At 65.5% G+C, this 227,479-nt stretch carries 194 protein-coding genes, 1 tRNA gene and 2 riboswitches (2 of these 197 running past the window's edge); of the genes, 94 read left to right on the forward strand and 101 right to left on the reverse strand.

All coding sequences use genetic code 11. The features are described 5' to 3' along the window. Positions 1–131, reverse strand: the 5' portion of a protein-coding gene (locus IB256_RS20065; RefSeq protein WP_285886538.1) for a prepilin peptidase. The gene continues 349 nt to the left of window position 1, outside the view; 131 of the gene's 480 nt are visible here — the first part of the coding sequence; the start codon lies at positions 129–131; its stop codon lies beyond the left edge, outside the window. Between the two features lie 274 nt (positions 132–405). Between IB256_RS20065 and IB256_RS20070 the strand changes: the two genes are divergently transcribed. Continuing rightward, the gene (locus tag IB256_RS20070) at positions 406–876 is read left to right on the forward strand and encodes a TadE/TadG family type IV pilus assembly protein (RefSeq protein ID WP_192289897.1); all 471 of its coding nucleotides are present in this window, start codon (positions 406–408) and stop codon (positions 874–876) included. An 8-nt stretch (positions 877–884) separates the two neighbouring features. Further along, positions 885–3,665 (forward strand): PAS domain-containing sensor histidine kinase, encoded by a 2,781-nt coding sequence (locus tag IB256_RS20075; RefSeq protein WP_192403788.1) that lies wholly within the window; start codon positions 885–887, stop codon positions 3,663–3,665. Between the two features lie 60 nt (positions 3,666–3,725). Here the strand turns inward: IB256_RS20075 and IB256_RS20080 are convergent, their stop codons facing one another. The 3 genes from IB256_RS20080 to IB256_RS20090 all read right to left on the reverse strand — a co-directional run bounded on the left by IB256_RS20080 (position 3,726) and on the right by IB256_RS20090 (position 7,031). Then, positions 3,726–5,198: an inorganic phosphate transporter gene (locus IB256_RS20080; RefSeq protein WP_192403790.1), complete on the reverse strand. Its 1,473-nt coding sequence runs from the start codon at positions 5,196–5,198 to the stop codon at positions 3,726–3,728. A 286-nt stretch (positions 5,199–5,484) separates the two neighbouring features. Beyond that, a complete protein-coding gene (locus tag IB256_RS20085) occupies positions 5,485–5,700 on the reverse strand; it encodes a hypothetical protein (RefSeq protein WP_192289891.1) in 216 nt (71 codons plus the stop codon). Between the two features lie 254 nt (positions 5,701–5,954). Continuing rightward, positions 5,955–7,031, reverse strand: a complete 1,077-nt coding sequence (locus IB256_RS20090) for a sigma-54 interaction domain-containing protein (protein ID WP_192289889.1) — start codon at positions 7,029–7,031, stop codon at positions 5,955–5,957. Between the two features lie 224 nt (positions 7,032–7,255). On the opposite strand from IB256_RS20090, the gene IB256_RS20095 reads away from it, so the two are divergent. Next, positions 7,256–7,564, forward strand: coding sequence for a PsiF family protein (locus tag IB256_RS20095; protein ID WP_045209676.1), 309 nt, complete (start codon positions 7,256–7,258; stop codon positions 7,562–7,564). A 181-nt stretch (positions 7,565–7,745) separates the two neighbouring features. On the opposite strand, the gene IB256_RS30790 is transcribed toward IB256_RS20095, so the two are convergent. From IB256_RS30790 to dmeF, 3 genes are all read right to left on the reverse strand, one after another. After that, entirely contained in the window at positions 7,746–7,880 is a 135-nt protein-coding gene (locus tag IB256_RS30790) for a hypothetical protein (protein ID WP_017519380.1), read from the reverse strand. A gap of 79 nt (positions 7,881–7,959) precedes the next feature. Beyond that, complete coding sequence (locus tag IB256_RS20100) at positions 7,960–8,889, reverse strand: pseudouridine synthase (RefSeq protein WP_192403792.1); 930 nt, start codon at positions 8,887–8,889, stop codon at positions 7,960–7,962. A gap of 98 nt (positions 8,890–8,987) precedes the next feature. Further along, complete coding sequence (gene dmeF / locus IB256_RS20105) at positions 8,988–9,941, reverse strand: CDF family Co(II)/Ni(II) efflux transporter DmeF (RefSeq protein WP_192403802.1); 954 nt, start codon at positions 9,939–9,941, stop codon at positions 8,988–8,990. Positions 9,942–10,001: 60 nt separating this feature from the next. On the opposite strand from dmeF, the gene IB256_RS20110 reads away from it, so the two are divergent. Continuing rightward, a complete protein-coding gene (locus IB256_RS20110; RefSeq protein WP_024764116.1) occupies positions 10,002–10,277 on the forward strand; it encodes a metal/formaldehyde-sensitive transcriptional repressor in 276 nt (91 codons plus the stop codon). Between the two features lie 45 nt (positions 10,278–10,322). On the opposite strand, the gene IB256_RS20115 is transcribed toward IB256_RS20110, so the two are convergent. Beyond that, the gene (locus IB256_RS20115; RefSeq protein WP_081517540.1) at positions 10,323–10,553 is read right to left on the reverse strand and encodes a DUF2789 domain-containing protein; all 231 of its coding nucleotides are present in this window, start codon (positions 10,551–10,553) and stop codon (positions 10,323–10,325) included. Between the two features lie 169 nt (positions 10,554–10,722). On the opposite strand from IB256_RS20115, the gene IB256_RS20120 reads away from it, so the two are divergent. Next, entirely contained in the window at positions 10,723–11,925 is a 1,203-nt protein-coding gene (locus tag IB256_RS20120; protein WP_192403804.1) for an MFS transporter, read from the forward strand. A gap of 13 nt (positions 11,926–11,938) precedes the next feature. Here IB256_RS20120 and IB256_RS20125 read toward each other — a convergent pair whose 3' ends face one another. Then, on the reverse strand, positions 11,939–12,556 hold the full coding sequence (locus IB256_RS20125; RefSeq protein WP_192289881.1) for a glutathione S-transferase family protein: 618 nt from the start codon (positions 12,554–12,556) through the stop codon (positions 11,939–11,941). 128 nt (positions 12,557–12,684) lie between these two features. Here IB256_RS20125 and IB256_RS20130 point away from each other — a divergent pair, with 128 nt between their 5' ends. Beyond that, positions 12,685–13,575, forward strand: coding sequence for a LysR substrate-binding domain-containing protein (locus IB256_RS20130; protein ID WP_192289879.1), 891 nt, complete (start codon positions 12,685–12,687; stop codon positions 13,573–13,575). A 93-nt stretch (positions 13,576–13,668) separates the two neighbouring features. Here the strand turns inward: IB256_RS20130 and IB256_RS20135 are convergent, their stop codons facing one another. Together IB256_RS20135 and ppk2 are read right to left on the reverse strand one after the other, a co-directional pair. Next, the gene (locus IB256_RS20135; protein ID WP_192289877.1) at positions 13,669–15,063 is read right to left on the reverse strand and encodes a cytochrome B6; all 1,395 of its coding nucleotides are present in this window, start codon (positions 15,061–15,063) and stop codon (positions 13,669–13,671) included. Positions 15,064–15,333: 270 nt separating this feature from the next. Beyond that, positions 15,334–16,152, reverse strand: coding sequence for a polyphosphate kinase 2 (gene ppk2 / locus IB256_RS20140; RefSeq protein ID WP_081518169.1), 819 nt, complete (start codon positions 16,150–16,152; stop codon positions 15,334–15,336). A 241-nt stretch (positions 16,153–16,393) separates the two neighbouring features. On the opposite strand from ppk2, the gene IB256_RS20145 reads away from it, so the two are divergent. From IB256_RS20145 to IB256_RS20180, 8 genes are all read left to right on the forward strand, one after another. Further along, the gene (locus IB256_RS20145) at positions 16,394–17,224 is read left to right on the forward strand and encodes a VirK/YbjX family protein (RefSeq protein ID WP_192289876.1); all 831 of its coding nucleotides are present in this window, start codon (positions 16,394–16,396) and stop codon (positions 17,222–17,224) included. 101 nt (positions 17,225–17,325) lie between these two features. Continuing rightward, positions 17,326–20,793: an exodeoxyribonuclease V subunit gamma gene (gene recC / locus IB256_RS20150; protein WP_192403806.1), complete on the forward strand. Its 3,468-nt coding sequence runs from the start codon at positions 17,326–17,328 to the stop codon at positions 20,791–20,793. Continuing rightward, on the forward strand, positions 20,790–24,464 hold the full coding sequence (recB, locus tag IB256_RS20155) for an exodeoxyribonuclease V subunit beta (RefSeq protein ID WP_192403809.1): 3,675 nt from the start codon (positions 20,790–20,792) through the stop codon (positions 24,462–24,464). The genes recC and recB overlap by 4 nt, the downstream gene beginning before the upstream one ends. Continuing rightward, entirely contained in the window at positions 24,461–26,485 is a 2,025-nt protein-coding gene (gene recD, locus IB256_RS20160) for an exodeoxyribonuclease V subunit alpha (RefSeq protein ID WP_192403811.1), read from the forward strand. The genes recB and recD overlap by 4 nt, the downstream gene beginning before the upstream one ends. A gap of 300 nt (positions 26,486–26,785) precedes the next feature. Further along, a complete protein-coding gene (locus tag IB256_RS20165; RefSeq protein WP_192403813.1) occupies positions 26,786–29,632 on the forward strand; it encodes an ATP-binding protein in 2,847 nt (948 codons plus the stop codon). Further along, positions 29,611–30,807: an EAL domain-containing protein gene (locus IB256_RS20170; protein ID WP_192289867.1), complete on the forward strand. Its 1,197-nt coding sequence runs from the start codon at positions 29,611–29,613 to the stop codon at positions 30,805–30,807. Before IB256_RS20165 ends, IB256_RS20170 begins: the two co-directional genes overlap by 22 nt. A 144-nt stretch (positions 30,808–30,951) precedes the next feature. Beyond that, positions 30,952–34,185 carry a hybrid sensor histidine kinase/response regulator gene (locus IB256_RS20175; protein ID WP_192289865.1) on the forward strand — a complete coding sequence of 1,078 codons (3,234 nt, stop codon included), beginning with the start codon at positions 30,952–30,954 and terminating at the stop codon, positions 34,183–34,185. Between the two features lie 90 nt (positions 34,186–34,275). Next, positions 34,276–34,926: a response regulator gene (locus IB256_RS20180; protein WP_192289863.1), complete on the forward strand. Its 651-nt coding sequence runs from the start codon at positions 34,276–34,278 to the stop codon at positions 34,924–34,926. Positions 34,927–35,030: 104 nt separating this feature from the next. On the opposite strand, the gene IB256_RS20185 is transcribed toward IB256_RS20180, so the two are convergent. From IB256_RS20185 to IB256_RS20205, 5 genes are all read right to left on the reverse strand, one after another. Next, positions 35,031–35,750, reverse strand: coding sequence for a molecular chaperone (locus IB256_RS20185; protein WP_405306819.1), 720 nt, complete (start codon positions 35,748–35,750; stop codon positions 35,031–35,033). Further along, positions 35,740–37,113, reverse strand: coding sequence for a fimbrial protein (locus IB256_RS20190; protein WP_192289861.1), 1,374 nt, complete (start codon positions 37,111–37,113; stop codon positions 35,740–35,742). Before IB256_RS20190 ends, IB256_RS20185 begins: the two co-directional genes overlap by 11 nt. Continuing rightward, a complete protein-coding gene (locus tag IB256_RS20195) occupies positions 37,110–39,701 on the reverse strand; it encodes a fimbria/pilus outer membrane usher protein (RefSeq protein WP_192403815.1) in 2,592 nt (863 codons plus the stop codon). Before IB256_RS20195 ends, IB256_RS20190 begins: the two co-directional genes overlap by 4 nt. Beyond that, positions 39,685–40,437: a molecular chaperone gene (locus IB256_RS20200; protein ID WP_192403817.1), complete on the reverse strand. Its 753-nt coding sequence runs from the start codon at positions 40,435–40,437 to the stop codon at positions 39,685–39,687. The genes IB256_RS20195 and IB256_RS20200 overlap by 17 nt, the downstream gene beginning before the upstream one ends. A 98-nt stretch (positions 40,438–40,535) precedes the next feature. Beyond that, a complete protein-coding gene (locus tag IB256_RS20205) occupies positions 40,536–41,081 on the reverse strand; it encodes a fimbrial protein (protein ID WP_192403819.1) in 546 nt (181 codons plus the stop codon). A 265-nt stretch (positions 41,082–41,346) separates the two neighbouring features. Between IB256_RS20205 and IB256_RS20210 the strand changes: the two genes are divergently transcribed. The 7 genes from IB256_RS20210 (at position 41,347) to chrA (ending at position 46,555) form a co-directional block, all read left to right on the forward strand. Next, on the forward strand, positions 41,347–41,715 hold the full coding sequence (locus tag IB256_RS20210) for a YciI family protein (RefSeq protein WP_192403821.1): 369 nt from the start codon (positions 41,347–41,349) through the stop codon (positions 41,713–41,715). A gap of 72 nt (positions 41,716–41,787) precedes the next feature. Further along, positions 41,788–42,318 carry an SRPBCC family protein gene (locus IB256_RS20215; RefSeq protein WP_081517560.1) on the forward strand — a complete coding sequence of 177 codons (531 nt, stop codon included), beginning with the start codon at positions 41,788–41,790 and terminating at the stop codon, positions 42,316–42,318. A 29-nt stretch (positions 42,319–42,347) separates the two neighbouring features. After that, positions 42,348–42,500 carry a hypothetical protein gene (locus IB256_RS20220; RefSeq protein WP_167523265.1) on the forward strand — a complete coding sequence of 51 codons (153 nt, stop codon included), beginning with the start codon at positions 42,348–42,350 and terminating at the stop codon, positions 42,498–42,500. A gap of 32 nt (positions 42,501–42,532) precedes the next feature. Then, complete coding sequence (locus IB256_RS20225) at positions 42,533–43,294, forward strand: DUF899 domain-containing protein (protein ID WP_225601879.1); 762 nt, start codon at positions 42,533–42,535, stop codon at positions 43,292–43,294. 32 nt (positions 43,295–43,326) lie between these two features. Beyond that, positions 43,327–43,767 carry a YybH family protein gene (locus IB256_RS20230; protein ID WP_225601853.1) on the forward strand — a complete coding sequence of 147 codons (441 nt, stop codon included), beginning with the start codon at positions 43,327–43,329 and terminating at the stop codon, positions 43,765–43,767. 279 nt (positions 43,768–44,046) lie between these two features. After that, positions 44,047–45,300, forward strand: a complete 1,254-nt coding sequence (locus IB256_RS20235) for an RNA polymerase sigma factor (protein ID WP_192289849.1) — start codon at positions 44,047–44,049, stop codon at positions 45,298–45,300. A gap of 58 nt (positions 45,301–45,358) precedes the next feature. Beyond that, positions 45,359–46,555 (forward strand): chromate efflux transporter, encoded by a 1,197-nt coding sequence (chrA, locus tag IB256_RS20240; RefSeq protein WP_192403823.1) that lies wholly within the window; start codon positions 45,359–45,361, stop codon positions 46,553–46,555. Here the strand turns inward: chrA and IB256_RS20245 are convergent. The 5 genes from IB256_RS20245 to IB256_RS20265 all read right to left on the reverse strand — a co-directional run bounded on the left by IB256_RS20245 (position 46,552) and on the right by IB256_RS20265 (position 52,733). Continuing rightward, a complete protein-coding gene (locus IB256_RS20245) occupies positions 46,552–47,325 on the reverse strand; it encodes an SDR family NAD(P)-dependent oxidoreductase (RefSeq protein ID WP_192289845.1) in 774 nt (257 codons plus the stop codon). The two genes, chrA and IB256_RS20245, sit on opposite strands and share 4 nt — an antisense overlap. 325 nt (positions 47,326–47,650) lie before the next feature. After that, the gene (locus tag IB256_RS20250) at positions 47,651–48,454 is read right to left on the reverse strand and encodes a gamma-glutamyl-gamma-aminobutyrate hydrolase family protein (protein WP_151189532.1); all 804 of its coding nucleotides are present in this window, start codon (positions 48,452–48,454) and stop codon (positions 47,651–47,653) included. A gap of 384 nt (positions 48,455–48,838) precedes the next feature. Next, entirely contained in the window at positions 48,839–50,509 is a 1,671-nt protein-coding gene (locus tag IB256_RS20255; protein WP_192403832.1) for a sensor domain-containing diguanylate cyclase, read from the reverse strand. A gap of 182 nt (positions 50,510–50,691) precedes the next feature. Continuing rightward, positions 50,692–51,036, reverse strand: coding sequence for a hypothetical protein (locus IB256_RS20260; RefSeq protein ID WP_081517568.1), 345 nt, complete (start codon positions 51,034–51,036; stop codon positions 50,692–50,694). 368 nt (positions 51,037–51,404) lie between these two features. Continuing rightward, complete coding sequence (locus IB256_RS20265) at positions 51,405–52,733, reverse strand: OprD family porin (protein ID WP_192289841.1); 1,329 nt, start codon at positions 52,731–52,733, stop codon at positions 51,405–51,407. Positions 52,734–53,182: 449 nt separating this feature from the next. Between IB256_RS20265 and IB256_RS20270 the strand changes: the two genes are divergently transcribed. From IB256_RS20270 to IB256_RS20290, 5 genes are all read left to right on the forward strand, one after another. After that, positions 53,183–53,560 carry a RidA family protein gene (locus IB256_RS20270; RefSeq protein ID WP_192289839.1) on the forward strand — a complete coding sequence of 126 codons (378 nt, stop codon included), beginning with the start codon at positions 53,183–53,185 and terminating at the stop codon, positions 53,558–53,560. 401 nt (positions 53,561–53,961) lie between these two features. After that, a complete protein-coding gene (locus IB256_RS20275) occupies positions 53,962–54,492 on the forward strand; it encodes a hypothetical protein (protein ID WP_192403834.1) in 531 nt (176 codons plus the stop codon). A gap of 59 nt (positions 54,493–54,551) precedes the next feature. Beyond that, a complete protein-coding gene (locus IB256_RS20280) occupies positions 54,552–55,397 on the forward strand; it encodes a DUF692 domain-containing protein (protein ID WP_192403836.1) in 846 nt (281 codons plus the stop codon). Continuing rightward, positions 55,390–56,163 carry a DUF2063 domain-containing protein gene (locus IB256_RS20285; protein WP_192403845.1) on the forward strand — a complete coding sequence of 258 codons (774 nt, stop codon included), beginning with the start codon at positions 55,390–55,392 and terminating at the stop codon, positions 56,161–56,163. The genes IB256_RS20280 and IB256_RS20285 overlap by 8 nt, the downstream gene beginning before the upstream one ends. Positions 56,164–56,175: 12 nt before the next feature. Beyond that, the gene (locus IB256_RS20290) at positions 56,176–56,598 is read left to right on the forward strand and encodes an organic hydroperoxide resistance protein (protein ID WP_081517574.1); all 423 of its coding nucleotides are present in this window, start codon (positions 56,176–56,178) and stop codon (positions 56,596–56,598) included. Between the two features lie 658 nt (positions 56,599–57,256). Here IB256_RS20290 and IB256_RS20295 read toward each other — a convergent pair. The 4 genes from IB256_RS20295 to IB256_RS20310 form a co-directional block, all read right to left on the reverse strand. Beyond that, positions 57,257–57,772 (reverse strand): DoxX family protein, encoded by a 516-nt coding sequence (locus tag IB256_RS20295; protein WP_192403856.1) that lies wholly within the window; start codon positions 57,770–57,772, stop codon positions 57,257–57,259. A gap of 94 nt (positions 57,773–57,866) precedes the next feature. After that, positions 57,867–58,505, reverse strand: coding sequence for a ferric reductase-like transmembrane domain-containing protein (locus tag IB256_RS20300; protein ID WP_192403858.1), 639 nt, complete (start codon positions 58,503–58,505; stop codon positions 57,867–57,869). A 118-nt stretch (positions 58,506–58,623) separates the two neighbouring features. Beyond that, entirely contained in the window at positions 58,624–59,934 is a 1,311-nt protein-coding gene (locus IB256_RS20305) for an ATP-binding protein (RefSeq protein WP_192403860.1), read from the reverse strand. Next, positions 59,931–60,671, reverse strand: a complete 741-nt coding sequence (locus IB256_RS20310) for a response regulator (RefSeq protein ID WP_081517582.1) — start codon at positions 60,669–60,671, stop codon at positions 59,931–59,933. The genes IB256_RS20305 and IB256_RS20310 overlap by 4 nt, the downstream gene beginning before the upstream one ends. 225 nt (positions 60,672–60,896) lie before the next feature. On the opposite strand from IB256_RS20310, the gene IB256_RS20315 reads away from it, so the two are divergent. Continuing rightward, positions 60,897–61,169, forward strand: a complete 273-nt coding sequence (locus IB256_RS20315; protein WP_192209924.1) for a DUF2790 domain-containing protein — start codon at positions 60,897–60,899, stop codon at positions 61,167–61,169. 97 nt (positions 61,170–61,266) lie between these two features. After that, complete coding sequence (locus IB256_RS20320) at positions 61,267–62,487, forward strand: cytochrome c biogenesis protein DipZ (RefSeq protein ID WP_192403862.1); 1,221 nt, start codon at positions 61,267–61,269, stop codon at positions 62,485–62,487. A gap of 36 nt (positions 62,488–62,523) precedes the next feature. Here IB256_RS20320 and IB256_RS20325 read toward each other — a convergent pair whose 3' ends face one another. From IB256_RS20325 to IB256_RS20345, 5 genes are all read right to left on the reverse strand, one after another. After that, a complete protein-coding gene (locus IB256_RS20325; protein WP_192289824.1) occupies positions 62,524–62,820 on the reverse strand; it encodes an addiction module antidote protein in 297 nt (98 codons plus the stop codon). After that, on the reverse strand, positions 62,817–63,113 hold the full coding sequence (locus tag IB256_RS20330; protein WP_192289822.1) for a type II toxin-antitoxin system RelE/ParE family toxin: 297 nt from the start codon (positions 63,111–63,113) through the stop codon (positions 62,817–62,819). The genes IB256_RS20325 and IB256_RS20330 overlap by 4 nt, the downstream gene beginning before the upstream one ends. Positions 63,114–63,225: 112 nt before the next feature. After that, positions 63,226–65,073, reverse strand: a complete 1,848-nt coding sequence (locus tag IB256_RS20335; RefSeq protein WP_192403864.1) for a diguanylate cyclase — start codon at positions 65,071–65,073, stop codon at positions 63,226–63,228. Positions 65,074–65,189: 116 nt separating this feature from the next. After that, a tRNA-Gly gene (locus IB256_RS20340) sits at positions 65,190–65,263 on the reverse strand. A 152-nt stretch (positions 65,264–65,415) separates the two neighbouring features. Continuing rightward, on the reverse strand, positions 65,416–66,309 hold the full coding sequence (locus tag IB256_RS20345) for an alpha/beta fold hydrolase (protein WP_192289818.1): 894 nt from the start codon (positions 66,307–66,309) through the stop codon (positions 65,416–65,418). Between the two features lie 502 nt (positions 66,310–66,811). Between IB256_RS20345 and IB256_RS20350 the strand changes: the two genes are divergently transcribed. Together IB256_RS20350 and IB256_RS20355 are read left to right on the forward strand one after the other, a co-directional pair. Further along, positions 66,812–67,645: a substrate-binding periplasmic protein gene (locus IB256_RS20350; protein ID WP_192289816.1), complete on the forward strand. Its 834-nt coding sequence runs from the start codon at positions 66,812–66,814 to the stop codon at positions 67,643–67,645. Positions 67,646–67,648: 3 nt separating this feature from the next. After that, the gene (locus tag IB256_RS20355; protein ID WP_192403866.1) at positions 67,649–70,522 is read left to right on the forward strand and encodes an HD domain-containing phosphohydrolase; all 2,874 of its coding nucleotides are present in this window, start codon (positions 67,649–67,651) and stop codon (positions 70,520–70,522) included. 70 nt (positions 70,523–70,592) lie between these two features. On the opposite strand, the gene IB256_RS20360 is transcribed toward IB256_RS20355, so the two are convergent. From IB256_RS20360 to IB256_RS20420, 13 genes are all read right to left on the reverse strand, one after another. After that, the gene (locus IB256_RS20360; protein WP_192289812.1) at positions 70,593–71,339 is read right to left on the reverse strand and encodes a murein L,D-transpeptidase catalytic domain family protein; all 747 of its coding nucleotides are present in this window, start codon (positions 71,337–71,339) and stop codon (positions 70,593–70,595) included. 376 nt (positions 71,340–71,715) lie between these two features. After that, positions 71,716–72,768 (reverse strand): L,D-transpeptidase, encoded by a 1,053-nt coding sequence (locus tag IB256_RS20365; protein WP_192289810.1) that lies wholly within the window; start codon positions 72,766–72,768, stop codon positions 71,716–71,718. A 132-nt stretch (positions 72,769–72,900) separates the two neighbouring features. Further along, positions 72,901–73,596 (reverse strand): pseudouridine synthase, encoded by a 696-nt coding sequence (locus IB256_RS20370; RefSeq protein ID WP_192289808.1) that lies wholly within the window; start codon positions 73,594–73,596, stop codon positions 72,901–72,903. After that, entirely contained in the window at positions 73,596–73,811 is a 216-nt protein-coding gene (locus IB256_RS20375) for a cysteine-rich CWC family protein (RefSeq protein ID WP_192289806.1), read from the reverse strand. Before IB256_RS20375 ends, IB256_RS20370 begins: the two co-directional genes overlap by 1 nt. A gap of 98 nt (positions 73,812–73,909) precedes the next feature. Beyond that, entirely contained in the window at positions 73,910–74,743 is an 834-nt protein-coding gene (locus IB256_RS20380) for a DUF4824 family protein (RefSeq protein WP_192403868.1), read from the reverse strand. Next, positions 74,740–75,816 carry a DUF2157 domain-containing protein gene (locus IB256_RS20385; RefSeq protein WP_192403870.1) on the reverse strand — a complete coding sequence of 359 codons (1,077 nt, stop codon included), beginning with the start codon at positions 75,814–75,816 and terminating at the stop codon, positions 74,740–74,742. The genes IB256_RS20380 and IB256_RS20385 overlap by 4 nt, the downstream gene beginning before the upstream one ends. Before the next feature lie 322 nt (positions 75,817–76,138). After that, complete coding sequence (atzF, locus tag IB256_RS20390; protein ID WP_192403871.1) at positions 76,139–77,947, reverse strand: allophanate hydrolase; 1,809 nt, start codon at positions 77,945–77,947, stop codon at positions 76,139–76,141. A 225-nt stretch (positions 77,948–78,172) separates the two neighbouring features. Beyond that, positions 78,173–81,979 carry a 5-oxoprolinase/urea amidolyase family protein gene (locus IB256_RS20395; protein ID WP_192403872.1) on the reverse strand — a complete coding sequence of 1,269 codons (3,807 nt, stop codon included), beginning with the start codon at positions 81,977–81,979 and terminating at the stop codon, positions 78,173–78,175. Positions 81,980–82,295: 316 nt separating this feature from the next. After that, on the reverse strand, positions 82,296–82,931 hold the full coding sequence (locus IB256_RS20400) for an urea amidolyase associated protein UAAP2 (protein ID WP_192289796.1): 636 nt from the start codon (positions 82,929–82,931) through the stop codon (positions 82,296–82,298). Between the two features lie 11 nt (positions 82,932–82,942). Continuing rightward, positions 82,943–83,662, reverse strand: coding sequence for an urea amidolyase associated protein UAAP1 (locus IB256_RS20405; protein ID WP_192403873.1), 720 nt, complete (start codon positions 83,660–83,662; stop codon positions 82,943–82,945). 13 nt (positions 83,663–83,675) lie between these two features. Beyond that, positions 83,676–84,482, reverse strand: a complete 807-nt coding sequence (locus IB256_RS20410; RefSeq protein WP_192403874.1) for an ABC transporter ATP-binding protein — start codon at positions 84,480–84,482, stop codon at positions 83,676–83,678. After that, on the reverse strand, positions 84,479–85,294 hold the full coding sequence (locus tag IB256_RS20415; protein ID WP_192289790.1) for an ABC transporter permease: 816 nt from the start codon (positions 85,292–85,294) through the stop codon (positions 84,479–84,481). Before IB256_RS20415 ends, IB256_RS20410 begins: the two co-directional genes overlap by 4 nt. A gap of 186 nt (positions 85,295–85,480) precedes the next feature. Further along, on the reverse strand, positions 85,481–86,554 hold the full coding sequence (locus IB256_RS20420) for a putative urea ABC transporter substrate-binding protein (RefSeq protein WP_192403875.1): 1,074 nt from the start codon (positions 86,552–86,554) through the stop codon (positions 85,481–85,483). Between the two features lie 57 nt (positions 86,555–86,611). Beyond that, positions 86,612–86,710, reverse strand: a riboswitch (guanidine-I (ykkC/yxkD leader). A gap of 268 nt (positions 86,711–86,978) precedes the next feature. Here IB256_RS20420 and IB256_RS20425 point away from each other — a divergent pair. Both IB256_RS20425 and IB256_RS20430 read left to right on the forward strand, forming a co-directional pair. Further along, positions 86,979–87,236: a DUF1145 domain-containing protein gene (locus IB256_RS20425; RefSeq protein WP_192289788.1), complete on the forward strand. Its 258-nt coding sequence runs from the start codon at positions 86,979–86,981 to the stop codon at positions 87,234–87,236. 123 nt (positions 87,237–87,359) lie between these two features. Continuing rightward, on the forward strand, positions 87,360–87,524 hold the full coding sequence (locus IB256_RS20430) for a hypothetical protein (RefSeq protein ID WP_167523272.1): 165 nt from the start codon (positions 87,360–87,362) through the stop codon (positions 87,522–87,524). A 52-nt stretch (positions 87,525–87,576) separates the two neighbouring features. On the opposite strand, the gene IB256_RS20435 is transcribed toward IB256_RS20430, so the two are convergent. Then, on the reverse strand, positions 87,577–88,488 hold the full coding sequence (locus tag IB256_RS20435) for a LysR family transcriptional regulator (protein WP_192289786.1): 912 nt from the start codon (positions 88,486–88,488) through the stop codon (positions 87,577–87,579). 97 nt (positions 88,489–88,585) lie between these two features. On the opposite strand from IB256_RS20435, the gene IB256_RS20440 reads away from it, so the two are divergent. The 3 genes from IB256_RS20440 to lapD all read left to right on the forward strand — a co-directional run bounded on the left by IB256_RS20440 (position 88,586) and on the right by lapD (position 93,432). Further along, positions 88,586–90,559 carry an alkyl/aryl-sulfatase gene (locus tag IB256_RS20440; protein ID WP_192289785.1) on the forward strand — a complete coding sequence of 658 codons (1,974 nt, stop codon included), beginning with the start codon at positions 88,586–88,588 and terminating at the stop codon, positions 90,557–90,559. Between the two features lie 221 nt (positions 90,560–90,780). Next, entirely contained in the window at positions 90,781–91,428 is a 648-nt protein-coding gene (gene lapG, locus IB256_RS20445; protein WP_192289783.1) for a cysteine protease LapG, read from the forward strand. A gap of 60 nt (positions 91,429–91,488) precedes the next feature. Further along, on the forward strand, positions 91,489–93,432 hold the full coding sequence (gene lapD / locus IB256_RS20450) for a cyclic di-GMP receptor LapD (RefSeq protein ID WP_192403876.1): 1,944 nt from the start codon (positions 91,489–91,491) through the stop codon (positions 93,430–93,432). Between the two features lie 186 nt (positions 93,433–93,618). On the opposite strand, the gene IB256_RS20455 is transcribed toward lapD, so the two are convergent. After that, entirely contained in the window at positions 93,619–93,948 is a 330-nt protein-coding gene (locus tag IB256_RS20455; protein ID WP_081517608.1) for a tryptophan synthase subunit beta, read from the reverse strand. Positions 93,949–94,064: 116 nt separating this feature from the next. Beyond that, entirely contained in the window at positions 94,065–109,367 is a 15,303-nt protein-coding gene (locus IB256_RS20460; RefSeq protein ID WP_192403878.1) for a retention module-containing protein, read from the reverse strand. A 339-nt stretch (positions 109,368–109,706) separates the two neighbouring features. Between IB256_RS20460 and IB256_RS20465 the strand changes: the two genes are divergently transcribed. The 3 genes from IB256_RS20465 to IB256_RS20475 are packed head-to-tail and all read left to right on the forward strand — an operon-like array spanning position 109,707 to position 114,606. Beyond that, positions 109,707–111,068, forward strand: coding sequence for a TolC family outer membrane protein (locus IB256_RS20465; RefSeq protein ID WP_192289777.1), 1,362 nt, complete (start codon positions 109,707–109,709; stop codon positions 111,066–111,068). A gap of 21 nt (positions 111,069–111,089) precedes the next feature. Continuing rightward, positions 111,090–113,246, forward strand: a complete 2,157-nt coding sequence (locus IB256_RS20470; protein ID WP_081517609.1) for a type I secretion system permease/ATPase — start codon at positions 111,090–111,092, stop codon at positions 113,244–113,246. Beyond that, the gene (locus IB256_RS20475; RefSeq protein ID WP_081517610.1) at positions 113,236–114,606 is read left to right on the forward strand and encodes an HlyD family type I secretion periplasmic adaptor subunit; all 1,371 of its coding nucleotides are present in this window, start codon (positions 113,236–113,238) and stop codon (positions 114,604–114,606) included. Before IB256_RS20470 ends, IB256_RS20475 begins: the two co-directional genes overlap by 11 nt. A gap of 73 nt (positions 114,607–114,679) precedes the next feature. On the opposite strand, the gene IB256_RS20480 is transcribed toward IB256_RS20475, so the two are convergent. The 6 genes from IB256_RS20480 to IB256_RS20505 all read right to left on the reverse strand — a co-directional run bounded on the left by IB256_RS20480 (position 114,680) and on the right by IB256_RS20505 (position 120,607). Further along, positions 114,680–115,321, reverse strand: coding sequence for an NAD(P)-dependent oxidoreductase (locus IB256_RS20480; protein WP_192403880.1), 642 nt, complete (start codon positions 115,319–115,321; stop codon positions 114,680–114,682). Between the two features lie 130 nt (positions 115,322–115,451). Beyond that, positions 115,452–116,084, reverse strand: a complete 633-nt coding sequence (locus tag IB256_RS20485) for a potassium channel family protein (RefSeq protein WP_192289771.1) — start codon at positions 116,082–116,084, stop codon at positions 115,452–115,454. 70 nt (positions 116,085–116,154) lie between these two features. Continuing rightward, positions 116,155–117,039 (reverse strand): 3-hydroxyisobutyrate dehydrogenase, encoded by an 885-nt coding sequence (mmsB, locus tag IB256_RS20490; RefSeq protein WP_192403882.1) that lies wholly within the window; start codon positions 117,037–117,039, stop codon positions 116,155–116,157. A 134-nt stretch (positions 117,040–117,173) separates the two neighbouring features. Further along, positions 117,174–118,277, reverse strand: a complete 1,104-nt coding sequence (locus IB256_RS20495; protein ID WP_192289768.1) for an enoyl-CoA hydratase/isomerase family protein — start codon at positions 118,275–118,277, stop codon at positions 117,174–117,176. A 10-nt stretch (positions 118,278–118,287) separates the two neighbouring features. Beyond that, positions 118,288–119,106, reverse strand: coding sequence for an enoyl-CoA hydratase (locus tag IB256_RS20500; protein ID WP_081517615.1), 819 nt, complete (start codon positions 119,104–119,106; stop codon positions 118,288–118,290). A 337-nt stretch (positions 119,107–119,443) separates the two neighbouring features. Further along, positions 119,444–120,607 carry an isobutyryl-CoA dehydrogenase gene (locus tag IB256_RS20505; protein ID WP_017516638.1) on the reverse strand — a complete coding sequence of 388 codons (1,164 nt, stop codon included), beginning with the start codon at positions 120,605–120,607 and terminating at the stop codon, positions 119,444–119,446. Positions 120,608–120,779: 172 nt separating this feature from the next. Between IB256_RS20505 and IB256_RS20510 the strand changes: the two genes are divergently transcribed. Next, positions 120,780–121,658: an AraC family transcriptional regulator gene (locus IB256_RS20510; RefSeq protein WP_081517616.1), complete on the forward strand. Its 879-nt coding sequence runs from the start codon at positions 120,780–120,782 to the stop codon at positions 121,656–121,658. Position 121,659: 1 nt separating this feature from the next. Here the strand turns inward: IB256_RS20510 and IB256_RS20515 are convergent, their stop codons facing one another. Beyond that, positions 121,660–122,907, reverse strand: coding sequence for an ABC transporter substrate-binding protein (locus IB256_RS20515; RefSeq protein WP_192403884.1), 1,248 nt, complete (start codon positions 122,905–122,907; stop codon positions 121,660–121,662). A 209-nt stretch (positions 122,908–123,116) separates the two neighbouring features. Between IB256_RS20515 and IB256_RS20520 the strand changes: the two genes are divergently transcribed. The 4 genes from IB256_RS20520 (at position 123,117) to IB256_RS20535 (ending at position 126,244) form a co-directional block, all read left to right on the forward strand. Further along, the gene (locus tag IB256_RS20520; RefSeq protein ID WP_192289764.1) at positions 123,117–123,680 is read left to right on the forward strand and encodes a hypothetical protein; all 564 of its coding nucleotides are present in this window, start codon (positions 123,117–123,119) and stop codon (positions 123,678–123,680) included. Between the two features lie 54 nt (positions 123,681–123,734). After that, positions 123,735–124,427 (forward strand): uracil-DNA glycosylase, encoded by a 693-nt coding sequence (gene ung / locus IB256_RS20525; protein WP_192289762.1) that lies wholly within the window; start codon positions 123,735–123,737, stop codon positions 124,425–124,427. Positions 124,428–124,432: 5 nt separating this feature from the next. After that, positions 124,433–124,804, forward strand: a complete 372-nt coding sequence (locus tag IB256_RS20530; protein WP_192403886.1) for a hypothetical protein — start codon at positions 124,433–124,435, stop codon at positions 124,802–124,804. A gap of 183 nt (positions 124,805–124,987) precedes the next feature. Beyond that, the gene (locus IB256_RS20535; RefSeq protein WP_192403888.1) at positions 124,988–126,244 is read left to right on the forward strand and encodes an XAC2610-related protein; all 1,257 of its coding nucleotides are present in this window, start codon (positions 124,988–124,990) and stop codon (positions 126,242–126,244) included. A gap of 134 nt (positions 126,245–126,378) precedes the next feature. On the opposite strand, the gene IB256_RS20540 is transcribed toward IB256_RS20535, so the two are convergent. The 11 genes from IB256_RS20540 to IB256_RS20590 form a co-directional block, all read right to left on the reverse strand. After that, the gene (locus IB256_RS20540; protein WP_192403889.1) at positions 126,379–126,993 is read right to left on the reverse strand and encodes a hypothetical protein; all 615 of its coding nucleotides are present in this window, start codon (positions 126,991–126,993) and stop codon (positions 126,379–126,381) included. Positions 126,994–127,150: 157 nt separating this feature from the next. Further along, positions 127,151–127,564, reverse strand: a complete 414-nt coding sequence (locus IB256_RS20545) for a hypothetical protein (protein WP_192403891.1) — start codon at positions 127,562–127,564, stop codon at positions 127,151–127,153. A gap of 562 nt (positions 127,565–128,126) precedes the next feature. Beyond that, on the reverse strand, positions 128,127–128,570 hold the full coding sequence (locus tag IB256_RS20550) for an XAC2610-related protein (RefSeq protein ID WP_192403893.1): 444 nt from the start codon (positions 128,568–128,570) through the stop codon (positions 128,127–128,129). Positions 128,571–128,584: 14 nt separating this feature from the next. Continuing rightward, positions 128,585–128,977 (reverse strand): hypothetical protein, encoded by a 393-nt coding sequence (locus tag IB256_RS20555; protein ID WP_192403895.1) that lies wholly within the window; start codon positions 128,975–128,977, stop codon positions 128,585–128,587. A 194-nt stretch (positions 128,978–129,171) separates the two neighbouring features. Continuing rightward, positions 129,172–129,738 (reverse strand): hypothetical protein, encoded by a 567-nt coding sequence (locus tag IB256_RS20560; RefSeq protein ID WP_192403897.1) that lies wholly within the window; start codon positions 129,736–129,738, stop codon positions 129,172–129,174. Further along, positions 129,735–132,170, reverse strand: a complete 2,436-nt coding sequence (locus IB256_RS20565) for a M23 family metallopeptidase (protein ID WP_192403899.1) — start codon at positions 132,168–132,170, stop codon at positions 129,735–129,737. The genes IB256_RS20560 and IB256_RS20565 overlap by 4 nt, the downstream gene beginning before the upstream one ends. A gap of 21 nt (positions 132,171–132,191) precedes the next feature. Then, a complete protein-coding gene (locus tag IB256_RS20570; protein WP_192403901.1) occupies positions 132,192–134,564 on the reverse strand; it encodes a type VI secretion system Vgr family protein in 2,373 nt (790 codons plus the stop codon). A gap of 335 nt (positions 134,565–134,899) precedes the next feature. Then, a complete protein-coding gene (locus tag IB256_RS20575; RefSeq protein WP_192289749.1) occupies positions 134,900–136,420 on the reverse strand; it encodes a tripartite tricarboxylate transporter permease in 1,521 nt (506 codons plus the stop codon). 10 nt (positions 136,421–136,430) lie between these two features. Further along, a complete protein-coding gene (locus IB256_RS20580) occupies positions 136,431–136,898 on the reverse strand; it encodes a tripartite tricarboxylate transporter TctB family protein (RefSeq protein ID WP_081517621.1) in 468 nt (155 codons plus the stop codon). Between the two features lie 49 nt (positions 136,899–136,947). Continuing rightward, complete coding sequence (locus IB256_RS20585) at positions 136,948–137,925, reverse strand: Bug family tripartite tricarboxylate transporter substrate binding protein (RefSeq protein WP_081517622.1); 978 nt, start codon at positions 137,923–137,925, stop codon at positions 136,948–136,950. 29 nt (positions 137,926–137,954) lie between these two features. After that, complete coding sequence (locus tag IB256_RS20590) at positions 137,955–139,244, reverse strand: OprD family porin (RefSeq protein WP_192289747.1); 1,290 nt, start codon at positions 139,242–139,244, stop codon at positions 137,955–137,957. Positions 139,245–139,530: 286 nt separating this feature from the next. On the opposite strand from IB256_RS20590, the gene IB256_RS20595 reads away from it, so the two are divergent. Further along, entirely contained in the window at positions 139,531–140,202 is a 672-nt protein-coding gene (locus tag IB256_RS20595) for a response regulator (protein WP_024765529.1), read from the forward strand. After that, on the forward strand, positions 140,195–141,601 hold the full coding sequence (locus IB256_RS20600; RefSeq protein ID WP_192403903.1) for a sensor histidine kinase: 1,407 nt from the start codon (positions 140,195–140,197) through the stop codon (positions 141,599–141,601). Before IB256_RS20595 ends, IB256_RS20600 begins: the two co-directional genes overlap by 8 nt. 55 nt (positions 141,602–141,656) lie before the next feature. Here IB256_RS20600 and IB256_RS20605 read toward each other — a convergent pair whose 3' ends face one another. Together IB256_RS20605 and IB256_RS20610 are read right to left on the reverse strand one after the other, a co-directional pair. After that, a complete protein-coding gene (locus tag IB256_RS20605; RefSeq protein WP_054909002.1) occupies positions 141,657–142,493 on the reverse strand; it encodes an HDOD domain-containing protein in 837 nt (278 codons plus the stop codon). Between the two features lie 45 nt (positions 142,494–142,538). Beyond that, positions 142,539–143,474, reverse strand: coding sequence for a YgfZ/GcvT domain-containing protein (locus IB256_RS20610; RefSeq protein WP_192289743.1), 936 nt, complete (start codon positions 143,472–143,474; stop codon positions 142,539–142,541). A gap of 170 nt (positions 143,475–143,644) precedes the next feature. On the opposite strand from IB256_RS20610, the gene IB256_RS20615 reads away from it, so the two are divergent. Beyond that, positions 143,645–143,899 (forward strand): succinate dehydrogenase assembly factor 2, encoded by a 255-nt coding sequence (locus IB256_RS20615; protein WP_192289741.1) that lies wholly within the window; start codon positions 143,645–143,647, stop codon positions 143,897–143,899. Next, a complete protein-coding gene (locus tag IB256_RS20620; RefSeq protein WP_192403906.1) occupies positions 143,883–144,335 on the forward strand; it encodes a protein YgfX in 453 nt (150 codons plus the stop codon). Before IB256_RS20615 ends, IB256_RS20620 begins: the two co-directional genes overlap by 17 nt. Here IB256_RS20620 and nadB read toward each other — a convergent pair. Beyond that, complete coding sequence (gene nadB, locus IB256_RS20625) at positions 144,304–145,920, reverse strand: L-aspartate oxidase (protein ID WP_192403908.1); 1,617 nt, start codon at positions 145,918–145,920, stop codon at positions 144,304–144,306. The genes IB256_RS20620 and nadB overlap by 32 nt on opposite strands. Before the next feature lie 461 nt (positions 145,921–146,381). Here nadB and rpoE point away from each other — a divergent pair, with 461 nt between their 5' ends. The 12 genes from rpoE (at position 146,382) to pdxJ (ending at position 156,961) form a co-directional block, all read left to right on the forward strand. Beyond that, a complete protein-coding gene (rpoE, locus tag IB256_RS20630) occupies positions 146,382–146,966 on the forward strand; it encodes an RNA polymerase sigma factor RpoE (RefSeq protein ID WP_017516654.1) in 585 nt (194 codons plus the stop codon). A gap of 31 nt (positions 146,967–146,997) precedes the next feature. Then, positions 146,998–147,582, forward strand: coding sequence for a sigma-E factor negative regulatory protein (locus IB256_RS20635; protein WP_192289735.1), 585 nt, complete (start codon positions 146,998–147,000; stop codon positions 147,580–147,582). 21 nt (positions 147,583–147,603) lie between these two features. Next, positions 147,604–148,548: a MucB/RseB C-terminal domain-containing protein gene (locus tag IB256_RS20640; protein WP_151189625.1), complete on the forward strand. Its 945-nt coding sequence runs from the start codon at positions 147,604–147,606 to the stop codon at positions 148,546–148,548. Then, on the forward strand, positions 148,545–149,015 hold the full coding sequence (locus tag IB256_RS20645) for a SoxR reducing system RseC family protein (protein WP_081517632.1): 471 nt from the start codon (positions 148,545–148,547) through the stop codon (positions 149,013–149,015). The genes IB256_RS20640 and IB256_RS20645 overlap by 4 nt, the downstream gene beginning before the upstream one ends. A gap of 36 nt (positions 149,016–149,051) precedes the next feature. Next, complete coding sequence (locus IB256_RS20650; RefSeq protein ID WP_192403910.1) at positions 149,052–150,482, forward strand: DegQ family serine endoprotease; 1,431 nt, start codon at positions 149,052–149,054, stop codon at positions 150,480–150,482. Positions 150,483–150,629: 147 nt separating this feature from the next. Then, the gene (gene lepA, locus IB256_RS20655; protein WP_045210230.1) at positions 150,630–152,429 is read left to right on the forward strand and encodes a translation elongation factor 4; all 1,800 of its coding nucleotides are present in this window, start codon (positions 150,630–150,632) and stop codon (positions 152,427–152,429) included. A 5-nt stretch (positions 152,430–152,434) separates the two neighbouring features. After that, on the forward strand, positions 152,435–153,289 hold the full coding sequence (gene lepB / locus IB256_RS20660) for a signal peptidase I (RefSeq protein ID WP_081517634.1): 855 nt from the start codon (positions 152,435–152,437) through the stop codon (positions 153,287–153,289). Between the two features lie 142 nt (positions 153,290–153,431). Continuing rightward, positions 153,432–153,809, forward strand: coding sequence for a DUF4845 domain-containing protein (locus IB256_RS20665; RefSeq protein WP_192403912.1), 378 nt, complete (start codon positions 153,432–153,434; stop codon positions 153,807–153,809). Beyond that, positions 153,806–154,498 (forward strand): ribonuclease III, encoded by a 693-nt coding sequence (gene rnc / locus IB256_RS20670; protein ID WP_017517395.1) that lies wholly within the window; start codon positions 153,806–153,808, stop codon positions 154,496–154,498. Before IB256_RS20665 ends, rnc begins: the two co-directional genes overlap by 4 nt. Continuing rightward, positions 154,491–155,432 carry a GTPase Era gene (era, locus tag IB256_RS20675; protein WP_081517636.1) on the forward strand — a complete coding sequence of 314 codons (942 nt, stop codon included), beginning with the start codon at positions 154,491–154,493 and terminating at the stop codon, positions 155,430–155,432. The genes rnc and era overlap by 8 nt, the downstream gene beginning before the upstream one ends. Before the next feature lie 88 nt (positions 155,433–155,520). After that, complete coding sequence (gene recO / locus IB256_RS20680; protein ID WP_192289731.1) at positions 155,521–156,225, forward strand: DNA repair protein RecO; 705 nt, start codon at positions 155,521–155,523, stop codon at positions 156,223–156,225. After that, positions 156,218–156,961: a pyridoxine 5'-phosphate synthase gene (gene pdxJ, locus IB256_RS20685; RefSeq protein WP_138212457.1), complete on the forward strand. Its 744-nt coding sequence runs from the start codon at positions 156,218–156,220 to the stop codon at positions 156,959–156,961. The genes recO and pdxJ overlap by 8 nt, the downstream gene beginning before the upstream one ends. A 115-nt stretch (positions 156,962–157,076) precedes the next feature. On the opposite strand, the gene cmoB is transcribed toward pdxJ, so the two are convergent. From cmoB to IB256_RS20725, 8 genes are all read right to left on the reverse strand, one after another. After that, on the reverse strand, positions 157,077–158,045 hold the full coding sequence (cmoB, locus tag IB256_RS20690) for a tRNA 5-methoxyuridine(34)/uridine 5-oxyacetic acid(34) synthase CmoB (RefSeq protein WP_192289729.1): 969 nt from the start codon (positions 158,043–158,045) through the stop codon (positions 157,077–157,079). Continuing rightward, on the reverse strand, positions 158,042–158,782 hold the full coding sequence (gene cmoA / locus IB256_RS20695; RefSeq protein WP_192289727.1) for a carboxy-S-adenosyl-L-methionine synthase CmoA: 741 nt from the start codon (positions 158,780–158,782) through the stop codon (positions 158,042–158,044). The genes cmoB and cmoA overlap by 4 nt, the downstream gene beginning before the upstream one ends. 113 nt (positions 158,783–158,895) lie before the next feature. Then, the gene (locus IB256_RS20700) at positions 158,896–159,468 is read right to left on the reverse strand and encodes a hypothetical protein (protein WP_081517641.1); all 573 of its coding nucleotides are present in this window, start codon (positions 159,466–159,468) and stop codon (positions 158,896–158,898) included. 87 nt (positions 159,469–159,555) lie between these two features. After that, a complete protein-coding gene (locus IB256_RS20705) occupies positions 159,556–160,302 on the reverse strand; it encodes a substrate-binding periplasmic protein (protein WP_192403914.1) in 747 nt (248 codons plus the stop codon). A gap of 1 nt (position 160,303) precedes the next feature. Continuing rightward, positions 160,304–160,978 (reverse strand): lysoplasmalogenase, encoded by a 675-nt coding sequence (locus IB256_RS20710; RefSeq protein ID WP_192403916.1) that lies wholly within the window; start codon positions 160,976–160,978, stop codon positions 160,304–160,306. A 116-nt stretch (positions 160,979–161,094) separates the two neighbouring features. Next, positions 161,095–161,490: a protease inhibitor I42 family protein gene (locus IB256_RS20715; RefSeq protein ID WP_081517644.1), complete on the reverse strand. Its 396-nt coding sequence runs from the start codon at positions 161,488–161,490 to the stop codon at positions 161,095–161,097. Positions 161,491–161,889: 399 nt separating this feature from the next. Next, entirely contained in the window at positions 161,890–164,289 is a 2,400-nt protein-coding gene (lon, locus tag IB256_RS20720) for an endopeptidase La (RefSeq protein ID WP_192224808.1), read from the reverse strand. 118 nt (positions 164,290–164,407) lie between these two features. Continuing rightward, entirely contained in the window at positions 164,408–165,214 is an 807-nt protein-coding gene (locus IB256_RS20725; RefSeq protein WP_192403918.1) for an AraC family transcriptional regulator, read from the reverse strand. Between the two features lie 84 nt (positions 165,215–165,298). Between IB256_RS20725 and IB256_RS20730 the strand changes: the two genes are divergently transcribed. Next, positions 165,299–166,162 carry an ATP-binding protein gene (locus tag IB256_RS20730; protein ID WP_192289719.1) on the forward strand — a complete coding sequence of 288 codons (864 nt, stop codon included), beginning with the start codon at positions 165,299–165,301 and terminating at the stop codon, positions 166,160–166,162. A 19-nt stretch (positions 166,163–166,181) separates the two neighbouring features. On the opposite strand, the gene IB256_RS20735 is transcribed toward IB256_RS20730, so the two are convergent. Continuing rightward, the gene (locus IB256_RS20735; RefSeq protein WP_192403920.1) at positions 166,182–168,230 is read right to left on the reverse strand and encodes a TonB-dependent receptor; all 2,049 of its coding nucleotides are present in this window, start codon (positions 168,228–168,230) and stop codon (positions 166,182–166,184) included. A 250-nt stretch (positions 168,231–168,480) separates the two neighbouring features. Between IB256_RS20735 and IB256_RS20740 the strand changes: the two genes are divergently transcribed. Continuing rightward, positions 168,481–169,230: a helix-turn-helix transcriptional regulator gene (locus tag IB256_RS20740; RefSeq protein WP_192403922.1), complete on the forward strand. Its 750-nt coding sequence runs from the start codon at positions 168,481–168,483 to the stop codon at positions 169,228–169,230. 787 nt (positions 169,231–170,017) lie between these two features. Next, on the forward strand, positions 170,018–171,535 hold the full coding sequence (putP, locus tag IB256_RS20745) for a sodium/proline symporter PutP (protein ID WP_192289715.1): 1,518 nt from the start codon (positions 170,018–170,020) through the stop codon (positions 171,533–171,535). 70 nt (positions 171,536–171,605) lie between these two features. On the opposite strand, the gene IB256_RS20750 is transcribed toward putP, so the two are convergent. Together IB256_RS20750 and IB256_RS20755 are read right to left on the reverse strand one after the other, a co-directional pair. Then, entirely contained in the window at positions 171,606–172,802 is a 1,197-nt protein-coding gene (locus tag IB256_RS20750; protein WP_192289713.1) for a sugar transporter, read from the reverse strand. Between the two features lie 159 nt (positions 172,803–172,961). Next, a complete protein-coding gene (locus IB256_RS20755) occupies positions 172,962–173,876 on the reverse strand; it encodes a LysR substrate-binding domain-containing protein (protein WP_192289712.1) in 915 nt (304 codons plus the stop codon). Positions 173,877–174,015: 139 nt separating this feature from the next. Here IB256_RS20755 and IB256_RS20760 point away from each other — a divergent pair, with 139 nt between their 5' ends. The 3 genes from IB256_RS20760 to IB256_RS20770 are packed head-to-tail and all read left to right on the forward strand — an operon-like array spanning position 174,016 to position 175,243. Beyond that, positions 174,016–174,654 carry an FMN-dependent NADH-azoreductase gene (locus tag IB256_RS20760; protein ID WP_192403924.1) on the forward strand — a complete coding sequence of 213 codons (639 nt, stop codon included), beginning with the start codon at positions 174,016–174,018 and terminating at the stop codon, positions 174,652–174,654. Next, the gene (locus tag IB256_RS20765; RefSeq protein WP_081517654.1) at positions 174,654–174,962 is read left to right on the forward strand and encodes a DMT family transporter; all 309 of its coding nucleotides are present in this window, start codon (positions 174,654–174,656) and stop codon (positions 174,960–174,962) included. The genes IB256_RS20760 and IB256_RS20765 overlap by 1 nt, the downstream gene beginning before the upstream one ends. Before the next feature lie 59 nt (positions 174,963–175,021). Then, complete coding sequence (locus IB256_RS20770) at positions 175,022–175,243, forward strand: VF530 family DNA-binding protein (protein ID WP_024765559.1); 222 nt, start codon at positions 175,022–175,024, stop codon at positions 175,241–175,243. A 25-nt stretch (positions 175,244–175,268) separates the two neighbouring features. Here the strand turns inward: IB256_RS20770 and IB256_RS20775 are convergent, their stop codons facing one another. Then, the gene (locus IB256_RS20775) at positions 175,269–178,385 is read right to left on the reverse strand and encodes a transglycosylase domain-containing protein (RefSeq protein ID WP_192403926.1); all 3,117 of its coding nucleotides are present in this window, start codon (positions 178,383–178,385) and stop codon (positions 175,269–175,271) included. Between the two features lie 231 nt (positions 178,386–178,616). Here IB256_RS20775 and IB256_RS20780 point away from each other — a divergent pair, with 231 nt between their 5' ends. The 3 genes from IB256_RS20780 (at position 178,617) to IB256_RS20790 (ending at position 181,521) form a co-directional block, all read left to right on the forward strand. Next, the gene (locus IB256_RS20780) at positions 178,617–178,886 is read left to right on the forward strand and encodes a hypothetical protein (RefSeq protein ID WP_192403928.1); all 270 of its coding nucleotides are present in this window, start codon (positions 178,617–178,619) and stop codon (positions 178,884–178,886) included. 237 nt (positions 178,887–179,123) lie between these two features. Continuing rightward, positions 179,124–179,801, forward strand: a complete 678-nt coding sequence (locus tag IB256_RS20785; protein ID WP_192403930.1) for a class I SAM-dependent methyltransferase — start codon at positions 179,124–179,126, stop codon at positions 179,799–179,801. Between the two features lie 325 nt (positions 179,802–180,126). Then, positions 180,127–181,521, forward strand: coding sequence for an amino acid permease (locus IB256_RS20790; RefSeq protein WP_192289702.1), 1,395 nt, complete (start codon positions 180,127–180,129; stop codon positions 181,519–181,521). 59 nt (positions 181,522–181,580) lie between these two features. Here IB256_RS20790 and IB256_RS20795 read toward each other — a convergent pair whose 3' ends face one another. The 4 genes from IB256_RS20795 to IB256_RS20810 all read right to left on the reverse strand — a co-directional run bounded on the left by IB256_RS20795 (position 181,581) and on the right by IB256_RS20810 (position 185,498). Next, positions 181,581–181,955 carry a 5-carboxymethyl-2-hydroxymuconate Delta-isomerase gene (locus tag IB256_RS20795; protein ID WP_192403932.1) on the reverse strand — a complete coding sequence of 125 codons (375 nt, stop codon included), beginning with the start codon at positions 181,953–181,955 and terminating at the stop codon, positions 181,581–181,583. Positions 181,956–182,256: 301 nt separating this feature from the next. After that, entirely contained in the window at positions 182,257–184,167 is a 1,911-nt protein-coding gene (locus tag IB256_RS20800; protein WP_192403934.1) for a M48 family metallopeptidase, read from the reverse strand. Between the two features lie 21 nt (positions 184,168–184,188). Continuing rightward, positions 184,189–184,785, reverse strand: a complete 597-nt coding sequence (locus tag IB256_RS20805) for a LemA family protein (protein ID WP_192403936.1) — start codon at positions 184,783–184,785, stop codon at positions 184,189–184,191. Positions 184,786–184,949: 164 nt separating this feature from the next. Continuing rightward, the gene (locus IB256_RS20810; RefSeq protein WP_192289694.1) at positions 184,950–185,498 is read right to left on the reverse strand and encodes a cysteine hydrolase family protein; all 549 of its coding nucleotides are present in this window, start codon (positions 185,496–185,498) and stop codon (positions 184,950–184,952) included. Between the two features lie 109 nt (positions 185,499–185,607). Here IB256_RS20810 and IB256_RS20815 point away from each other — a divergent pair, with 109 nt between their 5' ends. Then, the gene (locus IB256_RS20815) at positions 185,608–186,606 is read left to right on the forward strand and encodes a GlxA family transcriptional regulator (RefSeq protein WP_192403938.1); all 999 of its coding nucleotides are present in this window, start codon (positions 185,608–185,610) and stop codon (positions 186,604–186,606) included. On the opposite strand, the gene IB256_RS20820 is transcribed toward IB256_RS20815, so the two are convergent. After that, positions 186,596–186,901: a DUF3303 domain-containing protein gene (locus tag IB256_RS20820; protein ID WP_192289690.1), complete on the reverse strand. Its 306-nt coding sequence runs from the start codon at positions 186,899–186,901 to the stop codon at positions 186,596–186,598. The two genes, IB256_RS20815 and IB256_RS20820, sit on opposite strands and share 11 nt — an antisense overlap. Positions 186,902–187,221: 320 nt before the next feature. On the opposite strand from IB256_RS20820, the gene IB256_RS20825 reads away from it, so the two are divergent. Further along, positions 187,222–187,446 (forward strand): type II toxin-antitoxin system RelE family toxin, encoded by a 225-nt coding sequence (locus IB256_RS20825; RefSeq protein ID WP_285886447.1) that lies wholly within the window; start codon positions 187,222–187,224, stop codon positions 187,444–187,446. Then, the gene (locus tag IB256_RS20830) at positions 187,430–187,756 is read left to right on the forward strand and encodes a helix-turn-helix domain-containing protein (RefSeq protein ID WP_192403940.1); all 327 of its coding nucleotides are present in this window, start codon (positions 187,430–187,432) and stop codon (positions 187,754–187,756) included. The genes IB256_RS20825 and IB256_RS20830 overlap by 17 nt, the downstream gene beginning before the upstream one ends. 11 nt (positions 187,757–187,767) lie before the next feature. On the opposite strand, the gene IB256_RS20835 is transcribed toward IB256_RS20830, so the two are convergent. Next, positions 187,768–188,136: a cupin domain-containing protein gene (locus tag IB256_RS20835; protein WP_192403942.1), complete on the reverse strand. Its 369-nt coding sequence runs from the start codon at positions 188,134–188,136 to the stop codon at positions 187,768–187,770. 172 nt (positions 188,137–188,308) lie between these two features. Between IB256_RS20835 and IB256_RS20840 the strand changes: the two genes are divergently transcribed. From IB256_RS20840 to IB256_RS20885, 10 genes are all read left to right on the forward strand, one after another. Continuing rightward, a complete protein-coding gene (locus tag IB256_RS20840; protein ID WP_192289684.1) occupies positions 188,309–188,737 on the forward strand; it encodes a VOC family protein in 429 nt (142 codons plus the stop codon). A 73-nt stretch (positions 188,738–188,810) separates the two neighbouring features. Further along, positions 188,811–189,018: riboswitch (cobalamin riboswitch) on the forward strand. A gap of 93 nt (positions 189,019–189,111) precedes the next feature. Further along, positions 189,112–191,067: a TonB-dependent receptor plug domain-containing protein gene (locus IB256_RS20845; protein WP_412547967.1), complete on the forward strand. Its 1,956-nt coding sequence runs from the start codon at positions 189,112–189,114 to the stop codon at positions 191,065–191,067. Next, a complete protein-coding gene (locus IB256_RS20850) occupies positions 191,067–191,768 on the forward strand; it encodes a (2Fe-2S) ferredoxin domain-containing protein (protein WP_192289680.1) in 702 nt (233 codons plus the stop codon). Before IB256_RS20845 ends, IB256_RS20850 begins: the two co-directional genes overlap by 1 nt. Before the next feature lie 131 nt (positions 191,769–191,899). Next, complete coding sequence (locus tag IB256_RS20855; protein WP_192289678.1) at positions 191,900–192,766, forward strand: ABC transporter substrate-binding protein; 867 nt, start codon at positions 191,900–191,902, stop codon at positions 192,764–192,766. Between the two features lie 93 nt (positions 192,767–192,859). Continuing rightward, positions 192,860–193,954: a D-alanine--D-alanine ligase gene (gene ddlA / locus IB256_RS20860; protein ID WP_192289676.1), complete on the forward strand. Its 1,095-nt coding sequence runs from the start codon at positions 192,860–192,862 to the stop codon at positions 193,952–193,954. A 102-nt stretch (positions 193,955–194,056) separates the two neighbouring features. Continuing rightward, complete coding sequence (locus tag IB256_RS20865) at positions 194,057–194,881, forward strand: aldo/keto reductase (RefSeq protein ID WP_192403944.1); 825 nt, start codon at positions 194,057–194,059, stop codon at positions 194,879–194,881. Between the two features lie 90 nt (positions 194,882–194,971). After that, on the forward strand, positions 194,972–195,343 hold the full coding sequence (locus IB256_RS20870; protein ID WP_192289672.1) for a nuclear transport factor 2 family protein: 372 nt from the start codon (positions 194,972–194,974) through the stop codon (positions 195,341–195,343). Between the two features lies 1 nt (position 195,344). Further along, positions 195,345–196,160 carry a class I SAM-dependent methyltransferase gene (locus IB256_RS20875; protein WP_192403946.1) on the forward strand — a complete coding sequence of 272 codons (816 nt, stop codon included), beginning with the start codon at positions 195,345–195,347 and terminating at the stop codon, positions 196,158–196,160. 75 nt (positions 196,161–196,235) lie between these two features. Then, a complete protein-coding gene (locus IB256_RS20880) occupies positions 196,236–196,691 on the forward strand; it encodes a DUF3237 domain-containing protein (protein ID WP_138212490.1) in 456 nt (151 codons plus the stop codon). A 70-nt stretch (positions 196,692–196,761) separates the two neighbouring features. Beyond that, complete coding sequence (locus IB256_RS20885; protein ID WP_192289668.1) at positions 196,762–197,157, forward strand: thiol-disulfide oxidoreductase DCC family protein; 396 nt, start codon at positions 196,762–196,764, stop codon at positions 197,155–197,157. A 155-nt stretch (positions 197,158–197,312) separates the two neighbouring features. On the opposite strand, the gene IB256_RS20890 is transcribed toward IB256_RS20885, so the two are convergent. After that, the gene (locus tag IB256_RS20890) at positions 197,313–198,056 is read right to left on the reverse strand and encodes a TorF family putative porin (RefSeq protein ID WP_192289666.1); all 744 of its coding nucleotides are present in this window, start codon (positions 198,054–198,056) and stop codon (positions 197,313–197,315) included. Positions 198,057–198,204: 148 nt separating this feature from the next. Continuing rightward, positions 198,205–199,962 (reverse strand): amidohydrolase, encoded by a 1,758-nt coding sequence (locus IB256_RS20895; protein WP_192403948.1) that lies wholly within the window; start codon positions 199,960–199,962, stop codon positions 198,205–198,207. 118 nt (positions 199,963–200,080) lie between these two features. Here IB256_RS20895 and IB256_RS20900 point away from each other — a divergent pair, with 118 nt between their 5' ends. Then, the gene (locus IB256_RS20900; protein WP_192290631.1) at positions 200,081–200,989 is read left to right on the forward strand and encodes a LysR family transcriptional regulator; all 909 of its coding nucleotides are present in this window, start codon (positions 200,081–200,083) and stop codon (positions 200,987–200,989) included. Between the two features lie 4 nt (positions 200,990–200,993). Here the strand turns inward: IB256_RS20900 and IB256_RS20905 are convergent, their stop codons facing one another. From IB256_RS20905 to IB256_RS20925, 5 genes are all read right to left on the reverse strand, one after another. Further along, positions 200,994–201,602 (reverse strand): LysE family translocator, encoded by a 609-nt coding sequence (locus IB256_RS20905; RefSeq protein ID WP_192289662.1) that lies wholly within the window; start codon positions 201,600–201,602, stop codon positions 200,994–200,996. A 52-nt stretch (positions 201,603–201,654) separates the two neighbouring features. Continuing rightward, positions 201,655–202,491: an AraC family transcriptional regulator gene (locus tag IB256_RS20910; RefSeq protein WP_192289660.1), complete on the reverse strand. Its 837-nt coding sequence runs from the start codon at positions 202,489–202,491 to the stop codon at positions 201,655–201,657. Positions 202,492–202,599: 108 nt separating this feature from the next. Further along, a complete protein-coding gene (locus IB256_RS20915) occupies positions 202,600–204,210 on the reverse strand; it encodes an FMN-binding glutamate synthase family protein (protein ID WP_081517682.1) in 1,611 nt (536 codons plus the stop codon). 300 nt (positions 204,211–204,510) lie between these two features. Continuing rightward, positions 204,511–205,890 (reverse strand): L-serine ammonia-lyase, encoded by a 1,380-nt coding sequence (locus IB256_RS20920; RefSeq protein ID WP_192289656.1) that lies wholly within the window; start codon positions 205,888–205,890, stop codon positions 204,511–204,513. A gap of 323 nt (positions 205,891–206,213) precedes the next feature. Then, entirely contained in the window at positions 206,214–206,993 is a 780-nt protein-coding gene (locus IB256_RS20925; protein ID WP_138212499.1) for a helix-turn-helix transcriptional regulator, read from the reverse strand. 150 nt (positions 206,994–207,143) lie between these two features. On the opposite strand from IB256_RS20925, the gene IB256_RS20930 reads away from it, so the two are divergent. The 3 genes from IB256_RS20930 (at position 207,144) to IB256_RS20940 (ending at position 210,163) form a co-directional block, all read left to right on the forward strand. Further along, the gene (locus IB256_RS20930) at positions 207,144–207,965 is read left to right on the forward strand and encodes a carbon-nitrogen hydrolase family protein (RefSeq protein WP_192289654.1); all 822 of its coding nucleotides are present in this window, start codon (positions 207,144–207,146) and stop codon (positions 207,963–207,965) included. Positions 207,966–208,138: 173 nt separating this feature from the next. Further along, the gene (locus tag IB256_RS20935; RefSeq protein WP_054911245.1) at positions 208,139–209,461 is read left to right on the forward strand and encodes an APC family permease; all 1,323 of its coding nucleotides are present in this window, start codon (positions 208,139–208,141) and stop codon (positions 209,459–209,461) included. 57 nt (positions 209,462–209,518) lie between these two features. Next, positions 209,519–210,163 carry a glutathione S-transferase family protein gene (locus IB256_RS20940; RefSeq protein ID WP_192403950.1) on the forward strand — a complete coding sequence of 215 codons (645 nt, stop codon included), beginning with the start codon at positions 209,519–209,521 and terminating at the stop codon, positions 210,161–210,163. Positions 210,164–210,504: 341 nt separating this feature from the next. Here the strand turns inward: IB256_RS20940 and metR are convergent, their stop codons facing one another. Together metR and IB256_RS20950 are read right to left on the reverse strand one after the other, a co-directional pair. Beyond that, on the reverse strand, positions 210,505–211,425 hold the full coding sequence (metR, locus tag IB256_RS20945) for a transcriptional regulator MetR (RefSeq protein WP_081517689.1): 921 nt from the start codon (positions 211,423–211,425) through the stop codon (positions 210,505–210,507). Between the two features lie 141 nt (positions 211,426–211,566). After that, positions 211,567–212,010 (reverse strand): CopD family copper resistance protein, encoded by a 444-nt coding sequence (locus IB256_RS20950; protein ID WP_192289652.1) that lies wholly within the window; start codon positions 212,008–212,010, stop codon positions 211,567–211,569. Between the two features lie 194 nt (positions 212,011–212,204). On the opposite strand from IB256_RS20950, the gene IB256_RS20955 reads away from it, so the two are divergent. Further along, positions 212,205–213,215: an alpha/beta fold hydrolase gene (locus tag IB256_RS20955; RefSeq protein WP_138212505.1), complete on the forward strand. Its 1,011-nt coding sequence runs from the start codon at positions 212,205–212,207 to the stop codon at positions 213,213–213,215. Positions 213,216–213,224: 9 nt separating this feature from the next. Here IB256_RS20955 and IB256_RS20960 read toward each other — a convergent pair whose 3' ends face one another. Both IB256_RS20960 and IB256_RS20965 read right to left on the reverse strand, forming a co-directional pair. Next, positions 213,225–213,788 (reverse strand): carboxymuconolactone decarboxylase family protein, encoded by a 564-nt coding sequence (locus IB256_RS20960; protein WP_192289651.1) that lies wholly within the window; start codon positions 213,786–213,788, stop codon positions 213,225–213,227. A 10-nt stretch (positions 213,789–213,798) separates the two neighbouring features. Next, positions 213,799–215,127 carry an aspartate aminotransferase family protein gene (locus IB256_RS20965; RefSeq protein ID WP_192289649.1) on the reverse strand — a complete coding sequence of 443 codons (1,329 nt, stop codon included), beginning with the start codon at positions 215,125–215,127 and terminating at the stop codon, positions 213,799–213,801. Between the two features lie 355 nt (positions 215,128–215,482). On the opposite strand from IB256_RS20965, the gene glnH reads away from it, so the two are divergent. The 5 genes from glnH to IB256_RS20990 are packed head-to-tail and all read left to right on the forward strand — an operon-like array spanning position 215,483 to position 219,585. Beyond that, positions 215,483–216,226: a glutamine ABC transporter substrate-binding protein GlnH gene (gene glnH, locus IB256_RS20970; RefSeq protein WP_192289647.1), complete on the forward strand. Its 744-nt coding sequence runs from the start codon at positions 215,483–215,485 to the stop codon at positions 216,224–216,226. A gap of 16 nt (positions 216,227–216,242) precedes the next feature. Further along, positions 216,243–216,899: a glutamine ABC transporter permease GlnP gene (gene glnP / locus IB256_RS20975; RefSeq protein WP_081517695.1), complete on the forward strand. Its 657-nt coding sequence runs from the start codon at positions 216,243–216,245 to the stop codon at positions 216,897–216,899. Next, positions 216,896–217,618, forward strand: a complete 723-nt coding sequence (gene glnQ, locus IB256_RS20980) for a glutamine ABC transporter ATP-binding protein GlnQ (protein ID WP_192403952.1) — start codon at positions 216,896–216,898, stop codon at positions 217,616–217,618. Before glnP ends, glnQ begins: the two co-directional genes overlap by 4 nt. 9 nt (positions 217,619–217,627) lie before the next feature. After that, positions 217,628–218,686 carry a C45 family autoproteolytic acyltransferase/hydolase gene (locus IB256_RS20985; protein WP_192403954.1) on the forward strand — a complete coding sequence of 353 codons (1,059 nt, stop codon included), beginning with the start codon at positions 217,628–217,630 and terminating at the stop codon, positions 218,684–218,686. Beyond that, positions 218,683–219,585 (forward strand): MurR/RpiR family transcriptional regulator, encoded by a 903-nt coding sequence (locus IB256_RS20990; protein ID WP_081517697.1) that lies wholly within the window; start codon positions 218,683–218,685, stop codon positions 219,583–219,585. Before IB256_RS20985 ends, IB256_RS20990 begins: the two co-directional genes overlap by 4 nt. Positions 219,586–219,597: 12 nt before the next feature. Here the strand turns inward: IB256_RS20990 and glpD are convergent, their stop codons facing one another. From glpD to glpK, 3 genes are all read right to left on the reverse strand, one after another. Then, positions 219,598–221,139, reverse strand: a complete 1,542-nt coding sequence (gene glpD, locus IB256_RS20995; protein WP_192403956.1) for a glycerol-3-phosphate dehydrogenase — start codon at positions 221,137–221,139, stop codon at positions 219,598–219,600. A 147-nt stretch (positions 221,140–221,286) separates the two neighbouring features. Continuing rightward, positions 221,287–222,042: a DeoR/GlpR family transcriptional regulator gene (locus IB256_RS21000; RefSeq protein WP_192289641.1), complete on the reverse strand. Its 756-nt coding sequence runs from the start codon at positions 222,040–222,042 to the stop codon at positions 221,287–221,289. 225 nt (positions 222,043–222,267) lie between these two features. After that, on the reverse strand, positions 222,268–223,782 hold the full coding sequence (gene glpK / locus IB256_RS21005; protein ID WP_192403958.1) for a glycerol kinase GlpK: 1,515 nt from the start codon (positions 223,780–223,782) through the stop codon (positions 222,268–222,270). Positions 223,783–223,953: 171 nt separating this feature from the next. On the opposite strand from glpK, the gene ybaK reads away from it, so the two are divergent. The 3 genes from ybaK to IB256_RS21020 all read left to right on the forward strand — a co-directional run bounded on the left by ybaK (position 223,954) and on the right by IB256_RS21020 (position 226,355). Next, positions 223,954–224,424: a Cys-tRNA(Pro) deacylase gene (ybaK, locus tag IB256_RS21010; protein ID WP_081517701.1), complete on the forward strand. Its 471-nt coding sequence runs from the start codon at positions 223,954–223,956 to the stop codon at positions 224,422–224,424. Positions 224,425–224,517: 93 nt separating this feature from the next. Next, positions 224,518–225,303 (forward strand): PhzF family phenazine biosynthesis protein, encoded by a 786-nt coding sequence (locus tag IB256_RS21015; protein ID WP_151186172.1) that lies wholly within the window; start codon positions 224,518–224,520, stop codon positions 225,301–225,303. A gap of 95 nt (positions 225,304–225,398) precedes the next feature. Continuing rightward, positions 225,399–226,355, forward strand: a complete 957-nt coding sequence (locus tag IB256_RS21020; protein WP_192403960.1) for an FAD-binding protein — start codon at positions 225,399–225,401, stop codon at positions 226,353–226,355. Here the strand turns inward: IB256_RS21020 and IB256_RS21025 are convergent. Further along, positions 226,352–227,413: an ABC transporter ATP-binding protein gene (locus tag IB256_RS21025; protein ID WP_192403962.1), complete on the reverse strand. Its 1,062-nt coding sequence runs from the start codon at positions 227,411–227,413 to the stop codon at positions 226,352–226,354. The genes IB256_RS21020 and IB256_RS21025 overlap by 4 nt on opposite strands. A 16-nt stretch (positions 227,414–227,429) precedes the next feature. Further along, positions 227,430–227,479: the end of an ornithine carbamoyltransferase gene (gene argF / locus IB256_RS21030; protein WP_192403964.1), read on the reverse strand. 868 nt of this gene lie beyond the right edge of the window; 50 of the gene's 918 nt are visible here — the last part of the coding sequence; its start codon lies beyond the right edge, outside the window; its stop codon occupies positions 227,430–227,432.

Raw genomic sequence — 227,479 nt, forward strand, 5'->3', positions numbered from 1 at the left:
CCCGTGACCAGCAGGAACAGCAGGGCGGCCAGCGCCCCGCCCAGGGTCAGCCAATTGCTGACCCGCAGCCGCGTGAGGTCCTGACTGGCACAGACGGCGAACCAGCCCAGCAGGCAGAGTTTGAACAGCATCGAGAATATCCTTATCCCGGAACGGCGACTTCGAAGCAGGTTAGGGGAGTTTTAAGGTATCCCGCACTCCAGCGCCATATTGCAATTGAAGCCATGGGTAATCGAGTTTGGCTCGTAACGTTATTCCGATAGGCCATGAGGGCGAATCGTGGAAGAGCGCCTAGTATTGCTGGAGAGCGGTATTTATCCGACGGCGAGTATCTTCAGGAAAGTTTCGCTGTGCCGACAAGTTGAACGATCATTCAAGTTGGAAGTTGGTCCGGGAGTATTTCGCATGAACGGAGTCGGCAGGCGTGGCACTCAACGAGGCGCGGTGGCTATCGAGTTCGCCGCCGTATTCGTGCTGTTCTTCGCAGTTCTCTACGGACTGCTCGGTTATTGCGTGCCCCTGCTGATGCTGCAGTCGTTCAACGATGCGGCGGCGGCGGGCGCGCGAGTGGCCGTCTCGGTGAATCCCCAGGCCGCGGGTGGTTACAGCGCCGCCCTGAAAGCGGCTGTGGATAACGCCGTGACACAGCGCCTGAGCTGGATGCCGGCGAGCTGGCGCAATGGCTGCTACAGCGGGCAGTTCATGGATACCCCGGTAACCGAGACGGTCTCGGGACGCCAGTACACGCGCGTCCGTGTGTGTGTCAGCTATCCCTACGCCACCTCGCCCATCGTTCCGCTGCTGACCCTGCCGGGAATCGGCACGGTGCCGCGCCTGCCCGACGTGCTCAGCGGCACCGCCAGCGTCCTGCTCTGAGGTACTGGATGTTCGATTTCTGGCGCTCCAGGCCTCGCGGCCAGCATGAGATGATCGAGAATCCGGTGCCGAGCCGGCCCCTGGCGGCACGCCGGCGTCCGGCGCTGCCGGTGGAAGAGCTGAGTGAGCCCGTAGTGACCGGCCACTGGGACCTGTGGCTGGAGCTGGACAGCCGCGATCGCGTCATCGCCCGTGGCGGCAGCCAGGCTCACCGTCTGCTCCCGCCGGTTCCGGGCAATGGCGACCTGCCCGGGCTGGGTGACTATCTGGACCGGCGCGTTCCCGGTGGCATGCAGGTGTCCAGTCTGCGAGGCGGCGAGCGGCTCGACCTGGTTCTGCGCAGCACCGGTGACCTGCCGCTGGTGTGCCGCTTCCAGGCGGTCCTGCAGCCCAACGAGCATTGCCTGCTGCTGGGTACGGACATCTCCGACCTGAACTGGCAGTCCGACAGCCAGCAGCACAAGCTGCAATGCCTGAGTCTCAGCAAACTGCTGCTGGCGCGCCTGCGCCACAGTTCGCAACGCCGCCTCGGCGAGGCCGTCGGTGAAGTGCTGGAGGCGTTCTGCAGCAACTTCCACATGCGTAGCATGGCTCTGTTGCTGGAAGCGCCGGACCAGAGCCTGCGGGTCTTTGCCTGCTACGTACAGCCCGGTTTCGACAGCTTGCTGCGGGAAAACCTGGCCGTGCCCGGTGACGAGTTGCGCGCCGCCAGCGGCGCCTGCCTGCTAGGGGCGGACGACAGTCCGTCGGAGCTGCTGCGTACCCTGTGCTGCACCCAGCTCTACCTGATACCGGCCCCTGTGCGCGGTGGGCGGCTGGCCGGGTTGCTGGCCGAGCCGATGGAGCACGGCGGCAGCTGGCCAGGGCTGGCGCCGAGCGACTGGCAGTACCTGGCGGAGATCCTCACCAACCTCGTCCACGAGCGCACCGAACTGCACGGTCTGCGCGACAGCAGCCGGCGCCTGAATCTGCTGCAGGACATGGTGGGCGGCGGCTGGTGGCGCTTGCACGTCGACGAGGACCTGTTCGAACTGTCGCCGGCGGTGGCGGCGAGCCTGGGATTGCCCGCCGGGCAGCTGCAGCTGGCGTTGGCCGACCTGCTGAGCCAGCTGCACCCCGCCGACGCCGATGAACTCAGCCTGCGCCTGCGTAACCTGCAACCGGGCGGGCGGCTGGTCCAGGACCTGCGTCTGCGTGGTGCGGCTTCCACACAGACGCGTCGCTGGCTGCGCCTGCAGGGCCGGCGGCAGGCGCGCGCCGGCGACCAGCTGATGGACGGCGTGCTACTGGACATCAGCGAAGGCAAGTTGCAGGAAGAACAGGCGCTGGCCGCCCACGCCCGTTTGCGTAACCTGATCGACAGCGCACCGGTGGTGATCTACGTGCAGCGCGTGGAGGAGGGGCACCTGATCCCCGAGTTCTACAGCGAGAGCGCCGGCAACCTGCTTGGCCTCGACCTGCAGGGCCAGAACTGGCAGGCGCTGGCCGAGCGGGTGCATCCCGAAGACCTGGAGACTTTTCTCGACCGTGGCCGCGAGCTGCTGCGCGAAGGCCGCGTGCGCACCGAGTACCGCCTGTGCGACAGCGCTGGAGAGTGGCACTGGCTGTACGACGAGGCGAAGCTGCTGCGCGATATCCAGGGCATCCCGCAGGAGGCCGTCGGCCTATGGCTCGATGTCACCGAGCAGCACCTGGCCGCACTGCAGATCGCCGAGAGCGAGGAGCGCTATCGCGTGCTGGTCGAGGACTCCCCGGCACTGATCTGCCGCTATGACCCCGGCCTGCAGCTGACCTTCATCAACCACACCTTTGCCCAGGTGCTCGGTGAACCGGTGGACGCGCTGCTCGGCCGGCGGCTCGACGAGTGGCTCTCGGAGCAGGACTGCAGTGCCCTGCGCGCGCGCCTGGTGGGCGGCGGCAAGGGGGCGGTGGACGATTCCTGGGAGCTGCGTTTCTGCCTCCCCGGCCAGCGCAACCTCTGGCTGATCTGGTCGGACCGGCCGTTGCTGGACGCCGAGGGGCGGTTGGTGGAAATCCAGGCCGTGGGCCGCGACAACACCGCCGTCCGCCACGCCCAGCAGCAACTGGCCCAGGGCGCGAAAATGGCCAGTCTGGGCGAGATGGTCAGCGGCATGGCGCATGAGATGAAGCAGCCGCTGCACGTCATGCGCATGTCCCTTTACAACGCCCGGCAGAAACTGGGCGAGCCCGAATACCTGAAGGAAAAGCTCGAGCGTGCGGACGCGCAGATCGACCGGCTCTCGCGGGTGATCAGTCACATGGGCGTGTTCAGCCGCAAGTCGGAGCTGGAGGCCGCGCCGTTCGATCCCTACGACGCCTGCGAAGGCGCCGTTGCCTTGCTGGGCGAAAGCCTCACGCAGCAGGGCATCACCCTGGAGTGCCGGCCGCCGGCGCAACGGGTGGTGGTGCGTGGCTATGCCGACCAGCTGGAGCAGGTGCTGATCAACCTGCTGGCCAACGCCCGTGACGCGCTGCTGGGGCGTGGAGAAGAGGGCGCGCGCTGGGTCGGCGTGTCGCAGGAGCCCTGCACGGACCCCGGCTGGGTGGAGCTGCATGTGCGCGACAACGCTGGCGGCATCGACCCGGCGGTGATCGAGCGCATCTTCGAGGCCTTCTTCACCACCAAGCCCATTGGCAAGGGTACAGGGCTGGGGCTGTCGGTGAGCCACGACCTGATCCGCAACATGGGCGGCAGCCTGTCTGTGGATAACTTCAAGGGCGGCGCGCGTTTCGTCATCCGCCTGCCGAGGCAGGCCATTACGGTTTGAGCGTCCGGAAATGAAAAACGCCTGCGGATGCAGGCGTTTTTCGTGGAGCGCGGCGCTGGATCAGCCGATGAAGCGCGAGGACAGCCAGAACAGGCCGGCCGACAGCGCGATCGACACGGGCAGGGTCAGCACCCAGGCCATGAGGATGTTGCGGATCGTGCTGCCCTGCAGGCCGCTGCGGTTCGCCACCATGGTGCCCGCTACGCCCGAGGACAGCACGTGGGTCGTGGACACCGGCAGGCTGTAGATGTTGGCCATGCCGATGGCGGCGGTCGCGGTGAGCTGGGCGGCGATGCCCTGGGCATAGGTCATGCCCTGCTTGCCGATCTTCTCGCCGACGGTGAGCACCACGCGCTTCCAGCCGACCATGGTGCCGATGCCCAGGGCCAGGGCCACCGCGATGATCACCCAGAAGGGCGCGTATTCGGTGGTGCTGGTCAGGTCCTTGCGCAGCTTCTCGAGGTCCGCCTTCTCGCGGGACGGCAGCTCGGACAGCTTGCCGACCTTCTTCGCGGTGTCGTCCAGGCACAGTAGGTAGCGGCGCACCTGGACGCGCTCGTCGTCGTTCAGGTCGTTGTAGCTGGAGACGCCGTGCAGGTCGCTCAGCAGGCCCTTGAGGGTCGCTTCGGTCTGCTTCGGCTCGCAGCGGTACAGGTCGGGCATGTCCGCTTCGCCGGCCTTGCCCAGTGCGAGCATCTCGCCGAGGGTGTCGGAGTGGCGGTTGTAGAACTGCTGCAGGTGGATGGCGGCGTCGCGGGTGCGCTCGATCTGGTAGGTGGTGCTGTTCAGGTCGAGGACGAACTTCGCCGGGACGATGCCGATCAGCACCAGCATGATCAGGCCGATACCTTTCTGGCCGTCGTTGGAGCCGTGCACGAAGCTCACGGTCATGGCCGAGATCACCAGCACCAGGCGGTTCCAGAACGGCGGGTGCTTCTTCTCGTCGACGTCGCGGCGGGTTTCCGGGGTCTTGTGCATCTTCGACAGCGGATACAGCCACTTCAGGCCGATCAGCAGGGCGCCGGCGACGATGAAGCCGGCCAGCGGCGAGAAGATCAGCGACAGGCCGATGTCGATGGCCTTGCCCCAGTTGATCCCGTCGGCCACCGGTACGCCATTGATCAGGGCGTTCGCCAGGCCCACGCCGAGGATCGAGCCGATCAGGGTGTGCGAGCTGGAGGCCGGGATGCCGAAGTACCAGGTGCCCAGGTTCCAGGTGATGGCGGCGGCCAGCAGCGAGAACACCATGGCCAGACCGTGGCCGGTGTTCACGTTGATCAGCAGCTCCACCGGCAGCAGGTGGACGATCGCGTAGGCAACGCCGACACCACCGAGCAATACGCCGAGGAAGTTGAAGATGCCGGAGAGGATCACCGCGCGGTACGGGGACATGGCCTTGGTGTAGATGACCGTGGCCACCGCGTTAGCGGTGTCGTGGAAGCCGTTGATGAACTCGAACGCCAGGACGAATGTGAGTGCCAGCACCAGGCTGATACCCACCCAGAGATCGAGTCCGCTGAAGAGATCGAACATGAAAATTCTATGACCGGTCGGAGACGGGGCGGCGATTATGCCAGAAGCTTGGAGCACCGTATTTAGCCTGAAACGGTTTCTCCAATTTGCGCGACGCCTCGTCGCACGGCGCTTTCAGGCAGTGTGGAAAAAGTTTGCAATGCTTCCACGCGGGCCGCCGGCCCATCGGATGAGTGTTTGCAGGCCAACTGGCAGGCTCCCCCACGGAGCGCTGCTCGCCCATCGCATCAAGACTTTCCCACAACAGATTCGGGCGGGTCTTTCAGCCTGGGGTCGTACCTGCGATTTAAACGGAAGCCGCTTCCTGATCCTTTTTCTGTCGTTCTTCTTCGATTCTTTCCAGTTCCCGGTCGAAGGCCCTGTCCTGCACGCTGGGTCGCTTGCGCCAGGGTTTCTTGCCGGGTTCGGGCTGGGCGGCATAAAGGGTCACTTCGCCGCCCTGTTCATCCTTGAAACGTTGCTCCTGGCGCTCCAGTTCCGCGCGCAGTTCGTCTTTGGTCACGATCATTCCTGATGACTGAAAGCTGATGACTAAAAGCTGATGATTTGAAGAGGGTGACTGGCAGCTGATGACGATGGGCCGTTCGCTGGCTGTCGACGTCCCGCCTGGGCGACGCCCTGGAAGTGTAGACGCTCAGCTTGCACTGGCGTGCCGGCTGCACAAACGGCGCGGATTATAACCTTTCGCGGGGGGAGGCCGGACGGGGATCGCCGACGGACGGTTTCAGCCCGCTGCTGGCGCGGGCTGAACTCACCTCAGCCGGTTCGGCTGAGGCTCAGTTCACCGATCTTTTCCAGGCGGGCGCGGACGATGTTGCGGCTGATGCCCAGCAAGCGGCCGGTCTGCAGCTGGTTGCCATGGCAGAAGTGGTAGGCGGTGCGGAACAGCACTTCCTCGACGTGCTCGTAGAGGTCGGGCTTGTTGCTTTCGAACAGCTCCAGCAGCGCCTGCTCCAGGGTGGCCTCGACGCGGGGAGCCAGGGCGTGGGGGAAGGTTTCGTGGCGCAGCGAGTCGTGGCGAGGCGCGGACGGCAGCTCGGCGAGCTGCAGGTCGCCCGGCTGCACCTGCTGGTTGCGGCACACCAGCAGAGCGTGGTGGATGGCGTTCTCCAGTTCGCGGATGTTGCCCGGCCAGGTGTGCCCCAGCAGCTTGCGCTCGGCCTCGGGGCTCAGGGCCGCGCGGTTGTAGCCCAGGCGCTGGCAGTGCTCTTCCAGGAAAAATTCGGCAAGCGGCAGGATGTCGCCGGGGCGCTCGCGCAGCGGGGGCAGGCGGATGGTGGCGACGTGCAGGCGGTAGAACAGGTCTTCGCGGAAGTGCCCGGCCACCACCGCGTCGGCCAGGTTGACGTTGGTGGCGGCGACCACCCGCACGTTGATCGGCACCGGTGTGCGCGAGCCGAGGCGCACGACTTCGCGCTCCTGCAGCACGCGCAGCAATTTCACCTGCATGTTCAACGGCAGGTCGCCGATTTCGTCAAGGAACAGGGTGCCGCCATTGGCAGCCTCGAACCAGCCGGCCTTGCTGCTGGTGGCACCGGTATAGGCGCCTTTTTCGTGGCCGAAAAGCTCGCTTTCCACCAGCGTCTCGGAGAACGCGCCGCAGTTCACCGCCACGAAGGGCGCGCCACTGCGGCGGCTGAGCTTGTGGATATGCCGCGCGACCAGCTCCTTGCCGGTACCGGTCTCGCCGATGATCAATGCGTTGGCCTCGCTAGGAGCCAGGCGCTCGATACGGTTGAGCAGATCCTGCGAGCGCGGGTCCTTGAACACCAGCACCGTGGCGCGGACCGACTTGGTTTGCTCGCGGGCATTGGGAAGGGTCAACAGCGACATGGCAGGTTCCTGGTGTACCGAATGGGTGGCAGCGCCATACTGCGGTATTTTTGATATTTCAAAAAATTATCAATTCGAATTTATATATAACTATTTTTATTTTTCGCCTCGTGCAAGCCATCACGGGCCGGGCGGGACGAAGTGCAGCATCGTGGCGCAGCCCTCGCGAATGCTGGGCTGCGAGCTACGCTCAGAGTGGCAATTCCATCCTGGGAGACCACTCCATGACCACCGTTCGGATTCCGCTGCTCGTCCTGGCTCTGCTTTTTTCGGCGCAAGGCTTTGCCGCTACCGCCGCGCAGACCGCGCAGCAGGAGAAGATGAAAACCTGTAACGCCGACGCCACCACCAAGGCGCTCAAGGGTGATGAGCGCAAGGCGTTCATGAGCACCTGCCTGAAGGCGGGCGGGGGCGAAACCAAGGCGACGACGGCGCAGCAGGAAAAGATGAAGACCTGCAATGCCGATGCGACGAAGAAGGCGCTCAAGGGTGATGAACGCAAGGCGTTCATGAGCACCTGTCTGAAGAAGTGAGGATGGAGCGCGGCAGGGCCGCGCGGGAAACGAAAAAGGGCAGCCGTGGCTGCCCTTTTCATTGGGTCTTTTTCACCGGTCCGCCATTACAGGCCCGAGAAGACCAGCCAGGCCGCGGCCAGGGCGTAGAGGACGATCACCGCATCCATGCGCAGCGCAGGCGGGAGTCGCCGCACGAGGTTCATTTCTTGGCCACCGCGGACCAGAAGCCCTGGGCATTACGGAAGGGCTGGCGGGCCATCTGTTCGGGACGGGTGATGCCGTCGGCACGCAGGGCGTTGACGAGGGCGGAAAAGGACTTGGCGCTGTAGCTCATGATCGGGCTCCCGATGCTTTCTCTCCTTGGGGTGGAGCTATGAAAACACCCGGGCCACTATCGACGGAAATGGATCGTCTTAAGGGTGACCATCGATGAAATTGATGGAAGGCCAGGTCAGTTCCAGCTGGCTCCTGAAATGCCGCGCCTCGCCGGTGACCGGGTCGACGAACGCCAGTTGCCTGGCCAGCAGCTTCAGCGGCTTGTCGAAGTCTTCCGGCGGTCGCTCGCCGCGCGGCGGCAGCGTCGGGTAGAGCGGATCGAAGCACAGTGCCGCGCCCAGGCCCGACATGTGCACGCGCAACTGGTGACGTTTGCCCGACACCGGATGCAAGCCATAGCGCCACAGCTCGCCGCGCTGTTCCAGCACCTCGATGCGCGTTTCGCTGTTGGGCTCACCGTCCACTTCCTGCATACGGATGAAGGGATCGCCCTCGACCATTCGCGAGCGATGCACCAGCGGGAAATCCCGTTGTCGCAGCGCCGGGGCGATCGCTTCGTACATCTTGTGGATGCGCCGCTCGCGGAACAGCGCCTGGTAGGCGTCGCGGTTGTCCGGGTTGGTGGAGAACAGCACCAGCCCGGCGGTGAGCCGGTCGATGCGGTGCAGCGGCACCAGCTGCGGGTTGTCCAGGCGCTTGCTGAGGCGGGCGAGGAGGGTTTCCTCGACGTACTGCCCGGCGGGCGTCACCGGCAGGAAGTGAGGCTTGTCCGCCACCACCAGGTGATCGTCGGCATACAGGATGCGTTCCTGGAAGGGGATCGGTGTTTCCTGCGGCACTTCGCGGAAGTAGTGGATGCGCAGTGCTTCGTGGTAGGGATGCTCGGGGCCGACGGGTTGGCCGTCGTTGTCCAGCACCTTGCCGCGCGCCATGCGGTCCAGCCAGGTGTCGCGGCTGATCGCCGGGAAGCGCGCGCACAGGCAGTCGAGCACCGTCGTCCAGGGGCCGGCGGGCAGGTGCAGGATGCTGGCGCGTTGCTGGGCGGTGGAGAAGCGAGAGCTGGACATGCGGGCAGGCGACCGGGTTCGACAGGCTGCGCATTAGGCCGCAGCGGCGTGGCGGCCGTCAAAGCCGCCACGACTTCCGGTCTTTTAATGGGCCGTCCTCAGGCGGGGATCGGGTTGATCTCCACGGTGATGTGCGCCAGTTCTTCGTGGACCTGCAGGCGCTGGCGCACCAGCTCGGGCGTCAGGCCGCCGCTGCTGGCGAGGCTGAGGATGCAGGCGTAGCGCGACTTGCCCACGCGCCACAGGTGCAGGTCGGTGATGCGCGCCGGATTGGGCAGCTCGGCGACCACCTCGCGGATTTCCTCCACCACCGGGTCGTTCATCTCCGCATCCAGCAGCACCCGGCCACTCTGCTTGAGCAGGCCGACCGACCAGACGGCCACCAGCACGGCGCCGACCATGCCCATCATCGGGTCGAGCCAGGCGGCACCCCAGATCAGGCCGCCGATCAGGGCGATGATCGCGGCCACCGAGGTGGCGGCGTCGGCCAGCACGTGGAGGTAGGCGGCGCGCAGGTTCAGGTCGTGACCATGGTCGTGATGGTCATGGCCGTGGTGGTGGTCATGTCCATGAGGGTGATCGTGGCCATGGTGGTGCTCGCCGCGCAGCAGCCAGGCGCAGGCCAGGTTCACCAGCAGACCGATGACCGCGATGGCGATGGCCTGCTGGTAATGGATCGGCGAAGGGGAGAGCAGCCGGGCGACGGACTCGAACATCATCAGCGCCGCCACGCCCAGCAACAGGATGGCGCTGGTGTAGCTGGCGAGAATCTCGATCTTGAAGGTACCGAAGGCGAAGCGCGCGTCGCCCGTGAAGCGCCGCGCCGCCACGTAGGCGAAGAACGCCAGCCCCAGCGCCAGGGCGTGAGAACTCATGTGCCAGCCGTCGGCGAGCAGCGCCATGGAGTTGAAGATCCAGCCGCCGGCGATCTCCACCACCATCATCACGACGGTCAGCAGCGCGGCGCGCAGGGTGTTGCGTTCGGCCAGGGGATTGCCTTCGTGGAACTGGTGGTCGTGGCGACCGTCTTGCGGGTGGGCGGCGTGCTGCATGATGATGGTCCACAGGATCAGTCTGGATACTATACCCCAGTATACCTTTGGAGTTTTGACGTGGGACATACCATCAAGGACCAGAAGAAGCTGCTGACCCGGGTGCGGCGCATCAAGGGCCAGAGCGAAGCATTGGAACGGGCGCTGGAGGCGGGTAGCGAATGTGCGGCGATCCTGCAGCAGATCGCCGCCATCCGTGGCGCGGTGAACGGACTGATGGCCGAGGTGCTCGAAGGCCACCTGCGCGACCACCTGGGTGCCGAGGACCGTACCGCGGCGCAGCGCCACGAGGACCTCGAACAGGTCATGGGCGTGCTGCGCTCCTATTTGAAATAGGGCCGCCGCCGCGGTGTTTGAAGTAGAGCAGCCGAAGCTGCTCCATCAGTTGGACAGCCGCACCGCCAGCTCGTCGGCTTCTTCGGTCCAGTCCGAATCCTGCTGCAGCGCCTCGCGCAGGAACTGCGACTGGGCGGCGTTCCAGAACGGCGCGTCCGGCAGTTTCTGGCCCTCGGCGAGGCGGTGGCTGCCGAGGAAGGTATCGATGTCCTTGCGCCCGTCGGGCAGGCCCAGTTGCTTGAACAGGGCGCTCAGGCTGTGCTGGCTGGTATCCATGACGATCTCCTGGGTTGAAGTGGAGCGCGCCGCCACGGCGCGCAGCAATGGAACAACTATAGGAGCATCGGCCGGCGAGCAAGGTTCGGATTGGCAATCGGGGCGGAAATAGATAGCCTGCTTTCAATCGTCCCCGCACACGCTCCGCCACCCACCGTCAGGCCCGTCCATGAGCTCGTCCGAGCAGCGAACTGCCTCCGTCACCCTGCGCATCCTCGCGACCGTCTTCTTTACCTTCGTCCTCTTCCTGAGCATCGGCCTGCTGCTGCCGGTGCTGCCCGGCTTCGTCCACGAAGGCCTGGGCTACTCGACGGTGATCGCCGGCGTGGTGATCGGCCTGCAGTACATCGCCACCCTGCTGTCCCGCCCGCTGGCGGGCTACGTGGCCGACAGCTACGGAGCCAAGCGCGCCGTGCTCTACGGCCTGGGTGTTCTGGGCGCCGGCGGTGTGCTGGTGCTGGCGTCCACCAGCTTCGAGTCCGTGACCTGGCTGAGCCTGACCTTGCTGCTCGGCAGCCGTCTGCTCTTCGGCCTGGCGCAGGGGTTGCTGGGAATTGGTACGGCGAGCTGGGGTATTGCGCTGGTGGGCACGCAGAACACCGCCAAGGTGATTTCCTGGAACGGTATCGTTAGCTACGGCGGCATCGCCATCGGGGCACCGCTGGGAGTCACCATGTCGGCCTCGCTGGGCCTGTGGAGCCTGGGGGTGAGTATCCTGGTACTCACCGCGATGGGCTGGCTGGCAGCCCGAAGTCGGGAGGAGGTGCCGACTATTCCGGGCGTGCGCATGGCCTTCCATGCCGTGCTCGGCCGCGTGCTGCCCTACGGTATGTGCGTGATGCTCGGCTCCATCGGCTTCGGCACCCTGGCGACCTTCATCACCCTCTATTACGGCAGTCAGGGCTGGGCAAACCCGGCCTGGTGCCTGACGGCCTTCGGCGTCTGCTTCGTCGGCGCGCGGCTGATCTTCTCTGGCATGGTCAATCGCTTCGGCGGTTTCGCCGTCGCGGTGGTCTGCCTGGGTGTTGAGGTCTTCGGCCTGCTGCTGCTCTGGCAGGCGCCGGGGCCGGGTTTGGCGCTGCTGGGCGCGGCGCTCACCGGTTGCGGCCTGTCGCTGGTCTATCCGTCGCTGGGCGTCGAGGCGGTGTTGCGCATCCCGGCCAGCAGTCGCAGTGCGGGGCTGGGTGCCTACGCGCTGTTCTTCGACCTGGCGATGGGTATCGCCGGCCCGCTGATGGGGCTGGTTGCCGCCCGACATGGCTATGCGTCGATCTTCCTGGTTGCCGCCGGGCTGGCGCTCTGCGGCTTCGTCATTTGCTTCGGCCTGCTGCGCTTCACCCGGCAGCAGCACGAGGAGTTGCCCAGGGATTGAGCTGAGCGGGGTTTCACACCGGCGGAAACGCCTTGAAGGCGTCCAGCGCTTCGGCCTGTTCTGCCCAGTCGCGCACCGCCGGGTAGCTGTCCGCCGGAATGTCTTCGGAGTGCAGCAGCTGCACGAAGGTCCAGGCCACGGCGATGCTCAGCCCGGCCTGGTCCAGCGGCGCGCCGGCGTCCAGCGACATCTCGCGCAGTTCGCTTTCCAGTTGCGCCAGGGCCGCGTGCAGTTGCTGGTCGACGCGCTCCTGCCAGGTGTCCAGTTGCTTGTCCTGCGGGCGCTGCTGCTCGTAGTAGCGCTGCACCGCCTTTTCCATGACCGCCAGGGCCAGGCCCAGCAGGCGTGTGGCGCGCATCCGCGCGGCCGGCTCGGCGGGCATCAGGCTGCGCCCGGCCAGGTGTTCGAAGCAGTCGATAATCAGGGTGGAATCCATCAGCACCTGGCCGTCGCCCAGTACCAGACTCGGCGCCTTCACCACCGGGTTGATGCCGCGGAACTCCTCGTAGGTACGGAACACCGACAGCGACTGATGGCTGAATTCGATGCCGAGCAGACGCAGGGTAATGGCGACGCGGCGCACGTAGGGCGAGTCGAGCATGCCGATCAGGTGCGGAAGCTTCTGTTGCATGGGTGCATCCTGTTAGTAGAAATTGCATCGTGGCTAGCGCGGTTGTCCGCGCGCTGGCCATGAATCTAGCGGCTTTAGTCGCTGGTAAATAGCGACGATTAGTGACCAATTCGGTTAGGAAAACTTACATGAGCGCATTGCCACCGCTCTCCGCCCTGCGCAGTTTCGAGGCCGTTGCCCGGCTCGGCAGCGTGACCCTCGCCGCCAGCGAACTGCACGTCACACATTCGGCCATCAGCCAGCAGGTGCGCCAGCTGGAAAGCCTGCTGGGCGTCACCCTGCTGCAGCGCGAGGGGCGGGGATTGCGCCTGAGCGAGGAGGGCCGCCTGTATGCCCTGCAGATTCGTGGCGCGCTGCGCGATATCGCCGAGGCTACCCGCCTGGCGAAGGCGCGTCCGGGCGAGGATGAGCTGGTGGTGGCGCTCACTCCGTCCTTCGGCCAGAAGTGGCTGCTGCCGCGCCTGCCGGGCTTCCGCGCATCTTATCCACAGTACCGCCTGCGCCTGCTGGCCAGCCTGGAAGTGATGGACCTGCGCCAGGGCCTGGCCGACGTGGCGATCCGCATCGGCCAGGGACACTGGGAAGGGTTGGCGCAGGAATACCTGTTCGAAGATGAGGTGGTGGTCGTCGCTGCGCCGGACTTCAACGGCGGGCAGTTGCCCGGCAGCCCGGAAGAGATCCTCCGCTGCCCGCGCATTACCGGCTTCGAATCCTGGCTGGGCTGGTGCCAGGCGGCTGGCGTGGCGGTGCCGCAGGAAGCGGCGGAGTTCGTGGTGAATGACTCCAACCTGAGCATCGAGGCGGTGCGCATGGGGCAGGGAGTCGGTCTGGAGCGGCGTAGCCTGGTTGCCGGCGCGCTGGAAAGCGGCGAGTTGGTGGCGCTCAGCGATCTGCGCGTACCGTACGGCTTCCCCTACTGGCTGGTGTGGCCCGAGCGCGAGGCAACCCAGGCCAAGGTGGCAGCATTTGCCGGGTGGCTCTCGGGGGAAGTCGGGCGTTACCTGAAAGCGATCGAGTGAGGTGGGCGGATAGGCGCGGACTTTGTCCGCGATAGGCCCGCTTCGCGCCGGACACCATCGCGGACGGAGTCCGCGCCTGCGAAGGTCATGCCGCTAGAGCGTCCTCAGGTAAGCCACCAGGTCTGCCTTCTCTTCCTGATTCAGCTTGCGCTCCAGTACCAGATTGAAGAATTCCACAGTGTCGTCCAGCGTCAGCAGGCGATCGTCATGCAGGTACGGCGGCGAGTCCTTGATGCCGCGCAGAGGGAAAGTCTTGATCGGCCCGTCACCCACCGCCATCACGCCGTTGTCCTCCCTGGGCTTGAAGAAGCGCTCGGTCTTGAGGTTATGCATCAGGTTGTCGGTGAAGTAGGGCGGGGTGTGGCAGCCGGCGCAGGCGGCCTTGCCGTAGAACAGCTTCTCGCCGCGCAGTTCCTGCTCGCTGGCCTTGCCCGGAATCAGCTTGCCCTCCACGTCCAGCTTGGGCGCCGGCGGGAAGTCCAGCAGTGCCTGGAACTCACCCATGAAATGTACCTGGCTGCCACGATCGAGGATGTTCACCCCCTTCTTGGTGGCGATCACCGGGTCGCCGTCGAAGTAGGCGGCGCGCTGCTCGAACTCGGTGAAATCCTCCACCGTCTTCAGAGCCCGCTGCGAGCCGAACAGCCGCTGTACGTTCACCCCGCGCAGTGACGGCGTATCGATGCGGTGGCGGAACGCCTGCGGCCGCGCGTCTCCAGCCAGGTGCGTGGCGGCGTTGGTGTGGCCGTTGGCGTGGCAGTCGAAACAGGCCACGCCCCGGCTGGGCAACGCGCTGCGGCGATCATCGGTCTGGTTGAACTGCTGCTGGGCGAAGGGCGTGAGCAGCAGGCGGAGACCTTCGAGCTGTTTCGGGTTGAGGATGCCGGCGAAGGTCTCGTAGTAGTTGAACAGGGTGATCTGCTTGCCCTTGGATACGTCACCCAGGTCCGGCCGGGTGGTCAGGTAGATCGGCGCTGGGAATTCCGGGAGAAAGTGGTCGGGCAGGTCGAAGTCCAGGTCGAAGCGGGTCAGGTCGCGTTTTTCCTGCTGGTTGATCTCCTCGATGAGGAAGTGCGGGAAGACCATCCCACCCTCGGGATGGTTGGGATGCGGCAGCGGCAGGAAGCCGCCGGGGAACAGTCCCTTCTCGCGGATTTCATCGGGTGAGCGTTTCGCCAGGTCGTCCCAACTGGTGCCTTCGGGAAGCTTCACCCGTACGCCTTCCTGCACCGGCTTGCCGCGCGACATGGTCGCGCCCTTGGCCGGCTTGTCGGCGAGGTCGTAGCGTTGTTCGAGCAGGCTCTTGTGGGCTTGCGCGATCTTCGGTTTCTCCGCCGTCATGCGCTTCATCACGCTGGCGAAATCGTCGGTCTGAGTCGGGGCGTAACTGGACGGGAGTTTCTCTTCGGCGCCCGCCGCCCCGCTGTGCAGGGCCATGGCCATCGACAGGGCGATCAGGCTCCGTCGGTTCCGTACTGGCGTGTTCATCAGCCTTCCTCTTCTTCGTTGTTGTCGCGGAAAGTCACGGCGTACATCGCAGGCACAGGCCTAGGTCAGGGCTCTGGCGCCAGCAAATAGGCGTGGCCTATGGCGTCGATTGAGGAATACTGTCGGAAATCCGGATGGGCGGTCGCAGCGGGCGTGGCCAGGGAGCTCGCGGATGCTGGCCCCTGGCTGCCTATAGACGTGCGGGTTTCAGGCAAGCGATGCGCTTAGCGCAAATCGATCCGGGGCCGGCGGGTGCCGGCCCGGTTGGCCTCAGAAGACCTCGTCGATGTAGTGGAACGGATAGTCCGGGCTCTTGTACTTGCCGATCCTGCCGCGCTTGGGCAGCTTCACTTCTTCGCGCGGGATTTCCTTGTACGGCACGTGCTTGAGGATGTGCTTGATGACGTTCAGGCGCACGCGCTTCTTGTCCTCGGACGGTGCCACGATCCAGGGTGCCCAGGGCGAGTCGGTAGCGGCGAACATCAGGTCGCGGGCGCGGGTGTATTCGTCCCACTTGGTAAAGGACTTCACGTCCATCGGCGACAGCTTCCAGATCTTGCGGCCGTCGGTGATGCGGTCCCTCAGGCGGCGTTCCTGCTCCTCGGGGCTGACCTCCAGCCAGAACTTCAGCACGATGATCCCCGACTCGGTGAGCATGCGCTCGAACATCGGGGTCACGGCGAGGAACTTGTCGGCCTGCTCTTCGGTACAGAAGCCCATCACCCGCTCGACGCCGGCGCGGTTGTACCAGCTGCGATCGAAGATCACCACCTCGCCGGCTGAGGGCAGGTGCTTGATGTAGCGCTGGGCGTAGAGCTGCGACTTCTCGCGCTCGGTGGGCGTGGGCAGCGCCACCACCCGGAATACTCGCGGGCTGACGCGCTCGGTGAGCGCCTTGATGGTGCCGCCCTTGCCGGCACCGTCGCGACCTTCGAAAACGATGCAGACCTTCAGACCCTTGTGCACCACCCATTCCTGCAGCTTGACCAGTTCCACGGACAGCTTGCGCAGGTGTTCCTCGTACTCGCTGTTCTTCATCTTGCCTTGCGGTTCTACAGCCTGACTCTTGGCTTTGCTCTTCTTGCCCATCTTGGTCTCCATGTCGGGGCGTCGGGGTACCACTCCAGAGCATAGCGGTGGATTGCCATCGAGCATCTGCGAAAGCGACCCGATGCGCGTCGGACTTTGCTGTGAGCTGATCGGAAAGATCACTCAGCACGGCGGCGGGGGAGCCGATCCCCCACCGGGACGTTCACGACCACACTGACGCGCTTTTCATTCGCGTGCGCAGGAGTGCGCCGCTTCATCCCGCAACGGACCCCTCTGACTCATGCGCTGGAAAACCATTCGCAAGACCGGCCAGCGTGCGCTGGCCGCCACCCTGTTCCCCCTCCTGCACTGGCGCTGGTCGCGCTGTATCCAGCGCATGCCGGTGCTGTCGGAGCCCTACCGGAATGGCTTGCCGCCCGCCCAGAAGCACTGGCGAAAGTACCTGTGCCGTCACTGGAGCGTCCGGCGCCGGCTCGCTGCGCTGCTGGAGCACTATTCGCAGGTGGATTGCCTGCCCTGCGTCTGGAGAGACAGGTTGCTGGCCTTGGGGCCGGTGCATCTGAGCCAGGTCCCCCTGAAAAGCGGCGATGTGCTGGACGTGCTGCTGGAACCCTCGGACTTCTGCCGTGAGGGAGAGCTGGGTCTGTACCTGCGCAATGGTGCCGGCGAGCGCCTGTACTCGCTGAGTTTCACCCTCGGGAAGAATGACCAGCTGCTGATCGGTGGGCTACAGGGGCCTCGCACGACGATGGATGAAGGCACCGTCAAATGGCTGGGCAAGGAAATGTTCGGCCTGCGTCCCAAGAGCCTCCTGCTCACCGCTCTTTACACGCTGGGCGAGCAGATGGGCGGCCGCCAGTTGCTGGGCATCAGTGACTCCGCACACACCTGTTCGCACAAGCTCAAGTCCAGCTACGACGCCTTCTGGCGGGAGTCCCAGGCCAACCGCCACGGCCGCTACTGGTACCGCCTGCCTGCGCGCGAACCGGTGCGCGACATCGCTGAGGTGAAGAGCCAGCGGCGCAGCGAGTTTCGCCGCCGCGAAGCCCTTCGCGAGGAGATCGCCTGCTCCATCCGCAAAGTCTGGGAGCAGGGTGCCGTCGCCGCCTGATCGGCGCTGCAAAAAACTGCCCTGCCCGCCCGCTTTTTTGGTGAAATGCCCCTCATCCCCGGCGGGCGCTCCCAGTTGCCCGCTCCGCACCAGGAGACACGATGAGCGAGCAGCGATTGACCCCCGGCCTGATGGTGATCCACGGCAACCATCCGGAAGCGCTGCGCGACCTGCTGGTGCAGTGGATGAGCCTGCACCCGCTGGCACCGCTGGAGAACGAAGTCATCCTGGTGCAGAGCAACGGCATCGCCCAGTGGCTGAAGCTGGCGCTGGGGCGCGACGTGGAAGAGGGCGGCTGCGGTGTCACTGCCGCACTGGACGTGCAACTGCCCGCGCAATTCCTCTGGCGCGCCTATCGGGGAGCGCTGGGCCGCGATGAAATCCCCGAAGTGTCGGTGCTCGACAAGGGCCCGCTGACCTGGCGCCTGATGCGCCTCCTGCCGACGTTGCTGGAACGCGACGAGTTCGCCACCCTGCAACGCTTCCTCGCCGACGACGCCGACCTGCGCAAGCGCCACCAACTGGCCGAGCGCCTGGCCGACCTGTTCGACCAGTATCAGGTCTACCGTGCCGACTGGCTGGAGGACTGGAGCCGAGGTGTCGATCAGCTGCGCCTGGCCAATGGCACAGTACGCGAGCTGGAGGCCGACAACCGCTGGCAGGCCGCCCTGTGGCGCGCGCTGCTCGACGATGTCGGCCACGAAGGCCTGGCCACCAGCCGGGCCGGCGTACACGGGCGCTTCATCGAGAAGCTGAAGGGCGCCGACACCCTGCTGCCCAACCTGCCGCGCCGCGTGGTGGTGTTCGGCATCTCCGCCATGCCTGCGCAGACGGTGGAAGCCCTCGCCGTGCTGGCGCGCCACGCCCAGGTGCTGCTCTGCGTACACAACCCGTGCCGCCACCACTGGGCCGACATCGTTGCCGACAAGGACCTGCTGCGCCACGAATACCGTCGCCAGCGCCGCCGCGCTGGCACACCGGAGCTGCTCAGCGACGACCAGCAGCACCAGTACGCCCAGCCGCTGCTGGCCGCCTGGGGCAAGCAGGGCCGCGACTACATCAACCTGCTCGACCAGTACGACGATCCGGAAAGCTACCGCGCGCGTCTGGGGGCAGTGAGCAACGGGCGCATCGACCTGTTCAGCGAAGTGGAGCCGGGCAGCCTGCTCGGCCAGTTGCAGGACGACATCCTCGAACTGCGGCCGATCAACGAGACCCGCGAACACTGGCCCGCGGTCGACCCGCAGGCCGACGACTCGGTGCGTTTCCACGTCGCCCACAGCGCCCAGCGCGAAGTGGAAATCCTCCACGACCAACTGCTCGCGCGCTTCGACGCCGACCCCACGCTGCGCCCGCGCGACGTGATCGTCATGGTCCCGGACATCAACCCCTACGCACCGCACATCGAAGCCGTGTTCGGCCAGATCGCCCGCGACGACAAACGCTTCATCCCCTACACCCTGGCCGACCAGGGACAGCGCGGCCGCGAGCCGCTGCTAGTGGCGCTGGAGCACCTGCTACGGCTGCCTGACAGCCGTTTCGCGGTGAGTGAAATCCTCGACCTGCTGGACGTCGCCGCCGTGCGCGCGCGCTTCGGCCTGGCCGACGCCGACCTGCCGCTGCTGCGCCGCTGGATCGATGGCGCCGGTGTGCGCTGGGGCCTCGACGGCCAGCAGCGCGAACGTCTCGGCCTGCCCGCCGCCGCCGAGGCCAACAGCTGGCGCTTCGGCCTGCGGCGCATGCTGCTGGGCTTCGCGGTGGGTGAGGGCGATGCCTTCCAGGGCATCCAGCCGTACGCGGAAATCGGCGGCCTCGACGCCGCCGCCCTCGGCCCGCTGGCCGGGCTGCTCGGCGCGCTGGAAAAGGCCTGCGAACTGCTTGCCGAGGAAGCTGACCCGACCACCTGGGTGCAACGCCTGCGCAGTCTGCTGGAAGACTTCTTCCGGGTCACCGACGACCACGACGAACTGCTCCGCCAGCAACTGCTGGACCTGCTTGAAGGCTGGCTGGAAACCTGCGGCCACGCCGGCTTCAACGATCCGCTGCCGCTCTCTGTGGTGCGCGAGGCCTGGCTCAGCGGGCTGGATGCCGGCGGCCTGAACCAGCGCTTCCTCGCTGGCGCGGTGAGCTTCTGCACCCTGATGCCGATGCGCGCGATTCCCTTCCAGCTGGTCTGCCTGCTGGGCATGAACGACGGTGACTATCCGCGCCCGCAGTCGCCGCTGGACTTCGACCTGATGCGCAACGACTACCGTCCCGGCGACCGTTCGCGTCGCGAGGACGACCGCTATCTGCTGCTCGAAGCCCTGCTTTCCGCGCGCCGCCAGCTCTACGTCAGCTGGGTTGGGCGGAGCATCCGCGATAACAGCGAGCGCCCGCCGTCCGTGCTGGTCGGCCAGTTGCGCGACCACCTCGCTGCCGGCTGGCACGGCGCCAACGACAGCGACCTGCTGCACGGACTGACCCTGGAGCACCCTCTGCAACCCTTCAGCCGCGCCTATTTCGACGCGCCCTCGGTGCAGGGCATCGACGGCCTCTATACCTACGCCCGCGAGTGGCGCGATGTGCACCGCGAGCACGAGGGCGAGGCGAACGACGCGCCGCTGTCGCCGCCGGTGCTCGACGCCCCCATCGGCCTGCGCGTGGTTTCGGACTTCCTCGCCAACCCGGTCGGCGCCTTCTTCCTGCAGCGCCTCAAGGTGCGCTTCGGCGAGGAGCAACTGACCGGCCAGGACGAGGAACCCTTCGAGCTGAACGGACTGGATGTCTGGCAACTGCAGTTCGAACTCTGCGAGCGCCTGCGCCCGTGGGTGGAGCAGCACTGGCAGGAAGATCAACTGGCGGCGCAACTGACCGCCCAGGTCGAGCGCCTGCGCCGCGAAGGCCGGCTGCCGCTGGCGGCCTTCGGTGACTTCTCCGCCCAGGCGCTGGTGGCACCGTTGCACGACCTGCTGGCGCGCTACCGCGAACAGCTGGAGCACTGGTCGCAGGTGGAAGACGAACAGCGCGAGTTCAACCACGAACATGCCGGCATCCACCTGACTGACTGGCTTGGCGGCCTGCGCCGCAACGCCGGTGGCCAGCTCGCCAGCCTGCAACTGGTCAGCGGCAAGCTGCATGAAGGCAAGGGCTACAAATGGCACGGGCTGGTGCGCCCGTGGGTACGCCACCTCGCGTTGCAGCTGTGCGGCGAACCGGTCACCAGCGTGCTCGTCGGTTTGACCGGCACCCTGGAATTCCCGCCGCTGTCGGTGCAGGACGCCCGCGCTGAACTGGATGCACTGCTGGAGGCCTGGTTCCAGGGCATGAGCCGCCCGCTGCCGGTCGCCTGCAAGGCGGCTTTCGCCTGGCTGGCCGCCGGGGATGACGAAGAGCGTGCCACCCGCGAAGCTGCCAAGCGCTACGACGGCGGCTTCAACCTGAGCGGCGAGGCGGCGTCCTCCGCGGCGCTGGCGCGGGTCTATCCGGACTTCGCCGCGCTCAACGCCAGCGAGGAATTCGCTGCATGGGCGGAGAAACTGTACGGGCCACTGTTCGCGATTCTGCAGCGCAAGGAGGCCGAACAATGAGCGCCGTCGAGCTCAACCCTCTTGAGTTCCCGCTGCATGGCAGCCGGCTGATCGAAGCGAGCGCCGGCACCGGCAAGACCTTCACCATCGCCTTGCTCTACGTGCGTCTGGTGCTCGATCACGGCGGCGAGCAGGCCGCCTTCGGCCGGCCATTGAGCCCGCCGGAAATCCTCGTGGTGACCTTCACCGAGGCCGCGACCCAGGAACTGCGCGAGCGTATCCGCGCGCGCCTGGGCGAAGCCGCGCGCTGCTTCGCCGAGCCCGAGCAGAAACACGACGGCCTGCTGGTGAAGCTGCGCGACAGCTACGCCGCCGAGCGCTGGCCCGGCTGCGCGCGCCTGCTGCGACTGGCCGCCGAATGGATGGACGAAGCCGCCGTCTCCACCATCCACAGCTGGTGCTACCGCATGCTGCGCGAGCACGCCTTCGACAGCGGCAGCCTGTTCACCCAGGACCTCGCCGCCGACCAGAGCGAACTGCTCGCCGAAGCTGTGCGCGACTACTGGCGACGCAACTTCTACCCGCTGGGCGTAGCGGCGGCCAACGCCGTGCGCCATTGCTACGCCGGCCCCGAAACGCTGGCCCGCGCCCTGCAACCGCTGCTGGCGGCGCAGGAGACCGGCTTCCGCTACGCCGACCAGCCGCTGACGGCCCCGGCCTCGCTGGCCGAACTGCTGGAGGACACCGGCCGGTTCTACGATGAACTCGCTGCCGCCGAAACCCGCGCCCGTGAAGCCTGGGCGGCGGATCGCCAGGGCGTCGCCGAACTGCTGCGCAACCTGCGCGGCGACCTCAACGGCAACAGCTATCGCGGCAAGGATGACGACGCCGTGTTTGCCGGCTGGATCGAAGCGCTGGATGCCTGGAGCGAAGGCGCCGATGCGCCGGAGAATCTTGCCAAGTTCGGCCAGACGCGGATCAAGGTGAAAGCCAAGGCCGCGGTGCCGGAGCACCCCGCGCTGCTGGCCATCGATGCCTGGGTCGAGCGTACCGAGCAGCGCCCGGAGATCGCCCCGCAACTGCTGCTGCACGCCCTGGGCGAAGTACGGCACAACCTCGAAGTGGAAAAACAGAAGCGCGCCGAACTGGGCTTCGACGACCTGCTGGTGCGCCTTGACCGCGCCCTGGCCGGCAGCGGTGGCGAGCGCTTGGCCGAACGCATCCGCGAGCAGTTCCCGATCGCGCTGATCGACGAATTCCAGGACACCGACCCGCTGCAGTACCGCATCTTCGAGCGCGTCTACCGCATCGGCGAAAACCCGCGAAACCTCGGGTTGTTCATGATCGGCGACCCCAAGCAGGCGATCTACGCCTTCCGTGGCGCCGACATCCACACCTACCTGCGTGCCCGCGCTGCCACCGCTGGGCGGCACTACACGCTGGGCACCAACTACCGCTCCACGCTGGCCATGGTCAAGGCGGCCAACCGCTGCTTCCTGTTCGCCGAAGGCCACCCGCGCGGTGCCTTCCGCTTCGCGGTGGAAGGCCAGGAAAACCCGGTGCCGTTCCTCAATGTCGACGCGCGAGGCCGTGACGAGACGCTGCTGCTTGAAGGCAGCGAAACGCCGGCCATGACCTTCTGGCAACTGGACAACGACGGCCAGGTCTGCGGCTCCACGCTGTACCGCCAGCAGATGGCCGAGCGCAGCGCGAGTGCCATCCAGCGCTGGCTGAGCTCCGCGCAGAGCGGTTTCCGCGACGCCGATGGCCAATGGCGCGCCTTGCGCCCGGCGGATATCGCCATCCTCGTGCGCGGTCGCAGCGAAGCCGAAGCCGTGCGCGGCGAGTTGGCCAAACGCCGGCTCGCCAGCGTCTACCTGTCCGACCGCGATTCGGTATTCGACAGTCCCGAAGCCGTCGACCTGCTGCACTGGCTGCGCGCCTGCGCCGATCCTGGTGACGATGGTGCCCTGCGCATCGCCCTGGCGACCCGCAGCCTGGCGCTGGACTGGGCGACCCTGGAGCGGCTGAACCAGGACGAACGCTTCTGGGAGGAGATGGTGCTGCGCTTCCGCGACTACCGCATGCTCTGGCAGCAGCAGGGCGTGCTGCCGATGCTGCGCCGCCTGCTCGCCGACTTCGCTTTGCCGGCGCGCCTGCTGCGCGAGACCGACGGCGAACGCAGCCTCACCAACCTGCTGCACCTGGCCGAGTGGCTGCAGCGCGAGGCCGTGGAGCTGGATGGCGAGCATGCGCTGCTGCGGGTACTTGCCGAGCAGCTGGAGAGCCCGTCCAGCGAGGAAATTCTCCGCCTGGAGAGCGACGCCGATCTGATCAAGGTGGTGACCATCCACAAGTCCAAGGGCCTGGAATACCCGCTGGTACTGCTGCCCTTCATCTGCACCTGGCGCGAGCTGGACGGCAAGAGCGGCACGCCGCCGAGCTTCCAGTCCGGCGAGTCGCGAGTAGTCGAACTGTCCCGCGACAAGGAGCTGGCCAAGGCCGCGTTCCAGCTGGCCAACGACGAGCGCCTGAGCGAGGACATGCGCCTGCTCTACGTGGCCCTGACCCGTGCGCGCCACGCCGTGTGGCTGGGCATGGCGCCGCTGGTGATGAGCAACAGTAAAAGCCCCGAACTGCACAAGGGCGCCATGGGCTACCTGCTCGGCGGCGGCAACGCGCTGAGCGTCGAGGACGTGACTGCGCGTCTGAGTGACTTGCAGGTTGATCACACGGAAATCGCCCTGGAACCCGCACCGGAAGTCGGCACTGAGCTTTTCGTTGGCCTGCAGGCCGGCGAGCTGGGCGCGGCCCGCGAGCCGCGCCGCCGGGTGGCTGAGAAATGGTGGATCGCCAGCTATTCCGCGCTGGCGACGCTGGCCACCGAAGACGACAGTGAGATCGCTCCCGCACCGGCCGCCGACGAACCCATCAGCGCCGGCGAAGACCTGCTGCGCGAAAGCAGCCTGGAAGAACACCGCGAGCTGGAAGCTGTGCCCGCACCCTTCAGCCTGCACGCCTTCCCGCGCGGCGCGAACCCCGGCAGCTTCCTCCACGGCCTGCTGGAGTGGGCTGCCGACGAAGGCTTCAACGCCGACGAAGAACAGCTGCGCGACCAGATCGCCCGGCGCTGCGCCGTGCGCGGCTGGGAAGAGTGGATCGAGCCGCTCACCGGCTGGCTCGGGCAGTACCTGCGCACGGTCTTCCGCGTGCCTGGTGCGGCACCGGTCAGCCTCGCCGGGCTGACTACCTTCCAGAAGGAAATGGAGTTCTGGTTCTCCACCCGCCATGTCGACAGCCAGCGCCTCGACGCCGCCGTGACTCGCCATACGCTCGGCGGCGTGGCTCGACCGACACTGCAGGCGAACCTGCTCAACGGCATGCTCAAGGGCTTCATCGACCTGGTGTTCGAGCACGAAGGCCGCTACTACGTGGCCGACTACAAATCCAACTGGCTGGGTGCCGACGACGAAGCCTACACACAAAGCGCGCTGCGCGAGGCACTGCTGGAGCACCGCTACGACCTGCAGTACGCGCTCTATCTGTTCGCCCTGCACCGGCTGCTGCAGGCGCGCCTGCCCGACTATGACTACGACCGCCATATCGGAGGCGCGATGTATCTGTTCCTGCGCGGCAGTTCCTCGGCGACCCAGGGCATGTACCTGGAGCGCCCGCCGAAGGCACTGATGGACGAGCTGGACCGCCTGTTCCGCGCGGAGGTGCCGGCATGAAGAGCACCGCCCAGATGCTTGAACTGATCGGTCGCTGGGCCGAGCGCGGCTGGCTGCGCGAGCTGGACCGCGCCTTCGCGATCTTCCTGGTCGAGCGCTCGCCCGACGCCAATCCGCTGCTGATCCTCGCCGCCGCGCTGGCCAGTCACCAGCTCGGTCGCGGGCACGTCTGCCTTGACCTGGAAGCGACCCTGGCCGACAGCCGTTTCGCCCTGTCCCTCCCGCCCGAAGGCGATTCGGCCAAGGACGCGCCGGAGCTGCCCGGTGTACTGCTGGACGGCTTCGACCTCAACGCCTGGCGTGCCGTGCTGAGTGATCCGCGACTGGTTGGCGACGGCCCCGGCGATACGCCGTTGGTGCTGTCCGGACGTCGTCTGTATCTGCGTCGCTACTGGCAGTACGAGCGCGAAGTGCGCACCGGGATCGACCAGCGCCTGCAGCAGGGCGATGCGTTGCGTGCCGGGTTACCCGCTGCCCAACTACGTCAGGCGCTGGATGCGCTGTTCCCGAAAAAAGCCGGCGCGCCGGCGGACTGGCAAAAACTCGCCTGCGCGCTGGTTGCCGGCAATGCCTTCGGCATCGTCACCGGCGGCCCCGGCACCGGCAAGACCACCACCGTGGTCAAGCTGCTCGCCCTGCTGCAAAGCCTGGCGCTGGGAGAGGGCGGGAGACCGCTGCGCATCCGCCTCGCCGCGCCCACCGGCAAGGCCGCCGCGCGCCTGAACGAATCCATCGCCGGTGCCGTGCAGCGCCTCGATCTCGCAGGGTTGGCCAATGGCGAAGCCGCGCGCGAGGCGATCCCGACGGAAGTCACCACGCTGCACCGCCTGCTCGGCAGCCGGCCGGACAGCCGCCAGTTCCGCCACCACGCCGGCAATCCGCTGGCGCTGGAGCTGCTGGTGGTGGACGAAGCCTCGATGGTCGACCTGGAAATGATGGCCTCGCTGCTCGCCGCGCTGCCGCCGCGCGCACGGCTGATCCTGCTCGGTGACAAGGACCAGCTGGCCTCGGTGGAAGCCGGCGCGGTGCTCGGCGAGCTGTGCAGCCGCGCCCGTGAAGGCCACTACCGCCCGGCCACCCGCGACTGGCTGGAAGCGGTGACCGGCGAATCCATTGACCCCAATCTGCTGGACACCTCCGGCAGCGACCTCGACCAAGCCGTGGCCATGCTCCGCCACAGCCACCGCTTCAGCGCCGACAGCGGCATCGGCCAGTTGGCCGAAGCGGTCAACGCCGGCGATATCCCGGCCCTGCGCCAGGTGTGGAAGGCGCAGCACGAGGACCTCGCCCGCATTGCCGTGGATGCCCAGGAAACCCGCAGCCTGCGTGACCTGGTGATCGATGGCGGGCGCGGTGCCGACCTGTTCGGCCCGGTCGGCTACGCCCACTACCTGCGCGTCGTCAGCGGTTCGCGCCCGGCGGACAACGCCGATCAGACCGCGCTGGATGGCTGGGCCAGGCAGGTGCTGGAAGCCCACGGCCAGTTCCAGTTGCTCTGCGCCTTGCGTCGCGGGCCCTGGGGCGTGGAGGGGTTGAACAGCCTGATCGGCGACCTGCTGCAACGCGAAGGTTTGATCCCTTCGGCGAACGGCTGGTTCGCCGGTCGCCCGGTGCTGGTCACCCGCAACGACTACGGCCTGGGCCTGATGAACGGCGACATCGGCATCACCCTGGCACTGCCGCAGGCGGCCGACGACGGCTCGGTGCGCTGGGTGGCGCGCGTGGCCTTCCCGGCGGGCGATGGCACCGACGCCATCCGCTGGATCCTGCCCAGCCGTCTGCAGGCGGTGGAAACCGTGTTCGCCATGACCGTGCACAAATCCCAGGGCTCGGAGTTCACCCACGCCGCGCTGCTGCTGCCCGACAGCCTCAACCCCATCCTCACCCGCGAGCTGGTCTACACCGGCATCACCCGCGCGCGCAAATGGTTCACCCTGGCCAGCGCCGGGCGCGGCTGGCAGGTGCTGGAGGCAGCGACGGAGCGGCGGGTGCAGCGGGCTAGCGGGTTGCTCGGCGGCTGACCGGAAAGTTGCAAACCCACTGGGAAACTCTCCGATGAATGGCGGCAGGTGAGCCGCTGGTGCTCTGTCCCGCCGCTTTGCCGGCCCCCCTTGCGGGCAAGAGGACTGGCCAGGCGTTCACCACCTGCAAAGGGTCGAAAAAATTCGAGCGCCCAGGCGAGGAAGATAGACGCTCAGCCGGACGATGCCTGGAAAACACCCTGAAGAGTCAGGCTCTCCAAGTGCCTAATCTGTTCCGGTTTCGAACTTTTTAGATTTGTCTGATGTTCTATTCGTCGGCTGTTCGAGAGGCTGGCGGCCATGAAACTCAAGCAGTTCCTTCGTCGTCAGGATTCGTCCTTTTCCACCCCGAAGGCGGCCCGAAAGCTCCTTCGTCTGCTGGCCTGGGTGGTGATCGCCTGCCTTTTCTTCACCCTCAGCCTGTTCCTTGCTGCGAGCCTCAATAGCGAGGTGTCGCAGTTGCGCCGGCAGATGAACGCGGCCATGTACGAGGCTCAGGATTATCTCGGCCAGCGCGAGTCGCTGCTGGAGCACATCAGCCGGGGCGTGACCTGGAAGTTGCGTGAGCCGCTGGTGCAGTGGCGTCAGTTGAGTGTGCCGGTGCCGCCCCACGAGCAGATATTCGTCACCCTCGGCGAACCCGGTTCCAGCTGGAGCCTGGCGCTGTCCGGGCGCGACCTGGCGGAGATGGAAGCCAAGCGGCTGAACCTGATCTATGTCTCCCCTGAACCGGATCGCTCGGTGAACCGGCTGTACGGGGCGCCTGCGCTCAACGCTGTGGTGCCGCCGTCGGTGCTCGAGGCGCTGGCGCAACCCGGTACGCCGAGAGAGGAGCGACAGGTACGCTGGCTCGCCGACCCCACCGACCCGCAGGCGCGGCAGTACCTGTTCACCCGCGTGACCAGCGAGCAGGACAACGGCTGGCTAGGGCTCGAGCTGTTCGGCGCCGACCTCTCCGCTGCCTTCGGTGTGCCAGAGGCCGGGCGTTTCCTGCTGCTCGATCGCGATCACCGGGCGATCCTCGGCAGCGCGGTGGCGCCGCAGCTCGGCCTGCAGTTCAGCGACCTGTGGGATGGCGACAATTTCGCCTTCAGCGGGCCCGGCCTGCTGCCCAGCCACCTGGCGCTGCTCAAGCACCTGGGCAGCTCCGACTGGTCGCTGATCTACTACTTCAACCTTTACGACCTGCTGCTGCCGATGTGGCCCAGGATCCTCGCATCGCTCGCCTTCCTGCTGGGCTGCTCGTTGCTGGTCTGGGGCATGTGCCGGCGCATCAACCGGCGCCTGATCGTCCCGGCGCAGCACCGCCTCACTGCGCTGGTGGAGAACGAGGGGTTCTCCCGCGCGATGATCCAGACCGCGCCGGTGGCGCTCTGTGTGCTGCGGCGCAGCGATGCCGAGGTGGTGCTGGAGAACCGCCTCGCCCAGCAATGGCTGGGCAGTGGCGACGAACGTCGTTACTGGAGCCATGGCTGGCTGGAACGCGGCTTCAGCAGTGGCGAGGAGGGTGGCTCGGAAGAGGTGGAAACCCATACCGGCCGGCACCTGTACCTGAGCTACACGCCGACCCGCTATAAGGGCGAGGAAGTGCTCTGCTGCGCTTTCAGCGATATCAGCGCGCGCAAGCAGACCGAGGCGGCGCTGGCCGAAGCCAAGCGCCTGTCCGACACCGCCAACGAGGCCAAGACACTGTTCCTGGCGACCATGAGCCATGAAATCCGTACACCGCTGTACGGTGTACTGGGCACCCTGGAGCTGCTCGGCCGCACGGCGCTGGATCACCAGCAGTCGGGCTACCTGCGCGCCATCCAGCGCTCGTCCTCGACCCTGCTGCAGCTGATCAGCGATGTGCTCGATGTATCGAAGATCGAAGTCGGCCAGCTGGGCCTGGAACCGGTGGAGTTCTCGCCGCTGGAACTCACCCTCGACAGCGTTCAGTCGTACGCTGCTGCGGCTCGCGCCAAGGGCCTGCAGATCTATGCCTGCTGTGACTCGCAGATGCCCGAGCGGGTGCTGGGCGACGCTACGCGCATCCGCCAGATCCTCAACAACCTGCTGAGCAATGCGGTGAAGTTCACCGACAGCGGACGCATCGTGCTGCGCGTGCGCGCCGAGACCGGCGAAGGCTGGAACGACACCCTGCACTGGCAGGTAGCCGACACCGGCATCGGCATTCCCGAGGACCAGCAGGAGAACCTCTTCGACGCTTTCTACCAGGTTTCCGGCAACGCCCGCATGGCAGGCGGGACCGGGCTCGGCCTGTCGATCTGCAGGCGCTTGACCGAGTTGATGGGCGGGCAGCTGCGGGTGGTCAGCGACGTGGGGCTGGGCAGCAGCTTTTCCCTCAGCCTGCCGTTGCAATGCGTGGATCGCCAGACGTCCGGCGCTCCGAGGCTGTGCAATGCGATGGTGTGGGTGCACGCGCCGACCCGCGAACTGGCCGATAGCCTTTGCGGCTGGATTACCCGCTGGGGCGCGCGGGCCCAGGTCGTGGCCACCGACCAGCCGCTCGAAGAAGATGCGTCCAGCGTGCTGGTGGACCTGCGCTTCAATCCCCATGACCGCAAGCCGCTGCCTGCCTGGCGGGGCTGCCGGGTGCTGGTGACCGACCTGGGCGGCGAGCAGCCACGCCAGGAAGGCTGCGACTGGCATGTGGGCCGCTACAACCTGGAAGGACTGCGTCGTGCACTGGCGGCGGCGCAGGGCTGCACCAGTGGCGAGGGCGCGCGCCTGGCTGAGACACTGCCCGATATCGGCCTCGGCCTGCGCGTGTTGCTGGTGGAGGACAATCCGATCAACCAGCTGATCCTGCGCGACCAGCTGGAGATGCTCGGTTGCGCAGTCGAGCTCGCCGCCGATGGCCGGCAGGCGCTGGCGCGCTGGCAGCCCGATGCTTTCGACGTGGTGCTCACCGACGTCAACATGCCCCATATCAACGGCTACGAACTGGCCCGTGCGCTGCGCCAGCGCGGCTATCGAGGGCCGATCGTCGGCGCCACGGCCAACGCCATGCACGAGGAGAACGAACGTTGCCTCGCTGCCGGCATGAACCTCTGCCTGCTCAAACCGGTGGACCTGCGCACCCTGCGCCAATGCCTGACCAGCCTGCCCGCGGAGGTGCCGCCGTGCGACATCAGCGAATCCTGATCGTCGAAGACCAGCCCTTCCAGCGGGAGTACCTGCTCAATCTGTTCCGCGAGCAGGGCGTAGTGCACCTGCGCGCCGCCGAGGATGGCGCTGAGGCACTGCGCTGGCTGGAGCAGGAACGCTTCGACCTGGTGGTCAGCGACCTGATGATGCCAGGCCTTGACGGTGTGCAGTTGATCCAGCGGCTGGCCGCACTGAGCCATCCGCCGCTGCTGGCGATCATGAGTTCGGCCTCGCGCCCGCTGATGGGCAGTGCCTGCATGGTCGCCCGCGCCCACGGCATCACCGTGCTGGAGCAGATCGCCAAGCCTGCGCGCGCACCGGTGATCCGTCGCCTGCTGGAAAAGCTCATGACACGCCAGGAACGCGAGGAGCAGCAGCGCGCACCGCAGATCCCGGTGCCGACTCGTGAGGAGTTGGAGCAGGCCCTGGCGCAGCGGCAGTTCTGTGCGTGGTTCCAGCCCAAGGCCTCGCTGATCGACGGCCGTATCGTCGCGGCGGAGGCGCTGGTGCGCTGGGAGCACCCTCGCCACGGTGTGCTGCAGCCGGGCAGTTTCATGGCGGCGCTGACTGCCGCCGGGCTGGACGAAGCGTTGCTCTGGACCGTGCTCGAACAGGCTCTGCAGGCCCAGGCAGACTGGGGCAGGCTGGGTTTCCACCTGTCGGTGGCGGTCAATCTGCCGACCCATCTGCTGGATGATCCGGAGCTGCCGGACCGGCTTGCGACCTTCGTCGCTGCCCGTGGCGGCGTACCGGCGCACATCGTTTTCGAACTGCTTGAATGCAGCAGCACGGCGACCCCGGCGAACTACTACGCCGGCACTTGTCGCTTGCGCATGAAGGGTTTCGGCCTCGCCCAGGACGATTTCGGCCAGGGCTACAGTTCGCTGTACAACCTGGTGTCGACGCCCTTCACGGAGCTGAAGATCGACCGCGCGCTGGTGCATGGTTGCGTGGACGACGAGGGGCTGGCGGCGGCGCTGGAGAGTATCGTCAAGCTCGGCCGGCAGCTTGGACTGGAGGTGATCGCCGAGGGCGTCGAGCATCCTGACGAGCTGGCGCTGCTACGCCGGCTGCGGTGTGACTGCGCCCAGGGCTACCTGTTCTCCGAGGCGGTGCCGCCGGCCGTGTTTACCCGCCAGTTGCTCCAGGAACGCTCCGCGATGGCTCATTGATCCACGGCAGAATCATCGCAGATGCCAGGGCGATCGTCGGTCTCGAAAGGCCCGTCGGGTCGCCTAATGCCTGACTCACATCTACAGTCTGCTGGTATCCGGCGGGCCCTCCGCCGCCTCTTTCCGCGACACCGGATGCTATGCATGAAGGAACATGACAACGGCTCGATTCGTAAACTGGCCAGCACTTCGCTGCGCCTGAACGTCGTGCTGCTGTGCGCCGTCTCCCTCGCCCTGATGCTGGTTGGTGCCTGCTACTGGGCCCTCGGCCGGGTGGTGCAGGAGGAGCGCGACAAGGTGCATTTCCATTTCAGCCGGTTGGTGGGTGACATCCACGAGCATGAGGCCTTCCTCAACCGCATTGCCTTGCAGAGCGACGAGTCCACCCAGCGCCAGGACCTCGACGTGATTCCGCTGCAGCGGCGCATGCTGGTCCGCGAACACGGCATGGAAATCCACGAGGGGCGCGAGTTTTCCTTCGCCATGTCCTTCACCCTGGCGCAGCAGGTGCGCCCCGCCGCCCCGCAGGATCGCCCCGGCACTTTCTCCTTCGGGGTGATGCTGGCGAACTTCTACAGCAGTTACTGGAGCACTTCGTCCTTCCCTTCGCCGCAGGTGCTGGTGCTCGACCTGCACGGACCCACCAGCCTGGCGGTGCCTTCCATCGGCAATTTCCGCGGGCAACGGCCGCTGACGCGGGTCAACTACCTGCCGGTGATCGAGAGCGTTCGCGAGGCGCTGGAACAGCGCTCGCCCAAGCGCAGCGATACCCAGGTGCACTGGGCGCAGGCGCAGTCCTACACCGCTGGTGAGAGTCGCGAACTGCTGGCCTACGTCAGCCTCGACCTTCCCGATGCGCTGTGGTGGGAATCGGACCTGGACCGTCGCGTCGTCGCCGTGTCGCTCCTGGACCTGGGGCGCATCAACGACCTTGAGCAGGTGCTCGACCGCCCGGTGTTCGACGAGCTGGAGCTGATCTCGCCTGCCGGGCAGGTGCTGATCGACTTCCCCGGCGGCGAGAAGGATTACCAGGACGGCCTGAATGTCAGCTCCGATGGCCTGGTATTCAAGGTCCGCAGTGAATTCAATGGTGGCTGGACCGCGCTCTACCGCCTGAGCTACGCCAGCTTCTTCCGTTACGCCAAGTGGCAGTTCCTGGGCGCCCTGGCGCTGATCCTCGGTAGCCTGGCGGGTGGCTGGTTCGCCATTCGCTGGTACTCGCGGCGGGTCATCAAACCGGCACGCCGCGCGCATCTGGACATCGTCGAAAGCGACGCCTTCAGCCGTGCGGTAATCCAGACCGCGCCGGTGGCACTGTGCGTGCTGCGCCATGGCAGCCACCAGGTGGTGATGCAGAACCGCCTGGCGGAGCAATGGCTGGGCGACAGCGAGGCCATCACCCGCATCAGTCGCGACTGGGACCTCAGCGGAAGGGTTGGCGAGGGCAACGGCGAGCTGGTCTTCGAGGTGGAAGGGCGTGCCCTGCACGCCAGCTTCGCGCCGACCCGCTACCGTGGCGAGAATGTGGTGCTCTGTGCCTTCAACGACATCAGCGCGCACAAGCAGGCGCAGCAGATGCTGGCCGACGCCAAACTCACGGCAGATGCCGCCAGCGAAGCGAAATCGGTGTTCCTCGCCACCATGAGTCATGAAATCCGCACGCCGCTCTATGGAGTGCTGGGCACCCTGGAGCTGCTCGGGCTGACCGAGCTGAGCCACCAGCAGCGTGACTATCTCGCCACCATCCAGCGCTCGTCCTCGACCTTGCTGCAACTGATCAGCGACATCCTCGATGTGTCCAAGATCGAGGCCGGGCAGATGGCCCTGGAAGCGGTGGAATTCAATCCGCTGGAGCTGGCCGAGGAGGTGGTCGCCGGGTACGCGGGGGTGGCCGAGGGCAAGGAGCTGCAGCTCTATGCGTGCATCGACACGAACGTTCCGGGCCTGGTACGTGGCGATGCTGCGCGCATCCGGCAGATTCTCGCCAATCTGCTGAGCAACGCGCTGAAGTTCACCGACCTGGGGCGGGTGGTGCTGCGGCTGCGCATCGTGGCCAGCGAAAAGGGCGATACGGCCTTGCAGTGGCAGGTGACCGATACCGGCATCGGCATGTCCGACGCGCAGCAGCAGCGGCTGTTCGAACCCTTCTACCAGGCTCACGGCCACGAGCACACGGTCAGCGGTACCGGTCTGGGCCTGTCGATCTGCGCGCGACTGAGCGACCTGATGGGGGGACAGCTGCGGGTGGTCAGCGAAACCGGGCTGGGCAGCAGTTTCACCTTCACCTTGGCGCTGCCGGTGCTGGAGCGCGCTCAGCCATTGGTTGACGACGCGCCGCTGCTACCGCAACCGGTTTATGTACGGGCGCCGGTGAAGGAGCTGGCGCAGAACCTGGCCGCCTGGGTCGACTGCTGGGGGGGCTCGGCGCTGGTCCAGGAGGAGCTGCCGCTGGACGTTCCGCCTGGTGCGGTGCTGCTGGACCTGCTCGAGGCCGGCGATGAGCCGCTATGGAGCGGCGCGCGGGTAAATGCTTTGACCGAGGCCAGCGTGCAGCCACAAGCTTCAGTCCTGGGCTGGGAGGTCAGCCTCTACCATCTGTCCGGGATCGGCCAGGCCTTGCGTCTGGCACAGCAAGGCGGAGGTGGCGAGGCCCGACAGATTCCCCGTGTCGCCCGACTGGGAAAGCTCGGCCTGCGGGTCCTGGTGGCCGAGGACAACCCGATCAACCAGGCGCTGCTCAAGGAGCAGCTCGAGGAGCTGGGTTGCCGCGTCACCCTCACCAGCAACGGTCGCGAGGCCTTGCAGCGTTGGGCGCCCGGCGCCTTCGATGCGCTGCTGACCGATGTGAACATGCCGGTGATGAATGGCTACGAACTGGTGGGCGAACTGCGTCGCCAGGACAGCTGGCTGCCGATCATCGGCGTCACTGCCAATGCCCTGCGCGAGGAGGGCGAGCGTTGCATGGCGGTGGGAATGAACGCTTGGCTGGTCAAGCCGATGAGCCTGCGCACGCTGCACGACGGCTTGCTCAAGGTCTGCGGCCATGCGACGGCAGAGCTGCCGGAAAACCCGGTGCAGGGACAGGAGCCGGCGCAGGACCGCATCCAGGTCTCGGAGAAGATGCGCGAGCTGTTCCTGCGCACCATGCGCCAGGACATGCAAGGTGTGGCTGACGGCCTGCAGGTCGGCGACCTGGCGACTGTCCGCCAGCAGGTGCACCGCCTGCGCGGCGCACTCGCGGTGGTCCAGGCCCATGGCCTGAGTGATGCCTGCGGCGCGGTGGAGGAGGCGCTGATCGCGCAGCCTGCCGGGCCGGAGCTGTCCGCGGCGGTCAATGCGCTGCTGGGACGAATCGAGGCGGCCCTGGCCAGCCTCTGAGAGCCTGTCCGGTAACCGGGGCTACTCTGGAAGAGTGGCCGTGCCTCTGTGGCCGGCCGACGATCGCAAATGTTGGGACTCAAGAAACTCATGGAAAAAGTCAGAGTGGCACTAGCGGACGACCATCCCATCGTCCTGATGGGGGTTCGCGAGGTGATTGAACGGGACGATCGCTTCGAGGTGATCGGCGAGGCGCACAACTCCAGCGAACTGGTGGCCCTGTACCGCGAGCAGCGGCCGGCTATCGTCATCACCGACTACAACATGCCGGGCGACCAGACCTATGGCGACGGCATCAAGCTGATCGAGTTCCTGCTGCGCAATTTCCCCGGCACGCGCATCCTGATCCTCACCATGCTGTCCAATCCGTTGATCCTCTCCAGCCTGTACGACCTGGGCGTGTCAGGAGTGATCCTGAAAAATGGCGACCTCAACGAGATCCTGGTGGCGCTCAAGGCGTTGTCCCAGGACCGTATCTACCGGGGGCCGGGCATGCAGTCCTCGAGCAGCGTGCTGTCCAGCGGCGACGATGTGGAGGGGCGTATCGCCAGCCTGTCGGTCAAGGAGTACGAAGTGCTGCGCCACTTCGTCTCGGGGATGAGCGTGCGTGACATCGCACTGCTGCTCAACCGCAGTGTGAAGACGGTGAGTGCGCAGAAGATCTCCGCCATGCGCAAGCTGGACGTCGATACCGACCAGTCGCTGCTGACGTTCTGTGTGATGGCCAATCTGTTCCAGTAGGCCCAGTGCCGCGCTTCGCCTGCAGGAGCAGGCCGCTTACCAGAGATGCAGGAGCGCGATCGCGCGCATGGCGCGTTCCTACAGGGGGGCCGTCGCTTCGGTCGTCAGCGCAGTGGCGCGGTGCCCTGCCGGCTGTTCCCGCCATCGTCGATCCACAGGTAGCGCACTTCGCCAGCGCTTGCCGGCAAGGCCTGGGTTGGCGCCAGTACGCGCTGCGAGAACGGCGGCAACAGGTCGGCCGGTAGCGGCGAACCGGCGCTGCCCTGGCGCACTTCGGCGCCGGCCAGGGTGATGAAGTAGGCGGTGGGGTTTTCCACCTGCACCGCATTGCCGGCCCTTCGGAAGACCAGTCTGCGCGCAGCTTCCTCGGCGTCTTTCACCAGGGAGCGCGGCCGATAGATGACCTTCATCTGCGTGCGCAGCGTGACGGTCAGGCGCGACTGTCCTTCGGCCAGCGGCTCGCTGGATTGCGGCGGGATCTCGTAGAGGTTGAGCCAGTACAGCGACTCGCGGTCCTGTGGCAGCGCCTCGCCGGTGTAGAGCAGGCGCAGGCTGCGCTGCTGACCGGGGTTCAGGCGGAATACCGGGGGCAGGGGCATGATCGGCGCCTGCGCGGTCTGCGGCGCGGCGTCGAGATCGCCGTCGTCGATCCAGGTCTGGACGATGACCGGGTAAGGGTTCTGGTTCACCAGCGCCAGCGAAGCCTCGCGCTGGCCTGCATCGAAGATCACCCGCGTACGCTCGGCAGTGACCCCGGCGTGAACCTCCATGGCCCCCAGCAGCGCGAGGCCGAACAGCGCGATGAGCAGCCGTTTACTGCACACGGATCACCACCTGGGCGGTGGCTTCCACGCGGCCGGGGGTCACGGTGGGCATGCTGCCGAGGCTGAGCTTTTCCAGACGGGCGCGGAAAGTCTCGCTGTACTGGGAGATACCGCCCACTTCACCTGTCTTGTTCGAGGCGTTGCCGATGACCGGGTACCAGCCGCGCGCTTCTGCGTTGCTGCCGTTGGCGGAATCCTCGTTGGACAGCAGGTTCATCGTGCTGCCATTGCGCAGCAGGCGGATGCCCACGCCCTGGGCCATACCCGGCTCGCCGTATCGATCGGAGACCAGGTAGGACAGCCCGCCGTTGGCATTCACCAGGCCCAGGCCAGGGGCGGCCGCCAACGCTCCGGCGGAGACCTTGATTCCCAGGGCGGTACCGCTGGTGCCAGTTTGGCTGGTGCTGGGGGTGGTGCTGCTGAGCACGCCACTCTGGCACTTGAAGTCGACCTGGAAGGGCATCTCGCGGTTGGCGCCGGCATTGATCTCACCGATGGAGATCGATGGGAATACCACATGCGGTGTGACGTTGGTGACGGCACAGGTCGGGTAGCGCTTGAGCGTGACGTCGCCGTACAGGCCGATGGCGCCCGGCCAGTTGTAATGCCAGCCGCTGTAGTTGCCGTAGTGCGACTGGCCGACGGTGGGGTAGGCCAGCCCCGGCCCCTTGATGGCGATGTAACCGGCGGGCTGGGTGCGGCCATACAGCTGCGATTTCGTATTCGGCGAATAGCCCTGAGTGGACTCCAGCGGCGCCCTGAAGAGTTCGGCGCGTACCGCGCTGAGGTTCTTCGCCTTGACCAGCTGGAAGCCACGCGAGTCGATATCCAGCCCGCTGAGCTGGCGCTCGCGCCAGACGTCGGTGAAGTACTGGCCGGTTTCCACGTGGGTCAGGCGCAGCAGCACGTTCGGCCACGCGGTGCGGTAGGCCGCCGTCAGGCCGATGGAGTTGCCCACGCTGTCGCCGCCCTGGTACCAGCCGCTGTAGAGGTCGTCGCCATTGGTGGAGAACATCTCGTAGACCGCATCTCCCGCCGCACAGCGGAAAAACACGCGCTCGGCGTCGTAGCCGGCGGAGTTGCCGTACTGGGTGATGGGCGACATGGCGCTGGCGATCAGGCTGCCATCGGGCTGGAAGCTGGCGTCGCTGACGTTGATCACGCTGGGCAGGCCAAGGGAGCCGTTACAGGTATCGCAGGCGCCATCCCCCGGCCAGGCGCCGGCCACGCCCTCGCCGGGGCGGATCTGGTAGGTGAGAGTGGTGGTGGCGCTTCCGACGCCGGTGACCTTGTAGCAGGTGGCCCAGGCGCTGGGCGCAAGCAGCAGGGCGAGCAGCGGCAGGCCGCGCAGGATAGGGTTCATGAAGCCTCCGGTAGGCAGGTTGCCTGCAGGCGGACCAGTACCTGGTCGACGTCGGCGCCCTTGAGGTCGTACGGCAGCAGGCAGCCGTCTTCCGGGCGTTCGCCCCACTGCACGCGCAGGCGGCCTTTCTCGCCTTCGGCGCGGGCATAGACCTGGCCGCCCTGGCCGACCATGCCGATGTTCACACCATTGCCGTCGAGCACATCGGCGCCCAGCGGCAGCGGCTGGCCATCGGGCAGCCTGGCCTGGATCAGCAGGGGGTGGCCGGTGAGGGTCTTGAACTCGACGAGTACGGCGGCGCCGGCGTAGGGGGCGATCTTGCGTTCGGTTTCCACCAGCTCGGCGTTCTCGTCGATGCCTTGTGGGTCGAGGCTGATGGGGTTGTAGCGGTAGGGCGAGAGCGAGGGCACCACGGCATAGCCGTTACTGTCCACCCGCGCGCCCTGGCCGCCGCGCACGCCGGCGCCGCTGGCGCCCTTGGCTTCCACCAGGGCGAAGGTGTCGCCGACATAGGGCCCGAGGGTCAGGCCGCCGGTGTGCAGCACCGCTGCGCCGCGCATGCCGCCGTTGACCTGGCGGTAGCTGGAGCTTTCCGCGTAGCCGGCGTTGAAGGTGGCGACCGAGGTCTGCTGTTGCACACTGCCGTTGAAGTCGGTGCCCTGGCCTTCGCTGTCGCGCCCGGCGGAGAGGGCGTAGCTCAGGGTGCGGTCTTCGCCCAGGGTGCCGTTGAGGCCGGTCTGGTAGGTGCTGCCGCTGCTGTCGCCGGAGCGCCGCGAGGCCATGGCGCTGAGGTTCGGTGCGCGGCTGGTGGAGCCCAGCGGCATGGACAGGCTCAGGGTCAGGGTGTTGTTGCGGTTGCTGCCGTGCTGCAGGTTGTACTGCGGCGGCTGAGACGGGTCATAGTCGTCGTTCACGTCGCGGTACCAGGTGGTCTGCTGGCGCGAGTAGGACAGGTTGTAGCTGAGCTGGCGCCAGACATTGGAGTAGCCGACCTGCAGCTGGGTATCGCGGCTCTTGCCGTCGTAGTAGTCGGCGGTGGAGCCGGACAGGTAGAGGTTGCCGTACTGCCCCAGGCCCTGGTTGACCAGCAGGGTGAACTGGTTGCGCTGCTTGTAGCTGCTCGAGTCCCAGCTGTCGCCGTGTTCGTCGGCATCGCGGGCGGAGAGTGCATCGCCGAGGTCGCGGTAGCCCTCGGTGGAGTAGCGGTAGCCGGCGAGGGTCAGGGTGGTCTGGGTCGGCTGGAAGGTCCTGCTGTAGTTCAGCCCGACGCGCCAGCCCTGCTTGCGCTGGTTGTTCTCCACGGTGGCGCTGGAGAAGGTGGTGTTCATGCCGAAGGCGCCGTAGGGCGTGGCCAGCACGCCGCCGCCGAGCACGGCCAGGTAATCCTCGGCGACGCGGGTGCCGAGGTTGGCGGTGAGGGCGTTGGTGAGGCCGCGCTGGTAGGTCAGGTCGCCGAACAGGTCGTTGCCGTCACCGTACTGGCGTGCCTGGCCGACCGTGGCGCTGTAGCGCGACAGGCCCGGGCGCATGGACTCGGGCACGGCGGAGAAGGGCACGGAGAAGCGCGACACGCTGCCGTCGGCCTCGATCACCTGCACGTCCAGGTCGCCGTCGTAGGCGGTGCCGTAGAGGTCGTCGATGACGAAGGGGCCGGGCGCCACGGTGGTCTCATGGATCTTCCGGCCGTTCTGGCTGATCACGACCCGCGCGTTGGTGTTGGCCGTGCCGCGCACCTGCGGCGCGTACTGGCGCTGCGAGTCGGGCAGCATGCGGTCGTCGGTGGCCAGGCGCAGCCCTCGGTAGCCCATGCTGCCGAACAGGTTGCCCTCGGTGTAACTGTCGCCCAGGGTCAGTTCGCTGCGCAGGTCCGGCACCGCGCGCTGGGCGTAGGTGCGGATGCTGTTCCAGTCGCTGCGGGTGTTCCCCGCGTAGCTGGAATAGGTGTAGTTGGACTGGTGGCGCAGGCGCCACAGGCCGAGGTTCATGCCGCCGTTCAGGCCCAGGTAGCCGTAGTCCGAATCGCCGCCGCTGCCGGAGTCTTCGAAGCTCGAGCGGTAGAGGTTGGCGTCGTAGTTGACGAAGCCCATGGTGCTGCCGGCGTCCCATTCATCCGGGCTGACATAGCCGCGCGGCTTGATGTCGAGCAGCGCCTGGGGCACCGAGAGGTCCAGGCGCAGGCGTGCGGTGTCGAGGTTCCAGGTCGAGTCCGGCAGGCGCTCGGTGAGCCAGTGGCAGATGCCCTGGTCGTCCTTGCCGGCCTTCGGGTCGGGGCGCGCACCCAGGCTCTGACGCAGGAAGCGTTCGCTGAAGCAGGGCTCGGCGCGTTCGCCGCGCTGGCGCATTTCCACTTCGGCGCGGGTGGCGTACTGACCGTTGAGATAGAGGTCGACGTGGTAGGTGCCGGGGTCCACCTGATCGGCGCGGTTGAACCGCTCCAGGCTGCCGCCGGCCAACCCCGAGCCCATCAGCAGGCTGTCGTCGAAGCGGTAGTCCGCATCGCCCTGGGCCAGCCCCGCGACCACCATGGCGAGGGTTCCGAGGGCGAAGGGCAGCAGCGGTCCACGGTGGAGGTCAACGTGGCAGATCATGGCGAAGTTCCACTCTTGCGCCGTAGTCGTTGATCAGCAGGGCGGACAGTCGCGGCGTGCCGGCGGGCAGTGCCGAAGGCTTCTGCGCCTGCCACTGGGCCTGGCCCATGGGCGCGACCATGCTCGGCTGCAGCTTCCACTGGCGATCGCCGACGCTGAGCGTCGCGCCGCCGAAGGAGGCGTGGTAGCCGGTGGGGTTCTCCACCTTCACGCTCCAGTTGCTGCCGTTCTGCACCAGGGAGAAGCGCAGCTTCTCGGGCAACTGCTCCGGGCTGCCGGCAATGGTTGCCGGGCGGTAGAACAGTTTCAGGCGGTTGCGCAGCATCAGCAGCATCTGGTTCTGCTCGGCCTTGGCGGCATTGCGGGGCGGAATCTGCAGCACGTTGAGGTGGAACAGCGATTCGCGATCCTGCGGCAGGCCGGTGCCGGTGTAGAGGATGCGCAGGGTCTGGCCGCTGCCGGGCGCCATGCGTGATACCGAAGGGTTCACTACGAAGGGGGCTTTGGCGGTATCCGGGGTGGAGGCGGGGTCGTCGATGTCGATCCAGGCCTGGATGACGTTGGGGAAGCCATCCTTGTTGGTCAGCTGCACGGTCTTCTCCCGGGCGTCGCCGGGGTAGATGACACGGGTGCCGGTGATCACCACGCTGGCCTGGGCGAGCGAGGCGGTGAAGGCTGCCAGCAGGGCGAGCGCAAGCGTCGCCGCGCGCAGCGGGCGCAGTGGGAGGGCGTTCATCCGGATCATCTGTCCTGCCGGGGCGTTCGGGGTGCGGTCACCCCTGAACGACGCGGCGCAATGCGGGAAGGCGGCACCGGGGACGGTGCCGCGAGGTATCACTCGTAGCGCAGGGTGTAGGTCACCGAGCCGAGTACCGGGCCGGGCGTCACGGTGGCTTCTTCGGAGATGTACTGCACCGCGTAGTCGTAGCTGGCGCTGGTCTCACCGTCGGCCAGGACGATGTCACCGGCGGCCACGGCCGCGCCGCCTGCCAGGTTCACCGGGGTGCCGGCCGGGCCGTCAAGCAGCTGCAGGGCCACGCCGGTGGCGCCGCTGGCGGCGGTGTTGGTGAGGTTGCCCGAGGTAGTGGCGTTGGTCGCCTGGAACAGGGTGGTGAAGTGTTCGTCGGCGCCGCTGGGGGCGGCACAGCCGGTCAGTTGCAGGGTGAAGCTGGTCTCGCCGGTGGTCTGGCCGACGGAACCGTTCAGGGCGCTGACCGGCACGCTGTCGAGGATGACGGTCGGGTCGGTGTTGCCGTCGACCACGGCCGAGCAGGTCTGGTCGGTCACTTCACCGCTGAAGTTGATGGTGTTGGCGGCGAAAGCAAAGCCCGGCACAGCGAGGGTGGCTGCGACAGCCAGGGCGGTTGCGCGAAGTTTCATTCTCTTGAGCTCCATGGTCAGGGTTTTTTCCCAGGCCAATCTTCCCGTCAGAGCTTTCGGAAAGCTCTGAGACGAATCTGAAAGCGCCGCTGCAGGTTTTCTGCGGCGCCTGACCAACGGCGCCGGGGCCGTGGCAGAGCCCTGTGCCGGGGCCGCCGGGGGCCGCTGCCCTGCCGCGGGAAAAAAACTTTTGCTCGCCTGTCGATTCCCGCCCGCGTGCTTCGACTATGAGGTAACTGCAAGCGCACCGAGCGGGGAGACGACCATGAAGTACCTCTGTCTGATCTATGTGGATGACCAGCGCCTGTCGAGCCTGTCCGAGCCCGAGTTCCGGCGGCTGATGGACGAGTGCTTCGCCAACGACGAATACCAGCGCCGGGCCGGGCGGGTACTCGCCTCCGAGGCGCTGGAAACGGTGGAGACGGCGACTACGCTGCGGCATGGCGCGACGGGGCTGGCGGTCACCGACGGGCCCTTCGCCGAGACCCGCGAGTACCTGGGCGGCTTCGTGCTGATCGACGCCCGCGACCTCAACGAAGCGCTGCAGATTGCCCAGCGGATTCCCAGCGGTCGGCTGGGTGCCGTGGAGGTCCGCCCTGTGCGTGACTGGGATCGTTATTTCGCCGGGCGCTGAGGCCCGGCTCTTCGAGAGTTCTTTGTTTCAAGGGCTCTTTATTTCAAGAGAGAGCAACGTCAGGAGGATGTGATGCTGAAGTGGATCGGGTTGGTGGTGGTAGTGGCCGTGGTGGTGGTTCTGGTGCTGGCGGCGAATCGTCCGGGCACCTTCCGCGTGGAGCGCAGCGCGCGCATCCAGGCACCGCCGGAGAAGGTCCAGGGCTATATCGAGGACTTCCACCTGTGGGCGCAATGGTCGCCCTTCGAGAAGCTCGATCCGGCCATGCAGCGCAGCTTCTCCGGCGCCGACAAGGGCCGCGGTGCGGTGTACGCCTGGGAAGGCAACGGCAAGGCCGGGGCAGGGCGCATGGAAATCCTCGAAAGCGACCCCGGCAGTCGCGTGACCATCGCGCTGGACTTCTTCAAGCCGTTCAAGGCCAGCAACACCGCCGAGTTCACCTTGGTGCCGCGCGACGGCGGCACCGAGGTGACCTGGGCGATGTTCGGTCCGGTGCCCTTCGTGGCGAAGATCATGCACCTGTTCTTCGACGTGGACAGTATGGTTGGCAAGGACTTCGAGGCGGGCCTGGCCAGCCTCAAGGCGCTTGCCGAGAAGGGCTGATGCAGCCCGCAACCTGAAGGAGGTGAGCCATGTGCCCTCTGTGCGTATCGACCCTGACGCTGGCGGTCACCAGCGTCCTTTCCGCCGGCGGCGTCAGTGCCTTCGCCGTCACCCGCCTGCGCGGCAAGCGCCGCGCCCGGCCCAACGAGCAACGGGAACGCCCCCAGGAGCGTGCGACATGAAACTGGCCGATAAAGGTTCTTCATTTCCGGAGATGCCCCGCGTGGTGTCCCAGGCCGCCTGGCGACAGGCACGCATCCGCCTGCTGGAGCAGGAAAAGGCCGCCACCAAAGCCCGCGACGCGCTCAACGCGCAGCGTCGCGAGCTGCCGGTGGTGCGCATCGACAAGGACTACCGCTTCGAGGGTGCGCACGGCCCGCTGCGCCTGCTCGACCTGTTCGAAGGCCGGCCGCAGCTGATCGTCTATCACTTCATGTTCCATCGCGACACGGGGCTGGGCTGCGAGGGCTGCTCCTACCTGATCGACAACCTCGGCCGGCTGGAGCACCTGCATGCGCGCGGTACCACCTTCGCCATGGTGTCCCGCGCGCCGCTGGAGGAAATCGCGCCATTCCGCGCCCGCATGGGCTGGCAGTTCCCGTGGTACTCGTCGTTCGGCAGCGACTTCAACTACGACTTCCATGTCAGCGTCGATGAGTCGGTCGCCCCGGTGGAATACAACTATCGTGACAAGGCGGAGCTGGAGCGCCTCGGCCAGGACTACCACGTGCGTGGCGAGCAGCCGGGCATGAGTGTGTTCCTGCGCGACGGCGAGCAGGTCTTCCACAGCTACTCGACCTACGGCCGCGGGCTGGAGGCACCGCTGTTCACCTACCACCTGCTCGACCTCACCCCGCTGGGGCGCGGCGAAGGCTGGGGCGGCATGCCCGACTACCAGGGCAAGGGCATGAACTGGACGCGCTTCCACGACGACTACGACCAGGCCGCGCCGCCGCACAGCTGCTGCGGTTCCTGAGCCGACCCGACTACAACACGGAGAGATTCCCGATGACTGCTGCCCAGAAGAACGCCATCCACAGCGAACTGCACGCGCTGCTGGAAAGCTGGCTGAAGTCCGTGCGCGCCTCCGACGTGGAAGGCATCACCGGCCACTACACCCGCGACATCCTCGCCTTCGATGCGGTGAAGCAGTTGCAGTTCAAGGGCGTCGAGGCCTATGCCAGCCATTGGCGCGACTGCACGCAGATGTGCAAGGAACCCACTTTCGAGATCCATGAGCTGAGCTTCGAGAGCGGCGGCGATACAGCCTTCGGGCACTACCTGGCCTACTGCGGCGGCACCGACGACAAGGGCCAGCACAACGCCTCCTGGGCGCGGGTCAGCGTCGGCCTGCGCCGCGAAGCGGGGCAGTGGAAAATTGCCCACGAGCATTTCTCGATTCCTTTCGATCCGGCGACGGGGCAGTTGCTGTTCGATGCCAAGCCGTAACCTGCTCCTACAAGAGCAAAGGCCCCTCACCCTAACCCTCTCCCGCGAGCGGGAGAGGGGACTTTTCGGCGCAGGATGAAACCATGGCGTCAGCCGGCACAATCGGCCCCCTCTCCTGTGGGAGAGGGCTGGGGTGAGGGCAAGGCCCAACTCCGAACTTCACTGTGCTGCGTAACACCCCGCAACGATCCCCCCGTCGCATCCGTCCGGCCACCTCCCACCATGCCGCGAATCCGTGCAGGATAGGCAGACCCATTCCCGCCAAGGATCACCGGCCCCATGCACGAGTACGCCGACCAGCCCCTGCGCGACGTGGTGGACGAGGTCTATCGCCGTGAATCGCGCCGGGTGCTGGCCACGCTGATCCGTCTGCTGGGGGATTTCGACCTCGCCGAGGAGGCGCTGCACGAAGCCTTCGTCGCCGCCGTGGACCAGTGGCGGCGCGACGGCGTGCCGGCCAACCCGCGCGCGTGGCTGGTCTCTGCCGGACGCTTCAAGGCCATCGACGGCCTGCGTCGGCGTTCGCGTTTCGACGCGTCTCTGACGCAGATCGCCGAGCAACTGGAGATCGACGCGCAATCGGTGGAAGAACTGGCCGACGAAAGCGTCGAGGACGACCGCCTGCGGCTGATCTTCACCTGTTGCCACCCGGCCTTGCCGGCGGACTCGCAGGTGCCGCTGACCCTGCGCGAAGTCTGCGACCTGAAGACCGAGGAAATCGCCCGCGCCTACCTCGCCACGCCTTCGACCATCGCCCAGCGCATCGTCCGCGCGAAGGCGAAGATCCGCGACGCGCAGATTCCCTACCAGGTGCCGGAAGCCGCCGAACTGCCGGAGCGCCTGGCCAGTGTGCTGCGGGTCATCTACCTGGTGTTCAACGAGGGGTACTCGGCCTCGGCCGGCGATTCGCTGACCCGCACCGACCTGTCCGCCGAAGCCATCCGCCTGGGCCGGCAGCTCCTCGAATTGCTGCCGGAAGCCGAAGTGATGGGCCTCCTGGCGCTGATGCTGCTGCACGAGTCGCGGCGCGAGGCGCGTACCGCCGAGGATGGCGAGCTGGTGTTGCTGGAAAACCAGGACCGCGCGCGCTGGGACCGTGCCTTGATCGGGGAGGGCCAGCAACTGATCAGCGCTGCGCTCGCTACCCGGCGTATCGGCCCCTACACCCTGCAGGCGGCGATCTCCGCCGTGCATGCCGCCGCTGCGGACATGGCCAGCACCGACTGGGCAGAGATCGTCGGCCTCTACGACCTGCTGCTGGCGATGCAACCCTCGCCGGTGATCGAACTCAACCGTGCCGTGGCCCTGTCCATGCGCGATGGCCCGGAAGCGGGGCTGGCGCAGGTCGATGCCATCCTTGCCCGTGGCGACCTGCAGGATTACCACCTGGCCCATGCCGCGCGTGCCGATTTCTGTCGCCGCCTGGAGCGCCGCGAGCAGGCGCGCGGCGCCTACGAGCGCGCACTGGAGTTGGCGAAGCTGGAGCCGGAACGGCGCTTCCTGGAGCAGCGGATTCGCGAACTCGACCGCTGAATTGCATTGCAACATCCAACTGCCAGACTGTGCGACTGACCCCTGCCGACCCGTGCCCATGACCGAACCGACGCCGCGCGATTCCCTCTGGACCGTCTTCCTGATCTTCCTCCGCCTGGGCCTGACTTCCTTTGGCGGGCCGGTGGCGCACCTGGGCTATTTCCGTGAGGAGTTCGTGAGTCGGCGGCGCTGGCTGGAGGAGCCGCACTACGCCGATCTCGTCGCCCTCTGCCAGTTCCTCCCCGGCCCCGCCAGCAGCCAGTTGGGCATGGCCCTGGGCGCCTTGCGCGCAGGGCAGTGGGGCGCTTTGATGGCCTGGGCAGGCTTCACCTTGCCGTCGGCCTTGCTGATGCTGCTGGTCGCCCTGGGGCTGTTGCGGCATGGACAGTGGTTGCCGTCCGGTGCGCTGCACGGACTGATGCTGGTGTCCGTCGCCGTGGTGGCCCATGCCGTCTGGGGCATGGCCAGGTCGCTGTGTCCGGACTGGCAGCGCCAGGGGCTGATGATCCTGGTGACCGCGGTGGCGCTGCGCTGGCCCGGCGTTGTCGTGCAATTGCTGGTGATCCTCGCGGCTGCGCTGATTGGCATGGTCTGGCTGCGACCGCCCACGGTGGACGATTCGGTGGGCCCGGACCATTGCGCGTCGCGTCGTCGGGGTGGCTTCTACCTGCTGCTGTTCTTCGCGCTGCTGGCGCTTCTGCCGTTGGCGGCGGCTGAGTGGCATTGGCCATGGCTGACGCAGTTGGACGCCTTCTACCGGGTCGGCAGCCTGGTCTTCGGTGGGGGGCATGTGGTGCTGCCGTTGCTGCAGAGCGCGGTGGTCGACTCCGGCTGGGTCGATGCACAGACCTTTCTCGCCGGTTATGGCGCGGCGCAGGCCTTGCCGGGACCGCTGTTCACCTTCGCCGCATTCCTCGGCGCGGCCATCACTGCGCCGGGCGGCGCGAGCGGCGCGCTGCTGTGCCTGCTGGCGATCTTCCTGCCGTCCTTCCTGCTGGTGCTCGGCGCCTTGCCGTTCTGGCAGAGCCTGCGTCGCCAGCGGCCTCTGCGCACGGCGCTGGCCGGGGTGAACGCCGCCGTGGTCGGCCTGTTGCTGGCGGCGCTGATCCATCCCATCGGCAGCGAGACCATCGTCGGTCTGCTCGACATTTCCCTGGTCGCGCTGGCTTTTCTGGTGCTGCTCAGTGGCCGCGTTCCGCCCTGGGCGCTGGTGCTGCTGGGCGCGCTGGGCGGAGGGCTGGCGGGGGCGTTCTAGAGGCTGCTCACCAGGTGCCCGCCGTCCACGGCGAGTACCGCGCCGGTCATGAAGGCGCCGGCGTCGCTGGCCAGCAGCAGGAAGGGGCCTTCCAGTTCCCTGAGCTGGCCGAGGCGGCGCATCGGTACCGTGTCGCGGATGTAGGCCTGGCCCTTGTCGCTGTCGAAGTAGGCGTCGTTCATTTCAGTCCTGAAGTAGCCCGGTGCGATGGCGTTGACCCGTACGTTGAAGCGCGCCAGTTCCAGCGCCAGGGACTTGCTCAGCTGCACCACGCCGGCCTTGGCCGCGCAGTAATGGCTATAGCCGCCGCCCACGCGCAGGCCGAGGATCGAGGCGATGTTGACGATGCTGCCGCTACGCCCGGCCTTGGCCAGACGCTGCGCCGCGCACTGGGCGACACGCCAGACGCCGTCGAGGTTGGTGGAGAGCATGCTGCGCCAGTCTTCCTCGCTGACCTCCAGCGCGCGCTGACCGTTGCCGATGCCGGCGTTGTTGAGCACCACATCCACCACACCGAACTGCGCCTCGGCGCTGTCGAAGGCCGCCTCGACGCTGGCGCGGTCAGTTACATCCAGCGCCACGGCATGGGCTTCGCCGCCGTCGGCACGGATGGCTTCGGCCAACTGCACCAGGCGTTCGGTGCGCCTTGCCGCCAGCACCACGCGGGCGCCCGCACGGGCGGCCACGCGCGCCAGGTGTGCGCCGATGCCGCTGGAAGCGCCGGTGACCAGTACGGTCCTGCCGGCGAGGGAGAAGAGGTCGTTGCTCATGGCTGCACCTTGTTCATCAGAGCGAATTCGCTGATCGCCAAGGTTAGCCGGATGCGCCCTCAAGGGCGTGCAGGGTGTGCCATTCGCGCGGCTGATGACGTTGACAGCATGGGTATCGCCTGGGCTCCACCCCTCTTGCGACCACGCACCATCACGGCCGGGAGGGCGGAGGTAGGAGGGTGTGGAGCGAAGCGATATCCATCGATGAGCGGGCCATGCCCGCGATCGCGCGCATGGAGCGCTCCGGCAGTTGGCTTGTCGTCGCGGAGAACACCAAAGAAAAAGCCCGGCGGATGCCGGGCTTTCTCATGACGCGGGAAGCGAATCAGGCAGCGAGTGCACGAGCCTGCTTCTTCTTCACCTGCGCGCGGCAAGCATCGCCGAACGCCTGGAAGATCTTCACCGAGTCGGGGTTCTTCGCCGCCTGCCATTCCGGATGCCACTGCACCGCGAAGAGGAAGGAGGAAAGCGTCGGGGCGTGGATCGCCTCGACCAGGCCGTCTTCGGCGTGGGCGATGGCTTCGATGCCCTTGCCCAGGTTCTTCAGGCCCTGGCCATGCAGCGAGTTGACGCGGATCTCGTCACCCAGCAGCTGCTGCAGCCAGCTGCCCTGGATCGGGCGAACGCCGTGGGCCGGGCTGTACTGCACGTCGACCGGGTCTTCGGGATTCTCGCGATGGTCGTTGAAGCCGGGTTCGGCATAGACCTTCTGGTAGATATCGCCGCCCAGGGCCACGTTGATTTCCTGCATGCCGCGGCAGATGCCGAAGATCGGCAGGCCACGCGCGATGGCGGCCTTGATCAGCGGAATGTCGAAGTTGTCGCGGTCCTTGTCCTGGCCCTTGCCGGGAGTTTCATTCTCCTGGCCATACAGGGTCGGATCGATGTTGCTGCCGGCGCCGGTCAGGTACACGCCGTCGGCCATGTCCAGGTATTGCTCGAGGTCTTCGATGCCGCAGCAGGTCGGTACCAGTACCGGCACGCAATCGGACTGTTCGACCAGGGGCACGATGTATTTGTGGGTCATTACCTGATAGTCGTGGCCTTTGCGCTCTTGGCTGCCCATGGACATCAGGACGACGGGTTTACGGAGAGTCTGTTTCTTGTTGCCAATGTTGCTGTTGGACATATGTCACCTTTGGACGGGCTGCAGCCCATCGTTTTTGTGCAGGCGCGCAGCGGAAAGGCGCGCTACCTGAGGCCCCGAGCACTGCCGGGAGCGCACAGAAGGCGAAGTTTCCCGGTCGAAACCTGCCTACCAGCCTGCCAGAGCCGTTAAATATGTCAAACGAATTCGACGCGGGCCGTCAAAAATAATGGCCGAAATCCTGTCTTACAATTCTTATATCTGATTGTTTTTAAAGGATTTATTTAAATATCTCGACGTGCTGAAAAGTCCATTATTTAAAACGCCTGGTCATAATGGTGAAAAATTCTGCACGCTTTTTCACGGCATCCGTTCAGGATCGGCAACGCCCGCGCAGGCGGCACGCTCTGCCTCGCGGGTTTGCCCTCAGTGGCACTCGATGCGGTTGCGGCCGTTCTGCTTGGCCCGGTAGAGCGCGCTGTCACTGCGGGAAAGCCCGGCCTCGGCAGACGCGTCGCTGGCTTCCAGCGCAGCGATGCCGATGCTGATGCTCAGCGGGATGCGCTGCCCGCCCTGCATCAGCGGCTGCTCCAGCAATTGCTGCTGCAGGCGTTGGGCGAAGACCTGGGCGGCGGCAACGTCGGCATCCCCCAGCACCACGGCGAACTCCTCGCCACCCATGCGCCCGGCAAAGTCGACGCGGCGGATGTCGCGTCCGAGGATGCTGGCGAAGTGACGCAGGGCCTCATCGCCGACGGCGTGGCCCCAGCGGTCGTTGATCGCCTTGAAGTGGTCGATATCGCACATCAGGATCGCCGCGTGGTGCGTCGTCGAGCGTTGCACGCGGCCAAGCTCCGCCTCGATCAGGCGCATGAAGTGGCCACGGTTGGGCAGTTGCGTGAGGAAGTCGGTGGTAGCGAGCACCTGTAGCTCGGCTTCGATACGTTTGCGTTCGGTGATGTCGGTGATGAAACCGTGCCAGATCAGGGTGCCGTCGGCCACGCGCTTGGGGTGCGCGTTGCCCTGGCGCCAGAGCGTGCCGCGTCCGGCGATCTGCACACGGTATTCGTGCCGCCAGGGTTGCAGGAGGGCGGCGGAGGCTTCCAGCGAGGCGAGGCAGGCCGGCAGGTCCTCGGGGTGGATCAGGTCGCGCAGGAACACCGAGTTGTGCTGCATCTGTTCGGCCGCAATGCCATAGATGTCCATCACCCCGGCACTGACATAGGGGAAGGTGCCGGTGCCATCGGGCAGGCGACGGAACTGGAAGACCATGCCGGGTATTTCATTGGTCAGGTCGGTGAGCAGCTCCACGCTTTCGCGCAGTTGCTCGGCCATGCCCCGCAGGGCAGTGATGTCGGTGGTGGTGCCGAGCATGCGCAGCGCGTTGCCGGCGGCATCGCGCTCGACCACCTTGCCGCGGCTGCAGACCCAGAGGTAGTGGCCGTCCTTGTGGCGCAGGCGATGCTCCACCTCGTAGGCCTCGGTGCGGCCCTCGAAATGATCGCGCATGGTGTTCTGCACGTACTCGAGGTCGTCCGGGTGCAGGCGCGTGTAGGCGTCCTCGATGCGGCTGCCGATCTCGTCCTCGGCGTAGCCCAGCAGGGACTTCCAGGCGCTGGAATAGTGGATCTCGCCGGTGGGCACGTGGCGATCCCAGATGCCGGTTCCGCTGCCGTCCACCGCCAGGGCCATGCGCCGCTCGCTTTCCTTCTGTGGCATGCGGGCGCGGTCGAGCAGGGCCTCGCCCAGCTCCAGTACATCGTCCAGCAGCGTCTGCTGTTGCTGGCTGAGCGACTGGTCGCCATTGCCCAGCAGCAGCAGGCGCGCCTGGGGGAAGCCTTCCTGGTCGCGCAGCGTCTGGCTGGTCAGCAGGTTCAGGAGCTGGCCCTGGTGGCTCAGCGGGCTGGTGGCGGCATTGAGGGACAGCAGGGTGGCCAGGGAGAGGGCGCCGGCACCGTCGATGCCGAGCTGGCCGAGCAATTGGCCGCGCATGTCGATGAGCAGAACGGCGCAATCGCCACCCGCATGGCGGGCGAGACGCAGCAGGCCGTCGTATCGCCCGTACTCCTGTACCCCAGCTTTACTGGAAGTTCGCATCCGATAGCAGCTTCTTCAACGGAGGATGGGCGTGATTCTGAATTGTGCTCCGCGCCGGACATGCGGCAGACGGACGCAGGTGGCTTTATGAAATCACGGCCGCTCAGCGGCCACAATCTCCACCTGCGACATGGGCGACGAGCGCACCTCGCCCGCCGGGTGTGCGACGGGCGAGGAGGGCGTCAGTTGATGAGCTGGTCGATCAGCACGGCGTTGGTGTAGATCAGGCTGCCGTCGCGGGCGCTGTGGCCGACCAGGTGGAACTGCCCGCGGTGCTCGGCGCCGCCCAGGTACACGCGGAACATGCAGTCCGCCAGCGGGCCGACCGCTTCGGGCATGTGCAGGTCGAGGGTACGCAGGTCGGCGTCCACCATCATTTCCTTCTGGCCGTTCTCCTGCAGGTACACCTCGGCCTGCTCCAGGTGCAGGCGGTCCTCATCGGTCAGGTAGAAGCGGATGTCTTCCAGCGGCGTGGGCTTCTGCTCGGCGGTGGTCTTGCACCAGCCTTCGAGGGTCATTGCGCTCATGGTGAGGTGCCTCCGTGGTTCGCGTAGGGATACAACGCGTCGTCGCAGAGTTGGACCGTTTCGCTGGCAGGTTCGCTCACTTTTTGTTCAAGACAGCGTTCGGGACATAAAAAAAGCCGCTCCAATGGAGCGGCTCGAAGGACGTCGAAGGAGCAATCACAATATCAACGTCAGGAGTTGTCTTCCGCAGGGAAAGTGCGGAAGCGGGAAGATGGGGTAATTCTAGAAAGTTGCAGCGGCGGGATAAACCGTTATTCCGGGAAGAGACTTTCTGCACGGGCGTAATAATCTCGCCTGGACACGGGGCAAACTTTCAGACGAATCCGAAAGTTGCCCCGCTCAATAATTCAGCGAATGTTCGTGCTGAATTACAGGATCGACAGCGGGTATTCGACGATCAGGCGCAGTTCGTTGTTGTCGGCTTCACCCTGGTCGGCGTTGGCGCGGTGGAAGGCCTGACGCACGCGGAAGGACAGGTCCTTCGCCGGGCCTTCCTGGACCACGTACTTGGCTTCCAGGTCGGTCTCGTGGTGACTGCCGTCCTCGCCGTACATGCCGGCGTAGCTGCCATCGGCGTCGGCGTGGCTGCCGTCGATGCCGGTACCGTTGATGTAACGGGCCATGAAGCTCAGGCCCGGTACGCCGTAAGTGTCCATCGCCAGGTCGTAGCGCACCTGCCAGGAGCGCTCGCCCGGACCGTTGAAGTCGGAGTACTGCACGGAGTTGGCGAGGAACACCGAGTCACCGGTGGCACCGTCGCCGTCGTCGCCGAAGCCGACGTAGTCGAACGGGGTGTCACCGTGGACTTTCTGGTAGGCCAGGGTGACGGTGTGCGCCTGCAGGAAGGAGTAGGCGGCTGCCAGCGACCAGGTGGTGTTGCTGATCTCGCCGGCCTTGGCCTGGCCTTCGTCGTTGGTGCGGTAGATGTTGAAGTCGAACGCCAGCGACTGGTCATCGGCGACCGGCAGCACCCAGTTCACGTTGCCATAGTACTGGCGCCAGATGTCCTTGAACTCGGAGCCGTACAGCGAAACGCTCAGGTTGTCGTTGATCGCGTACTTGCCGCCGAGGAAGTCGACGTCGCTGGTTTCCACGCCGGCATAGGCCGCCCACAGGCCGCCGTCGCGGGCGGTGGTGACCGGGCTGGTGCCGGAGGTGAAGTGACCGGCTTCCAGGTCCAGGCCTTCGATTTCGCTGCTGAACAGGTTGAAGCCCGACGCGGTCTGCGGGATCAGGCGGGTGCCGCCGGCGGCGAACACCGGAGCGGTCGGCTGCATGTCGCCGAATTTCAGCTCGGTCTTGGAGATGCGCACTTTCAGCGCGCCACCGGCCTTGCCGTAGTCGTCATCCGGCTTGCCGTCGTTGCCGACCGGCAGGTTGCCGGTGCCCGCGCGGCCACGGCCGGCGTCGAGCTTGATGCCCAGGTAGCCGAAGGCGTCCACGCCGAAACCGACGGTGCCCTGGGTGTAGCCCGAGGAGAAGTTCGCCAGGAAGCCCTGGGTCCAGTCACGGTTGTCGCCGCGACCGTTCTTGCCGTCGTGGTCGTAGTAGTAGTTGCGCAGCAGGACGTCGAACTTGGCGTCCTCGACGAAGCCCTTGGCATCGGCCTGATCGGTGACGAAGGGTTCGGCGCTGGCGAACTGGCTGGCGGCGGCGGAAACAGCGAGCACGATGGCGCTGCGTTTGAGGTGCTTCATGGATATTGCCCCTAGAGTCTTGGAGGACCGGCTCGATGAAGTGCGTGAGAGCCGGACGTTTTTATAGGCAGGCACAATGAATCCGAACGTGGATTGACCACGGCGGAAAATCGCAGGAAGTTGCGTTGGCATTGTTGCAGTTAACTGGCTTTGTATTCCCCCACGAATTGCTCCAAGCGTGGGAGAGCCGACGTCATAATGCCGAAAGAGTTCGCCGTTTAAATAACGGATTATGAAAAGGTCTATGTCTCAAATTGTAATAATCAGGAATTTTGTCGCGTTGCCATAACTCATTCGGAAGTTCCGTGTATATATGCAGCGTCACTGTTTCCGGGGCTGCGGGCACGGTGACATGGCGCGTGACCGGAGGATGCGGCTAAGCTGCGCGACCCGACCGCCGCACCCCGTGCGGCGACGTGCCCCATTCACCGACAGCAGAGATTTGTCCCATGACGCCTACCTTCATCCCCGACGCGGATCCCGAATCCATCTCCTCCGACGTCGCCGGCTTCGGCGGCCTGCTGGTTTCCACGCAGATCCCCACCCTCGAGGACGGCAGCCTGGAACTGGGCGACATCAAGGCCCAGAGCGTGGCGACCCTGCGCAGCCTGCAACTGGCCCTGGAAAAGGCCGGTAGCGGCCTGGACCACGTACTGCACCTGACCATCTACCTCACCAGCATGGCCGACCGCGCCGCGTTCAACGAGGTGTACTGCAGCTTCTTCACCAAGCCCTACCCGGTGCGCGCCGCCGTCGGTATCTCCGAGCTGGCCGTCGAGGGCATGAAGGTGGAAGTCACCGCCATCGCGGCCAAGCGCGCGGGCTGATCTTCCCGCCTTTGCCGGATCGGGCCGCTTTGCGGCCCTTTCTTTTATGTACGGCTCCTCATTGACCTGAGCGCACCTCTGGTTCGCGAGCAAGCCCGCTCTTACCGGTCCAGGCCAAGCTGCTCTGCGTAGGAGCGAGGGGGACGCCTGGTTCTTGCTCGCGAATAGCCCCCGCTCCAAACCCTCCCGAATGTATTCCTTTGTATCTGCCGTTCCCTGAGCGGACACACGCATACAAAAGCCTCCAGACGCCGATACGTCCGCGATACATCACTGCGGCGAAATAGCCCTACCCGAACGACAGGGCGCAACGGCTGGGAAACCTCCAGTGCCTCGTTCCAGGGAATCGCCCTTGCGGCATGACCCGGCGCAGCAAGCGCCACAGCATCTGGAGAAGCAGCATGACTCGTACCTCGAAGACTCAACTGGGCCTGATCGCTATCGCGCTGGCTGGCGGCTTGAACATGGCGTCCTCCGCTTTCGCCGTCGAAGCTCTGCCGCAGGGTTACCAGCTGGCTTCCGCCGCCAAGGCCGGCGAGGGCAAGTGTGGCGAGGGCAAGTGCGGCGCCAACGAGGCCAAGGCCAAAGCCAAAGCCAAAGCGAGCCAGGGCGAAGGCAAGTGCGGCGAAGGCAAATGCGGTGCCGACGGCGCCCAGGCCAAGGCCACCGGCGCCGAGGGCAAGTGCGGTGAAGGCAAGTGCGGCGACGCCTCCTTTGCCCGCACCGATGCCGACCACGACGGTCGCGTCTCCCGCGCCGAACTGCTGGCCGTGGCGCCCAAGGCGGGCGCGGAGTTCGACGCCATCGACGCCAACCACGACGGCTACCTTTCCGAGGCCGAGGTCTACCAGTTCCGCAAGAATCAGTTCGACTCCAACGGCAAGCCTTTCCCGTCCGACCTCTACAGCAAGCTGAGCCAGGCCAAGAACTGACAGACGCTGCCCCTCCCCGAGCCGATGGCCGGGGAGGGCACTTCGCCAAGGAGACTGCCATGACCCCTTCCGTACCCCTGCAGGGAGCCGGCCTCGGCCTGCGCCGCGCGATGCTGCCTGATCTGCTGACCCTGGACGAGCGCGCCGTGGACTTCCTCGAAGTCGCCCCGGACAACTGGATCGGCGTCGGGGGGACCTACGGCGAAGGGCTGGCCCGTCTGGCCGAACGCTTCCCGCTGTCCTGCCATGGCCTGTCGCTGTCCCTGGGCGGCCCGGAACCGCTGGACCATGTATTCCTCGGTCGCGTCCGCGAATTTCTCGACCAGCACCGGGTGCCGCTGTTCAGCGAACACCTGAGCTACTGCTCCGACGAAGGCCACCTCTACGACCTGATTCCCATGCCCTTCACCGACGAGGCCGTGCGCCACATCGCCAGCCGCATCCGTGAAGTGCAGGACATCCTCGGTCGCCGCATCGCCGTGGAAAACATCTCCTACTACGCCGCGCCCTACCAGGCGCTGAGCGAGATCGACTTCCTCCTCGCGGTGCTCGGCGAGGCTGACTGCGACCTGCTGCTGGACGTCAACAACCTCTACGTCAACGCCCACAACCACGGCTACGACGCCGCCGGCTTCCTGGCCCGCGTGCCGGCCGAGCGCGTCGCCTGCCTGCACGTCGCCGGCCATTACGACGAAGCGCCGGACCTGAAGATCGACACCCACGGCGCCGCCGTGAAGGACGACGTCTGGAGCCTGCTGGCCAGCGCCTACCAGCACCTGGGCAGCGTCCCGACCCTGCTGGAGCGCGACTTCAACCTGCCGCCGCTGGCCGAGCTGCTCGGCGAAGTAGCCACCATCCGCCACCTGCAAACATCCGCGCGCCAACCGGAGGTGCGTCATGGCTGAGACCTTGCGCGAGCAGCAGTTGCGCATGACCCGCTACATCCGTGACCCGCAGGCCAACGAACCGCCGCCCGGCATCGAGGCGCGGCGCCTGGCGGTGTACCGGCAACTGTTCTTCGGCAACCTGCAAGCGCTGCTCGCCGGCAACTTCCCGGTGCTGCACGCCAGCCTGCCAAGTGAACAGTGGCAGGGGCTGACGGAGGATTTCTACGCCAGCTTCCACTGCCAGACGCCGCTGTTCACCGAGGTGGCCGGCGAGTTCGTCGACTACCTGGAGGGCTGCAGCGAGCAGCTCGGCTGGGTCGCCGAACTGGCGCACTACGAATTCATCGAGACCGCGCTGCTACTCAGCGACAACACCGAGCCGGCCCATGACCCGGACGGTGATTTGCTTGAGGGTGTGCCGCTGCTGTCAGCGCTCGCCGCGCCTCTGGCTTATGCCTGGCCGGTCAGCCACATCGGTCCGCAACACATTCCTCTGGACGCCCCGGCCGAACCGACACTGCTGCTGGTGCGCCGGGATACCGACCTGAAGGTGTACTTCTCGCGGTTGGCCCCGTTGGCCCATGCTCTGCTGGTGTCGCTGCAACAGTGGCAGCTCACCGGTCGCCAACACCTCAAGGCGCTGGCTGAAATCGCCGGCGTCGAACCGGCCGCCATCGAAGGGCAGGGCATTGCCCTGCTGCGCAGCCTGAAAGCACAGGGCGTGGTGCTCGGCACCCGCCCGAACTGCACCACTCCACGTCGTCCCCCATTGCATCGCCCCTGAAGGAGAAGCGTCATGACCGACACCCTGGCAACCGTGATCTACACCGCCCACACTCACACCACCGGCGGCCGCGACGGCCGCGGCCAGACCACCGACGGTGAGCTGGACCTGCCCCTGAGCCCACCCGGCTCCGGCCGCCCCGGCACCAATCCCGAGCAACTGTTCGCCATCGGCTGGTCCGCCTGCTTCATCGGCGCCCTGCGCCGCGCCGGGCAGAAGCTGAACGTGCGCCTGCCGGCCGATGTGGCGGTGGACGCCGAAGTCTCCCTGGGCAACACCGCCGACGGCGGCTTCGCCCTGGCCGCCCAGCTCACCGTGCACCTGCCGGGGCTGGAGGCCGAGGACAAGGCGAAGCTGGTCGACGAGGCCCATCAGATCTGCCCTTATTCCAAGGCTTCGCGCGGCAATATCGAGGTGGGGTTCGTGATTCCCTGATTGCACTTTTATCCACAGCGCAGCCCGCGCACCTTCATCGGTGCGCGGGCTTTTTTATGTCCTATCGGCGCGCGAGGCGCTTCTCTGTAGGAGTGGGCTCTGCCTGCGATCCGCCGGCAGGCCCGGTGTCTTCTTTTGCTCTGGTGTTGCAGGCCTGCTGCGTTGGATTGGATATTCCTGCGCCGCTTTGGCGAGCGCGCGGATTCTGTGTTTCGCCCCCTCGGGCGAGTCACTTGGCAAACGACGGATGGCCGCCCCACCCAAAGTAACCAAAGGTCTTGCCCCGGACATCCGGTTTTTCGCTTAGGCGAAAAATACCCTCGTCGAACGGGGCATTCGGCGCGGGCGGAAATCTTTCTGGAAGACCTCAAGAGCAAGAGCCGGTGTTTGCGTAGGGCGAATAACCCGGAACGGGTTATCCGCCGATACCACGACGGCGGATAACGCTGGCGCGTTATGCGCCCTACGATCGCTGCGACGGAGTCGCGACTGGCATGAAGACCCGAGGGTAATACGCACCTTGTAGGAGCGGGCCATGCCCGCGAACAGCGGACAAGGTCCGCGTTCGACCCCTCGCGCCGACTTCCCGCAGGCAAACAAAAACGCCCTCTCCAGAAGGAGAGGGCGTCGCTGGTCGAACAGAAGAGTCGTTGGCTGATCAGACGTTCCGCGAAGCTCCCATTACCCGCCGCACCAGTCCATCCAAACTCAGCGCTCCCGCGCCCTTCAGCACCAGCGGCAGCAGTGCCACCAGGTAGATGAGCGGCAGCTTGTAGTTACCGAAGCCATGATCGGTAATCGAGTAGCCCTGGGCCAGTTCCGCGAGGCTCGACCACTGCGCCGGCCAGTGCACTGCGGCGATGGCGACGAGGGTCACGACGATCAGCGAGGCCGAGGCGAAGCGAGTCGCCAGCCCCAGGAGCAGCAACACCGGCGCGATCAGCTCGGCCCACATCGACACCTGCCAGTCGAAGCCGGCGGAGAAGTGGTTGAAAGGGAAGGGGAAGCTGGCGTGGATCTGTTCGAACCAGTTGTCGCCGTGCCATTTCTCCAGGCCCGATTCGAAGAATTCCCAGGCCAGGAACAGCCGCAGCGGGATGTCCCAGCCCCAGGCGGCGAGGCGGTCGAGTTGGTCGAAGGCAGCTTTGATCGGGTTCAGGGTCAGCAGGGTCATGGCGCACCTCGTGGGCAATGTTGTGGGCAGTCGGTCGTGGGCAAGACTTGGGCGGCCGGGCGAGGGTTTCGCCCGGTCGGGGAGGAGGTCGGGGTCAGGCGTTCGGCAGCGCGGGACGTGCGCTACGGCGCAGGCGGACGGCCAGTTTGGCGATGAGCTTGAAGGCGATGGCGCTGAAGATCAGGCCGAAGCCCAGCGGGTACCAGGATCCCATCGGCAAACGCTTGTAGAAGGACAGGAAGAACACCCCGGCGATCACCCAGGTGCCGGTGCTGTGCAGGCTCTTCCAGACACGAGCGCCGAGCAGCTTCACCGCGTAAGGGAAGGAGGTGACGGCCAGCAGGGCGATGAACAGGTAGCCGACCGAGCCGGGAATGTTCGCGGCGACGCTGCGGCCGTTCCAGAAAGTCTCGGGAAAGAACTTCACGTAAAGGAGGATCAGCACCGCGTGCACGGCGTGGGAGAAGGCGAAGGCCAGCCCGAGGAAGCGCCGCTCGCGCAGCAGGCCACGGGTGAAATCGCTCGGCATTAGCGTTGCCAGGGACGAGGCGAGGAAGGTGGCGAGGAACAGCGCGAAGGAAGTGCGGGCGGTGACGCGGATCGAGCTGCGCAGCGCTTCCACCCCTTGTGGCTGGGACCACAGGGCCAGCGCGGCGGCGATCAGCACCAGCAGCGACAGCAGGGAAAACAGGCGCCAGCCATGCAGGCGGGCAGGTTCGGCGGGATGGTTCATGGCGGGCTCCTTTGGGGAACGCGGCGGGCGGGGTGCCGCCGCTGTTCGTGGAGCCATCTTGTCGACGGGCCTTATCCCGGATGTGTCCGGGGAAGGCCGTCTTGTATCTCTGTGTACATCATCGGGCGGGCGGCAGTTCCAGTTGCACGCACAGCCCGCCGCTGGCGCGGTTGGACAGGGTCAGCGTGCCGCCCAGCGCCTGGCTCAGCTGCAGGGCGATCGCCAGCCCGAGGCCGGTGCCGCCGGTGCTGCGGTTGCGCGAGCTTTCCACCCGGTAGAAAGGCTTCACCACCTCGGCGAGTTCCTCCTCGGGAATGCCGGGGCCGTCGTCGAGTACACGAACACACACGATGCCCTGGGTATCGCGCTCGACTTCCACTTGGGCGGCCCCGCCGAACTTCAGGGCGTTGTCCACCAGGTTGGTGAGCACCCGGCGCAGCGCGTGGGGGCGGGTTTCCAGCACGGCGTTGCTGTTGCCCTGCAGCTCCACGGCCTGGCCGCTGTCCTGGTAGTCGAGGACCAGGCTGTCGAGGAAGGCGTCGAGGTTGACCTTCACCGCCGCCTCGCTGGCGCCGTCCATGCTGCGTGCGTAGGCCACGCCTTCGCGGACCAGGTGCTGCATCTCTTCCAGGTCACTCCACAGGCGTTCGCGCTCGGGCGAGTCGTCCATCTGCTCGACGCGCAGCTTCATCCGCGTGATGGGCGTCTGGAGGTCGTGGGAGATGGCGGCGAGCAGTTGCATGCGCTCCTTGAGGTAGGAGCCGATACGCCCCTGCAGCGCGTTGAAGGCGCGGGCGGCGTAGGCGACTTCGCTGGGGCCGCGTTCGTCCAGCTCCGGCGCCGGGGCATCCGGATCGAGATGATCCACGGCCAGGGCCAGACGCGTGAGCGGACGGATCGCCAGGCGCACAGCAATCCAGGTGCAGAACAGCAGCAGCGCCAGTTGCACGACCAGCACCCAGGGCAGCCATTGCGCCACGGGCACGCCCTTGGGCGTCACGTCGATGGTCAGCGGCATGCCGTCGGCGAGCTTGAGGTGTGCCTGGAAGTGCGGAATGGAGCCGGGAATGTCCTCGAAGCGCAAGGCGTAGCGCGGGCCAATGGAGTCGGCAATGGACGTCGCCGCCATCGGCGCCTGCGCCATGTTCATCGGCTCGCCCGGTTCACCGCCATCCAGCCGGTAGCGGTAGTTGGGCCGCTGCACCATCGGCAGCCAGGCCTCGCGCTCATCCTTGGGCAGGCGGTCGAGCAGGGCAACGGCGGTGCTGACGTCGGTCTCCAGGTTGCCCAGCATCATGCTGCGCGCACTCTGGTAGCGCTCGTAGAACTGCGAGCAGAACGACAGGCTGTAGGCGAACACCAGCCCGGCGAGGAAGATCAGCGCCAGGCGCGCAGCCAGCGTGCGTGGCCAGTGCAGGAGGGATTTCATTGGTTGGGCTCGAGCAGTTCGACGGCCAGGGCGAAGACGTAGCCTTCGCTGCGCACCGTCTTGATATAGGCCGGCTCGCGGGCGTCATCCAGCAGGCGCTGGCGCAGGCGGCTGACCAGCAGGTCGATGGAGCGGTCGAAGATGTCCGCCTCGCGGCCCTGGGTGAGGTTCAGCAGTTGCTCGCGGCTGAGCACGCGCTGCGGGTGATCGACGAACACGCGCAGCAGGCGGTATTCGGCGCCGCTCAGGGCGACCAGGGTGCCGTCTTCATCGAGCAGGTGGCGGGCGGTGGTGTCCAGCTTCCAGCGGCCGAAGCCGATCAGCCGGCTCGCCTCGCTGACCTGCAGGTTCGGCGGCAGCATGCGGGTGCGGCGCAGCACGGCGTTGATCCGCGCCAGCAGCTCGCGGGCGGAGAAGGGCTTGGTGAGGTAGTCGTCGGCGCCCATTTCCAGGCCGATGATGCGATCGGTCTCGTCGTTGCGCGCGGTGAGCATCAGCACCGGCGTGGACTTGTGCTTGCCCACGCGCAGCTCGCGGCACAGCTTCAGACCGTCGTCGCCGGGCATCATGATGTCGAGGACGATCAGGTCGACGCTGTTGGCATCGAGGAAGGCGCGCATCTGCCGGCCGTCTCCCGCCAGGCTCACGCGCAGGCCGTTCTTCTTCAGGTAGTTGCCGACCAGCTCGCGGATCTCGCGGTCGTCGTCGACGATCAGTACGTGATCGACATGGTCCATGCCGGTTCCTCGTTCGTAGTGGGTTGAGGCGAGTTTATAGCGCAGCGCCGCGCTTGCCTTCCGTGCTTTGTATTCCACTGTATCTACAGCCGCCGCCGATACCCGGCGCGGCAAACCCGGGCCCTGCGCGACACAAGCCCGATACCTCCTGAACGTGAAATGGGCACCAACGGCGAGGCACACAGCCCCCGCCGGCCAAACCCGACACAGGACAGGAGAACCACCATGAAAGCCATCCAACTCGCCAACGCTTGCCTCTTCGCTGCCGTCGCCGCCTTCGCCAGCTTCAGCGCCCAGGCCGCCGACACCCAGCCCGCCGAGACTTACCACTACGGTCAGAAACTGGACGTGAAGCGCGTCCTGGCCATCCATGAAGAGAACGCCTCGCCGTTCGATTGCGGCATCGTCAACGCCCGCATGGACTACCTGGATTCCAGCGGCCAGCCGCACAGCCTGGCCTATCGCAAGTTCGCCACCAACTGCAACGAAGGCGGCTGATTCGCCTGATGCCGCGGCCATGAGTGGCTGCGGCGTTCATTCCCCGGCGTTTATCCCAAGCGTGAACCCCACGGGCCGACGGCCCACCGAGGTGCCCATGTTGCTCATCGCCTTTCTCGGCGGGGCGCTGACCCTGCTCAGCCCCTGCATTCTTCCCGTACTGCCCCTGTTGCTGCAGCGCGCCGGCGGCCCGGCGTGGTCGCCGTGGGTCACGCTGCTCGGCTTGGCCAGCGGCTTCGCCGTGCTGGCGAGCCTGGCGACCGTCTCCAGTAACTGGGTAATTGCTGCCAGCGAGTGGGGCCGTTACTTCGCCCTCGCGCTGCTGTCGGTTTCCGCCGTTGCGCTGCTCTGGCCGCGTTTCAGCGACGCGCTGGCCAAGCCCTGGGCGTGGATCGGCGATCGCCTGCAGGGCCAATCCCGCCGTCTACCGCCGGCGCTTTCCACGTGGGTGCTGGGTTTCGCCGCCGGCCTGCTGTGGGCGCCCTGCGCCGGGCCGGTGCTGGGGCTGATTCTCTCCGGCGCCATGCTGCAAGGCCCGAGCGCGCAGACCAGCCTGCTGCTGTTCGCCTACGGCCTGGGCAGCGCTACCGTGCTGGGCGTCGTGCTCTTCGCCGGCCGCCGGCTGATGCAGCACCTGCGGCCGCGCATGACCGTCATCGAAGGCCTGCGCCGGGCCACCGGCGTGCTCGCGCTGCTGGCGGTGGTCGGCATCGCCAGCGGCACCAGCGCGCAGCTGGCTTCCGGCCGCTCATCCACGCTGGTGAACAGCCTGGAGCGCAAGGTCATCGACGGCGTGCCCGCGCTCATCAGCCAACTGATGCCCGGCGACATGGCACACGGCGCCGAGCGCCTGCCCGACCTTGGCCCGGCTCCGGAGCTGCAAGGTGCCGTGGAATGGATCAACAGCCCCGAACTGAACCTGCGTGACCTGCGCGGCAAGGTAGTGCTGGTCGACTTCTGGACCTACGACTGCATCAACTGCCAGCACAGCCTGCCGTATGTGAACGCCTGGGCGAAGAAGTACGCCGACCAGGGCCTGGTGGTGATCGGCGTGCATACCCCGGAATACCCCTTCGAACGCGTGCCGGCCAACGTCCGCGCAGCGGTGAAGCAGCACGACATCCACTACCCCGTGGCGCTGGATAACCAGTACCGCCTCTGGAACGCCTTCGCCAACCAGTACTGGCCGGCGCACTACTTCATCGACGCCCAGGGGCGGATTCGCCACCTGTCGATTGGCGAGGGCGGGTATGAGGAGCAGGAGCAGGTGATCCAGGCGCTGTTGAAGGAGAGGGACGGGGCGAAGGCAGGGGCCTGAGTGAGCGAAGAGGCGGGTGGTGCATCCGCCCCATTCTTATTTCCCGTTTCCGACGGGCCTTGCCTGCAGCTCCACGCCCAGGGCGCGCATGACCTTCATCACCGTCTCGAAGCGTGGCTTGGCGCCTGGTGCGAAGACCTTGTACAGGCTCTCCCGGCCGAGCCCCGAATCGTTGGCAATCTTGGTCATCCCACGCGCCTTGGCGATGTTGCCGATGGCCAGCAGCAACTCATCGGGATCTCCGTCGGCCAGGACCTGGGACAGGTATTCGGCGATGACTACCTCGTCGTCGAGGTAGTGGCTGGTGTCGAAGTCGCTCAGTTCAATGGTCATTCAATGACTCCCGCCAGCTGCTGCACCAGTTTGATATCCCGCTGCTGGGACGATTTGTCTCCGCCGCACAGCAGCAGGATCAGCACATCGCCACGTCGCGTGAAGTACACGCGATAGCCCGGACCCACATCCAATCGGATTTCCGAGACACCGATGCCCACTGATCGAGTGTCACCGAGATGGCCGGATCGGATTTGGTCCAGTCGACGCAGGATGGCGACTTTCCCACGGGCATCCCGAAGGCCGGAGAGCCAGCGATCAAACTGAGCGGTTCGCTTGAGTTGATAGGTCATACGGCGACTGTATCCAGAAGGATACAGCTGTGCCATTGAGTTCGCAGCTGAAATTTTTGGCGATCACAAAGAAAGCGCTGAGGGGGGCGCAGGACAGTGCGATGGGCCGTCTTCAGCCCACTGCCTTATTACGGCCTAGCTTTTTCGCTTCATACAACGCCGCGTCCGCCCTTGCCACCAGTGCCTCGGCCGAGACTTCCTGCCCCGGCACCGCTGCTGCAATGCCGATGCTCACGCTCACCCGCCCCAACGGCGAAAGCTCGTGGGGCAGGGCAAGGGCTTCCACCGCCTGCAGCAGCTTGTTCGCCATGCCACGCACGCCGGCGAGGTCGGTCATCGGCGCGAGGAAGACAAACTCCTCACCGCCGTAACGCGCCACCAAGTCGGTCGAGCGGTTGACTGTCGTCGCCAGTGCCTGGGCGATCTCGCGCAGGCAGGCGTCGCCGGCCGGGTGGCCGTAGTGGTCGTTGTAGCGCTTGAACCAGTCCACATCGACCACCGCCAGCGCCAGCAACTCGCCCGAACGGCGCGCATGGCCCCATTCCTGCTCCAGTACCTGGTCGAAGCGGCGGCGGTTGGCGATGCCGGTGAGGGCGTCGGTCAGGCTCATGGCTTCCAGCTGGTTATTCAGCTCGCGCAGTTCGTCGGTGCGCTCGGCGACGCGCAGCTCTAGTTCGTGTTCGGAGGTGCGCAGGTTATCCACCAGCTGCTGCTGGGTGCGGATCAACTCCTCCTGCACCCGCGCCTTCTCCCGGCGCATCACGTTGAAGCGGTCGGCGAGGGCGAAGGCCAGCACGATCATTTCCATCGCCGAGCCCAGTTGCAGGCCGTCTACGGTGAACAGGTTGGTCGGCACTATGCCCATGGCGCGCAGCGAGGTCATCGCCCCGCCCAGCATCAGCAGCGCAAAGGCGGCGAGGAAGAAGAACGCACTGCGCTGGCGCTTGAAGGCGCAGACGATGGCCGCCACCAGCAGCACCACCGCCGTGGCGAAATTCAGCAGGATGCCCGAGCGGGACACATAGGGCAGCGCGAACGCGTAGGCGACAAGGCTGAGCAGGTACAGCACGATCATCCCGCGCAACACCCAGTCCAGGCGCGGCAGGATGCGTTCGAGCTGCATCATCCTGCGAGCGAACAGCAGCAGCGCGGCGAGGGCCAGCGACACGCCCGAGTAGTAGACAATGTTCGAGTTGAGCGGCACGCCGAAGATCGCCCAGTCCGGCGCCAGCCCGTTCTTGATCGCCAGCGCCGAGGCCGTGCAGCCGACGAAGACCACGTAGAGCAGGTAGATCGGGTCGCGCAGGGCGAATAACAGCATCAGGTTGAACAGGATCATCGCCATGGCGATGCCGAAGTACCACGCCTTGCCTGTGTAGTCGTCGCGCTCATAGGCGTGGAAAGCCTTCACCGGCCACAGCTGCAGCGGCACCAGCAAGCCAATGCTCGACTCCACCCGCAGGTACACCACCTGCTCCGACCGCGCCGGCAGGTTCAGCGGAAAGACGAAATTGCGATTCGGGTAGACCTTGCTCGATTGCGGCACGTCGCTGCCGGTGTTGATGGTTTTATACGAACCATCCGTCTGCGGGATATTCGCCTGCACATGGGACACCCGAGGGTTCTCTACAACCAGAAACCGCTGCAACGGCGCGTCGCTGGAGTTGCTCAACTGCACCTTCAACCAGAACGCCGAACGGGTGAAGCCCATCGCCAGCGCGCTGCCCGATGGCTGATCGCCCTTGAAGCGCGCCAGGTGCTCGGGGGATTGCACGTCCGCCAGCGTCAGCTTGCCAATTGGGTCTTCGAGCACGGACACATAGGTGGTCAGCGTCAGCGGCTGGGTGGTGACGCTGGCAGCGTCAACCACCTGATCGGCCCAGACCGGGCGGATCAATAGAAGCAAGAGGGGGAACAGGAGCCAGGACAGGGATTGCCGGTGCGAGGCGAGGGCGGGCATGCGGCGGGTCCGGGGGATGTAGGTGTGCCAGGGAGTTTACAAGACACGCTTTGGCGACGCCAAAAACACAAAAGCCCCCGGCAACTCAGGCTGCCGGGGGCTTTTGCTTGGGATTCTGGAGCGGGCGAAGGGAATCGAACCCTCGTCATGAGCTTGGGAAGCTCAGGTAATGCCATTATACGACGCCCGCTTGGGGGTGCCTTTTTACCAGAAGGGCGGGGCTTAGTGAAGCCTCGGACGTTCAGGTGTTACGAGCGGGCTGCCGCTGTGAACAACGTGGCGCAATAAAAAACCGGGGGCGGAAGGTCTGGGGCCGGCCCCCGGCTGTGTGCGCTGGCTGCATCAGCCCACCATGGCGGCGATGGGCACGCCCTGGCTGCTGGGCAGGTAGGGGTTGGCCAGGACCGGGTGGCGCTGGGGCTGGAGGAAGGTCAGGAGGGCGTCCTGGGTTTCCTGCCAGGCTTTCTTGTGCTCCACGTCGATGAAGTGGCCGGCGTTGCGGATGGTGCGGAACTCGCAGTCACGGATCAGTTGCTGGAACAGCTTGGCCTCGGCCGGGGTGGTGTAGATGTCCAGCTCGCCGTTCATGAACAGCAGCGGGATGTCGATGGCCGCGAACTTCTCCATGTAGCTCTCCGCGCTGAGCTTGAGCACTTGGCAGATGTGGAAGTGCATCTGCTGGTATTCGTGCTCGTCGAGGCCGCTGACATGGCGGAAGTTGTAGCGCTTGAACAACTGCGGCAGATAGCGGCCGATGGTGTCGTTCACCAGGTTGCCGACGTTGGTGCGGTCGCAGGCGGACAGGTAGTCCAGGCCGCGGTGCAGGTAGTCGAGCATCGAGGCGTTGAGCAGCGGCGAGAAGGAGTTGATCACGGCCTTCTGGATCCGCGCCGGGCGTTCGGCCAGGGCCAGCAGGGTGGCGACGCCGCCCCAGGAGAAGGACATCACCACATCGGCGCGGTAATGCTCGATCAGGCCGAGCAGCAGCTGCGCCTCGTACTCCTTGGTGATGAACTCGCGGCAGTCATTGTGGGCCTTGGACCGGCCGGCGTATGGCTGGTCGTAGCACACCACGTTGAAGTGCGGTTGCAGGTATTTCACCGTTTGCGCGAAGGAGGCGGTGGTTGCCAGCGAGCCATTGACCAGGATGATGGTCTGGCGCGCTTCCCTGTTGGCGTGAAACTCCGTGTGTACCCGGTGTTGCTGAATCTCGACGACGGCGGTTTCCGGCCTCATGTCGTATTCCTCCAGACGCAGGTCATGGTGCGCATCCACCATCGGATGCGAAGAAAGTACCCAGGCAGAGGAAAGCGTCTTGACGTGACAGCTTCATGTCACTCGACGAAAGTTAACAATTTCTTGATTTTCAACTAGTTGGAGCATCAATAAGCACGATTTCCGGCACCGTTGAAGGCGCGGATTCGGGCTATTGATCAGGCAGGGAAGGGGCGGCTTGGGGAAACGGCGTGCCGCGAAAAGCTCTCTTGGATGCAGCGTGTGACTCATGGGTCACGCTTGGGCCTGAGTTAAGCAGCACCGTTCAGTCGGCGCAACCGCCGCTGGGCGCCTGAGTCACATCGGTGGCGCGGATTCCGACGAAATGACATTTCTCTGCGCGATTGTCCGGCGCTTTGGCGAAGCCGGATTACACTCTTGTGATAGCTGTAATGCCCCCTGCCGAAGACGAGCGATCCTGCCGTGCTCCCCCTGAGGCCGATACCGCGTGCGGAGCGGGTCCATGGCACTTCATCGACAGTTCGTCTCTCTGCTGGTCCTGGCTCCGGCCGCCTGGCCGTGTGCGGAAGCCATGGCCGAGGATCGCTACGGTTGCGAACAGCCGATTTCCATCGCCTACACCCGCAATGTGGTGTTCTTCCATGACGACATTGGCATCGACCCGGACCTGATCGCCGAGCTGGAAAAGCGCACCGGCTGCCAGTTCGAGACGTCCGTCCGGCCGCGCGACGAAATCTGGAGCAAGCTGGAGAGCGGCGAGTTGCAGATGGGCACCAGTGGCGTCGCCACGCCGCAGCGGCGCAGCTACACCTACCTGCTGCCCTATCTGTATATGCGCAACAAGCTGATCGTGCGCGACGACCTGGGCGAGATGACCAGCCTGGATGCCTTCCACGACATGCCCGGTGCGCGCCTGGGGGTGATCGCCGGCTACCGCCATGGCGCCTACATCGACGGCATGTTGCGCATCCTCAGGGCCGAAGGCCGGGTGGTGGAATACAAGGATGACGCGACGCGTTTCAGCGCGTTGCTCAACGGTGACGTGGAGGGTGTGATCGGCCACGAGATGAATCTCGAGGGCGCGGTGAGCGATCGTCGTCAACGGGAACGCTTTCATGTGATAGATGTGATGCCGGGACCGGCGACACCCCACAACCTGATGCTCTCGCGCAAGCGCTTCACCCCGGCGCAAAGCGCCGAATGGATGCGCCTGATGGAGACATTGTGGCTGGATGGCACCCTGGCCCGGATCATGCGTAAGAATGCGCCGCCGCAACAGGCGGAAGGACTGCTCGACAGCGGCTATCGCTACAGCTCCACGGACAGAGGCTGGTAAAGGATGAAGGCATTCGAACGGGGTATTCCGCTGCAACTGCTGGTGGCCGGAGCCATCATCGCCAGCATGCTGGTGCTGGCGGGGGCGTTGCTGATCCAGGGATATCGCGGTGTGGAAGGGGCGCTGGTGACGGCGGCCGGGGAGTCGGCCAGCCAACTGGGCGCGACCATCAACGAGCGAATCCGCCGCCTGATCGACCCAGCGGAAAGCGCTTTGCGCCTGCTGACCCACGACCCCATCTCGCAGACCGACAACCTGCCCGCGCGCCTCGACCGCCTGCCGATGCTGGTGGAGAACCTGCGCGCCAACCGCACCCTGAGTGCGGTGTACATCGGCTACCCGAACGGCGAGTTCCTGCTGATCCGCGCACTGCGCGTGCCGGAAGTGCGACGCGCGTTGCAGGCGCCGGATGCGGCCAAGTACCTGGTGCAGAGCCAGACGCTCAACGGCCAGGGCGGGCTGCTCGGTGAGTGGCGCTTCTATGACAGCGAGCTGCGCTTGCTGCGCGTGCAGGAGCGCCCCGACTACACCTACGACCCCCGTCAGCGGCCCTGGTACAACGAAGCGCGCCTCACCAGCAAGACGGTGCTGACCCAGCCCTACGTGTTCTTCACCACCCGCGAGATCGGCCTGACCCTGGCGCACCGCAGCGTCGACGGCGCCGCGGTGATCGGCATGGATGCCTCGGTCAACGATCTGGGGGGCGAGATGGGCGACCTGCGCCAGACCGCCAATACGGAACTGGCGGTGGTCGACGGCAAGGGTACGGTGATCGCCTACCCGGACCTGTCCCGGCTGATGATCCACGAGGGCAAGGAGTTGCGCCTGGCCTCGCTGGCCGAGTTGAAGGTGCCGGCACTGAGTGAACTCAATGCCGAGAAGGTGCGCTCCGGTACGCCGCAGGCTTACCGGGTCAATGGCGAGGACTGGTACGGCATCTGGGTGCCGCTGTCGAACTTCACCAGCAACGAGGTGAAGGTGCTGATCGCCATTCCCGCCGTGGAGCTTCTGGCCGGCGCGCGGCAACTGCTGTTCAACCAGGCTTTGTGGAGCGGCACCCTGTTGCTGGTCCTGCTGCTGATCGGCTGGTACATCGGCCGGCGTATCGCCCGTCCGCTGACTGCGCTGGCCGACCAGGTCGGCGCGCTGGCGGCCTTCGACTTCGCCCGGCCGGTGGGCGTGGAGTCGAAGATCGCCGAGGTTCGCGACCTGAGCAGCGTGATGGGCAGCATGTCGCGCACCATCCACAACTTCCAGGCGATCACCCTGACCCTGAGCCGCGAGACGCGGCTGGAAAGCATGCTCGAAGGCGTGCTCTCGCGCCTGGTGGAAGCTACCGGCGTCATGGGCGGTGCGGTCTACCTGCTGGACGACGAGGAGTGCCGCCTGCGCCTGGCCTGCTCGGTGAATGGCGAGCAGTACCCGCAATCGATGCTGATCGAAGGCTTCACCGAGGCGGAACTGGCCGAGCGGGTGGACCTGGCGCTGGCCAATCGCGGCCAGTACCTGGAGGTTTCCCTGCGCAACCGTTCGGACGAGCTGCTGGGCATCCTGGTCCTGCAATTGGCCCAGGAAGGCGTACACAGCCGCCAGCCGCGCAAGCCGTTCAAGCGCTTCGTCGAGGAACTCTCCGGCGCCGCTGCCGTGGCCATCGAGACCCGCCAGCTGATCGAAGCGCAGCAGCGTCTGCTGGACGCGATCATCAAGCTGCTGGCCGACGCCATCGACGCCAAGAGCCCCTACACCGGCGGCCACTGCGAGCGTGTGCCGCAACTGGCCGACCTGCTGCTGCAGAAGGTCATCGACTCGCACGATGGCGAGTACGCCGGCTTCACCATGAGTGATGCGGAGCGCTACGAGTTCCAGATCGCCGCCTGGCTGCACGACTGCGGCAAGATCACCAGCCCCGAGTATGTGGTGGACAAGGCGACCAAGCTGGAGACCCTGTACAACCGCCTGCACGAAGTGCGCACGCGCTTCGAGGTGATCTGGCGCGACATCGAACTGGACTACTGGCGTGGCATCGCCGAGGGCAGCGACATCGGCCTGCTCGCCGCCCGCCGCGATGCGCTGCACGAGTCACTGCGCGACGACTATGCCTTCGTCGCCCAGGCCAACGTCGGCGGTGAATTCATGAAGGACGAGGATATCGAGCGCCTCAAGCAGATCGGCGAGCGCCGCTGGTTGCGCTATTTCGACGATCGCCTGGGCATCTCCCACGACGAGGCCGAGCGCCTGCAGGGCCGGCCGGCACAGCCGCTGCCAGCGGAGGAGTGCCTCCTTGCCGACAAGGCCGAGCATCGCGTGATGTGGGGCGAGCGCAAACCGCCGGTGACCAAGGACGACCCGCGCAATATCTGGGGCTTCGACATGCGCCTGCCGCCCTACGCCAGCAACTATGGCGAGCTGTACAACCTGGGCATCCGCCGCGGCACGCTGAACGACGAGGAGCGCTTCAAGATCAACGAGCACATCGTGCAGACCCTGATGATGCTCACCACCCTGCCGCTGCCGCGCAACCTGCGCCGCGTGCCGACCATCGCGGCCAACCACCACGAGAAGATGGATGGCACCGGCTACCCGCGCAAACTCTCCCGCGAGCAGATGAGCATCCCGGAGCGGGTGATGGCGATCGCCGACATCTTCGAGGCGCTGACCGCCGCCGACCGTCCGTACAAGGCGCCGAAGACACTTTCCGAGTCGCTGAAGATCCTCGCCTTCATGGCGCGCGATCAGCACATCGACTCGGACCTGTTCCGCCTGTTCATCAGCCAGGGCGTGTACAAGGAATACGGCGACCGCTTCCTCAATCCCGAACAGATGGACGCGGTGGACGTGCGTGCGATTCTGGAAATCCTCGACGGGGTGAAGGCCTAGTCGCCCCCCCGCGACCTCCTGAAATGCAAACCGCCGGCATCAGCCGGCGGTTTGCATTTCAGCGATGAGATCAGCGCTTGGCGAGGTTGGTGGCGTAGCGGTTGATCTGCGGGTTCTTGGCCACGGTGCAGCTCTGCCCGGCTAGGAATTGCGAGGTCTTCAGGTACTGCTGCTGCGGGTAGTAGGCGAAAACGTAGCTGCCGTTCTTCACCGTGTCGATCAGCTTCTGCGCCACCTGTGGGCGCACGGCGGGACAGCCCAGGCTGCGGCCGAGGCGACCGAGACCGGAGACGACCTTGGGATCGGCGTAGGCGGCGGCATGCATGACGATGGCGCGTTCTTCGCTGTTGTCGTTGAAGCCCGGCTCCAGGCCCAGCAGGCGCAGGGAGCGGCCGTGCTTGCCGCTGTAGGTCTGGCCGGTCTGGTAGAGGCCAATGGAGGACTGGTTGCTCTCCGGGCGGTTGGAGAAGGAGGTGGCCATGTCGTCGCCACTCTTCTTGCCATGCGCGACCCACTCCTCGAAGAGCAGTTTGCGCTGCTTCAGGTCGAAGACCCACAGTCGCTTGTCGCGGGACGGCTTGGAGTAGTCGATCACCGTCAGCAGATTGTTCTGGCCGCCCAACTGGGTGCTGGCGCACTGCAGCGCGCTGAGCGCCAACCGCAGGGTTTCGGTATTGGTTGCCGGCGCGAGGCGGTGCAGTTCCTCGGCGGTGGGCAGGGTGGCAGCGGACGCAGCCTGCCAGCTACCGATCGCAAAAAGCGCGGTACTGGCGAGCGAAATCCGGAAGAACCCCCGTAACTTCAAAAAAGTCAGCATGAATACAACATTCCCGTTGAATCGATATGGTTTTTTCTGGGAAACGCCGCATTGTGCGCGATTTTTGACCAGTGATGTGGTTGTTTTTTAATCAAGTATGGTTCCGCCCGTCGGTAATTACGAACTTTCCAGCGCGATAAAGCGCCGTGAGGCGGGGAGTTTCCTTGCGCGAGGATCAAGGGAGCTCACCTCGGACAGGCGCCTTGACTCCTTGTGTTTCGAGATTCTTCGGCTGCTTGCACGGCTGGCTTGAGGCCGTCTGTCCGTCGGTGAGTGCCGGCAGTTTGCAGGGGGCGGGCGAGGGACTATGCAGTGGAATGATGAAGACGTTGTAGGGGAAATCCGGAGCGCGCTGGTGTCGCTCCGGCCCATCGCGTTACTGCACGCTCTGGTTCTTGACCGGCTTCTGCTCGGCCTTGCGGTCGTTGGTGGTGATCACCGTGAAGTCCGGGTTGCTGCGCATGTCGCGGGTGGACGGCAGGTCGGTGATCACCAGGGTGCTGCCCACGTCCATGCTGGTCAGCAGGTTGCGCAGGAACTCGCGGTCGAGGCTGAACTTGCCCAGTTGCTCGGCGGGCGACAGGCCACGCTGCGGGTCGCTGACCTGCACGCTGGTCCAGCGCAGGTTCGGGTTTTCACTGTCGATCTCGGCCTGGGAGGGTTTCTCCATCAGGGAGAAGGCGGCGACGCCGGTCTTTTCCTCAGGGTGTTCGAAGGCCACCGGCGCGGTGCCGATTTGCAGGCCGCCGCGGTAGACGTAGAGGCGGCGGTCGGCACGGCTGACCAGCACGGAGACCGGGCCCTTTTCCGCACCCGGATCGCTCCAGAACGGCACCACCATGCCGCTGTCGTCATGCGGGCCGGCGGCGCGGCCGTCGCTGACGATGGGCGCGAGCAGGCCGGGGTGGTAGACCTCCACCGGCGAGCTCTTGGCGTCGGAGATGATCACCGTAGTGGAGGTGAAACCGGTGACTTCGTAGAGCTTCTTGGCGAAGGCCATGGGCAGGCGGATGCAGCCGTGGGAGGCGGGGTAGCCGGGCAGGTTGCCGGCGTGCAGGGCGATACCGTCCCAGGTCAGGCGCTGCATATAGGGCATGGGCGCGCTGTTGTAGAGGTCGGAGTGGTACTCGACCTTCTTCTGCAGGATGGAGAACACGCCGGTAGGGGTTTCCTTGCCTTTCTTGCCGGTGCTCACCGTGGCCACGCCGATGGCGATGCCGTTGCGGTACACGTAGGCGCGCTGCTCGGTGAGGCTGACCACCAGGGTCACCGGGCCCGCCGGGGATATTTCCGGGTACCAGAGGAACTGGCCGGGCTTGAGCGTCTTCAGCGCTGCCTGCAGGTCCGAGAGCGGCGAGGGCTTGCCCGGATTGGCAAAGGCGATGCTGGCGCTCAGGGCGATCAGCAGGGCAACCGACAGTTTCTTCATTACCTTTCCTTGGATCGCGGGCATGGCTGGGAGATTAGCCAAGCGGCGAGGCGGGCTGCAAACTGCTGGGCCGAACGGTCTGCGCAGGGTGTTTCAGGACGTGACCTGGGTCGCGATGCCCGGAGGAACGGCTCAGCCCAGCTCGGCGATTTCCTGCGCCGTCAGGGCGCGGTACTCGCCCGGTTGCAGGGCCGGGTCGAGCTGCAGGCTGCCCATGCTCTCGCGGTGCAGGCGGGTCACCTTGTTCTGGAAGTGGCCGAACATGCGCTTGACCTGGTGGTAGCGGCCTTCGTGCAGGGTCAGGCGCGCGGCATGGGCGTCGAGGATTTCCAACTGGGCGGGCAGGGTGGTGAGGTCTTCGAAGGCGAAGTACAGGCCCTGCTCGAAGGTCGCGATGTAGCGCTCCTCGATCGGGTCTTCGGTCTCGACGTAGTAGACCTTGGGCAGCTTGCGCCCCGGCAGCGTCATGCGCCGCGACCATTGCCCGTCGTTGGTGATCAGCAGCAGGCCGGTGGTGTTGTAGTCCAGGCGCCCGCCGATGTGTAGCTCGTGCTTGTCCGGCTCGTCCAGCAGCTCGAGCACGGTACGGTGCTCGGCGTCGCGGGTGGCGCTGACGCAGCCGGCGGGCTTGTGCAGCATGAAGTAGCGTGCCGGCTTGCCGACCTGCAGCACGTCGTCGTCCAGCTCCACGCGGGAAAACTCGCGCACCTCGTGGCGAGCATCGCGCACCACCTGACCATCCACGCGCAGGCGGCCCTCGGCAAGCAGCTGGCGAGCCTGCTGGCGGTTCAGATGAGGCAGGTTGGCAATGAAACGGTCCAGGCGCATCAGGCGTTCCCGGCGTTCTTCAGCCCGGCGGCGCAGCGCGGGCACAGGCAAGCGCGGTCGACCAGCCCCGGCGGGATGCGCTTCAGCGCCTCACGGTCGATGGGCGTGCTGAAGCACCAGCAGTCCTGGCCCAGCAGCGCAGGATCGGCCTGGGTGCAGCGGTTGGACTGGCCGCAGAGCGGGCAGCGGCTGGGATCGGGAGTGACGTCGTTCATGGCCGGTCAGGGCGGAGGCTGGTGGTGAGGCGGGCGCACAGGGTGCAGCGCCGACCCGCATCGCGCAAGCGGATTCGGATCGGCGCGGCGGGTGCCGGTCAGGGGATTTCGATGCGCTCGATCCAGGGCTCCAGGCGACGGCCGAAGGCGACTTCGGCGACGAAGGGCTGGGGCAGGCCGTCCGACGCTCGATGGGGCTGCGCCGTGATCTTGTCCAGGCTTTCGCGCCACTGGTAGGGCACGTTGATGCTGCCGGAGCCGATGTCGCTGGCGGTGCCGCCCAGCGTCCAGATGTGCTGGTAGTAGTTGGAGATGGGGCGCACGCGACCATGGATGATCAGGTAGCGCTGGCGGTCGGGGTACTGACTGCGCAGGGCCTGGAGATCCAGGCCGACGTCCTTGAGCAACAGGCGTGTGTCGGTCTTCTCTTCGCTGTCCAGCTCGCGGCGGATGAAGTCGCGCTCGTCCGCCAGCCGCGCGTTCTGTGGTGCGGCGTCGGCGGCCTGGCGAGCCTCGTCGAGGCGCTTGCGCGTCAGTTGTACTTCGCGCTCGTACAGCGGGCCGGCCAGTTCCAGCACCAGCAGGGCGTCGCGCGATTGCTGGCGACCGAAGTGCCGGGCGCTGTCGTCGTCGACCTGCGCGGGCATGGCGAAGCCGAGCTTTGCCATCTTCTGCGCGTCGATGGCTGGCAGCCAGCCCCGGTTGTGCCGAGTGCTGTCATCGCGCGTGGGGGTGCGCCAGCGCAGGCGCAGGCTCAGGCCGCTGTTCTCGTTGTGCCAGGTGGTGTTGCGGATCAGCTCGCGCTGACTGAGCGGCAGTCTGCTCTCGGGCTCAGCCGAGCGGTTCCAGGCGACGCCGCCCAGGGCCACGGCGTTGACCAGCAGGATCAGGCCGGCGCCGCCGACCAGGGCATGGGTGCGCGTCCAGTTCATGACGAAACCCCTCCCAGCAGGCCATGGGCACGGCGCAGGCGCCGCAGCACCAGCAGAATCAGCACGGCGCACAGGCCCAGTACGAGGAAGAACAGGTACTTGGGCATCACCTCCCACCACCAGTCGAAGAACTTGGTGTAGAGGAAAATCACGAAGAAGGTCAGCCCGGTGTTCACCACTTCCGGCCATTCGCGGCGCGCGCCGAGCCAGATGACCAGCGCCGAGGCAATGAAGCCGAGCACCTGGTAAAGGTTTTCCACGGTGGTGAAATCCAGCGGCAGGTAGCTGCCGCCGCCCCAGTTGGCCAGCACCAGCATCGGCAGGAACAGCCCGAGCAGGCCGAATATCCGGTAAATCGCGGCGAAGCCATCGAAGCGGTGCTGTGCGATGAACGAGGGGACGAGGACGATCAGCAGTGCGGCGGGGAAGAAGTTCTCCGGGCGCTCGCCCACATCCAGCCAGTAAACGCCGCTCCAGGTGCCGACCCGCGCGGCAACGTAGCCCATCAAGCAGATCAGCGCGGCGGCCAGCAGCAGGCGAGTGTTGCAGGTATAGGCCAATAGCAGGGCGTAGGCGGCCCAGGGCAGCAGGGCCTTGTCCGAGGGCGTGATGTTGAAGATCTGTCCGACCATGACGACGTTCAGCACCAGGCAGGCGAAGGCCAGCATGGCGCCGAGCTTGGCGAAGTAGCCGGAGGCGTCGCGGCGTTGCAGGAAGAGCGTCAGCAGCAGGCTGATCAGGGACGCGGCGATGAGGGTGAGCACCTGGGCGGTTTCCGCGAACAGGCCCCAGAACTGGTAGAACAGGAAGAACAGACTCGCCGCCAGAGCCAGTGCGCCAAGGAAGGAGGCGATGCGCATGCCCAGGGAGAGGCGGTGGTCCTGGTTGTCGCGGTCGATGTCGAAGCGCGCGCGGTAGTCGGCGAGCAGGCGTTGCTGGTGGTCGTGCAGGCGGTCGCGCTGGGGAGTGTCGAGGACGAGGGCGCCTTCGTCGTGAAGGCGGCGCAGCTCGCGGTCGAAGGCCAGGATATCGTCGACGCGGTGCTGCGCCTGCTGATGGCTGAGGTCGGGCATGACCGGTCCTTGCGGAGGATGATGCTGGGACTCTAGCTGGTGGCGCGGCGGGGTTCCATGGAGCGTTGGGGAGATATACAACGCGCAGGGTTTTGCGTTACCGCCTGCTCCTGCAATGAAAGGTTTTGTGCGGGAGCGGACTGTGCCCGCGACCACCGAGGCGGTTCGCGGGATTGATGGGTATCGCTGCGCTCCACGCCATCCTGCGGCCTGTCATTCGGCGATCAGAAACGTAGGGCGAATAACCTGGAGCAGGTTATCCGTCGATCTTGCACGGCGGATAACGCTGGTGCGTCATGCGCCCTGCGAAATCCCGCTGCGATCAGCTACGGCTCTGCAGCCACGCACGCCAGCCGCCGAAGCGGCTGATGTCCTCGGCTCCCTCCAGGCCCCAGGGGTCGCAGATGAAGCCGGTCTCCCAGCTGCCGTCTTCCAGCTGCACCTTGCCCAGCCCCAGCGGCGCCGGGATGCCGGTGAGGAAGGAGCCCAGTTCGGCGCTGGGCAGCTCCCAGACTTCCACTTCGATGGCCACGCCTCCGTCGGCCACGCGCAGCATGCCGGGGCGCAGCGGCGGGCCGCCGGCGAGGGCATAGAGCTTGTAGGCCGGGGCGCTTTGAGTGGCACGCAGCCGGCGCGCGCCGCGCTGGCGCAGCTGCCAGTTCAGCGCCAGTCCGTCGAGATGCGCGCCGCATACCACCAGGCGCGCGCGGTCATTGCGCGCGGCGTTGGCGGAGGACGCCGGGTCAATCGCATTGCCGCCCGTGAGCGGCAGGTTGTGCCGGCGCTGCAGCGCGTCGGCCACGCCGAGCAGGTACTGGTCGGTAAAGGCGCGGCCGAACAGCGTCACGCCCCACGGCAGGCCGTTGTCCATGATCGCACTGGGCACGGCGACGGCAGCGTAGTCCAGCAGGTTCATGAAGTTGGTGTAGTAGCCCAGATCGGAATTGCGCTTCACCGGTTCGGCGTGCAACTCGTCCAGGGTCACCGGGCGGCCGATGGTGGGCGTCAGCACGCAGTCGAGGTCGGCGAGGATCACGTCGCACTGTGCCTTGAGTTCCTGCAGCCGGTACTGCGCGCGGAACGCCTGCACGGCGGTGGCGCCGGGAGCTTTCGCCAGTACGTCGCGGATCACCGGCAGCACGGCTTGCGGGTCGCACTCGATCAGCTCGCCCGCCACGCTGTAGCGCTCGGCCACCCACGGACCTTCGTAGAGCAGGCGCGCGGCTTCGAGGAAGGGCGCGAAGTCGATTTCCCGAGCCTCGCCGCCCAGCGCCTTGAGCTGGTCGAGGGCGTCGGTGAACAGCACCGGGCCTTCGTGGCAGTCGAAGAATTCCAGTTGGTCGGCACGCGGCACGCCAAAGCGGAAGGGTTTCGGCGTACCGAAGGCGCTGGCGTCGTTCCAGGCGGGATTGGCGCGGCTGTAGCCGTCCCGTGGATCGAGTCGGGCGGTGAGGCCCAGCAGTTCGCTGGCCTCGGCGGCGCTGGCGGTGAAGTAGGTGATGCAGTCCAGGGTGCGGCAGGCCGGAACCAGACCGGTGTTGGACAGCAGGCCCTTGCTCGGCTTGAGCCCCAGCAGGCCGTTGAGCGCCGCCGGCACACGGCCGGAGCCGGCGGTGTCGGTGCCCAGGGCGAAGCTCGCCACGCCCAGCGCCACGGCCAGCGAGGAACCGGCGCTGGAGCCGCCCGAGGGGTACTCCGGCAGCATGCTGTTACGGCATTCGCCGTAGGGCGAGCGGGTGCCGTTGAGGCCGGTGGCGAACTGGTCGAGGTTGGTCTTGCCCAGCGGGATGGCGCCCAGGTCGATCAGTTGCTGCACTAGCGTCGCCGAGGTTTCCGGCGTGTAGGCAAAGGCGGGGCAGGCGGCGGTGGTGGGGATGCCGGCGAGGTCGATGTTGTCCTTGATGGCGAAGGGGATGCCGTAGAGCGGCAGCGCTTCGGGGGACTGTTCATCCAGTGCGGCGAAGTAGGGTTCCAGTTCTTCCAGGCTCAGCAGGTGGATGAACAGGTGGTAGTCCGGGTTCAGCGCGGCGGCCCTGTCGCGCAGCCCGGCGATCAGCTGGCGCGGCTTGGCGCGGCCCTCGCGGTAGGCGGCGCGCAGGGTGGCGAGGCGGAGGTCGAAGGTGTGGGGCATGGTCGGGATTCCTGTGCTGGGCGGATACCCTCTCCCCGGCCCTCTCCCTGAGGGGGGAGGGGGAAGAGCAGTCCGGCATGGTGTTGGGTTTTGAGCACAGCTCATCATTTGGCGTAGCTGTGGCTCCGGCTGGCTCCAAAGGTGCTGCTCGCTCCGAACAGTCCCCTCTCCCGCTTGCGGGAGAGGGTTAGGGAGAGGGGCTCTTGCAACTTCTGCGGTGTCAGCTCAAGCCTCCTCCATCACCACCACCCGCTGTCCTGCGCGCACCGGCGAGCCGGGCTGCACGCGGACCTCGCGGACTACGCCGTCGCGCGGGGCAGTGAGGGGGATTTCCATCTTCATGGATTCGAGGATCACCAGGATGTCGCCGGCCTTCACGCTGGCGCCGGCTTCCACCTGCACCTGCCAGAGATTGCCGGCGATGTGGCTCTCGACGGCATGCTGGCCGGCGCCGAGCGGGGCCTCCTCGCCGGTATCGGCGGCGGCTTCCTCGCTCTCGAAGTGGGCCTGGCCGGAGGCGATCCAGCGCTCACGCTCGGCGTCGAAGGCGGCGCGCTGGTGGCTGCGGAAGGCGGCGATGCTCTGCGCTTCCTCGGCAAGGAACTGCTGGTAGTCGGCCAGGCGCAGTTCGCTGTGCTCGATGCGCAGCGGGTAGCGGCCCAGCGGGAAGTCACGGCGGATGCGCAGCAGCTCCTCGGCGGACACCGGGTAGAACCGTACCTGGTCGAAGAAGCGCAGCAGCCAGGGCTTGCCGTCGAACGCCGCGACTTCGCGGTAGCGGTTCCACATCTGCAGGGTGCGGCCGACGAACTGGTAGCCGCCGGGGCCCTCCATGCCGTAGACGCACATGTACGCGCCGCCGATGCCCACGGAGTTCTCCGCGGTCCAGGTGCGTGCCGGGTTGTACTTGGTGGTCACCAGGCGGTGGCGTGGGTCCAGCGGCGTGGCCACCGGCGCGCCGAGGTAGACGTCACCCAGGCCCATCACCAGGTAGCTGGCCTCGAACACCGTGCGGTACACCGCTTCCAGGTCCGGCAGCTCGTTGATGCGGCGGATGAACTCCAGGTTGCTCGGGCACCAGGGTGCGTCCTTGCGCACGGTGGTCATGTACTTCTCGATGGCCAGCTGGCAGGCCGGGTCGTCCCAGGACAGCGGCAGGTGCACGACGCGCGACGGCACCTTGAGGTCCTGCGCGGCGCAGACGGCGTCCCACAGGCCGGCGACGGTTTCCAGCAGGCTTTGCAGCGGCAGCGTTTCCGGCTGGTAGTGCACCTGCAGCGAGCGGATGCCGGGGGTGAGGTCGATCACGCCGGCCAGTGCCTTGGCTTCCAGCGCCTGCATCAGCGCGTGGGCGCGGAAGCGCAGGACCAGGTCCAGCTCGGGCTGGCCGATTTCCAGCAGCAGGTGGGTGTCGCCGGAGAGGCGGGCGACCAGGCGGGTGTCGTGCTGGCCGAGGTCGAGGACGATGGGGGAGGTGAGCATGGCGCTCGGGCTGCCCTCACCCCCCGCCCTCTCCCGCAAGCGGGAGAGGGGGCTGTCCGTGCCACCGGGAAACACTGTGCCCGCCGGCAACGCCGGACTGCTCCCTCTCCCTCCGGGAGAGGGCTGGGGTGAGGGGAAACCGGCGGCGCTGTGGTTCGCCTGACCTGTAGGAGCGAGCTTGCTCGCGAACGGAATTCCGCCTGGCGTTCCGGTGAGGTGCGGTTCGCGAGCAAGGGCTGAGGCGCCCCCCTCGGTCCTACGAAAAGCAGCCAGATTCCGGGCTTCGGAAATGGATACAGGCAGGAACCGCACCTTGTCCCCGGCCTTGAGCTGGCCGAGTTGCCAGAGGTCGGCTTCGATTACCGTCACCGGACAGACGAAGCCGCCCAGGCTCGGGCCATCCGGGCCGAGGATCACCGGCATGTCGCCGGTGAAGTCCACCGCACCGATGGCGTAGGGGTTGTCATGGATGTTCGACGGGTGCAGGCCCGCCTCACCGCCGCTCTCGCGCACCCATTCCGGCTTCGGGCCGATCAGGCGCACGCCGGTGCGGCTGGAGTTGAAGTGCACTTCCCAGTCGGTGGCGAAGAAGGTGTCGATGTAGGGCGCAGTGAAATATTCCGGTGCGCCGTGGGGGCCGTAGATCACGCGGATTTGCCTTACGGCCGGCAGCTCGGTGCGCAGTTCGGCAGGCAGGCTGGCGCCATGGCTGTCGTCTGCCAGTTCTGCCAGGTGCAGCACATCGCCGGCGCGCAGCGCGCGGCCGCCGTGGCCGCCGAACTGACCGAGGGTGAAGGTGCTCTTGCTGCCCAGGTAGTCCGGCACGTGCAGGCCGCCGCGCAGGCACAGGTAGCTGCGTGCGCCGGCGCCGCCAACGGTGCCGAGGCTGAGGGTGGAGCCGGCGGCGATGAACAGCGAAGTGTTCATCGGCTGCTCGACGCCATCCAGGCTGATCGGCAGCGCTGCGCCGGTGATGGCGACCACCGCGTCGGTGTTGAAGCGCAGGGTCGGGCCGCTCATGGTGATTTCCAGCGCGGCGGCGCCTTCGGGGTTGCCCAGCAGGGCGTTGCCCAGGCGCAGCGCGCGGTCGTCCATCGGCCCGGACGGTGGCACGCCCACGGCCCAGTAGCCGAGGCGGCCGGGGTAGTCCTGCACGCTGGTCTGGGTGCCGGCGCTGAGCACTTCGAAGGTCTGCGCGCAGTAGAGCAGGCCTTCCAGGCAGCGGGTCCAGGGCGAGCCGCTGGCGAAGGGAGCGTCCGCGAGAATCTGCCGCAGGTAGTCGCGGTTGCATTCCACGCCGTAGAGCTGGCTTTCGCCGAGGGCACGGTCGAGCCCGGCGCCGGCCTGCTCGCGGGTCGGCGCCCAGGCGATGAGCTTGGCGATCATCGGGTCGAAGTAGGGCGGAATCTCGCAGCCGGCTTCGACCCAGGTGTCGATGCGCAGCGCCTTGCCGTCGGCCGGCGGGAATTGCACGGCGGTGAGCAGGCCGGGGCAGGGCTGGAAGTCGCGGCCGGGGTCTTCGGCGTAGAGGCGCGCCTGGATAGCGTGGCCGCTGGGCTTCAGCATGGCCGCCAGCTCGGCCAGGGGTGGCAGGTCGCCGGCGGCCAGCTCGATCATCCAGCGCACCAGGTCGACGCCCCAGACCTGTTCGGTGACGCCGTGCTCCACCTGCAGGCGGGTGTTCACTTCGAGGAAATAGAAGTCCTGCGCCTCGCTGTCGTAGACGAATTCCACGGTGCCGGCGCTGCGGTAGCTGACGGCTTTCGCCAGTTGGATCGCCGCCGCGCAGAGGGCTTCGGCCATGCCGGCGGGCAGGTTGGGCGCGGGGGTTTCTTCCAGCACCTTCTGGTTGCGCCGCTGCACCGAGCAGTCGCGCACGCCCAGGGCTATCACCTCGCCCTGACCGTCACCGAACACCTGCACTTCCAGGTGGCGGGCACGCTGGATGTACTTCTCGATGAACACGCCCGAGTCGCTGAAGTTGTTCTGACCCAGACGCTTTACTGCGTCGAAGGCGTCGCGCAGCTCGTCCGCCGAGCGGCACACGCGCATGCCGATGCCGCCGCCACCGGCGGTGCTCTTGAGCATCACCGGGTAGCCGACTTGCTCGCCGGCGCGCAGGGCGGCGTCGAGGTCTTCCAGCAGGTCGGTGCCTTCGAGCATCGGCACGCCCTGTTCTCGGGCCAGCGCGCGGGCGGTGTGCTTGAGGCCGAACAGGCGCAGCTGTTCCGGCGTCGGGCCGACGAAGGCGATGTCGGCGGCCTCGCAGGCTTCGGCGAAGGCGGCGTTCTCGGAGAGGAAGCCGTAGCCGGGGTGGATCGCTTTCGCGCCGCTGTCGCGGGCAGCCTGGAGAATCTTTTCGACCACCAGGTAGGTGCTCGACGCGGGGCCTTCGCCGAGGCTGATGGCCTGGGCGGCCTGCTGGATGTGCAGGCTGGCGGCGTCGGCTTCGGAGTAGACGGCCACGCCTTCTACGTGCAGCTCACGAAGGGTGCGCAGGATGCGGCAGGCGATGGCGCCGCGGTTGGCGATCAGGAGCTTGTCGAACATGAGGGCGTCCCCATGGGGTGGCGGGCCGTCCCGCCGTCATTCGGTGCCTATCCCGGTCGTCCGGGGCAGGTTCATGCTGCCGTAGGGCGGATGTGCTCTATCCATCCGCCGTCCGGCTACGCGCGATCTGTTTGCGCGGATAACGCTGGCGCGTTATGCGCCCTACTCGGTCAGCTCCGGGGCTCGGGCGAAGTCCGTTCGATGCAGGTTCTGGCAGTCCGCAGCGTCGGGCTGCACTGGCCACTCCGACTCTGGCTCAGGATGTACAGCCAGCGCCGCAGCACGTGCAGCCCATCGCCTGCCGTGTGCAGCCGCTTCAGTCCCATACCAGCAGCTCCGCCGGGGTCGGGTTCCAGCCGTTGCAGGGGTTGTTGAGCTGCGGGCAGTTGGAGATCAGGACGATCACGTCCATGTGGGCGAACAGCTCGACGTACTTGCCGGCGCCGGAGATGCCGTCCTCGAAGGTCAGGCCGCCCTCGGCGGTGACCGGCACGTTCATGAAGAAGTTGATGTTGTGGCTGATGTCGGCCTTGCTCAGGCGGCCGTCGTGCAGGCTGGCGCGCAGGAAGTTGTCGCGGCAGCTGTGCATGTAGCGCTTGTCCAGGGCGTAGCGCACGGTGTTGCTCTCCTGGGCGCAGGCGCCGCCGAGGGTGTCGTGGCGACCGCAGGTGTCGGCGCTGATGGTCAGCATCGGGTTGCCAAGGTTGGACCAGAGCACGCTGCCGGCGCTGAGGTAGACCTGCCCCTGCTTGCGCAGGGTGCGCTGCACGTCGTAGCGCTCGCGCGGGTTGGCGGCGCTGAAGAACAGCGTGTCCACCGCCTGGTTGCCTTCCAGGTCGAGGATGCGCAGGGTCTGCCCGGCCTTCAGCTCGGTGAGGCTGGGTTCGCCGGCCGGGATCAGGGTGCGCGAGACGCAGGCTTCGGGGTGTTTGTCGCTGGGGACGATGGGCATGCTCGCGCTCCTTACAGGTACTGGCGTTCGGTGTTGTGGAAGCCGCGGCTGTTCTCCGCGCGGGAAGTGCGGCAGAGCACGCTGATGCCGTCGGCGGCGACCTGCTGCCAGGTCAGGCCGATGGGCTTGGGCGCGTACTGCGGGTTCGGGTCCAGCGGGTGTTGCAGGGCGGTGAGCACGACGAGGGTGTCCATCGGCGCGTAGAGCTCGACGTAGTCGCCGGCTTTCGAGTTGCCCTGGGCGAAGCGGAAGCAGCCATCGGCGTCGACGTCCACGCGGCTGAACAGGTTCAGGCACATCAGCAGGTCCTGCAGGCGCATGTCCCACTTGCCCATTTCCACCAGCAGGTTGTCCACGCCGTTGCGGTGGAAGCCGTTGCGCAGTTCCTGGTAGCGGCCCGCGCCGTACTTCTCCTGCACCTCGGCGGCGTTCAGCACGCCGCCGAAGCTGTCGTGCCAGCCGCAGCTGTCGGCGGTGATGGCGGCCAGCACGCGGCCCATGTCCGAGTACAGGCAGTGGCCGGCGGTGAGCCGCGCGGTGTGCTGGCACTTGAGGCTGTCGGGCAGGTTCAGTCGCTCGCTTTTCTCGGTGGCGTTGAACAGCAGTACGCTGGTGTTGCCGCCGCCTTCCAGGTCGGTCAGGCGCAGTAGCTGGCCGCGCTTGAGGATGAAAGAGGTGTGGCCGCCGCCGGGGACGGCTTCTTCGTAGAGGGTGGTGCGCAGTTCATTCATGGCAGCGGATTCCTTAATAGACCGGCGTGATCACGGGTTCGTCGACAGGGTGCAGGCGCGCGGCGAGCGTGGCCGGCAGGGCGGCGCGGGCGGCCCGGCGGTCGGCGTTGAGCGGGATGTCGTAGGTGATGCGGGCGCCGTAGGCGTTGGGCGCCTGCGGGTCGTGGCGGACCTTGTCGAAGACCAGCAGGCGGGTGCCCAGGCTGAAGCCCTCGGCGAGGTCGTGGGTGACCATGAACACGGTGAGCCGGGTTTCCTGCCACAGCTCCAGCAGCAGGGCGTGCATGTCCTTGCGGATGCCCGGGTCCAGCGCGCCGAAGGGTTCGTCGAGCAGCAGCACGCGCGGCTTCATCACCAGCGCCTGGGCGATGGCCAGGCGTTGCTGCATGCCGCCGGAGAGGGCGCTCGGATACTGCTGCAGCGCATGGCCGAGGCCGACGCGCTGCAGCAGTTCGGCGGCCTGCTCGCGGACCTCTCGCTTGGCCGCACCGAACAGCCGACCGAGCAGCGGCGAGCGCGGCAGTTCCAGGCCGAGGGCGACGTTGTCGAGCACGGATAGATGCGGGAACACCGAGTAGCGCTGGAACACCACGCCACGGCTCGGATCGGGTTCTGCGGCCAGCGGCCGGCCTTCGAGCAGTAGTTCGCCGCGGCTGGGCCGCTCCTGGCCGAGCAGCAGGCGCAGGAAGGTGGACTTGCCGCAGCCGGAGGCGCCGACCAGGGTGCAGAACTCGCCTTCCTTCACCTCGAGATTCAGGCGTTCGAGTACCACGTTGCCGGCGTATTCCTGCCAGACGTTATTCACCTGGATGAAGCTCATGCCTTGGCTCCTTCATACCAGGGGAAGGCGCGCCGGGTGAGCGCGCGCAGCGCCCAGTCCATCAGCCAGGCCAGCGCGGTGATCCACACCACGTAGGGCAGGATCACATCCATGGCCAGGTAGCGGCGCACCAGGAAGATGCGGTAGCCCAGGCCGTCGGTGGAGGCAATGGCCTCGGCGGCGATGAGGAACAGCCAGGCCGAGCCGAGCATCAGGCGCAGGGAAATCAGTAGGCGCGGCAGCAGTTGCGGCAGCACCACGCGCAGGATCAGCGTCCAGGTGCTGGCGCCCAGGGTCTGCGCCTTGATCAGCAGTTCGCGGGGGATTTCCCGGGCGCGTTGTTCGATGTCGCGGGCGATGCAGGGGGCGACGCCGATGACGATCAGCACCACCTTGGACAGCTCGCCGAGGCCGAAGACGATGAACAGCACCGGCAGGATCGCCAGCGGCGGGATCATCGACAGCACGGTGAGCAAGGGCGAGAGCGGCGCGCCGAACAGCGGCACGCTGCCGGCGGCGATGCCCAGCACCAGACCGAGCAGGGCGGCGATGGACAGGCCCATCCCAAGGCGTTGCAGGCTGGCGCCGGTGTCCTGCCAGAACAGCACCTCGCCGGTGCGCTTGTCTTCGCTGAAGGCCAGGCGGTTCACCGCGTCGGCCATCTGCGCGGCGCTGGGTAGCAGCTTGTCGTTGGGGTTCTCCGCCAGCCGCGACGTGGAGCCTGCGAAGTAGGCGAACAGCAGCAGGGCGAAGGGCAGCAGCACGAGGAACAGGCGGCCGCTGCGGTCGGGGGTTCGGTTGATCAGGCGCATGCTTCGTACCTGTGGTTTTCCGTTTGAAGCGCCCTCTCCCTAACCCTCTTCCTGAAGGGAGAGGGGACCGTTGCGTGCAGGTCGAAACCACTGCGTCAGCCGGCACGGACAGCTCCCTCTCTCTTCAGGGAGAGGGCGGGGGGAGAGGGGCTTCGGGGGTGAAGTGAGGTGCCATGTAAAGGCGCCTCAGAGCTTGCCGTCCGCTGCCATCTGCACGTAGGTCGGGTCGAAGCGCAGCTTGAGGTTCTGCGCGTCGCCGGTGGTGAGGTCGCCGGCGAAGCTCATGCCGACCGCTTCGGCGCTTTTCGCGCCCTCGCCGAGCAGGCCGTGGGCGAAGGAGAAGGCCGCGACCTTGTCCATGGTCGCCGGGAGTTTCGGGCTGGTGGCGAAGGCCAGTGCTTCCTGCGCAGTGGCAAACAATTTGGTAGTAGCGAGCTGGCTCTGGTAACCGGCGAGGTCGGTGCCCGAGGCCTTGGCCATGTGCTCCAGCGCGGCGCGGGTCTCGGCGCTTTCGCCCTGCATCAGTGCCACGGTTTCGAACCAGGCGCCGGTCAGTGCCTTGCCCAGCGCTGGGTTGTCCTTCAGGACCGCGCTGTTGACCACCATCATGTCCATGATCTCGCCGGGGACCTGGCTGGAGTTGAACACCTCGGTGGTGCCCGGCTTGGCGCGGGCCTCGGCGAGCATCGGGTTCCAGGTGGTCACGGCCTGCACGTCGTCGGTGTTGAAGGCGGCGGCGATGTCGGCGTCGGAGGTGTTCACCGTCTTCACGTCCTTCTCGCTGAGTCGGGCGTTCTCCAGGGCGCGGGCGAGCAGGTAGTGGGAGACGGACAGCTCCACCAGATTGACGTTCATGCCCTTGAGGTCGGCCAGGGTCTTGCCTTCGCCCTTGATGACGATGCCGTCGTTGCCATTGGAGAAGTCGCTGACGATCAGCGCGGTGGAATCGACGCCGCCGGCGGCGGGGATGGTCAGGGCGTCCATGTTGGTCATGGTGCAGCCGTCGAACTGGCCCGCGGTGTACTGGTTGATCGACTCGATGTAGTCGTTGAGCTGGGTGACCTTGATCTCGATGCCGTACTTCTTCGCCCACTTGTCGACGATGCCGTGGCTGGCCGCGTATTCCCAGGGCATCCAGCCGGCGTAGATGGTCCAGCAGAGGTTGAAGCTGTTCTTCGCGGCGACGGCGGCGGCGGAGGCTGAGAGGCTGAAGGCGGCGAGGCCGGCGGCGAACAGGGCGGTCAGAAGGGGCTTGCGCATGGAGCATCTCCAGTCGATTGGCGGGCAGGCAGGAGTCGGGCGGCACTTGTCGCTCTCGTCTCCCGGGCTTTTGTCCCGCCGTGTAACCTCGCTGGAGGTCGATGACTCTCGGACCAGTCACTCGCTGCGCGAGCCGGAACCCTAGTCATCCATTGTCAGATTGTGGTGCCGCTGTCCGAATGCTTCGGATCGTTCCTGCACACTCGATACAAAGCGAGCGGCGTGCCAAGTTGGCGAAAGTGCCGGGGCAGAAGGGCTGCGCTGGATCGCGGCGGATGTTTCGCTGCAAGCCGGGGCGTTGCGCCGCCCTCAAATGAAGCGCGACGCCGCATCCTGGTGCGCGGGGCCAGTCGAAAGGCAGGAGCGGGCGGGGCGTCACGGGCGGCAGACTGCTGCGACCTTCACCTTCGAGGAATCCATCGCCATGTCCGAGTTGCTGAGCTTCGCCAAGGGCGCGCTGTCCATGTTCTGGCTCGCCGCCGTGCTCAACCTGATCTACCCGTTCGGCGAGCTGCATCGCCCGCTGTTGTGGCTCTCCGCGATCCTGCTGGTGGTGCATGTGGGCGAGGTGCTGTTGCTGGCGCGCCGTCGTTCCTGGCTGGAGCAGGTTCAGGTGCTGCTGTTCGGCGTGCTCCACCTGCAGAGCCGCAAGGTGCGCCGGCTGGCCACTGTAAACGGCTGATTTACCCAAGCTTTACCTTTCGCCGCGGCACCGCCTTCTGACAGGCATGTCTGATCTTGTGAGACCGGAAGAATGTACGCCCCGCACCCCGGCGGGGCGACCGGCTTGCCTGATGGAGGCGCCATGCGTCGTTTCTTCGCTGCTGTACTGATGATCCTTCCGTTGACCGGCTGCGTGGTCTACGAACATGACCACGACCGTGGTGGCTGGCATGACCGGCCGCACTACTATCGCCCGGCGCCGCCGCCGGCCTATTACGGTGGCCCGTACCAGGGCTGGCGCCGTTGAGGTATGGTCCTGATGGGTATTGCTTCGCTCCACGCCATCCTGCGAAAAGCACTCACGACGCGGCGCTGAACGCCGCGTCTTCCTCCAGCAACAACTCGACGAACTGGCTGGCCGCAGGCGACAGGCTGCGGCTGGCATGGCGAACCAGGGCGTAGGCGGAGCCGCGCCCTGCAACGTCGCCGCTGCTGGGCCAGGGCAGCACCGCCAGGCTGCCGGCCTGCACATCCGCGGCCACCACATCCCAGGTGGCCAGGCAGAGTACGTCGCTGCCTTTCACCAGCTCCTTGAGCATCAGCACGTCATCGCATTGCACGCTCAGCGGCTGCTCGCGGCCGAGGGTGCGAGCCAGCCCTTCGTGGGCGTCGCGCGGCAGGCGCGGGCCGGCCAGCGGGTAGTCGAGCACGCGCTCCACCGACGGCACGCTGCCGATCAGCGGATGCCCCGGCCGGCAGAACAACACGCCCCGGTGTACTCGCAGCGGCAGAATGTCGAGGCGGCTGTCGCCTTCCAGTTCGCGGTAGTCGGCGATGAACAGTTCCAGCTCGTCGTCCAGCAGACGCTGGTGCAGCTCGCTCCAGTTCTCGATGGACAGCAGCACCGACACCTTCGGGTGCGCGCTGCTATAGCGGGCGAGCACCTGCGGCATCAGCCGCGCGCCGGGGAAGGGGCCGGCGCCCAGGCGCAGCTCGCCGGTCTCCAGGTCAGCCAGTTGCAGCACGGCATTCTTCAGCGCGCGATCACCGGCCAGCAGGCGGCGGGCATGTTCGAGCACCAGCCGGCCATGGGCGGTGAGGGTGACCCCGCGCGGGTTGCGGTCCACGAGTTGGCAGCTCAGCTGGCCTTCCAGCGCCTGGATGCTCCGCGACAGGGCGGGTTGACTAAGATTCACCGCATCGGCAGCGCGGGCGAAGTGACCGTGCTCGGCGAGGGCGACGAAGTGGCGTAGCTGGCGGAGATCGCTCATGCGCTTCCTGCATTGATTGTTAAGTTGGAATGCATTGGAATTATTAGCGCGACGGCCGGCATAGTGCGAGCACAACAACAAATTCCGGAGCCTTCCGATGTCCCGTCTTTCCGCTGCCGTGCTGCTCGCCAGCCTCTGCCCCGGCCTGCTGGTCGCCGCCGAACAGCCCAAGCCCCCGACTTCCTTCACTCAGGCCGCGCAGGAGCAAGTGCGTCAGTCGCTGCCGTTCAGTGACCGCGCCGATTTCGACCGGGTGGAGAAGGGCCTGATCAAGCGTCCCGAGAACCTCGTGATCAAGAACGAGGACGGCACGGTCGCCTGGCAACTGGGCGGCTACGACTTCCTCAAGGCCGCCAGGGACGTCGCCAGCGTCAACCCGAGCCTGATGCGCCAGGCCCAGCTGAACCTCAGCTACGGCCTGTTCAAGGTCACCGATGGCATCTACCAGGTGCGCGGTTTCGACCTCGCCAACACCACCTTCATCGAAGGCAAGACCGGCTGGATCGTCATCGACACCCTGACCACCCCGGCGACTTCCAGGGCCGCCTACGCCCTGGTGAGCCAGGAGCTGGGGCAGAAGCCGATCCGCGCGATCATCTACAGCCATGCCCACATTGACCACTTCGGTGGCGTGAAGGGCCTGGTCAGTCAGGAGCAGGTGGACAAGGGGGAGGTGCAGATCATCGCGCCCAAGGGCTTCATGGAAGCGGCGATCAAGGAGAACGTGCTGGCCGGCAACGCCATGCTGCGCCGCGCCACCTACCAGTACGGCACCCTGCTGCCGCAGGGCCCGGAAGGCCACGTCGACATGGCCATCGGCAAGGCCGTCGCCAAGGGCCCGATGAGCATCATCGCGCCGACCAAGACCGTTGACGGCTCGCTGGTGGAGATGGAGATCGACGGCGTGCCTGTGACCTTCCAGAACACCCCCGGCACCGAGTCACCGGCAGAGATGAACGTCTGGCTGCCGCAGCAGAAGGCGCTGCTGATGGCCGAGAACGTCACCGCAACGCTGCACAACCTGTACACCCTGCGCGGCGCCGAGACGCGCGACCCGCTGGGCTGGAGCAAGTACATCAACGAGGCGCTGCATCGCTTCGGCGACAAGGCCGAGGTGATGTTCGCCGTGCACAACTGGCCGCGCTGGGGGCACGAGGACATCGTCCGCACCCTGGAGAAGCAGCGTGATATGTACGGCTACCTGAACGACCAGACTCTGCACCTGGCCAACAACGGGGTGACCATCAACCAGATCCACGAGCGCCTGAAAGTGCCGCCGGAGCTGGCCAACGAGTGGTTCAACCGTGGCTACCACGGCAGCGTCAGCCACAACGTGCGCGCGGTGGTGAACAAGTACCTGGGCTACTACGACAGCAATCCCGCGACGCTGAACCCGCTGGCGCCGGAGGACTCGGCGGTGAAGTACGTCGAGTTCATGGGCGGCGCCGATCACCTGCTGCAGATGGCCAAGGCGTCCTTCGACAAGGGCGAGTACCGCTGGGTGGTGGAGGTGGTCAACAAGCTGGTCTTCGCCGACCCGGCCAACCAGGCCGCGCGCAACCTGCAGGCAGACGCCCTGGAGCAGCTCGGTTACCAGGCGGAGAACGCCGGCTGGCGCAACAGCTACCTGATGGCCGCGCAGGAGCTGCGCAATGGCGTGCCGCGTGACATGCCGACCATGAAGTCGGGCAGTCCCGACGCGTTGGCGGCTATGGATACCGGCCTGCTGTTCGACTACCTCGGCGTACGCCTGAACGCGGAGAAGGCCGAGGGCGAGGACTTCGCCATCAACCTGGTGCTGCCGGACAAGAACGAGCAGTACCTGCTGGAACTGAAGAATTCGCACCTGAACAACATCAAGGGCGTGCAGAGCGAGAGCGCCGGGCAGACCGTGACCATCGACCGTGCAGACCTCAACCGCCTGATGCTCAAGGAAGTCTCGCCGGTGCGTCTGGTGTTCGAGGGCAAGCTCAAGAGCTCGGGCAACCCGCTGCTGCTGGCCAAGCTGTTCGGCATGCTGGAAGACTTCAACTTCTGGTTCGACGTCGTCACCCCGCCGCAGAAGAGCTGAGTCTTTCCCCTCCCGCGCGGCCGGTTCCCCGCAGGCCGCGTCTCCCCTGGATGGCACAATGCAATGATTGCATTGTGCCATTGTTTTTTTCGCGGCCAGTCTGCACCATGCGACCCCTGCGCCGGCAGCTGGTTGCCGGCGCTCGCAGTCGAGTAGTCGCGATCGTGCTCAACCGTTGTTCCAGGGTGTTGCGTCGTTGCTGGCCGGGGCCGTTGGCCCTGATGCTGGCGGCTTCGCTCGGCGTCCTGGCGGGGGCGCAGCAGGCCGAGTGGGACTTCAAGCTGATCAGTCAGCAATCCGCGCGCCTCTATGGGCCGCTGGGCGAAGGCCAGGTGCGCATCGACGCCTGGCAGAAGCTGCTCGTGCAGCAGGCCACGGCGAGCGAACGCGACCAGCTTCAGGCGGTCAATCGCTTCTTCAACGACCAGCTGCGCTTCACCGATGACCTGAGCCTCTGGCACGAAGTGGACTACTGGGCCACGCCGGTGGAGGCCTTGCTCAAGGGCGCCGGCGATTGCGAGGATTTCGCCATCGCCAAGTACATCAGCCTGCGACACCTGGGCGTGCCGGCACAGAAGCTGCGCATTACCTACGTCAAGGCGCTGCGTCTGAACCAGGCGCATATGGTGCTCACGTACTACCCACGGCCCGATGCCGTGCCGCTGGTGCTGGACAACCTGATCGGCAGCATCCTCCCGGCCAGCCAGCGCAGCGACCTGCAGCCGGTCTACGCGTTCAACGGCGAGGGCCTGTGGCTCGCCGGCAATGGCGCGGGTGGCGGCAAGCAGGTTGGCGACAGCAAGCGCCTGTCGCGCTGGCAGGACCTGCTGAAGAAGATGAAGGCCGAAGGCTTCCCTCTGGATGAGTAGCCACGGAACGAATAGCTGCACCGACACGAATAGCTCCCGCGGGGGGAGCCTGGAGACACGATGTCCCTGTTCAAACAGTTGTTGATCGCCATCTGCCTGTTCCTGGTGGTCGCCTTCAGCGGCAGCTTCATGGTCGGCCTGGAAAGCTCGCGCGAGCAGTACGGCAACCAGCTGCGCTCCCACGCCCAGGACGCGGCCACCGCGCTGGGCCTGTCGTTGACGCCGAACATCGACGACCCGGCGATGGTCGAGCTGATGGTCAGCTCGATCTTCGACAGCGGCTACTACGAGAGCATCCGGGTGATCGACCTGGCCACCGGCAAGGTGATGGTGGAGCGCACCGGGATCCCCGATGCGGTGGCCGCCAAGGTGCCGCAGTGGTTCATCTCGCTGATCGACCTGCATTCGGCTGGCGGCGACGCCATCGTCAGCCGCGGCTGGACCCAGGCCGCGCGGGTCGAGGTGCTCAGCCACCCGATGTTCGCCATCGCCAAGCTCTGGCAGAGCACCCTGGGCAGCCTGCTCTGGCTGGTGCTGTGCGGCATTGCCAGCGCTGTGCTCGGCGCCATCCTGCTGCGTCGCCAGCTCAAGCCACTGGACTACATGGTGGCGCAGTCCCACGCCATCGCCCGGCGCGAATTCCTCAGCCTGCCGGAACTGCCGCGCACCCCCGAGCTGCGCCGCGTGGTGCAGGCCATGAACCAGATGGTGGAGAAGCTCAAGGCGCTGTTCCAGGAGCAGGCCCAGCGCAGCGAACGTCTGCGCGACGAGGCCTACCTGGACAGCCTGACCGGGCTGGGCAACCGACGCTTCTTCGACATGCAGCTGAACAACCGGCTGAGCGCCGAGGACCAGGTCAGCAGCGGCGTGCTGCTGGTGCTGCGGGTCAACGACCTCGCCGGGCTGAACCAGCGCCTGGGCGGCCAGCGCGTCGACCAGTTGCTCAAGGCGGTGGCCGACCAGCTGCGTCTGTCCGGGCAGGGGCTGGGCTCCGGCCTGACCCTGGCGCGCAGCCGTGGCGGCGAGTTCGTGATGCTGGCGCCGGGGCTGATGCCCGAGGACGCGCCGGCCCTGGCGATGCGTCTGGAAGGCATGCTCGCCGCGTTGGTCACCACCGGCGCCAGCGATGTGAGCCCTGTGGCTTGCCTGGGGCTGGTGCCCTTCGTTTCCGGCGAGTCGGCGCAGGCGCTGTTGCAACGCGCGGACGAGGCGCTGGTGCAGGCCGAGCGACGGAACGACAGCTGCTGGGCCTTCCTCCAGGGCGGCGCCAAGCCGGTCGCCGAGGAGCGTCACAGCTGGCACCAGCTGCTGGACGAGGCGCTGATGCACAAGCGCTTCCAGCTGCATTTCCAGGCGGTGGTGTCCTGCGCCGACCCGCAGGTGGTTCTGCATTACAAGGTGCTCTCGCGCCTGCCGGACGGGCAGGGCGGCAGCATCGCCGCCGGGCGCTTCCTGCCCTGGCTGGACCGCTTCGGCTGGACCGCACGGCTGGACCTGCTGATGCTCGAAAGCGTCCTGGCCGACATGGCCAAACACAACCGCCCGCTGGCGCTGAACCTGTCTGCTGCGCTGCTGCGGGATGAATGGGCGACCACCCGCGTGTTCGACCTGCTGCGCCAGCACCCGCAATTCGCCGGGCGCCTGACCCTGGAGCTGGAAGAAGACCAGTTGCCGGCGCAACCGGTGCTGGAAGCGCTGACCCGCCGCCTCGGCGAGCTGGGCTATCGCCTGAGCCTGCAGCACTTCGGCGGGCGCTTCAGCATGATCGGCAACCTGGCGCGGCTGGGGCTGGCGTACCTCAAGGTCGACGGCAGCCACATCCGCCATATCGACCAGGAGAACGACAAGCGCCTGTTCATCGAGGCGATGCAGCGCGCGGCGCACAGCATCGACCTGCCGCTGATCGCCGAGCGCGTGGAGACGGCGGGGGAGTTCCGGGTGCTGAAGGAGATGGGTATCCAGGGCGTACAGGGACAGCTGTTTGGTGGGCCGGCGCCGTGGTGATGCGCCTGTAAGGTTGTAGGAGCGGGCCATGCCCGCGACCCGTCGGCAGGGCTGACGTGTGCCTTGGTTCCAGGGCCGTAGGGCGCATAACGCGCCAGCGTTATCCGCCTTCGTGGCATCGGCGGATAACCCGTTCCGGGTTATGCGTCCTACAGGGGAACATTTGCCGGAAAAGAAAAACGGGGCTCAGATCAGCCCCGTTTCCTCGTCGTCGTTGATCAGCCGGGTCAGCCCGCCCAGCGCTTCACGGGCCTGGGTCCGGTTGAGCAGCTTGGAGCGCGCCGCCGGCGGCAGGTCGGTGATGCGGATCACCCCCTTGGTGATCAGCACCGAGATCAAGTCTTCCAGTACCCGGATCATGTCCAGATCGCTCTGCTTGAGTTGCAGCAGGCTGCTCTCGGCCGCCCAGGCCTGGATGTCCGGGTGGTCCGCCGGCAGGGTGCCGGTCATCCCGTCGAACTCGGCGTCCTCGACGCGCGAGATTCTCCCCTCGGCGTTGCGCTGGATATACAGCATCGACCCGTCCCCAATTCATGTGATGTGAAGGAACGACAGCGCAGCCACCCCGAAGGGTGGCCCCGCTGTCGTCGTGTCAGAGCCTGACCGTCTGGAAGCCTGGCGGCAACCGCGGATCAGTGATGCTCAGTCTTGACCACCGGGTCGGAACCCGCCACCAGCTTGTTGACGATCTCGGTGGAAGTCGAGCCGTAGGTGGAAAGGTCGACCCCACTCAGCTTGATGGTGACGTCCGCGGCCCCGCCGTTGTTGATCTGCCCGGTGGTGCTCACCTGCAGGGTCGAGGTCGTGGTGTCCACCTTCAGGTAGCTGAGGATGTCGTTGTGCGCGGTCTCCGGCAACAGGTCGCTGATGTCGATACGGTCGCCTTCACCGGCCTTGAAGTCGGTGATGGTGTCGTTGCCGATATCGCCGGCCTTCCAGATGAAGGTGTCGGCACCCGCGCCGCCAGTGAGGATGTCGTCGCCCTTGCCGCCGGTGAGCTGGTCGTCACCGGTGCCGCCGAAGAGGATGTCGTTGCCATTCTCGCCGAACAGGAAGTCGTTGCCGCCCTGGCCGTAGAGGATGTCATTGCCATCGCCGCCATACAGGTGGTCGTCGCCGCCACGGGTATCGCCCTCGACATTGAACAGCGCATGGTTGGCCTTGATGTAGTCGTACATCTCGTCGCTGGTGGCGGCGTGGCCGTTCTTCAGCTCCAGGAAGGCCGACAGTGCGCTGACACCCGAGCCCGCCGGCATGTCGGCCGGTTTGGCCGGGTTGCCATTGACGCCCCAGGGCAGGTTGTCGGTGTTGATGGTGTCACCGAAGATGATGTCGTCACCCGCGCCACCGTTGATGGTGTCATGGCCCGAGGGCGCCAGTTCGGTGGAGGTGGAGCCGCCATGCAGTGCGGCCGTGAGGTCGCTGGCCTGCTTGACGATGTCCACCTGGCCGACCGGGGCGTAGGTGTTGACGATCTGCTTGAGGTTGTCGAGGGTGATACTCGCGGTGCCGGAAGTGGTGTTGTCGGTCAGCACGAAGTCGATGCGATAGGTGCCTTCGCCCACGGCCTTGTCGGTGGTGTAGGTGGTGTTGCTCGACGAGGACGTCAGTGTGTGCGTTTCCACCTGTGTCCAGGCGCCGTCGACGTACTGCTTCAGCGTCCAGGTGAAGGTGTCGCCGCTGCGCATGCTCTCGGTGAAGTCGAAGCTGAAGCTCGAGGTGGTGTTCTTGGCGACGGTCAGGTCCGAGGTGATGGCCGTGCTCGAGCCCGCAGCACTGGTGTCGGTCATGCTCAGCTTGTTGCCCGAGATGCCGACCGCGCCGGTGGAGCTCTTGCTCAGGGTCCAGCCCGGCAGCGCGCTGTTGTTGTCGAAGGTGAACAGCGTTTTGGTGGCGGTGGTATAGACCGTGCCCATGCCGGTGACATTGGTATTGTCGAAGTACTTGAGCGTGCTCTCGTTGACATTGGTGCCGATGCCGATGGCACGTACTTCGCTGAGTGCCGACAGGCTGGCGAAGGCCTGGGTGGTGTTCTGCATCAGCGAGCCATTGCCGCTGGACTCGGTCGGGTCACCGTCGGTGAGGAACAGGGTGATGTTCTCGTAGCTGTTCTTCTGGTCGTTGAACCAGCTGACCGCCTGGCCGAATGCCTCCTGGTAGTCGGTGCCGCCGACGGCTTGCAGGCCCTGGTTCTGGGACTTGCCGATGGCGTTGACCAACTGGTCGATGTTGGCGTCGGACAGGTCGGTGATGCTGACTTTCAGGCTGGCGGTGCTCTGGAAGCCGATCAGGGAGATGTTGATGATCCCGTCATGGCCCTTGAGTTCGTTGGCCAGGCTGATCAGCGCATCCTTCACCAGCTTCATCCGCGAGTTGGCATAGGCCGCGCCGGACTGGCCGGCGAGGTTGTAGGCCATGCTGCCGGAGGTGTCGACCACCAGGGCGATGTTGTAGTTGGTGCCGCCCTGGGTGAGCGTCTTGATGCCGCCGACGTCGCCGAGGATCACGTCATCGCCCGAGCCACCGGTGAGGGTGTTGTCGCCGTTGGGGTTGGTGGACGGGATCTGCACCTGGCCGACGTGGATGTCGAAGCCGTAGGTCGGCGAAGTGTCGACACCGCCGTTGGCCACGCCGCCGCTGTCCTGCACAGCGAAGCTGAAGTGCGCGTTGGAACCCGAAGCGTCCGGTACGAAGGTCAGCTTGCCGCCAGCCACATCGCTGGCGCTGATGGCCTGGCCGGCCTTCACGGCGGTGCCGTTGAGCAGCAGGGTGCCGGAGTCCGGCAGGGCCTTGATCAGGATGTTCTGCAGGCTGTGGTTCTGGCCGTTGGCGGAGTCGGCGGTGTCGCTGAAGGCGAAGTCCTTGGTTCCGAAGGTGTAGGTCTTGCCGGCGTAGACGCTGGCCGAACCGTCCGCCGACAGCGGTGCATCGTTCACCGGGGTGACGTTGAAGGTCAGGGTGCTGGACGAGCTGGAGAAGCCGTCGTGGCTGTCCTGCACCGAGAACTTCAGGGTCGCATAGGCATCGCCCGCGGCGTTGGCCACCGGGGTGTAGACCAGGCTGGCGAGCAGGCTCACGGCAATCACCTGGCCGGCGGTCACCGACTGGCCGTTGAGGGTCAGGCTGCCGGCGGTGGGCAGGTTGTCGATGCGGATTGCCTTGAGCGCGTCGCCGGCGTCCTTGTCGCTGAAGCCGAAGTCGCTGGCGCTGAAGCTGCGCTTGCCGTCCTCGTTCAGGGTCACGGTGCTGGCGGTGGCGGTGGGCAGGTCGTTGCTGCCGGTCACGGTGATGGTCACGGTGGCCGGCGCGCTGACCGCACCCTGGGCGTCCTTGGCGGTGTAGGTGAAGGTCACCTGGCGCGATTCGCCGACGTTCAGCGAGTCGAAGTCGGTGCCCGGATTGAACACGTAGCTGCCGTTGGCGTTGAAGGTGAGGGTGCCGTTGCCGGCGCCCACGCTCTGTACCAGGGCATAGCCGTTGGGGTTGACCGCGCTGTCGATGTCGGTAGCCGCCGGAACCTGGCCGTTGTACGTGTTGTTCTCGCCGGTGGTCTGCTGGTCGTTCTTGGCTTCCGGCGCATCGTTCACTGCGTTGATGCCCACGGTGACGGTGGCGGTGCTGGTGCCGCCGTGGCCGTCGCTGATGGTGTAGGTGAAGCTGCCGCTGCCGTTGACGTCCTTGGCCGGGGTGAAGACGACGTTGCCGCCCTCGAGCTTCACGCTGCCGTTGACCGCGTTCTGCACGCTGACGATGGTCAGGCTGTCGCCGTCCACGTCGCTGTCATTGCCCAGCAGGGTCTGCGGAGCGATGGTCAGCGCGGTGTCTTCGTTGGTCACCAACTCGCCCACGGTGTGGGTCAGCGAGGTGCCGCCGACGGTGGTGTAGGTGCCGTTCTGGGGGCGCATCTCCACCTGCAGCTGGGCCTGGCCGCCCTGATCCCAGTAGACGATCTCGATGCTGTGGCTACCGCTCTGGGCGATGGTGAACACCGCCGATTCACGGCCTGTCGGGCTCTGGATGTTGTCGTATTTGAAGACTTCCACGCCGTCGATCTTGATGCTGAAGCCATCGTCGGCGTTAACCCGCAGCTGGTAGCTGCCGGCGTTGAGGTTGATCGCGCCGGTCAGCTGGATGATCGCGTCCGAGGTGTTCGCCGGATCGGTGTTGAGGCTCTTCGCATCGTTGCCGAGGAACTTCTGCAGGTTGCCGTCACCGCCCAGGTCGCCGCCGCTGAGGTTGTAGTTCAGCGTGGTGGAGGTGAAGGTGGCGCTCGGGTTGTGCCCGGCCATGAAGCTGGTCACCTGGCTCAGGCTGATCAGGTTGGTGCCATCGGGGCCTTCGTTGTAGCCCCAGTAGTTGCCCTTGAGGCCGCTGAGGGTGAAGTTGTCGTTCACTGCCAGCGGGGCGTCGTTCTCCGGCGTCACGTTGAAGGTGATCTTGTTCGGCGTGGTGTCGTAGGTGTTGCTGCTGTCCTTCACCGAGAAGGTGAAGTTGGCGTAGTTGTTGCCGTTGGCGTTGGCGGCCGGGGTGAACACCAGCTTGCCGAGGTCGGCGGCGTCGATTACCTGGCCGGCAGTCACGGCGTTGCCATTGAACTTCAGCGTGCCGTTGGTGGGCAGGCTGTCGATGCGCACGCCACTCAGGGTGTCGCCGGCGTCCACGTCGCTGAAGCCGAAGTCGGCGGCGCTGAAGCTGCGGCTGCTGTCTTCGCTCAGGGTGATGGTGTTATCGGCGCCGTTGGGAGCGTCGTTGCTGCCGTTGACGGTGATGGTGATGGTCTTCGGATCGCTGAGCGCGCCGTCGTTGTCCTTCGCCTGGTAGGTGAAGGTGACGGTTTCGCTCTGGCCGGCGGCCAGGTGGTCGAAGGCGGTACCCGGCGTGAAGGTGTAGCTGCCGTTGGCGTTGAAGACCAGGCTGCCCTTGCCCTGGGCGACATCGGTGGCCAGCTGGTAGCCGACCACGGTGCCGTCGATATCGGTGGCGACCGGGACCTGGCCCTGAAGAACGGTGTTCTCCCCGGTCGACGCGGTGCCGTCGGCAGCAACCGGACGGTCGTTGGTGCCGGTGACGTCGATGGTGATGGTTTTCGGATCGCTCAGTGCGCCGTTGTTGTCCTTCGCCTGGTAGGTGAAGGTCACCAGTTCGTGAGCGCCAGCGGCCAGGTGGTCGAAGGCGGTGCCTGGATTGAAGGTGTAGCTGCCGTTGGCGTTGAACGTCAGGGTGCCTTTGCCGGCCGCCACGTTGGTGACGAGCTGGTAGCTGGCGATGGTGCCGTCGACGTCGGTCGCCACCGGAACCTGGCCCTGGAGTACGGCGTTTTCGCCGGTGGTCTGGGTGTCGGCGTAGGCAACCGGCGCATCGTTGGTGCCGTTGATGGTGACGGTCACGTTGGTGCTGGTGCCGTCGGCCGCTTTCACGATGAAGGTCTCGACGAGGTGTTCGCCGGCTTTCAGTTCGTTGAAGGCGGAGTTGGCGACGTAGGTCCAGGTGCCATCGGTGGCGATACTGAACTTGCCGTTGGTGCCGACGGTGTTGGTCTGCGCCTGGAACACCGCCGGGCTGTCGACATCGTTGACGATCAGCTTGCCGGCGATGGTGACCGGGGCGTTGGTTTCATCGGCGCTGCCGCTGTTCTGGCCGGTGATTACGGCCGCGTCGTTGGTGCCGGTGACGGTGATGGTGATGGTTTTCGGGTCGCTCAGGGCGCCGTTGTTGTCCTTCGCCTGGTAGGTGAAGGTGACGTCCTGGGTCTGGCCCGCCGCCAGGTAGTCGAAGGCGGTGCCGGGGTTGAAGGTGTAGCTGCCGTCGCTGTTGAAGGTCAGTGTGCCCTTGCCGCCGCCGATACCGGTGGCCAGCTGGTAGCTGGCGATGGTGCCGTCGACGTCAGTGGCAACCGGGACCTGACCCTGGTACACGGCGTTCTCGCCGGTGGTCTGGGTGTCGGCGTAGGCCACCGGCGCATCGTTGGTGCCGTTGATGGTGACGGTCACGTTGCTGCTGGTGCCGTCGGCCGCTTTCACGATGAAGGTCTCGACGAGGTGTTCGCCGGCCTTCAGTTCGTTGAAGGCGGAGTTGGCGACGTAGGTCCAGGTGCCATCGATGGCGATGCTGAACTTGCCGTTGGTGCCGGCGGTGTCGGTCTGCGCCTGGAAGCTGGCCGGGCCGTCGACATCGGTGACATTCAGCTTCCCGCCGATGGTGACCGGGGCGTTGGTTTCATCGGCGCTGCCGCTGTTTTGGCCGGTGATCACTGCCGCGTCGTTGCTGCCGGTGACGGTGATGGTGACGGTCTGCGGGTCGCTCAGCGCGCCATTGTTGTCCTTCGCCTGGTAGGTGAAGGTCACGGCTTCGCTCTGGCCGGCGGGCAGGTGATCGAAGGCGGCGCCCGGATCGAAGCTGTAGCTGCCGTCGGTGTTGAAGGTCAGGGTGCCTTTGCCAGCAGCCACGTTGGTGGTGAGCTGGTAGCTGGCAACGGTGCCGTCGACATCGGTGGCGACCGGGACTTGCCCGTTGAACACGGCGTTTTCGTCGGTACTGACGGTGTCGGCAAACGCCACCGGCTTGTCGTTGGTGCCGACGATGTTCACGGTGACGGTGCTGCTGGTGCCGTCGAAGGCTTTCACGGTGAAGGTGTCGGTCAGGGTCTGGCCGTCCTTCAACTCGTTGTAGGCCTCTTTGGCGGTGTAGACCCAGGCGCCGTCGCTGCCGAGGTTGAAGGTGCCGTACTTGCCGGTGCTGCTCTGTGCCTGGAAGCTTTCCGGGCTGTCGACGTCACTGATGCTCAGCTGGCCATTGGTGGTGACCGGGGCGTCGGTCTCGTACACGTTGGCCGTGGACAGGCCGCCGATGACGGCTGCGTCGTTGCTGCCGTTGACGGTGATGGTGATGGTCTGCGGATCGCTCAGCGCGCCATTGTTGTCCTTCGCCTGGTAGGTGAAGGTCACGGCTTCGCTCTGGCCGGCGGCCAGGTGATCGAAGGCAGCGCCCGGATTGAAGCTGTAGCTGCCGTCGCTGTTGAAGGTCAGGGTGCCTTTGCCGGCGGCCACGTTGGTGGTCAGCTGGTAGCCGGCAACGCTGCCGTCGACGTCGGTAGCGGTCGGAACCTGGCCGTTGAGAACGGTGTTCTCCTCGGTGGTCTTGCTGTCGGCATAGGCAACCGGCGCGTCGTTGGTGCCGATGAGGGTCACGGTGACGGAGGTGCTGGTGCCGTCGGCAGCCAGGACGGTGAAGGACTCGGTCTGATGCTCGCCGTCCTTCAGTTCGTTGAAGGCCTCGTTGGTGACGTAGCTCCAGGTGCCGTCAGCGGCGACGCTGAACTTGCCGAAGGTGCCGGCGGTGTCGGTCTGGACCTGGAAGCTGGCCGGGCCATCGACGTCGCTGATGTCCAGCTTGCCGTCGATGGTGACCGGGGCGTTGGTTTCATCGGCGCTGCCGCTGGTCTGACCGGTGATCACCGCTGCGTCGTTGCTGCCGATGACGGTGATGGTGATGGTCTTCGGATCGCTCAGCGCGCCATTGTTGTCCTTCGCCTGGTAGGTGAAGGTCACGGCTTCATTCTGGCCGGCGGCCAGGTGGTCGAAGGCGGTGCCCGGATTGAAGCTGTAGCTGCCGTCGCTGTTGAAAGTCAGGGTGCCTTTGCCAGCGGCCACGCTGGTGGTCAGCTGGTAGCCGGCAACGCTGCCGTCGACGTCGGTAGCGGTCGGAACCTGGCCGTTGAGAACGGTGTTCTCTTCGGTGGTCTTGCTGTCGGCGTAGGCGACTGGCGCGTCGTTGGTGCCGTTGACCGTGATGGTGATGGTCTGCGGATCGCTCAGCGCGCCGTTGTTGTCCTTGGCCTGGTAGGTGAAGGACACGGTTTCGCTCTGGCCGGCAGCCAGGTGATCGAAGGCGCTACCCGGGTTGAAGCTGTAGCTGCCGTTGGCATTGAAGGTCAGGGTGCCCTTGCCGGCGGCGACGTTGGTGGCGAGCTGGTAGCTGGCGATGGTGCCGTCGACATCGGTGGCGGTCGGAACCTGGCCGCTGTAGACGGAGTTCTCCCCGGTAGTTGCGGTGCCATCGAAGGCCACCGGTGCATCGTTGGTGCCGACGATGTTCACGGTCACGGTGGCGCTGGTGCCGTCGGCAGCCTTCACGGTGAAGGTGTCGGTCAGGGACTGGCCGACCTTCAGTTCGTTGTAGGCGTCCTTGGCGACGTAGGTCCAGTTGCCGTCGGTGCCGAGGTTGAAGGTGCCGTACTTGCCGGCCACGTTGTTCTGCGCCTGGAAGGTTTCCGGGCCGTCGACGTCGCTGACGTTGAGCTTGCCGCCGGTGCTGACCGGCGCGTCGGTCTCGTTGACGCTGCTGGACTTCACGCCGCTGATGACGGCGGCGTCATTGCTGCCGGTGACGGTGATGGTGATGGTCTTGGGTTCGCTCAGCGCGCCGTTGTTGTCCTTCGCCTGGTAGGTGAAGGTGACGACCTGGCTCTCGCCGGCGGCCAGGTGGTCGAAGTCGCTGCCCGGCTCGAAGTGGTAGGTGCCGCTGGAGTTGAAGTTCAGCGAGCCGTTGCCCTGGCCGACGTCGGTGACCAGCTGGTAGCTGGAGACCTTGCCGTCCGGATCGGTGGCGGCCGGTACCTTGCCGTTGACGCGGCCGTTCTCGTCGATGGTGACGTTGTCATCGTACGCGGTGGGCGCATCGTTGGTGCCGAGGATGTTCACGGTGACGCTGGAGCTGGTGCCGTCGGCGGCCTTCACGGTGAAGGTGTCGGTCAGCGACTCGCCCGGCTTCAGCTCGTTGTAGGCGTCCTTGGCCACGTAGGTCCAGGTGCCGTCGGTGCCCAGGTTGAAGGTGCCGTACTTGCCGGCGACGTTGGTCTGGGCCTGGAAGGTGTCCGGGCCGTCGACGTCGCTGACGTCCAGCTTGCCGGTGGTGGTGATCGGCGCGTCGGTCTCGTAGACGTTGACGATCTTCGCCCCGCTGATGATCGCGGCATCGTTGCTGCCGGTCACGGTCAGGGTCAGGACGTTCTCGTCGGTGGCGCCCTTGTCGTCGGTGACGATGAACTTGATCTGCAGCTCGAGGGTTTCACCAGCGCCGAGCTTCTGGTAGTCGGCGTGGTTGCCGTTGAAGCTCCAGGTGCCATTGGCGTTCAGGGTGAAGCCGCTGGGCGCCGCGTCCTTCAGGCTGAAGTACAGTGCGTGGCCGTCGTCGACATCGGTGGCAGTGAGCGTGCCGCCGCTGATCTTGTCTTCATTCACCGAAGCGCTGGCGGCCTTGGCCTGCGGCGCATCGTTGGTGCCGATGACGGTGATGGTCAGGGTGCTGGTGCTCTTCGCACCGTACTGGTCGGTGACGCTGTAGTTGACGGTGAAATTCTGGGTCGCGCCCACGGCCAGGTGCTGGTACGCCGCGTTGCTGGCGTCGAAGCTCCATTTGCCGCTGCTGTCGCTGCTGAAGCCCGCCGGCAGGCTGCCGGTGGTGGCGAAGGTCAGCACGGCGTTGTGGTCGACATCGCTGCCGGCCAGCTGGCCACCGATCTTGCTGTCTTCGTAGACGGTTTCCTTCATCACCCCGGCGACCGGTGCGTCGTTGGTGCCGGTGATGGTGAGGGTCAGGGTGCTGGTGCCGGTGGCGCCGTGTTCGTCGGTGACGGTGTAGTTGATCGCCAGGGTCTGCGTCTCGCCCTGGGCGAGGTGGTCGTAGGCTGGGTCCTTGGCGTCGAACAGCCAGCTGCCGTCGGACTTCAGGGTGAAGCCGGCGGTGTTCTGCGCGGTGCTGAAGGTCAGCTGGGCGTCGTGGTCGACGTCGGTGGCCTGCAGCTTGCCGGTGATCTCGCTGACCGGCTTGAGCTGGTTGGTCAGGGTGGTGTTGTTGGCGCCGCTGGTGGTCAGGGTCCAGTTGCTGCCGGTGTGGGTGACCTGGCCGACCACATTGCCGACACTCACCTGCGAAGGCAGGTTGCTCAGCACGAGGGTCGAGTCGACGGATTTGTCGACGGCATCGGAAACGCCCAGGACGATGGTGTAGGTGCCCGGCTTGTCGAACACCTGCTGGAAGGTCTGCAGCCCCGAGCTGCCGCCGTCGCCGACCAGAGCCACGCTGGAAAGCAGCTGCACCTTCTGGCCGTTGACCTGCACGTAGGCGAAATCGTTGAAGGCCGATTCGTCGTTGGTGCTGAACTTCCAGTTGAAGCTGACCGCCTCGCCTGGCTGGGTGGTGGTGATGGTCAGGGTGACGGACGAGCCGTCAGTGGCGCCGGCCACGACGCCGGGGTCCTTGATGCCGCCTTCGACCGCGCTGGCGGTGGCCGGGTAGGCGACCGGCGCGTCGTTGGTGCCGACGATGTTCACGGTGACGCTGGAGGCGGTGCCATCGGCGGCTTTCACGGCGAAGGTGTCGACCAGGGTCTCACCGACTTTCAGCTCGTTGTAGGCGGAGCTCGCGGTGTAGGTCCACTGGCCGTCGGCGCCCAGATTGAAGGTGCCGTACTTGCCGGCAACGTTGCTCTGCGCCTGGAAGGTTTCCGGGCTGTCCACGTCGCTGATGGTCAGCTGGCCGCTGGTGCTGATCGGTGCGTTGGTCTCGTAGACGCTGACCGAGGTCTGGCCGCTGATGACCGCGGCGTCGTTGCTGCCGGTGACGGTGATGGTGATGGTCTGCGGATCGCTCAGCGCGCCGTTGTCGTCCTTCGCCTGGTAGGTGAAGGTGACGTCCTGGCTTTCGCCGGCGGCCAGGTGGTCGAAGTCGGTGCCCGGCTCGAAGGTGTAGCTGCCGTCGGCGTTGAAGGTCAGGCTGCCATGGCCCTGGCCGACGTCGGTGGCCAGTTCGTAGCCGACGACGCTGCCGTCGATATCGGTCGCCAGCGGAACCTGGCTGGTGAAAGCCGCATTCTCGCCAGTGGTCTTGCTGTCGCCGAATGCCACCGGCGCATCGTTGGTGCCGACGATGTTCACGGTGACCGTGGCGCTGGTGCCATCGGTCGCCTTGACGGTGAAGCTGTCGGTCAGTTTTTCGTCCTGCTTGAGCTCGTTGTAGGCATCGTTGGCGGTGTAGGTCCAGGTGCCATCGGTGCCCAGGCTGAAGGTACCGTACTTGCCGGCGACGTTGCTCTGCGCCTGGAAGCTGGCCGGGCCGTCGACATCGCTGACGGTCAGCAAGCCGCCGGTGGTGACCGGCGTGTTGGTCTCGTTGACATTCACGCTGGCCACGCCGCCGATCACTGCCGGGTCGTTGCTGCCGGTGACGGTGATGGTCAGGGTCTGGGTGTCGGTGGCGCCGTGTTCGTCGGTGACGATGTACTTGACCTGGATGTCCTTGGTCTCGCCTTCGGCGAGGGACTGGTAGGCCGGGTTCTTGCCGTCGAAGGTCCAGCTGCCGTCGGTCTTCAGGGTGAAGCCGGCCGGCGGATTGCCGGAAACGCTGAAGCTCAGCTTGGCGCCATCGTCCACGTCGGTGGCGGTGAGCTGGCCCTTGCTGACGGCGTCTTCCTTGGCGGCTGCAGTAGCAGCGTCAGCCTTGGGCGCGTCGTTGGTGCCGGTGACGGTGATCAGCAGCACGCTCTGGGTGCTGGCGCCGTGTTCGTCGGTGACGGTGTAACCCACGCTGATGAGCTGGGTCGCGCCGGCCTTCAGGTGCTGGTAGGCGGCATCGCTCGCATCGAAGCTCCACTTGCCGTCGCTGTTCAGGGTCAGGCCCGCCGGAGCGGCCTTGTTCAGGCTGTAGGTGAGCTGCGCGCCGTTGTCGACGTCGATGGCCTTCAGCTCGCCGCTGATCTGCGCATCTTCCTTGACGCCATTGAGCAGCGAGGGCAGGGCGATCGGCGTGTCGTTGGTGCCGGTGACGGTCAGCGTCAGGGTGTTGGTGCTGGTGGCGCCGTGTTCGTCGGTGACGGTGTAGTCGATCGACAGCACCTTGGTCTCGCCGGCGGCGAGGCTCTGGTAGGCCGGGTCGAGGCCGCTGAAGGCCCAGGTGCCGTCCTTGAACAGGGTGAAGCCGGCCGGTGCCTTGTCATTCAGGCTGAAGCTGAGCTTGGCGCCGTCGTCGACGTCGCTGGCGGTCAGTTTGCCGAAGCTGAACTTGTCTTCGCCGACCTTGGCGGACGCCGCGTTGGCGACCGGCGCATCGTTGGTGCCGGTGATGGTGATGGTCAGGCTGCTGGAGCTGGTGGCGCCGTGCTCGTCGGTGACGGTGAACGGGATGCTGAGGGTCTGCGTGGCGCCGGCCTTCAGGTGCTGGTACTCGCTGCCGCTGGCATCGAAGGTCCACTTGCCGTCGGCGTCGATGCTGAAGCCGGCCGGGGCGGCTTTGTCCAGGGCGTAGCTGAGTTGGGCGCCGTTGTCGGCGTCGGTGGCGGCGAGCTGGCCGCTGATCTGCGCGTCTTCCTTCACCGCGCCGGTGGTGGCGCTGGCGACCGGCGCGTCATTGCTGCCGGTGACGGTGATGGTGATGGTCTGCGGATCGCTCAGGGCGCCGTTGTCGTCCTTCGCCTGGTAGGTGAAGGCGATGTCGCGGGATTCGCCTTCGGCCAGGCCGTCGAAGTCCTTGCCGGGGTTGAAGCTGTAGCTGCCGTCGGCATTGAAGGTCAGGGTGCCGTTGTTGGCTCCCACGCCGGTGACCAGCTGGTAGCCGGTGATGCTGCCGTCCACGTCGGAAGCTGTCGGAACCTGGCCGTTGAAGACGGTGTTCTCTTCGGTGGTGGCGCTGTCGGCATAAGCGATCGGCGCGTCGTTGGTGCCGGTGACGGTGATGGTGACGGTCTGCGGATCGCTCAGCGCGCCGTTGTTGTCCTTCGCCTGGTAGGTGAAGGTCACGGTCTCCTCGGCGCCGGCGGCCAGATGGTCGAAGGCGGTGCCCGGATCGAAGCTGTAGCTGCCGTTGGCATTGAAGGTCAGCGAGCCCTTGCCCTGGGCGACGTCGGTGGTCAGCTGGTAGCTGACGACGGTGCCGTCCACGTCGGAGGCTGCCGGAACCTGCCCGTTGAGAACGGCGTTCTCTTCGGTGGTGGCGGTGCCGGCAATGGCGACTGGCGCATCGTTGGTGCCGATGAGGGTCACAGTGACGGTGGTGCTGGTGCCATCGGCGGCCAGGACGTTGAAGGATTCGGTCTGGTGCTCGCCGTCCTTCAGCTCGTTGAAGGCCTCGTTGGTGACGTAGGTCCAGCTGCCGTCAGCGGCAACGCTGAATTTGCCGTAGTCGCCGGCAGTGCCGGTCTGGACCTGGAAGCTGGCGGGGCTGTCGACGTCGCTGATGTTCAGCTTGCCGTCGATGGTGACCGGGGCGTTGGTTTCATCGGCGCTGCCGCTGGTCTGGCCGGTAATGACCGCTGCGTCGTTGGTGCCGGTGACGGTGATGGTGACGGTCTGCGGGTCGCTCAGGGCGCCATTGTTGTCCTTCGCCTGGTAGGTGAAGGTCACGGCTTCGTTCTGGCCGGCGGCCAGGTGGTCGAAGGCGGTGCCCGGATCGAAGCGGTAGCTGCCGTCGGCGTTGAAGGTCAGGGTGCCTTTGCCAGCGGCCACGCTGGTGGCCAGCTGGTAGCCGGCAACGGTGCCGTCGACGTCGGTGGCGGTCGGGACCTGGCCGTTGAGAACGCTGTTCTCCTCGGTGGTCTGGCTGTCGGCGGAGGCGACCGGGGCATCGTTGGTGCCGTTGATGGTCACGGTGACGATGGTGCTGGTGCCGTCGGCGGCGAGGACAGTGAAGCTGTCGGTCAGGTGTTCGCCGACCTTCAGTTCATTGAAGGCGGAATTGGCCACGTAGGACCAGCTGCCGTCAGCGGCAACGCTGAATTTTCCGTAGTCGCCGGCAGTGCCGGTCTGGACCTGGAAGCTGGCGGAGCTGTCGACGTCGCTGATGTTCAGCTTGCCGTCGATGGTAACCGGGGCGTTGGTTTCATCCGCGCTGCCGCTGGTCTGGCCGGTAATGACCGCTGCGTCGTTGGTGCCGGTGACGGTGATGGTGACGGTCTGCGGATCGCTCAGTGCGCCGTTGTTGTCCTTCGCCTGGTAGGTGAAGGTCACGTCGCGGGTCTCGCCCTGGGCCAGGCTGTCGAAGTCCTTGCCGGGGTTGAAGCTGTAGCTGCCGTCCGGATTGAAGGTCAGGCTGCCGTTGCCCTGGCCGACGTCAGTGGTCAGCTGGTAGCCGGCAACGCTGCCGTCGACGTCGGTGGCGGCCGGGACCTGGCCGTTGAGGACGGTGTTCTCCTCGGTGGTGGCCACACCCGGCAGGGCGACCGGCGCGTCGTTGGTGCCGGTGACGGTGATGGTGATGGTCTGTGGGTCGCTCAGCGCGCCGTTGTCGTCCTTCGCCTGGTAGGTGAAGGTCACGTCACGGGTCTCGCCCTGGGCCAGGCTGTCAAAGTCCTTGCCGGGGTTGAAGCTGTAGCTGCCGTCGGGGTTGAAGGTCAGGTTGCCATTGCCGGTGCCGACACCGGTGGTCAGCTGGTAGCCGGCGACGCTGCCATCCACGTCGGAGGCGGCCGGGACCTGGCCGTTGAGCAGGCTGTTTTCTTCGGTGGTGGCCACGCCCGGCAGGGCGACCGGCGCGTCATTGGTGCCGGTCAGGGTCACGGTAAGGGTGGCGGTGCTGGTCGCACCGTGCTCATCGGTGACGGTGTAGGGCACCTGCACGACCTGGGTCTCGCCCTCGGCCAGGTGCTGGTAGGCCGGGTCCTTGCCATCGAAGGTCCAGCTGCCGTCCGGCTTCAGGGTGAAGCCCGCCGGCGGATTGCCGTTGGTGGTGAAGGTGAGGGTGCTACCGGTGTCGCGGTCGGTGGCCACCAGTTGGCCTCCGATCACGCTGTCTTCGTTGCCGCTGGCCTGGCCATCCTGGGCAACTGGGGTGTCGTTGGCGCCCTGGACGTTGATGGTGATGACGCGGGTATCGGTGGCACCGGACGGATCGGTGACGGTGACGGTGAAGTTCTCGCTCGGGTTCTGACCCAGCGGCAGGGCGTTCACTGCATTGGCGTCAACCACGTAGGTGTAGCTGCCGTCGGCGTTGACGGTCAGCTCGCCATAGGCGCCCTTGGCGCTGCCGCTCCAGGTCAGGTTGGTGTCGTCGACGTCGGTGGCGGTCAGTTGACCCTTGATGTCGGCGAAGCTGTCGTTGGCGGCGGTGTCAGTGATGGCGCTGGTATAGGTGCCCGTGGCCACCGGAGCGTCGTTCACCGGGGTGATGCCGACGTTCACCACCAGTGTGCTGGACGCACCACGGCTGTCGGTGACGATCACGGTGAAGCTGTCGGCGCCGTTGTAGTCGCCATTGGGGTTGTACTGCCAGGTGCCATTGGGGGTGAGCACCAGCAGGCCGTTGGCCGGAGCCTGGCCGACGCTGTAGTAGATCAGGTCGCCATTCGGATCGCGGGCGGAGAAGGCGCCGGTGAGCAGAGTGTCTTCGGCGGTGGTCAGGTTCAGCACACCGTTGCCGCCGTCTTCGAATTGCGGCGCGAGGTTGGCCGGCAGTTCGTTCTGGCGCTCGTCACCGGTAGCGCCGCCGTTGTCCAGGCCGGAGGTGGTGTAGCCGATGTTCGGATCGACGCGACCGGCGGTGGCATCCAGCACCACGAAGCTGTGGCCGCCGCCAACGCCACCATTGCCGCCAGCGGCCGATGGCGCGGCAGTCGGGCCCGCTGCGGTGGGCGCCAGCGCCTGGGTCGGGTCGAGGCCGGCGGCGATGGCTTTCTGCAGGTCTTCGGTGCTCGGTGCGTTGGTCGGCTGCGCGGCAGCGTGGTGCGCCTCGGGCTGCGGCAGGTCAGCGCTGCTCCATTGGCTGTCGCGGCCCAGGTCGACCAGCTTGCCCTTGCCGACGTCGAGCGTCACCGCGCCGGAAGCGCCGGTGAGCAGCTGCTCGCCCTGGTAGATGCGGTCCCCTTCGACCAGGACGCGCTGGGCGCCTTCGGGGGATACCGCAATCACTTGGCCGATGATGCTTTTTACGACGGCGACGACGCTGCTCATGCACTTCTCCTGGTGAGGCTTGCCTGGTTGCCGACCGGCCGCAGGTGAGGTCGGCTCAGGAGGCATTCCTTTGTCTTTAAGAGCAAAAAGTTTGGCGTCAATCAATTGGCTTATAGCGTATCGAAATTACGTATATGCCAATGTATTGACCATTCGACTGCCATCCTAAACAATTGGCAAATCGATGTCACTTTGATATCGGTGTGCCGCCCAAAAAAATTTAGCGTGAAATTCATCACGCTTTTTGATGCTTTCCTTGCAGCCATTCGCCGGCCTTTTGACGCTCCTTGGCGACAATCGAATCGCTGCGGCTATCTCACTGATAAGGATGTTTTCCTCATGCGCATGCGATTCGCTCAAGCCGTGCCCTTCGCCCTGGCTTTCGTCATTCCCGTTGCCCTGCCGGTGCAGGCCGACACCCTCAACCAGGCCATGCAGAAGGCCATGGAGTACCACCCGGAAATCCAGGCCGGGGTGAACTCGCGTCTCGCTGCGGACAAGCAACTGCGCGCCGCCAAGGGCGGCTACCTGCCGTCCGTCGACCTGACCGCCGGTTACGGCCGTGAAGGCTCCGACAACACCACCACCCGTGGCCAAGGCGACCACTGGGACACGCTGAACCGTGGCGAATCCAACCTCGCCCTGCGCCAGATGGTGTTCGACGGCTTCGCCACGTCCAGCGAAGTCGGCCGCCAGCAAGCCAACGTCAACTCCCGCGCCTACGCGCTGCTGGGTACCTCCGAGCGCACTGCGCTGGACGTCGCCCAGGTCTACACCGACGTGCTGCGTCGCCAGGAAATGGTTCGCCTGGCCGAGGACAACCTGAAGAATCACCAGCGCGTCTACGACCAGATCAGCCTGCGCAGCTCCCGTGGCGTCGGCCGCCTTGCCGACCAGGACCAGGCCGAAGCCCGCCTGGCCCAGGCGCAGAACAACCTGATGACCGAGAAGACCAACCTGGCCGACGCCCGCACCAACTACTACAGCGTGGTGGGCAGCGACCCGGTGGAACTGAGCGAGCCGACCGGTCTTGTCGGCCAGTTGCCGGAAGACCTGCAGGCCGCCCGTCGCCAGCTGGTGGAGAACAGCCCGATCCTGCGCTCCGCCGAATCCGACGTCGCCGCCGCCGAGAAGCAGTACGACGCCGCGAAATCGACCTTCTATCCGAGATTCGATGCAGAACTTTCCCGAGGTGCCGATAACAACCTCGACGGAGAAGAAGGCCACAACAACGAATGGCAGGCCATGCTGCGCATGCGCTACAACCTGTTCGCCGGTGGCAGCAACAAGGCCGAGCTGGAAGCCAAGTCCTATGAGGCGAACCAGGCCCTGGATATCCGCAACAACGCCCTGCGCCAGTTGAACGAGGAACTCGGATTGTCCTGGAACGCCCTGAACAACGCCCGTGACCAGCTGCCGATCGCCCGCCAGTACGTGGACTACAGCACCCGTGTGCGCGAGGCCTACCAGAAGCAGTTCACCATCGGCGAGCGCACCCTGCTCGATCTGCTGGACAGCGAGAACGAACTGTTCAACGCTTCGCGCCGCCTGGTCGACCTGAAGTACACCGAGCTGTTCACCCAGTACCGCATCAAGGCCACCCTGGGCGAACTGCTCAAGAGCCAGGGTGTGGTCGCGCCGATGGCCGCGGTGGCGTCCGAAGACATCAAGCCGAAAGTCCAGCTGCCCGGCCTCAACTAACCTGCCCGAGAGAGCATCCGCGTGGATCAAGAAGTCAGCGAAGTACCCCTAAGCCACGATCCGCGCGGTCTGCTGGATGACCCGCTGCTGGACAGCCTGCTGACGCTCTGTCAGCTGCACCAGAAGCCGGCCAGCCGCGCCATGCTCACCAGCGGCCTGCCGCTGCCCGGCCAACGCCTGTCCGCCGAGCTGCTGCCCCGTGCGGCGGCTCGCGCCGGCCTGCAGGGTCGCCTGCTGCAGCGTAAGCTGGAGCAGATTCCCGCGCTGGCCATGCCGGCCATGCTGCTGCTGCGCGAAGGGCGCTGCGCGGTGCTGCTGGGTTGGGAAAACAACGGCGATGCGCGCCTGCTGCTGTCCGAGAGCGACGGCGGTGAAGTACGCGTCACCCGCGAGCTGCTCAGCGAGGACTACGCCGGCCAGGCCTTCTTCGCCCAGCCGCAGCACAAGTTCGACCTGCAGCACGGCGAGCTGATCCCGCGCGCCAAGAGCTGGTTCCGCGACACCCTCAAGCGCTCGCGCTGGCTGTACGTCGACGCCGTGGCCGCGAGCCTGCTGATCAACCTGATCGCCCTGGCCGCGCCGCTGTTCGTCATGAACGTCTACGACCGCGTGGTGCCCAACCAGGCCGCCGCCACCCTCTGGGTGCTGGCCATCGGCATCAGCGGCGCCTACCTGTTCGACCTGCTGCTCAAGACCATGCGCGGCCTGTGCCTGGACCTGGCCGGCAAGAAGACCGACCTGATCATCTCGGCGACGCTGTTCGAGCGCATCGTCGGCATGAGCATGAAGTACCGCCCGGCGCGGGTCGGTTCGTTCGCCCAGAACATCCACGAATTCCAGACGCTGCGCGACTTCCTCAACTCGCTCACGCTCACCACCCTGATCGACATGCCGTTCACCCTGCTGATCCTGCTGGTGATCGGCATCATCGGCGGGCCGCTGGTGTTCGTCCCGCTGATCGCCTTCCCGCTGGCCGCAGGTCTTGGCTGGCTGCTGCAGAAGCCGCTGGTGGAGACCATGAACCGCACCATGGCGCTGGCCGCCGAACGCCAGTCGAGCCTGATCGAGACCCTCGCCAGCCTCGACGCGGTGAAGGTCAACAACGCCGAAAGCGAGCGGCAGTACCTCTGGGAGCAGACCATCGGCACCCTCAGCCGCCTGGAGCTGCGGGTCAAGCTGCTGTCGACCCTGGCGATGAACATCACCGTGCTGATCCAGGCGCTGGCCGGGGTCATCATGATCATCGGCGGCGTCTACCTGATCATCGCCGGCGACCTGTCCATGGGTGGCCTGATCGCTTGCTACATGCTCAACGGCCGCGCCCTCGGCCCGCTGACCCAGCTCTCCGGGCTGATCCAGCGCTACCAGCAGGCACGCCTGTCGATGGCGACTACCAACCAGATGATGGAGCTGCCGCAGGAGCGCAACGCCGACGAACGTCCGCTGACCCGCTCGCAACTGCGCGGCGGCATCGAGATGCGCGGCCTCGACTTCGCCTACCCGAACCAGCAAGTGGCGGCGCTGCACGGCATCAACCTGCAGATCCGCGCCGGCGAGAAGATCGGCATCATCGGCCGCAGCGGCTCGGGCAAGAGTTCCCTGGCCAAGCTGATCGTCGGCCTGCACCAGCCCGAGAACGGCAACCTGCTGGTGGACGGCGCCGACGTGCGCCAGCTGGACATCAGCGAGCTGCGCCACAACATCGGCTACGTGCCTCAGGACATCAGCCTGTTCAGTGGCACCCTGCGCGACAACCTGGTCAGCGGCGCGCGCTACATCGATGACGAGCGTGTGCTGGAAGTGGCCGAGCTGACCGGCGTCAACGAGTTCGTCCGCCTGCACCCGCAGGGCTACGAACTGCAGGTCGGCGAGCGCGGCCACAATCTTTCCGGCGGCCAGCGGCAGAACGTCGCCCTGGCACGCGCACTGCTGCTCGACCCGCCGATCCTGCTGCTGGACGAACCCACCAGCGCCATGGACAACGCCGGCGAAGAACGCCTGAAACAGCGCCTGCAAGCGATCATGGGCGAGAAGACACTGCTGCTGGTCACCCACCGTGCCTCCATGCTCAGCCTGGTGGACCGCCTGGTGATCATCGACAAGGGCCGCATCATCGCCGACGGTCCGAAGGACGTGGTCATGGATGCACTGAAGAAGGGGCAGATCAGTGTCGCTTAATCCTCTGGGCAGTATCCGCCACTCTGTCCGTGGCTATTTCAAGGGCGGCGACAACCTCTCCGGCCAGCCGCTTCCTGAGGTCAGCAAGGCGCTGATCGAGGACGCGCCGCGGGTGGTGCGCCTGACCATCTGGATTCTCATCGGCTTCGTGGCCTTCCTGCTGCTCTGGGCGCATTTCGCGCAGATCGACGAAGTCACCCGTGGCGAGGGCAAGGCGATTCCCTCGTCCAAGGTACAGAAGATCCAGAACCTGGAAGGCGGCATCGTCTCGCAGATCTTCGTCCACGAAGGGCAGGTGGTGCAGGCCGGCGAGCAGCTGATGCGCCTGGACCCGACGCGCTTCCAGTCCAACGTCGGCGAGACCGAGGCCGACCGCCTGGCGATGTTCCTGCGCGTGGAGCGCCTGTCCGCCGAGGTCGAGGACCGCGCTCTGAACATCCCCGACGACGTGCGAGCCAAGGCTCCGGGCCAGGCCAGCAGCGAAGAAGCGCTGTTCCACAGCCGCCAGCAGCAGCTCAAGGATGAAACCGACGGCCTGCAGCAGCAACTGGTGCAGAAGCAGCAGGAGCTGCGCGAGTTCATCTCCAAGCAGGCGCAGTACCGTAACAGCCTGAACCTGCTGCGCCAGGAGATATCCATGTCCGAGCCGCTGGTGGCCCAGGGCGCGATGTCCCAGGTGGAACTGCTGCGCCTGAAGCGCGGTGAAGTGGAGAACCGTGGCCAGCTCGACGCCACCACCCTGGCGATCCCGCGTGCCGAAGCGGCAGTGAAGGAAGTGGAGCGCAAGGTCGCCGAGACCCAGTCGCGCTTCCGCAGCGACGCGCTGAAAGAACTCAACGAAGCCCGTACCGAACTGAGCAAGGCCACGGCCACCGGCAAGGCGCTGGAAGACCGCGTCAGCCGCACCCTGGTTACTTCGCCGGTGCGCGGCATCGTCAAGCAGCTGCTGGTGAACACTATCGGCGGCGTGATCCAGCCGGGCAGCGACCTGATCGAGATCGTCCCGCTGGACGACACCCTGCTGGTGGAAGCGCGCATCCGTCCGCAGGACATCGCCTTCCTGCGTCCCGGCCAGCACGCCATGGTCAAGTTCACCGCCTATGACTACACCATCTACGGCGGCCTGCAGGCGGACCTGGAGCAGATCGGCGCCGACACCGTCACCGACGATGACGGCAACAGCTTCTACCTGATCAAGCTGCGCACCCGCAAAAGCCACCTGGGCACGGACGACAAGCCGCTGCTGATCATCCCCGGCATGATCGCCACCGTGGATATCATGACAGGCAAGAAGAGCATCCTCAGCTACCTGCTCAAGCCCATCCTGCGGGCCAAGGCGGAAGCGCTGCGCGAGCGTTGATTGCCGCGCGGGACCCAATGAAACGGGCCACCCCTGGGTGGCCCGTTTCGTTTGTGCAGGTCGGCTGCGACGATCAATAAGCCACGGTAAACCGCTGCTGGTGATGGTTGGCCTGCTCGGCCTCGTCGATCATCGCCACCGCCAGGTCCGGCAGGGAGATGCGGCTCTCGCCATTGCTGTCGAACAGTATCTGGTCGCCGCCAATGCGGAAGCTGCCGGTGCGGGTCTCGCCGTCGAGCAGCATCGCCGGGCTGAGGAAGGCCCAGTCCAGCGCCTTCTCCGCGCGCAGCTGATCCAGCGCGTCGGCGGCGCCCAGCGCGCCCTGCTTCCACTGCTCGGGGAATTCCGGGCTATCCACCAGACGCTGGCCGGGGGCGATCTCCAGGCTGCCGGCGCCGCCGAGCACCAGCAGGCGTTTCACGCCGGAAGCCTTCACACCGTCGAGGATGGCGCGGCTGCCGCTGGCGTGGGCCTTGCGGATATCCGGGTTGCCCCAGCCGGCGTTGAACGCGCTGACCACGACGTCCTGGCCAGCCACGGCACGGGCGACCTGGGCCGGGTCGTAGACGTCGGCCTGGACCACCTTGAGGTTGTCCCGCGCCGGCAGTTTCGCCGGGTCGCGCACCAATGCGGTGACCTGGTGGCCTCGGCGCAGGGCCTCTTCGAGGAAATAATGGCCGACGTGGCCGGTGGCGCCGATCAGGGCAATGTTCATGGAATCACCTTTTCGTGGGAGGGAGTGCCGCGCCTGGCTGTGCAGGGCTGGCAGGTGATTCATCTTCGGCCGGAGACCGCCGGCGATAAAGGCGGGTTGAAGCCATGCACTCATAAGCCTGGCTTCACAATCAGTCCTTGCTGTCGTCGCTCATCAGGCTCAGCCCCCGCGCCACTGCCAGCGCGATGAACAGCGCGCCCATGATCGCTTCGCTGCCCGCCAGCAAGCGCGCCAGCGGGTTCACCGGGACGATGTCGCCGTAGCCGATGGTGGTCAGGGTGATCATGCTGAAGTAGATGAAGGCATCCAGATGCAGGGCTCCGTTGTTGGTCTGGAAGCTGCCTGGCCTGAGGTCCTCGATCAGGTTGTAGGCCAGGGCGAAAGACAGGGCGAAGTTCAGGTACAGGGCGCAGAGTCCGTAGAGCAGCTCGCGGGTGACGGGGCGTTCCTGGGTGACGCGGCGGAACAGTGCGACGACCAGCAACTGAATGAAGATCAATTGCGGAATACCTCGCTGCAGTGCGGGATGCACATGCCACGCGGCGGGGGCGAACAGCATGAACAGGCTGAGCACGCCCATCACGCTGATGAAGCTGAAAAGCAGGCTATGGCTGCGGACGGTGTTCAGGCCAGCCAGCACCATCAGCAACAGGCTGCACAATTCCAGCAGCGGGTTGGGCGATGGGAAAGCCAGGACGATCAGCAGCAGAAGGATGCTGTTGAGCAGAAGACGAAAACGATAGCGCAGCAGGAATGAGTTCAAGGCCGATGGCCCTCTGTCCTTCAGGGGAGGCCAGTCTCGGCCGGGACGCACGAACGCACCATGCTTGTACTCAGGAATCGAACAGCTTCTGCACGACGGAAAAATCCTGTTCTCCATGACCCTGTTTTACCAGCAGCCGGTACATCGCCAGCGCCAGGCTGCCCATGGGCGTGCTGTTGCCGCTGACCTGCGCGGTCTCCTGTGCCAGGCCCAGGTCCTTGGTCATCAGCGCAGCCATGAAGCCGCCGGTATAGCCGCGCGAGGCGGGGGCGTTCTCCATCACGCCGGGCCACGGGTTGTACACCTCCAGCGCCCAGTTGCCGCCGGAGCTGCGCCGCATGATCTCCGACAGCACTACCGGGTCCAGTCCATTGGCGGCGCCCAGGGCGAGGGATTCGGCGGTGCCGATCATCAGCACGGCGAGCAGCTGGTTGTTGCATACCTTGGCCACTTGCCCGGCACCGTCGCCGCCGGCGTGGAAGATATTGCGGCCCATGGCGGAAAACACCGGGCGCGCGCGTTCGAGCACCTCGGCATCACCGCCGACCATGAAGGTCAGGGTACCGGCGATGGCGCCGCCGGTGCCGCCGGAGACGGGCGCGTCGAGCAGGGGGATATGCCTTTCGGCCGCCGCTTGATGCACCTTGCGCGCCGAGGCCGGGGCGATGGTGGAACACTCCAGCACCAGGGTGCCGGGGGCGATGTGCGCGAGCAGGCCTTCGTTGCCGAGGTAGAGCCCCTCGACGTGCTGGCTGGCTGGCAGCATGGTGACCACCACGTCGGCGCCGTCCACTGCGTCGTGGGCGCTGCGTGCGGCACTGGCGCCCTGGGCGATCAGGCCGTCGATGGCGCTCTGCACCAGATCGAACACGCGCAGCAGGTAGCCGGCCTTGATCAGGTTGGCGGCCATGGGGGCGCCCATGTGGCCGAGGCCGATGAAGGCGATGGTTTGCATGCTGGTTTCCTCCTGTTCAAAGACGACAGGCACTCCAGCGCAAGAAATCATCCTGTAGGACGGGCGGGGGCGCCTAGCCCGTGCCCGCGATCGCGCCCATAGGGCGCTCCTACAGAAAGATCAGGGGAGAGGACCTACAGGTCCGCCAGCGGATGCTCGCCCTCCCAGGTCGCGTCGAAGTGCGCATTCACCACAGCATCAGGTATGGCAGCGATATCCGGCCAGTGCCAGTGCGGGGTGTTGTCCTTGTCGATCAGCCGGGCCCGCACACCCTCCGGGAATTCCGGGTGACGGCAGCAGTTCAGGCTCATCGCGTACTCCATGCGGAACACCTCGGCAGTCGACAGATGGCGCGCGCGACGGATCTGTTCCCAGACCAGATGGGCGGTCAGCGGGCTGCCCGAGGCGAGGGTCTTCGCCCCTCGGGCAATCAGCGCGTCCTCGTCGTTGACCAGCGCGGTCAGCGCGTTCCAGGCCTCGGCGATATTGGCGCTGTCGAGCACCGCATCCAGGCGTGCGCGGCGCGGCAGCAACTGGGCTTCGGGCATTTCGCCTCGGGCTTCGTGCTCCAGCGCCTGGAGCAGGCTGTGCAGCTGCACGTCAGCCTGTTCGCGCCAGTTCAGTTGCACCAGGCCTTCGATCAGGTCGTCCTGTTGGGTGTCGAGCAGGAAGCGGTCGGCGAGGTCCAGGTCCAGCGCATCGCGGGCGTTCATCTGCGTCGCGGTCAGCCCGAGGAACAGGCCGAGGCGGCCGGGCAGGCGGGCGAGGAACCAGCTGGCGCCGACATCCGGGTACAGGCCGATATTCACTTCCGGCATGGCCAGGCGGCTGCTCGGAGTGACGATGCGCACGCCGGCGCCCTGCATCAGGCCCATGCCGCCGCCCATCACGTAGCCGTGGGCCCAGCAGATCAGCGGTTTGGAATAGGTGTGGATGAGGTAGTCGAGGCGGTACTCGTCGGCGAAGAAGCGGCGCGCCAGTTCCGGCACCTCGCCGGGCTTCTCGCGGCAGGCATCGACCAGCTTGCGCACGTCGCCGCCGGCGCAGAAGGCCTTGCCGCCGTTGCCGCGCAGCACCACGCAGGCGATCTGCGCGTCGTCCTGCCAGACACGCAGCTGGTGGTTCATCGCCTCGATCATCGGCAGGCTCAGGGCGTTCAGGCTCTTCTCCGCATCCAGCGTCACCACGCCGATGCGGAAGCCGTGCAGGCCGGGGCGTTCTTCGAACATCACATTCATGGTCAGGGCCTTATTGGTTGCGCCAGTGCGGGTCGCGTTTTTCCAGGAAGGCGTTCACGCCCTCGCGGGTGTCGTCGGCGTCGAACAGGTCGACGAAGCGTTCGCGCTCCTCCGGCAGCCAGGTGGTCGGGCCGCGCTCGCGGGCGCCCTGGATCAGCGGCTTGATGGTGCGCACCGCTACCGGGCTCTGCCGCGCGACCTTGGCCGCCAGCAGCAGGGCGGTGCCGCGCGCTTCGCCGGTATCGACGACCTGCTCGATGAGACCGATGCGCAGCGCGGTGTCGGCATCGACACGCTCGCCGCAGAGGATCATGCGCTTGGCCCAGCCTTCGCCGACCAGCCACGGCAGCGCCTGGGTGCCGCCGGCGCAGGGCAGCAGGCCCACGGTGGCTTCGGGCAGGGCCATCTGCGCCTGGCGCTCGGCGATGCGGATATCGCAGGCCAGGGCACACTCCAGGCCGCCGCCCATGGCGTAGCCGTTGATGGCGGCGATGGACACGCCACGGAAGTCGCGCAGCGTCTCGAAGGCTTCACCGAAGCGGCGGGCCATCTCGCGGGCGCGGGCCTTGTCGCCGTCGGCGAACATGTTCAGGTCGGCGCCGGCGGAGAAGAATTTCGGACCCTGGCCAGTCACCACCAGGGCGTAGATATCGTCGTCACGGTTCAGGTGCTCGACCACCTGACGCAGGCCGATCAGCGAGTCGCGGTCCCAGGTGTTGGCCGGCGGGTGGTTGATGGTGATCAGCGCGGTGTGCCCGTGTTTTTCCACGGTCAGCTTGTGGGTCAGGTCGAAGACTCCGGGCTTGTAGGGTTCGAGGGCGTTGCTCATGGGCATCTCCTTGTCGGTGTCGCCAGCGGGCGGGCGTATGGGCATGGACTCTAGGCGTGCGCGGCAGGGCGAGTCCATGTCCGATCTGTTCGATTGCGCCCGCGCGGGCGGGCGGTTTTTCCAGTGAATCGTGTGGATCGATTCGTAGGGCGGATAACGCGCCAGCGTTATCCGCCATCCCAGGTGCGGCGGATAACCTGTTCCAGGTTATGCGCCCTACGGTTCTGTTCGATGCAGGCTGACGCCTAGGCGTCAGCCGATACGGACGGCGCCCTCTCCCTTCAGGGAGAGGGCGGGGGAGAGGGTGCTGTCCGCCTGCTCCCAAATTGATTGGTGGTCACAGCAAACGGTCCAGCATCCCGCCCTGTTCCAGCAGGCGGCGGGCGACGATGACCCGCATGATCTCGTTGGTGCCTTCGAGGATCTGGTGCACGCGGCTGTCGCGCACCCAGCGCTCCAGCGGGTAGTCGTTGAGGTAGCCGTAGCCGCCGTGCAGCTGCAGCGCCTCGTTGCACAGGGCGAAGCAGCGGTCGGTGGCGAAACGCTTGGCCATGGCGCAATAGAGGGTCGCTTCGCCGTCCTTGTGGTCCAGCTTGTGCGCGGCCAGGCGCACCATCTGCCGGCTGGCGGTGAGGTCGGTGAGCATGTCGGCGAGCTTGAACTGCAGGGCCTGGAACTCGGCCAGCGCCTTGCCGAACTGCTTGCGCTCCTCGACGTAGCGCAGCGACTGCTCCAACGCCGCCTGGGCTGCGCCGAGGGAGCAGCTGGCGATATTCAGGCGGCCGCCGTCCAGGCCCTTCATGGCGTAGACGAAGCCCTGGCCCTCCGGGCCGATGCGATTGCCGGCGGGGATGCGCACGCCTTCGAAGGTGATGGTGCGGGTCGGCTGCGCCTTCCAGCCCATCTTGTCTTCGTTGCGGCCGTAGCGGATGCCCTCGGCGTTGGCCGGCACCAGGAAGCACGAAATGCCCTTGGCGCCTTCCTCGCCGGTGCGCGCCATGACGATCAGCACGTCGGTGGAGCCGGCGCCGGAAATGAAGGTCTTGGCGCCGTCGAGTACGTAGTCATCGCCGTCGCGTTTGGCGCGGGTGCGCAGGCGCGCGGCGTCGGAGCCGGCGTCCGGCTCGGTCAGGCAGTAGGAGGCCAGCAGTTCTCCGCCGATCAGCCCCGGCAGCCACTGCTCCTTGAGCGCGGCGTCGCCGAAGCTTGAGAGCATCCAGCTGGCCATGTTGTGGATGGTCATGTAGGCGGTGGTGGCGACGCAGCCTGCGGCCAGTTGCTCGAAGATCAGCGAGGCGGACAGGCGCGAGAGGCCCAGGCCGCCGTCTTCCTCGGCGATGTACAGGCCCAGGTAGCCCTGTTCGGCGGCGCGGCGGATCACTTCCACCGGGAAGTGGTGCTGGCGGTCCCAGTCGGCGGCGTGGGGCGCCAGTTCGCGGCTGGCGAAGGCGCGGGCGCTCTCCACCAGCAGGCGTTGTTCTTCGGACAGATCGAAATGCATGCAGCTACCTCTGTTTGTTCTTGTCGGCTACCGCTTCGCGCTCGTGGCGCGCGCTTCTTGGGCTCTTGGGTAAAGAGTCCTTCGGTTATAGCCGTTGCGCCATCGGCTGTGGATTGACGATCTTGTGCTGGGGATGGACGATCTTGGTATTGCCGATCCCGGATTCGTGCCCATGTCCCGTCCACTGATCTCTACCTGGCCGCTGCCGCAGCAGGGCGTGCGCTTCATCACCCCGCCACGCCTGCGCCGCGCGCTGGATCGCCATCCGCTGGGCCAGGCCTGCTATCCGCTGGCGCTGGGCTACTACCCGGCAGCGGTAGGGCATCGCATGGAGCGGGAAGACCCGGACGATCACCTGCTGATCTACTGCAGCGCAGGGCTCGGCTGGCTGGAAACGGCGGATGGACGATTCGAGGTCGCCGGCGGTGATCTGCTGGTGCTGCCCAAGGGCCGCGCCCACGCCTATGGCGCCGACCTGCAGCAACCCTGGTCGATCTTCTGGGTGCACCTGGAAGGCCGGCTGGCCGAGGACTTTCTGCGCCCGCTGGGCAAGTCGCCGCGCCTGCGCGTGGGCGTGCAGCCGCGCATTCTCGGTGAGTTCGATGCGCTGTTGGCGCTGCGCCGGCAAGGCCTGAGCCTGCCGCACTTCATCCATGCCGCCCACCTGCTGCAGAGCCTGCTGACCTCGCTGGCCCTGCGCCCGGCGCGGGCGCGGCTGAAGTCCGGACGGGTACTGGACGTGGAGGCGGTGCAGGCGATGATGCGCGAGCACCTGCACGATGCGCTGAACCTCGACGAGCTGGCGGCGCAGTTCCGCCTGTCGCGCTTCCACTTCGCCAAGACCTACCGCGCGCTGACCGGCCAGGCGCCGATCCAGGACTTCATCCGGCTGAAGATGACCCACGCCTGCCGGCTGCTCGACCAGGGCAACCTGGAAGTACGTCAGGTGGCCGAGCAATTGGGCTATGCCGACCCGTACTACTTCTCGCGGCTGTTCAAGAGCGTGGTGGGCATGGCGCCCAGTCACTACCGGGCGCTGCACACCGGCTGAGTCATTGCAGGGTCAGCGGCTTGCCTGCGGCGCTGCGCTCGGCCTGCCATTCGGCGAGGGAGGGGGCCGCCTCGGGGCCGTCCATGTGCTCGACGATCTCGAAGTAGTCCTGGTGCAGCGGGCTGCGCATCACCTCGTCGCGCGGTTTCACCTTCACCACGTAGACACGCTGGATGTTCTGGTGGTCGAAGTCGCGCCATTGCTGCTCGCCCTTGAGCAGGCTGTAGCGGTGGCCTTCCAGCGCCTTGACCAGCGCGTCGCTGTCCAGGCTGCCGCTGCGCCGGGCGGCGTCGGCCCACTGGTAGACGATGCTGTAGGCCGAGGCGGCGGAGCTGGCGGGGTAGACGCCGTAGCGCTGGGTGAAATCGCGCACGAAGGCCTGGCCGCGCGCCGAGCCTTCGCGCTCAGGGACCTGCCAGGTCCAGGGTTCGGTGCCGATCACGCCCTGCATCAGGCCGGGCCCGGCCAGCTCAACCATGCTCTGGGTGAGGTTGGGCGCGATGATCTGGTGCTTGCGCGTCAGGCCCAGTTCGTCGGCGATGCGCATGGCATGCACCAGGTCCTCGCCGAACAGCGCCAGGACCAGCACGTCGGCCTTGCTCGCGGCCGCCTGGGTCAGCGCATCGCGGTAATCGGAAAGGCGTGCGCCGGGAAAGGGCACCTTGATCGACGGGTGCCGGGCGGCGTCTTCGGTGCCGGTGTAGTGGCGCAGCGAGCTTTCGGTGGTCAGGCCCCAGGTGTAGTTGGCGGTGACGTAGAAGTAACGCTTCCCCGGCAGCGTGCGGCCCAGGTAGTTGCCCAGCGCGCGGGCACTCATCCAGGCGCTGTTGCACTCGCGGAACATGTAGCGCTGGCCGTCCTTGCCGGTGGTGTCGTTGGAGTAGGTGAGGGTGCCGAAGTACAGCAACTTCTTCTGCGCCGCCCGTTCTCCGGCGGCGATGGCTGCCGCGCTGGAGGCGCCGCCGAAGAACATCGCCGCACCGTCGGCGGCCATGGCGTCGATATTGCGCAGGGCTTTTTCCGGGCGCGAGGCGTCGTCCTTGCTCAGCAGATGCAGCGGCCGGCCGAGCACGCCGCCCTGGGCGTTGATCTCGTCGATGGCCAGCAGCGCGCCGCGCATCTGCGCGAGGCCTTCTTCCTTGTAGGAGCCGGTGCGGGGGTAATTGAGGCCGAGGTTGATCGGTTCGGCGGCTTGCGCCAGGCAGCTGAAGGCAGCCACCAGCGAGAGTGCGGCAGTCAGAAAGCGCATGTTCGTTCCCTGTTGTTTTTATTGGCGGGTGAAGCGAAGAGGGGACTGTGCACAGACTGGCCGGCCACTCCCATTGGCCTTTGGTCGAATCCGGACGTGGTCGATGGACGCAGGATGGCGCGCGGCGTCGCCTGTGCTGGCGTGCTCGACCGTGCGCGCAGCGGCGGGGCTCGCTAGTCTGCGCCGACGACAAGAAGAAGGACTGCCCGATGCTGCCCGTGATCGCCGAACTGCTGCTCACCCTGGCCTGCACCATCGCCGCCTGGCTCGCCCTGCGCGAGCAGATGGGCTGGCGCGCGCTGGGATTCCTGTCCATGGGCATCGCAGCGCTGCTGGGCGCGCTGGAGTATGGCGGCGTTGCGGCATTGTCTGAGGCACATCATTTGGCGAGCGTGGTGTCCGGCGCTGTAGGCCTGCCGTTGATCGCGTTCGGGCGTCTGTCCGGCGGCCCCGGCCGGCAGGTGGTGGTGCTGGTGATCGGCGCGCTGCTGGTGTTCCTGTCGCAGCTTTCATTGGTGAGCAACCTGATCGCCTTGCTGGTCATCGCCTGGCCCGGTCGCTCGCGCCGCTATGGGTTGGCGCTGCTTGGCGCGCTGCTGTTCATCGGTAGCGGCCTGCTGATCGGCACCCATGGCGAACTGGCCGGCGTGCCGCGCCGCGAGCTGTTCCACCTGGGGCTGACGGTTGCCGTCGCAGCGTGGATTCTGGCCGGCCTGGGCAGCGGTGTGCCGCGTTTGCCGGGCTCCTGGGCGGTGCGGCACAAGTCGCCTTGACTTGGCCGGGGCGCTTGCTTAGCGTGCCGGTTCGTTTCACCAGGCAGACGCACCATGACCCACGACGACCGGATCAAGCTGGAACCCAGCTGGAAAGAAGCCCTCCATGAGGAGTTCGAAAAACCCTACATGAAGCAGCTGGGCGAGTTCCTGCGCACGGAGAAGGCCGCCGGCAAGGTGATCTTCCCGCCCGGTCCGCTGATCTTCAACGCGCTGAACACCACGCCGCTGGAGCGCATCAAGGTCGTCATCATCGGCCAGGACCCCTACCACGGCCCCGGCCAGGCCCATGGCCTGTGCTTCTCGGTGCAGCCGGGCGTGCCGACGCCGCCGTCGCTGCAGAACATCTATAAAGAGCTGCAACGCGACCTCAACCTGCCGATCCCCAGCCACGGCTACCTGCAGCACTGGGCCGAGCAGGGCGTGCTGCTGCTCAACACCTCGCTCACCGTCGAGCAGGCCCGCGCCGGCTCCCACGCCCAGGCGGGCTGGGGCCCGTTCACCGACAAGGTGATCGAAGTGGTCAGCCAGCGCTGCGAGAACCTCGTATTCCTGCTCTGGGGCTCCCACGCGCAGAGCAAGCAGAAGCTGATCGACGCGCAGAAGCACCTGGTGCTCAAGTCCGCGCACCCGTCGCCGCTCTCCGCCTACCGCGGCTTCCTCGGCAACGGCCACTTCAGCCGCACCAACAAGTTCCTCGAACAGCACGGCCTGACGCCCATCGACTGGTCGCTGCCGCCGGTGTGATGCCGATGCTCCGGCCCGCGTGGCTGCTTTCCCTGCCGAGCCTTGTGCTCGGCATGAACTGCGTCGCCGCCGGTTCCCCGCTCGAAGACTTCCGCTCCAGCGAGTCGATTCACGGCCTGTACGAAATCGACCAGGCGGCCCGCGTCTTCGTCGCCACCGAGAACGCCCGCGACGACACCGCCTGGACGGTGGCCGAACCCAATCTCAAGGCCCTTGTTGCCCGCTGTTCGGTGCCGCTGGACACCCGCTGGGGTGAGATTCGCCTGTTCGCGCCTGACGGGCGCGAGCTCAGGCGCAAGGTCGTCGAAGTCGTCTGCGCCAAACCGGTCAGCGGCAAGCGCTGGACGGTTTCGCTGCGCGTCTCCCGTGCCTCCTGATCGCAACAAAAAAGAGGCGATAAGTTCAGTTCGACAGAAATCTTTATTTGCCTCCTTTTTGTAGGGAATATACCGAGCACGGGGCGAGTCGTTTCTGTGATGGTTGCGTCATAAGCTGAAAGCCGTGACTAGACCTCTTGGCAACGGATTTTTTGGGTAGGCTTCCAATACAAGGAGTCCGTTATGCCTCTACATAATTCCAGTAACCGTTTATTGGCCTGCCTGCTTCCTTTGCTGCTCCCCGTCAGTTCGCTCGTAATTGCAGACGAAGACCCCAGCAAATCCTCCGCGTCATACGAGTTTCCCGGCTGGGACAGGAAATGGGTGGGCACTCTCGGTAACAAGCAAGTGGAAGTCTCGCTGACTCGCGTGGGCGACCAAATTTCCGGTACCTATTGCTACCAACCTTGCACGCTACAGACCCGTACTCAGCTCGCGTTGACTGGCCGAATGTCCGGTGGAAGGGCTGAGCTTGCCGAGCGCGACAATGGCAAAGGGAATGCCGTTACAGGTTTATGGCAGATTGAGTCGAACAGGGATGGCTTCCTCGGCCAATGGAAATCTCCTTCGGGCGCGCAAGTTTTAGGCTTGGATTTGCGCCCTGACACAACTGGATTTAAGGAGGCTTTTCCATACGAGATACGTCTGGTAGCGAATCGTCTGCCTGCTGAAGGGGATGACAACTGCTTCGAGCCTCCATTTGTATCGGCCCTCCGCCTATACAAGGATGGAAAGTTATTCCAGTCGCTACCCGCTGAGTCCCAGGGAACCTGCGGGATATTCGTCCCCAGCCTGATCGATGCAAACTTCGATGGTTGGCCGGACCTGACTATTGCCCAATTCCTTCCGGCAGGCCCAAATATCCCTCACCAGACGTGGTTGTACGACCCGATGAGCGGCCGTTTCGTTGACGCACCACCGATTTTGCAGGGCATCACCTCGCCGGAGTTCGATTCTGTACATCAGATCGTTTACACATTTTGGCGGGCCAGTTGTTGTGAACACGGCATCACGACTTATCGCTGGAAGGGTGACGATGTAGAGGAAGTTGAGAGTTGGAGTAGTTACCTTCTTCCGGTTCTGGATAATGGGCAGCGACTTCTTTGTTATGTTGTCCCAAAATACGGCGATGGATTTATTGACTTTGCAACTCATATCTATGCTTCGGGTGACGGAAGGGTAGAACTACAAGGACTTGACCCCACGGCATGTGAAGCCATGGGGGATTCTCTCTATGGTGTGCATTTTCCTGTATGGAAGCATAACTTGAACGGGAAGCCGCCAACTGTTCTTCGCACAGAGTTTGTCACCTGGAAGAAGGCAGAGACGCCAGCTGGCCAGAGGTACTGCCCTGAAGTGCCGTTCATAGATAAAGTTCGCATTCGCCACATAGTATTAAGCGAGAATCCGGAGCTATGTGACGAGTCGGAGCCCAAGTAGGGCGGTTTCAATTCCCTTGCCTGGATGGAGAGGGGATAGATTTATTTTCTGCTCTAAGACTGGATGGTGATGTTTTAGGAGTGGAGTTTGGGAAATAAATTTGTCCCCTTTATCATCCTATCTTCTAATTCTCGCTATTTTCCTAATCGAGAATCTATGTTGTCTCTTAAGTCTTCGCACCTCTCTTTTTTGGCTAATAGTTTTCTCTCGCCCGATTGCCACGCACAGATAGGGTTTTCATAGGTGCCTGTCAGCGTGGTGCATTTTTTTGATTTTTCATTGTTGTATATGCATTGCTCGTCAGAGAATATGAACTCATAGCCTGGATAGGCTGTTGTTAGTTTTCCATCTTTAATAATGTATATTGTCTCAAAGAGAGAGCCCCCGACTTGCGCGATATCTCGAAATGTCTTGTTTTCAATAAAATCTGATCGCACGGGTACTGAGCCAATATAAATTGCTTTCCGGCTTCCAGAGGTGGCGAGATAAACTTCATTCTGTGCGTTTATTCCGAGCTCATCAGAGCTTGGGCCGGCCAGAATTACCATGCTCCCGTCGCCTGAGTCTATGAATGAATAATATCTATCGCAGGTCTTGCTGTTGTTTTCAAGTTGGTAGAGTGCTCCGTTTGCATATATTTCAATTTTCGCATCTGACTCGGTTTTTCTGCAGTCTGCCTGTTCGTATATTGAGTCTGCGTTTGCTTTTGTAATCGTCAAAATAATGATGAGAGCTAATGGATTTTTCATGGTTTTAGCAGATATTTACAGTGGAATAATGACAGAGGGGAGGACTGGTCTCAGGCTGGCTTAGATGTGGGGTTTGGAAAATAAGCATGCCCAGTTTTTGTCTAATGGCTAAGTTTGTTTCTCTGTCGTGGATTTAATTTATAAGTTTCGAGTATTTCTACTTTATCTTCCATTGGCAGCCTGAATCGATACTAAAATCAATGTTTGAGTCTAGCGTAAAGTAGTACTTATTCCCGTTTTTTCGTTTGGTATAGTTGAAATCGTACACGTAGGCTCCTTGTGAAGAAATTTCGTACTCTCCTGATATGTCTCCGCTATCTATTTCTATCCATGTTGATGTACTGTCTACAGGGGCGTCGCTTGCCATTTCGTGTTCTTCGATGCTCTTGCGGACTATAGGAATGACCTTGCTTGAAGTGGAGTACTTTACGTATCCGCCACTCCATTTGCTTTCTGTCTCATAGAATGTTCTGAATTCAAGCTGTATTTCTTTTTGTCCAAGAGAATGAAAGCATAGAACTTCTGTGTTGATGCCTCCGAATGCAATATTTGAAACGAAGAGCGTTGGCAATATGTGTGCTCCTCGGAAGCTTTTTATCTCACGAACTAATAGGGAATATTTCATAGGTTACTGGCATTTGAGGTCGCCGGGAGAGTAAGTTAGTGTTGTTGGGGTTGAGATGTAATGTTTTCCATTCCATTTGAATGTGTATCTCTCTTTAGTTTCGGAGTCTATGCGTTCCTCTCCGGTTAGCCGTTCTTAATGGTCTTTGTTTTGCATAGATATGATCCGAAGAAAATGAACTGTTGGTTTGGCTTGTTGTTTTGGATTAGATAAAATCCTATGTAGTAGTTTTCGGCTTTCTTTATTGGGGTCGCAAAACAGCCTGTCAAACTTTTCCCGAGGTCTATGGATTCTATGGATACTCTTGCGGAGAATACATTTGGTGTGCATTTTTTCCCGCCGCACGTGAAGTTTCTATATTCCTTGTTCTTATAGAGGTTGGTAGATATTAGTTCTTTGGCGGATTGGCATGAATCCGCCAGAGAGGTTGATGGAAATACTATGCAGGATATAAGGGGGAGCAGGATTTTCACGAGATGTTTTGATCGCTGTCGAATGGCTGTTTTTCTTATAGCTTTGTGTGGCAAATTTTCGGGGTGTTATCTTCAAAGATTGTGCTTGCGATTGTCTTTGTTTTTTTATCTATTCTCACGTTTATAAATTCATCTCCACATTTCGATTGTGCTTCGACGAATGCTTTTGTTTTTTTGTTGTACAAGAAAATTCTGTATATGTCGTATACTCCCTTCCCATCGTCGGAATGCCATATGGAAAAATCTAGGTTTTTATCAAAGTCATAGTCGGAAATTTCTATGTTTAATGTCTTTTCTGTGTCGAATTCTATTTTCTTTTCTATCTTGTCTCCGTTGATTATCTCTACTTCGTTATTCTTTATTTTTATCGTGACCTTGCTGTCGTCTGACGGAAAGAAGCCAATGATCTCTGCGTTGGTGGATGTTGTACCAATCGCGGCGAGGATAGAACCTGCTAAAACTATTGTTTTTACTTTCATCTTGGCATCAGTGCTTACTCTGTTTTTAAGCTATTTATTAGCTTCAGTCTCCAGTCGGTGTTGGGGACGCTTTTTCTTAGAGGCTCAGGCTCGCAAAGAGAGATAACTATGCTTTCTAGTTTTCCTTTTACTATTCCGTCTATGCACTCATATGTCTTGGAGGTGTATTCTGATCTTTCTGAGTTGGGGTCCTCTTTAATGTATGTTACCTTTAGTCTGGTAATGCGTATGTTGCTGCCGGGGAAGGCTTTTTGTGGTTGGTATTTTTCTTTGCTTATGATTGATTGTGTGAAGTCTCTTGCGTCATCGCTGTATGATTCTCTTTGAGGGTATGTGGAGCCTTTCGGGATTTTACTTCCCTTGATTACTCCTGAGTTTATGTTGGCATTGCTTTCGGCGAAGATCATTCCAGATATAGGGCTCGCTTCGTATAGTAGGGTGCATGCGTCGGATCCCTGTATTAATTTCTTTTCAGATTGCAATGAGAATCCACAGGTTTTTTTTAAGTCGTATGGGCGGTTGGTGTCGATTGATGAGTTATTAGCGGCACAAGGCATAGTTGATGCCAGTGAGGTCGCGATCAAAAGAGATGATCTCATTTTCATGGTTTTATTGATATGTCTTTCATGGTGTTTATGATTTGCATTGAATCTCTTTTTGATAGTTTCGTGGGGGTAGCTATATGTATGTAAAAACACGGATTGTGAGGCAGCTTAGGGCATACCAGATATTGGTTTGGAATAGCGCTCTTTTCTCCATCGCCAAATATTGAATTGACGTAGGCCATGGTTCCTAGCCAATTGTTTCCTTGTACTTCTTTCTCCCAGTTTACTATCCGATAGTATCGCCCCCCTGAGTCTTCAGTTTCTATTTCTGACTTCGCGTCTCTTGGCTCAGTGATTGCGGGTGATGATGTTGTGTAGCAAGATATCTCTATATCAGCCTCAATGAGGTTTTTTCCTGTTTTTATTGTTGTGGTTATTTTGTTTTTTTGTATGCCGTTGTTTGTTGTTGATTCAATGTTTATTATGTTTTTTAATAGATTTCCCCCAATAGTGTAGTCGCAGAATTCTCTGGTTTCTGGATCTGCAGTTGACGAAGATTCACTTCTGCTAGTGGTGGATACAATGGCTGTTGAAATAGCCACGAATACGATTAATCTTTTCATGGCAGAACTCTTCTTTGAAAATCCTCGGGAGTATCTATGTACGAGCCATTGGGTGCCTCGAATCTAGGCGTGTCCGATAGCACTATAATTGCATTTGTATATGCAGTAGATCGGTCTACCAAACCGTTCATGTTGGGGCTGGCGCTGCCTGTGGCTGCCGGGTAGTTAACCGCAGTGGCGGTATTGGTAAAAGATTGATTGTAATACCATGTTTTTAATCCGCTATTGGTTTGTATTTGCCTTCTTTTGTTTTGTGCCGCTACGTCAGCAAATCGGTTGGTATTTCCTACTTGAGGTAGGCTTGGGTTGTTTATGGTTGGACCAGATTTATCCGGCCATACCCAGTAGGCCCCTGCGCTATCGCATGCCTGTCTGGATAACTCCCCAATTTCGTTTCGCCAAATTAGCTCACTTGGCGTTGGAGGGATGCTTGGAGATTTCCCGCTAAATCTGAAGTATCTGTAGTAGTTGTTGTTTCCGCTACCGAGGTTTCCGTTAGGGTTGGTCAGTTGAAGAAGACCTCTTCCATACCATCCTGAATGTAGAGTTGGGTTGCTTCCGTTAGACTCCTTAAGGTATCTGAACCAACTAGTCTCTTGCGTTGAGTTTCCAAAGAAGCATGCTTGTCTGGATGGTGTATTTATAAGGAATTTCTGGAGGCTTCTGTTTATTTCCAATGAGTGCGTTTTTATAAATGTTATCGACGCTGTAATGTTTGGCTGTTCCCATACGCCTTGGCTTTGGGAATTGTTTGAGCCTGGTTTTCTTATGATGTATTTTGGGATTAACTGTGTTAGTTCGTTCAGAGATAACCAGCCGCATCTTTTGAAGGTTATGGCAAATTCTTTTGGTGGGAAATGCCAATGCTTATTATCGATATCCGCTAATCCGGCATCCTCCCAAAACGCCAACGCCTTTTGATGCTTCTCAAGTTCCTCGAAGTCATCCTCCGACATAGGCCCACCCGCCGCGACTTTCTTTAGCCAGCCATAGCGCGTATCGAAATCATCGCGTGCCCATTCGGTGGGGAATTTGCAGATCAGGCGTTTGAGCTTTTCGTGGGTGCCCGCATCAGCTAGCCGGGCCTCGTTTCGTTCGCGGTCGAGCACGTATTGCTCGGAAAGCCGGCGCTGATCTCCTGCGGTCATCGTGTCGTACGCGGGGGAGATGGCGATGCTGGCGGCATCGGGTTGGCGAGGCGGTGGGTCGGTGTAATGGCTTGATGGTTCGAGTAGCGTGCGGATGTAATCCGACTGGCAATGGCTGTCGGAGTCGTCGTCATCGTCGATCAGACGCCAGCCCATCCAGTGCGGGAAGTCGGCATCGCTGAAGCGGGTCACGCCGGGGGCGTTGAGGTTGAACCAGGCGCTGCGTTCCGCTTCGCTAGCTTCGGTACGGGGCGGCAGGCTGATCTTCCGCCAGTGCGCGGCGTCGGCCGGTTGGAGTGCATCCGGCCCCAGCACCCGGCCGAAGCGCAGCAGTTCGTAGCCGGCACTAGGGCAGGCGGGGTAGCGGCGGGTGGCGGTGGTGTAGAGGTTGTACTCGAAGTCCGCTTCTTCGCTCTGGCTGCCGATGAGTTCGCCGGTCAGGTGGTAGGTGGTCAGCTGGCACTGGCCTTTGTCGTAGCGCATGCGAACGATAAGACCCTGCTGCATCTGCTTGACCATTTCCGGGCGGTAGCCGTCGATCTGGGTGGTGGTGATGGCGAGTCCGCTGGGGCTTCCGCTTGGCGTGAGCCAGCCTGCTGGCAGGGCGGGGAAGCTGAAGGAGGCAGCGCCCGTGATGGTGGGCGAGGCGAAGTTGCTCGGTGGCGCGGCGAAGCCTTGTAGAGTGCTGGGGACGTAGAAGTACATGTCGCCCCAGCAACTGTCGGTTCGGCCGTCGCGGGTGCGGTAGTCCAGCTCTCGCGTGCTGCGGCCGGTCAGGTGCTCGACCTGAGTGTCGCTGGCGATGATCTCGAAGTGAATCTTGCCAGCGCTGCCGTAGATTTCCCCAACCTCGCCGATGCTGTCCTTGCGGTAGACGCGCTGCTTGAGCTGCGGGTTGGCGATGTTGATTTTCGATAGATGCATGTAGATCGAATAGAACACCACCTGGCTGCGTGCTCCTTCGCCGATTTCGGTTTCGTGGCGCAGCACGATGCAGCCGTTGTCCGTCCAGCCGTTGCCGTAGTTGAGCGCGTTGTTGGGATCGTCGGTTTTCTTCTCTGGGGCACGGAAGAATGCGAGCGTACCGTCGGCAATCGCGCGGACGGGCAGGTTCTTTCCGTTCTCCTGCGGGGCGCGCAGATGCAGGCCGCCGTGCCAGTTGAGGTCGAAGCTCAGGGGGTAGGCGCCATCGCCCAGGTTGCCGCCGGGCATGGCGCGCTCAACGAAGGCTTCGTCGGTTTCCCCGGCCACCGGAGCGGGAATGAAGGGAGGACTGATGATCATGTGCAGGCTTCCTTGGCCTAGTCAGAGCGACAGTGGGTAGATGGATTTCTTCTTCGCTTCGCCGGTGGATTCGCGCGGAAGGAACGGGATGTCCGGGTGCAGACTGGCCGGCCCTCGATACTCGTAATGCGGCGACTTGATCAGGTAGTCACCCTGGGTGCCGTACTCGATGCTGTGCTGATCCATGCGGATGTAGCTGCCGCCAGCGTTGATGACGATTGCCTTCCTGGCGGTGATATGGATTTCGTTCTCGGTGCTGGTGATGTCCACGGCCTTGCGGGCGAGCAGTTCCATGCGGTCGTTCTGTGCCTGGATTTGCACCGCGCCGTGGTTGGCGAAGATCTTCATGCCGAGCTTGCGGACGAACAGGCTCATGCCTTCGCCGATGCCGGCGAACAGGCGCTTGGCGACGCTGATGTCCGCCTCGGCGCCGGCGTTGAGCATCAGGTTCTGCTGGGCGGCCACCTGCAGGTGCTGGCCGCTGGTGAGGGCGATGCCTTGGGGCGCGCTGAGCAGGGCGACGGCGCCTGCGAGCTGTTTGACCTCTTCACGCATGAAGGCGATTTGCGCGAGATAGTTGGCCGCGTCGGCCTGGGACATTTCGGCATCGCTGGAGAGCTGCTGCATCTCGTCGCTGGCCTGCTCCAGGCGGGCGATGGCTTCCTGCATGGCCAGTACCTGACCTTGCGCGCCTGTCTGCGCGTCGGCGCTGATGAACACGCCCTTGCCGGCGCGCACTGCACCCCAGCCATCGCTGCGCAGCTCGAAACCTTCGCCGCGCTGTTCGCGCTGGGCATCCACCAGATGCCCGAGGTTGAGCTGGCTCTTGCCGCTGTATTCGGTGCTGAGCTTGATGTGCTCTTTTCCGCGCGAGTCATCCAAGCGCAGCTTGTTGTTGGCCGGCGTCCGCAAGACGTTGCGCTTGTAGTTCTTCAGGGTGACGTGGTCGGGGTGCTGGCTGTTGTGCATCGCATGGGCGATGTAGGGCCGGTCCGGGTCGCCGTTTTCGAAGGCGATCCGTACTTCGGTGCCTTGTATCAAAGGCAGGTGCAGCCCATACGTGTCGCCACTATAGGGGCGCGCCAGGCGCAACCACATTGACTCGCGTCCTGCGGGCCAGGTGTCGCGATCGAAGACGAAATGGCACTTGTAGCGGCCTTCCATGTCGATGTGGCCGTACAGGTCGTTCGGCTCGGGGCTGGTGACGCGGGCGGGAATGGTGCCGGCAATCACCGGTTTGGCCGGCACTGTGGGGCGGAAGCAGACTTGCTCGTCGTAGGGGATGGCTTCGAACTGCACTTCGAAGCTGCGGTCGCGGGCGGCACTGCTGTGCAGGCGGACGATCACCGCGCCCGGTGCGAAGTTTTTGTCTACGCCGTCGAGCTTGAGTATCTGCCCGGGTAGCAGCGCGGGGCTGCTGGTGTGGCCGGTCAGGCGCGTGCGTTCGTTGAGGTAGCGTTCGTGGGCGAGGCGCGCGTAGAAGTAGCCGCTTTCGCTCTCCAGGTCTTCGTCCTGAGCGTAGGCGTCGCCGAGTTTCTGGTGGGGCTCGCCGTAGTGGTAAGCCTCGCCGTAGGTAGTTTTCGGCGATTTGAGCAGGTCAACATTCGCGTCCAGCTCAGCGCCGGCGTCGCGGTAGTAGTAGGCGCGGTTGCTGACCTGCTGCAGGACCAGCTCATGTTTGCCTTGCAGGCTCCAGACGGCATCCTGTCCGCTGGACTCCAGCGATGACAGCGGGCGCAGCGGCAAGGGTGGCGCGGGCTGGTAATGGCGCTGGTCGTCGTGGAACTCCACCGTCTCGATGCGTAGCTCGGGGTTCATCGAGAAGCGGTACCAGATGCCCACCTCGGCGGTGAGGCGCTGGATGAACGCCAGATCATCCTCGCCGTACTGCATCACCTGTTCGCGCTGCGGGTAGTCGCGGGTCAACTCGAACAGGAAGTCCTGACCTTCGAACTCATTGCGCCGCAGCACCTGCTCGACGATCTCCGGCACGCTCTGGTTCTGATAGAGGCGGTACTGGCGGGCAAGGCCCAGCAGCCTCAGACGGGGGACGAAAGTCACCTCGTAGCGGGATTCGTCCCGTGACATGGACAGCAGGGAAAAGCGGCTGATCGTGCCGTACAGCGTGCGCAGGGGTGGAGCGATTGGCGGCGTGTAGCCGGGAATGCCCAACTGCTCCGGCGGCGCGCGCAAGCTGAAGCTGGCGTCCTTGCAGAGGAAGGCGTCGGCCGGGAGGTCGAGATTGGTACTGGTGAATTCGATGCGGTAGAGGAAGGGTTGACTGAGGGCCTCATCGCCGCTGAAGGCCAGGACGTCGAGCGGGGCTTCAACGTCCCTGACCTTGAGGGTATGGCGACTGTGATCGAAGAAGCGGTGGGCAGCGTTGATGAGCATGGCGGGCGTCCGTTCCGGGAGAACGTTGATCCCACCAGTTGGGTGGTGGCTCTGTCAGTCAGACCCGTCCGGGGAAGTTGCGCGATTGGTCGCTGTCAGCACGAAGGTTTGTCTCTGGCGTAGGCAAAGCGGTAGAGCCGACCGTCGCAGCCTTTCATTTCTGACAGTCTCGGCGTCAATCGGTCAGCGCAACGACGAGTACTCGTGGGACGTGGTTTGCCGGGGAGCCCAGGCCGATTGGCGGTTCACTTCAGAGTTCTCGAACAAAAAAGAGGCCCGCACAGAGGCGGGCCTTGAAAGTCGCCGCGCGTCTCGACGCGGCGAGCGTGGTTGCTTTACGCGGCGTCAGCCACGGCCTCGCGGGAACGGCGTGTGCGCTTGCGCCAGGCGCGGTAGAGCGGCAGGCCAAGCATCAGGGCGACCAGTGCCCAGGTGCCGATGGCGATGGGGCTGGACCAGAGGATGCCCAGTTCGCCGTTGGAGATGGACAGCGCGCGGCGCAGGTTCTGTTCCATCAGCCCGCCGAGGATGAAGCCCAGCAGCAGCGGCGACAGCGGGAAATCGAGCTTGCGCAGGATGTAGCCGAGGATGCCGATGGCGACCATCAGGAACAGGTCGAAGGTGGTGGCGTGCACGGCATAGACGCCGATGGCGGTGATGATCGCGATGCCCGGCACCAGCGCCCAGTTCGGCACCGAGAGGATGCGGGTGAACACCCGCACCATCGGCACGTTGAGGATGATCAGCATGACGTTGGCGATGAACAGCGAGGCGATCAGGCCCCAGACGATGTTCGGCTGTTCCTGGAACAGCAGCGGGCCGGGGGTGATGTTGTACAGGCTGAGCGCGCCGATCATCACCGCGGTGGTGCCCGAACCGGGTACGCCGAGGGTCAGCATCGGCACCAGGGCGCCGCAGGCGGAGGCGCCAATGGCGGTTTCCGGGGCGGCCAGGCCGCGCAGGTCGCCCTTGCCGAACTTGCCGGTGTCACCGGCCAGCTTCTTCTCGGTCATGTAGGCCACGGCGCTGGCCAGGGTCGCACCGGCGCCGGGCAGCACGCCCATGATGAAGCCGAGCAGCCCGCAGCGGACGTTGACCACGGCCACCGAGGCGGCTTCCTTCATGTTGAACAGCATGCGCCCGCTGGCCTCGACCATCTTGTGGCCGTGGTGGGTCTTCTCCAGCAGCAGGAGGATCTCGCTCACCGAGAACAGGCCCAGCACCAGCACGACGAACTGGATGCCGTCGGAGACGTGGATGTTGTCGAAGGTGAAGCGGTACACGCCGCTGTTGGCGTCGATCCCGACGCTGGACAGGAACAGCCCGAGCAGCGCCGCCAGCAGGGTCTTCAGCGGCCGGTCGCCGGCCAGCCCGCCGAGGGCGACGATGGCGAAGACCATCAGTACGAAGTATTCCGCGGGGCCGAAGGCGATGGCCCATTTCGCCAGCAGCGGGGCGAACAGCACCATGCCGCAGGTGGCGATGAAGGCACCGATGAACGAGCTCCAGGCCGACAGCGACAGGGCCACGCCGGCCAGGCCGTTGCGTGCCATGGGGTAGCCGTCGAGGGTGGTCATCACGGTGGAGGCTTCGCCGGGAATGTTCAGCAGGATCGAGGAAATCCGCCCGCCGTATTCGCAGCCCAGGTACACGGCGGCCAGCAGGATCAGCGCCGACTCCGGCGGCAGGCCGAGGGCGAAGGCGACCGGGATCAGCAGGGCTACGCCGTTGATCGGGCCCAGGCCCGGCAGCAGGCCGACGACGGTGCCGATCAGGGTGCCGATCAGCGCGGTGATGAGGTTGTACGGGCTCAGGGCGACACCAAAGCCCTGTCCGAGATAGCTCAAAGTTTCCATGACGAGTTCCTCAGAGCAGGGGGTCGAGGATGCCCAGCGGCAGCGGGACGTCCAAAGTGCGGTCGAACAGCACGTAGAGGCCGATGGCGAGCAGCGTCGCGGTGATCACGCTGGCCACCGGGCGGCCGCCGTAGATCAGCGCGATGAAGGTGCCGATCATCGCGCTCGCCGGGATGAACCCCAGCGGCTCGAACAGGCCGGCATACACCGCCAGCAGCACGACGCAGAGCACCACCTTGCCTAGTAGCGCGCCTTCCAGCGCGGGTTCGTCTTCCTCGCGCTTGATCGGCGTGGGACGGGCGATCAGCCAGGCTAGGCCCACGGCCATCAGGCCCAGGCAGAGCAGCGGGTAGGCGCGCGGGCCGACCGGTTCGTAGGAGAAGGGCGCCTGGAGCTGCCAGGCGATCAGGGCGAAGGCGACGCAGGCGAACAGCCAGGCGCCGGCGAACAGCCGCTGGAAGAGGCTGGTACGGGACATGGGGAGTCTCCTGGCGCCGCCTTCGTGGAAGGCGGCGCCGCTCGGGGCGTTACTGGATGAGGCCGAACTCGCGGGCCAGCTGCTTGTACTGGGCGACCTGCTGCTTCACGTAGGCGTCCAGTTCCGGGCCGGTCATGGCGAAGGGGAACAGCTCGCGCTGGTCGCGCAGCCTGGCGAAGTCTTCCGAAGCCAGCAGCTTGTCGAAGGAGGCCTTCCAGAACTGGTAATCCTCTTCGCTCACCTTCGGCCCGACGTAGAAACCGCGCACCACTGGCCAGACGATGTCGAAGCCCTGCTCCTTGGCGGTGGGGATGTCGGCCATGCCTTCATCCTTCAGACGCTCCTCGGAGAACACCGCGAGGATGCGCATCTTGCCGGCGCGGATGTGCGGCATGGAGTCGGAGATGTCCGTGCTGCCCACCTGGATGTGCCCGCCCAGCAGCGCCGTGGCGATCTCGCCGCCGCCTTCCAGGGCGACGTAGCGCAGCTGCTTCGGATCGATGCCGGCGGCCTTGGCGATCAGTGCGGTCTGCATCCAGTCCTGGCTGCCGACGGTGCCGCCGGAACCGATCACCACCTTGCCCGGGTCGGCCTTGAGCGCGGCCACCAGGTCGCCGAGGTTCTTGTACGGCGAGTCGCTGGGCACTGCGATGGCGCCGTAGCTGGTGCCCACGGCGGCCAGCCACTTCACGGCGTTCTCGTCGAAGCGGCCGAACTTGCCCTGGGCCAGGTTCAGCAGCGAGCCACTGGAGAAGGCGGTGATGGTGTTGCCGTCGGCCGGACGCTGGGCGACCACCGCGTTGTAGGCCACGGCGCCGACGCCGCCGGGCATGTAGGTGACGCGCATCGGCTTGGTCAGCAGCTTCTCGTCCACCAGGGCGCTCTGCGCCAGCTTGCAGGTGAGGTCGAAGCCGCCGCCGGGGGACGCCGGGGCGATGCATTCCGGGCGCTTGGGCTCGGCCATCAGTTGGCTGGCGGCGAGCAGGGTGGCGCCGGCGAGGGTCAGGTTGCGCAGGACGGTGGTCATGGTGCGATGCCTCTCTTGTTGTTGTCGGTTTACCAGATCGCCAGGGAGTAGCTGAGATAGATACGCGTCTCGTCGGCGTCCCGCGCGAAGCTGGAACGGTAGGTGGCGTTACGCACGCGCACCGCGACGTCCTTGAGCGGGCCGCTCTGGATCACGTACTTGATGTCGGTGTTGCGCTCCCATTCCTTGCCGTGACCGTCCATGCCATTGATTTTGGCATTGTCACCGCTGATGTAGCGATTCATCAGGGTCAGGCCGGGCAGGCCGAGGCCGGCGAAGTCGTAGTCGTGGCGGACCTGCCAGGAGCGCTCGTCGGTCTCGGCGAAGTCGCCGACCTGGACGAAGTTGACGAGGTAGGGGTTGCTGCCGTCGATGTAGGGGAAGGCACTGTCGCCGCTCATCTGCTGCCAGCCGAGGCTGAACTTGTTGGCGCCGATGGCGTAGCCGAGCATGCCGTTGAAGGCGCGGTTGTCGATCTCGCCGCCGCGCGCCTCGCCCTGGTCATCGCTGATGGCCAGGCGCATATCGGCGCTGAACTTACCGGGGCCCAGCGGATAACTCGCGAGCAGGCCGACGAAGTGCTGGCGGTAGACCTCGTCCAGCTGCGCGTAGTGGTAACGGCCGGTGAGGTTGTCGGTGAACTTGTAGTCGCCGCCGGCCAGGTCGTAGTGCTTGCCCTCGGCGCTGCCACCGGAGAAGCGGCGGTTCTTGTTGTTCAGCGCCAGGTCGGTGTAGTCGGTGGAGTCGCGGTCCTTCACTTTCTCCAGGCGCCCGCCGGTGAAGTTCAGGCCCGGCAGGTCGGTGGAGTTGAGCAGGCCGCCCTCGAAGGTCTGCGGGAACAGGCGGCTGTCGTTGGGCTGCAGGGTGGGCAGGTCGGGGATCAGGCTGCCGATCTTCAGCTCCGTCTCGGAGGCCTTGAACTTGGCGGTCAGGCCGAGCTTGCTGTATTCGTCGGCGGCGCGGCCGTCATCGTGGGTCGGCAGCAGGCCGGTGCCGGTGCGGTCCGGGGAGGAGTCGAGCTTCAGGCCGAGCATGCCCATGGCATCCAGGCCGACGCCGATGGTGCCGGGGGTGTAGCCGGACTGGAAATCGAGGATGAAACCCTGCGCCCATTCTTCGCGCTTGGACTGGCCGGCGCCGTCGCGGAAATCACGGTTGAAGTAGATGTTCTGGGTGCTGAGCGTGGCGCTGCTGTCTTCGACGAAGCCGGCGGCTTCGCACAGCGGGGCGACCCCGGCGAAAGCCAGCAGGGCGGGAGTCAGACAGCGGGAGTTGGGCTTGGAAAAAGCCGGTGCAGCCAAAGGCCGGGCGGTGGGCATCTGTGGTCTCCGTTCTTGTTGTTGTCGCGAAAGGGCACCACGCCGCCTTCCGCTCTGTTGACGGTCTTTGCCGTCGTCGAGTCCGCTGCTCCCGCCGTTGCGCCTGGGCAGTCGGCGCTGAAATATTCGGGGTTGGGAGGCGGCTCGTTGGCGATGCTAACGGGCTAAGCTTTCGCCAGGCTTTCAGTCGCCTTTCGCAGTGATTTCAGCGAATTTCCCCCATTCACAGTGGCGCGCGGATGGGTAAACTGCCGGCCCGAACCTGTAGTCCGAGGGGTAGAAACGCGTGCGAATCCTCCTGGTTGAAGACCATCCGCAACTCGGTGAAAGCGTCGCCCAGGCGCTCAAGGGCGCCGGCTGGACCGTGGACCTGCTGCAGGACGGCGTGGCCGCCGACCTGGCCCTGGCCAGCGAGGACTACGCGCTGGCGATCCTCGACGTCGGCCTGCCACGGCTGGACGGCTTCCAGGTGCTGGCGCGCCTGCGCGAGCGCGGCAAGACCCTGCCGGTGCTGATGCTCACCGCCCGTGGTGAAGTGCGCGACCGCGTGCACGGCTTGAACCTGGGCGCCGACGATTACCTGGCCAAACCCTTCGAACTCACCGAGCTGGAAGCACGGGTGAAGGCCCTGCTGCGCCGCAGTGTGCTGGGTGGCGAGCAGCAGCAGCGCTGTGGCGAGCTGGTCTACGACCTCGGCGCGCGGCGCTTCACCCTGGCCGAGCAGGCGATGAACCTGACCTCCCGCGAGCAGGCCGTGCTGGAGGCGCTGATTGCCCGTCCGGGGCGGGTGATGAGCAAGGAGCAGTTGGCGGCGCAGGTGTTCGGCCTGGATCAGGACGCCAGCGCGGACGCCATCGAAATCTACGTCCACCGCCTGCGCAAGAAGCTCGAAGGCAGCTCGGTGCGCATCGTTACCTTCCGCGGCCTGGGCTATCTGCTCGAGGCCCAGGATGGCTGAACGGCGCTGGGTGCTTCCCGGCACGGGCAGCCTGCGCGGGCGCCTGCTCTGGCGCCTCGGCGGGCTGCTGCTGGTGCTGCTGCTGATCGGTAGCGCGGCCACCTACTGGCGTGCCCGGCACGCGGCCGACATCGCCTATGACCGCACCCTGCTGGCGTCGGCGCGGGACATTGCCGATGGCCTCTACGCCAGCGACGGCACCCTGCGCGCGAACGTGCCCTACGTGGCGCTGGACAGCTTCGAGTACGACAGCGCCGGGCGCATCTTCTACCAGGTGATCGATCCGCAGGGGAAGATGATCTCCGGCTACGAGAACCTGCCGGCGCCACTGCCGACCACGCCGCGTACCGACGATTACCCGGCGCTGGCCAAGTTCTACGACGCCACCTACGAAGGGCAGGGCGTGCGGGTGGTCAGCCTGCTGCAGCCGGTGAGCCAGCCGACGGTCAACGGCATGGCGGAAATCCGTGTCGCCGAAACCATGGGCGCCCGCGAGCGGCTGGCGCGCAACCTGCTCGCCGATACCCTGCTCAACCTCGCGTTGTCGGCCATCGCCGCGCTGATGATGGTCTGGTACGCGGTGAGCGCCGGCCTGCGCCCGCTGGATCGTCTGCGTGAGGCGGTGGAGGAGCGCCAGCCGGACGATCTGCGGCCGTTGCCGGAAGTCCGCGTGCAGAAGGAGCTGCGCCCGCTGGTAGCGGCGCTCAACCACTTCACCGTGCGCCTGCGCGGGCTGTTCGACCGTCAGTCGCAGTTCATTGCCGAGGCGTCCCACGAGCTGCGTACCCCACTGGCAGCGCTCAAGGCGCGGCTGGAACTGGGCCTGCGCGAGCAGGACCCGCAGCAATGGCGGGCGACGCTGGTCGACGCCGTGCAGAACACCGACCGGGTGACCGGGCTGGCCAATCAGCTGCTGTCCCTGGCGCGGGTGGAAAGCGGCGCTCGCGCCATCGCCGAAGGTGCGGGGGAGCGCCTCGAGCTGGGCCAACTGGCCCGCGAACTCGGGCTGGCGCTGGCGCCGCTGGCGTATTCGCGCGGTGTGGCGCTGGCGCTGGAGGCGGACGAGCCGGCCTGGGTGAAGGGCGATCCGACCCTGCTCAACGAGCTGCTCAGCAACCTGGTGGACAACGCCATCGCCCACGCCCCGGCGGACGGCAACGTGATCATCCGCGTGCGCTCGCCGGCCGAGCTGGAGGTCGAGGACGACGGCCCCGGTATCCCGCCGGAGGAACGCGACAAGGTGTTCCGCCGCTTCTATCGCCGCCGCCAGCAGGGCACAGGGCTGGGCCTGGCCATCGTCGGCGAGATCTGCAGCGCGCATCGTGCGCGCATCGAGCTGGGCCAGGGCGAACTGGGCGGGCTGTTGGTGCGGGTGACTTTCCCGGCGGAAAACGCCTGAGCCAGAAACACGAAACCCGCCGGTAAGGGCGGGTTTCGGGCGGTCCGGCGCGAGCTTACTGCAACATGCTCATGGCCGCTTCCATGGCGGCGGAGAGGTCTTCGTCTTCCTTCACGTCTGCCTTCGGGTCCAGGCCCAGTTTGGCGAAGGCCGGAATGGTCGCCCAGTCCAGCTCGGTGTAGGGGTGCTGGCTGCCCAGATAGCTCTGCAGGGTGGCAACCTGGACGATGTCCACGTAGTCGACCTTGGCCGAGTCGCGGCTGAAGTCCAGGTGCTGCCCCGGTACGGCGGCGATCGGCGCCGGGAAGTCCCAGGCCTTGAGGATGCGGTCGCCGATGATCGGGTGGATGCGCTCGATCACGTGGTTGAGGCTGATGGAGTCGGCCAGCAGTTCGCTGTGCTCCTCGGCGTAGGTGAGGATCGGCAGCACGCCGATCTGGTGCACCAGGCCGGCCAGGGTCGCCTGATCCGGCGCCAGGCGGGTGTAGTGGCGGCACAGGGCGTGGCAGATGCCGGCGATCTCGGTGCTCTTGTTCCACACCTCGCGCATCTTGCGGTCGACCACGTCGGAGGTGGCCTGGAACATCTGCTCCATGGCAAGACCGGTGGCCAGGTTGCAGGTGTAGTTGATCCCCAGGCGGCTGATCGCCATCTGCAGGTCGGTGATTTCCTTGTTGGTGCGCAGCAGCGGGCTGTTCACCACCTTGATGATGCGCGCGGTCAGGGCAGCATCGTTGCCGATCACCTTGCTCAGATCCTGGATGCTGATGTCCGGGTCTTCCGCCGCTTCCCGGACGCGCAGGGCGACTTCCGGCAGCGTCGGCAGCACCAGCTCATCATTGTCGATGGCCCGCAGCAGTTCCTGTTGTACTTTTTCGGCAAGCTTGCTCATGAAGTGTCCTTCAGGGAAAGCCGGGCTCCCCGCCCGGCACGAAATTCAGCGCTGGATCTCGCGGTCGCTGTCCAGAACGTAAGGCAGATCCAGCAGACGCAAGGGCTGGTCCTCGCCCAGGCGCACGTTGCCGTCGGCAGCGGCGTCGTCCTGCAGCACGGCGAGCAGCTCCACGCCATCGGCCGCGCGGGCGGCCAGTACCACCTCGCCGACGCTGGTGGAATGCACCGGCGAGAACAGCTCGCGGCCCGGCTCCGGCAGTTCGGCGCCATCGAGTTTCAGGCGCTGCAGGCGGCGCTTGAGGCGGCCGAGGTACTGCATGCGCGCGACGATTTCCTGGCCGGTGTAGCAGCCCTTCTTGAAGCTCACGCCGCCCACGGCCTGCAGGTTGATCATCTGCGGGATGAACAGCTCGCGGGTGGCGCCGAATACCTGGCCGACGCCGGCGCGAACCTGGCCGAGCAGCCAGTCGTTGAGCTCGGCGTGGGGCAGGCGGGCCTGCAGCAGGTCGGCGATGGCGGCGGCGCGTTCGGTCGATGCCCAGAGCTCGACCCGGTCCTGGCCAAGGCCGATGGCGATCAGGCCGTCGGCCCGTGCCACCTGGTCGGCTTCGCCGGAGAGGCTCAGACCCAGCTCGGCGAGGACGGCGTCCGCACCACTCAGGCCGAAGCGCGCCCACTGGCTGCTGTCATCGGAGAGGGTGGCCTTGGAGAACACCGCGTATTTCTTCAGGTCCGTCAGCTGGCTGTCCAGCAGGTCGTTGGCCATGGCCAGCAGGAAGCCCTCGCCTTCGGCGAGGATGCGGAAGCTGGAGGTCATGCGGCCCTTGGGCGTGCAGCGGGCGCCGAGGCTGGAGTATTCGGCGTTCAGGTAATTGAGGTTGCAGGTCAGCTGGCCCTGGAGGAATTTGGCGGCGTCCGCGCCACGGACGGCGAGAATCCCTTCGTGATTGAGTTCGGTGTAGAAAGCAGAGTCGGTCATCACGATTCGCTGGAAGAAAGTTAGGGGCCTCATGATAGAGCTCAGGCCCAGCCTTGTCAGCGGGTGCCGGGTGAGCCGAGCATGCGTATAATGCCGCTCGGCTCGCGCCGTCCGTCGACTTCGCGAGCGTTCCGATGTATTTGCTCGCAGTTATTCGAGGGAACCCGCAGATGAACGACGAAACCGAACTCAAACGCCTTTTCTGGCACAGCCGCCGCGGCATGCTGGAACTGGACGTCCTGCTGGTGCCCTTTGTACAGGAAGTCTATCCGGGCCTGCCCGCCGACGATCAGGCGCGCTTCCGCAAGCTGCTGGAGTGCGAGGACCAGGACATGTTCGGCTGGTTCATGCAGCGCGGCGAGCCGGAAGATGCCGACCTGCGCCTCATCGTTCGCATGATCCTGGACCGTGTCCAGCCGAAGTGACCCCTTCGAGTGCCGCTGGCAACCGTCCATCGGGTTGCTGGTGGCCTATCTCGCCGCGCAGTGCTGCGCCGTCCTGGCGCTGCTGCTCGCGGACATTCCCCTGCACTGGAAAACGCTCGGCCTGAGCCTCTGCCTGCTGCACGCCTGTCTGGTTGTGCCTGGGCGGATTCTATTGCGCGCGCCGGATTCGGTGCGTGCGCTGCGCCACAACGCCGAGGGCTGGCAGTTGTGGAGCGAACGGGAAGGGTTTCAACCGGTGCAGTTGCTGCCGGACAGCCTGGCGCTGCCTTCGTTGATCGTCCTGCGTTTCCGTCGCCCCGGTGACTGGCTGGCGCGCAGCGTCTGCGTGCCGGCCGATGCGCTGGCGCCGGAGTTGCACCGGCGCCTGCGCGTGCGGCTGCGCTTCAGCCGCAATAGGTGGACGGCGCCAGGATAGTGTCGCGGGCTTCGGGCAGCAGGTCCGGGTAGTCCAGCGTGTAATGCAGGCCGCGGCTCTCGTGGCGTTGCATGGCTGAATTGATGATCAGCTCGGCCACCTGGGCCAGGTTGCGCAACTCGATCAGGTCGCGGCTGACCTTGTAGTTCGAGTAGAACTCGTCGATCTCGTCCAGCAGCAGGCGCACCCGGTGCTGGGCGCGCGCCAGGCGTTTGTTGGTGCGCACGATGCCCACGTAGTCCCACATGAAGCGCCGCAGTTCGTCCCAGTTGTGGGCGATGATCACGTCCTCGTCCGAGTCCGTCACCTGGCTGGCGTCCCAGCAGGGCAGTGCGACCAGTTCCTGCGCCTTGGGCAGCTCGGCGAGGATGTCGGCGGCGGCGGAGCGGGCATAGACGAAGCATTCCAGCAGTGAGTTGCTGGCCATACGGTTGGCGCCGTGCAGGCCGGTGAAGGTGGTTTCGCCGATGGCGTAGAGGTTCGGTACGTCGGTGCGCCCCTGGGAATCCACCAGTACGCCGCCACAGGTGTAGTGCGCCGCCGGCACCACCGGGATGGGCTCGCGGGTGATGTCGATGCCGAAGTCCAGACAGCGCTCGTAGACGGTGGGAAAGTGCTCGCGGATGAATTCGGCCGGCTTGTGGCTGATGTCCAGGTAGACGTAGTCGATGCCCAGGCGCTTCATCTCGTGGTCGATGGCGCGGGCCACCACGTCGCGCGGGGCGAGTTCGCCCAGGGCGTGGAAGCGCGGCATGAAGCGCTCGCCATTGGGCAGTCGGAGCAGGGCGCCTTCGCCACGCAGCGCCTCGGTGATCAGGAAACTCTTGGCCTGCGGGTGGTACAGGCAGGTCGGGTGGAACTGGTTGAATTCCAGGTTGCCGACCCGGCAGCCGGCGCGCCAGGCCATGGCGATACCGTCGCCGGAGTTGCCGTCGGGGTTGCTGGTATAGAGGTAGACCTTGCTGGCGCCGCCCGAGGCAAGCACGGTGAAGCGCGCGCTGAAGGTGTCGACTTCGCCGGTCGAGCGGTCCAGTACGTAAGCGCCCAGGCAGCGTTGACCGTCCATACCCAGTTTCTGCTCGGTGATCAGGTCGACGGCGACCCGTTGCGACAGCAGTTCGATGTTCGGCCGCTGGCGGGCCTGTTCCAGCAGGGCATTGAATATCGCGGCGCCGGTGGCGTCGGCAGCGTGGATGATCCGCCGATGGCTGTGGCCGCCTTCACGGGTCAGGTGGAACTCGAAACCGCCGTCCTCGCGGCCCGGCTCATGGTCGCGGGTGAAGGGAACGCCCTGCTCGATCAGCCACTGGATGGCCTCGCGGCTATGCTCGACGGTGAATTTCACCGCGTCCTCGCGGCACAGGCCGGCGCCGGCGACCAGGGTGTCCTCGACGTGGGACTCCACGGTATCGGTGTCATCCAGCACGGCGGCAACGCCACCCTGGGCCCAGAAGGTGGAGCCCTGGGAGAGTTCGCCCTTGCTCAGCACGGCGATCTTCAGGTGCGAAGGCAGCGTCAAAGCCAGCGTCAGGCCGGCGGCCCCGCTGCCGATCACTAGGACGTCGTGCTGGAAATGCTGACTCATACCCGGCTCCACAAAATGGCGCCCTAGTATATAGAAGGGGGCCACGGCACAATACTGGCGAACCGATGACACCGAAGGCGCGTGAGGTGGGGCGGCAGTCGCAGGGCGGGAAGCTTTCTTCCCCGCTCAAGCCGGTCCGGCAGGCGCCAGGGGTTGCGTCGAAGTCATTGAACGATCACGGCAAATCACCGGAACTTTTTCAGGCGTTCCGGTTCGAACGCGGAATACCCAATCAACTTTGCGCGCAGATTGACATTGCGCGGAAGGGGAGCGGGTGTTCCGCCCGGTGCAGTTGAATTTGACGGGCTTCGGACGCATGTCGGGGTCCGATTGCCGCAAATGTGAAAAAACTGTGCGGCGCATGCTTGGAGGGGAGAACTTTTGCAAAAGACCCGAGTCTATCTTGGCAGGACGATTTACCAGGGTGCTCGAAGCTCCTCCAGGTTTTCAGAGGAGCATTCATGCTAACCCAGGAACAGGATCAGCAACTGGTTGAACGGGTACAGCGCGGAGACAAACGGGCATTCGACCTGCTGGTGCTGAAGTACCAGCACAAGATTCTGGGTCTCATCGTGCGATTCGTGCACGACGCGCAGGAAGCCCAGGACGTTGCACAGGAAGCATTCATCAAGGCGTATCGCGCCTTGGGCAACTTCCGGGGCGACAGTGCTTTTTATACCTGGCTGTACCGTATCGCCATCAACACCGCGAAGAACCATCTGGTTGCGCGCGGTCGGCGGCCGCCGGACAGCGATGTCACGGCAGAGGACGCGGAGTTCTTCGACGGCGATCACGCCCTGAAGGACATCGAGTCGCCGGAAAGAGCCATGCTGCGGGATGAGATCGAGGAAACCGTCCATCGCACCATCCAGCAGCTGCCCGATGATTTGCGCACGGCCTTGACCCTGCGCGAGTTCGAAGGCCTGAGTTACGAAGATATCGCCACCGTGATGCAGTGTCCGGTGGGGACCGTCCGCTCACGGATATTCCGTGCGCGGGAAGCGATCGACAAAGCTTTGCAGCCTTTGTTGCATGATGAAGTCTGATACAGCGGCAGAAGCCAAGAGAGGTACCGCTATGAGTCGTGAAGCCCTGCAGGAGTCGCTGTCCGCGGTAATGGATAACGAAGCGGATGAGCTTGAGCTGCGGCGTGTGCTTGCAGCCTGCGGCGAGGACGCCGAATTGCGGGCCACCTGGTCCCGTTACCAACTGGCCCGTGCAGTGATGCACCGCGAGCCGGCCATGCCCAAGCTGGACATTGCCGCCGCCGTGTCCGCCGCGCTGGCCGATGAAGCCGCACCGGCGCCGCGCAGCCGCAATCCGTGGCGCAACGTCGGCCGCCTGGCCGTCGCCGCCTCGGTGACCCTGGCTGTGCTGGCCGGTGTGCGCATGTACCACCAGGATGACAGTGTCGCCAACGGCCTTGCCCAGCAAAGTGCCACCCCGCAGATCGCCCTGCCGCAAGTGCAAGGCCCGGCGGTACTGGCAGGCTACACTCAGGACGAGGCGCCGCAGGTGATCACCAATGCCCAGGGCGGGCAGACCACCTGGCATGAGCAGCGTCTTCCGGGTTACCTGCGTCAACACGCGCAGCAGTCCGCCGTCAGCGGCACCGACAGCGCCCTGCCTTATGCACGCGCCGCGAGCCTGGAAAGCCGCTGATTTGCGACCTTAAGGAGCGACATGCGCGCGACGACAGCACTGTTGTTCTTCCTCGGCGGTCTGCTGGCATTGCCAGTCCAGGCCGCCGATGCGTTGGACTGGATCAAGCGCCTCTCCGAGGCTGATCAGCAACAGAACTTCCAGGGTACCTTCATCTACGAACGCAGCGGAGCCTTCTCCACCCACGATGTCTGGCATCGTGTGGAGAGTGACGGCTCGGTGCGCGAGCACCTGGTCCAGGTCGATGGGCCGCGCCAGGAAGTGGTGCGCGTCGATGGCGCCACTCAGTGCGTAGGTGGAGGCATGTCGGGGCAGGCGTCGACCGGCGAGATGTGGCCGGCACGCAAGCTCAACCCTGCCGATCTATCTACCTACTACGACGTTCGCGTCGCCGGCGAGTCGCGGATTGCCGATCGTCCGGCGGTGGTGCTGGCGGTGATCCCGCGTGACCAGCATCGCTATGGCTTCGAGCTGCACGTGGACAAGGAGACGGGCCTGCCGCTCAAGTCCCTGCTGCTCAATGACAAGGGCCAGATCATCGAGCGCCTGCAGTTCACCCGCATCGACATGGCAGCGCCGGATGACGGCGAGTTGCAGGCGAGCGCGGCCTGCAAGCCGGTGAAGGAAGCCAAGGTTGCCCAGGTGAAGACCAACTGGCATTCGGAATGGGTGCCGCCGGGCTTTACCCTGAACAGTACGCTGCAGGAGCGCAGCCCGGTCTCCAATGACCAGGTCCTGTGCCTGGCCTACGGCGACGGACTGGCGCGTTTCTCGGTATTCCTCGAGCCGCTGCACGGCGCCAAGGTCGATGATGCCCGCACCCAGCTGGGCCCGACCACCGTGGTGTCGAGGCGGTTCGCCAGTGAAGATGGCGGCACCATGGTGACCGTGGTCGGCGAGATACCCAGTGGCACGGCCGAGCGCGTGGCGTTGTCCATGCGGCCAACGGGAGCCCAGCCACAGTGATCCATGAGCGGGGAAGAGTGGTTGCGGTCGAGTCTGGAGCGGTCCAGGTCGAAACGCTGCGCCGCTCCACCTGCTCGGGATGTTCGGTCAACGCCGGTTGCGGCCAGGGTCTCCTGGAGCGGCTGGGTGTTTCCCAGGGACGCAGCCGAGTGCGAGCGCTCATCTCGCCGAACCTGGCTTCATCGAGTCTTAAGCCTGGCGATGAAATCCTGCTGGGCGTGGATGAAGACCTTCTGCTGAAAAGCGCCCTGCTTTTCTATCTTTCCCCGCTGATCGGGCTGTTCGCGCTGGCGCTACTGGCGGCGCGCCTCGATCTGGGGGAACCTCTCATCATCGTGGCCGGGCTGGCGGGTTTCCTGCTGGCCTGGCTGCTGGTGCGTCGCCATGCGCGACGCCATACGGATGATCCGGCGATGCAACCGGTTGTGCTGCGTGCGCTGGTCGGTGGGCCGCCCGGCCCTGTTTAGTGATCTTCCCAATCAACATCACGGGAGCTGTAGTCAATGCAAACCCTGAAACGCAGCATGGCTGCGCTGGTCGCCCTGCTGGCCCTGAGCCTGTCGGTCACCGCGCGGGCTGAACTACCGGACTTCACTCCGCTGGTCGAGAAGGCCTCGCCGGCGGTGGTCAACATCAGTACCACCCAGAAACTTCCCGACCGCTCCAACGCGCAGATGGGCATTCCGGACCTCGACGGCCTGCCGCCGGGCCTGCGCGAATTCTTCGAGCGCAGCATTCCCCGCGGCCAGGGCGGTCAGGGTCAGGCGCCCCGTGGCCAGCAGCGCGAGGCCCAGTCGCTGGGTTCGGGCTTCATCATTTCCGATGATGGCTACATTCTCACCAACAACCACGTGGTGGCCGACGCCGACGAGATCCTCGTACGCCTGTCCGACCGCAGCGAGCACAAGGCCAAGCTGGTCGGTGCCGATCCGCGCAGCGACGTGGCCGTGCTGAAGATCGATGCCAAGGGCCTGCCGACGCTCAAACTGGGCGATTCCGACAAGCTGAAGGTCGGCGAGTGGGTGCTGGCCATCGGTTCGCCGTTCGGTTTCGACCACTCGGTGACTGCCGGTATCGTCAGCGCCAAGGGTCGCAGCCTGCCGAACGAGAACTATGTGCCGTTCATCCAGACCGACGTGGCGATCAACCCGGGCAACTCCGGTGGTCCGCTGCTGAACCTGCAGGGTGAAGTGGTGGGTATCAACTCGCAGATCTTCACCCGTTCCGGCGGCTTCATGGGCCTTTCCTTCGCGATCCCGATCGATGTGGCGCTGAACGTCGCCGATCAGCTCAAGGCCGGCGGCAAGGTCAACCGTGGCTGGCTGGGCGTGGTAATCCAGGAAGTGAACAAGGACCTGGCCGAATCCTTCGGTCTCGACAAGCCGGCCGGCGCGCTGGTCGCGCAGCTGGTGGAAGACGGCCCGGCGGCCAAGGGCGGCCTGCAGGTGGGTGACGTGATCCTGAGCCTGAACGGCCAGACCATCAATGAATCCGCCGACCTGCCGCACCTGGTGGGCAACATGAAGCCGGGCGACAAGGCCGCTCTGGAAGTCATTCGTGACAACAAGCGCCAGACCCTGAACATGACCATCGGCAGCCTGCCGGATGACGACGATGCAGTCGCCGCTGTCGAGGGCAAGGGCGCCGAGCGCAGCAGCAACCGCATGGGTGTGACCGTGGCGGAGCTGACCGCCGAGCAGCGCAAGTCCCTGGATATCAAGGGCGGTGTGGTCATCAAGGAAGTGCAGGGCGGTCCGGCGGCCATGATCGGCCTGCGTCCGGGCGACGTCATTACTCACCTGAACAATCGCTCGGTGGATTCCTCGAAAACCTTCAGCGAGATCGCCAAGGCGCTGCCGAAGGATCGTTCGATTTCCATGCGCGTGCTGCGTCAGGGGCGTGCGAGCTTCATCACGTTCAAACTGACCGAGTAAGGTCGGTGCACCAGAAAAGGGCGACTCCGGTCGCCCTTTTTCATGCCTGACCGTCCGGCGCGGCGTGACGCATCAGGCTGTAGTCAGGTAAACTCCCCCGCTATTTTTCGGCGGACCGCCGCCTTCAGCCTTCCGAGTGTGTTCGCCGTGAGTGACCTGAGTCATATCCGCAATTTCTCCATCATCGCCCACATCGACCATGGCAAGTCGACGCTGGCAGACCGCTTCATCCAGATGTGCGGCGGCCTGTCCGACCGCGAGATGGAGGCCCAGGTACTGGACTCCATGGACCTGGAGCGTGAGCGCGGCATCACCATCAAGGCGCACAGCGTCACCCTTCACTACAAGGCGAAGGACGGCAAGACCTACCAGCTGAACTTCATCGACACCCCCGGCCACGTCGACTTCACCTACGAAGTCAGCCGCTCGCTGGCCGCGTGCGAAGGCGCGCTGCTGGTAGTGGACGCCGGCCAGGGCGTGGAAGCGCAGTCGGTCGCCAACTGCTACACCGCCATCGAGCAGGGCCTGGAAGTGATGCCGGTCCTGAACAAGATGGACCTGCCGCAGGCCGATCCGGACCGCGTGAAGGACGAGATCGAAAGCATCATCGGCATCGACGCCACCGACGCCGTGGCCTGCTCGGCCAAGAGCGGCATGGGCGTGGAAGACGTGCTGGAGCGCCTGGTCACTGCCATTCCCGCTCCGGAAGGCGAGATCGACGCACCGCTGCAAGCGCTGATCATCGACTCCTGGTTTGACAATTACCTGGGCGTGGTCTCGCTGGTGCGTGTGAAGCACGGCCGCGTCAAGAAAGGCGACAAGATCCTGGTGAAGTCCACCGGCAAGGTCCACCAGGTGGACAGCGTCGGCGTCTTCACCCCGAAGCACACCGAGACTCCGGACCTCAAGGCCGGTGAAGTGGGCTTCATCATTGCGGGCATCAAGGACATCCTCGGCGCGCCGGTGGGCGATACCCTGACCCTGAACAACACTCCCGACGTGGACGTGCTGCCGGGCTTCAAGCGCATCAAGCCGCAGGTCTACGCCGGCCTGTTCCCGGTCAGCTCCGATGACTTCGAGGACTTCCGCGAAGCGCTGCAGAAGCTGACCCTGAACGACGCCGCGCTGCAGTACGAGCCGGAAAGCTCCGAGGCCCTGGGCTTCGGCTTCCGCATCGGCTTCCTCGGCATGCTGCACATGGAGATCATCCAGGAGCGCCTGGAGCGCGAATACGACCTGGACCTGATCACCACCGCACCGACCGTGATCTTCGAGATCGTGCAGAAGAACGGCGAGATCCTCTACGTCGACAACCCGTCCAAGCTGCCCGACCTCTCGTCCATCGATGAGATGCGCGAGCCGATCTGCCGCGCGACCATCCTTGTGCCTCAGGAGCACCTGGGCAACGTCATTACCCTGTGCATCGAGAAGCGCGGCGTCCAGCGCGACATGCACTTCCTCAGCGGCCAGGTCCAGGTGATCTACGATCTGCCGATGAACGAAGTGGTGCTGGACTTCTTCGACCGCCTGAAGTCCACCAGCCGAGGCTATGCTTCGCTGGACTACAGCTTCGACCGCTTCGAGCCGGCCAACCTGGTTCGCCTCGATGTGCTGATCAATGGTGAGAAGGTCGATGCCCTCGCCCTGATCGTCCACCGCGACAATGCCCCGTACAAGGGCCGTCAGCTGGTGGAGAAGATGAAGGAATTGATCCCGCGGCAGATGTTCGACGTCGCGATTCAGGCGGCCATCGGTGGGCAGATCATCGCCCGCTCGACGGTCAAGGCGCTCAGGAAGAACGTGCTGGCCAAGTGCTACGGTGGTGACGTGAGCCGTAAGCGCAAGCTGCTGGAGAAGCAGAAGGCCGGTAAGAAAAGGATGAAGCAGGTCGGTAGCGTGGAGATTCCGCAGGAAGCCTTCCTCGCTGTGCTCAAAGTGGACAGTTGAACCCTATGACCCTGAATTTCCCGCTGTTGCTGGTGATTGCCGTTGCGGTATGCGGCGTTCTCGCCCTGGTGGACCTGGTGCTGTTTGCACCGCGCCGCCGGGCGGCCATTTCCGCCTATGAAGGTTCGGTCGGTGAAGCTGACCCGGAAGTGCTGGAGAAACTGAACAAGGAGCCGGTGCTCGTCGAGTACGGCAAGTCGTTCTTCCCGGTGCTGTTCATCGTGCTGGTGCTGCGTTCGTTCCTGGTCGAGCCCTTCCAGATTCCGTCGGGTTCGATGAAGCCGACCCTGGAAGTGGGCGATTTCATCCTGGTGAACAAGTTCGCCTACGGCATCCGCCTGCCGGTGCTGGACACCAAGGTGATCCCGGTGGGTGATCCGCAGCGCGGCGATGTCATGGTGTTCCGCTATCCCAGTGATCCGAACATCAACTACATCAAGCGTGTGGTCGGTGTTCCTGGGGACACCATCCGCTACACCAGCGACAAGCGCCTGTTCATCAATGACCAGGCCGTGGCCGAGTCGCTGGTGGGCGAGGAGCCTGGCACCCTGGGCAGCGTGACCCTGTACCAGGAGAAGCTTGGCGCCGCGGAGCACATGATCCGTAAGGAAATGACCCGCTTCCGCATCGAGCCGGGCAAGCAGTGGAAGGTGCCGGCCGGTCATTACTTCATGATGGGCGACAACCGCGACAACTCCAACGACAGCCGCTACTGGAACGATCCGAAGATTCCGAAGGACCTGCTGGGCATGGTTCCGGACCGCAATATCGTCGGCAAGGCCTTCGCGGTCTGGATGAGCTGGCCGGATCCGAAAATGCGCAATCTGCCGAATTTCTCGCGAGTTGGTGTGATTCACTAAACTGGTGAGACGTTCCGGGCCTGCAGGGCTGGATCGGTGCTGGAAAAGGGCGGGGCTGCACGCGGGGAGCGAGGCGGCCCCGCTTCACTTGGACCCGCCGCGGTTGGTGGGCAAATAAGAAAGATACCGACATGAGGTCGATATGACGTACGCACGTTCGCAGAAGGGAATGTCGTTGCTGGGTTGGCTGGCCGTTCTTGCCGTCGTGGCGTTTCTCGCCAGCGCCGCGTTCAAGGTCATTCCGCATTACCTGGACTACTACGCCATCGAGAAGGCCATCACCTCGGTGGAAACCGACAAGGCCGCAGAAGTGCGTAGTGTTCCGGAGTTCTACTCCTATGTGGACAAGGCACTGATGCTCAACAACATTCGCGACCTCAAGCTGGATGACGCGCTGAACGTGGAGCTCGAGAACAACGAGTTCCGCGCCCACCTGAAATACGAAAAACGCGAGCCACTGGTCCAGAACATCGACCTGGTGGTCAAATTTGACAAAGAATTCCGTGTACGAATGCCGTGAGTAACAACAGTCTGGATCGACTCGAGCGCAAGCTTGGCTACACCTTCCGCGACCAGGACCTGATGGTCCTGGCGCTGACCCATCGCAGTTTCGCCGGACGCAATAACGAGCGCCTGGAGTTTCTCGGTGACGCCATCCTCAACTTCGTCATCGGCGAAGCCCTGTTCACCCACTTCCCCCAGGCCCGCGAAGGGCAGCTGTCACGCCTGCGCGCGCGACTGGTGAAGGGCGAGACCCTGGCCCTGCTGGCCCGCGGTTTCGAGATCGGGGATTACCTGCGACTGGGCTCGGGCGAGCTGAAGAGTGGCGGTTATCGCCGCGAGTCGATCCTGGCTGACGCCATGGAGGCGCTGATCGGCGCCATCTATCTGGACACCGGCATGGATTCCGCCCGCGAGCGGATCATGGACTGGCTCGGCCCGCAACTGCGCGAGCTGACCCCGGTAGATACCAACAAGGACCCCAAGACCCGCCTGCAGGAGTTTCTGCAGTCTCGCGGGTGCGAATTGCCGCGTTACGACGTGGTGGATATCCAGGGCGAACCGCATTGCCGCACTTTCTTCGTGGAGTGTGAGGTAGCCCTGCTGAACGACAAGACCCACGGTCACGGCGGCAGTCGCCGCATCGCCGAGCAGGTGGCCGCCGCCGCCGCGCTGGCGGCCCTGGGCGTGGAGAATGGCCATGAGTGAGCACGAGCAAGACCAGCACGACCCATCCGAGCACGATGAAGCAGGAGCCGTTCGTTGCGGTTACGTCGCCATCGTCGGCCGCCCCAACGTAGGCAAGTCGACCCTGCTCAACCACATCCTCGGGCAGAAGCTGGCGATCACCTCGCGCAAGCCGCAGACCACCCGCCACACCCTGCTGGGCATCAAGACCGAGGGTGACGTGCAGGCGGTGTATGTCGACACCCCTGGCCTGCACAAGGACAACGACAAGGCGCTGAACCGCTACATGAACCGTTCGGCCAGCGCCGCGCTGAAGGACGTCGACGTGGTGATCTTCGTCGTCGACCGCAACCGCTGGACCGACGAAGACCAGATGGTCTACGACAAGGTCAAGTACGTGAGCTGCCCGGTCCTGCTGGCGGTGAACAAGGTCGACCGCATGGAAGACAAGGGCGAGCTGCTGCCGCATCTGCAGTGGCTGGCCGAGCAACTGCCCAACGCCGAAGTCGTGCCGATTTCCGCCCAGCACGGGCAGAATCTCGATGTGCTCGAAGGCCTGGTGGCCGAGCGCCTGCCAGAGAATGACCACTTCTTCCCGGAAGACCAGATCACCGACCGCAGCAGCCGCTTCCTCGCCGCCGAACTGGTGCGCGAGAAGATCATGCGCCAGTTGGGCGCCGAGTTGCCGTACCAGGTTGCCGTGGAGATCGAAGAGTTCAAGCAGGACGGTCCGATCCTGCACATCCACGCGCTGATCCTCGTAGAGCGCGACGGCCAGAAAAAAATCATCATCGGCGACAAGGGCGATCGCATCAAAAGCATCGGCCAGAACGCCCGCAAGGACATGGAGGTGCTGTTCGACTCCAAGGTCATGCTCAACCTCTGGGTGAAAGTGAAAGGCGGCTGGTCCGACGACGAGCGCGCACTGCGTTCGCTGGGCTACGGCGACCTCTGACCTTCAGTGCCCCGCGGGTATTCGCGGGCCGCACCCTTCGGGCGCCTGAGCGCGTCTGCCTCCCGACTCCCACTCCAGGCGCAGCGCCATGAGCCTCGCTTCCACTGCCCAAGCTGCCTTCGTCCTGCACAGTCGCCCCTACAAGGAAACCAGCGCGCTGGTGGATTTCTTCACCCCGCAAGGGCGTCTGCGCGCCGTCCTGCGCGGTGCGCGGGGCAAGGCTGGAGCGCTGGCTCGACCGTTCGTACCGCTGGAAGCCGAATTCCGGGGGCGTAGCGATCTGAAGAACGTCGTGCGCCTGGAGCCCAACGGCATCCCCAACCTGCTCAGTGGCGAAGCGCTATTCAGCGGCCTGTACCTGAACGAGCTGCTGATCCGCCTGCTGCCGGCCGAAGACCCGCATCCCGCGCTGTTCGAGCACTACCACGCGACCCTGCCGCTGCTGGCTGCCGGCAGTCCGCTGGAGCCGTTGCTGCGCTCGTTCGAATGGCGGCTGCTGGACGACCTGGGCTATGGTTTTTCCCTGGACACCGATATCGTCGGTCAGGCCGTGGCGCCCGATGGTCTCTACCGCCTGCTGCCCGACGCGGGCTTCGAGCCGGTCGGCAGCCTGCAGCCGGGGCTGTTCCATGGCGCCGACCTGCTGGCCATGGCCGAAGCCGACTGGAGCGCCCCCGGCGCCCTGGCAGCGGCCAAGCGCCTGATGCGCCAGGCTCTCGCTCCCCATCTTGGCGGCCGACCGCTGGTCAGCCGCGAGCTCTTCATGAATCGCAAGGACAACTCCCGTGACTGAAGCCAACCGTATTCTGCTCGGCGTGAACATCGACCACGTCGCCACCCTGCGCCAGGCCCGCGGCACCCGTTATCCCGACCCGGTGAAAGCCGCGCTGGACGCCGAGGAAGCCGGCGCCGACGGCATCACCGTGCACCTGCGCGAAGATCGCCGGCACATCCAGGACCGCGACGTGCGTGTGCTCGCCGAAGTGCTGCAGACCCGCATGAACTTCGAGATGGGCGTCACCGAGGAGATGATGAAGTTCGCCGAGATCATCCGCCCGGCCCATGTCTGCCTGGTCCCGGAAACCCGCCAGGAACTGACCACCGAGGGTGGTCTGGACGTCGCCGGCCAGGAAGCGCGCATCCGCGAAGCGGTCCAGCGACTGGCTGCCGCAGGCTGCGAGGTGTCGCTGTTCATCGATCCGGACCAGCGCCAGATCGAGGCTTCGGCTCGGGTTGGCGCTCCCGCCGTCGAGCTGCACACCGGTCGTTACGCCGACGCCCACAACCCGGCCGAAGGCGCTCATGAGCTGGCACGCATCCGCGATGGCGTGGAGTTCGGTCTGTCCCATGGCCTGATCGTCAACGCCGGCCACGGCCTGCATTACCACAATGCCGAGCCGGTAGCGGCCATCGCCGGGATCAACGAGCTGAACATCGGCCACGCCATCGTCGCCCATGCGCTGTTCGTGGGCTTCAAGCAGGCGGTTGCCGAGATGAAGGCACTGATCGTGGCGGCGGCGAATCGCTGATCGCTACCTGATTGGAAACCGTAGGGCGGATAACCCGGAACGGCTAATCCGCCACCACGGCGGATAACGCCTCGGGTGTTATGCGCCCTACGTTGTAATTCGACCTGGGCAGCGCTCAGGGCTTGCGCGCCACCAGCGTGGCGCGCAGGGGCGCCGGCAGGCCCTCGAGAGTACGGCTGTGGTCGTCCGGATCGAGGAAGTCAGGCAGCGACTGGTAGCGCATCCACTCGGTGGGGCGCTGTTCTTCCACCGAGGTGCGGCTGATATCCACACTGCGCACGTCGGTGAACCCTGCGCGGCGCAGCCACAGCTCCAGCGCCGGCACCGAGGGCAGGAACCACACGTTGCGCATCTGCGCGTAGCGGTCCTCGGGCACCAGCACGGTGTTCACGTCGCCTTCCACCACCAGGGTTTCCAGCACCAGCTCGCCGCCACGGCGCAGGCAGTCCTTGAGCGCCAGCAGGTGGTCGATGGGGGAGCGGCGGTGGTAGAGCACGCCCATGGAGAACACAGTGTCGAAGCCTTCCAGGCTCGAAGGCAGGTCTTCCAGGGCGAAAGGCAGGTGCCAGGCCGGCAGGTCCGGCAGGTAGCGCTTCATGGCGAGGAACTGGCAGAAGAACAGCCAGTTCGGGTCCACGCCCACCACGCTTCGCGCACCGGCGCCGAGCATGCGCCACTGGTAATAGCCGTTGCCGCAGCCAACGTCGAGGACGCGCTTGCCCGCCAGGTCGATATGCGGCGAGACGCGCTCCCATTTCCAGTCCGAGCGCCATTCGGTGTCGATGTGCACGCCGAACAGGTTGAACGGCCCCTTGCGCCAGGGGATCAGCCCTTGCAACGCGAGCTTGAGCTGCGCGCGGGTCTCCTCGTCGCAGGCGCCTTCAAGGTTGAAGCGCTCGCGCAGCTCGATGGCAGCGGCTTGCAACGGCGGCAGGCGGTCCACCGCGGCCAGCCAGCGTTCGAGATCGCCGTGGCCATCGTCGACCTTGCTGGCCAGTTGCGCGGGCAGCGAGGCGACCCAGGATTCCAGTGGCGTGCCGGCCAGTTCAAGGCGCAGGCGGTCGAGGTCGAAGCGTTCGATCATGGCAGGGCAATCAGGGAAGCGAAGTTGAGGCACTGGAACCACGGCACGACCTTGGAGAAACCGGCGGCCAGCAGGCGCTCGCGGTGGGTATCCAGGGTGTCGGGGCGCATGACGTTCTCAATGGCGGTGCGCTTCTGGGCGATTTCCAGTTCGCTGTAGCCATTGGCGCGCTTGAAGTCGATGTGCAGGTCGGTGAGCAGCTCGTGCTCCTGCTCGTCGGCGAAACGCAGTTTTTCCGAGAGGATCAGCGCGCCGCCGGGCAGCAGGGCGCTGTGCAGGCGGGTGAGTAGTTCCAGGCGTTGTTCGGGGGCGATGAACTGCAGGGTGAAGTTCAGCGCGATCAGCGAGCAGGGCTTGAGGTCCAGCTTGAGGATGTCCGCCTCGATCAGTTCGACCGGCAGCAGTTCCTGGTGCATGGCGTCCTGGGCGCGCAGGTATTCGCCGCAGCGCTCGATCATCGGGGTGGAGTTGTCGACGCCGATGACGCGGCAGCCTTCGGTCTTCACGTGGCGGCGCAGCGCCTGGGTCACGGCGCCCAGCGAGCAGCCGAGGTCGTAGAGCACGCTGTGCGGGGCGGCGAAGCGCGCGCCGAGCACGCCGATGTTCTCGACGATGGTGGGGTAGCCCGGCACCGATCGCTTGATCATGTCCGGGAAGACGCGCACCACGTCCTCGTTGAAGGTGAAGTCGGGAACCTGGGTTTGCGGCTGGGCGAAGATGCGGTCGGATTCGCTCACGCTGGATGGGGCCTCGTTACGCTGAACAGGCAACAGGGCGCGGCGCGCCCGGTTTGCCGGGGCGCGCATTGTAGCCGAGGCGCGAGGTGCGCCCAACCGTTAGCGGACGAGGGTCACTTGAGCTGGTCGGAGAAGTATTCGCCGGCGCCCTGCAGCGGGCCGAGGGGGTTCTTCTTGTCTTCCATGCGGCGGATGTTCGGCTCGCCGTTGCTGGTCTTGTGCACCACCACGTCGTCGATCAGCACGAACACCGGGCGGAACGACCAGCCCTGCACCTGGCGGCGCTTGCGGAAGTTGAAGATGTCGGCCCAGAAGCTGCCCACGCGCTGGCTGTCGGTCTTGTTGAAGTCGAAGGCGTAGCCGACGCAGCGGTCCTTGGCCTGCAGGCAGGTCACCAGGCCGTCGGGCAGGTAGTCGATGGGGATGTTGGGCTGCACGAAGAGCAGGCGCACGTCGATGAACGAAAGCATCTTGGCGTTGCCCTGGGACAGCGGATCGAAGCCCAGCGCATAGAGCTGCGACTTGGTGGTCTTGCCAGGGTCGACCTGGTTGTAGCGGCTCTGTGCATCCTGGTAATCCAGGAATGGTGACTGCACTTCCGCGCGTTCGCTGGGCAACAGGCTGCCACAGGCCGAGAGTGTCAGGCAGGCTCCCAGCAACAACATCGAGCGAACTACTGCACGCATGGAGCTCCCCTTTTCCCAGTCTCTTATTGATTGATCTATAGCCGATGACAGAGGGCTCTGCCGGACTTTTCTCACGCCTTCGCAGGACTAGTCAACGGCGATGCCGTAACCCTGCATCAGGGGTTTCCACTGGTCGTTGCGGCGCAGTTCGCGCAGGCCCTCGTCGAGGTCGGCCAGTCGCTCCTGCACGCCCTCCAGGCGAGGGTTTAGCGCGACGTACATAGGACGTTTATCGGCGAGCTCGCCGGCCGCTTGAATGCGCTCGGAGAGGCCGTGGCGCTGCAGGTAGTGCTCGACGATCTGGCTGTCCTCGAGCAGCACCGTGATGCGTCCGAGCAGCAGCTTCTGGATGTTGCGTTCGAGCACCTTCTCGCCGCTGAGCACCTGCACCTGTTCATGGTTGGCCAGGTGCTCGTCGCGCCAGTCGTCCAGCTCCTTGCCATAGGAATAGCCCTGAGCCAGCCCGATGGACTGGCTGCTCAGCGAGGCTGGCCCCTTCCAGGTCCAGGGATTGTCCTGGCGCACATAGAAACGCATGGTCACCCAGCCGATGGGCTCCTGGCCGATCAGCAGTTCCGCGGACTCTTCGCTGTAGGCGCCGACCACGCCATCCACCAGCCCTTCGCGGGCCATCTGCAGGGCGCGAGGCCAGGGCAGCGGCTCGAAGCGGGGTGGTTGCGGCAGCACCCGGCCGAGGGCCTCGAGCAGGTAGCCGGGCTTGTCCGGATCGTCAGGGCAGAGGTAAGGGCACCAGTCGTCGCCGGCCAGGCGCAGGGGTTCGGCGCTGGCCAGCGCCGAACAGAGGAGCAGCAGCGGTGAAGCGATTCGCAGCATGTCAGGCCCGGGTAGTGGAGTGTCCTTCCGAGTATGGCAGAGCGATATGACGGGATGTGACGGACGCGGCAATACCGAACTGGCCGAGCCAGTAGGTGAGCATGATGGCGTAGGAGGAGCCGTCGAAAGCAGCGACGAAGCGGCTGATGCCGATCATCGAATCGGAGCTGACGAACAGCAGTGCGCCGAGGGCGGCAAACACCCGGCTGGCATTGGCAATGCTGGGTACGCCAAGGCGGGCAATGGCGCGCCAGAGCATGGCGCTGATGGTCAGGCTGTACAGCGCAATCGGCAGCAGCAGCGGACCCAGACCCCGGCTGTAGAGCAGGGCGAACAGGCCGCCACCCACGCCGCCTGCGACCAGCAGTCCGAGCGGGGCAAAGCGGCGGGTATCGCCCAGGTAAGCGACCAGGTAGGCGAGGTGTGCCAGCAGGAAGGCGGCGAGGCCGGGAACGAAGGCGTTGATCGGCCATTCCAGCAGGATGTCGCCGAGCATCGACAGCACCAGGCCGATGGCGACCCAGCGGCGATAGCCGTCGGCGGGGGTGGCGAGAATCCACAGCAGCATGGCCAGCACCGGCAGCGGCTTGCACAGCATGCGCAGGGTCGGCAGGTCGAAGGTGACGGCGAACAGGTAGGCGGCACCGCCGATCAGTGCCAAGAGTGCCCAGCGCATGGGGTTCCCTCCCGAGGAAATGAACGCCCACTGTGCCGCAGCGTGGTGCCCGGCCCACAGGCCGAAGGCGCCAGGGCGAGCGGCTTATGGCGCCGGGGCGTCCTGTCGAGTGCGCTTTACTTGACGCTGATCGGGCAGACGAAAGTCTGCGCCGGTGCCACTTCCGCCTCCCAGGGGCGGCGGTAGGCCAGTTCCAGCTTGTCCTCGCCGGCGGCGGTCACGCGGAAGCGCCAGGTGGATTCGCCGGCGCTGCCGACCAGGCCTGCGTCTTCCGGGTTGCTGTAGACCTCCGGGCCGAGGGCGCGCAGCAGGCCGTTGGCGGCGTTGCGCAGTTCCCAACGGAAACCGGTGGTGGGGTTGCTCGGCAGGATCAGCACCAGCTCCTGGCCGGTATGCAGCTTCAGCGGTTTGCAGTCGCTGGCGTCTTCCAGGGTGACCACGGGTTTGGTCTGCCCGGCGCAGCCGGCGAGCAGGGCCAGGGTGAGGGGCAGCAACGAGCGGTACGACGGCATGACGGCTCCTGGGAGGGGACAGGTTGGGCCGCAGGATACCGTAATCATGTGGGCAGGGGATGTTTCGCGGGGGCGTATGCGCGGGCGCGGATGTCGGGAACTCACCGATGGCAGTGAATTTCTGCGCGAGGATTGCATGGACCTTGCCTGCGACCAGAATTCCACAACCACGCCGAAATCACGACGGAGCACGAATGTAGGATGGCGTGGAGCGCAGCGATACCCATCGATTCCGCCGAAGCAACAGCATGGGTATCGCTAGCTCCAGCCATCCTACGTCTGTGCTTGCCGGATGCGGCGGCAGAGTGCGCCGCCACCAAGCGAGAGAGTTAAAAAAAGGGAGGGTAAACCTGGGGGAGGGAGTAGAGCCCGCTCCTCATAGGAGCGGGCCTCGGGACATCAGGCCGGGAACAGCACCTTCGCCACATCGCCGAAGCGCCTGGCGAAATGCACCGTCAGGCCTTCCTTCAGGTACTCCGGCAGTTCTTCGAAGTCGCCACGGTTGGGCTCGGGCAGGATCAGCTCGAAGATCTTCTGCCGGCGCGCCGCGATGACCTTCTCACGCACCCCGCCAATGGGCAGCACCTGGCCGGTGAGGGTCAGCTCGCCGGTCATCGCCACGCCTTTCTTCGGCGCCTGGTTGCGCGCCAGGGACAGCAGGGCGCTGGCCATGGTCACGCCGGCGCTGGGGCCGTCCTTGGGCGTGGCGCCCTCGGGAACGTGCAGGTGGACGAAGGCCTGGTCGAAGAAGGTCGATTCGCCACCGTACTTCTTCAGGTTCGAGCTGATGTAGCTGTAGGCGATCTCCGCCGACTCCTTCATTACGTCGCCCAGTTGCCCGGTGAGCTTGAAGCCGCGGTTCAGTGTGTGGATGCGCGTCGCCTCGATGGGCAGGGTCGCGCCGCCCATGCTGGTCCAGGCAAGGCCCGTGATGACGCCGGTGCCGGAGAGCACCTGCTCGGTGCGGAACACCGGCATGCCGAGGTATTCCTCGAGGTCCTTGGCGCCGATCTTCACCACCGAATCAGGGTCATCCAGCAGCTTCATCACCGACTTGCGTACCAGCTTGCCGAGGACTTTCTCCAGCTGGCGCACGCCGGCCTCGCGGGCGTAGCCCTCGATCACCGCGCGCAGGGCGGCGTCGTTGATCGACAGGCGGTTCTTCGGCACGCCGGCCTTTTCCAGCTGCTTGGGCCACAGGTGACGCTTGGCGATGGCCAGCTTCTCCTCGGCGATGTAGCCGGACAGGCGGATGACTTCCATGCGGTCCAGCAGCGGGCCGGGGATGGAATCCAGGGTGTTGGCGGTGCAGACGAACAGCACCTTGGACAGGTCCAGGCGTAGGTCCAGGTAGTGGTCGAGGAACTCCACGTTCTGCTCCGGATCCAGCGTCTCCAGCAGCGCCGAGGCAGGGTCACCCTGATAGCTGCTGCCGAGCTTGTCGATCTCGTCGAGCATGATCACCGGGTTCATCACCTCGACGTCCTTCAGCGCCTGCACCAGCTTGCCGGGCAGGGCGCCGATGTAGGTGCGGCGGTGGCCCTTGATCTCGGCCTCGTCACGCATGCCGCCGACGCTGAAACGATAGAACGGCCGCCCCAGGCTCTCGGCGATGGACTTGCCGATGCTGGTCTTGCCCACGCCGGGCGGGCCTACCAGCAGCACGATGGAGCCGGCGATCTCGCCCTTGAAGGTGCCCACCGCGAGGAACTCTAGGATGCGGTCCTTCACGTCTTCCAGGCCGGAGTGGTGCCGGTCGAGGACCTTGCGCGCGTGCTTGAGGTCGAGCTTGTCGACGCCCATCAGGCCCCACGGCACCGAGGTCGCCCAGTCGAGGTAATTGCGCGTGACGGCGTATTCCGGCGAGCCGGTCTCCAGGATCGACAGCTTGTTCAGCTCTTCATCGATGCGCTTCTTCGCCTGCTCGGGCAGGGTCTTGCCTTCCAGGCGCGCGCGGAATTCGTCGGAGTCGGCGCTCTTGTCGTCCTTGGTGATGCCCAGTTCCTGCTGGATGATCTTCAGCTGTTCCTGCAGGAAGAACTCGCGCTGGCGCTCGCCGATCTTGCGGTTGACCTCGGCGGACAGCTCCTTCTGCAGGCGCGCGACTTCCACTTCCTTGCGCAGCAGCGGCAGCACCTTTTCCATGCGCTTGAGCATCGGAACGGTGTCCAGCACGCCCTGCAGCTCGGCGCCGGGAGCGGTGGTCAGTGCGGCGGCAAAGTCGGTCAGCGGCGACGGATCGTTGGGGTTGAAGCGGTTGAGGTAGTTCTTCAGTTCTTCGCTGTACAGCGGGTTGAGCGGCAGCAGTTCCTTGATCGCGTTGATCAGGGCCATGCCGTAGGCCTTCACCTCGTCGCTTGGGTCGTTGGGGGTGTGCGGGTATTCCACTTCCACCAGGAAGGGCGGGCGGTGGCGCTTGATCCAGCCGCGGATGCGCACGCGCGACAGGCCCTGGGCGACGAACTGCAGCTTGCCGCCCTCGCGGCTGGCGTGGTGCACGCGCACCAGGGTGCCGTGCTCGGGCAGGCTGTCCGGGTCGAAGTGGCGCGGGTCTTCCGGCGGATTTTCCATGAAGAACAGCGCCAGGCTGTGGTGCTCGGTCTTGGCGACCAGTTCCAGCGTCTCGGCCCACGGCTCCTCGTTGACGATCACCGGCAGCACCTGCGCCGGGAAGAACGGGCGGTTGTGGATCGGAATGACGTAGACCGTGGTCGGCAGGTTCTGCCCCGGCAACACCAGCCCGGTGTTGCTGACCTCTTCGGCGCTGTGGATATCGTGAATCTCGTCGTGGTCGCTCATGAGGCACCTGACTGATTGAACATGACAGTCTAGATGGGGAAACCGGCTCGGGGTTTCAATCCCATTGCTTGGAAGGATGTGTCCGGAGATGTTGCGGCCGATTGTGTGTGAACGAAGCTTACGAGCGGATTAGCGGGAGCGGCCGCAGGAAATCGCTGGGCGGTCGGCCGAACTGGCGGCTGAACATGGCGCTGAAGGCGCTGGGCGTGCTGTAACCCACTTCCAGCGCCACGCTCAGCACGCTCTCGCCCTGGGCCAGGCGCTCCAGTGCGGCCAGCAGGCGTGCCTGTTGCCGCCATTGGCCGAAGGTCAGCCCGGTTTCGGCGAAGAACCAGCGTTGTACCGTCTTGCTGTCGACGCTCAGCCGGGCGGCCCAGTCGGTAAGGTTGGCTGTGTCGCCGGGTTGCGCCTGGATGGCCTGGCACAGCGCGCGCAGGCGCGGATGGGCGGGCAAGGGCAGGTGCAGCGGTAGCATGGGGTCTTCGCGCAGTTCATCGAGCATCAGGCCGAGCACGCGACCGTCGCGCGAATCCGGCGTGACTTCGCCACTGATCGACAGCGCCGCCAGGATCAACTCGCGCAGCAACGGCGAGACCGCCAGCACACAACAGTCCGGCGGCAGGTGCGGCGCGCTGCCCGGCTCCACATACAGGGTGCGCACCTGCACGTCGCCGACCATCCGCGTCCAGTGCTCCACGCCGCCGGGTATCCACAGGCCGCGGTTGTCCGGCACCACCCACTGGCCACTGGCGCTGCCCACCACCAGCACGCCTCGCACTGCGTAGAGCAGTTGCGCGCGGTGATGGCTGTGCGCAGGCACCTGATGCCCATCGGGGAAGTCCAGGGCGACGGCCGCCACCGGGCTGGCAGCCCGTTCGTCGCCGTGGTTTTCCAGCGGTTGGGCTGAAATGTCCTTTTTTCGCATGTGGATGCCTGTTTGTCGTTAGACGACCACTTTCCGCCATCGTTAGGCTGCTGAACAGTCCCCATCTGCATCGATGATTCCGCCATGACCGACATGTCCGTTATCGCCGAACAACTGGCCCGTATTGCCCGGTTGCTCGAACAATCCCTGCCCGTGCGCCCCGAGCTGAGGCTGCAGGAGGGCGCCATCGCCCACCTCTGGGAATACCGCCAGGGCCAGCCGCGCCTGACGCCGGTGATCGAGCCAGCGCTGATCGCCTTTGACGACCTGCGCAACGTCGACCGGCAGAAGGCGCTGATCGAGCAGAACACCCGTCAGTTCGTGTCCGGCCGCCCGGCGAACAACGTGCTGCTGACCGGCGCGCGCGGCACCGGCAAGAGTTCGCTGGTGAAGGCCTGCCTGCATGCCTTCCATGCCGAAGGGTTGCGTCTGATCGAGGTCGACAAGGAGCACCTGGCTGACCTGCCGCAGATCATCGACCTGCTGCGCCACCGCCAGGAGCGCTTCATCCTGTTCTGCGACGACCTGTCCTTCGAGGACGGCGAGACCGGCTACAAGGGCCTGAAGACCGTGCTCGACGGCTCGGTGGCGGGGCAGTCCGGCAATGTGCTGATCTACGCGACGTCCAACCGCCGCCACCTGCTGGCCGAGCGCGCCGAGGACAACCTGTCGTTCCAGCGCAGCGAGAGCGGCGAGCTGCATCCCGGCGAGGCGGTGGAAGAGAAGATTTCTCTCTCCGAGCGTTTCGGCCTGTGGATATCTTTCTACGCCTTCAGCCAGGAACAGTACCTGGAGGCGGTCGCCCGCTGGCTCGAGTCCCACGGCCTGGGCGGCGTGCGGCAGGAGGAGTGGGAGCAGGCCGCGATCCGCTGGGCCACCCATCGCGGGTCGCGGTCCGGTCGGATCGCCGCGCAGTTCGCCCGGGATTACGCCGGGCGTCAGCTCTAGGAGATCAGAAAGCCACTGCTTAGAAAGCCACTTTCACCCCCGCCTGGATGCCGCGCCCGCCGGCTGGCACGCTGTCGCGCAGGATGGAGCTGGCGTAGCGCACGGTCTGGTTGGTCAGGTTCTCGCCCTTGACGAAGGCCAGCCAGCGGCTGTCGCCCAGGTCGAAGCGGTAGCCGACGCTGGCGCCGAGGGTGGTGTAGCCGTCGGTGCGCAGCTCGTTCTCTGGTACTCGGTTCTGGTCGGCGGCGTATTCCACGCCAACCCGTGCCTGCCATTGCTGCAGTTCCCACAGTAGCGCGCTGTTCAGGCGCAGCGGGGCGATGCGTGGCAGGGCTTCGCCGGTGTCCTTGTTCTTGGCGCGGGTGTAGTCGCCGGAAAGCTCCAGGTCGAAGCGGCCGTAGGGGCTGTCCAGCAGGTGGATGCGGTCCTGCGCCTCGACGCCGTAGAAGTCAGCCTTCACGCCGCTGTAGAGGTACTCGGGCAGTGCCTCGTCGTCGCCGGCGTCCACCACCGCGCCTTCCTCGTCGCGGTAGCGCCCGCTGGCCAGCAGGCCGATGTAGTTGGAGAAGCGGCTGTAGAACACGCCGACGCTGCCCTTGTGGCGGCCGTTGTCGAAGCGCAGGGCGAGGTCGGTGGAAACGGCCTTTTCCTTGCTCGCGTCGGCGTCGCCCACTTCGAAGGTGCCGGTGGCGGCGTGGGCGCCGTTGGCGTACAGCTCGTAGAAGGTCGGTGCGCGTTCGGTGTAGGCCAGGGTGCCGGCCAGCGACCAGATCGGCGTCAGCTTGTAGACGGCACCGGTGGACAGGCTGCCGGCGGTGAAACTGCGCGAGCCTTCGTTCTCGGCGAAGCGCTCGTTGTCCTTGGCGTTGGGCTCGATGCGCGTGTGCTCGACGCGGCCCCCCAGGTTCAGCGCCAGGCGCTCGCTGGCCTGCCAGTTCTCCAGGAAGAACAGCGCAGCGCTGTCGGTCTCTGTGTGCGGCACGAAGGCTTCTTCGCCCAGCGCGGAGAAGCGGCTGTTGGTGACCTGCGCGCCGACCACGCCGTCCAGCGGGCCGATGGGCTTATGCCGTGCCTCGATGCGAGCCTCGTAGCCATCGTTCTTGAAAGTGGTGCCGGTCTCGCCGTCCTCGATCTCCTTGTGCTGGTACTCGGTATAGGCGGCGTCCAGCTTCACCGAGCTGAAAGGACCGTCGAGGTCGCGGATTTCCGAGGCGAAGGCGTAGCGGTCCTGCTGCATCTTCAGGCGCACGTCGTCCTCGGCGGGCGAGCCGTAGTTGCTGTCGTAGCCGCTGTAGGACAGGCCGGCATAGCCGTGATCCCAGTGGTAGCTGCCACCGATGGCGCCGCTGTCCTGGCGGCCGTCGCTGTTGTTCACGCGGTGCTTCGCGTCATCGCCATCGATCTGGCGTTGACGTGCCGAATGGGCGTAGCCGGGGATGCGCAGGTCATTGAACTCGCGGGAGCCGGCGTCCAGGTGCAGGGCGAAGTTGCCGTCGCCGGCTTCCAGCGCGCCGGCGGCGCTGCGGGTGGTGTCCGAACCGCCGTAGCGCAGCTCGCCCTGGCCGTGGATGCCGTCCACCGGTTCGCTGGGGATGCGGTTGTCGAAGCTGTTGACCACGCCGCCGATGGCATTGCCGCCGTAGAGCAGGGCGGCCGGGCCACGCACGACTTCGATGCGCTCGACCACGTTGGGGTCTTCCGGCACGGCGTGGTCGTAGGACAGCGAGGAGGCGTCCAGCGCACCCACGCCATTGCGCAGGATGCGGATGCGGTCGCCGTCCATGCCACGGATCACCGGGCGGCTGGCGCCAGGGCCGAACCAGGTGGAGGACACGCCCGGCGTGCCATTGAGAGTTTCACCGAGGCTGCCCTTCTGCCGCAGGGTCAGCTCGTCGCCCCGCAGGACGCTGCTGGGGGCGGCTGGGGAGGCATCACCCAACGGGTTGGCGGTGATCACCTGAGGCTCCAGTTCGGCGGGGGCGGCATCGGCCAGCGACGGTGCGCCGGCGCACAGGGCGAGGCCCAGCGGTGCTAGACGCCAGCGCGGAAGGGGAAGGGATGGGGGCATGACGAACTCCTGGTTTTTCTTCTGGCAAAGCGAACCCCTCCCTCGTGGTCAGGGATGCGCCAGGCGGCGGAGGAGGGGAAACGGGAATGTGTTATTTGTTATAACATAACATATCTATCGGTTAGCAAGATTTTCCGGCTTAGATGCTTTAGTGCTTGCGTGCTCCTGGAGTTGCGCCCGGTTGCACCTGCGCGCTGGGCAGGCCCGGTCGAATCCCGTACCATGCTCAAAATTTGATCAGTCCAGCGCCATGTTCGATACCCGCCTCGCCACGCTGTCCGACCAGACCGACCAGCACGCCCATGGCCATCACCAATTGGTGTTGGCCCTGAGCGGCCGCGCGGAATTCGAGATCGGCGGCGCCGGTGGCGAGGTCTGCCGGATGCGCGCCTGCCTGGTGCCGGGGGATGTCGCTCACGAGTTCGCCGGGCTCGGCGACAACCGCATGCTGATCCTCGATCTGAACGAGGCCGGCACCGGCGAGCAGGATCGCGAGCTGCTGGCGCGGTTGTTCGAGGTGCCGCGCTACCCGACCCTGGATGCGGACTTCCAGCACCTGCTCAGCTATGCCGGCGCGGAGATCGCCCGCTACGGCGATGACCCATTGCTCGCCCGTGCCCTGGGCGGCGTGCTGCTGCGCGCGCTGCACCTGCGCCTGTTCGGCGAAGACCGTGCGCCGCGCAACGGGCCGCTGGACCTGGAGCGGCTGGACGGCTATATCGGCGATCACCTGTCCCGGCGCATCACCGTGGCTGAACTGGCCCAGGTCGCCTGCCTGAGCCCCAGTCACTTCCATGCGCAGTTCAAGGATCGCGTCGGCCTCACGCCGCACCAGTACCTGTTGCGCCAGCGGCTCGACCGCGCCGCGCGCTTGCTGCGGGAAACCGACCTGCCGTTGGTCGGCGTGGCCGGCGAATGCGGCTTCTCCAGCCAGAGCGCGCTGACCACCGCGATGCGCCGATACCTCGGCTTGACCCCAGGCAGCCTGCGCCGCTGCTGAATCCGCTAGCCTGCGCGTCCTGGATTGCTGATCGAACGGTCAGCTGCCGACCTTTGGGTGCTGGAGTCTTTTGCAAGAACTCCAGAGCTTTCAGCAAGAAATTCGTTGGGTGCAACCCATAGAGTCCGCCCACCGCGTTGCTGGTGCTCCAAGGTGCAACCCGGTCAAGCCAAGAACAACAGCCAGCTCGATACGCGGGAGGGGCAGCATGCCCATCACCGGTTTTGTCTTTGCCTGTAGCGCGCCTGCACCTGGCTGCGCCACTCCCTCCACGGCCCGGCCCGAAGCGCCCGCCCGTGGTCCTGTGCTGTCCGCCCTCGGACCAGCGGCGCCATTCGCTCCGATGCTTTCTGTACAATCCGCGCCCTCGCGCACCGGCTCCCCCCTGCCGCACCTCCATGCGCGCGTGAACCCAGTTTCGAATCGCTCCGGCAAGCAGTGCTGCCCGTCCACGGGACGGCGCGCCAGGTATTGCCGCAGTGCTGGCGCCCGTTCCGGCGCCTGATGGATCACCGGGCCCAGCCCGGGAAACGGCCCGCACCTCGCTTACCGGCGAAGGCGGGACGGAGGTCGCCGTGGTGAGACGGTGGCTGCAGGAAGACGCCAGCAAGGACGAGGGCGTGCCTGCGTCGGGATGCGTAGCGGTTCGGTGCCGGTTTGGTGCCACGCGCAACCCGGTTTGCCTGTGAGCAAGCGCTAACCGGTCGGCGTCAACCACGCCGGCTGCCAGTCAAGGGGCCGCGATACCCCGCGGTCCCGGATAAAAACAAGCTGTAGGGGAGTCCCCATGAGCGTCAACACGCCAACACTGATCACCTTCGTGATCTACATCGCGGCCATGGTTCTGATCGGCCTGGCTGCCTATCGTTCGACCAACAACTTCTCCGACTACATCCTCGGTGGCCGCAGCCTCGGCAGCTTCGTCACCGCGCTGTCGGCCGGTGCCTCGGACATGAGCGGCTGGCTGCTGATGGGTCTGCCGGGCGCCATCTACCTGTCGGGCATCTCGGAAAGCTGGATCGCCATTGGCCTGATCTGCGGCGCCTACCTGAACTGGCTGTTCGTCGCCGGTCGCCTGCGTGTGCACACCGAGCACAACGGCAACGCCCTGACGCTGCCGGACTATTTCAGCACCCGCTTCGAGGACAACAGCCGCATCCTGCGCGTCATCTCCGCGCTGGTGATCCTGGTGTTCTTCACCATCTACTGCGCCTCCGGCATCGTCGCCGGCGCCCGCCTGTTCGAAAGCACCTTCGGCATGTCCTACGAGACCGCCCTGTGGGCCGGTGCCGCTGCGACCATCGCCTACACCTTCGTCGGTGGCTTCCTGGCGGTGAGCTGGACCGACACCGTGCAGGCCTCGCTGATGATCTTCGCGCTGATCCTCACGCCGATCTTCGTGCTGCTCGCCACCGGCGGTATCGATCCGGCCTTCGCCGCCATCGAGCTGAAGGACGCCGCCAACTTCGACATGTTCAAGGGCGCCTCCTTCGTCGGCGTGCTGTCGCTGATGGCCTGGGGCCTGGGCTACTTCGGCCAGCCGCACATCCTGGCGCGCTTCATGGCCGCTGACTCGGTCAAGTCGATCCCGGCTGCCCGCCGCATCTCCATGACCTGGATGATCCTCTGCCTGGGCGGCGCGGTTGCCGTGGGCTTCTTCGGCATCGCCTACTTCCAGGCGCACCCGGAGCAGGCTGGCGCCGTGGGCGAGAACCACGAGCGCATCTTCATCGAACTGGCGAAGATCCTCTTCAACCCGTGGGTCGCCGGCGTGCTGCTGTCCGCCATCCTCGCGGCGGTGATGAGCACCCTGAGCTGCCAGCTGCTGGTGTGCTCCTCGGCGCTGACCGAAGACTTCTACAAGGCCTTCCTGCGCAAGAACGCCAGCCAGCTGGAGCTGGTGTGGGTCGGTCGCGCCATGGTGCTGCTGGTGGCGCTGGTCTCTATCGCGCTGGCCGCCAACCCGGAAAACCGCGTCCTGGGCCTGGTGTCCTACGCCTGGGCCGGCTTCGGCGCCGCCTTCGGTCCGCTGGTGCTGTTCTCCGTGCTGTGGAAGGGCATGACCCGCAACGGCGCGCTGGCCGGCATCATTGTCGGTGCGGTCACCGTGATCGTCTGGAAGCAGTTCGGCTGGCTCGGCCTGTACGAGATCATCCCGGGCTTCATCCTCTCCAGCGTTTCCATCGTGGTCTTCAGCCTGCTCGGCTCCGCGCCGTCCAAGGCGATGATCCAGCGCTTCGAGGAAGCTGAGGCGGAATACGCCGAAGCTACTCAGTCGACCGGCACTGCCGTGACCAGCCGCTGAGACTTCGCTGAATGAAAAAGGCCGCGCTCCGTGAGGGGCGCGGCCTTTTTCTTTTCGCAGGAGCGATGTATCAGTGCGAAGCGTGCCCGCCGCTCATCGCCGCCGCGTAGCGCCAGCAGGCGAAGAGGCAGAGCAGCAGGCCGGCCACCGCCAGCGCGCCGCCGACATAGCCGATCCATTCCAGCCCCATGCCTACCGCCACGCGGCTGCCCAGCAACGCGCCGCCGCCGATGCCGACGTTGTACAGGCCGGAAAACATCGCCATGGCCACGTCGGTGGCGTCATGGGCCAGTTGCAGCACCTTGGCCTGCAGCGCCAGGCCGAAGCAGAGGATCGCCGCGCCCCAGAACAGGCTCAGCCCCAGCAGTGCCGTGGGCGAATGGGCCAGCGGCATCAGCAGCAGGAGCGAGCCGCCGAGCACGGCGATGGCCAGGCACGGGAAGACGCGCGGGAAGCGCTCGCTGTAGCGGCTGAAGAGGATCGAGCCGAACATCCCGGCGCCGCCGAACAACAGCAGGAGCAGGGTGGTCTTGTGGCTGTCCAGCGCGGCGACCTCGCGGGCGAACGGCTCGATGTAGCTGTAGGCGGTGAACTGCGCAGTGATGACCAGTACGGTGAGTACGTACATCGACACCAACGCCGGGCGGCGCAACAGCAGCGGCAGGCTGCGCAGCGAGCCAGAGTTCTGGCTCGGCAGCAGCGGCAGCGCGCGGGCCAGCCAGAGCACCACGACCACCGAGACGCCGGCAATCGCCAGGAAGGTGGTGCGCCAGCCCATCGCTTCGCCCAGCACGCGGCCCAGCGGGATGCCCAGCACCATCGCCAGGATGGTCCCGGTGGCCAGCAGGCCGAGGGCTTTCGCCTGTTGGCCCGGCGGCGCCACACGCACTGCGAGCGACGCGGTGATCGACCAGAACACCGCATGGGCGAAGGCGATGCCGAAGCGGCTGATCATCAGTACCGTGAAGTTCCAGGCGAAGCCGGAGAGCACGTGGCTGACGATGAACAGGCAGAAGATCACCACCAGCAGGCGCCGGCGTTCCATGTTGCGGGTTAGCTGCATCAGCGGCAGCGAGGCCAGCGACACGACCCAGGCGTAGAGTGTGAGCATCAGCCCGGTCTGTTCCGGACGCATGTTGAAGCTCGCGCCGATGTCGCTGAGCAGGCCCACCGGGACGAACTCGGTGGTGTTGAAGATGAAGGCGGCGATGGCCAGGGCAATGACGTTCAGCCAGCTGCCGGAGCGGGTTTCTTGCACGGTGGTCATGGGAATCCTGAGGTGAAGTGGGGCTCAGGCCGTGCCTGCGGATCACGCGAAAGGCGTGTCCCTGGCAAAGAAGAATTGTTGTTGCGGCAGGCCTGATTCTACCCACGGGTTGCCCATCACGCACGGCGAATGCCGCCCTGCGCGGGCGCAGCGGCAGGCTCAGGCGGCGTTGTCGATCAGCGGGTCGGCGGCTTGCGCGGCTTCCTCGGCCAGCCAGTCGAGGAACGCCCGCACCGGCGGGTGGCGCTCGCGGCCTGGCACGCAGAGCGCGGTGTAGCGGGCGCCGGGCACGTTGATGTCGGGGCGGTAGGGTGCCAGCAAGCCCTTCTCCACGCTTTCGGAGACCAGCAGCGAGCTGGCCAGCACCAGTCCCTGGCCCGCGATGGCCGCCTGCAGGGCGTAGAACTCCTCGTCGTACTCGCGCTGCACTGCCTGGGCCAGCAGGCAGTGCTCGCCGGCCACCTGGCACCAGGCCTTCCAGCCGCGCTCGTAGAGCTCGGAGTTGTGCCAGCGCACGCTGATCATCTCCGGTACTTCCACGTCGGCGGTGGCCACCAGTGCCGGCGCGCCATAGACGGCGAAGCGCTCAGCCAGCAGGAACTGGCTGTGCATGCGCGGGTAGTCGCCGAAGCCGTAGCGGATCGCCAGGTCGACGCTGGCGTCCTGCTGCAGGTCGAGCAGTTCGCACTGGCTGTCCAGGCGCAGGCGGATGTGCGGGTAGCGCGCGTAGAAGCGCCCCAGGCGCGGCACCAGCCACAGCGCGGCGAAGGCCGGGGTGGTGGAGATCGTCAGGCTGCTGGCGCTGCGCTGCGGGCGCAGGCTGTCCACCGATTGCGATACCTCCAGCAGCGCGCCATGCAGGCTGCGGAACAGCCGCTCACCGGCTTCGGTCAGGCGCACCCGGCGTGGCAGGCGCTCGAACAGCGGCAGGCCCAACCATTCCTCCAGCGCGCGCACCTGGTGGGACACCGCCGTGGGCGTGACGGCGAGCTCCTGGGCGGCGGCCTTGAAGCTCAGCTGGCGCGCGGCGGATTCGAAGGTGCGCAGGGCGGGAAGTGGCAGGTTGGCGAACATGGTGCGCTCCATGGATGAGCTGAATTCATCTGGAAGGAAATCCCCTCAGTTGTCCTGCTCTACGGCTGGAAATAGCTTAGGCAGCAACAGGAGGCCGATCAGGACTTCCGCAGTGTACACCTTCAGCAAGGAACGACAGATGAACAGGATTCTCGCAATTCACGCCAGCCCCCGCGCCGACCGCTCACATTCCCGCCGCCTGGCCGAGGGCTTTCTCGCCGCGCTGCCGCAGGCGCAACTCACCCGCCGCGAGGTCGGCCGTGCCGATCTGCCCCATGTCAGCGAAGGCTTCATCGCCGCCGCCTTCCACCCGCAGCGCGAGCATCGCCCAGCCGAGTTGCAGGCCGAACTGCAACTCAGCGAATCGCTGGTGGACGAATTGCTCGCCCACGACCTGCTGGTGATCTCCACGCCCATGTACAACTTCAGCGTGCCCAGCGGGCTGAAGGCCTGGGTCGACCAGATCGTCCGCATCGGCCGCACCTTCGACCTGCACCTGAAGGACGGCGAGGCGGAATACGAACCGCTGCTCAAGGGGCGCAAGGCGCTGATCGTCACCAGTCGCGGCGGTGCCGGCATGGGGCCGGGTGGTGAGCTGGAGTGGATGAACCACGCCGATACCTGGCTGCGCGTGGCGCTGGGTTTCCTCGGTATCGAAGACGTGCGGGTGATCGCTGCGGAGGGCGAGGAGGGCAATCCCGAAGCCTTCCGCGCTTCCTACCAACAGGCCGAGCAGGCCCTGGCCGATCTCGCCGAGAGCGAGTGGGCGCGTGCGTGATGGCCTGGGCGATGCTGATGGTGGCGGCGGTGTTCGAGGTGATGTTCGCGGTGTCAATGAAGTATGCCGAGGGCTTCACCCGACCGCTGCCGACCGTGGTGACGGTGGTCGCGGTGATCGGCGGGATCTTCTTCCTCACCCTGGCGATGCGCCAGTTGCCGGTGAGCATCGCCTATCCGGTCTGGACGGCCATCGGCACGCTGGGGACGGTGTTCTTCGGCTTCGTCCTGCTGGGCGAGGCGCTGACCCTGACCAAGCTGGCGTCGGTCGCCCTGATCGTGGCGGGCGTGGCCGGGTTGCGGGCCTGATCGCCTGTGGCTGATTCTTGATGGTAAGGTGCCGCGCATTCTCCACGACGGCACCGAAGATGAACGACAAACCGAAGAACCCGCTGCATGGCGTGACCCTGGAAGCCATCCTCAACCAGTTGGTGGCGCAGTACGGCTGGGACGGGCTGGCCAAGCGCATCGACGTGCGCTGCTTCAAGAACGACCCGAGCATCAAGTCCAGCCTGACCTTCCTGCGCCGCACGCCGTGGGCGCGGGAGCAGGTCGAGGCGCTGTACGTGAAGAGCGTGCAGGGCAAGTAACCTGGCGGCTCTGCGTATCGCAGGGCTACCTCCAGCTCACCCGCAGATTATCCAGCCGCTCCTGGCATCCGGTGCTGATCCCCGGCTCCAGGTAGCTGGTCAGCAGCGGCGCCATGCCCTTGAGCACCTGCACCGGTAGCGCCGAGGTGAACTTGAAGCCGTCCGACTCGCTGCCCGCCACATAGGCGGTGAGCGTACCGAAGTGGCGCGGACCGATGTAGAAGACAAAGGTCGCCGTGCGGTTCATCGCCTTCGAGCTCTTCACCCAGCCGCTGCGGGTGACGCTCTCGATGCGGTTGTCGCCGGTGCCGGTCTTGCCCCCCATCACCAGTGCATTGCCATCAGCCAGCTTGAAGGTGCCGGACAGGCGCCGAGCAGTGCCTGCATCCACCACCTGGGATAGCGCCGTGCGCAGGGCCTGGGCCACTTCCGAGCGCATCACCTGGCGACCATTGCCGGATTCCGGGCCGAGGGTGACTTCATAGGGTGTGGCGGCGGCGAAGTGCAGGCTGTCGATGCGCAAAGTCGGCAGGCGCACGCCATCGTTGAGGATGATCCCCATCAGCTCCGCCAGCGCCGCCGGGCGGTCGCCGGAGCTGCCCAGCGCGGTGGCCAGCGACGGCACCAGGTGGTCGAACGGGTACCCCAGGCGCTTCCACTGTTCATGCAGGTCGAGGAAGGCTTCCACCTCCAGCATGATGCGGATGCGCTTGTCGCGGGCGTACTTGTGCCGCGACTTGAACAGCCAGCCATAGACTTCCTTGCGCTCGGCGCTGCTGGCGGCCACGGCGTCGGCGAAGGTCGCTGCCGGCTGGCGTTGCAGGTAGCCCAGCAGCCAGAGTTCCAGCGGGTGCACGCGGGCCACGTAGCCCTGGTCGTTGAGGTTGAAGGCGCCCGGCCCGTAGCGGGTGTAGAGGTCCTCGATGCGCTTGTCGGTGAGCTTGTCGCCGGCGTATTTGCCCTGCTTCAGGCGATCCTGCAGGAAGGCGGCGAAGGTCGGGACATCCGCCTGCGGCTGCAGGTAGCGGTGGATCGCCGCCAGCCGCACCGGCCAGGCGCGCAGACCGTCGAGGAAGGTGCTCAGGCGCGCGTCGTTGTCCTTGCCCTTGTACTTCTGCCAGAAGCGCAGCAGGTAGACCTGGCTTTCCTTGTCGACGAAGCGGTCGAGGTAGTCCTGCCTGCGCGGGTCCTTGTCGTCGGCGAGCACGGCGACCTTGCTGCCCTCGTTGGCGTAGATGTCGTGACGCACCAGGTCGCGCAGCAGGCGCACGAAGGGCAGGTTGATCGACTCGCGCAGGGCGTCCTGCAGGGTCGGGATGCGGCCGTTGTCTTCCTTGCGGAAGTTGCTGAAGGTGTGGATGCCGCCGCCGGTGAAGAAGCTCTCGTAGGGGCTGGCGGAATACTTGCGCTGCAGCGCGGCGGCGAGCATGTCCGGCAGGTCGCGGTCCTTGGCGGTGATCAGGTAGTCGATGGACCAGCGGGTAAGGAAATCCAGCGGCTCCACCGGCACCTTCTTCAGCTCCGCGACGCTCATCGGCGCGTACAGCTGGTGCAGGTCGGCGATGGTTTCCAGGTAGGTGGAAAGCACGCGGAGCTTGGCGGTGGAGCCCAGCTCCAGCTTGCTGCCCTCGTTGATGTCGAAGGGTTGCTCGGTGCTGTCGGTCTGCACGCGCACGCGGTTGCCGCTGGGAGTGCGCTCGAAGAGGGTGAAGCTGTAGCGCACGTCTTTGGTCTTGTCCTTGGACAGCAGGTGCTCGCCGAACAGGCCGATCTGCTCGGCGAATTCCGGGTCGGACAGATGCCGCAGGTAACCGGTGACCTGCTCCTGCAACTCATGCTGCAGGGTGGTGGTGAAGCTCATGTCGAAGCGGTCGAGGTCATACAGCGGCACGTCGAGCATGCGGGCCAGGCGTGTACGGGCCAGACCGATGCCCTTGTTGTTCTCCAGCGGGGTGAAGCTCGGCTCGCTGCGCGGATCGCGGAAGCTGAGCTTCTGGCCGAGCGCGGCATCGCGCAGTTCGGGGGCGATCACGTTGTTCTGCGCCAGCAGGCGCAGGTAGCTGTCGGTCAGCACGGCGAGCTGGTCGCGGCCGCGGGCCAGGTACCAGGAAGGCCGGCGGTGGGCGATCATCAGCGACACCACCTGTCGCAGCGCCTTGCCCTGGGCCGCCAGTTCGGCGCCGGAGCCGGGCGGGGCGTTGAGCAGCTTGTTGACCTGCTGGTAGTCGGCGCCGTACCAGATCCACAGGCCATCCGGCAGGCCGCTGACTTCGCCGTAGCCGGGCTGCGCCGAAAGCGGCACGGAGTTCAGGTAGGTGAGGGCGACGTTGCGCCGCGCGGCCATATTCTCCGCGCCGTTCTGGTAGGTACGCACACTGGCCGAAGCCATCTGCCGCAGCTTGTCGGTGATGGAGTTGGTGCGGCCATCCTCGGAGTGGCGGTACTTCTCGATCTGCGTGGCGAGGGTGCTGCCGCCGGGCGCGTGGTTGCCCAGGCCGACCAGCTTGCCCACCTGCGCCACCGAAGCCTGGGTGAAGCGGCTCCAGTCGATGGCCGGGTTCAGGTAGGGGCGGTCGGGGTCGAGCAGGTCGCGGTTCTCGATATACAGCAGGCTGTTGACGATGGCCGGCGAGATGCTCTCGAAGTTGGCGTAGAGCCGCTGCGGGTAGCGGAAGTTGTAGATCGGCAGGCCGCGGCAGTCGGCGATGTCGACGCCGGCCTGGGCCTTCTCCGGGTAGGGTGGGAACATGCCGTGGCCGGTGTACTGCATCAGCGGATCGGAGAAGCGCGCCTGGCTCAGGGTGACGAAATTGCGCCCGTGCAGGCGGCCGAGGAAGCTCGGCAGTTGCTGGTAACCCAGGCGCCGGTCGAAGGGCCCGCCCTGGGGATAGACCACGTCGGCAGTGCCGCCCTGTTCCAGGCTCCAGGTCAGCCCGGTGGCGTAGCGCGCCAGCTCGCGCGCCTGCAGCTTGGAGGTGCGCGCTTCATAGAGCAGCGCTGCGCCCATGGCGGCCAGCAACGGCAGGAGAAAGAGGAAGAGAATGAGGAAGCGGTGGTGATGCACTTTCTGTGGGGAAAGGCCGGGCCCCAGACTTCCCGGTTGACCTGCCACTTGCGTACCGGAATGCTTCGAGTTGCCCATCTTCACGCCCCGCCCTTGCTTGTACGACAGCCCAGGTAGCGGACTCCGCCCACGTGATGGCCGGCGCCATCCTGGCGCCGCGAAAGCCGCTTCCCCCCGCGGCTTTCCTAACTTCCAGCGTAGTCGGCGGCAAAAAAACTGCGCACCGGCTGGCACCGTTCGTGGCCGTGCGGATTGATTTGCCGACGGCCAGCAGGTGCAATGTACTGACTTCGACAGGAACCCTTGCCCATGCGTTCGCCTTTTCTGCCTTGCAGTCTGCTCCGTGCTCTGCCTCCGGCCGCCCTGCTGCTGGCGTCCTTGAGCGCCCAGGCGGCGCCCATGCCGTTCTACCGCTGGCAGAGCAAGCTCGATGGCGCCTACACCTGCCAGCAGACGTCACCGGGCAGTGGCTGGCAGAAGATCGGCGGGCCGTTCCGCGACGCCGGCTGCCGCGAGGCCATCCCGCAGACTCCGCCGCCCAAAGGGCTGGCGGTGCCCAAGGTATTGAAGGGGCAGTAGTGACAGTTTCTTGTGGCGTTGTACCGGGACATTGGGTGCCGACGATTCCCCCTCACCCCAGCCCTCTCCCAGAGGGAGAGGGAGCAGATTGTGCCGGCTGATGCTGTGGTTTCCTCCTGCACGAACGGTCCCCTCTCCCTCCGGGAGAGGGTTAGGGTGAGGGCAGACCCGGGCGCCGGAGTAGCACCGTAGGAGCAGATTCCTCCGCCATCGTTTCACCCACGCACGGAGCTCACCATGACCGACCACGACGCCCGAATCCGCCAGAGCTGGCAGGCCAACGCCGATGCCTGGACCCGCGCCGTGCGCGAGCAACGCATCGAGAGCCGTCGACTGGTGACTGACGCGGCGATCCTCGGCGCCATCGCCGATGGTCCGGCAGGGCGTGCGCTCGATATCGGCTGCGGCGAAGGCTGGTTGTGTCGCGCGCTGGCGGAGCGCGGCAGCGAGTGCGTCGGTGTGGATGCCTCGGCGCCGCTGATCGATTCGGCGCAGGCGGCAGGCGGCGCACGCTTCGAGGTGATGGATTACGCGGCGCTGATCGAGTCCGGCAGCAGCCTGGGAAAGTTCGACGTACTGGTGTGCAACTTCGCGCTGCTCGACGAGTACATTGCGCCCTTGCTCGGCGCCTTGCGCGAACGCGTCGCTCCCGGCGGGCGGCTGCTGATCCAGACCGTTCACCCCTGGACCGCCTGCGGCGACGAGTCCTATGCCGATGGCTGGCGGCTGGAAACCTTCGCCGCATTCGGTGGCGAGTTCCGCTCACCGATGCCCTGGTTCTTCCGCACCCTGGAGTCATGGCTGGCGATGCTGGCCGCCAGCGGCTGGCGTTTGCGTCAGCTGCGCGAACCGCGCCATCCGGGCACCGGCCAGCCCTGCTCGCTGTTGCTGGAATTGCAGCCGCTGGCAGGCTGAACCGCTCTAAAACGGCCTTCGCCGGGCGCGTGGATGTGGCGATACGCCGCTATTCCTTTGGTCACATTGCACCTTGGTGGTGCAGACGTTTCCTACACACTTGTGTAACACTCGCCCGCGACCTCAGCCGTGGTCCTCCCGCAATGCCCACGTCCGCTTCACAAGAGCGGGCAGCCTCTTCCGGTGTGCCGTCCTGGAACTGCCAGACACTTCTCCCTCCGTGCCGCCTGGCGCGGCGGCGAAGCCTTTCCGGTGGTTCCGCACCCTGACTGCACTCAGAGTCCGCAGCTGATTACTCCCAAGAACAAAATGAGGTTGCATCACCATGTCGTCCCACGATCTCCAAAGGGATCTCAACGAGCGGCACATCCGTCTCATGGCCCTGGGCGCCTGCATCGGCGTCGGCCTGTTCCTCGGCTCCGCCAAGGCCATCCAGATGGCCGGCCCGGCCATCATGCTCTCCTACCTCATCGGCGGTCTCGCCATCCTCGTGATCATGCGCGCCCTCGGCGAGATGGCCGTGCACAATCCGGTGGCCGGCTCCTTCGCCCGCTACGCGCAGGACTACCTCGGCCCGCTGGCCGGTTACCTGACCGGCTGGAACTACTGGTTCCTCTGGCTGGTGACCTGCGTTGCGGAGATCACCGCGGTGGCCATCTACATGGGCATCTGGTTCCCCGACGTGCCGCGCTGGATCTGGGCGCTGGCCGCGCTGGCGAGCATGGGCACCATCAACCTCATCGCCGTGCGCGCCTTCGGTGAATTCGAATTCTGGTTCGCGCTGATCAAGATCGTCACCATCGTCGCCATGATCCTGGCCGGCGCCGGCATGATCTTCTTCGGCCTGGGCAACGGCGGCATCGCCACCGGCATCTCCAACCTGTGGAGCAACGGCGGCTTCATGCCCCACGGCATCACCGGCGTGCTGATGTCGCTGCAGATGGTGATGTTCGCCTACCTGGGCGTGGAGATGATCGGCCTCACCGCCGGTGAAGCGAAGAACCCGCAGAAGACCATCCCCGGTGCGATCAACTCGGTGTTCTGGCGCATCCTGCTGTTCTACGTGGGCGCGCTGTTCGTGATCATGTCCATCTACCCGTGGAACGAGATCGGCACCCAGGGCAGCCCCTTCGTGATGACCTTCGAGCGCATGGGCATCAAGACCGCCGCCGGCATCATCAACTTCGTGGTGATCACCGCTGCGCTGTCGTCCTGCAACGGCGGCATCTTCAGCACCGGCCGCATGCTCTACAGCCTCGCCCAGCATGGCCAGGCCCCGGCCGTGTTCGCCAAGACCTCGAAGGGCGGCGTGCCGCGCAATGCGCTGCTGCTGTCGATCTTCGCGCTGCTGCTGGGCGTGCTGCTGAATTATCTGGTACCCGAGAAGGTGTTCACCTGGGTGACCTCCATCGCCACCTTCGGTGCGATCTGGACCTGGGCGATGATCCTGCTGGCGCAGCTGAAGTTCCGCCGCGGCCTCTCCGCCGCCGAAGCCGGCAAGCTGCAGTTCAGGATGTGGCTGTACCCGCTCAGCTCCTACCTCGCCATGGCTTTCCTGGTGCTGGTGGTGGTGCTGATGGCCTTCTTCGAGGATACCCGCATCGCGCTGTACATCGGCCCGGCCTTCCTGGTGCTGCTGACGGTGCTGTACTACGCGCTGAACCTTGCTCCTAAAAACCTGGCTCCGAAAGAGCAGGGCAGCGTGGCCAGCCGTGCCTGATGCACGGTTGAGCGAATGAAGAAAGGGCCTCTGCGGAGGCCCTTTTTTTTCGCGTCGAATCAGGCACCGGGCAGGCTGCCGGCCATGCGGGTCAGGCTGCGGTCGAACTCGGTGATCTCCAGTTGCAGGCCGACGGGACGTTCTTCGATGAGTGCGGCGAGGGTCTGCTCGGCGGTGTCGAACAGCGTGTCGACGATGTGCTGGCGCAACTCCTCCGGGCGGCCGGGGGCGATGCGGACCTGGATGTTGATGAAGGCTTCGTTGGCGGTATTCGCGCCGACCCGATAGTCGTTGACGGCCTGGGCGAAGGTGCGCAGGCCGTTGATGGGGAACACGCCCATGGCTTGCGCGGCCTCGTGGAGTTTCCGGGGCAGGTCGAGGGGCTGGAGGTCGTTGGCAAGGTTGGCGCTGTAGTCGATGGCGATGTGGGGCATGGGGAGTATCCGGCATCAGTGATGTCAGTCATCCTAGGGCGCCAGCGTCGCTGGGGATATGCGGGTGACTACGTACTAAGGCGGGGCCGACCTGCAGGAGCGCCCGTGGGCGAGATCGGAGTTTTCATCCACTTCGAATTCACGTGTGAAGCATCAACGTAGGATGGGTGGAGCGAAGCGATACCCATGCTGCTTCGGCGCACGGCAATCGATGGGTATCGCTCCGCTCCACGCCATCCTACGAAGAAGCTTTCCTGCATCCGCCGCAGAGGGTGGTAATCCCGCCCTGCGTGCTGAAGCGTCAGCCCGCCAGCAACGGGGGCATCGGGCAGTCCATGATATCGGCCACTGCGCGCATCAGTTCCGCCTCGTCGGTGCTGATGCGCCCATCGTGCTCGATGCAGCGCGCCAACGCCTTGAGCAACTGCGGCTTCTGCAGCGGGCGCAATTGCTCCAGTTTCTTCAGGGCGCTTTCCAGGTCGCGCAGGCTGCCTTGCGCCGGCATGGGACGAGGCGGGAAGGGCAGGCCGCTCCACGCATCGCAGAATGCCTGTGCGGTTTCCGCATCGCGGGTTTCACCGACGCGGGCGAGGAAGGCCAGCAGCGTCGCGGACTCTTCGGCAAGCTCCGCCAGCGCCACATTGCCTATCTTTCCGCTGCCCGGTCGCAGGTTGCGTTCGACGATGCGCAGCAGGGTCCACTCCAGCAGTTTCACCTTGCCGTCCAGCTTGATCAGCAGCGCCATGTTCTCGCGCAGGGCGAGGAAAGCCTTGGCGTCCAGCTGCTTGAGCGCCGGCATCGCCAGGTCCAGCAGCGGCAGGCGCTGACCGGGATCGAGTCGCAGCAGCGATTCTTCCAGCAGGTCCAGTTGCAGCGCCAGGCTCAGGTTCAGGCGCTTCTTGATCTCTTCCAGCTGGCGTGTGCGCAGACCGGGTTCGTTGTCCAGCAGCAGGCCGTAGATCAGTGCCTCGGCACCTTCGCTGTCATGGGCGGCGCGCTGCAGGCGCTCATCCAGGCGTCGCAGGGTGCTGCGCGCTTCCAGCAGGTGGGCGGCAGTCGGCGCGCCCACGGCAGCCACGGCCACTTCTACGGCGCTGGGCTGGTAAGGCTGGCCGGTGACGGCGGCGGTCCAGGCGTCCTGGTTCATCAGTGCCACGTCCAGGCGCGGCTCGAACTTCGGGTAGCGGCCGTCCCAGCCCGGATCGACGCGGCGGATGCGATCCTTCAGCGGTGGGTGGGTGTCGAACCAGCTGCTGCCCACGCCATCGCCGAAGTACATGTGGCTGAACTCGGCGGCGCGTGGCGCACTGAGCAGGGCGCCCAGCGGGTTGCCGCCGATCTTCTTGAGCGCGCCGGCGATGGTCGAGGGATCGCGGGTGAACTGCACCGCCGAGGCGTCGGCCAGGTACTCGCGCTGGCGGCTCACCGACGCCTTGATCAGCTGGCCGAAGAAGGTGCCGATATAGCCCAGCACATAGAGCACCACGCCGGCGCCGATCACCAGCAACACCACGCTGCCGCCGCCGTTCTTGTCGTTGTTGCTGCTCCGGCTGCTGACCCGGATGCCGGTGCTGGTTTCGCTCCAGCCGCGCAGCAGCATCCCGCCGATCAGGCCGAGCAGGAGCATGCCGTGGAGCAGGGCGGTCAGCCGCGTGTTGAGCAGCATGTCACCGTGGTGGATATGGCTGAACTCGTGGGCGATCACGCCCTGCAGCTCGTTGCGGTCGAGCTGCTCGATGGCGCCACGGGTGATGCCGATCACCGCGTCGCGTGGCGTCAGCCCGGCGGCGAAGGCGTTGATCGAGCCATCTTCCAGCACGTACACCGGCGGCACTGGCGAGCCTGAGGCGAGTGCCATTTCCTCGACGACGTTGAGCAGACGGCGTTCATCGGCGTTGCCGGCGCTGAGGTTGAGCAGGCGACCGCCGAGACTCTCGGCCACCACCTTGCCGCCGGCGCTCAACTGCACCTGCTTGTACAGCGCGCCGAGCACGACCACGCCGATGATTACGGCGGCCACTGAGAGGTACAGCTCCGGGTCGGGCAGGGAGGCGCGGGAGGTCAGGTGCAGCGCCGGCTCACCCAGGTGACGCCAGAGCCAGCCCAGGGCGAAGCTGGTGATGGTCACCAGGCAGACCACCGCAACGGTCAGCAGCAGGACCAGGCGCCCGGTCTGCTTGCGGGCACGGTCCTGGTGTTCGAAGAAGTTCATCGCGCGTCCTGCGCCGGGGGGTTAGAAGGCGACTTTCGGCGCGGCCTGGATGGCCTTGCTGTCCTCGAACTCCAGCAGGCTGGCGTCCTTGCTGTGGCCGTAGGTGGTGGCGAGGAAGTTGGCGGGGAACGACTGGCGGTAGGTGTTGTACTCCATCACCGCGTCGTTGTAGGCCTGGCGGGCGAAAGCGACCTTGTTCTCGGTGCTCGACAGCTCCTCGCTGACCTGCTGCAGGTTCTGCGAGGCCTTGAGGTCCGGGTAGGCTTCCAGGGTCACGTTCAGGCGACCCATGGCACCGCCCAGGGCGTTCTCGGCGGCGGCCAGTTGCGCCATGCGGCCGGCGTCGCCGGGTTGTTCGGAAGCGGCTTTCAGGCCGGCGACCGCCGCGTTACGGGCAGCGATCACCGCTTCCAGGGTCTCGCGCTCGTGCTTGAGATAGGCCTTGGCGGTTTCCACCAGGTTGGGGATCAGGTCGTAGCGGCGCTTGAGCTGCACCTCGATCTGCGCGAAGGCGTTCTGGTAGCGGTTGCGCAGCGCCACCAGGCGGTTGAACACGCTGATCAGCAGGAAGATGAAGCCAGCGATGATGGCGAGGATGATGATCGAAGAAACGCTCATGGGATGTCCTTATCGGCAGGCGATCGAGCGTCGATCATAGCGGAAAGCCCGCGGCGTGTTGGGCAACTTCTCACGTCTTGTATCACCGACTCTTTGGCGATGTTTCGGTGCGTTGCTGAATGAAAAAGGGCCTCATTGGAGGCCCTTTTGCCAAACCCTGTGAGTCAGCGGTTCAGGTACTCGGCGGTGGACACCACGTCGGCGTAGGCGAAAGCCAGGGACGCCATGTAGGACGCGTGTACCTGGGCTGCCGGAACCTTCACGCCATTGAACTCCAGGTCCAGGGTGGCACAAGCGTCGTGCAGCACGGTCACCGGATAGCCGAAGTCGGCGGCGGCGCGCACCGCACCATCCACGCACATGTGGCTCATGTGGCCGACCACCACCAGTGATTCCACGCCGTGCTGGTCGAGGATGGCCTTCAGGTCGGTGTCGCGGAACGAGTTGACGAAGTGCTTGAGCACCACAGGCTCACTGGGCAGATTGGCGACCTTGCCGTGGATCTTCGCGCCGTCGCTGCCGGGGACGAAGAACGGAGCATCGGCGCTTTCGAATTCGTGGCGCACGTGGACCACCAGGTCACCGCGCTCGCGGAAGGCGGCCAGGACCTTGGCAGCCTGGTCGGCGGCGGCTTCGATGCCGACCAGCGGCCACTTGCCGGAAGGGAAGTAGTCGTTCTGGATATCCACTAGGATGAGCGCTTGCTTGGCCATTTCCGAAGTCCTTCTTGAACGTTGAGTGGTGAGGAAGTGGGACCAGTATGGTTCGCCGCGCGCCGCGCGGGGATCAGGCGGAACGACAATAACCGGGGGAAAACTGACAATGGTTGTGGAACGGAGCGTCGTCGAGATCGGGTTGCTGCTCTATCCCGGTGTGCAGACGGCGGCGCTGCACGGGCTCACCGACCTGTTCGCGGTGGCCGAGCGCATCGCCGGCGAGGAAGCCGCGCAGCAGCTGCCGGCATTGCGCGTCAGCCACTGGTCCGGTGAAGACGGCGGCGAGCCGCGGCGCGTGTTCGACACACATCCAGGCGCGGATAGCCGGCTGGTCGCCGTGCTCGTCCCGCCTTCGTTGTTCGGCCTGCCCGACGCCGCGCCACTGCGTAATCTCACCGACTGGCTCGCCGCGCGCCACGGCGAGGGCGCTATCGTCGGCTCGGTGTGCATCGGCGGCCTGCTGGTGGCCGAGGCCGGGCTGCTCGACGGCCGCAGCGCCACCGCCCACTGGAGCGGCGCCGAGGCTTTCGGCAAACGCTTCCCGCGCGTGCGGCTGGAAGCACACAAGCCGATGGTGGACGACGGCGACCTGATCACCTCCGCCGGGCTGATGGCCTGGTCGGACCTGGGCCTGCGCATCGTCGATCGCCTGCTCGGCCCGAGCATCGCCAACCGCACCGCGCGCTTCCTGGTGGTCGAACACAGCGACAGCGCCCAGCAATGCGGCAGCAATTTCGCGCCGCTGCTGGGGCATGGCGATGCCGCGATCCTCAAGGTGCAGCACTGGCTGCAGGGCAATGGCGCGGTGGACGTCAGCCTCGCCGCCATGGCCGCCCAGGCCGGGCTGGAGGAGCGCACCTTCCTGCGGCGCTTCCGCGCCGCCACCGGGCTCAAGCCCACCGAGTACTGCCAGCACCTGCGGGTGGGCAAGGCGCGCGAGCTGCTGGAGTTCACCAACGGCACGGTGGACCACATCGCCTATACGGTCGGCTACCTCGATCCGGGCTCGTTCCGTAGTACCTTCCGCAAGATCACCGGGATGGCGCCGAGCGACTACCGCAAGCGCTTCGGCGCCAAGCCAGCCGAGGTCCTGCTCAGGGACTGACCGATGGGTTGTCCGCCGCCTGCTGCAGCAGCTGCGTGAGCAGCGGTGCATATTCGGCGTCGGTCATGGCCGGGTGCACCTGCAGGTGCATCAGGTCGGTCCACTGCAGCATCCAGCGCTGCACATCGAGCGGGTTCTCGGCCTCCGCCAGGCCGAAACCGAGCATGTGGCCCATGGCGTGCCAGCGGCCGACCAGCTTCACGCCGGGCGGCGGCAGGCCGCCGGTCTTGAGGAACCGTTGAATGATCCTGTCGCGGTTCTCGATGGGGATGGTCCAGTTCACCAGATAGAGCATGTCGCACCTCCGGCCCGGCTCCGGGCTTCGATGGACGCGGACCCGAACCGGCGACGCCGCCAGAGCCGCGCCGGTGTATCCCAGGCGTGACAGCCTCCGGCTGGGAGCGGCGTTCTCCCGACAGGCATAGCAGTACCCAGCGAAGCGGGAGCGGCCGCTGATCGGCAACGGGCTGGGCAGTCGATCGGCGGTCGGAGTCTGTGCCTGAGAACACCGTCCCACAACCGCCAGACTCGCGCTAATATACTTATTGAAAGGCTTATATTTCTGCCTCTCCCCGCGAGGCAGCCATGAACCGGATCAACTGGACCTGAAAGGCCGTGAAGCAGCTTGGCAGGCTCAACAAGGCGGACCAGCCGGTGATCTACGACGCCGTGCAGGAGCTGGCCCGGATGCCGGCTGTGCCGAACGTCAAAAGGTTGGTCAACCATGCCTACGGCTACCGCCTGCGGGTGGGCAGGTACCGGGTGCTGTTCGACTGGGATGGCGGCATCCGCATCGTGAATATCGAAGAGGTCAGCAAGCGCGATGAGCACACGTACTAGCGTGCAGATCATCAACGGACCGGACGGCGTTCCGGCGTTCGTGGTCATTCCCTATGCGGAGTACATCGCCAGCCACCCGAAGGAGGACCTGGTCCCCAACGAGGTGGTGGGCTTCATGGTCAAGGAAGGGCTGAGCCCTGTCGGCGCCTGGCGCAGGCACCTGGGCCTGACCCAGGCGGAAGTGGCCGAGCGCATCGGCATCAGCCAGTCCGCCTATGCCCAGCAGGAAGCAGCGAGCCGGCCGCGCAAACCCACGCGAGAGAAACTCGCCAAAGCACTGGGAATTCACGCCGACCTGCTGGACCTCTGAGCCGCAGGCGCTCACACCCAGCGATCATTCTCCGCCGTGCGTTCGCCGCCCTGGTCGCCGGTGTTCAGCACGCCGCGCGGTTCGATCAGCATCAGCTGCACCTCGTGCTCGGCATAGGGTTTGTGTTCCACCCCACGGGGTACCACGTAAAGCTCGCCGGCGCGCAGGGTCAGCGGACCGTCGCGGAAGTCGATGCGCAGCTCGCCGCCCAGCACGATGAAGGTCTCGTCGGTGTCGGCGTGGCTGTGCCAGACGAAATCGCCCTGCAGCTTCACCACCTTGAGCTGGTAGTCGTTCATCTCGGCGATCACCCGTGGTTGCCAGGTTTCAGTGAGGCGACCGAGCTTGTCCTGCAGGTTGATCGGTTGGCGTTGGGTCACGGTGGTTTTCTCCTTGGGATCGGTCTGCCCAAACTACTGCCGGCCCCTGGCGCGGTCTTGCAGGAACTTGCGCTTCACTGTCGCTGTTGCTGCTGGTCGCCATGCAGTAGCGGGGAGCGAAAAGCGGGCGACTATGCTCAGAACATCGCGCCTGTTCCTGCTGGAGACCGCCATGTCCACGCCCGCTCCCATCGCCCGCCCCAGCGTCATTCCCTGCCTGCGCTACCGCGATGCGCCCCAGGCCATCGACTGGCTGTGCGCCACCTTCGGTTTCCAGCGGCAGTTGGTAGTTGCCGATGACCATGGCGGCATCGCCCACGCACAGCTGGCGCTGGCCGACAGCAGTGGGTTGGTGATGCTCGGATCGCTGCATGACAACGAGTACGGCCGGCTGATGCGCCAGCCCGATGAGATCGGCGGCTGCACCCAGAGCATCTACGTGGTGGTGAAGGATGCCGAGGTGCTGTACCGCGCGGCAGTGGACGGCGGCGCGCAGATCGTCATCGACATCAAGGACGAGGACTACGGCGGCCAGGGTTTCACCTGCCGTGATCCGGAAGGGCACATCTGGAGTTTCGGCACCTACGATCCCTGGCACTGATTTCGCGCGTCCCGTCCGCCTCCGCAACATCCTGCCCAACCCCCGCGCTTGACGCTTTCGTCCGCCGAGTGTTCAGATTCGCCCCGTTTCAGGTGCCCCCCGCCGCCGTGCGTGGGGTGAAACGGGAAGCCGGTGCGTCGCCCTCGCGCGATCAGTCCGGCGCTGCCCCCGCAACGGTAAGCGAGCGGAACATCCATTAGGCCACTGTGCTCAGGCATGGGAAGGCGGAAGTTTCATGACCCTCGCAAGCCCGGAGACCGGCCTGGAACCTGTTTGGCAAACCCGCGGTGGGCGGGCGTGAGCCGGTTCCCGGAGCGCGCTCGTTCCGGGTGTCGCTGCGCCGCCTGCGAAATCCCGATTTCGAGGCGATCACCTTGCAACATTCTTCGTTCCTGAACCGGCGCGCCCTGCGCTGGACCCCCGTTCTCTCCCTGTGCGCCCTCAGCTCGCAGCTCGCTGCGGCGCCGCTCGACCTGGCCGATGAAGTCGTCAGCGGCCCTTCCGTGGAGTCCACTACCGTGGCCGACATGGCCCGCTACGGCAGCAAGCTGGAGGTCATCGACCGGCAGCAGATCGAACGCGCCGGCCCCAGCGCCGACATCACCCGTGTGCTGCAGATGTACGTGCCCGGTCTGTTCGTCGCGCCAAAGAACGGCCCGTTCGACTACGGCACCTACTCGCTGCTCGGCGGGCGCAACGACGACACATTGATCCTGCTGGACGGCGTGCGCCTGAACAACCGCCTCTACGGCGGCATCTACATCGACACCCTGCCGACCACTGCGGTGGAGCGCATCGAAGTGCTCAAGGGCGGCCAGGGCCTGCTGTTCGGCACCCAGGCGGTGTCCGGGGTGATCAACATCGTCACCCGCAGCGCGCGCAGCCGCGAGGCGGCCGGCGAAGTGAATCTCGGCCTGGACACCTTCAAGGGCCGCAGTGGTGATGCCCGCGCCGAGAAGATCGTGCAGAACGGCCTGGGCGACCTCGGCCTGATGGCCTACCTCAGCCACAACCGCTCCGACGGCTACCAGCCTTACCGCGACCGCGACATGACCGACACGGTGAGCGACAAGCGCCGCTCCTACGACGTCAACGTGTTCGGCGCCAAGGCCATCCAGGCCATCGGCGATGCCTCGCGCCTGGAACTGTTCTACCAGTACGCCGACGCCGAGCTGGACTTCGCCCGGCCGACGTCCAACCACCACACCAGCAACAACCGCGTGCAGCAGATCGCCACGGCGACCTTCCAGCAGAGCGTCGGCGACGATTTCAGCTGGTTCGCCAAGACCCACATCAACGACTGGGATACCCGCTACGACCGCGTCTACAACCTGCAGGGCGGCGGCACCCAGGTGCTCAACCACAACGACTACTGGGGCTTCACCGACTGGGGCGCGCAGCTCGAAGGCAAGGCGAAGCTGGCGGGCGGTCACGAGCTGGTCTTCGGCAATGACAACCAGTGGTACAAGGGCCAGGACGATGTGCTGATCATCGACAACGACAAGGCCGAGTCCCACGCGCTCTACGCCCAGCTGCGGCCGAACATCGAGGCGCTGCCCGACTGGCACCCGAGCCTGGGCGTGCGCCGCGAGGAAATCTCCGGCGGCGAAGGCGCCACCGTGTGGATGCTGACCTCGCTCTATGACCTCACGCAGCAGCTCAAGCTGCGCGGCCAGTTTGGCACCGCCTTCAAGCTGCCCACCGCCGAGCAGTTGTTCGTCAACGAGCCGGGCGACGAAGTGGGCAACCGCGACCTCAAGCCCGAGCGCAGCCGCAACGCCGAGCTGGGCCTGGACTACACCGGCGAGCTGTTCGAGCAGCCGTGGAGCGGCAGCGTCACGCTGTTCCGCCGCGAGATCACCGATCTCATCACCCTCGCGGGCGACCAGTGGGTGAACGGCAATGGCGAGATCACCGTGCGTGGCGTGGAAGCCAACGGCCAGTGGCAGTTCGGGCGGCACTGGCAGCTTTCTGCGGACGCCACGCGCAACCTCGTGGACAGCCGCGAAGGCGTGACGGTGAACAACATCCCGCACTTCTTCGCCCGCCTGCGCCTGGGCTATGACGACAGCCTCTGGGGCGCGGGCCTTGCTACCCGCTATGTCGGCTCCATCGTCAGCGCCCAGGATGACGACTACGGCCACTACAGCGTGCTCGATGGCGACGCCTACCGCTACCTCGACGCCGCCCACTCGCACCGCTTGAGTCTGCTGCTGGAGAACCTGCTGGACCGCGACTACGCCACCGGTCGCACCAGCAACGGCATCCGCCAGGTGGACAACCTCGGCCGGCCGCGTACCGCCGAGCTGCGCTACACCTTCAGCTTCTGATGAAGGCCATCCTGCTGGTCGGCCCGCTCGCCGGAGCCCAGGGCGAGCGCCTGCACCGCGAGGTGTCGGCGCGTCTCGCCAGTGTCGAATGCATCGATACCGGCGAGGGTTTCGATTCGCTCTGGGGGCGGGTGCGCGCGCTGATGGCGGAGGCGCGGGAGCTTTTGCTGGTCGACCTTGAACCGACCGCTGACGGTGCCTACCTCGACTGGTTGCGTGCCGAGCTGGCCGCGCTGTCAGAAGATCATCCGCAGGCGCCGCCGCCGAAAGTCACCGCGTCGGCGCTCGGCCGGCGCGGGCTGGACGCGGCGGCGGTGCTGGCGGCGATTGGTGACCCGGCGCAACAGCTGGATTGCCAGGGCGTCGGCGCAGTGCCGTCGCAGCCGGACTGGTCCGCGCCGCCGCCGCACCGGCATCACCTGTTCCTCTGTACCGGGCCGCGCTGCGTGCGGCGTGGTGCGCTGCCGTTGTGGAAAACCCTGCGCCGCGAACTGATCCGTCTCGATCTCTACGAGAACGCTGCGGGTGCCCTGCTGACCCGTACCGGCTGCCAGTTCCCGTGCAATCGCGGGCCGCTGCTGACGGTCTATCCCGAACGTGTCTGGTATGGCCTGCGCAGTGACGAGCAAGTGTGCCGGATGGTGGCGGAGCATCTGCGCGACGGCGTGCCGGTGGCGGAGCTGCGGGTGGACGAGCCATGAGGCGCTCGCTCTTCTTGGGAGCGCGCTTGCTCGCGAGCGGGTGGAGGCAGCGTCGCTCAACTGCCGGAGGCGCTCGCGGGCATGGCCCGCTCCTGCAGGGGACGCTGCTGCTCGCATGCTTGCTTGGCACTATGACGGTCTCCGCGCAGGACTACCGCAACTGCGCCCGGACCTGGCAGATCGACCACCCGCCGCAACGCATCCTCGCCCTCAACCAGCACGCCGCCGACCTGCTGCTGGCGCTGGGCGTCGGAGAGAGGCTGATCGGCGTGGCCTACATCGATGACGATCTCGACCTGGCGAAAGGAAGCTATCGCGGTGTGCCGCTGCTGTCGCGCCAGTACCCGTCGGCGGAAGCGGTCTATGCGCAGCGCCCGGACCTGGTGGTGGCCGGCTTCGCCTCGGCCTTCCGGCTGGGCAACCTGTCCCGCGAGGAACTGGCCGGCCATGGCGTCGCCAGCTATCTGCTGGATGCCGGTTGTGGCGCGTGGCAGGACGACCTGTTCAGCGGTGTCGAGACGGACCTGACGACGCTGGGCGACCTGCTCGGCGAGCAGGAGCGGGCGAAGAAGCTGATCCGCCAGCAACGCGCCGAACTGGCCCAGGCACGCCGCCATTTCTCCGGGAACAAACCGCTGGAAGTCTTCTACCTCGACAGCGCCAGCAACGGCCTGGAGAGCCAGGGCCGGCGTGGCGTGGTCACCCAGTTGCTGCACGCCGCCGGAGCGCACAACCTGTTCGAGGATGTCGATCTGGGTGGCTTCACCGCCAACAGCGAACAACTGCTGGTGCGCGACCCGGAGGTGATCCTGCTGGCCGATGCGCTGTGGTCCACGGCCGAGCAGAAGATCCGAGCCCTGCGTGCCGACCCGGTGCTCTCGCGCCTGCGCGCCGTGCGCGAAGGGCGCTTCGTGGCCTTGCCGTTCACCCACCTGTTCCCCGGCGTGCAAAGTGGCCAGGCTGCACGCGAACTGGCGCAGGCGCTGGAGCGGTTCTGAGGGAGGGGCGTCCCGTCTGTTCACTGGCCACTGTTCCTACCCAAGTGCCGGAGCCCGTGTTAGAAAACGCCCATCGTTCATTCGGAGGCTGTCATGGGCAAGTTGCGCGTTGGGGTGATTTTCGGTGGGCGTTCGGCGGAGCATGAGGTGTCCCTGCAGTCGGCGAAGAATATCGTCGACGCACTGGACCGCGAGCGCTTCGAGCCGGTGCTGGTGGGCATCGACAAGGAGGGCCGCTGGCACCTCAACGATGCCTCCGACTACCTGCTCAACCAGGAAAACCCGGCGTTGATCGCCCTCAACCGCTCCAACCGCGAGCTGGCCGTGGTGCCGGGCAAGGCCGAGCAGCAACTGGTGGAAACCGGCAGTCGCCAGTTGCTCGACCACGTCGACGTGATCTTCCCCATCGTCCACGGCACACAGGGCGAAGACGGTTGCCTGCAGGGCCTGCTGCGCATGGCCGACATCCCCTTCGTCGGTTCCGACGTGCTGGGTTCGGCCATCTGCATGGACAAGGACGTGAGCAAGCGCCTGCTGCGTGACGCCGGCATCGCCATCACGCCCTTCGTCACCCTGACACGCGCCAATGCCACGCGCACGCCGTTTGCCGAGGCGCAGCGCAAGCTTGGCCTGCCGCTGTTCATCAAGCCGGCGAACATGGGCTCCTCGGTGGGCGTTAGCAAGGTCGAGGACGAGGTCGCCTACGACGAGGCCGTGCGCCTCGCGCTGGCCTTCGACGACAAGGTGCTGGTGGAGTCCGCCGTGAAGGGCCGCGAGATCGAGTGCGCGGTACTGGGCAACGAGCAGCCCATCGCCAGCGGCTGCGGCGAGATCGTCGTGGGCAGCGGCTTCTACTCCTACGACAGCAAGTACATCGACGAGGACGCCGCCAAGGTCGTGGTGCCGGCGGACATTCCCGCCGAGGCCAGCGAGCGCATCCGTCAGCTCGCCGTGGACGCCTTCCTGGCGCTGGAATGCTCCGGTCTGGCGCGGGTCGACGTGTTCCTCACCGAGACTGGCGAGGTGCTGATCAACGAGCTGAACTCGCTGCCCGGCTTCACCCGCATCAGCATGTACCCCAAGCTCTGGCAGGCCGCCGGGATGACCTACAGCGAGCTGGTCAGCCGGCTGATCGACCTGGCCATCGAGCGCCACGCCGCCCGCCGCAACCTGCAGACCAACCGCTGATCCACAGCCTGGCTCTTGCTTCTGCGCTACCCTGTGTGCCCGTCGCTCGGTTTCGGGCGGCTGGCCCCGTGTCCCCATTACCAGCGCAAGAAGGAGCACGAGATGAACACCGTGGTATTCGCCGACGGCACCGCCGTTCCCGCCATCGGCCAGGGCACCTGGCGCATGGGCGAGGACAGCTTCCAGCGCAAGCGCGAGATTGCCGCCCTGCGTGAAGGCATCGAGCGCGGTCTGACCCTGATCGACACCGCCGAGATGTACGCCGAGGGTGTCTCGGAAGAGGTGGTCGGTGAGGCGCTGACCGGCCTGCGCGACCAGGTCTTCCTGGTCAGCAAGGTCTACCCGCACAACGCCAGCCGGCGCGGTATCCCCGAGGCCTGCGAACGCAGCCTGCGGCGCCTGGGCACCGATTGCCTGGACCTCTACCTGCTGCACTGGCGCGGCCAGTATCCGCTGGAGGAAACCGTCGAAGCCTTCGAGCGCCTGCGTGAGGCCGGCAAGATCAAGCGCTGGGGCGTGTCCAACTTCGACCTCGACGACCTGCAGGAACTGAACGAACCGGCCTGCGCCACCAACCAGGTGCAATACAGCCTGGAGGAGCGCGGCATCGAGTGGGACCTGCTGCCCTGGTGCCAGGAAGAGCGCATGCCGCTGATGGCCTACTGCCCGGTTGGGCAGGGCGGCAAGCTGCTGCGCCATCGCGTGCTGGGAGAAATCGCCGGCCGTCACGATGCCACTCCGGCCCGTGTGGCGCTGGCCTGGCTGATCCACCAGCCAGGCGTGATTGCCATTCCCAAGGCGGTGGAGCCGCTGCATGTGCGTGACAATGCTGCCGCGCTGCAACTGCGCCTGACCCCCGAGGACCTCGAAGCTCTCGACGCCGCCTTCCCGCCGCCGACCCGCAAGCGGCACCTGGCGGTGGTCTGACGCCGGAGCCCCGGTCGTCGCTCGCCAGGGCGCGGCCGGGGTGCGGTGCTAGCCTTGCCCCATGGTCACCGACCGGGGAGGGCTGCAGCGATGAGCAACTACACGGCGGACAGCGCCGCCATCAATCGCGTACTGACGGACTACGTCGAAGGCATGACCTTCGGCGACGAGTCGCGCCTACGCCTGGCGTTCCATCCGTCCTGCAAGATCATCGGCAATTACCACGGCGCGCTGGAGTGGGCGTCTCTGGATGAGTTCATCGGCGCGATCAAGGCCGAGTCGCCGCCACCCGAAGGCGCACCGCCGCCGTGGGAGCTGAAGTCGCTGGACATCACCGGCGACAGCGCGGTCGCCAAGGTCACCGACGAGTTCCTCGGCATGCACTTCACCGACTACCTGGCCCTGCTGCGCATCGGCAACGGCTGGCAGATCGTCAACAAGCTCTATTACCTGCACGAATGACGTGGAACGCATCACCCTGCGCGGCACGCCGGAAACCCTGCTGATCACCCTGTACGCCAAGGCGAAGGAGAGCGAGCTGCCCGACAGCCTGCTGCGCGACCATTTCTCGCGGCAGGCCGTGGAGCACATCGACTACGACTTCGCCCACCTGCACATCGGCCGCGCCGAGCAGGTGGGCATCGCCCTGCGGGCCCGGCTGTTCGATGACTGGGTGCGCGACTTCCTTGCGCGGTGTCCGTCCTGCGTGGTCCTGCAGCTGGGCTGCGGGCTGGACAGCCGGCTCTTTCGCATCGACCCGCCGCCCAGCGTGCAGTGGTTCGAGGTGGACTTCCCTGAAGTGATCGCCTTGCGCGAGCGCCTGTATCCCGCACGGGAAAACTGCCACTTGCTGGCCAGTTCGCTGACTGCGCCGGACTGGTGGCGCGCGGTGCCGACCGGGCGGCCGGTACTGATGGTCGCCGAGGGTGTGTTGCCCTACGTGGAGACTGACGAGGTATTCCGCCTGTTGACTGCGCTGACCGCGAGTTTCGGTCAGGGCGAGCTGGTCTTCGACGGCTACAGTCGCCTGGGCATCCGCCTGTTGCAGTGGAACCCGATGATCCGTCGTACCGGCGCTTTACTGCACTGGGGCATCGACGAGCCGCAGGAGCTGGAGCAACAGGTGCCGGCCCTGCGTTTCGTCGATGCCATTGCCGCCTACGACCGCGCGCAGATCGCTCGGCTGTCCCTGGGCATGCGCCTGCTCTACGAAATCACCCTGGCCATCCCGGCGATGCGCCGCATGGGCCGGCTGCTGCGCTATCGCTTCGGCCCGTAGCCTTCGACAGATGGCCGCACCGCGCCCCGGCTGCTTTACTGATGCGTCTACGACGACCTTGTTCAGGAGCTGGCGATGAAGCTCGAGCCGTTGATGGAAATGAACGTGAAGGCCAGTGTGCCGCTGGAGATCGGCCGCGTGCCGCAGGGCCAGCGGCTGATCTCGGCGGCCGGCGGCGGCACCTTCAAGGGGCAGCGCCTGAGCGGCGAGGTATTGCCCGGCGGTGGCGACTGGATTCTGGTGGACAGTGACGGCGGCTGGCACCTGGAGGTGCGCCTGGTGCTGCGTACCGACGATGGCGCGCGCATCCTGATGCAGCACATTGGTCTTCTCGTGGCCAACCCGAAGATCATCCACGCGGTTTCGCGAGGCGACAGTACCGAGTTCGGCGATACCTACTTCATGATCCAGCCGCGCTTCGAGGTCGGCGACGACCGCTACCGCTGGCTCAACCACCAGCTGGCGGTGGGCGAGGGGCGGTTGGGGCCGGGCTGGGTCGAGTATCGGATATTTTCCCTGTCGAACAGCTGAAATGGATATTTCCCGCAGGTGTCACAACCGCTGAGCATAGTGGGGACTACCAGGTATTCGGAGAAGGACGATGCCGCTTCCCCCTGATATGCATCCGTGCGACAAGATTGCTCTCTTCGATGCCGATTGTCCGCTGGGGCGCGACTGGAGTCGTTTCCTCCGCCATCAGGATCACCTCCGTCGGGTGAAGCTGCACAGTGTGCAGTCAGCAGAGGGGCGGGCGATTCTCGACTGGTTCGGGTTGCCCGGTGATTGCGTGCGCAGCCTGTTGTACATCGATGATCGGCAGGGTTATGAGCGCAGCGATGCACTGCTGCAGGCACTGGGGCAACTGACCTCTCCCTGGCGCTGGCTGCGCGTCCTCCGGGTGCTGCCGGAGTCCCTGCGTGACAGTTGCCTGGACCGAGTTGTCTATCGCCGTTACCGTCTGTTCGCGAGCAAGCTCGCTCCTACCGTTTCGCCTTAGCGCCGGCGCGCATTTCGTTGGACCGAGGGGGACGCCTGGTCCTTGCTCGCGAACCGGGTTGGCACCTCATTTTCCGGTAGGAGCGCGCCATGTCCGCCATCGCGTGCATGGCGCGCTCCTACCGTTGCGTGCGATCAGCGCCCCGCCGATTCGTGTCAGAAACTCCTGCTCACGCTGGCGATTACCGTCGCCGTGCACACGTCGCCAAAGCCGAACTGGGTACGGCATTCGTTCTGCGACAGGTCGGTGTCGATGTAGCTCACCCCCCAGTCGAAGCCCACCCACTCATGGCTCAGTTTCGCTTCCCATTCGTGGTAGGTGTCGCGGGTGCTGCCGTCTCCGGACAGGTAGAGCGGGTCCTTGGCGTCATTGCGGCCGTAGCGCACGCGCAGCTTGAACTCCGCCGGCAGCTCGGCGTTGTAGGCCAGGTAGGTGTAGAGGTTGGCCTGGTCTTCGCCGAAGTAGGTCGGATAGTCGTTGCCGTAGTAGGCCGCCACTTCGAAGCCGTAGGCGTGGAGGATCGCGTAGGTATCGCTCTGGTTGAACTGGGCTTCCTTCGGGTAGGCGTACTTGATGTAGCCCAGGTCCAGGGCGATATCGTCGTTGGCCTGCCAGTACCAGCCGGCATAGTAGTCGGTTTCCTGGCGGGTCTTCAGACCGCCGCCGAAGTCGACGTTGGAGGTCCACACGCCCAGGTAGGCGCCGGAGGCGTGCTGCAGGGTCAGGCCGAGTTGGGCTGCGGGGTCGTTCTGCGTCTGCGAGATACCGCGGGTGCGGTAGTCGCTGACCAGGGCGGTGTCGATCTGCAGGGCGAAGCCTTCGCCGAGCTCCACGGCCAGGGCGGAGGTGAGCGGGGCGCAGGCGAGCAGCGCGCCGACAAGCCATTGCGGGCGATTCATACGGGGTTCCCTTTGTTGTGATTGTCTGTGGGCAGATGAAAAATCCCGCGCAGCGCCGACCCTCCCGGTCAACTCGGGAAGCTTCGGCAAGGGTTGGGCTGGCGGGCAGGGCGCCGGGGGTGTTCACGCCCCGGCGCAGGAGCCCGGCTCAGAGAGCCGGTTGGTCTTCGGCGCGGTAGATTTCGCGGCCTTCGAACAGGGTGTGGAGCACGCGGGCTTCGTCCAGTTGCTGGTCGGGCACGCTGAACACGTCGCGGTCGAGCACCACCATGTCGGCCTGCTTGCCGGGCGCCAGGGTGCCGATCTTGTCGCCCAGGCCGATGGTCTGCGCGGCGTTGCGGGTGTAGGCGTAGAACATGGTCTGGCGATCCACGCGCTCGGCGGCGTTGAGCACGCCTTCCTCGCCCTGGCGGGTGACGGCCTGGTAGATGGCCTTCAGCGGATCGGGTGTGGACACCGGCCAGTCGCTGGCGCCGGCGATCGTGGCGCCGTTGTCCAGCAGTGACTTGGCCGGGTACATGTAGCGGTAGGCCTCATCGGCGATGTACGGCTTGACCAGCTCCACGGTGTAGGGCTCGGCGGTGGCCCAGTCCAGCTGCATCGAGGCGATCACGTTCAACTGCTTGAAGCGTGGGAAGTCCTTGGGGTTGACCAGTTGCAGGTGGGTGATCGAGTGGGTCACGCTGCTCTGCCGGTCCTTGCGCGCCTGGGCGACGCCGTTGAGCGATTCGCGCACCGCGCGGTCGCCGATGGCATGCACGTGCACCAGCCAGCCACGGGCATCGGCGGCGCTGACCAGCTCGCCGAAGTGCTTCGGATCGATCAGCAACTCGCCCGGCTTGTGGCTGTTCTTGTAGTTCTCCAGCAGCGCGGCGGACTGCGCCGGGAATTCGATCACGCCGTCGGCGAAGACCTTAATGCCCGGCAGTGTCAGGTTGGGGATGCCCTGGAACTGCTGGCGGACCTTCTCGATGACGTCGAGATCAGCCGGAGTGCTCCTGGGATTGACCACCTGCAGTGCAGCGACGTGGGCGGTGAGTTCGCCGTCGCGAGCCAGATCGCGGTACACCGGCAGTACGCCGACGGTCTTCTCGGTGGGCTTGATGTTGAATACCGCCTCGCCCGGTGCGCCGTTGGCGGCCGGGTCCATCCAGGCGGTGATGCCGAGGCTGTTGTTGTACTTCACTGCAGCGCGGCCGGCGCGGTCCATGGTCTCGGTACTGGCGGCGGGCATGGTCGCAGCGACCAGGTCGAAGCCCGAGTCCACCAGGAAACCGGTGGGGGCGAAGTCCTTGCCGTGGGCGATGTTGCCCTGTTCCAGCGAGCTGAGGCTGCGCACCCTTTTGGCGTCCAGCTTGGCGCGCTTGAGCATGGCGGCGTTGGCCCAGGCGGTGTGGTGGTCGCTGCCGATCAGGATCACCGGCACCTTCTCCCATTCGCCATGGTTCAGACGCTCGGCGAGGCCGTCGGCCTTGGACCAGTAGCTGGAATTCATGCCGTTCATCACCACGATGTCGCCGTTCTTCGCCTTGCCGCTGTCGCGGTCCTGCTTCAGCCGGGCGACGAAGGCGTCGAGGTCCATCTCCTCATCCAGCAGGCTGGCGGAAATCAGCTCCAGGCCGCCGAAGATGGAGTGCGAGTGGCTGTCGATGAAGCCGGGCATCAGTACCTTGCCGCCCAGGTCGACCTGCTTGCTGCCGGTGCCGGCGAGCTTGCGGATGTCCTCGTTGGAACCTACCTGCAGCACCTTGCCGCCAGCGACGGCGACGGCCTGCTGCAACGGTTGGCCAGGCTCGGCGGTGAAGACCTTGGCGTTGTACAGGATCAGGTCCGCGTTCTGTGCCTGAGCTTCAAAAGTACCCAGTGCGATGGCGAGCGCCAGCGCGCCCTTGAGCATGCCGTGCATGACTTCCCTCTGCTTTTCGGTGGATTATTGTTGGTCTGCGGCGCAGGCTACTGGCGGACCGGATCGTGCGGAAGTCGCCGCCAGGCATAACACTTGTGAAGGATTGGCACGAATGACGATGGACAGATTCAGCAGCCTGGCAATGTTTGTCGCCAGTGCCGAGACCGGCAGTTTCAGCCGCGCCGCCGAGCAGTTGGGCAAGACGCCCTCGGCGGTGACCAAGGCGGTCGGCCAGCTGGAAATCGAAGTCGGCGCGCGCCTGTTCGAGCGCACCACGCGCAGCATGTCGCTGACCGAAGCCGGCCAGCTCTATCTCGACGGCGCCCGCGAGGTGCTGGCGCGGATGCGCGAGACCACCGAGGAAATCGCCCAGCTGCAGCACAGTCTGCGCGGCGTGTTGCGCATCACCGGGCCGCTGATCGTCGGCCCGGTATTCCTCGACCAGGCCTGCGCCGAGTTCCTCGACCTGCATCCGGACGTGCGCCTGCAGGTGGACCTTTCCGACAGCTATGTCGACCTGCTCGACGGCCGCTACGACCTCGCCCTGCGCATGGGCAACAGCGACCTGCCGGGCCTGATCGCCCAACCGCTGGCCGAGAGCCGCCTGATCATGTGCGCCAGCCCGGCCTACCTGGCCCGGCGCGGCACCCCGCGGCACCCCAGCGAGATCGTCGATCACGATTGCCTGGTCTACCGCCATCCGGCGCTGGATGACCGCTGGTGGTTCGACGTGGAGGGCGAGCGCTTCTCGACCCCGCGCAGCGGCCGCCTGAACAGCGATAACCAGGCGGTGCTGCTCACTGCCTGCCTTGCCGGACACGGCCTGTTGCCGTGCCCGCACTGGAGCGTGCTGGAGCACCTGCGCAGCGGCCGGCTGGTGACGGTGCTGGATGACTATTTCTTCGAGCCGGACACCTTCGGCGCGCAGATTCTCGCGGTCTACCCGAGCAACCGCCGGGCGACGCGCAAGATCCACGCGTTCATCGAGCACCTGCGCGACTACCTGGCCCGCGACGGCATCCGCTAGAGAATCACAGCAGCGCCCCGGCCCAGGCCGACACCAGCAGCAGGACCGCCATCAGTTGGTTGAGTCGCTGCATCTGCGTGGGCGAGAGCAGGCGCTGGCTGCCGATACCCAGGCCGGCCCAGACCGCCGTGCAGGGAATCGACACGAGGAAGAACAGCAGCGACAGCAGTTGCACGCGGTCCAGCCGGTCGACGCCGTGGCCGGCATACACGCTGATCACTGCCAGCGCCATCATCCAGGTCTTGGGGTTGACCAGTTGCAGCGCGGCGGCGCCGAGTGCGCCCAGGCGGGCAGCGTCGCCGTCGCGCGCAAGGTCTGCCGGAGGGCTGCGGAAGATCTGCCACGCCAGCCAGCTCAGCCAGAGGACGCCGACCACGCTCATCGCCTGTTGTACGCGCGGCAGGCTGGCCAGCACTTCACCCAGGCCGCTGCCCACGGCGAGTACCAGTGCGGCGGCCGCCGCGCAGCCGCCGAACATGATCGGCAGCGCGGCGCCCCAGCCGAAGCGGGCGCTGTTGCTGAACACCAGCAGGTTGGTCGGCCCCGGCGTGATCGAGGCGACGAAGGCGAAGAGGATGAAGGGCAGCCATTGGCCGAGCTGCGAGAAGTGCATGGCGGGAACTCCGGTAAATCCGTGGGAGCTCATCTTCGCCAGTGCGGCGGGCTCAGTCTGGAAGCTTTGAGCAGCGCTTGCGGTAGTAGGCGGGGGTCACGCCATAGGCACGGCGGAACCAGCGACCGAGGTGGCTCTGGTCGGCGAAGCCGAGGTCGGCGGCGATGTCCGCGGGTGCCAGGCCGCGACCAAGCAATTGCCGCGCTCGGGCCAGGCGCAGCTGGATCAGGTAGGCATGGGGCGGCAGGCCGAAGGCCTGCTTGAAGGCGCGGGTCAGGCGGAAGCGGTCGCAACCCGTGGCGCGGGCCAGGTCGTCGAGACCAATATCGGCGGTCAGGTTGGCGTGCAGGAAGTCCCGCGCGCGCTGCGCCACCATGGGCAGATGAACCTGCGCTTCCCCGCGCTGGCGCCAGTGCAGGTGTCGGGTCATGCCGTCGAGCAGCTCGTCCATGGCGGTCTGGCGGACGATCTTCAGGTCGTTGCCGTGCACCGCCTGGAAGGCGTTGTCGACGCGTCGTGCCAGTCGCGGGTCGTCGATCAGCAGCTCGGGCACGCTCAGCTGGCAGTTGCCCGGCGCCTCCTCGAACAGCGTGCCGATCTCGCGTTCCAGCCAGGGCGCGTCGAGGTACAGGGTGCGGTAGGTGAAGCCGCCTTCGGTGGGTGCCTCGCCATCGTGGATGTCGCCGGGCTCAAGGAAGAACACCTTGCCGGTGGTGCTGATGTAGCGCTGGTTGCGGCTGCGGAACTGCTGGACACCCGACTCGGTGTAGCCGATCAGGTAGCTGTCGTGCCAGTGCGGGTCGTAGGCGTGGCCCTTGAAGTGCGCGCGCAGGCTCTGGATGCCGGTGTCGGCATCCTGCAGCAGGTCGATCCAGTTGTCTTTATGCATGGGCCGCCTCCGCACCGCTTGCCCGGTCGGCCAGCATAGCGCGCGTGGAGTGGCTGTCTGGAAGATTCGTGCAGCCATCGATCCGATGGCTGCACGATCGGGGGGCGATCAGCCGGCGGCAGCCTCGAAGCTGTCGCTGCGCGCCATGCGCCAGATGCGCTCGTAGAACTCGCCTTCGATGTTGCCCGAGAGCAGTTCGCCGGGCTTGAGGAAGTAGTGCAGGTGCGAGAACAGGCGGATCTCGGTGGCCGAGACGCGGCGCACCAGGTGCTTGGCTTCCAGCTGCGACGGGTGCTGGATGCCGGCGGCGGCGATCATCTCGGCCAGGCCTTTGAGCGTGTTGCGGTGGAAGTGGTAGACGCGCTCGGCCTTGTCCGGTACCACCAGGGCGCGCTGGCGCAGCGGGTCCTGGGTGGCGACGCCGGTGGGGCACTTGTTGGTGTGGCAGCTCTGCGACTGGATGCAGCCGATGGCGAACATGAAGCCGCGCGCCGAGTTGGCCCAGTCGGCGCCCATGGCCAGCACGCTGGCGATGTCGAAGGCGCTGACGACCTTGCCGCTGGCGCCGATGCGGATCTTGTCGCGCAGGTTCAGGCCGACCAGGGTGTTGTGCACGAACAGCAGGCCTTCGCGCATCGGCAGGCCCATGTGGTCGGTGAACTCCAGGGGCGCAGCGCCGGTGCCGCCTTCCTTGCCGTCGACGACGATGAAGTCGGGGAGGATGCCAGTCTCGTGCATGGCCTTGGCGATGCCCATGAATTCCCACGGGTGGCCGATGCACAGCTTGAAGCCCACCGGCTTGCCGCCGGAGAGTTCGCGCAACTGGACGATGAAGTTCAGCAGGCCATGGGGCGAATCGAAGGCGCTGTGGGAGGAGGGCGAGATGCAGTCCTGGCCCATGGGCACGCCACGGGTGGAGGCGATTTCCGGCGTCACCTTGTGCTTGGGAAGGATGCCACCGTGGCCGGGCTTGGCGCCCTGGCTGAGCTTGATCTCGATCATCTTCACCTGCGGGTCGACCGCCTGCTTGGCGAAGCGCTCGGGGCTGAAGGTGCCGTCGTCGTTGCGGCAGCCGAAATAGCCGCTGCCCAGTTCCCAGGTCAGGTCGCCGCCGTACTCGCGGTGGTAGGGGCTGATGCTGCCTTCGCCGGTGTCATGGATGAATCCGCCGAGCTTGGCGCCCTTGTTCAGCGCGCGGATGGCATTGGCGCTCAGCGAGCCGAAGCTCATCGCCGAGATGTTGAACACCGAGATGGAGTAGGGCTGCTTGCACTCCGGGCCGCCGACGGTGACGCGGAAGGTGCATGGATCGGCCACTGGGGCCGGGCGGATGGAGTGGGCGATGAACTCGAAGCCCGACTGGTAGACGTCGATCAGGGTGCCGAAGGGCTTGTCGGCGGTCTCGTTCTTCGCCCGCGAGTACACCAGGGCGCGCTGGGCGCGGGAGAAGGGCAGGGCCTCCTGGTCGCCTTCGAGCAGGTACTGGCGGATTTCCGGGCGGATGGCTTCCACCAGGTAGCGGATGTTGCCCAGGACCGGGTAGTTGCGGCGTACCGCATGGCGTTCCTGCAGCAGGTCGAAGACACCGAGCACGCTCAGGGCAAAGGTGGTTAGGGTGAAGGGCCACACCCAGTCATGCCCGAGGAAGGGCAGGCTGAGCACGGTGAACAGGACGCACGCGGCGAAAAAGGCATAGCGGCTGAGCAGCGACAGGTTCATGGAGTCTCCAGTCGTCGGGCTTTGATCACGGTCAGGTTGGCCAAAAGGGCCGCCACAGAGCATGGCAGGCATCGCGCGAACGCGCCTGGGTAAAGGTCAATGCGGCGGACTTTCGGAAGTCTTTCTAGTTCTGGCGGGCATCGACGGTAGCCCGAAGTGGTGGAAAAAGAAAGCTAGCTAACGATTTTCACCGTGGCTGAGAAAGCTTGTTTCGGGCAGTGCAAGAACGGCGGAATGGGGGCCGGGCTGTTCGCGATCAGGGAGTAGGCGTCCCCTCGCTCCTACAACGAACCCTGGTGGTCAACAGGCAATCACATTCACCGCCAGCCCGCCCTTTGCGGTCTCCTTGTACTTGTCCATCATGTCGCGGCCAGTGTCGCGCAGGGTGTCGATGGCCTTGTCGAGGCTGACCAAATGCTGGCCGTCGCCGCGCAGGGCGAGCTGGGCGGCGTTGATGGCCTTGAGCGAGGCCATGGCGTTGCGTTCGATGCAGGGCACCTGGACCAGCCCGGCCACCGGGTCGCAGGTCAGGCCGAGGTTGTGCTCAAGGCCGATCTCGGCGGCGTTTTCCACCTGCTCCAGGCTGCCGCCCAACACTTCCGCCAGGCCCCCGGCAGCCATGGCGCAGGCTGATCCGACCTCGCCCTGGCAACCGACTTCGGCACCGGAGATGGAGGCGTTGAGCTTGCACAGGATGCCGATGGCGGCGGCGGTCAGCAGGTAGCGTTCGATTCCTTCGGCATTGGCGTGGGCGTCGTAGCGCGCGTAGTAATGCAGCACCGCCGGGACTATACCGGCCGCGCCGTTGGTGGGCGCGGTCACTACACGCCCGCCGGCGGCGTTCTCCTCGTTCACCGCCAGCGCCCAGAGGTCCACCCAGTCCAGCGCGCCGAGGGTGGTGGCGATCAGGTTGCCGCTGTCCGCCTCGTTGAGCCGTCGGAACAGCATGGGCGCACGGCGCCGCACCTTGAGGCCGCCGGGCAGCGTGCCTTCGGTCTCCAGCCCACGGTTCACGCAGGCCTGCATTTCATCCCAGATATGCGCAAGGCCCGCATGGATCTCCTCGTCGCTGCGCAATGCGCGTTCGTTGGCCCACATCAGGTCGCTGATGCGTTTGAAACCCTGCTCGTGGCACAGGCGCAGCAGTTCCTCGGCGCTGTGGAAGGGGTAGGGCATCGGGTTTCCCTGCAGGGCGCGGTCGGTGTTGAAGTCCTGAGCATCCACCACGAAGCCGCCGCCAACCGAATAGCAGATGCGCTCGGCCAGTAGTTCGCCGTTATCGTCCAGCGCCCGCAGGTGCAGGCCGTTGGGGTGAGCGGGCAGGCTGTTGTCGTGGAAGACCAGTTGGCGCGCCGGGTCGAAGTCGATCTCCTGCACGCCGCCCAGGCGCAGGCGATGGCGCAGCAGAATGTCGTCCACCTGCGGGGCGAGGGCGGCAGGATCGGCTTCTGCCGGGTCAATGCCGAGCAGGCCGATCAGGCAGGCGCGGTCGGTGGCGTGACCCTTGCCGGTGGCGCTGAGGGAGCCGTAGAGATGCACTTCCACGGCGGCGGTGCGCGGCAGCAGATCGTCGTCGCGCAGGCGGTCGACGAACTCGCGGGTGGCACGCATCGGCCCCACGGTGTGGGAGCTGGACGGCCCGACGCCGGGCTTGAACATGTCGAAGACGCTGAGGCTCATGGGCATTCCTCCTGCCCTCAAGCATGGACCCGCGTGGCCGGGAATGCTCACCGGCCGCTCGGCGGCTGGCGGTTACTCCTGGGTGCAACAGACATTTCCGGGTAGTCGGTGCCGCTACTTCCCCCTCACCCCAGCCCTCTCCCTCAGGGAGAGGGAGCAGTCCATACCGGCTGATGCCTTGGTTTCATCCTGCACCTGACGGTCCCCTCTCCCGCTTGCGGGAGAGGGTTAGGGTGAGGGGCTCTTGATCCTGCAGGAACAGATTTATCCTCGATCCACTCGAGCATGGCGTGGGGCCGTATGCGTGATTCGTTGTGACAGCCTCAGCCCTGCGCCTGCAGGAACAGCGAGAACAGCTCCGACTGCGACTTGATCCCCAGCTTGGAATACATGTGCTTGCGGTGGACCTTCACCGTCTCGGCGGAAATGGCCAGCTTGCGGGCGATTTCCTTGCTGGAGCAGCCGCTGAGCATCAGGCGGCCGACTTCCAGCTCGCGGGCGGTGAGCGGGGTTTCCATCTGTTGCGCGGTGGACTCCAGGCGGTTCTGCCAGCGCGGCGGCGGGGGAGCTTCCTGGACTTCGCGCTCGAAGGCCATGCGCTGGCGCATCAGCCCGGCGACCCAGGGCTGCACCAGGGCGAGCAGGGCGATCTGCTCCGGGGTGAAGCGGCCCTTGCTGCCCACCGAGCAGCAGAGCGTGCGCTCGACGTCGAGTTGTACGTTGATCTGCACTTCGTCGGCGACCACGTTCAAGCTGAAGTAGCGCTGGTAGTAATCGGTCTGCTCGAACATCTCCGGCGCCACGTCGTCCAGGCGGAACAGCCCGCTGCCGGGCGCTTCGCGGCTGGCGATGTAGAAGGGATCGAGCAGGTAGAGGCCCTTGAGGTAGTCCTGGAACAGCGGATCGGGGCCGCCGTCCTCGCCTGGGCATTCGGCAAAAACCTGGGGACGGCCGTCGCTGAAGAGCAGCACGACCCAGCTGTCGAACGGTACATACTGGCCTAGCAGGCGCACCAGCGAGGTCCAGAAGTTCGGCTTGTCCAGTGCCTCGATCAGTTGCCCGACCGAGCGGTGCCAGGCGATATCCTGAAGGGAAAGGCTCATGACTCTACCCCCGATGGGTTACCACGCGGGCGTAATTACCCGGTGATGGCACGCCCGGCATACTCGGTGGATGCCTTGAGCCGGCGCGGTGCGCATTCTGACCCTTTTGCATCGTCTGGTCACTGGAAGACAAGAATCCGAGGAAGCCCCATGAAAGTAGAACTCGTCCAACTCGCCGGCCGTGATGGCGACGTAGCCTGGAACCTGGCCCGCACCCTGGAGGCCATCCACGCCTGCGCCGACGACACCCAGTTGGTGGTGTTCCCCGAGACCCAGCTGACCGGCTTTCCCACCGAGCAGAACATCGCCGCCATCGCCGAGCCGCTGGACGGCCCCAGCGTGCAGGCCGTCCAGCAGGCCGCGCGGGAGAAGAACATCAGCGTCGCCGTGGGCTTCGCCGAAGCCGCTGAGGATGGCCGCTTCTACAACACCACGCTGCTGATCACCCCCGAAGGCATCGCCCTGAAGTACCGCAAGACGCACCTGTGGGCGTCGGACCGCGGCATCTTCACCCCCGGCGACCGTTACGCCACCTGTCTGTGGAACGGCGTCCGCGTCGGCATCGTGATCTGCTTCGACATCGAGTTCCCCGAGTCCGCCCGCGCCCTGGGCCAGCTTGGCGCCGAGCTGATCATCGTGACCAACGGCAACATGGACCCCTACGGCCCGACCCACCGCACCGCGATCATGGGCCGCGCCATGGAAAACCAGGCCTACGCGGTGATGGTCAACCGCGTCGGTGCAGGCGATGACGATCTGGTCTTTGCCGGCGGCAGCGCCGTGGTCGATCCCTACGGCCAACTGATCGTCGAAGCCGGCCGCGAAGAGTGCCGGCAGATCGTCGAGCTCGACTTCGAGCGCCTGGCGCAATCGCGCCGCGACTACAGCTACCTGGCCGAGCGCCGCTTCGTGCTGCCCGGTGAGATGCGCGAGCACGAAAGCGGTCTGCGCGAGCTGATCATTCCCGCCTGATTGTCCCATCCGGTCCGGCTGCTCTGGAGAGCGGCCGATGCCGGGGCGCAGGGCCGCGCCGACACAGCGTTATTCCACCATCGACGGGCGATCAGAACGCCCGCGAGGCCTGCGGGTGAGCGCAGGCCAGCACTTTGCACTGCCATAACAAACACAACGCGGAGTAAGCAGTAATGGCTCGACTGAAACGAACCCTGTCGCTGGGTTCGGTGGTGCTGTTCGGCATCGCCTACATGACCCCGATCATCGTCCTCGGCACCTTCGGCATTCTCGCCGACGTCACCCGCGGCGTAGTCCCCTCGGCCTACCTCGTCGCCTCCGTGGCCATGCTCTTCACCGCGCTCAGCTACGGGCGCATGGCCGCCGCCTTCCCGGTGGCCGGCTCCGCCTATACCTATGTGCGCAAGTCGATCAGCCCCAAGCTCGGCTTCCTCGCCGGCTGGGCGGTGCTGCTGGATTACCTGTTCCTGCCCATGGCCATCTGGCTGATCGGCGCGGCCTACCTGCATTCCGCGTTCCCAGCCGTGCCCCAGGCCCTGTGGGTGCTGGCCTTCATCGGCGTAACCACCGCGATCAACGTGGTCGGCCTGCGCCTGGCGAAGAACATCAACGGCGTGCTGATGCTGGTGCAGTTCCTCGTGCTGATCGCCTTCGTCGGCCTGGCCATCCACTACATCACCGGTGATGGCAGCCGTCCGCTGTGGACCCTGGAGCCCTTCCTCAAGGAAGGCACCCAGCTGCCGCTGATCATGGGTGGCGCGGCCATCGCCTGCTACTCCTTCCTGGGCTTCGACGCGGTCAGCACCCTGACCGAAGAAACCCACGAGCCGCGCAAGACCATTCCGCGCGCCATCCTGCTGATCACCCTGATCGGTGGCGGCATCTTCATCGCCGCCAGCTACTTCGTACAGCTGGCGCACCCGTCGGTGGAGTTCCAGAACGCCGATTCCGCCGCCTACGAAATCGCCCGCAACATCGGCGGCGACCTGTTCGTCAGCTTCTTCCTGATCGGCCTGATCGTCGGCCAGTTCACCTCCGGCCTGTCGGCCCAGGCCAGCGCCTCACGCCTGCTGTTCGCCATGGGCCGCGACGGCGTGCTGCCGCGCCCGTTCTTCGGCCGCATCAGCAAGCGTTTCGAAACCCCGGTGAACAGCATCGTGCTGTGCGGCGTGGTGGCCCTGCTGGCGCTGCACATGGACGTCACCACCTCCACCTCGTTCATCAACTTCGGCGCCTTCCTCGCCTTCAGCCTGGTGAACCTCTCGGTGATCTTCCACTATTACCTGAACGCCGAGCGCCGCGGCCTGCGCGAGCTGGTGCTGTTCCTGCTGTTCCCGCTGATCGGCCTGCTCGCCGACCTGTGGCTGATGGTCAGCCTCGATCACCTGGCCATCTGGCTCGGCGCGACCTGGCTGGTGCTCGGCGTGATCTACCTGGCGGTGATTACCAGCGGCTTCCGCCAGCAACCGCCGGAGATGCATTTCGAGGAGGCGTGAGCCCCGCGCGGGGCTATGCTGGGGACTCCGAGCCGTGATGCCCGAGGAGATCCCGCCATGCCCCGCCTCACCCTCTACCATTCGCCCCAGACACGCTCCAGCGGCACCCTGGTGCTGCTGGAGGAACTGGGCGCCGAGTACGACCTCGAACTGATCAACATGAAGGCCGGCGAGCAGCGCAAGCCGGAGTTCCTGGCGCTCAACCCGTTGGGCAAGGTCCCGGCGATCCGCCTCGGCGAGTCGCTGGTCACCGAGCAGGGCGCCATCTTCATCTACCTCGCCGACCTGTTCCCCCGGGCGAATCTCGCTCCTGCCCTCGACGACCCCTTGCGCGGCCCCTACCTGCGCTGGCTGGTGTTCTATGGCTCCAGCTTCGAGCCGGCCATTGTCGACCGTGCCCTGAAACGCGATGCCGCCCCGCAGGCCATCAGTCCCTACGGCGATTACGACAGCGTGATGCGCGCCCTCGCCGAGCAGCTGGAAACCGGCCCCTACCTGCTGGGCAACCGCATGACCGCCGCCGACGTCCTCTGGGGTGCGGCCCTGCGCTGGACCATCGGCTTCGGTGTGGTGCCCAAGCTGCCGGTGTTCGAGCGCTATGTGGAGCTGGTGACGTCGCGCCCGGCCTTCAAACGCGTGTGGGAACGGGATGTGCAGTGGGCGGAAGAACACACCCGCGTGGCGGAAGCGAAAGCGCCCTGATATCCGGTAAAGGGCCGGTCCAGGGGCATAGAAGGGTTTCGGCCAGTCGTGGCGGTCCTGGTGCGATCTGCGGAATCGGTCTCAGGTAGTGTGGGAAAGTTCTTTTTTCCGTGTGGCCTTATTTTCCGTCGAAGCGCGCCGGTCAATGATTGCCCTAACGCCGCGTAACCCCATCACACGGCGCCGCTGGAACCATAAGAACCATAGGTGTTGATCGGTTATGTCCCCCGATGGCCCATCCGCAAGGATGGGCCTTTTTTCTGGGGAAACGATTTTCGTCAGGCAGCCTTGAACGCTCACAGGGGGGGCCGCAGAGAGCGTGAGCGATCGGAGAGTCCGCGTCAGTTCTTTGCCGCGCTGACGCCTTCCAGGGTGGCGAAGGACGTGTCCTTCGCGGTCAGCAGGAAATCGCGCATGAACGGTGCATCCAGCATGTCGGCACGAATGGCGGCGAACAGGGTGCAGTACAGGCCTTTTTCCCCCAGGCGCTTGGCGGTCACGTAGCCCCGCGAACTGTACTCATGCAGCGCCCAGTTGGGCAGGCTGCAGACGCCGCGTCCGGACGCCACCAACTGCATCATCATCACCGTCAGCTCCGAGGTGCGTACCTGCGCCGGTTCGACGTCGGCGGGTTCGAGGAAGCGGGTGAAGATGTCCAGGCGGTCGCGCTCGATGGGGTAGGTAATCAGCGTCAGGTTGGCCAGGTCTTCCGGGACGATGAACGACTTGCCGGCCAGCGCATGGTGGTTGTCCACCGCCAGCAGTGCCTCGTAGGTAAACAGTGGCACGTAGGTGATGCCGGCGATGTCCACCGGGTCGGAAGTCACCACCAGGTCCAGGTCGCCGCGGGCCAGCGCCGGCAGCGGCGCGAAGGAGAATCCGGAGGCGAGGTCCAGCTCCACTTCCGGCCAGGCGTCGCGGAACTGGTCGATGGTCGGCATCAGCCACTGGAAGCAGCTGTGGCACTCGATGGCCATGTGCAGACGGCCGGCGGTACCGCCGGCCAGGCGCGCCAGGTCACGCTCGGCGCCGCGCAGCTGCGGCAGCACGGCGTCGGCCAGCTGCAGCAGGCGCAGGCCGGCGCTGGTGAAACGCACCGGCTTGGTCTTGCGGATGAACAGGGACAGGCCGAGGCGCTCCTCCAGTTCCTTGAACTGGTGGGACAGGGCGGACTGCGTCAGGTGCAGACGCTCGGCGGCCTCCACCAGGCTGTCGGCTTCGCGCAGGGCATGCAGGGTTTTCAGGTGACGGAGTTCAAGCATGGCGCGGCCTCGCCTCACTATGAGGAAATCTTGATAAAACGGCAGAACAATTGAGCTGCTCTCATGATAAGCCGGTGACTGGCACTTCACCAGCACGCATTCGCCAGCCCGCCTTACCGGGCTGGAGCCGCCGGACGGGAGTCACCAGCTCAGGTAGAACATGCCCTTGGCCAGCAGCACGATCAGCACCACGTGGGCGAACACGCTGTAATGGATGCGCCGGGAGCGCTGGCCGGTCATGCGCCCGACTCGGAAGGAGTACATGGCGAAGAGGAAATGGCCCAGAACGCTGGTGGCCAGCAGCAGCTTGAAGCTGAGCAGCGTAGCGAAGGGCGATGCCAGCGGGGCGACCAGCAGCGGTGCGTAACGCAGGTGCAGCATGCCCAGACCGCTGCCGAACAGGGTCAGGATCACCCAGGGCATCACCCGGCGCAGGCGACGGCCCAGCGCACCCTCGACCATTTTCATCGCCCGTGCCGGGACATGGCGGTGGACGCTTTCCAGGATCAGCACTTCGAAGAACACCGTGCCGACGAACATGATCGCGGCGAACAGGTGCAGCACCAGCAGGATGGGGTAGGCCATGAGGAAACTTCCGAGCGGGGGTTTCCTATCTTCGCCAGTGCAAGGGGCGACCTCCCTTGATCCGGATCATGGGAAGGTCCGTCGGTGACCGCTCAGCGCCTTTCATCAAACTGTCACGGACCTGTGGCAGAGCGAGCGACGGAAATTCATCAGAATCGCGCTCAACTGGGGTTTTGCGTTCCGGATTTTCACTCATGCGTGCTTTCCTGCTGGCAGTCGCACTTTGCTGCGGCCTGTCCTCTCTTTCTTTTGCCGATCGGGCGGTTGCCGCCGATCGCTGCGATGCGCGGGTGCCGACCGAACTGGTCGACCTGGGTGACGTGCGCCTGGCGTACCAGAGCATCGGTCGTCCGCAGGACCCGACGCTGCTGCTGGTCATGGGCCTGGGCGGCCAGTTGATCCACTGGCCGGACGAAGTGGTCGAGGCGCTCTGCCAGCAAGGTTTCCGGGTGATCCGCTACGACAACCGCGATGTCGGGCTGTCTTCCTGGCGCGTTCCTGTGCCCAGCGGCAACCTGACCTACGAAGTCATTCGCTATCGCCTCGGCCTGCCCGTGAGTGCGCCCTACAGCCTGACCGACATGGCCGGCGACGCGCTGCACCTGCTGGACGCGCTGCATGTCGAGCGCGCCCATGTGCTGGGCGCGAGCATGGGCGGGATGATTGCCCAGCACGTGGCCGACATGGCGCCCGACCGGGTGATCAGCCTGACGCTGGTAATGACCAGTTCCGGCGCAGAAGGCCTGCCGGCTCCCAGCGAGTCATTGCTGCGCCTGCTCGCCCGGCGCGAAGCGGCCAGTCGCGAACAGGCCATCGAGCAGCAGGCGGATTTGCTGGCGGCCCTTGGCAGCCCGGAAGTGCGCGATGATCGTCAACAGTTGCTGCAGCAGGCGGCGCGTTCCTACGATCGTGCCTTCAACCCGGAAGGCGTGCAGCGGCAGATGCTGGCGATCCTCGCCGAGCCGAGCCGGGTGGAGCTGCTCAATCGCCTGAACGTACCGACCCTGGTGGTCCACGGCACCGCCGACCCGCTACTGCCCGTAATGCACGGCGTACACGTGGCGGCGCACATCCGCGGTTCGGTACTCAAGCTGATTCCCGGCATGGCGCACCGCTTCCAGGAAGACTTCAAGGAACCGCTGCTGGGCGCTGTGCTGCCTTACCTGCGCGAACATCAGGGCGGCGGTCACGTCGCACAACTCTGATCGCCTGCCTCAGGGTTCGCTGAACGGCAGTGGCGCCTCGGTTTCGCGCCGCACCGAGAACGCGTTGAGCGTCATGGCCACCAGAGCGTAGTAGCCGAAGATTCCCACCAGCTCCACCAGCCCGGCCTCACCGAAGCTGGCCGTGGCTTCTTCGTACAGCGTCTGGTCGATGCGTCGGGTTTCGTACAGCGAGCGGCCCAGGCGATGGATCAGGCGTTCGTCTTCGCGCTGGAAGTCCGGTGTCCGATTCTGCCGCAAGGCCTCGATCACTTCGTCGCTGAGGCCGGCCTGGCGCGCGATGGGTTCGTGGATCTGCCATTCCGCCTGGGATTGCCACCAGGCCGCGGTGACCAGGATCGCCAGTTCGCTCAGCCGCAGTTCCAGGCGTGTGCCGTAGCGGCAGAAGGCGCCGAGCTTCTGGGCGTTGTCCGCCAGTCCGGGACTGTGCACCCAGGCCAGGAACGGGCCGTCCAGATTGCCGCGCGGACCGCTGAGGATCTCCTGCAATACGCGGCGCTGGTCGTCGTCCATGTTGGCGTCGGACAGCGGGGTCAGGCGTGAGTCGATTTTCATGTGAGGTCCTTCAGAGGCTGCCAATGGCCTTGACGATGGCACGCTGCAGCTTTTCAGTCAGTTCATCCAGCTGCGCTTCTTCGAGGATGAAGGGTGGGGCCAGCAGGATGTGGTCGCCGCGGCGGCCATCCAGCGTGCCGCCCATGGGGTAGCACATCAGGCCTTCCTGCATGGCGGCCTTCTTGATCCGTGCGTGCAGTTTCGCTTCGGCGGGGAAGGGCGTCTTGCCGGCGCGCTCGGCCACCAGTTCCACTCCCTGGAATAGCCCGCGACCGCGAATGTCACCGACGTTGGGATGCTCGCCAAGGGCGCTGCGCAGGCGTTGCTGCAGCTGTTCGCCCAGCTCCCGCACGCGTGGCAGCAGGTTGCGCTGTTCGATGGTCTTCTGCACGGCCAGGGCGGCGGCGCAGGCGGTGGCATGGCCGATATAGGTGTGGCCGTGCTGGAAGAAGCCCGAGCCGTTGGCGATGGCGTCGTGGATACGCTGGCTGACCAGGGTGGCGCCAATGGGCTGGTAGCCGGCACCCAGGCCCTTGGCGATGGTGATCAGGTCGGCGCTGATGCCTTCCTGTTCGGCGGCGAACAGGCTGCCGGTACGGCCCATGCCGCACATTACTTCGTCGAGGATCAGCAGCACGCCATAGCGGTCGCAGATTTCCCGCACGCGCCTGAAGTAGCCCGGCACGGCGGTCACCGCGCCCAGCGTGGCGCCCACCACCGGCTCGGCGACGAAGGCCATGACCTTGTCCGGACCGAGGTTGAGGATTTCCGTTTCCAGTTCCCGTGCCAGGCGTTCGCCGTAGGCTTCCGGCGTTTCGCCTTCGGCCTGGTCGCGATAGGCGTAGCAGGGGCTGACGTGGCTGACATCGATCAGCAGCGGCTGGAACTGCTGGCGCCGCCAGGCGTTGCCGCCGGCCGCCAGGGCGCCGAGGGTGTTGCCGTGGTAGCTCTGGCGGCGGGCGATCAGGTGTGTGCGCTGTGGCTGGCCGATCTCCACGAAGTACTGGCGGGCCAGCTTGAGCGCCGCCTCTACCGCTTCCGAACCGCCGGAAACGAAGTACACCGAGCGCATCCCGGCCGGGGCGCGGGCGATCAGGAAGTCGGCCAGTTCTTCCATTGGCTCGCTGGTGAAGAAGGAGGTATGGGCGTAGGCCAGGGTGCCGATCTGCCGGCGTACCGCTTCGATCACTTCGGCGTCGCTGTGCCCCAGGCAGGACACCGCGGCTCCGCCGCTGGCGTCGAGGTAGCGACGGCCCTCGCTGTCGATCAGGTAGGCGCCGTCGCCGCGAACGGCCGTGGGGTAGGACTGGATGAGGCTGCGGTGCAGGACGTGGCTCATGGTGACCTCCTGGGGTTTGCGCAAATATTAAATGCATTTTCGTTCTTGGCAAATTTTTCTTGCGAAGAATGGTATTGCTCTACATTTGGCTAATGCGCGTCCTGCGGTGCTTTTCTTCGATTTTCCGGGTGCATCAGGCGGGGCGTGAGGTGTTTTGGGGTGGGAAAAATACTTGCAAATAAATTTAATGCATGTTTATTTTGCACAAAAGCACGCAAGTGCATGCAGCCCCTGACGGGGGTTAGCCGCTCAAAACAATAAAGTCCGGGCCCAGGCCCGTTGCATCGAACTGCCGCTAATGCGCGCCAGCCCCAGGGCATGGCGCATCCCGCCGTCCCGCAAGAGGAAGTCCTGCATGAAAAAGCTGCTGCAAGCCTCGTTCGCCGCTCTCTCCCTGTTCGCCGCCAGCCAGTCGATGGCTGCCGACAAGGAGCTGCTGATCGCCACCGATACCGCCTTCGTTCCCTTCGAGTTCAAACAGGGCGACCAGTACGTCGGCTTCGACATCGATCTCTGGGCAGCCATCGCCAAGGAGATGGGCGTGAGCTACCAGCTCAAGCCGATGGACTTCAACGGCATCATCCCCGCGCTGCAGACCCGCAACGTCGATGCGGCCCTGGCCGGCATCACCATCAAGGAAGACCGCAAGCAGGTCATCGACTTCTCCGACGGCTACTACGACAGCGGCTTCCTGCTGATGGTCAAGGCCGATAACGACAGCATCAAGAGCTCTGCCGACATTGCCGGCAAGAGCCTGGCGGTGAAGAGCGGCACCTCCTCGGCGGACTACGCCAAGGCCAATCTGAAGGCCGGCGACCTGCGCCAGTTCCCCAACGTCGACAACGCCTACCTGGAGCTGCGCACCGGCCGCGTCGATGCCGCGATGCACGACACTCCCAACGTCCTCTACTACATCAAGACCGCCGGCGACGGGCAGGTGAAGGCCGTGGGCGAGCAGATGATGGCGCAGCAGTACGGCATCGGTTTCCCCAAGGGCAGCGAGCTGCGCGAGCCGGTGAACGCGGCGCTGAAGAAGCTGCGTGAGGACGGCACCTATGCGCAGATCTACCGCAAGTGGTTCGGCACCGACCCGAAATAAGACGAGGTAGGCATCCATGCATTTTCAATGGTCCGCCATCTGGGACGCGTTGCCGGTGCTGCTCGAGGGCGCCCGGCTGACCCTGTGGATATCCATTCTCGGTCTGATCGGCGGCGCGGTGATCGGCCTGGTGGCCGGTGTCGGCCGCGCCTACGGCGGCTTCATCGGCAGTCGCGCGGCGCTGGTGTTCGTCGAGCTGATCCGTGGCACGCCGATCATGGTCCAGGTGATGTTCATCTACTTCGCTCTGCCGCTGATGATCCCGGTGCGCATCGATCCGTTCAGCGCAGCGGTGGTCACCATCATGATCAACTCCGGCGCCTACATCGCCGAGATTACCCGCGGTGCGCTGCTCTCGGTGAACAAGGGCTTCCGTGAGGCGGGGCTGGCGCTGGGGCTTTCCGGACGCGATACGCTGCGCTATGTGATCGCTCCGCTGGCCTTCCGGCGGATGATCCCGGCGCTGGGCAACCAGTGGATCGTGAGCATCAAGGACACCTCGCTGTTCATCGTCATCGGCGTCGCCGAACTGACTCGCCAGGGGCAGGAGGTGATCGCCGGCAACTTCCGCGCGATGGAAATCTGGTCGGCGGTGGCGGTGATCTACCTGGTTATCACCCTGGTGTTGAGTTACGTGCTGCGGCGCATGGAATCGAGGCTGAAGATCCTATGATCGAGTTCAAGCAGGTCGCCAAGCACTTTGGCGAGACCAAGGTGCTCCACGACATCAACCTGAAGATCGGCAGCGGCGAGGTGGTCGTCATCATCGGCCCTTCCGGCTCCGGCAAATCGACGCTGCTGCGCTGCATCAACAAGCTCGAAGTGATCACCGACGGCCAGTTGTTCGTCGATGGCATGGAGGTCAACGACCCGAAGGTGGACGAGCGCCTGATCCGCCAGGAGGCGGGGATGGTGTTCCAGCAGTTCCACCTGTTCCCGCAGATGACCGCGCTGGAAAACGTCGCCTTCGGGCCGATCCGCGTGCGCGGGGCGAAGAAGGCGGACGCCGAGGCGCTGGCGCGTACGCTGCTGGCGAAGGTGGGGCTCTCCGAGCGCGCCGGGCACTATCCGTCGGAGTTGTCCGGCGGCCAGCAGCAGCGCGTGGCCATCGCCCGCGCGCTGGCGGTGAAGCCCAAGCTGATGCTGTTCGACGAGCCCACCTCGGCGCTCGACCCCGAGCTGCGCCATGAAGTGCTGCAGGTGATGAAGGACCTGGCGGAGGAGGGCATGACCATGGTCATCGTCACCCACGAGATCGACTTCGCCCGCAAGGTCGCCTCGCGGCTGATCTTCATCGACCAGGGCCGCATCACCGAGGACGGCGACCCCGCCAGCCTGATCGGCCACCCCACCAGCCCGCGCCTGCGGGAGTTCCTGCAACATGTCGCCTGAGGTGCGCCGATGATCCTGCAACCCCTGAAACTGGGCGGCAGCCCGTATGACATCGGCCTGGGGCTGGGCCGCTTCGGCCGCGATGCGGTGCATCAGCGCCTTCGCCCGCTGCCACTGTGGCGGAGCCTCGCGGCCCTGGCCGGAGCGGGCGTGGCGAAAGCCATGCAGGCGCAGGTCGAGGCCGACTTCCCGCGTATCTGGGAGGAAATCCGCGGCCTGGCCGATGGACTGGAACTGCCGGTCGAGGAAGTCTTCCTGTGGAATTGCCGCGGCGACTTCGTGAGCCCGCAGAGCGTGGATGGCTGCACCACGGTGTTCGGGCCGACCGCCGACGGCTGGCTGATCGCCCACAACGAAGACGGCCTGCCCTCCCTTGAGGGTGCCTGCGGCCTGCTGCAGGCCACGCCGGAGCAAGGCATGGCTTTCACCAGCTTCGTTTACCCCGGCTCCATTCCCGGCCACACCTTCGCAGTGAATGCTGCCGGGCTGGTCAGTACGGTGAACAACATCCGCCCGACCCGCATCCCGACCGGCCTGCCGCGTCAGGTACTGGCCCGTGCGGTGCTGGATTGCGCCAGCCTGGATGAGGCGGTCGACGTGCTCTCCCGCGCAGGCCGCGCCGGTGCCTTCCACCATGCCCTCGGGCAGGTCGGCTCGGCTCATCTGCTGAGCGTCGAAGCCTGCTCGGCCGGCGTGGTGGTGCGCAAGGTGCGGCGTCCCGGCGGGCACTCCAACCATTTGCTGGATGCCGGGCTGCACGCCGCCGGCCAGCGCATCACCGGCAGTTCCGGCAGCCGCCAGTGCCGCGTCGACGGGTTGCTGGGGGAGGGCGGCGGTCTGCTCGACGAGGCCCGCGCGCTGGCTATCCTGCGCGATGGCGCTGATCCCGAGCTACCGATCTACCGTCGCGCGGCGGACGACCCGGACGATGAGAACACCCTGGCCACCGCCGTGTTTCTCATCGGCGCGAACTCGGTAGAATGGCGCGTCTACTGCCAGCCGGACGTCCAGCACGTGGAAAGCGCCGGCAGTACCCGTCCTCCTTCCGCCAACGGACCTGCCCGATGACCCAAGCGCCCGCCGCACTGCCCGATAACCTGGGAGCCCTCAAGCAGCTGCTGGAGGCTATCGAGCGCGGTGAGTCGGGCATCTCCCTGGGCGGCAGTTCGCGGCGGGTGCTGGCTGCCTTGATCGAGGCGCCGCAGCGCACCGCGGTGTCCTCCATCAGCGAGCTGGCGGAGCAGCTCGGGGTGAATGCCTCGACCTTGTCGCGCCTGGCCCAGCGCCTGGGCTATGGCGGTTTCAGCAAGTTCCAGGACCTGTTCCGCCGCGAGCTGACCGAGGGCAAGAATTTCTACAGCGACCAGGCCTCGCGCCTGCTGCTGACTCCCGCCGACACCACATTGTCGCGCCTGACCCGGCTGGGCCGGCAGGAAAGCACCAACATCGCCAGCCTGATCGAGCAGGTGGAGCCGGAAGTGTTCTCACGCGTGGTGGAGCTTCTCGCCAGCGCGCGTCGCGTACGAATCCATGGCATGCGCCAGTTCACTTCGCTGGCCCTGTTCATGTCTTACGGCCTGGGCATGCTGCGCCAGGACGTGGCAGCGCTGGATGCCAGCCGCCAGGGCGTAGCCGATGCGTTGGCGCAACTGGATGCCGGCGATGTGCTGGTGGTCGCCAGCTGCTTTCCCTACACGCCCAGCGTGCTGGCCACGGCGGAAGTCGCCGCGCGCCATGGCATCGAGGTCGTGGCTCTGACCGATTCCTCCAGCTCGCCATTGGCGAAGGTGGCGCGGCACAGCTTCTATGTGCCCAACCACAGCCTCTTCTACAGCAACAGCATGTGCGCGTTCATGCTGCTGGCGCAGGGCTTGTTGAGCGAGGTGGCGGGGCGACTGGGCGAAAGCGCGCTGGAGTCACTGCGCCAGCGCGAAGAACTGATCAGCGAGCTGAACGCGTCGCTCTGAGGCGACGCGGCCTCAGGCAACCTGGGTACTGGGCTCCAGCGGGCTTTCGCTGCTGAGGAACTGCTCCAGGCGCTCGCGCTGCCGGGCATTGAGGAACAGGCCGAGCTTGGTGCGACGCCAGAGGATGTCATCGGCGTCGCGCGCCCACTCCTCGTGGACCAGGTATTCCACTTCCCGCGCATAGAGCCCGGCGCCCAGGTGTTCACCCAGTTCGCTGAGGTTGTGCGCGCCGTCCAGCAGTTTCCAGATGCGGCTGCCGTAGGTGCTGGCCCAGCGCCGGGCGAGGGCTGGGTCGAGCTGGCGCAGGCGGTCCATGAGCTGGATGGCCAGGTCGTCCACGCAGGTCATGGCTTCACCGCCGGGCAGCGGGGCACTGGCGGTCCAGCTGGTTTTCATCACGCCGGCGAAGTGCGGCGCCAGTTGCTCCAGCGCGGCCTCGGCGAGCTTGCGGTAAGTCGTCAGCTTGCCGCCGAACACCGACAGCAGCGGCGCTTCACCGGGGGTGTTGTCCAGCGCCAGGGTGTAGTCGCGGGTCACGGCCGAAGGGTCGTCGGACTCGTCGTCGCACAGCGGGCGCACGCCGGAGAAGCTGCGCAGGATGTCCTGTCGGCCCAACTGGTGCTTGAAGTGGGCGTTGACCACGTTGAGCAGGTAGTCGGTCTCTTCTTCGCTGATGCTGATCTTCGCTGGATCACCCTGGTACTCGCGGTCGGTGGTGCCGATCAGGGTGAACTGGCGCAGGTAGGGAATGGCGAAGACGATGCGCCGATCCTCGTTCTGCAGGATGTACGCGTGCTCGCCCTCGTACAGGCGCGGCACGATCAGGTGGCTGCCCTGGATCAGGCGGATGCCGTAGGGCGGCTTCTGGCGCAGTTCCTCGCGAAGGAAGCGGTCGACCCAGGGGCCGGCGGCATTGACCAGCGCGCGGGCGCGCACCGAGTACAGGCTGCCGTCGCGGCGCTCCAGGTGCAGGTGCCACAGGCCCTTGCTGCGCCGGGCGCTGACGCAGCGGGTGCGCGGGTGCACATGGGCGCCGTTCTCGCGGGCGGCCATGGCATTGAGTACCACGAGGCGGGCGTCGTCTACCGAGCAGTCGGAGTATTCGAAGCCGCGGGTGATTTCGCCCTTCAGCGGGCTGTCGAGGCCGAAGCGCACGCCACGGGAAGCCGGCAGCTTCTCGCGCTTGCCCAGGTGGTCATAGAGGAACAGGCCGGCGCGGATCATCCAGGCCGGGCGCAGGTGCGGGCGGTGGGGAAGCACGAAACGCAGCGGGTGGACGATGTGCGGTGCCTTGGCCAGCAGCACTTCGCGTTCGGCGAGGGCTTCGCGGACCAGGCGGAATTCGTAGTGTTCCAGGTAGCGCAGGCCGCCGTGGACCAGCTTGCTGCTGGCGGAGGAGGTGTGGGCGGCGAGGTCGTGCTGTTCGCAAAGGAACACCGACAACCCGCGCCCGGCAGCGTCCGCCGCGATCCCCGCGCCATTGATGCCGCCACCGACGACGGCCAGGTCATAGACTTCGGCCAGGGGCGCGTGGCGCTTGCTGGTTGGGATCATGGGGGCCGCCTTGGGGATTGAAAGTGAATCTTGTGATGTTCGTTTTCGAAAATATCCTAGTTCAGTGAATGAAATATGACCAGCCTTCAGCGCGAATTCGCGCAGGCATTCGTCTGAATGTTCGAAAGTGAAGGCGGTGAGCGCGGCTCAGACCAGTTCGAGCTGGACCTTGTGCTGGTGCAGCAGGCGCGCCACGGCGGCGGGCGGCGGGCTGTCGGTGAACACCCGGCTGACCAGGGAGATCGGCCCCAGGCGCACCACGGCGTTGCGCCCGAACTTGCTGGAGTCGGCGGCGAGGAACACCTGACGGGCGTTGTCGATGATGGCGCGGGAGACGCGCACTTCCTGGTAGTCGAAGTCCAGCAGGCTGCCGTCCTCGTCGATACCGCTGATGCCGACCACGGCGAAGTCGACGCGGAACTGCTCGATGAAGTCCACTGCCGCCTGCCCGACCACGCCGCCGTCGCCGCGCACGGTGCCGCCGGCGATCAGCACTTCGAAGTCGTCCTTGCCGGCGAGGATGCTGGCGACGTGCAGGTTGTTGGTGATGACCTTGAGGTTCTGGTGGCCGAGCAGGGAGCGGGCGATGGCCTCGGTGGTGGTGCCGATATTGATGAACAGCGAAGCGTTGTCCGGGATGTGCGCGGCGATGGCGTCGGCGATGCGCTGCTTCTCGTCGCGCATCTGGTCGGCGCGGGTGTTGTAGGCGGTGTTCTCGATGCTCGAGTCCCAGGCCGCGCCGCCGTGGTAGCGGCGCAGCAGGTTCTGCTCGGCGAGCTGGTTGATGTCGCGGCGGATGGTCTGCGGCGTCACGGCGAACTGCTGGGCGAGTTCCTCGATGCTCAGGTAGCCGCGCTCGCGGACCAGGTCGAGGATGCTTTGCTGTCGGGGTGGCAGGTTCATGCGCTGTGCTCGTGCGGACGGGCCGGGAGGGCAAGGATGCCGCAGCGGGGGCCTTGCTGTCATGCCAGGCGAGTTCGGCGCGGGCGGCTTTCCCTCACCCCAGCCCTCTCCCGGAGGGAGAGGGAGCCGTCCATACCGGCTGATGCCACGGTGTCAGCCTGCACCGATCAGTCCCCTCTCACTCTGGGAGAGGGCTAGGGTGAGGGTAGAAATGGCACCCAACTTTCAGTCGTCCGCAGCCCAGCCGCGGGTGCGCTCCACGGCTTTCTTCCACCCGGCATACAAGCGAGTGCGCTCTGCCTCGTCACAGGCCGGCTGGAACACCCGCTCGATCACCGCCTTGTTCTTCAGCTCGCCCAGGCTGCCCCAGAAACCGCAGGCCAGGCCCGCCAGCACGGCGGCGCCGAGGGCGGTGGTCTCGCGCATCTGCGGGCGCTCCACCGGGGTGCCGAGGATGTCGGCCTGGAACTGCATGAGGAAGTTATTGGCCACCGCGCCGCCATCCACGCGCAGGGCGCGCAGCGGTTCGCCGGCGTCCTGCTGCATGGCGTCGAGCACGTCGCGGGTCTGGTAGGCGATGGACTCCAGGGTGGCGCGGATCAGGTGGTCGGCCTTCACCCCACGGGTCAGGCCGAACAGCGCGCCACGGGCGTACGGGTCCCAGTAGGGCGCGCCGAGGCCGGTGAAGGCGGGGACCAGGTAGACGCCATTGCTGTCCTTCACCTTGGTGGCGAAGTACTCGGAGTCGTGGGCGTCGTTGATCACCTTCAGTTCGTCGCGCAGCCACTGCACGGTGGAGCCGCCGTTGAACACCGCGCCTTCCAGCGCATAGGCCACTTCGCCGCGCGGTCCGCAGGCGATGGTGGTGAGCAGGCCGTGGGTGGATTTCACCGCGTTGGCGCCGGTATTCATCAGCAGGAAGCAGCCGGTGCCGTAGGTGTTCTTCGCCTGGCCCGGCTCCACGCACATCTGCCCGAACAGCGCGGCCTGCTGGTCGCCGGCGATCCCGGCAATCGGCGTGCGGTGCACACCCAGGCCGCCGACCTTGGCGTGGCCGTACACCTCGGACGACGGGCGCACCTGCGGCAGCATCGCGCGCGGTACGTCCAGCGCGGTGAGCAGGCGTTCGTCCCAGTCGCGCTTGTGGATATCGAACATCAGGGTGCGCGAGGCGTTGGTGTAGTCGGTGACGTGCACCTCGCCTTCGGTGAGCTTCCAGATCAGCCAGCTGTCGACCGTGCCGAACAGCAACTCGCCGCGTTGCGCGCGTTCACGGGCGCCTTCGACGTTGTCGAGGATCCATTTGAGCTTGGTGCCGGAGAAATAGGGATCGATGACCAGCCCGGTGGTGTCGCGGATGTGCTGTTCCAGGCCGTCGCGCTTGAGCTGCTCGCAGATCGCCGCGCTGCGCCGGCACTGCCAGACGATGGCGTTGTGGATCGGCCGGCCGGTGCTCTTGTCCCACACCAGGGTGGTTTCGCGCTGGTTGGTGATGCCGATGGCGGCCACTTCGGCGACGCTGATGCTGGCCTGGGCGAGGGCTTCCACCAGGGTCGAGCTCTGGGTCGCCCAGATCTCCATCGGGTCGTGTTCGACCCAGCCCGGCTGCGGGTAGATCTGCGCGAACTCGCGCTGGGCCGTGCTGACCACGTTGGCGTCGTGGTCGAAGATGATGGCGCGCGAGCTGGTGGTGCCCTGGTCGAGGGCGACGACGTATTTCTTGTTCGTAAGGTCGGTCATGGCAGCGGCCTTGTGCGGATTCCGTTCGGCAACCCCGGCGGCAGGGCCGGGTAGGGATTGGCGGTGAACATACGGGATTCATCCCCGTCGGTGAAGCGAACACCGTGCAGTACGCCACACCTTGGCTTACTGTTATGCGCTGGAAAGCCGCCTGCGAGAAGCCCGCCGATCATGACCCCCGCCATCGACCTGCTGAAAAAGAACCGCGCCGAACACCACGTGCTGAGCTACGAGCACGACCCCAAGGCGCCGTCCTACGGCCTGGAGGCCGCCGAGAAGCTCAACCTCGACCCGGCGCGGGTGTTCAAGACGCTGCTGGCGGCAAGCGAGAAGGGCGAACTGCTGGTGGCGGTGGTGCCGGTGGTGGGCAGCCTGGACCTCAAGGCGCTGGCCCACGCGGCGGGCGTGAAGAAGGCCGACATGGCCGACCCCAACGCTGCGCAGCGCGCCACTGGCTACCTGGTTGGCGGCATCAGCCCGCTGGGACAGAAGAAGCGCCTGCGCACCTTCATCGACGAATCCGCCCAGGGCTTCCCGACTATCCATGTCAGCGCTGGCCGACGCGGTCTGGAAGTGGAGCTGAGCGCCGAGACGCTGGCCGGCCTGACCTCGGCGAAGTTCGCGCCCATCGGCCGCCCCTGATCGCTCAACCCCGGGGACTGTGTGGTCCCCACTGTACGGTTCGCCGCCCGCCGGCTTCTGTCATGCTCGGCCATCACTTACAAGGAGATCGCCATGCTGCTCGACTTCCATCAGGTGGACGCCTTCACCGACCGTCCTTTCGCCGGCAACCCGGCCATGGTCTACCGCCTCGATGCTTGGCTGAACGACGAGCTGATGCAGAAGATCGCCGCCGAGCACAACCTCTCGGAGACCGCCTTCCTGGTGAAGGAACCCGAGGGCTGGCGCATCCGCTGGTTCACCCCGACCGCCGAGGTGCCGCTGTGCGGCCACGCCACTCTGGCCAGCGCCCACGTGCTGTTCGAGGTGTTCGATGAGCCGGGCGAGGTGCTGGAGCTCAATTCGCTGTCCGGCCCGCTGCGCGTGACCCGCGAGGAGGGCCGTCTGGCGCTGAACTTCCCGGCGCAGCCGCCGAGCGAAACCGGCGCCACCGTGGAACTGGCCAGCGCATTGGGCGTGGACGTGGTGGACGCACTGAGCAACGCCTCGCACCTGCTGGCGCTGCTGGAATCCGAGCAGGCCGTGCGCGACTGCAAGCCGGATTTCGCCGCCCTGGCGCGTCTGCCGTACCTGGGGGTGATCGTCACTGCGCGCAGCGATGACTATGACTTCGTCTCGCGCTTCTTCGCCCCGGCCATCGGCCTCAACGAAGACCCGGTGACCGGCGCCGCCCACTGCAGCCTGATCCCCTACTGGTCGGGCCGCCTGAACAAGCTGCAGATGCGCGCCTTCCAGTGCTCCGAGCGCGGCGGCGAGCTGTGGTGCCGCCTGGAGGACGACCGCGTGAGCATCGCCGGTTATGCGCGCCTGGTGGCCAGCGGTCGTCTGCTGGTTGTTTGATCTGTGACCGGGGAGATTTCGTCTTCCCGGCGTAGGCTGGCCTTCACTGAAAACCGCGCCCCTCTGGCGCGGTTCGCAGCTTCGGAGGAAGGCCCATGGCAACCCTGGTCATCGCTGACTATCACACCCACACCGGCTCCCCCGTTCTTGCCCCGGCGACCCTGAACGCCCTGGCGGCCGCCCGGCAGGTCGGCGGTGAGGTGCATCTGCTGCTGGCCGGCAGCGGCCTGGCCCAACTGGCGGAGCACGCTCGCGGCATCGAGTGCATCACGCGCGTCGTGCTGGTGGACGATTCCGCCTACGACCACCTGCTGGCGGAAAATCTCTCCGCACTGGTCGTGCAGCTCGCTCCCGGCTACAGCCATATTCTCGCGCCTGCCAGCGCCATGGGCCGTGATTGCCTGCCGCGTATTGCCGCGCTGCTGGACGTCGATGCGGTTTCCGATGTCATCGCGGTGATCGATGACGAGACCTTCCAGCGCCCGATCTACGCCGGCAATGCGATTGCCACGGTGCGCTGCGCAGGGCGGCTGAAAGTGCTGGGTATCCGGCCAACGGCCTTCGACCCGGTTTCCGCTGAAGGCGGCAACGCCGAGCTGGAAAGACGCAATGGGGCGGGCGATCTCGCGCTTTCGTCCTGGCAGGGTGAGGAGCATCCGGACTTCGAACGCCCGGCACTGGAAGCGGCGCGGGTAATAGTCGCTGGCGGGCGCGGGCTGCAGACCGAGGAAGGCTTCGCGGCGCTCTATCCCCTGGCGGATCGCCTGCACGGCGCCGTGGGCGCTTCGCTGGCGGCGGTGGACGCAGGTTTCGCACCGGCGGAGCTGCAGATCGGCCAGTCCGGGCGCATCGTCGCGCCGGAGCTTTACCTGGCGGTAGGGATATCCGGTGCGGTGCAGCACGTGGCGGGGATGAAGGACGCCAAGGTCATCGCCGCGATCAACCTCGATCCGGACGCACCGATCTTCGAAATCGCCGACTACGGCCTGCAGGGCGACCTGTTCGAGTTGCTGCCGGCGTTGATGCTCGAGTTGGACGGCGCGCTCGGCTAGAGCGCCACGCTGCCCTGTGCCGGGAACAGCACCAGGTGCTCGGCGGCGACGCCGATGGCCACTTCGTCGCCCGGTTGATGGTCGGAGTGGCTGGGAAATAGCGATTCCAGCTGGGTGCCGGTGGGCAGTTGCAGACGATAGAGCGTCGCCGCGCCGAGGAACGACTTGCCGACAATCCGCGCCTTCAGCGCGCCATCGGCGGCCGGCACCAGGTCGTCCGGGCGCAGCAGCACATCCACCGCACTGCCGTCCGGCAGGCTGTAGGCGCGGTTGCCGCGCAGCAGGCCCAGTTCGGTCTGCACCGCATCGCGTCCGCACATCTGTCCGCGAATGAAATAACCCTGGCCGACGAAGCTGGCGACGAAGGGTGTCTGCGGTTCGTGGTAGAGGTTGAACGGGGTGTCCCACTGCTCCAGCACGCCATGGCGGAATACGCCGACGTGGTCGCTGACGGCGAATGCCTCTTCCTGGTCGTGGGTGACCAGGACCGCGCTGGTGCCGCGAGCCTTGAGGATGTCGCGCACCTCGTGGCTGAGCTGGCGGCGCAGTTCCACGTCGAGGTTGGAGAAGGGTTCGTCGAGCAGCAGCAATTGCGGCTGCGGCGCCAGCGCGCGGGCCAGGGCCACGCGTTGCTGCTGGCCGCCGGAGAGCTCGTGGGGGAAGCGCTGGCCGAGGTCGTCGAGCTTCACCAGCTCCAGCAATTCGCCGACGATGCGCTCGCGCTCGGGGTGCTTGCGAATGCCGAAGGCGATGTTGTCCGCCACCGACAGGTGCGGGAACAGCGCGTAGTCCTGGAACACCATGCCGATCCGGCGCTTCTCCGGCGACAGGGTGAAGCCGGGGCGGGAAATCACTTCGCCGGCCAGTTCGATGCGGCCGGCCTGCACCGGCTCGAAGCCGGCGATGGCGCGCAGGGTGGTGGTCTTGCCGCAGCCCGAGGGGCCGAGCAGGCAGCCGATGTCGCCGGCGTTCAGGTGCAGGCTGACGCCTTGCACCACACGCTGCTGTTCATAGCCACAGGAAAGATCTTCGAGGTTGAGCAGCAGCGGTTGGGTCATTGGACTCGGAACGGATTCAGGCGTAGTGGGCGTGCTCGACCAACAGTTCGAGCAGCGCCTTTTGGG

The sequence above is a fragment of the Pseudomonas sp. PDM17 genome (genome assembly GCF_014851985.1).
In the GTDB taxonomy this organism is placed as follows: Bacteria; Pseudomonadota; Gammaproteobacteria; order Pseudomonadales; family Pseudomonadaceae; genus Pseudomonas.

What these genes read in the sequence shown, in the direction of transcription:
- IB256_RS20820 (WP_192289690.1), bottom strand. Translation starts at nt 186,901, where the DNA reads ATGCTCTATCTGGTGAACTGGACCATCCCCATCGAGAACCGCGACAGG.
- IB256_RS20255 (WP_192403832.1), bottom strand. Translation starts at nt 50,509, where the DNA reads ATGCGAACTTCCAGTAAAGCTGGGGTACAGGAGTACGGGCGATACGAC.
- IB256_RS20590 (WP_192289747.1), bottom strand. Translation starts at nt 139,244, where the DNA reads ATGCCCACCGCCCGGCCTTTGGCTGCACCGGCTTTTTCCAAGCCCAAC.
- glpK (WP_192403958.1), bottom strand. Translation starts at nt 223,782, where the DNA reads ATGACCGACCTTACGAACAAGAAATACGTCGTCGCCCTCGACCAGGGC.
- mmsB (WP_192403882.1), bottom strand. Translation starts at nt 117,039, where the DNA reads ATGCAAACCATCGCCTTCATCGGCCTCGGCCACATGGGCGCCCCCATG.
- IB256_RS20930 (WP_192289654.1), top strand. Translation starts at nt 207,144, where the DNA reads ATGAAAGTAGAACTCGTCCAACTCGCCGGCCGTGATGGCGACGTAGCC.
- glnP (WP_081517695.1), top strand. Translation starts at nt 216,243, where the DNA reads ATGCATTTTCAATGGTCCGCCATCTGGGACGCGTTGCCGGTGCTGCTC.
- IB256_RS20510 (WP_081517616.1), top strand. Translation starts at nt 120,780, where the DNA reads ATGTCCCGTCCACTGATCTCTACCTGGCCGCTGCCGCAGCAGGGCGTG.
- IB256_RS20580 (WP_081517621.1), bottom strand. Translation starts at nt 136,898, where the DNA reads ATGTCCCGTACCAGCCTCTTCCAGCGGCTGTTCGCCGGCGCCTGGCTG.
- dmeF (WP_192403802.1), bottom strand. Translation starts at nt 9,941, where the DNA reads ATGCAGCACGCCGCCCACCCGCAAGACGGTCGCCACGACCACCAGTTC.
- IB256_RS20715 (WP_081517644.1), bottom strand. Translation starts at nt 161,490, where the DNA reads ATGCCGTCGTACCGCTCGTTGCTGCCCCTCACCCTGGCCCTGCTCGCC.
- IB256_RS20530 (WP_192403886.1), top strand. Translation starts at nt 124,433, where the DNA reads ATGCTCCGGCCCGCGTGGCTGCTTTCCCTGCCGAGCCTTGTGCTCGGC.
- IB256_RS20760 (WP_192403924.1), top strand. Translation starts at nt 174,016, where the DNA reads ATGAACAGGATTCTCGCAATTCACGCCAGCCCCCGCGCCGACCGCTCA.
- ybaK (WP_081517701.1), top strand. Translation starts at nt 223,954, where the DNA reads ATGACCCCCGCCATCGACCTGCTGAAAAAGAACCGCGCCGAACACCAC.
- IB256_RS20385 (WP_192403870.1), bottom strand. Translation starts at nt 75,816, where the DNA reads ATGCCCGACCTCAGCCATCAGCAGGCGCAGCACCGCGTCGACGATATC.
- IB256_RS20985 (WP_192403954.1), top strand. Translation starts at nt 217,628, where the DNA reads ATGATCCTGCAACCCCTGAAACTGGGCGGCAGCCCGTATGACATCGGC.
- IB256_RS20725 (WP_192403918.1), bottom strand. Translation starts at nt 165,214, where the DNA reads ATGCGAAAAAAGGACATTTCAGCCCAACCGCTGGAAAACCACGGCGAC.
- IB256_RS20885 (WP_192289668.1), top strand. Translation starts at nt 196,762, where the DNA reads ATGCCGCTTCCCCCTGATATGCATCCGTGCGACAAGATTGCTCTCTTC.
- IB256_RS20250 (WP_151189532.1), bottom strand. Translation starts at nt 48,454, where the DNA reads ATGTCCAACAGCAACATTGGCAACAAGAAACAGACTCTCCGTAAACCC.
- IB256_RS20960 (WP_192289651.1), bottom strand. Translation starts at nt 213,788, where the DNA reads ATGAAAATCGACTCACGCCTGACCCCGCTGTCCGACGCCAACATGGAC.
- IB256_RS20225 (WP_225601879.1), top strand. Translation starts at nt 42,533, where the DNA reads ATGCCCCGCGTGGTGTCCCAGGCCGCCTGGCGACAGGCACGCATCCGC.
- recB (WP_192403809.1), top strand. Translation starts at nt 20,790, where the DNA reads ATGAGCGCCGTCGAGCTCAACCCTCTTGAGTTCCCGCTGCATGGCAGC.
- IB256_RS20180 (WP_192289863.1), top strand. Translation starts at nt 34,276, where the DNA reads ATGGAAAAAGTCAGAGTGGCACTAGCGGACGACCATCCCATCGTCCTG.
- IB256_RS20280 (WP_192403836.1), top strand. Translation starts at nt 54,552, where the DNA reads ATGACCCCTTCCGTACCCCTGCAGGGAGCCGGCCTCGGCCTGCGCCGC.
- IB256_RS20175 (WP_192289865.1), top strand. Translation starts at nt 30,952, where the DNA reads ATGAAGGAACATGACAACGGCTCGATTCGTAAACTGGCCAGCACTTCG.
- IB256_RS20495 (WP_192289768.1), bottom strand. Translation starts at nt 118,277, where the DNA reads ATGAATGTGATGTTCGAAGAACGCCCCGGCCTGCACGGCTTCCGCATC.
- IB256_RS20830 (WP_192403940.1), top strand. Translation starts at nt 187,430, where the DNA reads ATGAGCACACGTACTAGCGTGCAGATCATCAACGGACCGGACGGCGTT.
- IB256_RS20570 (WP_192403901.1), bottom strand. Translation starts at nt 134,564, where the DNA reads ATGCTCATCAACGCTGCCCACCGCTTCTTCGATCACAGTCGCCATACC.
- IB256_RS20320 (WP_192403862.1), top strand. Translation starts at nt 61,267, where the DNA reads ATGTTGCTCATCGCCTTTCTCGGCGGGGCGCTGACCCTGCTCAGCCCC.
- IB256_RS20640 (WP_151189625.1), top strand. Translation starts at nt 147,604, where the DNA reads ATGCGCGCGACGACAGCACTGTTGTTCTTCCTCGGCGGTCTGCTGGCA.
- recC (WP_192403806.1), top strand. Translation starts at nt 17,326, where the DNA reads ATGAGCGAGCAGCGATTGACCCCCGGCCTGATGGTGATCCACGGCAAC.
- IB256_RS20235 (WP_192289849.1), top strand. Translation starts at nt 44,047, where the DNA reads ATGCACGAGTACGCCGACCAGCCCCTGCGCGACGTGGTGGACGAGGTC.
- lapG (WP_192289783.1), top strand. Translation starts at nt 90,781, where the DNA reads ATGCTGGCGGCTTCGCTCGGCGTCCTGGCGGGGGCGCAGCAGGCCGAG.
- era (WP_081517636.1), top strand. Translation starts at nt 154,491, where the DNA reads ATGAGTGAGCACGAGCAAGACCAGCACGACCCATCCGAGCACGATGAA.
- IB256_RS20190 (WP_192289861.1), bottom strand. Translation starts at nt 37,113, where the DNA reads ATGAACCCTATCCTGCGCGGCCTGCCGCTGCTCGCCCTGCTGCTTGCG.
- IB256_RS20095 (WP_045209676.1), top strand. Translation starts at nt 7,256, where the DNA reads ATGACCACCGTTCGGATTCCGCTGCTCGTCCTGGCTCTGCTTTTTTCG.
- IB256_RS20855 (WP_192289678.1), top strand. Translation starts at nt 191,900, where the DNA reads ATGACGGTCTCCGCGCAGGACTACCGCAACTGCGCCCGGACCTGGCAG.
- IB256_RS20810 (WP_192289694.1), bottom strand. Translation starts at nt 185,498, where the DNA reads ATGGCCAAGCAAGCGCTCATCCTAGTGGATATCCAGAACGACTACTTC.
- IB256_RS20360 (WP_192289812.1), bottom strand. Translation starts at nt 71,339, where the DNA reads ATGCTGACTTTTTTGAAGTTACGGGGGTTCTTCCGGATTTCGCTCGCC.
- IB256_RS20600 (WP_192403903.1), top strand. Translation starts at nt 140,195, where the DNA reads ATGGCTGAACGGCGCTGGGTGCTTCCCGGCACGGGCAGCCTGCGCGGG.
- IB256_RS20345 (WP_192289818.1), bottom strand. Translation starts at nt 66,309, where the DNA reads ATGAGGCCGGAAACCGCCGTCGTCGAGATTCAGCAACACCGGGTACAC.
- IB256_RS20310 (WP_081517582.1), bottom strand. Translation starts at nt 60,671, where the DNA reads ATGGACCATGTCGATCACGTACTGATCGTCGACGACGACCGCGAGATC.
- IB256_RS20520 (WP_192289764.1), top strand. Translation starts at nt 123,117, where the DNA reads ATGCTGCCCGTGATCGCCGAACTGCTGCTCACCCTGGCCTGCACCATC.
- IB256_RS20705 (WP_192403914.1), bottom strand. Translation starts at nt 160,302, where the DNA reads ATGCTGCGAATCGCTTCACCGCTGCTGCTCCTCTGTTCGGCGCTGGCC.
- IB256_RS20610 (WP_192289743.1), bottom strand. Translation starts at nt 143,474, where the DNA reads ATGACCGACTCTGCTTTCTACACCGAACTCAATCACGAAGGGATTCTC.
- IB256_RS20270 (WP_192289839.1), top strand. Translation starts at nt 53,183, where the DNA reads ATGACGCCTACCTTCATCCCCGACGCGGATCCCGAATCCATCTCCTCC.
- IB256_RS20780 (WP_192403928.1), top strand. Translation starts at nt 178,617, where the DNA reads ATGCGTTCGCCTTTTCTGCCTTGCAGTCTGCTCCGTGCTCTGCCTCCG.
- lon (WP_192224808.1), bottom strand. Translation starts at nt 164,289, where the DNA reads ATGAGCGACCACGACGAGATTCACGATATCCACAGCGCCGAAGAGGTC.
- IB256_RS20210 (WP_192403821.1), top strand. Translation starts at nt 41,347, where the DNA reads ATGAAGTACCTCTGTCTGATCTATGTGGATGACCAGCGCCTGTCGAGC.
- IB256_RS20440 (WP_192289785.1), top strand. Translation starts at nt 88,586, where the DNA reads ATGTCCCGTCTTTCCGCTGCCGTGCTGCTCGCCAGCCTCTGCCCCGGC.
- IB256_RS20515 (WP_192403884.1), bottom strand. Translation starts at nt 122,907, where the DNA reads ATGCGCTTTCTGACTGCCGCACTCTCGCTGGTGGCTGCCTTCAGCTGC.
- IB256_RS20465 (WP_192289777.1), top strand. Translation starts at nt 109,707, where the DNA reads ATGCGCATGCGATTCGCTCAAGCCGTGCCCTTCGCCCTGGCTTTCGTC.
- IB256_RS20500 (WP_081517615.1), bottom strand. Translation starts at nt 119,106, where the DNA reads ATGAGCAACGCCCTCGAACCCTACAAGCCCGGAGTCTTCGACCTGACC.
- IB256_RS20070 (WP_192289897.1), top strand. Translation starts at nt 406, where the DNA reads ATGAACGGAGTCGGCAGGCGTGGCACTCAACGAGGCGCGGTGGCTATC.
- IB256_RS20370 (WP_192289808.1), bottom strand. Translation starts at nt 73,596, where the DNA reads ATGCGCCTGGACCGTTTCATTGCCAACCTGCCTCATCTGAACCGCCAG.
- IB256_RS30790 (WP_017519380.1), bottom strand. Translation starts at nt 7,880, where the DNA reads ATGAGCTACAGCGCCAAGTCCTTTTCCGCCCTCGTCAACGCCCTGCGT.
- IB256_RS20950 (WP_192289652.1), bottom strand. Translation starts at nt 212,010, where the DNA reads ATGGCCTACCCCATCCTGCTGGTGCTGCACCTGTTCGCCGCGATCATG.
- IB256_RS20400 (WP_192289796.1), bottom strand. Translation starts at nt 82,931, where the DNA reads ATGCCCATCGTCCCCAGCGACAAACACCCCGAAGCCTGCGTCTCGCGC.
- IB256_RS20750 (WP_192289713.1), bottom strand. Translation starts at nt 172,802, where the DNA reads ATGACCACCGTGCAAGAAACCCGCTCCGGCAGCTGGCTGAACGTCATT.
- IB256_RS20355 (WP_192403866.1), top strand. Translation starts at nt 67,649, where the DNA reads ATGAAGGCATTCGAACGGGGTATTCCGCTGCAACTGCTGGTGGCCGGA.
- IB256_RS20740 (WP_192403922.1), top strand. Translation starts at nt 168,481, where the DNA reads ATGTTCGATACCCGCCTCGCCACGCTGTCCGACCAGACCGACCAGCAC.
- IB256_RS20730 (WP_192289719.1), top strand. Translation starts at nt 165,299, where the DNA reads ATGACCGACATGTCCGTTATCGCCGAACAACTGGCCCGTATTGCCCGG.
- IB256_RS20505 (WP_017516638.1), bottom strand. Translation starts at nt 120,607, where the DNA reads ATGCATTTCGATCTGTCCGAAGAACAACGCCTGCTGGTGGAGAGCGCC.
- ung (WP_192289762.1), top strand. Translation starts at nt 123,735, where the DNA reads ATGACCCACGACGACCGGATCAAGCTGGAACCCAGCTGGAAAGAAGCC.
- IB256_RS20770 (WP_024765559.1), top strand. Translation starts at nt 175,022, where the DNA reads ATGAACGACAAACCGAAGAACCCGCTGCATGGCGTGACCCTGGAAGCC.
- IB256_RS20195 (WP_192403815.1), bottom strand. Translation starts at nt 39,701, where the DNA reads ATGATCTGCCACGTTGACCTCCACCGTGGACCGCTGCTGCCCTTCGCC.
- IB256_RS20405 (WP_192403873.1), bottom strand. Translation starts at nt 83,662, where the DNA reads ATGAATGAACTGCGCACCACCCTCTACGAAGAAGCCGTCCCCGGCGGC.
- IB256_RS20215 (WP_081517560.1), top strand. Translation starts at nt 41,788, where the DNA reads ATGCTGAAGTGGATCGGGTTGGTGGTGGTAGTGGCCGTGGTGGTGGTT.
- IB256_RS21000 (WP_192289641.1), bottom strand. Translation starts at nt 222,042, where the DNA reads ATGAACCTGCCACCCCGACAGCAAAGCATCCTCGACCTGGTCCGCGAG.
- IB256_RS20870 (WP_192289672.1), top strand. Translation starts at nt 194,972, where the DNA reads ATGAGCAACTACACGGCGGACAGCGCCGCCATCAATCGCGTACTGACG.
- IB256_RS20075 (WP_192403788.1), top strand. Translation starts at nt 885, where the DNA reads ATGTTCGATTTCTGGCGCTCCAGGCCTCGCGGCCAGCATGAGATGATC.
- IB256_RS20905 (WP_192289662.1), bottom strand. Translation starts at nt 201,602, where the DNA reads ATGCACTTCTCGCAGCTCGGCCAATGGCTGCCCTTCATCCTCTTCGCC.
- IB256_RS20305 (WP_192403860.1), bottom strand. Translation starts at nt 59,934, where the DNA reads ATGAAATCCCTCCTGCACTGGCCACGCACGCTGGCTGCGCGCCTGGCG.
- IB256_RS20335 (WP_192403864.1), bottom strand. Translation starts at nt 65,073, where the DNA reads ATGCCCGCCCTCGCCTCGCACCGGCAATCCCTGTCCTGGCTCCTGTTC.
- IB256_RS20380 (WP_192403868.1), bottom strand. Translation starts at nt 74,743, where the DNA reads ATGAACTGGACGCGCACCCATGCCCTGGTCGGCGGCGCCGGCCTGATC.
- IB256_RS20605 (WP_054909002.1), bottom strand. Translation starts at nt 142,493, where the DNA reads ATGAGCAAGCTTGCCGAAAAAGTACAACAGGAACTGCTGCGGGCCATC.
- IB256_RS20925 (WP_138212499.1), bottom strand. Translation starts at nt 206,993, where the DNA reads ATGAGCCTTTCCCTTCAGGATATCGCCTGGCACCGCTCGGTCGGGCAA.
- IB256_RS20775 (WP_192403926.1), bottom strand. Translation starts at nt 178,385, where the DNA reads ATGGGCAACTCGAAGCATTCCGGTACGCAAGTGGCAGGTCAACCGGGA.
- IB256_RS20220 (WP_167523265.1), top strand. Translation starts at nt 42,348, where the DNA reads ATGTGCCCTCTGTGCGTATCGACCCTGACGCTGGCGGTCACCAGCGTC.
- IB256_RS20325 (WP_192289824.1), bottom strand. Translation starts at nt 62,820, where the DNA reads ATGACCATTGAACTGAGCGACTTCGACACCAGCCACTACCTCGACGAC.
- ddlA (WP_192289676.1), top strand. Translation starts at nt 192,860, where the DNA reads ATGGGCAAGTTGCGCGTTGGGGTGATTTTCGGTGGGCGTTCGGCGGAG.
- IB256_RS20955 (WP_138212505.1), top strand. Translation starts at nt 212,205, where the DNA reads ATGCGTGCTTTCCTGCTGGCAGTCGCACTTTGCTGCGGCCTGTCCTCT.
- IB256_RS20805 (WP_192403936.1), bottom strand. Translation starts at nt 184,785, where the DNA reads ATGAGCGTTTCTTCGATCATCATCCTCGCCATCATCGCTGGCTTCATC.
- IB256_RS20430 (WP_167523272.1), top strand. Translation starts at nt 87,360, where the DNA reads ATGCGTCGTTTCTTCGCTGCTGTACTGATGATCCTTCCGTTGACCGGC.
- IB256_RS20410 (WP_192403874.1), bottom strand. Translation starts at nt 84,482, where the DNA reads ATGAGCTTCATCCAGGTGAATAACGTCTGGCAGGAATACGCCGGCAAC.
- IB256_RS20795 (WP_192403932.1), bottom strand. Translation starts at nt 181,955, where the DNA reads ATGCCCCACATCGCCATCGACTACAGCGCCAACCTTGCCAACGACCTC.
- IB256_RS20100 (WP_192403792.1), bottom strand. Translation starts at nt 8,889, where the DNA reads ATGTCCAGCTCTCGCTTCTCCACCGCCCAGCAACGCGCCAGCATCCTG.
- lepB (WP_081517634.1), top strand. Translation starts at nt 152,435, where the DNA reads ATGACCCTGAATTTCCCGCTGTTGCTGGTGATTGCCGTTGCGGTATGC.
- IB256_RS20295 (WP_192403856.1), bottom strand. Translation starts at nt 57,772, where the DNA reads ATGACCCTGCTGACCCTGAACCCGATCAAAGCTGCCTTCGACCAACTC.
- glpD (WP_192403956.1), bottom strand. Translation starts at nt 221,139, where the DNA reads ATGATCCCAACCAGCAAGCGCCACGCGCCCCTGGCCGAAGTCTATGAC.
- IB256_RS20435 (WP_192289786.1), bottom strand. Translation starts at nt 88,488, where the DNA reads ATGAGCGATCTCCGCCAGCTACGCCACTTCGTCGCCCTCGCCGAGCAC.
- IB256_RS20650 (WP_192403910.1), top strand. Translation starts at nt 149,052, where the DNA reads ATGCAAACCCTGAAACGCAGCATGGCTGCGCTGGTCGCCCTGCTGGCC.
- IB256_RS21025 (WP_192403962.1), bottom strand. Translation starts at nt 227,413, where the DNA reads ATGACCCAACCGCTGCTGCTCAACCTCGAAGATCTTTCCTGTGGCTAT.
- IB256_RS20330 (WP_192289822.1), bottom strand. Translation starts at nt 63,113, where the DNA reads ATGACCTATCAACTCAAGCGAACCGCTCAGTTTGATCGCTGGCTCTCC.
- IB256_RS20480 (WP_192403880.1), bottom strand. Translation starts at nt 115,321, where the DNA reads ATGAACATTGCCCTGATCGGCGCCACCGGCCACGTCGGCCATTATTTC.
- IB256_RS20895 (WP_192403948.1), bottom strand. Translation starts at nt 199,962, where the DNA reads ATGCACGGCATGCTCAAGGGCGCGCTGGCGCTCGCCATCGCACTGGGT.
- IB256_RS20565 (WP_192403899.1), bottom strand. Translation starts at nt 132,170, where the DNA reads ATGATCATCAGTCCTCCCTTCATTCCCGCTCCGGTGGCCGGGGAAACC.
- IB256_RS20135 (WP_192289877.1), bottom strand. Translation starts at nt 15,063, where the DNA reads ATGAACACGCCAGTACGGAACCGACGGAGCCTGATCGCCCTGTCGATG.
- IB256_RS20755 (WP_192289712.1), bottom strand. Translation starts at nt 173,876, where the DNA reads ATGTTCGCCAACCTGCCACTTCCCGCCCTGCGCACCTTCGAATCCGCC.
- IB256_RS20365 (WP_192289810.1), bottom strand. Translation starts at nt 72,768, where the DNA reads ATGAAGAAACTGTCGGTTGCCCTGCTGATCGCCCTGAGCGCCAGCATC.
- IB256_RS20265 (WP_192289841.1), bottom strand. Translation starts at nt 52,733, where the DNA reads ATGAAGCACCTCAAACGCAGCGCCATCGTGCTCGCTGTTTCCGCCGCC.
- IB256_RS21015 (WP_151186172.1), top strand. Translation starts at nt 224,518, where the DNA reads ATGCTGCTCGACTTCCATCAGGTGGACGCCTTCACCGACCGTCCTTTC.
- IB256_RS20735 (WP_192403920.1), bottom strand. Translation starts at nt 168,230, where the DNA reads ATGCCCCCATCCCTTCCCCTTCCGCGCTGGCGTCTAGCACCGCTGGGC.
- IB256_RS20965 (WP_192289649.1), bottom strand. Translation starts at nt 215,127, where the DNA reads ATGAGCCACGTCCTGCACCGCAGCCTCATCCAGTCCTACCCCACGGCC.
- IB256_RS20350 (WP_192289816.1), top strand. Translation starts at nt 66,812, where the DNA reads ATGGCACTTCATCGACAGTTCGTCTCTCTGCTGGTCCTGGCTCCGGCC.
- IB256_RS20535 (WP_192403888.1), top strand. Translation starts at nt 124,988, where the DNA reads ATGCCTCTACATAATTCCAGTAACCGTTTATTGGCCTGCCTGCTTCCT.
- cmoB (WP_192289729.1), bottom strand. Translation starts at nt 158,045, where the DNA reads ATGATCGAACGCTTCGACCTCGACCGCCTGCGCCTTGAACTGGCCGGC.
- IB256_RS20560 (WP_192403897.1), bottom strand. Translation starts at nt 129,738, where the DNA reads ATGAAAAGATTAATCGTATTCGTGGCTATTTCAACAGCCATTGTATCC.
- IB256_RS20850 (WP_192289680.1), top strand. Translation starts at nt 191,067, where the DNA reads ATGAAGGCCATCCTGCTGGTCGGCCCGCTCGCCGGAGCCCAGGGCGAG.
- IB256_RS20865 (WP_192403944.1), top strand. Translation starts at nt 194,057, where the DNA reads ATGAACACCGTGGTATTCGCCGACGGCACCGCCGTTCCCGCCATCGGC.
- IB256_RS20815 (WP_192403938.1), top strand. Translation starts at nt 185,608, where the DNA reads ATGGTTGTGGAACGGAGCGTCGTCGAGATCGGGTTGCTGCTCTATCCC.
- IB256_RS20890 (WP_192289666.1), bottom strand. Translation starts at nt 198,056, where the DNA reads ATGAATCGCCCGCAATGGCTTGTCGGCGCGCTGCTCGCCTGCGCCCCG.
- atzF (WP_192403871.1), bottom strand. Translation starts at nt 77,947, where the DNA reads ATGCCCCACACCTTCGACCTCCGCCTCGCCACCCTGCGCGCCGCCTAC.
- IB256_RS20615 (WP_192289741.1), top strand. Translation starts at nt 143,645, where the DNA reads ATGAACGACGAAACCGAACTCAAACGCCTTTTCTGGCACAGCCGCCGC.
- IB256_RS20920 (WP_192289656.1), bottom strand. Translation starts at nt 205,890, where the DNA reads ATGAGCCTCAGCGTCTTCGACATGTTCAAGCCCGGCGTCGGGCCGTCC.
- IB256_RS20375 (WP_192289806.1), bottom strand. Translation starts at nt 73,811, where the DNA reads ATGAACGACGTCACTCCCGATCCCAGCCGCTGCCCGCTCTGCGGCCAG.
- IB256_RS20585 (WP_081517622.1), bottom strand. Translation starts at nt 137,925, where the DNA reads ATGACCACCGTCCTGCGCAACCTGACCCTCGCCGGCGCCACCCTGCTC.
- IB256_RS20575 (WP_192289749.1), bottom strand. Translation starts at nt 136,420, where the DNA reads ATGGAAACTTTGAGCTATCTCGGACAGGGCTTTGGTGTCGCCCTGAGC.
- IB256_RS21020 (WP_192403960.1), top strand. Translation starts at nt 225,399, where the DNA reads ATGGCAACCCTGGTCATCGCTGACTATCACACCCACACCGGCTCCCCC.
- IB256_RS20785 (WP_192403930.1), top strand. Translation starts at nt 179,124, where the DNA reads ATGACCGACCACGACGCCCGAATCCGCCAGAGCTGGCAGGCCAACGCC.
- IB256_RS20395 (WP_192403872.1), bottom strand. Translation starts at nt 81,979, where the DNA reads ATGTTCGACAAGCTCCTGATCGCCAACCGCGGCGCCATCGCCTGCCGC.
- IB256_RS20900 (WP_192290631.1), top strand. Translation starts at nt 200,081, where the DNA reads ATGGACAGATTCAGCAGCCTGGCAATGTTTGTCGCCAGTGCCGAGACC.
- IB256_RS20910 (WP_192289660.1), bottom strand. Translation starts at nt 202,491, where the DNA reads ATGCATAAAGACAACTGGATCGACCTGCTGCAGGATGCCGACACCGGC.
- IB256_RS20420 (WP_192403875.1), bottom strand. Translation starts at nt 86,554, where the DNA reads ATGCGCAAGCCCCTTCTGACCGCCCTGTTCGCCGCCGGCCTCGCCGCC.
- IB256_RS20300 (WP_192403858.1), bottom strand. Translation starts at nt 58,505, where the DNA reads ATGAACCATCCCGCCGAACCTGCCCGCCTGCATGGCTGGCGCCTGTTT.
- IB256_RS20080 (WP_192403790.1), bottom strand. Translation starts at nt 5,198, where the DNA reads ATGTTCGATCTCTTCAGCGGACTCGATCTCTGGGTGGGTATCAGCCTG.
- IB256_RS20275 (WP_192403834.1), top strand. Translation starts at nt 53,962, where the DNA reads ATGACTCGTACCTCGAAGACTCAACTGGGCCTGATCGCTATCGCGCTG.
- nadB (WP_192403908.1), bottom strand. Translation starts at nt 145,920, where the DNA reads ATGAGTCAGCATTTCCAGCACGACGTCCTAGTGATCGGCAGCGGGGCC.
- ppk2 (WP_081518169.1), bottom strand. Translation starts at nt 16,152, where the DNA reads ATGGGCAAGAAGAGCAAAGCCAAGAGTCAGGCTGTAGAACCGCAAGGC.
- IB256_RS20555 (WP_192403895.1), bottom strand. Translation starts at nt 128,977, where the DNA reads ATGATCTTCGCCGAAAGCAATGCCAACATAAACTCAGGAGTAATCAAG.
- IB256_RS20915 (WP_081517682.1), bottom strand. Translation starts at nt 204,210, where the DNA reads ATGAACCTGTCGCTGCTCAGCCGCTATGCCTTTTTCGCCGCGTGCGTC.
- glnH (WP_192289647.1), top strand. Translation starts at nt 215,483, where the DNA reads ATGAAAAAGCTGCTGCAAGCCTCGTTCGCCGCTCTCTCCCTGTTCGCC.
- IB256_RS20800 (WP_192403934.1), bottom strand. Translation starts at nt 184,167, where the DNA reads ATGAACTTCTTCGAACACCAGGACCGTGCCCGCAAGCAGACCGGGCGC.
- IB256_RS20125 (WP_192289881.1), bottom strand. Translation starts at nt 12,556, where the DNA reads ATGCAACAGAAGCTTCCGCACCTGATCGGCATGCTCGACTCGCCCTAC.
- IB256_RS20290 (WP_081517574.1), top strand. Translation starts at nt 56,176, where the DNA reads ATGACCGACACCCTGGCAACCGTGATCTACACCGCCCACACTCACACC.
- IB256_RS20090 (WP_192289889.1), bottom strand. Translation starts at nt 7,031, where the DNA reads ATGTCGCTGTTGACCCTTCCCAATGCCCGCGAGCAAACCAAGTCGGTC.
- IB256_RS20200 (WP_192403817.1), bottom strand. Translation starts at nt 40,437, where the DNA reads ATGAACGCCCTCCCACTGCGCCCGCTGCGCGCGGCGACGCTTGCGCTC.
- IB256_RS20245 (WP_192289845.1), bottom strand. Translation starts at nt 47,325, where the DNA reads ATGAGCAACGACCTCTTCTCCCTCGCCGGCAGGACCGTACTGGTCACC.
- recO (WP_192289731.1), top strand. Translation starts at nt 155,521, where the DNA reads ATGAGCCTCGCTTCCACTGCCCAAGCTGCCTTCGTCCTGCACAGTCGC.
- IB256_RS20790 (WP_192289702.1), top strand. Translation starts at nt 180,127, where the DNA reads ATGTCGTCCCACGATCTCCAAAGGGATCTCAACGAGCGGCACATCCGT.
- IB256_RS20990 (WP_081517697.1), top strand. Translation starts at nt 218,683, where the DNA reads ATGACCCAAGCGCCCGCCGCACTGCCCGATAACCTGGGAGCCCTCAAG.
- IB256_RS20425 (WP_192289788.1), top strand. Translation starts at nt 86,979, where the DNA reads ATGTCCGAGTTGCTGAGCTTCGCCAAGGGCGCGCTGTCCATGTTCTGG.
- IB256_RS20700 (WP_081517641.1), bottom strand. Translation starts at nt 159,468, where the DNA reads ATGCGTGCAGTAGTTCGCTCGATGTTGTTGCTGGGAGCCTGCCTGACA.
- IB256_RS20165 (WP_192403813.1), top strand. Translation starts at nt 26,786, where the DNA reads ATGAAACTCAAGCAGTTCCTTCGTCGTCAGGATTCGTCCTTTTCCACC.
- putP (WP_192289715.1), top strand. Translation starts at nt 170,018, where the DNA reads ATGAGCGTCAACACGCCAACACTGATCACCTTCGTGATCTACATCGCG.
- IB256_RS20315 (WP_192209924.1), top strand. Translation starts at nt 60,897, where the DNA reads ATGAAAGCCATCCAACTCGCCAACGCTTGCCTCTTCGCTGCCGTCGCC.
- metR (WP_081517689.1), bottom strand. Translation starts at nt 211,425, where the DNA reads ATGCTTGAACTCCGTCACCTGAAAACCCTGCATGCCCTGCGCGAAGCC.
- IB256_RS20880 (WP_138212490.1), top strand. Translation starts at nt 196,236, where the DNA reads ATGAAGCTCGAGCCGTTGATGGAAATGAACGTGAAGGCCAGTGTGCCG.
- IB256_RS20260 (WP_081517568.1), bottom strand. Translation starts at nt 51,036, where the DNA reads ATGAGCGCAATGACCCTCGAAGGCTGGTGCAAGACCACCGCCGAGCAG.
- IB256_RS20415 (WP_192289790.1), bottom strand. Translation starts at nt 85,294, where the DNA reads ATGCGCCTGATCAACCGAACCCCCGACCGCAGCGGCCGCCTGTTCCTC.
- IB256_RS20635 (WP_192289735.1), top strand. Translation starts at nt 146,998, where the DNA reads ATGAGTCGTGAAGCCCTGCAGGAGTCGCTGTCCGCGGTAATGGATAAC.
- IB256_RS20205 (WP_192403819.1), bottom strand. Translation starts at nt 41,081, where the DNA reads ATGAAACTTCGCGCAACCGCCCTGGCTGTCGCAGCCACCCTCGCTGTG.
- rpoE (WP_017516654.1), top strand. Translation starts at nt 146,382, where the DNA reads ATGCTAACCCAGGAACAGGATCAGCAACTGGTTGAACGGGTACAGCGC.
- IB256_RS20765 (WP_081517654.1), top strand. Translation starts at nt 174,654, where the DNA reads ATGGCCTGGGCGATGCTGATGGTGGCGGCGGTGTTCGAGGTGATGTTC.
- IB256_RS20230 (WP_225601853.1), top strand. Translation starts at nt 43,327, where the DNA reads ATGACTGCTGCCCAGAAGAACGCCATCCACAGCGAACTGCACGCGCTG.
- IB256_RS20145 (WP_192289876.1), top strand. Translation starts at nt 16,394, where the DNA reads ATGCGCTGGAAAACCATTCGCAAGACCGGCCAGCGTGCGCTGGCCGCC.
- IB256_RS20665 (WP_192403912.1), top strand. Translation starts at nt 153,432, where the DNA reads ATGACGTACGCACGTTCGCAGAAGGGAATGTCGTTGCTGGGTTGGCTG.
- IB256_RS20130 (WP_192289879.1), top strand. Translation starts at nt 12,685, where the DNA reads ATGAGCGCATTGCCACCGCTCTCCGCCCTGCGCAGTTTCGAGGCCGTT.
- IB256_RS20455 (WP_081517608.1), bottom strand. Translation starts at nt 93,948, where the DNA reads ATGCTGTATATCCAGCGCAACGCCGAGGGGAGAATCTCGCGCGTCGAG.
- glnQ (WP_192403952.1), top strand. Translation starts at nt 216,896, where the DNA reads ATGATCGAGTTCAAGCAGGTCGCCAAGCACTTTGGCGAGACCAAGGTG.
- lapD (WP_192403876.1), top strand. Translation starts at nt 91,489, where the DNA reads ATGTCCCTGTTCAAACAGTTGTTGATCGCCATCTGCCTGTTCCTGGTG.
- IB256_RS20710 (WP_192403916.1), bottom strand. Translation starts at nt 160,978, where the DNA reads ATGCGCTGGGCACTCTTGGCACTGATCGGCGGTGCCGCCTACCTGTTC.
- IB256_RS20115 (WP_081517540.1), bottom strand. Translation starts at nt 10,553, where the DNA reads ATGGATACCAGCCAGCACAGCCTGAGCGCCCTGTTCAAGCAACTGGGC.
- IB256_RS20840 (WP_192289684.1), top strand. Translation starts at nt 188,309, where the DNA reads ATGTCCACGCCCGCTCCCATCGCCCGCCCCAGCGTCATTCCCTGCCTG.
- chrA (WP_192403823.1), top strand. Translation starts at nt 45,359, where the DNA reads ATGACCGAACCGACGCCGCGCGATTCCCTCTGGACCGTCTTCCTGATC.
- IB256_RS20935 (WP_054911245.1), top strand. Translation starts at nt 208,139, where the DNA reads ATGGCTCGACTGAAACGAACCCTGTCGCTGGGTTCGGTGGTGCTGTTC.
- IB256_RS20120 (WP_192403804.1), top strand. Translation starts at nt 10,723, where the DNA reads ATGAGCTCGTCCGAGCAGCGAACTGCCTCCGTCACCCTGCGCATCCTC.
- IB256_RS20550 (WP_192403893.1), bottom strand. Translation starts at nt 128,570, where the DNA reads ATGAAAGTAAAAACAATAGTTTTAGCAGGTTCTATCCTCGCCGCGATT.
- IB256_RS20940 (WP_192403950.1), top strand. Translation starts at nt 209,519, where the DNA reads ATGCCCCGCCTCACCCTCTACCATTCGCCCCAGACACGCTCCAGCGGC.
- IB256_RS20460 (WP_192403878.1), bottom strand. Translation starts at nt 109,367, where the DNA reads ATGAGCAGCGTCGTCGCCGTCGTAAAAAGCATCATCGGCCAAGTGATT.
- IB256_RS20540 (WP_192403889.1), bottom strand. Translation starts at nt 126,993, where the DNA reads ATGAAAAATCCATTAGCTCTCATCATTATTTTGACGATTACAAAAGCA.
- recD (WP_192403811.1), top strand. Translation starts at nt 24,461, where the DNA reads ATGAAGAGCACCGCCCAGATGCTTGAACTGATCGGTCGCTGGGCCGAG.
- IB256_RS20285 (WP_192403845.1), top strand. Translation starts at nt 55,390, where the DNA reads ATGGCTGAGACCTTGCGCGAGCAGCAGTTGCGCATGACCCGCTACATC.